Origin of the sequence: Bosea sp. 685 (assembly GCF_031884435.1) — a bacterium.
GTDB lineage: Bacteria > Pseudomonadota > Alphaproteobacteria > Rhizobiales > Beijerinckiaceae > Allobosea.
In genome coordinates, this window is record NZ_CP134779.1 from 3893780 (window position 1) to 4122930 (window position 229151).

The 229151-nt window shown below is 65.0% G+C and carries 204 protein-coding genes and 3 pseudogenes (2 of these 207 running past the window's edge); 101 read left to right on the forward strand and 106 right to left on the reverse strand.

All coding sequences use genetic code 11. The features are described 5' to 3' along the window. The 3 genes from RMR04_RS19450 to RMR04_RS19460 all read right to left on the reverse strand — a co-directional run. Positions 1-99, reverse strand: partial view of an asparaginase gene (locus RMR04_RS19450; protein ID WP_311909978.1) — the beginning only. 900 nt of this gene lie to the left of the window's left edge; 99 of the gene's 999 nt are visible here — the first part of the coding sequence; its start codon is at positions 97-99; its stop codon lies beyond the left edge, outside the window. A 148-nt stretch (positions 100-247) separates the two neighbouring features. Continuing rightward, entirely contained in the window at positions 248-571 is a 324-nt protein-coding gene (locus RMR04_RS19455) for a hypothetical protein (RefSeq protein WP_311909980.1), read from the reverse strand. 12 nt (positions 572-583) lie between these two features. Beyond that, the gene (locus RMR04_RS19460; RefSeq protein ID WP_410492138.1) at positions 584-1042 is read right to left on the reverse strand and encodes a MarR family winged helix-turn-helix transcriptional regulator; all 459 of its coding nucleotides are present in this window, start codon (positions 1040-1042) and stop codon (positions 584-586) included. A gap of 146 nt (positions 1043-1188) precedes the next feature. On the opposite strand from RMR04_RS19460, the gene RMR04_RS19465 reads away from it, so the two are divergent. The 3 genes from RMR04_RS19465 (at position 1189) to RMR04_RS19475 (ending at position 3518) form a co-directional block, all read left to right on the forward strand. Then, on the forward strand, positions 1189-1632 hold the full coding sequence (locus RMR04_RS19465) for a VOC family protein (protein ID WP_311909981.1): 444 nt from the start codon (positions 1189-1191) through the stop codon (positions 1630-1632). 81 nt (positions 1633-1713) lie between these two features. Next, positions 1714-2925 (forward strand): MFS transporter, encoded by a 1212-nt coding sequence (locus RMR04_RS19470; RefSeq protein WP_311909982.1) that lies wholly within the window; start codon positions 1714-1716, stop codon positions 2923-2925. 119 nt (positions 2926-3044) lie between these two features. Then, positions 3045-3518, forward strand: coding sequence for a VOC family protein (locus tag RMR04_RS19475; RefSeq protein WP_311909983.1), 474 nt, complete (start codon positions 3045-3047; stop codon positions 3516-3518). A gap of 69 nt (positions 3519-3587) precedes the next feature. Here the strand turns inward: RMR04_RS19475 and RMR04_RS19480 are convergent, their stop codons facing one another. The 4 genes from RMR04_RS19480 to RMR04_RS19495 all read right to left on the reverse strand — a co-directional run bounded on the left by RMR04_RS19480 (position 3588) and on the right by RMR04_RS19495 (position 9590). Continuing rightward, complete coding sequence (locus tag RMR04_RS19480; RefSeq protein WP_311915888.1) at positions 3588-4643, reverse strand: Cj0069 family protein; 1056 nt, start codon at positions 4641-4643, stop codon at positions 3588-3590. A gap of 257 nt (positions 4644-4900) precedes the next feature. Further along, positions 4901-5338 carry a MarR family winged helix-turn-helix transcriptional regulator gene (locus tag RMR04_RS19485; protein WP_311909984.1) on the reverse strand — a complete coding sequence of 146 codons (438 nt, stop codon included), beginning with the start codon at positions 5336-5338 and terminating at the stop codon, positions 4901-4903. Further along, positions 5335-8472: an efflux RND transporter permease subunit gene (locus RMR04_RS19490; RefSeq protein ID WP_311909986.1), complete on the reverse strand. Its 3138-nt coding sequence runs from the start codon at positions 8470-8472 to the stop codon at positions 5335-5337. Before RMR04_RS19490 ends, RMR04_RS19485 begins: the two co-directional genes overlap by 4 nt. Next, entirely contained in the window at positions 8469-9590 is a 1122-nt protein-coding gene (locus RMR04_RS19495; protein WP_311909987.1) for an efflux RND transporter periplasmic adaptor subunit, read from the reverse strand. Before RMR04_RS19495 ends, RMR04_RS19490 begins: the two co-directional genes overlap by 4 nt. Before the next feature lie 79 nt (positions 9591-9669). On the opposite strand from RMR04_RS19495, the gene RMR04_RS19500 reads away from it, so the two are divergent. Next, positions 9670-10272, forward strand: coding sequence for a TetR/AcrR family transcriptional regulator (locus RMR04_RS19500; protein ID WP_311909989.1), 603 nt, complete (start codon positions 9670-9672; stop codon positions 10270-10272). Between the two features lie 161 nt (positions 10273-10433). On the opposite strand, the gene RMR04_RS19505 is transcribed toward RMR04_RS19500, so the two are convergent. The 3 genes from RMR04_RS19505 to RMR04_RS19515 are packed head-to-tail and all read right to left on the reverse strand — an operon-like array spanning position 10434 to position 13413. Then, complete coding sequence (locus tag RMR04_RS19505) at positions 10434-11210, reverse strand: ABC transporter ATP-binding protein (protein WP_311909991.1); 777 nt, start codon at positions 11208-11210, stop codon at positions 10434-10436. After that, positions 11204-12268: a FecCD family ABC transporter permease gene (locus RMR04_RS19510; protein ID WP_311909993.1), complete on the reverse strand. Its 1065-nt coding sequence runs from the start codon at positions 12266-12268 to the stop codon at positions 11204-11206. The genes RMR04_RS19505 and RMR04_RS19510 overlap by 7 nt, the downstream gene beginning before the upstream one ends. Next, on the reverse strand, positions 12265-13413 hold the full coding sequence (locus tag RMR04_RS19515) for an ABC transporter substrate-binding protein (RefSeq protein ID WP_311909994.1): 1149 nt from the start codon (positions 13411-13413) through the stop codon (positions 12265-12267). The genes RMR04_RS19510 and RMR04_RS19515 overlap by 4 nt, the downstream gene beginning before the upstream one ends. 203 nt (positions 13414-13616) lie before the next feature. Here RMR04_RS19515 and RMR04_RS19520 point away from each other — a divergent pair, with 203 nt between their 5' ends. Continuing rightward, positions 13617-14414, forward strand: a complete 798-nt coding sequence (locus tag RMR04_RS19520) for a class I SAM-dependent methyltransferase (RefSeq protein WP_311909995.1) — start codon at positions 13617-13619, stop codon at positions 14412-14414. Positions 14415-14475: 61 nt separating this feature from the next. Here the strand turns inward: RMR04_RS19520 and RMR04_RS19525 are convergent, their stop codons facing one another. Both RMR04_RS19525 and RMR04_RS19530 read right to left on the reverse strand, forming a co-directional pair. After that, positions 14476-15588: an ABC transporter substrate-binding protein gene (locus tag RMR04_RS19525; RefSeq protein WP_311915889.1), complete on the reverse strand. Its 1113-nt coding sequence runs from the start codon at positions 15586-15588 to the stop codon at positions 14476-14478. 128 nt (positions 15589-15716) lie between these two features. Then, positions 15717-17930 carry a TonB-dependent receptor gene (locus RMR04_RS19530; protein WP_311909996.1) on the reverse strand — a complete coding sequence of 738 codons (2214 nt, stop codon included), beginning with the start codon at positions 17928-17930 and terminating at the stop codon, positions 15717-15719. A 671-nt stretch (positions 17931-18601) separates the two neighbouring features. Between RMR04_RS19530 and RMR04_RS19535 the strand changes: the two genes are divergently transcribed. Beyond that, positions 18602-18943 carry a hypothetical protein gene (locus RMR04_RS19535; RefSeq protein ID WP_311909998.1) on the forward strand — a complete coding sequence of 114 codons (342 nt, stop codon included), beginning with the start codon at positions 18602-18604 and terminating at the stop codon, positions 18941-18943. On the opposite strand, the pseudogene RMR04_RS19540 reads toward RMR04_RS19535, so the two are convergent. The 5 genes and pseudogenes from RMR04_RS19540 to RMR04_RS19560 form a co-directional block, all read right to left on the reverse strand. Beyond that, positions 18916-19961 (reverse strand): annotated as a pseudogene (locus RMR04_RS19540) (hypothetical protein). The gene RMR04_RS19535 and the pseudogene RMR04_RS19540 sit on opposite strands and share 28 nt — an antisense overlap. Next, on the reverse strand, positions 19951-21072 hold the full coding sequence (locus tag RMR04_RS19545; protein ID WP_410492139.1) for an HlyD family secretion protein: 1122 nt from the start codon (positions 21070-21072) through the stop codon (positions 19951-19953). Before RMR04_RS19545 ends, RMR04_RS19540 begins: the two are co-directional and overlap by 11 nt. Positions 21073-21208: 136 nt before the next feature. Continuing rightward, positions 21209-21733, reverse strand: coding sequence for a transporter suffix domain-containing protein (locus RMR04_RS19550; protein WP_311910000.1), 525 nt, complete (start codon positions 21731-21733; stop codon positions 21209-21211). Between the two features lie 125 nt (positions 21734-21858). Continuing rightward, positions 21859-22302: a hypothetical protein gene (locus RMR04_RS19555; protein ID WP_311910001.1), complete on the reverse strand. Its 444-nt coding sequence runs from the start codon at positions 22300-22302 to the stop codon at positions 21859-21861. An 82-nt stretch (positions 22303-22384) separates the two neighbouring features. Further along, the gene (locus tag RMR04_RS19560; protein ID WP_311910002.1) at positions 22385-24655 is read right to left on the reverse strand and encodes a mechanosensitive ion channel domain-containing protein; all 2271 of its coding nucleotides are present in this window, start codon (positions 24653-24655) and stop codon (positions 22385-22387) included. 725 nt (positions 24656-25380) lie between these two features. On the opposite strand from RMR04_RS19560, the gene RMR04_RS19565 reads away from it, so the two are divergent. Beyond that, positions 25381-25929: a hypothetical protein gene (locus RMR04_RS19565; RefSeq protein ID WP_311910004.1), complete on the forward strand. Its 549-nt coding sequence runs from the start codon at positions 25381-25383 to the stop codon at positions 25927-25929. 90 nt (positions 25930-26019) lie between these two features. Here RMR04_RS19565 and RMR04_RS19570 read toward each other — a convergent pair whose 3' ends face one another. Further along, positions 26020-26523: a hypothetical protein gene (locus RMR04_RS19570; protein ID WP_311910005.1), complete on the reverse strand. Its 504-nt coding sequence runs from the start codon at positions 26521-26523 to the stop codon at positions 26020-26022. Between the two features lie 429 nt (positions 26524-26952). Between RMR04_RS19570 and paoA the strand changes: the two genes are divergently transcribed. From paoA to paoC, 3 genes are read left to right on the forward strand one after another with little or no spacing between them, the layout of a single operon-like run. Continuing rightward, positions 26953-27603 carry an aldehyde dehydrogenase iron-sulfur subunit PaoA gene (gene paoA / locus RMR04_RS19575; protein ID WP_311910006.1) on the forward strand — a complete coding sequence of 217 codons (651 nt, stop codon included), beginning with the start codon at positions 26953-26955 and terminating at the stop codon, positions 27601-27603. Next, positions 27600-28550: an FAD binding domain-containing protein gene (locus RMR04_RS19580; protein WP_311910007.1), complete on the forward strand. Its 951-nt coding sequence runs from the start codon at positions 27600-27602 to the stop codon at positions 28548-28550. The genes paoA and RMR04_RS19580 overlap by 4 nt, the downstream gene beginning before the upstream one ends. Positions 28551-28554: 4 nt before the next feature. Then, positions 28555-30762 carry an aldehyde oxidoreductase molybdenum-binding subunit PaoC gene (gene paoC / locus RMR04_RS19585; RefSeq protein WP_311910008.1) on the forward strand — a complete coding sequence of 736 codons (2208 nt, stop codon included), beginning with the start codon at positions 28555-28557 and terminating at the stop codon, positions 30760-30762. A 157-nt stretch (positions 30763-30919) separates the two neighbouring features. Here paoC and RMR04_RS19590 read toward each other — a convergent pair whose 3' ends face one another. Both RMR04_RS19590 and RMR04_RS19595 read right to left on the reverse strand, forming a co-directional pair. Further along, a complete protein-coding gene (locus RMR04_RS19590; RefSeq protein WP_311910009.1) occupies positions 30920-31306 on the reverse strand; it encodes an MAPEG family protein in 387 nt (128 codons plus the stop codon). 79 nt (positions 31307-31385) lie between these two features. After that, positions 31386-31826 carry a DoxX family protein gene (locus RMR04_RS19595; RefSeq protein ID WP_311910010.1) on the reverse strand — a complete coding sequence of 147 codons (441 nt, stop codon included), beginning with the start codon at positions 31824-31826 and terminating at the stop codon, positions 31386-31388. A 143-nt stretch (positions 31827-31969) separates the two neighbouring features. On the opposite strand from RMR04_RS19595, the gene RMR04_RS19600 reads away from it, so the two are divergent. After that, entirely contained in the window at positions 31970-32344 is a 375-nt protein-coding gene (locus RMR04_RS19600) for a winged helix-turn-helix transcriptional regulator (RefSeq protein ID WP_311910011.1), read from the forward strand. Between the two features lie 135 nt (positions 32345-32479). On the opposite strand, the gene RMR04_RS19605 is transcribed toward RMR04_RS19600, so the two are convergent. Beyond that, a complete protein-coding gene (locus RMR04_RS19605; protein ID WP_311910013.1) occupies positions 32480-33811 on the reverse strand; it encodes an NAD(P)/FAD-dependent oxidoreductase in 1332 nt (443 codons plus the stop codon). Positions 33812-33999: 188 nt separating this feature from the next. Between RMR04_RS19605 and RMR04_RS19610 the strand changes: the two genes are divergently transcribed. The 5 genes from RMR04_RS19610 to RMR04_RS19630 all read left to right on the forward strand — a co-directional run bounded on the left by RMR04_RS19610 (position 34000) and on the right by RMR04_RS19630 (position 40151). Beyond that, positions 34000-34878, forward strand: a complete 879-nt coding sequence (locus RMR04_RS19610; RefSeq protein WP_311910014.1) for a MurR/RpiR family transcriptional regulator — start codon at positions 34000-34002, stop codon at positions 34876-34878. A gap of 72 nt (positions 34879-34950) precedes the next feature. Further along, the gene (locus tag RMR04_RS19615; protein WP_311910015.1) at positions 34951-36534 is read left to right on the forward strand and encodes an ABC transporter substrate-binding protein; all 1584 of its coding nucleotides are present in this window, start codon (positions 34951-34953) and stop codon (positions 36532-36534) included. Between the two features lie 50 nt (positions 36535-36584). Continuing rightward, entirely contained in the window at positions 36585-37517 is a 933-nt protein-coding gene (locus RMR04_RS19620; protein WP_311910016.1) for an ABC transporter permease, read from the forward strand. Between the two features lie 205 nt (positions 37518-37722). Beyond that, positions 37723-38568, forward strand: coding sequence for an ABC transporter permease (locus tag RMR04_RS19625; protein ID WP_311910017.1), 846 nt, complete (start codon positions 37723-37725; stop codon positions 38566-38568). A gap of 71 nt (positions 38569-38639) precedes the next feature. Further along, positions 38640-40151: a M81 family metallopeptidase gene (locus RMR04_RS19630; protein WP_311910018.1), complete on the forward strand. Its 1512-nt coding sequence runs from the start codon at positions 38640-38642 to the stop codon at positions 40149-40151. A 119-nt stretch (positions 40152-40270) separates the two neighbouring features. On the opposite strand, the gene RMR04_RS19635 is transcribed toward RMR04_RS19630, so the two are convergent. Beyond that, positions 40271-41503 (reverse strand): MFS transporter, encoded by a 1233-nt coding sequence (locus RMR04_RS19635; protein WP_311910019.1) that lies wholly within the window; start codon positions 41501-41503, stop codon positions 40271-40273. 330 nt (positions 41504-41833) lie between these two features. Here RMR04_RS19635 and RMR04_RS19640 point away from each other — a divergent pair, with 330 nt between their 5' ends. From RMR04_RS19640 to RMR04_RS19695, 12 genes are all read left to right on the forward strand, one after another. Then, positions 41834-42910, forward strand: coding sequence for an alpha/beta hydrolase (locus RMR04_RS19640; RefSeq protein ID WP_311910020.1), 1077 nt, complete (start codon positions 41834-41836; stop codon positions 42908-42910). An 86-nt stretch (positions 42911-42996) separates the two neighbouring features. Beyond that, positions 42997-43410, forward strand: coding sequence for a cyclophilin-like fold protein (locus RMR04_RS19645; RefSeq protein WP_311910021.1), 414 nt, complete (start codon positions 42997-42999; stop codon positions 43408-43410). 69 nt (positions 43411-43479) lie between these two features. Continuing rightward, positions 43480-44373 carry a LysR family transcriptional regulator gene (locus RMR04_RS19650; RefSeq protein WP_311910023.1) on the forward strand — a complete coding sequence of 298 codons (894 nt, stop codon included), beginning with the start codon at positions 43480-43482 and terminating at the stop codon, positions 44371-44373. A 19-nt stretch (positions 44374-44392) separates the two neighbouring features. After that, a complete protein-coding gene (locus RMR04_RS19655) occupies positions 44393-44581 on the forward strand; it encodes a hypothetical protein (protein ID WP_311910024.1) in 189 nt (62 codons plus the stop codon). A gap of 324 nt (positions 44582-44905) precedes the next feature. Then, the gene (locus RMR04_RS19660) at positions 44906-45961 is read left to right on the forward strand and encodes an ABC transporter substrate-binding protein (protein ID WP_311910026.1); all 1056 of its coding nucleotides are present in this window, start codon (positions 44906-44908) and stop codon (positions 45959-45961) included. A 65-nt stretch (positions 45962-46026) separates the two neighbouring features. After that, a complete protein-coding gene (locus RMR04_RS19665; protein WP_311910027.1) occupies positions 46027-46932 on the forward strand; it encodes an ABC transporter permease in 906 nt (301 codons plus the stop codon). Further along, entirely contained in the window at positions 46929-47717 is a 789-nt protein-coding gene (locus RMR04_RS19670) for an ABC transporter ATP-binding protein (RefSeq protein WP_311910028.1), read from the forward strand. The genes RMR04_RS19665 and RMR04_RS19670 overlap by 4 nt, the downstream gene beginning before the upstream one ends. 3 nt (positions 47718-47720) lie before the next feature. After that, a complete protein-coding gene (locus RMR04_RS19675) occupies positions 47721-48581 on the forward strand; it encodes a carbon-nitrogen hydrolase family protein (RefSeq protein ID WP_311910029.1) in 861 nt (286 codons plus the stop codon). 10 nt (positions 48582-48591) lie between these two features. Further along, positions 48592-50130 carry an amidohydrolase family protein gene (locus RMR04_RS19680; protein ID WP_311910030.1) on the forward strand — a complete coding sequence of 513 codons (1539 nt, stop codon included), beginning with the start codon at positions 48592-48594 and terminating at the stop codon, positions 50128-50130. 666 nt (positions 50131-50796) lie between these two features. Further along, the gene (locus RMR04_RS19685; protein WP_311910031.1) at positions 50797-51714 is read left to right on the forward strand and encodes a peptidoglycan-binding domain-containing protein; all 918 of its coding nucleotides are present in this window, start codon (positions 50797-50799) and stop codon (positions 51712-51714) included. A gap of 431 nt (positions 51715-52145) precedes the next feature. Then, positions 52146-52829, forward strand: a complete 684-nt coding sequence (locus RMR04_RS19690; RefSeq protein ID WP_311910032.1) for a LysE family translocator — start codon at positions 52146-52148, stop codon at positions 52827-52829. Between the two features lie 462 nt (positions 52830-53291). Then, positions 53292-54497: a helix-turn-helix transcriptional regulator gene (locus tag RMR04_RS19695; protein ID WP_311910033.1), complete on the forward strand. Its 1206-nt coding sequence runs from the start codon at positions 53292-53294 to the stop codon at positions 54495-54497. A 121-nt stretch (positions 54498-54618) separates the two neighbouring features. Here RMR04_RS19695 and RMR04_RS19700 read toward each other — a convergent pair whose 3' ends face one another. From RMR04_RS19700 to RMR04_RS19710, 3 genes are all read right to left on the reverse strand, one after another. Further along, complete coding sequence (locus tag RMR04_RS19700; protein WP_311910034.1) at positions 54619-54921, reverse strand: AzlD family protein; 303 nt, start codon at positions 54919-54921, stop codon at positions 54619-54621. After that, entirely contained in the window at positions 54918-55526 is a 609-nt protein-coding gene (locus tag RMR04_RS19705; protein WP_311910035.1) for an AzlC family ABC transporter permease, read from the reverse strand. The genes RMR04_RS19700 and RMR04_RS19705 overlap by 4 nt, the downstream gene beginning before the upstream one ends. Positions 55527-55880: 354 nt before the next feature. Further along, positions 55881-56657, reverse strand: a complete 777-nt coding sequence (locus tag RMR04_RS19710; protein ID WP_311910036.1) for a GntR family transcriptional regulator — start codon at positions 56655-56657, stop codon at positions 55881-55883. Positions 56658-56750: 93 nt separating this feature from the next. On the opposite strand from RMR04_RS19710, the gene RMR04_RS19715 reads away from it, so the two are divergent. From RMR04_RS19715 to RMR04_RS19745, 7 genes are all read left to right on the forward strand, one after another. After that, positions 56751-57707: a ribokinase gene (locus RMR04_RS19715; RefSeq protein WP_311910037.1), complete on the forward strand. Its 957-nt coding sequence runs from the start codon at positions 56751-56753 to the stop codon at positions 57705-57707. A gap of 417 nt (positions 57708-58124) precedes the next feature. Then, positions 58125-58403, forward strand: a complete 279-nt coding sequence (locus RMR04_RS19720) for a hypothetical protein (protein ID WP_311910038.1) — start codon at positions 58125-58127, stop codon at positions 58401-58403. Positions 58404-58658: 255 nt separating this feature from the next. Continuing rightward, on the forward strand, positions 58659-59777 hold the full coding sequence (locus tag RMR04_RS19725) for a cupin domain-containing protein (protein ID WP_311910040.1): 1119 nt from the start codon (positions 58659-58661) through the stop codon (positions 59775-59777). A 231-nt stretch (positions 59778-60008) separates the two neighbouring features. After that, positions 60009-65693, forward strand: a complete 5685-nt coding sequence (locus RMR04_RS19730; protein WP_311910042.1) for an Ig-like domain-containing protein — start codon at positions 60009-60011, stop codon at positions 65691-65693. Further along, complete coding sequence (locus tag RMR04_RS19735; RefSeq protein WP_311910043.1) at positions 65686-67989, forward strand: type I secretion system permease/ATPase; 2304 nt, start codon at positions 65686-65688, stop codon at positions 67987-67989. Before RMR04_RS19730 ends, RMR04_RS19735 begins: the two co-directional genes overlap by 8 nt. After that, a complete protein-coding gene (locus tag RMR04_RS19740; RefSeq protein ID WP_311910044.1) occupies positions 67986-69437 on the forward strand; it encodes an HlyD family type I secretion periplasmic adaptor subunit in 1452 nt (483 codons plus the stop codon). The genes RMR04_RS19735 and RMR04_RS19740 overlap by 4 nt, the downstream gene beginning before the upstream one ends. Before the next feature lie 385 nt (positions 69438-69822). Next, positions 69823-71235 carry a M20 family metallopeptidase gene (locus tag RMR04_RS19745; RefSeq protein WP_311910045.1) on the forward strand — a complete coding sequence of 471 codons (1413 nt, stop codon included), beginning with the start codon at positions 69823-69825 and terminating at the stop codon, positions 71233-71235. 220 nt (positions 71236-71455) lie between these two features. Here RMR04_RS19745 and RMR04_RS19750 read toward each other — a convergent pair whose 3' ends face one another. Further along, positions 71456-72115: a TetR/AcrR family transcriptional regulator gene (locus tag RMR04_RS19750; RefSeq protein ID WP_311910047.1), complete on the reverse strand. Its 660-nt coding sequence runs from the start codon at positions 72113-72115 to the stop codon at positions 71456-71458. 100 nt (positions 72116-72215) lie between these two features. Here RMR04_RS19750 and RMR04_RS19755 point away from each other — a divergent pair, with 100 nt between their 5' ends. Then, a complete protein-coding gene (locus tag RMR04_RS19755) occupies positions 72216-72620 on the forward strand; it encodes a VOC family protein (protein WP_311910048.1) in 405 nt (134 codons plus the stop codon). Positions 72621-72749: 129 nt separating this feature from the next. Continuing rightward, on the forward strand, positions 72750-73370 hold the full coding sequence (locus RMR04_RS19760; protein WP_311910049.1) for a YdeI/OmpD-associated family protein: 621 nt from the start codon (positions 72750-72752) through the stop codon (positions 73368-73370). A 172-nt stretch (positions 73371-73542) separates the two neighbouring features. Here RMR04_RS19760 and RMR04_RS19765 read toward each other — a convergent pair whose 3' ends face one another. Then, the gene (locus tag RMR04_RS19765; RefSeq protein ID WP_311910050.1) at positions 73543-73998 is read right to left on the reverse strand and encodes a MarR family winged helix-turn-helix transcriptional regulator; all 456 of its coding nucleotides are present in this window, start codon (positions 73996-73998) and stop codon (positions 73543-73545) included. Positions 73999-74145: 147 nt separating this feature from the next. On the opposite strand from RMR04_RS19765, the gene RMR04_RS19770 reads away from it, so the two are divergent. From RMR04_RS19770 to RMR04_RS19795, 6 genes are all read left to right on the forward strand, one after another. Next, complete coding sequence (locus tag RMR04_RS19770) at positions 74146-74556, forward strand: organic hydroperoxide resistance protein (protein WP_311910051.1); 411 nt, start codon at positions 74146-74148, stop codon at positions 74554-74556. A gap of 304 nt (positions 74557-74860) precedes the next feature. Continuing rightward, on the forward strand, positions 74861-76618 hold the full coding sequence (locus tag RMR04_RS19775) for a redoxin domain-containing protein (protein ID WP_311910052.1): 1758 nt from the start codon (positions 74861-74863) through the stop codon (positions 76616-76618). A gap of 68 nt (positions 76619-76686) precedes the next feature. Beyond that, a complete protein-coding gene (locus RMR04_RS19780; RefSeq protein ID WP_311910053.1) occupies positions 76687-77721 on the forward strand; it encodes an alpha/beta fold hydrolase in 1035 nt (344 codons plus the stop codon). Positions 77722-77774: 53 nt separating this feature from the next. Next, positions 77775-78728, forward strand: a complete 954-nt coding sequence (locus RMR04_RS19785; RefSeq protein WP_311910054.1) for a LysR family transcriptional regulator — start codon at positions 77775-77777, stop codon at positions 78726-78728. A gap of 124 nt (positions 78729-78852) precedes the next feature. Next, entirely contained in the window at positions 78853-79563 is a 711-nt protein-coding gene (locus tag RMR04_RS19790) for an SDR family NAD(P)-dependent oxidoreductase (protein WP_311910055.1), read from the forward strand. Positions 79564-79579: 16 nt separating this feature from the next. After that, a complete protein-coding gene (locus RMR04_RS19795) occupies positions 79580-79810 on the forward strand; it encodes a tautomerase family protein (RefSeq protein WP_310154723.1) in 231 nt (76 codons plus the stop codon). A 133-nt stretch (positions 79811-79943) separates the two neighbouring features. Here the strand turns inward: RMR04_RS19795 and RMR04_RS19800 are convergent, their stop codons facing one another. Then, positions 79944-80885: an IS110 family RNA-guided transposase gene (locus RMR04_RS19800; RefSeq protein WP_311909627.1), complete on the reverse strand. Its 942-nt coding sequence runs from the start codon at positions 80883-80885 to the stop codon at positions 79944-79946. A gap of 475 nt (positions 80886-81360) precedes the next feature. Here RMR04_RS19800 and RMR04_RS19805 point away from each other — a divergent pair, with 475 nt between their 5' ends. Then, the gene (locus RMR04_RS19805) at positions 81361-82416 is read left to right on the forward strand and encodes an NAD(P)H-dependent flavin oxidoreductase (RefSeq protein ID WP_311910057.1); all 1056 of its coding nucleotides are present in this window, start codon (positions 81361-81363) and stop codon (positions 82414-82416) included. A gap of 45 nt (positions 82417-82461) precedes the next feature. Here RMR04_RS19805 and RMR04_RS19810 read toward each other — a convergent pair whose 3' ends face one another. The 9 genes from RMR04_RS19810 to RMR04_RS19850 form a co-directional block, all read right to left on the reverse strand. Next, positions 82462-83721 carry a response regulator gene (locus RMR04_RS19810; RefSeq protein WP_311910058.1) on the reverse strand — a complete coding sequence of 420 codons (1260 nt, stop codon included), beginning with the start codon at positions 83719-83721 and terminating at the stop codon, positions 82462-82464. A 59-nt stretch (positions 83722-83780) separates the two neighbouring features. Continuing rightward, entirely contained in the window at positions 83781-87083 is a 3303-nt protein-coding gene (locus RMR04_RS19815) for an ATP-binding protein (protein ID WP_311910059.1), read from the reverse strand. Between the two features lie 237 nt (positions 87084-87320). Further along, positions 87321-88145, reverse strand: a complete 825-nt coding sequence (locus RMR04_RS19820) for an inositol monophosphatase family protein (RefSeq protein ID WP_311910060.1) — start codon at positions 88143-88145, stop codon at positions 87321-87323. 25 nt (positions 88146-88170) lie between these two features. Beyond that, the gene (locus RMR04_RS19825) at positions 88171-89007 is read right to left on the reverse strand and encodes an endonuclease/exonuclease/phosphatase family protein (protein ID WP_311910061.1); all 837 of its coding nucleotides are present in this window, start codon (positions 89005-89007) and stop codon (positions 88171-88173) included. Positions 89008-89022: 15 nt separating this feature from the next. Then, positions 89023-89889 (reverse strand): carbohydrate ABC transporter permease, encoded by an 867-nt coding sequence (locus RMR04_RS19830; RefSeq protein WP_311910062.1) that lies wholly within the window; start codon positions 89887-89889, stop codon positions 89023-89025. Then, positions 89886-90764, reverse strand: coding sequence for a carbohydrate ABC transporter permease (locus RMR04_RS19835; RefSeq protein ID WP_311910063.1), 879 nt, complete (start codon positions 90762-90764; stop codon positions 89886-89888). Before RMR04_RS19835 ends, RMR04_RS19830 begins: the two co-directional genes overlap by 4 nt. 4 nt (positions 90765-90768) lie before the next feature. Next, positions 90769-92073 (reverse strand): ABC transporter substrate-binding protein, encoded by a 1305-nt coding sequence (locus tag RMR04_RS19840; RefSeq protein ID WP_311910064.1) that lies wholly within the window; start codon positions 92071-92073, stop codon positions 90769-90771. Between the two features lie 51 nt (positions 92074-92124). Continuing rightward, on the reverse strand, positions 92125-93168 hold the full coding sequence (locus RMR04_RS19845; RefSeq protein ID WP_311910065.1) for an ABC transporter ATP-binding protein: 1044 nt from the start codon (positions 93166-93168) through the stop codon (positions 92125-92127). Positions 93169-93295: 127 nt separating this feature from the next. Continuing rightward, positions 93296-94333 carry a substrate-binding domain-containing protein gene (locus tag RMR04_RS19850; RefSeq protein ID WP_311910066.1) on the reverse strand — a complete coding sequence of 346 codons (1038 nt, stop codon included), beginning with the start codon at positions 94331-94333 and terminating at the stop codon, positions 93296-93298. Positions 94334-94500: 167 nt separating this feature from the next. Here RMR04_RS19850 and RMR04_RS19855 point away from each other — a divergent pair, with 167 nt between their 5' ends. The 12 genes from RMR04_RS19855 (at position 94501) to RMR04_RS19910 (ending at position 109238) form a co-directional block, all read left to right on the forward strand. Further along, a complete protein-coding gene (locus tag RMR04_RS19855) occupies positions 94501-95784 on the forward strand; it encodes an extracellular solute-binding protein (RefSeq protein WP_311910068.1) in 1284 nt (427 codons plus the stop codon). A gap of 37 nt (positions 95785-95821) precedes the next feature. After that, the gene (locus RMR04_RS19860; RefSeq protein ID WP_311910069.1) at positions 95822-96751 is read left to right on the forward strand and encodes a carbohydrate ABC transporter permease; all 930 of its coding nucleotides are present in this window, start codon (positions 95822-95824) and stop codon (positions 96749-96751) included. 236 nt (positions 96752-96987) lie between these two features. Beyond that, positions 96988-97836, forward strand: coding sequence for a carbohydrate ABC transporter permease (locus tag RMR04_RS19865; RefSeq protein ID WP_311910070.1), 849 nt, complete (start codon positions 96988-96990; stop codon positions 97834-97836). Between the two features lie 3 nt (positions 97837-97839). After that, positions 97840-99348 carry an argininosuccinate lyase gene (locus RMR04_RS19870; protein ID WP_311910071.1) on the forward strand — a complete coding sequence of 503 codons (1509 nt, stop codon included), beginning with the start codon at positions 97840-97842 and terminating at the stop codon, positions 99346-99348. Then, positions 99348-100442, forward strand: coding sequence for an ABC transporter ATP-binding protein (locus tag RMR04_RS19875; RefSeq protein WP_311910072.1), 1095 nt, complete (start codon positions 99348-99350; stop codon positions 100440-100442). The genes RMR04_RS19870 and RMR04_RS19875 overlap by 1 nt, the downstream gene beginning before the upstream one ends. Positions 100443-100797: 355 nt before the next feature. Further along, positions 100798-102267 (forward strand): sensor histidine kinase, encoded by a 1470-nt coding sequence (locus tag RMR04_RS19880; RefSeq protein ID WP_311910073.1) that lies wholly within the window; start codon positions 100798-100800, stop codon positions 102265-102267. Then, the gene (locus RMR04_RS19885; RefSeq protein ID WP_311910074.1) at positions 102246-103664 is read left to right on the forward strand and encodes a sigma-54-dependent transcriptional regulator; all 1419 of its coding nucleotides are present in this window, start codon (positions 102246-102248) and stop codon (positions 103662-103664) included. Before RMR04_RS19880 ends, RMR04_RS19885 begins: the two co-directional genes overlap by 22 nt. A gap of 99 nt (positions 103665-103763) precedes the next feature. Continuing rightward, positions 103764-104459: a hypothetical protein gene (locus RMR04_RS19890; protein ID WP_311910075.1), complete on the forward strand. Its 696-nt coding sequence runs from the start codon at positions 103764-103766 to the stop codon at positions 104457-104459. A 62-nt stretch (positions 104460-104521) separates the two neighbouring features. Further along, complete coding sequence (locus RMR04_RS19895) at positions 104522-104980, forward strand: hypothetical protein (RefSeq protein ID WP_311910076.1); 459 nt, start codon at positions 104522-104524, stop codon at positions 104978-104980. A 242-nt stretch (positions 104981-105222) separates the two neighbouring features. Then, the gene (locus RMR04_RS19900; RefSeq protein WP_311910077.1) at positions 105223-106539 is read left to right on the forward strand and encodes an MFS transporter; all 1317 of its coding nucleotides are present in this window, start codon (positions 105223-105225) and stop codon (positions 106537-106539) included. Positions 106540-106544: 5 nt separating this feature from the next. Continuing rightward, positions 106545-107777, forward strand: coding sequence for an anion transporter (locus tag RMR04_RS19905; protein WP_311910078.1), 1233 nt, complete (start codon positions 106545-106547; stop codon positions 107775-107777). A 243-nt stretch (positions 107778-108020) separates the two neighbouring features. Continuing rightward, complete coding sequence (locus RMR04_RS19910; protein WP_311910079.1) at positions 108021-109238, forward strand: GGDEF domain-containing protein; 1218 nt, start codon at positions 108021-108023, stop codon at positions 109236-109238. A 99-nt stretch (positions 109239-109337) separates the two neighbouring features. On the opposite strand, the gene RMR04_RS19915 is transcribed toward RMR04_RS19910, so the two are convergent. The 4 genes from RMR04_RS19915 to RMR04_RS19930 all read right to left on the reverse strand — a co-directional run bounded on the left by RMR04_RS19915 (position 109338) and on the right by RMR04_RS19930 (position 112181). Continuing rightward, entirely contained in the window at positions 109338-109970 is a 633-nt protein-coding gene (locus tag RMR04_RS19915) for a class I SAM-dependent methyltransferase (RefSeq protein ID WP_311910081.1), read from the reverse strand. 103 nt (positions 109971-110073) lie between these two features. Further along, entirely contained in the window at positions 110074-110487 is a 414-nt protein-coding gene (locus RMR04_RS19920; protein ID WP_311910082.1) for a nuclear transport factor 2 family protein, read from the reverse strand. A 157-nt stretch (positions 110488-110644) separates the two neighbouring features. Further along, positions 110645-111397, reverse strand: a complete 753-nt coding sequence (locus RMR04_RS19925; protein ID WP_311910083.1) for an SDR family NAD(P)-dependent oxidoreductase — start codon at positions 111395-111397, stop codon at positions 110645-110647. A 49-nt stretch (positions 111398-111446) separates the two neighbouring features. Further along, a complete protein-coding gene (locus RMR04_RS19930; RefSeq protein ID WP_311910085.1) occupies positions 111447-112181 on the reverse strand; it encodes an SDR family NAD(P)-dependent oxidoreductase in 735 nt (244 codons plus the stop codon). A 270-nt stretch (positions 112182-112451) separates the two neighbouring features. Here RMR04_RS19930 and RMR04_RS19935 point away from each other — a divergent pair, with 270 nt between their 5' ends. Then, positions 112452-113348 carry a LysR family transcriptional regulator gene (locus RMR04_RS19935; RefSeq protein WP_311910086.1) on the forward strand — a complete coding sequence of 299 codons (897 nt, stop codon included), beginning with the start codon at positions 112452-112454 and terminating at the stop codon, positions 113346-113348. Positions 113349-113729: 381 nt separating this feature from the next. On the opposite strand, the gene RMR04_RS19940 is transcribed toward RMR04_RS19935, so the two are convergent. Next, complete coding sequence (locus RMR04_RS19940; RefSeq protein ID WP_311910087.1) at positions 113730-115154, reverse strand: MocR-like pyridoxine biosynthesis transcription factor PdxR; 1425 nt, start codon at positions 115152-115154, stop codon at positions 113730-113732. A gap of 131 nt (positions 115155-115285) precedes the next feature. Here RMR04_RS19940 and RMR04_RS19945 point away from each other — a divergent pair, with 131 nt between their 5' ends. After that, the gene (locus tag RMR04_RS19945) at positions 115286-115948 is read left to right on the forward strand and encodes a GNAT family N-acetyltransferase (protein ID WP_311910088.1); all 663 of its coding nucleotides are present in this window, start codon (positions 115286-115288) and stop codon (positions 115946-115948) included. Positions 115949-116320: 372 nt separating this feature from the next. On the opposite strand, the gene RMR04_RS19950 is transcribed toward RMR04_RS19945, so the two are convergent. Continuing rightward, positions 116321-117286 carry an IS481 family transposase gene (locus tag RMR04_RS19950; protein WP_311910089.1) on the reverse strand — a complete coding sequence of 322 codons (966 nt, stop codon included), beginning with the start codon at positions 117284-117286 and terminating at the stop codon, positions 116321-116323. 111 nt (positions 117287-117397) lie between these two features. On the opposite strand from RMR04_RS19950, the gene RMR04_RS19955 reads away from it, so the two are divergent. After that, positions 117398-118045: an alpha/beta hydrolase family protein gene (locus RMR04_RS19955; RefSeq protein ID WP_311910090.1), complete on the forward strand. Its 648-nt coding sequence runs from the start codon at positions 117398-117400 to the stop codon at positions 118043-118045. 317 nt (positions 118046-118362) lie between these two features. On the opposite strand, the gene RMR04_RS19960 is transcribed toward RMR04_RS19955, so the two are convergent. The 7 genes from RMR04_RS19960 to RMR04_RS19990 all read right to left on the reverse strand — a co-directional run bounded on the left by RMR04_RS19960 (position 118363) and on the right by RMR04_RS19990 (position 126787). Next, positions 118363-119241, reverse strand: coding sequence for an SMP-30/gluconolactonase/LRE family protein (locus RMR04_RS19960; RefSeq protein ID WP_311910091.1), 879 nt, complete (start codon positions 119239-119241; stop codon positions 118363-118365). Between the two features lie 37 nt (positions 119242-119278). Further along, on the reverse strand, positions 119279-120208 hold the full coding sequence (locus RMR04_RS19965; protein ID WP_311910093.1) for a 3,5-dioxohexanoate:acetyl-CoA acetone transferase: 930 nt from the start codon (positions 120206-120208) through the stop codon (positions 119279-119281). Positions 120209-120218: 10 nt separating this feature from the next. Beyond that, entirely contained in the window at positions 120219-121166 is a 948-nt protein-coding gene (locus RMR04_RS19970) for a 3-hydroxyacyl-CoA dehydrogenase (RefSeq protein WP_311910094.1), read from the reverse strand. Then, complete coding sequence (locus RMR04_RS19975; protein ID WP_311910095.1) at positions 121163-121942, reverse strand: SDR family oxidoreductase; 780 nt, start codon at positions 121940-121942, stop codon at positions 121163-121165. The genes RMR04_RS19970 and RMR04_RS19975 overlap by 4 nt, the downstream gene beginning before the upstream one ends. A 14-nt stretch (positions 121943-121956) precedes the next feature. Beyond that, positions 121957-124017: an ABC transporter permease gene (locus RMR04_RS19980; RefSeq protein ID WP_311910096.1), complete on the reverse strand. Its 2061-nt coding sequence runs from the start codon at positions 124015-124017 to the stop codon at positions 121957-121959. Next, complete coding sequence (locus RMR04_RS19985; RefSeq protein ID WP_311910097.1) at positions 124014-125594, reverse strand: sugar ABC transporter ATP-binding protein; 1581 nt, start codon at positions 125592-125594, stop codon at positions 124014-124016. Before RMR04_RS19985 ends, RMR04_RS19980 begins: the two co-directional genes overlap by 4 nt. A gap of 68 nt (positions 125595-125662) precedes the next feature. Beyond that, the gene (locus RMR04_RS19990; protein WP_311910098.1) at positions 125663-126787 is read right to left on the reverse strand and encodes a sugar ABC transporter substrate-binding protein; all 1125 of its coding nucleotides are present in this window, start codon (positions 126785-126787) and stop codon (positions 125663-125665) included. A gap of 153 nt (positions 126788-126940) precedes the next feature. Here RMR04_RS19990 and RMR04_RS19995 point away from each other — a divergent pair, with 153 nt between their 5' ends. Beyond that, the gene (locus RMR04_RS19995) at positions 126941-127633 is read left to right on the forward strand and encodes a GntR family transcriptional regulator (protein ID WP_311910099.1); all 693 of its coding nucleotides are present in this window, start codon (positions 126941-126943) and stop codon (positions 127631-127633) included. Positions 127634-127865: 232 nt separating this feature from the next. On the opposite strand, the gene RMR04_RS20000 is transcribed toward RMR04_RS19995, so the two are convergent. The 11 genes and pseudogenes from RMR04_RS20000 to RMR04_RS20050 form a co-directional block, all read right to left on the reverse strand. Continuing rightward, on the reverse strand, positions 127866-128111 hold the full coding sequence (locus RMR04_RS20000; RefSeq protein ID WP_311910100.1) for a hypothetical protein: 246 nt from the start codon (positions 128109-128111) through the stop codon (positions 127866-127868). Positions 128112-128395: 284 nt separating this feature from the next. Continuing rightward, positions 128396-128923: a hypothetical protein gene (locus RMR04_RS20005; protein WP_311910101.1), complete on the reverse strand. Its 528-nt coding sequence runs from the start codon at positions 128921-128923 to the stop codon at positions 128396-128398. Positions 128924-129454: 531 nt separating this feature from the next. Continuing rightward, positions 129455-131314: an ABC transporter ATP-binding protein gene (locus tag RMR04_RS20010; RefSeq protein ID WP_410492278.1), complete on the reverse strand. Its 1860-nt coding sequence runs from the start codon at positions 131312-131314 to the stop codon at positions 129455-129457. Positions 131315-131434: 120 nt separating this feature from the next. Continuing rightward, positions 131435-132205 (reverse strand): annotated as a pseudogene (locus tag RMR04_RS20015) (ABC transporter permease); the annotation flags it as partial. After that, positions 132202-133155, reverse strand: coding sequence for an ABC transporter permease (locus RMR04_RS20020; protein WP_311910102.1), 954 nt, complete (start codon positions 133153-133155; stop codon positions 132202-132204). The gene RMR04_RS20020 and the pseudogene RMR04_RS20015, both read right to left, overlap by 4 nt. Before the next feature lie 28 nt (positions 133156-133183). After that, the gene (locus tag RMR04_RS20025) at positions 133184-134755 is read right to left on the reverse strand and encodes an ABC transporter substrate-binding protein (RefSeq protein ID WP_311910103.1); all 1572 of its coding nucleotides are present in this window, start codon (positions 134753-134755) and stop codon (positions 133184-133186) included. Between the two features lie 393 nt (positions 134756-135148). Then, a complete protein-coding gene (locus tag RMR04_RS20030; protein ID WP_311910104.1) occupies positions 135149-136912 on the reverse strand; it encodes a hydantoinase B/oxoprolinase family protein in 1764 nt (587 codons plus the stop codon). A 10-nt stretch (positions 136913-136922) separates the two neighbouring features. Further along, positions 136923-138968: a hydantoinase/oxoprolinase family protein gene (locus RMR04_RS20035; protein WP_311910105.1), complete on the reverse strand. Its 2046-nt coding sequence runs from the start codon at positions 138966-138968 to the stop codon at positions 136923-136925. 30 nt (positions 138969-138998) lie between these two features. Beyond that, positions 138999-140129 carry an NAD(P)/FAD-dependent oxidoreductase gene (locus RMR04_RS20040; protein WP_311910106.1) on the reverse strand — a complete coding sequence of 377 codons (1131 nt, stop codon included), beginning with the start codon at positions 140127-140129 and terminating at the stop codon, positions 138999-139001. Next, positions 140126-140422, reverse strand: a complete 297-nt coding sequence (locus tag RMR04_RS20045; RefSeq protein WP_311910107.1) for an NAD(P)-binding protein — start codon at positions 140420-140422, stop codon at positions 140126-140128. Before RMR04_RS20045 ends, RMR04_RS20040 begins: the two co-directional genes overlap by 4 nt. Further along, the gene (locus RMR04_RS20050) at positions 140419-140676 is read right to left on the reverse strand and encodes a 2Fe-2S iron-sulfur cluster-binding protein (protein ID WP_311910108.1); all 258 of its coding nucleotides are present in this window, start codon (positions 140674-140676) and stop codon (positions 140419-140421) included. The genes RMR04_RS20045 and RMR04_RS20050 overlap by 4 nt, the downstream gene beginning before the upstream one ends. 234 nt (positions 140677-140910) lie before the next feature. Here RMR04_RS20050 and RMR04_RS20055 point away from each other — a divergent pair, with 234 nt between their 5' ends. Further along, positions 140911-141831: a LysR substrate-binding domain-containing protein gene (locus RMR04_RS20055; RefSeq protein ID WP_311910109.1), complete on the forward strand. Its 921-nt coding sequence runs from the start codon at positions 140911-140913 to the stop codon at positions 141829-141831. Between the two features lie 585 nt (positions 141832-142416). Here the strand turns inward: RMR04_RS20055 and RMR04_RS20060 are convergent. Further along, the gene (locus RMR04_RS20060; protein WP_311910111.1) at positions 142417-143304 is read right to left on the reverse strand and encodes a LysR substrate-binding domain-containing protein; all 888 of its coding nucleotides are present in this window, start codon (positions 143302-143304) and stop codon (positions 142417-142419) included. Positions 143305-143472: 168 nt separating this feature from the next. On the opposite strand from RMR04_RS20060, the gene RMR04_RS20065 reads away from it, so the two are divergent. The 6 genes from RMR04_RS20065 to RMR04_RS20090 all read left to right on the forward strand — a co-directional run bounded on the left by RMR04_RS20065 (position 143473) and on the right by RMR04_RS20090 (position 150761). Beyond that, positions 143473-145023 (forward strand): ABC transporter substrate-binding protein, encoded by a 1551-nt coding sequence (locus RMR04_RS20065; RefSeq protein ID WP_311910113.1) that lies wholly within the window; start codon positions 143473-143475, stop codon positions 145021-145023. Between the two features lie 90 nt (positions 145024-145113). Then, positions 145114-146073, forward strand: coding sequence for a nucleoside hydrolase (locus RMR04_RS20070; protein ID WP_311910115.1), 960 nt, complete (start codon positions 145114-145116; stop codon positions 146071-146073). Continuing rightward, a complete protein-coding gene (locus RMR04_RS20075; RefSeq protein WP_311910116.1) occupies positions 146070-147038 on the forward strand; it encodes a nucleoside hydrolase in 969 nt (322 codons plus the stop codon). Before RMR04_RS20070 ends, RMR04_RS20075 begins: the two co-directional genes overlap by 4 nt. Position 147039: 1 nt before the next feature. Then, the gene (locus RMR04_RS20080) at positions 147040-148017 is read left to right on the forward strand and encodes an ABC transporter permease (protein WP_311910117.1); all 978 of its coding nucleotides are present in this window, start codon (positions 147040-147042) and stop codon (positions 148015-148017) included. Continuing rightward, on the forward strand, positions 148014-148949 hold the full coding sequence (locus tag RMR04_RS20085; RefSeq protein ID WP_311910118.1) for an ABC transporter permease: 936 nt from the start codon (positions 148014-148016) through the stop codon (positions 148947-148949). Before RMR04_RS20080 ends, RMR04_RS20085 begins: the two co-directional genes overlap by 4 nt. A 3-nt stretch (positions 148950-148952) precedes the next feature. Continuing rightward, on the forward strand, positions 148953-150761 hold the full coding sequence (locus RMR04_RS20090; RefSeq protein WP_311910119.1) for an ABC transporter ATP-binding protein: 1809 nt from the start codon (positions 148953-148955) through the stop codon (positions 150759-150761). A 515-nt stretch (positions 150762-151276) separates the two neighbouring features. Here the strand turns inward: RMR04_RS20090 and RMR04_RS20095 are convergent. From RMR04_RS20095 to RMR04_RS20105, 3 genes are all read right to left on the reverse strand, one after another. Further along, positions 151277-151468 carry a hypothetical protein gene (locus RMR04_RS20095; RefSeq protein WP_311910120.1) on the reverse strand — a complete coding sequence of 64 codons (192 nt, stop codon included), beginning with the start codon at positions 151466-151468 and terminating at the stop codon, positions 151277-151279. Next, positions 151465-151677: a hypothetical protein gene (locus RMR04_RS20100; RefSeq protein ID WP_311910121.1), complete on the reverse strand. Its 213-nt coding sequence runs from the start codon at positions 151675-151677 to the stop codon at positions 151465-151467. The genes RMR04_RS20095 and RMR04_RS20100 overlap by 4 nt, the downstream gene beginning before the upstream one ends. 103 nt (positions 151678-151780) lie before the next feature. Continuing rightward, a complete protein-coding gene (locus tag RMR04_RS20105; protein ID WP_311910122.1) occupies positions 151781-152683 on the reverse strand; it encodes a hypothetical protein in 903 nt (300 codons plus the stop codon). Positions 152684-153071: 388 nt separating this feature from the next. On the opposite strand from RMR04_RS20105, the gene RMR04_RS20110 reads away from it, so the two are divergent. Then, positions 153072-153209 (forward strand): hypothetical protein, encoded by a 138-nt coding sequence (locus RMR04_RS20110; RefSeq protein ID WP_311910123.1) that lies wholly within the window; start codon positions 153072-153074, stop codon positions 153207-153209. Positions 153210-154276: 1067 nt separating this feature from the next. Here the strand turns inward: RMR04_RS20110 and RMR04_RS20115 are convergent. Continuing rightward, positions 154277-155218 (reverse strand): IS110 family RNA-guided transposase, encoded by a 942-nt coding sequence (locus RMR04_RS20115; RefSeq protein ID WP_311910124.1) that lies wholly within the window; start codon positions 155216-155218, stop codon positions 154277-154279. A 434-nt stretch (positions 155219-155652) separates the two neighbouring features. After that, positions 155653-156552 carry a LysR substrate-binding domain-containing protein gene (locus RMR04_RS20120; protein WP_311910125.1) on the reverse strand — a complete coding sequence of 300 codons (900 nt, stop codon included), beginning with the start codon at positions 156550-156552 and terminating at the stop codon, positions 155653-155655. Between the two features lie 127 nt (positions 156553-156679). On the opposite strand from RMR04_RS20120, the gene RMR04_RS20125 reads away from it, so the two are divergent. Further along, positions 156680-157549: a PhzF family phenazine biosynthesis protein gene (locus RMR04_RS20125; RefSeq protein ID WP_311910126.1), complete on the forward strand. Its 870-nt coding sequence runs from the start codon at positions 156680-156682 to the stop codon at positions 157547-157549. Positions 157550-157854: 305 nt separating this feature from the next. Here the strand turns inward: RMR04_RS20125 and RMR04_RS20130 are convergent, their stop codons facing one another. From RMR04_RS20130 to RMR04_RS20145, 4 genes are all read right to left on the reverse strand, one after another. Next, positions 157855-159180 (reverse strand): HlyD family type I secretion periplasmic adaptor subunit, encoded by a 1326-nt coding sequence (locus RMR04_RS20130; protein ID WP_311910127.1) that lies wholly within the window; start codon positions 159178-159180, stop codon positions 157855-157857. Then, positions 159177-160919 carry a type I secretion system permease/ATPase gene (locus tag RMR04_RS20135; RefSeq protein WP_311910128.1) on the reverse strand — a complete coding sequence of 581 codons (1743 nt, stop codon included), beginning with the start codon at positions 160917-160919 and terminating at the stop codon, positions 159177-159179. Before RMR04_RS20135 ends, RMR04_RS20130 begins: the two co-directional genes overlap by 4 nt. A gap of 85 nt (positions 160920-161004) precedes the next feature. Then, a complete protein-coding gene (locus tag RMR04_RS20140; protein WP_311910129.1) occupies positions 161005-162936 on the reverse strand; it encodes a calcium-binding protein in 1932 nt (643 codons plus the stop codon). 213 nt (positions 162937-163149) lie between these two features. Beyond that, positions 163150-163557 (reverse strand): hypothetical protein, encoded by a 408-nt coding sequence (locus RMR04_RS20145; protein WP_311910130.1) that lies wholly within the window; start codon positions 163555-163557, stop codon positions 163150-163152. 871 nt (positions 163558-164428) lie between these two features. On the opposite strand from RMR04_RS20145, the gene RMR04_RS20150 reads away from it, so the two are divergent. Beyond that, a complete protein-coding gene (locus tag RMR04_RS20150) occupies positions 164429-165094 on the forward strand; it encodes a transposase (protein WP_311910131.1) in 666 nt (221 codons plus the stop codon). 9 nt (positions 165095-165103) lie between these two features. On the opposite strand, the gene RMR04_RS20155 is transcribed toward RMR04_RS20150, so the two are convergent. From RMR04_RS20155 to RMR04_RS20175, 5 genes are all read right to left on the reverse strand, one after another. Further along, a complete protein-coding gene (locus RMR04_RS20155; protein WP_311910132.1) occupies positions 165104-166099 on the reverse strand; it encodes a hypothetical protein in 996 nt (331 codons plus the stop codon). Continuing rightward, the gene (locus RMR04_RS20160) at positions 166096-166275 is read right to left on the reverse strand and encodes a hypothetical protein (protein WP_311910133.1); all 180 of its coding nucleotides are present in this window, start codon (positions 166273-166275) and stop codon (positions 166096-166098) included. The genes RMR04_RS20155 and RMR04_RS20160 overlap by 4 nt, the downstream gene beginning before the upstream one ends. A 921-nt stretch (positions 166276-167196) precedes the next feature. Further along, the gene (locus tag RMR04_RS20165; RefSeq protein ID WP_311910134.1) at positions 167197-167871 is read right to left on the reverse strand and encodes a transposase; all 675 of its coding nucleotides are present in this window, start codon (positions 167869-167871) and stop codon (positions 167197-167199) included. 214 nt (positions 167872-168085) lie between these two features. Then, complete coding sequence (locus RMR04_RS20170) at positions 168086-168349, reverse strand: hypothetical protein (protein WP_311910135.1); 264 nt, start codon at positions 168347-168349, stop codon at positions 168086-168088. Positions 168350-168408: 59 nt separating this feature from the next. Further along, complete coding sequence (locus tag RMR04_RS20175; protein WP_311910136.1) at positions 168409-170808, reverse strand: DNA translocase FtsK; 2400 nt, start codon at positions 170806-170808, stop codon at positions 168409-168411. A gap of 1185 nt (positions 170809-171993) precedes the next feature. Here RMR04_RS20175 and RMR04_RS20180 point away from each other — a divergent pair. Together RMR04_RS20180 and RMR04_RS20185 are read left to right on the forward strand one after the other, a co-directional pair. Then, positions 171994-172758 carry an SDR family NAD(P)-dependent oxidoreductase gene (locus RMR04_RS20180; protein ID WP_311910137.1) on the forward strand — a complete coding sequence of 255 codons (765 nt, stop codon included), beginning with the start codon at positions 171994-171996 and terminating at the stop codon, positions 172756-172758. 166 nt (positions 172759-172924) lie between these two features. Then, positions 172925-173647 carry a L,D-transpeptidase gene (locus RMR04_RS20185; RefSeq protein ID WP_311910138.1) on the forward strand — a complete coding sequence of 241 codons (723 nt, stop codon included), beginning with the start codon at positions 172925-172927 and terminating at the stop codon, positions 173645-173647. A gap of 166 nt (positions 173648-173813) precedes the next feature. Here RMR04_RS20185 and RMR04_RS20190 read toward each other — a convergent pair whose 3' ends face one another. After that, the gene (locus tag RMR04_RS20190; protein WP_311910139.1) at positions 173814-174272 is read right to left on the reverse strand and encodes a MarR family winged helix-turn-helix transcriptional regulator; all 459 of its coding nucleotides are present in this window, start codon (positions 174270-174272) and stop codon (positions 173814-173816) included. Between the two features lie 64 nt (positions 174273-174336). On the opposite strand from RMR04_RS20190, the gene RMR04_RS20195 reads away from it, so the two are divergent. Next, positions 174337-174813, forward strand: coding sequence for a cupin domain-containing protein (locus tag RMR04_RS20195; protein WP_311910141.1), 477 nt, complete (start codon positions 174337-174339; stop codon positions 174811-174813). A gap of 58 nt (positions 174814-174871) precedes the next feature. Here RMR04_RS20195 and RMR04_RS20200 read toward each other — a convergent pair whose 3' ends face one another. From RMR04_RS20200 to RMR04_RS20210, 3 genes are read right to left on the reverse strand one after another with little or no spacing between them, the layout of a single operon-like run. Next, complete coding sequence (locus RMR04_RS20200) at positions 174872-175789, reverse strand: ABC transporter permease (protein WP_311910142.1); 918 nt, start codon at positions 175787-175789, stop codon at positions 174872-174874. After that, positions 175786-176754, reverse strand: coding sequence for an ABC transporter permease (locus RMR04_RS20205; RefSeq protein WP_311910143.1), 969 nt, complete (start codon positions 176752-176754; stop codon positions 175786-175788). Before RMR04_RS20205 ends, RMR04_RS20200 begins: the two co-directional genes overlap by 4 nt. 10 nt (positions 176755-176764) lie before the next feature. Next, positions 176765-178342: an AMP-binding protein gene (locus tag RMR04_RS20210; protein ID WP_311910145.1), complete on the reverse strand. Its 1578-nt coding sequence runs from the start codon at positions 178340-178342 to the stop codon at positions 176765-176767. Between the two features lie 163 nt (positions 178343-178505). Here RMR04_RS20210 and RMR04_RS20215 point away from each other — a divergent pair, with 163 nt between their 5' ends. The 3 genes from RMR04_RS20215 (at position 178506) to RMR04_RS20225 (ending at position 182218) form a co-directional block, all read left to right on the forward strand. Next, positions 178506-179282, forward strand: a complete 777-nt coding sequence (locus RMR04_RS20215; protein ID WP_311910146.1) for an enoyl-CoA hydratase/isomerase family protein — start codon at positions 178506-178508, stop codon at positions 179280-179282. Between the two features lie 487 nt (positions 179283-179769). Beyond that, the gene (locus RMR04_RS20220) at positions 179770-181314 is read left to right on the forward strand and encodes an AMP-binding protein (protein ID WP_311910147.1); all 1545 of its coding nucleotides are present in this window, start codon (positions 179770-179772) and stop codon (positions 181312-181314) included. 70 nt (positions 181315-181384) lie between these two features. Beyond that, positions 181385-182218, forward strand: coding sequence for an IclR family transcriptional regulator (locus tag RMR04_RS20225; RefSeq protein ID WP_311910148.1), 834 nt, complete (start codon positions 181385-181387; stop codon positions 182216-182218). 723 nt (positions 182219-182941) lie between these two features. On the opposite strand, the gene RMR04_RS20230 is transcribed toward RMR04_RS20225, so the two are convergent. Continuing rightward, a complete protein-coding gene (locus RMR04_RS20230; RefSeq protein ID WP_311910149.1) occupies positions 182942-183277 on the reverse strand; it encodes an endonuclease domain-containing protein in 336 nt (111 codons plus the stop codon). A gap of 455 nt (positions 183278-183732) precedes the next feature. Here RMR04_RS20230 and RMR04_RS20235 point away from each other — a divergent pair, with 455 nt between their 5' ends. Next, positions 183733-185337 (forward strand): ABC transporter substrate-binding protein, encoded by a 1605-nt coding sequence (locus tag RMR04_RS20235; RefSeq protein ID WP_311910150.1) that lies wholly within the window; start codon positions 183733-183735, stop codon positions 185335-185337. Positions 185338-185453: 116 nt separating this feature from the next. Here RMR04_RS20235 and RMR04_RS20240 read toward each other — a convergent pair whose 3' ends face one another. From RMR04_RS20240 to RMR04_RS20250, 3 genes are read right to left on the reverse strand one after another with little or no spacing between them, the layout of a single operon-like run. Then, a complete protein-coding gene (locus tag RMR04_RS20240; protein WP_311910151.1) occupies positions 185454-186107 on the reverse strand; it encodes a glutathione S-transferase family protein in 654 nt (217 codons plus the stop codon). Beyond that, positions 186104-186577 (reverse strand): SRPBCC family protein, encoded by a 474-nt coding sequence (locus RMR04_RS20245; RefSeq protein ID WP_311910152.1) that lies wholly within the window; start codon positions 186575-186577, stop codon positions 186104-186106. Before RMR04_RS20245 ends, RMR04_RS20240 begins: the two co-directional genes overlap by 4 nt. Beyond that, positions 186574-186918, reverse strand: a complete 345-nt coding sequence (locus RMR04_RS20250) for an ArsR/SmtB family transcription factor (protein ID WP_311910153.1) — start codon at positions 186916-186918, stop codon at positions 186574-186576. Before RMR04_RS20250 ends, RMR04_RS20245 begins: the two co-directional genes overlap by 4 nt. A 156-nt stretch (positions 186919-187074) precedes the next feature. Between RMR04_RS20250 and RMR04_RS20255 the strand changes: the two genes are divergently transcribed. Both RMR04_RS20255 and RMR04_RS20260 read left to right on the forward strand, forming a co-directional pair. Continuing rightward, entirely contained in the window at positions 187075-187317 is a 243-nt protein-coding gene (locus RMR04_RS20255) for a type II toxin-antitoxin system Phd/YefM family antitoxin (RefSeq protein WP_311910154.1), read from the forward strand. Further along, entirely contained in the window at positions 187317-187742 is a 426-nt protein-coding gene (locus RMR04_RS20260) for a type II toxin-antitoxin system VapC family toxin (protein WP_311910155.1), read from the forward strand. Before RMR04_RS20255 ends, RMR04_RS20260 begins: the two co-directional genes overlap by 1 nt. Before the next feature lie 26 nt (positions 187743-187768). On the opposite strand, the gene RMR04_RS20265 is transcribed toward RMR04_RS20260, so the two are convergent. The 3 genes from RMR04_RS20265 to RMR04_RS20275 form a co-directional block, all read right to left on the reverse strand. Continuing rightward, positions 187769-188308, reverse strand: coding sequence for a hypothetical protein (locus tag RMR04_RS20265; RefSeq protein ID WP_311910156.1), 540 nt, complete (start codon positions 188306-188308; stop codon positions 187769-187771). After that, positions 188305-189174, reverse strand: a complete 870-nt coding sequence (locus RMR04_RS20270) for a hypothetical protein (RefSeq protein WP_311910157.1) — start codon at positions 189172-189174, stop codon at positions 188305-188307. Before RMR04_RS20270 ends, RMR04_RS20265 begins: the two co-directional genes overlap by 4 nt. Positions 189175-189292: 118 nt before the next feature. Continuing rightward, positions 189293-189490, reverse strand: coding sequence for a hypothetical protein (locus RMR04_RS20275; RefSeq protein WP_311910159.1), 198 nt, complete (start codon positions 189488-189490; stop codon positions 189293-189295). A gap of 362 nt (positions 189491-189852) precedes the next feature. On the opposite strand from RMR04_RS20275, the gene RMR04_RS20280 reads away from it, so the two are divergent. From RMR04_RS20280 to RMR04_RS20290, 3 genes are all read left to right on the forward strand, one after another. After that, entirely contained in the window at positions 189853-190590 is a 738-nt protein-coding gene (locus RMR04_RS20280) for a S24 family peptidase (RefSeq protein WP_311910161.1), read from the forward strand. Between the two features lie 186 nt (positions 190591-190776). After that, positions 190777-191094, forward strand: coding sequence for a hypothetical protein (locus tag RMR04_RS20285; protein ID WP_311910163.1), 318 nt, complete (start codon positions 190777-190779; stop codon positions 191092-191094). Next, positions 191082-191312: a type II toxin-antitoxin system HicA family toxin gene (locus tag RMR04_RS20290; protein WP_311910164.1), complete on the forward strand. Its 231-nt coding sequence runs from the start codon at positions 191082-191084 to the stop codon at positions 191310-191312. Before RMR04_RS20285 ends, RMR04_RS20290 begins: the two co-directional genes overlap by 13 nt. A 158-nt stretch (positions 191313-191470) precedes the next feature. Here RMR04_RS20290 and RMR04_RS20295 read toward each other — a convergent pair whose 3' ends face one another. Further along, positions 191471-191695, reverse strand: a complete 225-nt coding sequence (locus RMR04_RS20295; protein WP_311910165.1) for a hypothetical protein — start codon at positions 191693-191695, stop codon at positions 191471-191473. Between the two features lie 193 nt (positions 191696-191888). On the opposite strand from RMR04_RS20295, the gene RMR04_RS20300 reads away from it, so the two are divergent. Together RMR04_RS20300 and RMR04_RS20305 are read left to right on the forward strand one after the other, a co-directional pair. Continuing rightward, positions 191889-192218: a hypothetical protein gene (locus RMR04_RS20300; RefSeq protein ID WP_311910166.1), complete on the forward strand. Its 330-nt coding sequence runs from the start codon at positions 191889-191891 to the stop codon at positions 192216-192218. 101 nt (positions 192219-192319) lie between these two features. Continuing rightward, positions 192320-192637 carry a hypothetical protein gene (locus RMR04_RS20305; protein WP_311910167.1) on the forward strand — a complete coding sequence of 106 codons (318 nt, stop codon included), beginning with the start codon at positions 192320-192322 and terminating at the stop codon, positions 192635-192637. Positions 192638-192658: 21 nt separating this feature from the next. Here RMR04_RS20305 and RMR04_RS20310 read toward each other — a convergent pair. Next, positions 192659-194118, reverse strand: a pseudogene (locus tag RMR04_RS20310) (cryptochrome/photolyase family protein). 141 nt (positions 194119-194259) lie between these two features. Between RMR04_RS20310 and RMR04_RS20315 the strand changes: the two are divergent. The 3 genes from RMR04_RS20315 (at position 194260) to RMR04_RS20325 (ending at position 196308) form a co-directional block, all read left to right on the forward strand. Then, positions 194260-194619, forward strand: a complete 360-nt coding sequence (locus RMR04_RS20315) for a RidA family protein (RefSeq protein WP_311910168.1) — start codon at positions 194260-194262, stop codon at positions 194617-194619. A 42-nt stretch (positions 194620-194661) separates the two neighbouring features. Beyond that, positions 194662-195549: a transglycosylase SLT domain-containing protein gene (locus RMR04_RS20320; protein WP_311910169.1), complete on the forward strand. Its 888-nt coding sequence runs from the start codon at positions 194662-194664 to the stop codon at positions 195547-195549. 177 nt (positions 195550-195726) lie between these two features. Next, the gene (locus RMR04_RS20325) at positions 195727-196308 is read left to right on the forward strand and encodes a L,D-transpeptidase (protein WP_410492140.1); all 582 of its coding nucleotides are present in this window, start codon (positions 195727-195729) and stop codon (positions 196306-196308) included. 267 nt (positions 196309-196575) lie between these two features. Here RMR04_RS20325 and RMR04_RS20330 read toward each other — a convergent pair whose 3' ends face one another. Continuing rightward, a complete protein-coding gene (locus tag RMR04_RS20330) occupies positions 196576-198084 on the reverse strand; it encodes a tripartite tricarboxylate transporter permease (protein WP_311910170.1) in 1509 nt (502 codons plus the stop codon). Further along, entirely contained in the window at positions 198084-198449 is a 366-nt protein-coding gene (locus RMR04_RS20335) for a tripartite tricarboxylate transporter TctB family protein (RefSeq protein WP_311910171.1), read from the reverse strand. Before RMR04_RS20335 ends, RMR04_RS20330 begins: the two co-directional genes overlap by 1 nt. Positions 198450-198745: 296 nt before the next feature. Here RMR04_RS20335 and RMR04_RS20340 point away from each other — a divergent pair, with 296 nt between their 5' ends. After that, positions 198746-199426 (forward strand): hypothetical protein, encoded by a 681-nt coding sequence (locus RMR04_RS20340; RefSeq protein ID WP_311910173.1) that lies wholly within the window; start codon positions 198746-198748, stop codon positions 199424-199426. A 227-nt stretch (positions 199427-199653) separates the two neighbouring features. Here the strand turns inward: RMR04_RS20340 and RMR04_RS20345 are convergent, their stop codons facing one another. Next, positions 199654-200418, reverse strand: a complete 765-nt coding sequence (locus RMR04_RS20345) for an alpha/beta hydrolase family protein (RefSeq protein ID WP_311910174.1) — start codon at positions 200416-200418, stop codon at positions 199654-199656. Between the two features lie 222 nt (positions 200419-200640). Further along, positions 200641-201009 (reverse strand): gamma-butyrobetaine hydroxylase family protein, encoded by a 369-nt coding sequence (locus RMR04_RS20350; protein ID WP_311910175.1) that lies wholly within the window; start codon positions 201007-201009, stop codon positions 200641-200643. A gap of 187 nt (positions 201010-201196) precedes the next feature. On the opposite strand from RMR04_RS20350, the gene moaA reads away from it, so the two are divergent. After that, positions 201197-202231, forward strand: a complete 1035-nt coding sequence (gene moaA / locus RMR04_RS20355) for a GTP 3',8-cyclase MoaA (RefSeq protein ID WP_311915893.1) — start codon at positions 201197-201199, stop codon at positions 202229-202231. Positions 202232-202515: 284 nt separating this feature from the next. On the opposite strand, the gene RMR04_RS20360 is transcribed toward moaA, so the two are convergent. Next, complete coding sequence (locus RMR04_RS20360) at positions 202516-203217, reverse strand: SDR family oxidoreductase (RefSeq protein ID WP_311910176.1); 702 nt, start codon at positions 203215-203217, stop codon at positions 202516-202518. A gap of 115 nt (positions 203218-203332) precedes the next feature. Here RMR04_RS20360 and RMR04_RS20365 point away from each other — a divergent pair, with 115 nt between their 5' ends. After that, positions 203333-204226, forward strand: coding sequence for a LysR substrate-binding domain-containing protein (locus RMR04_RS20365; protein WP_311910177.1), 894 nt, complete (start codon positions 203333-203335; stop codon positions 204224-204226). 193 nt (positions 204227-204419) lie between these two features. Here RMR04_RS20365 and RMR04_RS20370 read toward each other — a convergent pair whose 3' ends face one another. Beyond that, positions 204420-205346 (reverse strand): transposase, encoded by a 927-nt coding sequence (locus RMR04_RS20370; RefSeq protein ID WP_311909944.1) that lies wholly within the window; start codon positions 205344-205346, stop codon positions 204420-204422. 419 nt (positions 205347-205765) lie between these two features. On the opposite strand from RMR04_RS20370, the gene RMR04_RS20375 reads away from it, so the two are divergent. The 3 genes from RMR04_RS20375 to RMR04_RS20385 all read left to right on the forward strand — a co-directional run bounded on the left by RMR04_RS20375 (position 205766) and on the right by RMR04_RS20385 (position 208760). After that, entirely contained in the window at positions 205766-206362 is a 597-nt protein-coding gene (locus tag RMR04_RS20375; RefSeq protein ID WP_311910178.1) for a hypothetical protein, read from the forward strand. Continuing rightward, complete coding sequence (locus tag RMR04_RS20380; RefSeq protein ID WP_311910179.1) at positions 206352-207809, forward strand: hypothetical protein; 1458 nt, start codon at positions 206352-206354, stop codon at positions 207807-207809. The genes RMR04_RS20375 and RMR04_RS20380 overlap by 11 nt, the downstream gene beginning before the upstream one ends. A 186-nt stretch (positions 207810-207995) precedes the next feature. Further along, on the forward strand, positions 207996-208760 hold the full coding sequence (locus RMR04_RS20385) for a hypothetical protein (protein ID WP_311910180.1): 765 nt from the start codon (positions 207996-207998) through the stop codon (positions 208758-208760). 10 nt (positions 208761-208770) lie between these two features. Here the strand turns inward: RMR04_RS20385 and RMR04_RS20390 are convergent, their stop codons facing one another. Further along, a complete protein-coding gene (locus tag RMR04_RS20390; RefSeq protein WP_311910181.1) occupies positions 208771-210477 on the reverse strand; it encodes a methyl-accepting chemotaxis protein in 1707 nt (568 codons plus the stop codon). A gap of 520 nt (positions 210478-210997) precedes the next feature. Here RMR04_RS20390 and solA point away from each other — a divergent pair. From solA to RMR04_RS20415, 5 genes are all read left to right on the forward strand, one after another. Continuing rightward, positions 210998-212137 carry an N-methyl-L-tryptophan oxidase gene (gene solA, locus RMR04_RS20395; RefSeq protein WP_311910182.1) on the forward strand — a complete coding sequence of 380 codons (1140 nt, stop codon included), beginning with the start codon at positions 210998-211000 and terminating at the stop codon, positions 212135-212137. A 27-nt stretch (positions 212138-212164) separates the two neighbouring features. Continuing rightward, positions 212165-213061, forward strand: coding sequence for a DMT family transporter (locus RMR04_RS20400; RefSeq protein ID WP_311910183.1), 897 nt, complete (start codon positions 212165-212167; stop codon positions 213059-213061). After that, positions 213058-214245, forward strand: a complete 1188-nt coding sequence (locus RMR04_RS20405; protein WP_311910184.1) for a multidrug effflux MFS transporter — start codon at positions 213058-213060, stop codon at positions 214243-214245. Before RMR04_RS20400 ends, RMR04_RS20405 begins: the two co-directional genes overlap by 4 nt. Positions 214246-214383: 138 nt before the next feature. Beyond that, positions 214384-214983, forward strand: a complete 600-nt coding sequence (locus tag RMR04_RS20410) for a TRAP transporter small permease subunit (RefSeq protein WP_311910185.1) — start codon at positions 214384-214386, stop codon at positions 214981-214983. A gap of 206 nt (positions 214984-215189) precedes the next feature. After that, positions 215190-216854: a TRAP transporter large permease gene (locus RMR04_RS20415; protein ID WP_311915894.1), complete on the forward strand. Its 1665-nt coding sequence runs from the start codon at positions 215190-215192 to the stop codon at positions 216852-216854. Positions 216855-217018: 164 nt separating this feature from the next. Here the strand turns inward: RMR04_RS20415 and RMR04_RS20420 are convergent, their stop codons facing one another. After that, positions 217019-217885, reverse strand: a complete 867-nt coding sequence (locus RMR04_RS20420; protein WP_311910186.1) for an NAD(P)-dependent oxidoreductase — start codon at positions 217883-217885, stop codon at positions 217019-217021. A gap of 149 nt (positions 217886-218034) precedes the next feature. Between RMR04_RS20420 and map the strand changes: the two genes are divergently transcribed. Then, on the forward strand, positions 218035-218784 hold the full coding sequence (gene map / locus RMR04_RS20425) for a type I methionyl aminopeptidase (protein WP_311910187.1): 750 nt from the start codon (positions 218035-218037) through the stop codon (positions 218782-218784). 31 nt (positions 218785-218815) lie between these two features. Here map and RMR04_RS20430 read toward each other — a convergent pair whose 3' ends face one another. The 5 genes from RMR04_RS20430 to rocD form a co-directional block, all read right to left on the reverse strand. Beyond that, positions 218816-219532: an ABC transporter permease gene (locus RMR04_RS20430; RefSeq protein WP_311910188.1), complete on the reverse strand. Its 717-nt coding sequence runs from the start codon at positions 219530-219532 to the stop codon at positions 218816-218818. Beyond that, positions 219529-220257: an ABC transporter permease gene (locus RMR04_RS20435; protein ID WP_311910189.1), complete on the reverse strand. Its 729-nt coding sequence runs from the start codon at positions 220255-220257 to the stop codon at positions 219529-219531. The genes RMR04_RS20430 and RMR04_RS20435 overlap by 4 nt, the downstream gene beginning before the upstream one ends. Before the next feature lie 74 nt (positions 220258-220331). Next, the gene (locus tag RMR04_RS20440; RefSeq protein WP_311910190.1) at positions 220332-221111 is read right to left on the reverse strand and encodes a transporter substrate-binding domain-containing protein; all 780 of its coding nucleotides are present in this window, start codon (positions 221109-221111) and stop codon (positions 220332-220334) included. Positions 221112-221308: 197 nt separating this feature from the next. Beyond that, positions 221309-222553 carry an MFS transporter gene (locus RMR04_RS20445; RefSeq protein ID WP_311910191.1) on the reverse strand — a complete coding sequence of 415 codons (1245 nt, stop codon included), beginning with the start codon at positions 222551-222553 and terminating at the stop codon, positions 221309-221311. 426 nt (positions 222554-222979) lie between these two features. Continuing rightward, entirely contained in the window at positions 222980-224197 is a 1218-nt protein-coding gene (gene rocD, locus RMR04_RS20450; protein WP_311910192.1) for an ornithine--oxo-acid transaminase, read from the reverse strand. Between the two features lie 214 nt (positions 224198-224411). Here rocD and RMR04_RS20455 point away from each other — a divergent pair, with 214 nt between their 5' ends. Next, entirely contained in the window at positions 224412-225083 is a 672-nt protein-coding gene (locus RMR04_RS20455) for a spermidine synthase (protein ID WP_311910193.1), read from the forward strand. Positions 225084-225225: 142 nt separating this feature from the next. Here the strand turns inward: RMR04_RS20455 and RMR04_RS20460 are convergent, their stop codons facing one another. Then, entirely contained in the window at positions 225226-225813 is a 588-nt protein-coding gene (locus RMR04_RS20460) for an isochorismatase family protein (RefSeq protein WP_311910194.1), read from the reverse strand. A 96-nt stretch (positions 225814-225909) separates the two neighbouring features. Between RMR04_RS20460 and RMR04_RS20465 the strand changes: the two genes are divergently transcribed. Further along, a complete protein-coding gene (locus RMR04_RS20465; protein ID WP_311910195.1) occupies positions 225910-226566 on the forward strand; it encodes a TetR family transcriptional regulator in 657 nt (218 codons plus the stop codon). Positions 226567-226621: 55 nt separating this feature from the next. Here the strand turns inward: RMR04_RS20465 and RMR04_RS20470 are convergent, their stop codons facing one another. The 3 genes from RMR04_RS20470 to speB form a co-directional block, all read right to left on the reverse strand. Beyond that, positions 226622-227404 (reverse strand): hypothetical protein, encoded by a 783-nt coding sequence (locus RMR04_RS20470; RefSeq protein WP_311910197.1) that lies wholly within the window; start codon positions 227402-227404, stop codon positions 226622-226624. A 421-nt stretch (positions 227405-227825) separates the two neighbouring features. Continuing rightward, a complete protein-coding gene (locus RMR04_RS20475) occupies positions 227826-228311 on the reverse strand; it encodes an Lrp/AsnC family transcriptional regulator (RefSeq protein ID WP_311910198.1) in 486 nt (161 codons plus the stop codon). Beyond that, positions 228308-229151, reverse strand: the 3' portion of a protein-coding gene (gene speB, locus RMR04_RS20480) for an agmatinase (RefSeq protein ID WP_311910199.1). It continues 209 nt past the right edge of the window; only the last 844 of its 1053 coding nucleotides appear in the window; the start codon falls outside the window, past its right edge — the gene reads right to left on this strand; the stop codon is at positions 228308-228310. Before speB ends, RMR04_RS20475 begins: the two co-directional genes overlap by 4 nt.

Genomic DNA, 229151 nt, shown 5'->3' on the forward strand with positions numbered 1-229151 from the left:
GACGCCGTTGGCATCGTAATCATGGAGGTCGAAGACATCCCGTCCGACCGCACCGATCGTGCCCCCCGTGCCGATAACCGCGACCCGCCCGCTGCCCATGCGCTTATCCCACTCCGCTCAATTGCCGAATCTTCGATCGCTGAATCTAGAGCAATTTCCGATCCAGTTGGATCGTTCAATTGCTCTAGCTCTTTGTTCTAACGCGCTTTCCTGGCGCGAACCGATATCCACTTCGCTCGAAAACGCTCTAGCGAAGCTTGGCGATCCCGATGCCGTCGAGTTTGGCGCGGTCCTTGATGGATTCCTCGCTGCGGGTCATCGCCTTCGAAATCGCCTTCAGCGCCATGCCCTTCCCTGCGAGCAATTTCAGCTTCTGGAGTTCCTCTTGGGTCCAGGGTTGGCGATGCCGTTCAAATCGCTCGGCCATGATCTGCTCCTGCTCCGCCGGGACATCGCCGGCATTCGCGCTGTCTATAGCAGTGCTGGCGCCGCATGAGGCCGCAGATTTCGGTGGCTGCCGGCCCATCCGGGCGCTCAGTGACATGAACTGCCACCGGCTCAACTCCGGCAAGCTGAGATTCGTTCACCGCGATAGCAGAACCAGATCCGAACGCAGATGGGCCGGATCTGACAATTCGGCTTCGATCGCCGCGTGGTGCTCCTTCCAGATCGGCACGGCCTCGGTCAGCACGGCTCTGCCGGCCGGCGTCAGAGACAGCAGGCGGATCCGCCGGTCCGCTCCATCATGGCTGGTCGCGACGAGCTCGCGGCGCTCCAGCGGCTTGAGGTTTGCGGTCAGCGTCGTCCGGTCCATCGCCAGCAAGCTGGCGACAGTGCCGAGGCTCGGCGGCTTGGGACGGTTCAGCGACATCAGGAGCGAGAATTGGCCGCTGCTGATGCTGACAGGCTTCAGCGCCAGATCGAAGCGCCGCGCCAGCGCACGGGCCGCCCGTTGTGCGTGAAGGCACAGGCAGGCATCGCGCACCAGGAGCGTCGTTGCGAAGGAGGGTTCGGTTTCGGGCTGCATCAGGCGGGTTGACATCGGGATACCATATAGGTTGATATCAACTAAATAAAGTGAGCATCGATCGATGCCCGTGCCGATCCGCAGCAACGCTCGGATTGAACCGGGCTCGATCGGACCAGGCCTCGGATCGAACAGGGGCTGGATCAAACAGGGAGAAGACCATGAAGATCGTGACCAGCTTGAGCTTTCAGGGACAATGCCGCGAGGCCTTCGAATTCTACGCGACGGTTCTCGGCGGCAAGATCACCGCCGCATTTCCTTATGGCGACGCACCTCCCGGCATGCCGATCACCGACGAGAGGTATAAGAGCTGGCTGATGCATTGCTGGCTGGAGGTCGGCGATCAGGCGCTGATGGGGGCCGATATGGATGCCGCCTGGGCGCCCAACATCGAAAAGCCGAAGAACGGCTTCGACGTCACCCTGCACAGCACGGACAGGGCCCAAGGCCAGCGCTGGTTCGAGCAGCTCTCGGCGGGCGGCAAGGCGGTCATGCCTTTCGGCGAGACCTTCTGGTCACCGGGCTTCGGCTCGCTGATCGACAAGTTCGGCATCCCATGGATGGTCAACACCATTCCGTCCGCCGATTGGAAGCCGCAGGGCTGACGCATGCGGCAGGCGCGGCTCGGCCAGGGCCGACGCTTGCCGCCAGGGGCGATCCGTTATCGCTCTAGCCAGGAGATCAGCATGGACCGTCCTTATCGATGGGTGATCGTTGCCGCCGGCGGCTTGCTCGGCTGCGTCGCGGTCGGGGCCATGTTCTCGCTGCCCGTCTTCCTGCGGCCGATGGCGCAGGACACGGGCTGGTCGGTGACCGGCATTTCCACCGCCATGACGATCGGCTTTCTCGCCATGGCAGCCGCCAGCATGGTCTGGGGCGGCCTCTCCGACAGGTTCGGGCCGCGCCCCGTGGTGCTGACCGGATCGATCGTGCTCGCAGCGAGCCTTGCCCTCGCCAGCCGGGCGGAGTCGCTCATCGAATTCCAGCTGCTGTTTGGCCTGCTGGTCGGGGCGGCGACGGCGGCGGTCTTCGCACCGATGATGGCCTGCGTCACCGGCTGGTTCGATACGCAGCGCGGCCTGGCGGTCTCGCTGGTTTCCGCGGGCATGGGCATGGCCCCGATGACCATGGCCCCGCTCGCAGCCTGGCTGGTCACGATCCACAACTGGCGCGGCGCCATGCTGATCATCGCCGGCATCGCGGCTGCGCTGATGATCCCGGCTGCGCTGCTGGTGCGCCGGCCGCCAGTGCAGGACGATGAGCCAGCCCAGGCCTCCAACGACGCGGCGGAGCCTGGCATGACAGTCGGCCAGGCGGTGCGCACGCCGCAATTCATCACCCTGATGCTGGCGAATTTCTTCTGTTGCGCCACGCATTCCGGGCCGATCTTCCATACGGTGGCCTATGCCGTGACCTGCGGCATCCCGATGGTCGCGGCCGTCTCGATCTATAGCGTCGAAGGCCTGGCCGGCATGTTCGGTCGCATCGGCTTCGGCCTTGCAGGCGATCGGCTCGGCGCGCAGCGCGTCCTTGTCGCCGGGCTGCTGGCCCAGGCCTTCGGCGTGCTCGCCTATGCCTTCGCAGGCCAGCTCGGCAGCTTCTATGCGGTGGCCGTCCTGGTCGGCTTCATCTACGCCGGCACGATGCCGCTCTACGCCGTGATCATCCGCGAGAATTTCCCGCAGAGGATGATGGGCACGATCATCGGGGGAACCGCGATGGCCGGCAGCCTCGGCATGTCGACGGGGCCTGTGCTCGGCGGCTTGATCTACGACAATTTCGGGAGCTATGCGCCGCTCTACGTCGCGTCCTGGGGCCTGGGTCTGGCGGCAACGCTGGTGCTGGCGACCTTCAGGCCGTTCCCGGCAAAATCGCCGCTGCAACTCGCCACGGCGTAACGGAGTTGCCCGGACAAGACGGGCGCCTGGGTGGAGAGATGCGCCTGGCGACCTGACTCAAGAAGACGGCTGATGGGGATACAGGGCCGGAATTTACCTTCAAAACGAAAGGACGCGTCATGGCAAAGAACACGATTTGTCTCTGGTTCGACAAGGACGCCGAGGCTGCTGCCCGCTTCTACGCGCAGACCTTTCCCGATAGTGCTGTAAGCGCCGTCCACCGTGCCCCCAGCGACTACCCTTCCGGCAAGGCGGGCGACGTGCTGACGGTCGAATTCACGGTTGCCGGCGTCGCGTGTCTGGGCCTCAATGGCGGTCCCGCGTTCAAGCATGACGAAGCCTTCTCGTTCCAGATCGCCACCGACGATCAGGAGGAGACCGACCGCTACTGGAATGCCATCGTCGGCAATGGCGGTCAGGAGAGCGCCTGCGGCTGGTGCAAGGACAAATGGGGGCTTTCCTGGCAAATCACGCCGCGCGTCCTGACTGACGCCATGGCGGCTGGCGGCGATGAGGCCAAGCGCGCTTTTGAGGCCATGATGACCATGGGGAAAATCGATGTCGCCGCGATCGAGGCGGCGCGGCGCGGTTGAGGCTCCGTCGCGTCTGGCGGCCCAATTGCTGCCATGTGGCCGGCGGTCACAACCGCCGGCCTTTCCCTGTCAGAGCTTCGATCGTAGCCGATCGGCGACGCGGCTTGCGATCTCAGCCGGCGCCTCGTCGGGGATCGGGAACACCGAGCTGACATTGATCTCGCCAAGCACGTAAGCATCGGTGCCGTCCTCCCCGGGCGGCCCGAGCATGAAGTCTGCGTCCCAGATCATCGGCAGGTCGCACTGCTGGATGCCCAGCACAGTGGCGAGCTGTGGCGTCCACTCGTCTTCCATCAACCGGCGCAGACGCTGAAAGCGCGGCTCGGCCTTGGATGTGTAGAGCCGCGGCCCGGCCTGCGCACGCGCCGCCGGCGCCTCCACCAAAGCCTTGACCTTCTGATGCCCGAAGCCCGCGCAGCGATCGCCCGCCATATAACAACGCACCACGCCTTCGCTCAGCCGCGCCTGGAAAACCTGATCGATCACACAGCCGTCTTCGAAATACGCGACGCAGCGTTCCAGAAACGCATCCAGCGCCAGCTCCTCCGGCACATCCTTGGTGGCGTCCAGCACGCGCACCATCGGCCGATTGGCGGGACTTGCCGGCATCTCAACACTCGCCAGCATCTCGACCTTCCAGACGCCCTGGCCGCCATTGCCGCGATTGCGCTTGATCACGCGCGGTCCAGCGGCAAGCCGCGCCGGAAATTCGGCGCGCATCGCCTCGGCTGTTCGATAAAGCGCCGTGTCGCCGCCCCAGCTCATCATCCGGGTTCGATGGAGAACCTCCTTGACGCCCATCTTGAGGATGACATCGGGATGAGCGCTCACCCAGACGCCACGCGCCGCGACCTCGCGCAGCAGTGCGTCGAGGTTCGAGCGGTTTCGCCCTTCATGGATCGGATTGACCCAGACGAGCACGCCATCGAACCTGGCGAGCTCTGCGCGAACGGCGTCCACAACCTCGTCCTCGTAGACGACGGGTTTTGCCTTGACGCCGACATCCGCGAGCGCCGCGAATACGGCCTTGAACCGGCTGGTCGCCAGCGTGGCGCTGCGGCGTTCCGCTTCATCACCGCGCCACAGAAGGGCGACGCGGCCAAGGTGGGTTCTGGATTCGGACATGAAAAAACGGCTCCCATTCAATCGTGCTCCGGCGGCGCGCGAACACGCCAACCGCGAGCAGGACTTGGACGGGGAACCGTCTTGAGGCGCCGGGAGCCTGCGACGCCCCGACACTCGATCAATAGATCCGGCACGCCGCGCGATCAAGCTTCAGCGCCAGATGGGAACGGGCGACTTGTCGATCTGACCTAGTCCCGGATTATCGGCGTCGCCGTATCGCGGCGACCAATGAAATGCCGACGCGTCGGATCGCACGATCATTCAGACAACAAGCTCAAATCTGCCTTCAAACGCATGGGCTCTGCCAAGCGGGCTTCGATCGCGGAATGCAGTCGAAGCCATATCGGCAAGGCTTCGGCAAGCAGCGCGCGGCCTTCTGGCGTCAACGCTAAAATGCGGACTCGCCCGTCCCTCTCGTCGATGGTCGTCCTGACCAGCTTGCGGCGCTCCAGCGGCTTGATGTTTGCCGTCAGTGTCGTTCTGTCCATCGCCAACAGAGCGGCGATGGTGCCGAGGCTCGGTGATTTTGCCTGATCGATCGACATCAACAGCGAGACCTGCCCGCTGCTGATCCCGACGGGCTGCAAGGCGCTGTCGAAGCGCCGCGTCAGGACGCGAGCCGCACGCTGCGCCTGCACCAACACGCCCGAGCTCCACTCAGCTCCAATCGACGTCGTGGCAGACCAGGCCTTCATCGGGCAGGTTCCGCAGCGCCTTCAGCCCCTGCCTCCAATGCCGCGTGCGATTCCGGCCTGACCGACGAACCCCGGCTTTCGTGATCGGTCGTCGGCTTGATGCGGAACCAGGCGGTATAGAGCGCGGGAAGGAACAGCAGGATCAGAACGGTGCCGACGGCGGTGCCGCCGATCAGCGTGTAGGCCATCGATCCCCAGAAGACGGAGTGCGTGAGCGGTATGAAGGCGAGCACGGCCGCAAGCGCCGTCAGGATCACCGGCCGTGTCCGCTGCACCGTCGCTTCGATGACGGCGTGATAGTCGTCGAGGCCGGCGGCGCGGTTTTCCTCGATCTGCTCGGTCAGGATCAAGGTGTTGCGCATCAGGATGCCGGCGAGCCCGATGAGACCGAGGATGGCGTTGAATCCGAAGGGCTGGTTGAAGAGGAGCAATGTCGGGACGACGCCGATCACGCCCAACGGCGCCGTGAGCAGCACCATCGCCATCATCGAGAACGAGCGCACCTGGAGCATGATGACGATCAGCGTGGCGGCGATCATCACCGGGAAGACCTTCCCCAAGGCGGTATTGGCTTTGGTCGCCTCCTCCATCGATCCTCCGGTCTCGATGCGATAGCCCGCCGGGAGTGAAGCGATCAGCGGCTGGAGGGCCGTGATGATCTGCTTGGAGACCTCCGGAGGCTGGGTGGCCTCATTGATATCTGCGCGAATCGTGATGACGGGCGTGCGGTCGCGCCGTTTCAGGATCGGCTCCTCCAGACGCATTTCGGAGTGGCCGATCTGGTCGAGCGGGATCTGGCGACCGTCGCGGCTCATCAGCGAGAAGTCCGCGAGACGCGCCGGGTCGAGCCGCTCACTGCCGGCGCTGCGCGCCACCACCGGCACGTTGCGGATATCCTCGCGAACCTGCGTGACGGTGACGCCGGTCAGCAGGAATTGCAGCTGCTGGCCAACCGCCGCGGGCGACAGGCCGATGAGGTTAAGCCGGTCCTGGTCGGGCACGAAGCGCAGCACGGGCGTGCGATTGCCCCAGTCGCGGTTGGCCTGACGGACGTCGGCCACGCCCCGCATCACCTCCAGCGCCTGTGCGGAAATCGCATAGAGCTGCGCCGGATCGGGGCCCATCACGCGGAACTCGACCGGGAACGGCGTATAGGGGCCGAAGACGAGCTGGGTGACGCGCACGAAGGCTTCAGGGACAAGGCCATGGGATACGGCCTCGCGCAGCCTGCGCTTCAGGACTTCACGCGCCCCGGCATCAGCTGTCAGGACAACGATCTTGGCGAAGGCGGGATCAGGCAGTTCGGGCGCCATCGCGAAGAAGAAGCGCGGCGCGCCCTGGCCGACATAGCTGGTGACGATGGTCGCCTCGGGCTGGCCGCCCAGCCAGCTTTCCAGCTTCTGGACCGCTGCCGTCGTCGTCTCAACGCTGGTCCCTTCCGGCAAGCGCACCTCGACCAGCACTTCCGGGCGGTCCGATGTCGGGAAGAACTGCTGTTTGACGCCGGCCATGCCGATGCCCGACAGCGCGAACGCCACGACGACGATCGCGCATGTCATGAATTTGTGGCGCACGGCAAAGGTGATGAGCCCCCTCAGCCGCCGATAATTCGGTGTGTCGTAGATCGCGTGCACGCCGCCGGGAATCGGCTTGATGTCGGGCAGCATTTTCACGCCGAGATAGGGCGTGAAGACCACCGCCACGATCCAGGAGACGATCAGGGCGAAGCCCACGACCCAGAAGATGTTGCCGGCATATTCGCCGGCAGTCGAACGCGCGAAACCGACGGGCAGGAAGCCGGCGATCGTCACCAGCGTGCCCGACAGCATGGGGGCCGCCGTATGGCTCCAGGCATAGGCAGCCGCCTTGATGCGGTCCATGCCCTCTTCCATCTTCACCACCATGACCTCAATGGCGATGATGGCGTCATCGACCAGGAGGCCGAGCGCCAGGATGAGGGCGCCGAGCGTGATGCGGTCGAAGAACCGGCCGGTCTCCAGCATGATCAGGAACACCACGGCAAGCGTCAGCGGCACGGCCGCGGCCACGACGATGCCGACGCGCCAGCCGAGGCTGAGCAGGCTCACCAGCAGCACGACGCCCAGCGCCATCGCGAACTTCATCATGAACTCGTCGACCGCCGAGGTGATGTTGACGGCCTGGTCGGTCACCTTGTCGAGCGTCATGCCGAGCGGCAGCGTCTGCGCGATTGCCGCCGTCTTTTCTTCCAGCGCCTTGCCAAGGGCCAGCCCGTCCCAGCCCGCCTGCATGACGGCGGCAACCAGGATCGTGGCCTCGCCCTGACGGCGGATCAGATAGGTCGGGGGATCCTGGTAGCCGCGGCGTATATCGGCGATATCGGAGAGCTTCAGCGTCCGTCCCGCGGCGACGATGGGCGTGTCGGCGATCGCCTTCAGGCCTTGATAGGCACCGTCGACACGAATGAACATCTGCGGACCGCTCGTATCGATCGAGCCTGCGGGCGTGACGGTGTTCTGCCGCTGCAGGGCCGTGATGATGTCCTGCGCCGATACGCCCAGCGTCGCGAGCTTCGAATAGGAGAACTCGACGAAGATCTGCTCGGGCCGCTCGCCGAGGATGTTGATCTTCTTGACGCCCGGAACATGCAGCAGATCCTGACGGATGGTCTCCGCCTGCCGCGCCAATTCGCGCATCGGCATCCCCCTCGCCTTCAAGGCATAGAGGGCGAAACTCACATCCGAGTATTCGTCATTGACGAAGGGGCCGAGAACGCCAGGCGGCAGGTTGCGGGCCTCGTCGCCAAGCTTCTTGCGGGCCTGATAGAACTCGCCCTCGACCGCGGCAGGCGGCGTGCTGTCCTTCAGCGTGACGGTCATATAGGCGTAACCCGGCCGGGTCGTCGTCTCGACGCGGTCGTACCAGGTCAGCTCCTGGATCCGTTTCTCCAGCGGCTCGGCGACCAGGTCCTGCATCTCGCGCGCGGTCGCACCCGGCCATACGGTCGTGACGGTCAGCGTCTTGATGGTGAAGCTCGGATCCTCCGCCCGGCCGAGCATGAAGAAGGCGTAGATGCCGGCGGCAACCAGCAGGATGATCGAAAACAGGGTGACAGCCCGTTCGCGAACCGCGATCGCTGAAAGATTGAGGCTCATTTGGTGCCCCCGTTTTGGGACACGGTCCTGACGCGCGCACCGTCCTGCAGCAGGTGAGCCCCGAGAGACACCACCGGCTCGGTCGCGCTCAGCCCGGATATGATCGCAGTCTCGCTGGTCACCCGGACCAAGGTGATCGGGCGGAATTTCACGGTCGAGGAGGCAGCGTCCAGCAGCCAGACACCCGTCTTCTGGCCATCGTCCAGCACCGCACCGAGCGGCACTTCCATCTCGGGCTGGCTTGCCTGATGGGCCAACCGGATCGTCACGGTTGCGCCGAGCGGCGCTGAGGCGGCCTCGCCGTCGAGCACATAGCGCGCTTCATAGGTGCGGGTCTGAGGATCCGCCGAATCCGAGAGCTGCCGGAGGGTGGCCGAGTAGCGGCGCGCCTCCGCGCCATAGAGATTGGCCACGGCCGGAGAACCAATGGCCGGCCTGATCGTCTCGGGGAGCGCAACGACCGCCTCGCGCGGGCCGGCCTGGGCCAGCCGGATGACGGTCTGCCCGGCGGTTACGACCTGGCCCGGCTCGCCAAGGGTCTCGACGACGATTCCGTCGGCGTCGGCAACCAGGACCGAATAGCTCGATCCGTTCTCAGCCACTTTCTCGTCGGCCTCGGCGGCCGCAAGCTGGGCGGCGGCGGTGTCGAGGGCAGCCTTTGCCTGTTCATAGCGCTGTGGGCTGGCCGCGAAACCGTCCTTGACCAGAACGGCATAACGCTTCTCGTCGGCACGGGCCTGAACCAGGACAGCGCGAGCCGCAGCAACCGCGTTGCGTTTGGCCGCGAGGGCGAGCTGCAAATCCGTCTCGTCGATCCGCAGCAACGGCTGACCGGCCGCGACGGCATGGCCGACATTCACCAGGCGTTCGACGATCTTGCCGGGAACGCGGAAGCCCAGATTGCTCTGCACCCGGGCCGCGACAGCACCCGTGAAACGGCGTTCGGCGTCCACGACCGGCGTTGGCGTCACCAGCCTGACGATCGGAGCATTCTGCCTGGGATCGCTGATCGCCGACGCGTTCTGCGGCCTCGCCGATAAGGTGACGAATGCCGCCACTGCCGCCACGGCGAGCACGACGCCCCCGGCGGCGATCACCGACTTCTTTTTCTTGCTCATCGTCCCGAACCAATTAGATTGCATTCGACCGCTATACTGAATATAGATGTCGAACGCAATCTAATTATGGAGGGTCCCGATGCGTGTCACGCGCCAGCAGGCCGAGGAAAACCGGGCAACGGTCATCGACGTGGCCAGCCGTCTCTTCCGGGAACACGGGTTCGACGGCATTGGGCTGAAAGATCTGATGGCTGGCGCGGGGCTGACGCAGGGCGCCTTCTACAAGCAGTTCGAATCCAAGGACGACCTGGCGGCGCAAGCATCCAGGCGCGCGCTGGAGAGCGCCACGGGCCGTTGGTCGGCAGCCGCCCAGTCCCATCCTGAGGCGCCGCTGGCGGCAGTGGTCGATTTCTATCTCAGCATGGGTCACTGCGCCGAGAAAACCGATGGTTGTCCCATCGTCGCGCTGGGTTCGGATGCCGCCAGGCAAGGCCCGAACGTGAAGGCGGCGTTCGAAGCGGGGATCGCAGACCATCTTGAGATGCTGAGCGGCTGGGTCGGCAAGGCCGATGGTGATGTGCCCGATGGCAAGGCCATGGCCATTCTCTCGACGATGGTCGGCGCCGTTCTGCTCGCGCGCTCTGTCAACGACGAGCGCCTGTCGAAGCAGTTTCTGCAGGCGGCGGCCGCTAGCGTCGCGGCGCAGTCTGCTGACGATGCACAGCCGAGCCGGCGCCAATGACGATCTCCGCGACCGAGGCCCCCAGCGCAGGTTTTACGGACACTGAGCTCGTGCGGGATGCACCAACGAGCGCGCTCTCCGGCTGACGGGTGACCCGGGGGGATCCTGGCCCTGCTCGCCGGCCTGTCTGCGTTTGTCGAACCACGGCAGCGCGGCCAGGCTCAGGCCGCGCGCCCTACGGCCCCTTCGACGACGACATAAGGCTGTTCGCCTTCCAGCATCTCGACGCGGGCGCGCACGCCATAGACATCGGCAAGCAGCGCCGGTGTCACGATCTCCCGCGGCGCGCCCAGCGCCACCAGCCGCGAACGGGCCAGCACCATGATGCGGTCGGCGAAGCGCAGCGCCTGATTGAGGTCGTGGATCGAGATCAGCACCAGCATGCCGCGCTCGCGGGCCAGCCGCTGGACCAGGGAGAGAACCTCGAACTGGCGGTGGAGATCGAGCGCGCTGGTCGGCTCGTCGAGCAGCAGGATATCGGGCTCGCGCGCCAGCGTCTGGGCAATCGAGACGAGCTGGCGCTGGCCGCCGGAGAGCTCGCCCAGCCCGCGAAAGGCCAGATCCTCGATCTCGAGTTCGCGCAGCACCGTGTCGATGCGCTTGAGCTCATCGTCGCTGACCGACCAGGAGCCACCCTGCTTGAAGGCGAGCAGGATCGACTCGTAGACGGTGAGCACGGCATTCACCGCCGTGTCCTGGGGCAGGTAGCAAGCGTTCGGCCGGCTGCGTCCCGCCACCGGGCTCTTGCCCTCGATCGCGACCTCGCCGGCGCCGGAGATCAACCCGGCGATGCGCCGGAACAGGCTCGACTTGCCGGCCGCGTTGGGCCCGACCACAGCGACGACTTCGCCGCCTGCGAGCACGGGCGTCGTGATGCCTTCCAGGACGCTGCGGCGGCCATAGGACACGCCGACGCCGTCGAGCTTGAGCGTCACCATGACCGCTTCCTGCTCGTCATGATCAGGCTGAAGAAGAACGGCACGCCGATCAATGCGGTCACGATGCTGATCGGAAAGATCAGGCCCGGGATCAGCGATTTCGAGACGACCGAGGAGGCCGAGAGGATCGCAGCCCCCGCCAGCGCCGAGGCCGGCACGAAGAAGCGCTGGTCCTCGCCGATCACCATGCGCGCGATATGGGGGCCGACGAGGCCGATGAAGCCGATCGTGCCGACGAAGGAGACCGGGACGGCAGCGAGCAGGCTGACAAGCAGCATGATCTCGAGCCGCAGCCGCTTGACGTTGATGCCGAAGCTCGCCGCCTTGTCGTCACCGAGCCTGAGCGTCGTCAGGGCCCAGGCGCGGTGGAAGAAGAAGGGCAGGCTCAGGGCGAACACGCCGGTGGTGATGGCGAGCTTGTTCCAGCTCGCCTTTGTCAGCGAGCCCATCATCCAGAACACCACTGCGCCGAGCGCCTGCTCGGAGGCGAAGAATTGCAGCAGCGCGAGCAGCGCGTTGAAGGTGAAGACCAGCGCGATGCCGAGCAGGATCACGGTCTCGGTGGTGACGCCACGTGACTGGCTGAGAACGTGGATCAGCAGCGCCGCCGCCATCGCCACGATGAAGGCGTTGATCGAGACGATATAGTCAGCCGCGATCGGCAGCAGGCCGACGCCGAAGACGAGCGCGAGCGCCGCGCCAAAGCTCGCCGCCGCCGAGATGCCGAGCGTGAACGGGCTGGCGAGCGGGTTGTTCAGGATGGTCTGCATCTGCGCGCCCGCGACCGCGAGCGAAGCGCCGGTGACGACCGCCATCAGCGCAACCGGCAGCCGGATGTCCCAGATCACCACCCGCAGCGCAGCTGGCACGCCCGTGGGGTCGAACAGCGCCTGGAGCACCTGGCTCGCGCTGTAGCGGGCCGGGCCCAACATCAGGTCGACGACGAAGCTCGCCAGCAACAGCCCGAACAGCCCAAGCAGGATCAGGCGCCGGCGGAATGTCAGGGCGCGATAGGCGAAGCGCGCCTGCACCGCGTCCCGGGCAGCGGTTACGGTCATTGCCCCAGCCTGCTCTCGACCGTGACCCAGTAGCCGGGCTCATAAGGCAGCGGCAGGAAGCGCTCATGCAGCGTCTTCAGCGTCGCAGCCGCATCGATATCCTTGAACAGCTCCGGATGCAGCCATGTCGCGATCTCCTGGATCGCCACGAACTGATAGGGGCTGTTGTAGAACTGGTGCCAGATCGCGTGGACGCGACCCTGTTTCACGGCTTGCGTCTGCGCGAAGGCCGGGCGTTTGGCGAGCGCGGCGAGCCGGCGGCGCGCCTCCACAAGATCGCTGCCCGGCCCGAGCCCGACCCAGGCGCCGTTGGGCACATAGGCGCTCCAATTGCCGCCGGTGACGATCACCACCTCGGGATTGGCCGCGACGACCGCTTCCGGATTGACGGTGCCGAAGGTGCCGGGGATCAGGTCGGCGGCGAGATTCCGGCCGCCGGCGATCTCGACCATCTTGCCGAAATTCTCGTTGCCGAAGGACATGCAGCAATCATCGGAATAACCGCCGGCGCGCTCGATCATCACGACGGGCTTCTTCAGGTTCTGCACCTTGGCCAGCCGCTCGGTGACGCGGGCGATCTCGGCTGAGCGGAAGGAGACGAAGTCCTCGGCGATCGCCTCCTTGCCGAAGAGCTTGCCGATCAGCCGCATCGAGGGCTCGGTGTTCTGGAACGGCTTCTCGCGGAAATCGACATAAACCACCGGGATGCCGACCGCGGCGAGCTTCTCGACCAGGCTCGCCTCATCGCTGGCGATCTTCGCCTCGACATTGAGGAAGAGCACGTCGGGCTTGAGGGCGATCGCCTGTTCGATGTCGAAGGCGCCCTCCTTCATGCCGCCGAAGGTCGGGAGTTTCGCGATCCCGGGATAGCGCGCGAGATAGGCCCTGTAGCTGTCGGGATCGGCCTTCGGCAGGTCGTCGCGCCAGCCGACGACGCGCTTGAACGGCTCGTCCCGATCCAGCGCGGCGACGAAATACATCTGCCGCCCCTCGCCCAGGATCACACGCTGGACCGGCGTCTCGACCTCGACCTTGCGGCCGAGCACGTCGGTGACCGCGACCTTTTCGGCCCGCGCCGGCGAAACCGCGACCAGCAGCGACGCGGCAAGGCCGAATACACCAAGGATCCTGCTCGGAGACAACATCAGAAAAGCCCTTCGGGAAAGTCTCGGGCTCCTATGTCTGGGCCTGTATAGGGTCAAGGTTTATCTTTTTTAATTGGTCTAAACAAAGATATGACCGTGATCCGGACAGTAGAATTTCTGCATGTTCCGGCCGCATCCACGCTTGCCCGGCCCGCTGCTTTCGTGCTCTGCAAACCGTCATCGACGGGACGGGCGCTCCAGCCATGACGGCCTTGCATCATAATCTCAGCCTGAAAGACGAGATCCGCGACTATTGGTCGATGCGCTCGGAGAGCTTCGACAGCCAGCCCGGCCACGAGATCTTCTCGGCCGATGAGCGGCGGGCCTGGCTTGCACTGTTCGCGCGCCATCTCGGCAGCGCCCAGGACGGCGAGACGAAAGGCGGCAGGGCGCTCGATCTCGCCAGCGGCACAGGCGTGATTTCGCTGCTGCTGGCGGAGCTCGGCTATAGCGTGACGGGGCTCGACCTCTCCGAGGCGATGCTCGCCCGGGCCCGCGTCAAGACCGCGGGCAAGCCGATCCGCCTCTATGCCGGCGACGCCGAGGACACGCTCGAGGCAGACGGAAGCTATGACGTGGTGGCGACCCGCCATCTGGTCTGGACGCTGCCCGATCCGCCCGCCTCCTTCCGCGAGTGGTTCCGCGTCCTCAAGCCCGGCGGCAAGGTCGCGATCGTCGATGTCGACATGACCAATCCACGCCCGGGCAATGGCCGGGCGCTGCGCCTGCTCGCAAGGCTCGCAAAGCGCTTCGCGAAGCTGCCGCCACCGGCGGCGCACGCCGCTGTCCACGCCGACATCGTCTCGCGGGTCTATTTCGCCAGGGGTTGCCGGCCCGAAGAGGTCGCGCGGCTGCTCGGCGAGGCGAGCTTCGTCGACATCGCGATCGACCGCGACCTGCGGGCGATCCATCGCGCGCAAGGCCGCTTCATGCCGCTGCACCAGCGGCTGGAACGCGCCAGCCAGGACCGTTTTCTGGTTTCCGCCCGCAAGCCCGGCTGACAGGGCCGGCTGCGCGGATCCGGCGCGTTTCCAAGTCTCTGCGTTTCCAGGCCTTGGCGCCTCACGGTGCAGGCTTATCGCCGTTTCGCCTCCCGTCGAGCCCGACCCAGTAGCCGGGACGATAGGGCAGCGGCAGGAAGCGCTCGTGGAGTTGGCGCAGTGTCTCCTCCGGATCGAGATCGGCGAAGAGCGCGGGATGGAGCCAGCCTGCGATCCGCTGAAGCGCCACGAACTGGTAGGGGCTGTTGTAGAACTGATGCCAGATGGCATGGACGCGACCATTCGCGACGGCCGCCGTCTGGGCGAAGGCGGGGCGCCTAGCGAGCGCGGCGAGCTTGCGCCTGGCCTCGTCGAGATCAGCTCCCGGCCCCAGGCCGACCCAGCCACCGCCAGGGGCAAGCGCGCCCCAGTTGCCGCCGGTCGCGATGACCACTTCGGGATTGCGGGCGATGATCGTTTCCGGATTGATCGTCCCGAATGTGCCAGACAGCAATTCGCTTCCGAGATTGGTGCCGCCGGCGATCTCGACCATCTTGCCGAAGTTCTCAGGGCCGAAGGTCATGCAGCAATCGTCGGAATAGCCGGGTATCCGGTCGAGCATCACCAGCGGCCGCCTGAGGTCCTGCGCCTTCGCCAGCCGCTCGGTCACCCGCGCGATCTCGCTCGCGCGAAAGGCGATCAAGGCCTCGGCGATCTCGGAGCGGCCAAAGAGCTGCCCCATCAGCCGGATCGACGGTTCGGTGTTCCGGAACGGCGCATGACGAAAATCGATGTAGACGACCGGCACGCCGACGGCAGCGAGCTTTTCGATGAGCTGCGTCTCCTCGCTGGCGCGCTGCGCCTCCAGATTCAGGAAGACCACGTCGGGCTTCAGCGAGACGGCCTTTTCGATATCGAAGCCGCCCTGGCTCGCGGCGCCGAATTTGGGCAATGCGGCGATCCCAGGATAGCGGGCGAGATAGGCCCGGTAGGTGTCGGGGTCGGCCTTCTCGAGATCGTCCCCCCAGCCGACCACGCGGCGGAATGGAGCCTCGCGATCAAGCGCGGCGACGATGTGGATCTGCCGCCCCTCGCCAAGCAGGACCCGCTCGACTGGAACCGTCACCCTGACATTGCGGCCCAGCACATCCGTCACCGTGACCTGCTCCGCGCGGGCAGCCCCAGTGCAAAGCATGAAAGCCAGCGACAGCAGGATGGCCCGCGCCAGGAGGAAGCGCGCCAAGAGCAAGCACTCTCTGAGCGCGACCCAGCTGATGCGGCCTGGCAGGCGCATCTGCCGGCTAAAAGCGAGACCCGGCATCCTCATAGGTCGACCGACATGGACAGGCGATAGGTTCGCGGCGCGCCGAGATAGAAGGTCCCGAAGGAGGCGACGCTCGACCAGTATTTTTCCGCCGTGACGTTCTGGACAGTGGCCCGGAAGGTCGTCTTGCGGCCTGCGATCTCGGTAGCGTAGCGTGCTCCGATATCAAGCCGCGCCCAGTCCGGCAGGGATTGGGTGTTGGCGGCGTCGATATACTGCTTGCCGGTGTAGACCAGCGTGCCCGTCAGCGTCAGACCCTTGAGCCAGGGCAGGTCCCATTCGGCACCGAGATTGAATTGGGTGGAGGGCACGCCGATCGGATCGTTGCCACGATTGGCCACGACCGCGGTCTTGGTCAGCTTGCCGTCGAGCAAAGCGAGCCCGCCCAGAAGCCGCAGCCCGGACGCGACTTCACCATAAATGTTGAGCTCGAGGCCACGAACCCGCTGCTCGCCACCGACGACGAACTGGTTGCCGGCGAGCTCCCCGCTCGGCTTGGTGATCTGGAAGCCGGCGAGCGTCGCGCCGAAGCTGCCATATTGCAGCTTCGCGCCGGCCTCGTATTGCTTCGTCCGGTAGGGCGCAAAGGTCTCCCCGGCGTTGCTGGCGGTGTTGGGGGCAATGTCGCCACGGCTCAGCCCTTCGACATAATTGGCATAGAGCGACAGGTTCTGGTGAGGCCGCAGGACGAGGCCGACCAGCGGGGTCGTGGCGCTCTCGTCATAGGAGGAGGTGACGGCTCCGGTTGTCGTCGCATAATTGGTCGATTCGACGGATTGGCGCCGCACGCCCAACGTCAGCGCGACGCGCTCGTCCAGCACGGACAGCGTGTCGGCCAGCGCAAGGCTCGTCAGGTCGCTGTCCGAGAGCCGGATGCGGGGCGCGCGCGTCGCGAATTGCGGCGCCGTCAGCGCCGGTGCGTAGATGTTCGAGGAGAAGGCGCGCCCAGCGGTCAGGGCCCGATCGGTGTCCTCATGGTAGTAGGATGCCTGGAAGGTCAGCGCATGCTTGATGAAGCCGGTGTCGAACCGGGCACGGAAGCCGGCGTCATAGGTCCGCCGCTCGACCGTCATGTCGAAATATTGCGGCGCCTGGGTGGTGTCGCCATTCAGATTGAGAATCGTGGGCAAAGGCGAATTGGCGAAGAAGCGGTTGACTCGCGTCCGTGAGCCGCCGGCATTGGCGAAGACAGTCACAGTGTCGGTGAGATCATATTCGTTCTTGATCAGCGCCGAAGTGTCGTCGACCTGGGAGAACTCCCAGGGCTGGATCATATTGCGGGCGCCATTAGGCGCCTTGGGAACCGGAATGCCGGCGCTCATCCTGTAGGGGCGCGACGGCGCGTCCCAGCTGTCGCGCTGGGCCAGCACATAGACCCAGCTCCTGAAGCGCTCGCCCTGATAGTCCAGTGCCAGCGAGCCGATGCCCGTGGTGTTGCGCTGCCCGTCGATCGCCGTGTCGCCGCCGCGCAGGCTGCCATTGACGCGCACGCCGAATTCGCGGCCGGAGCCGTATCGGCGGGCCAGATCGAAGGTGGCGCCGCCATGCGCTTTCGAGGAAAACTCCGTTCCCACACGCGTCAGATCGGCCTCGGCGCGCTTGGGCACGATGTTGATGACACCGCCGACGCCGCCATTGGGCGCGATACCCGTCAGCGCCGCGGCCGGGCCCTTGAGCAGCTCGATGCGCTCGGCATAATCGGTGAAGACCTTGTAGTTCGGCGCCACGCCGAAAACACCGTCGAAGGCGACCTCGCCGCTATTGCCCTCCCCGACCGGGAAGCCGCGGATGTTGAAGGACTCGACAATGCCGCCGGACGGATGCGAACTGCGCAGCGATGGGTCGAGGATCAGCGCATCGGCGACGGTCGAGGCCTGCAGATTTGCGATCAGCCCGGCCGTATAGCTCGTCATGTTGAAGGGCGATTTGAGGGTCTCGGCATTGCCGAGCAGGCCAAGCCGCCCACCCTGCGCCACCTGCCCCCCAGTGAAAGCCGGTGGAACCGCACCCGGTTTCGCCGGGCCGTCCACGACGATCTCGTCAAGCTGCAGCGCGCCCCCGCTTCGCTCCTGGGCCCAGGCTGCGGCTGTAGCGACACCGAGGCCCACGCTCCCCAGAAGCAGCGACGCCAGCCCGCGCGTCAGGCGGCGGTAGCGGCCTCCGCCACAGCGCGGGGCGGCGACATCTGCGGGCGGAACATCGGCAAGCGTCATGGCAGTCTCTCGGGAACAAGGCGCGCCGGGCACGCCGGCAAAGCGGCAACAATCTCGTCGCTTATCGTTCCTGGGAGTAATTTACGTCAATATATTCTGTATATTCAGAGTTTAATTCAGTTTTAATGTGCTGAATTGGCAACTATTACTTTATAATTATTATAATACATTCGATCTTCACAAGATAAATACTCCTGTCGACGGTACGCGCCAGGCGATTCGACGCGCATCGCGCAGGGGAACTCAACTGCCCCGAGGCTCGATGCGCTGTCGATGTCAATTTCTGGAAGCTGGGTTCTAAAAATCAGAGGCTGGGCGAAGGGTCAGACTGCGTAGCGGCGTAGCAGCTCCCGCGCGGCCTCGAACTCCCGGCAGATTCACGCGCCGAGGCTTGAACCTGACTGCCCCGGTGCAGAGGTTCGCGGCGTCGAGACAGGCTCATGAGCGGCAGCTGGTCAGCCCTGGGAAAGCCGAGATTTGCGTCCCGGCTGTCGCGGCGGCATGCTTGCATGCCCATGGCTGAAACAGTCGAAGCGTCTTGGTTTTTTGAAGCGTCCTGGATCTCTTCGAAGCGTCCTGGAATTCTTCGAAACTGATTCAATAATTCTATGTAACCATTTGTGATTATAACGAATTCTATCGCATTCGATTCACGATTATAGGAGGCGCCGTTGCAAGGACAATTCGCCACGGCACTGCTGATGCTGGCCTTGGTCGCTGCCTTGCCGGTATCCGCGCAAGCGCCGCCGCAGGCGGGTTCGCCCCGGGCTCTCTACCAGATCGGCGCGGCCAGCGAGGCGGCGGCGCGCTGCCGCGGCCTCGCGCTCGTCGAGACGGGATCGCAGGCGCAAGCCTATCGCGACAGCAAGGCTGGGGGCATCTCGTCACGGGCAATAACGATGGGCAGTGCGGACTTCGCCAAGGAGTTCTCCGCGGCCTACGCCAAGGGCCTGGAACAACAGGTCTGCGACAGATATCTGCGCCGCTACCCCTGGCTGCTGACGCGTCGCTGAACCGGCTCGCGGGACCATAGCAGCGCGGTCGCGCACAGCGCGTAGGCGATGGCGAGCAGCACATAGAAGACCCGTGTCGAGAACGATTCCGGCGTCGATGTCGGCAAGGGCGACAGGCCGGTTCCCAGCAGGATCAGGAATGTCGTGAGCGCCCCGCCATAGACCTTGCCCAGTGGCGACGCCATCGCGGCCCGGCCACCCAGGACGAGGCCGACCAGCAGCGTGGTGAGAAACAGCAGGAGCAGCGACGGGCGGATTTCGAGGAAGGTGAAGGCCAGCGAAGCGAGCACCCCGCCGAGCAGATTGACCGCGACGAGACCCAGCGCCCGCGCGCGCCGCCGGCGAGATCAAGCTGCAGCAGCAGGGAGGCGACGGTGATCGGGATGACGATCGCCGAGGAGAAGGCGCTGTTGGTCAGGCACAGGGTCACCGAACCCAGCAGGATGGCGGTGTTGGCCAAGGCGCGGGCGGTCGGATTGCCCAGCGCGACGACTTGCGGAGGCAGTTCGCCCGCGGCCCCGGCGGGCTCCGGCACAGCGGCGTGGGCCAGCCAGGACAGCACGACGCCGCCGACGGCGCCCTGGAACAGGACCATGATCATGCTCTGGTCGAGGTCGCCATGGAGCAGGTCGAGCAGCGGCACCATGACCGCGATGACCAGGGACAGGAAGATGGCCGGGCCGCCCTTGCCCTGCGCCTGAACAAAAAAGCACAGGAAGAAGAACAGCCCGAGCAGGCTGAGCAATTGCACCGGCCGGCCGCCGAACAGGCCGGCCATGACGATGAAGAATTGCCCGGCCAGCAGGATCAACCCGACGGTTCCGATCGCCTTGGCCAGCGGCAGCGGCCTGGCGCCGCCGAGCAGGAACTGTGCGGCGAAAAGCGGACCCAGAAAGGGAATGAGCGCCCCGCCTCCGATGCCGAAGCTCAGCCCGACCGAGACCGCCAGCGCGACCCGCAGCCCCATCCGCCGCTGACGGGCGATCTCCAGGCTTCGCGGGGATGCCTCAGCTGGCATAGGTCAGGACCGAGATGATCCGGATCCAGGCGGCGCCGAGCGCATTGGCGACGGGATTCTGGCCGGTATACACGACCACATTGACCTGGGAGCCGAAGCGCACCCGGCCAGGCGGGTCGCCGTCGAAGATCAATCGCACCGGGAAGCGTTGTGGATCGCGAATCCAGCCGCTGCTGTTGCGGATGGTGGGCAGGCCCGTGCTGGGATCCACGCTGTTTTGCGAGACGCCCCAGCCGATGCTCTCGACCTTGGCCTTGAAGATGCTGCCGGGCAGCGCGTCGATCACGATCTCGGCGCTGTCGGCCTGCGACATGTGCTCCAGGCTGTTTTCCTTGAAATTCGCCGAAATCCAGATCGAGCTGGCATCGATGAAGGTCAGAGCGGCCTGCCCCGCTGCGATGAACTGGCCGGTGGCGAGCTGGAGATTGGTGACCACGCCCGATGCCGGCGCCACGACCGAGGTGTGCAGCAGATTCAGCCGTGCCCGCTCAAGCTGCGCCAAGGCGCCCCGCAATTGCGGGTTGTCGGCGCCTGCCGGCCCAAGCTCCTGGCGCGCCTTCGCCAGATCGGCCTGCGCGCCGTCGACCGCCGCCCGTGCGCCCTCCAGAGCCGCGCGCGCCTCGTCGCCCTTGGCCTTGGCGGTGATGCCGCGCTGCACCAGTTCAAGCGTGCGCTGCGTCTGGGACTGCACATTCTCGAAATCGGCCCCCGCCTTGACCAGCCGCGCCTGGGCCGCCTCCACCGCGGCCGTCGATGCGCCCAGCGTCTGGCCGATGCGCTCGACCTGCGCCTGCGCTTCGGTCACCGCGATCTCGAAAGGCCGCGCATCGATCCGAAACAGGAACTGGCCCGCCGCGACGCGGGCATTGTCGACGACGCCGACCTCGACGACGCGGCCGGAGACATCGGGCGCCATCCGCACCACATAGGCCTGAACCACCGCCTGTGCGGAGGACGGCGTCAGGCGTTCCATCGCGATCGACAGCGCAAACAGCACCGCAACGACCGCCACCACCATCAGCGCCGCCTTGCGCAAGGGGTTGCCTTTAGCCTCGCCTGTCGCGGGCGACGGCTCCTCCGCCATCGCGACGCCTTGCGCCTCGGTGCTCATCGGGCTTCCTTTCGGCCGTTAGGGCCATGCCCGATCCAGTTTGATCGAACATGGCTATAGGTCATTGTTTTAACGCGATTTCTTCACGTTGCGCGGCAGTCACTTCCCCCGCAGGCGCTCAAGCTGCTTAAGCGCTCTAGCTGCCTGCACCGCTGTCGACGACCGTGGTCGTGCGCACGAACAAGGCGCGAATCTTGTTCCAGAAATCGCCACCCAGAACGAAGAAGCTGGCGATCAGCATGAGGTCACCGAGCGCCTGGAGTTGCCAGATATTCGGCCTCAGTCCCGGAAAGAACTGGTCGACATAGGGTTCGAGCATCGCCGTGACGAGCGGCAGGCAGAACATCACCAATCCGATGACATGGCGTGCCGGGCCAATCGGGCCGCTCGGCGCCAAACCCTTGGCATAGCCAAAGATCAGCCCCTTAAGCTGCTGGAAGCCGGCCTTGCCCATCACCGCGATGCAAGTCAGGAGCAGAACCTTGTTGGCGATGAAGATCGCACCCGTCATCGCTGCGATGCGTGGCCCCGCAACGCCCATCGAGGCGGCGATCGGCACCAGCAGCCAAAGCGCGAAGGCTCCGACGAAAATACAGATGCCCAGCTTGAAGCGCCAACCGGCCGAAGCCGGTGCCGACGCATCCGTCGTCATGTTCGTCATGTCGAAACTCCCCCAATTTTAGCGCATTTTCTTCACGCGAACCGGTATCCACTTCGCTCGAAAACGCTTTGGCGACACCGAGAACGGGCGCCGCGCGCGGCGCGCGTCCTCGGCACATGATGGATCTATTGCTTGAAGCCGATCACGACGCCGTCGGCGCCAAGCGAAATTTGGAGACCGCGCCGCTGGGTATTGAGGCGCAGGGTCACGCCCTTGGCATTGCGCAGCCAGAGCCGGCCGCGCCCGGCATCGCCGATCGCCCAGCCTTCGCGCAGCTGGACATAGGGGCCGACGAAATCATCGACGCGCTTCAAGCCATAAACCGGCCCGCGGGCAAGCAGACGCGATGCGCCGATGCCGCCGACGCCCAGGCCCGCCACGGTGATGTCGTAAGAGCGCCCGCCGAATTTGAGAACACCGCCGCCGATCGCACCCGAACCGATGAAGGCGACCTGGAGCTGACGGATGCTGACGGAGCCGGTCGCCGGACCGAGATTTCGCTGCTGGGCGCCAGCCGGGGCGCTCCAGAGGAAGCCGGCGATTGCTAGGGATAGTGCGGTTTTGATCATGTTCTTCTCCTCCCGTGACAGTTCGTCCAAAGCGGCCTTCAGCGGCCTGTTATGATTTTGATCGGCAGCGCCATATGCATCGTCACTGTCCCGCTTCCGTGGACAGGGCCAGTTCGGCCCGCGATCGGTTCTGGGCCGAGTTCGCGGCCGCAGCCGCGGCCTGATCGCCGCCTGCGCCCATCGTCTGGACCGCGACCATCGAGTCCGCGAACTCGATCCCGACAGTCGGGAAGGTCGTGACCATGGTCTTCACCGCGACCCGCTGGACATAGCTCGGCTGGATCGGCTTGACGGTGAATTTGAAGCGAACCAGAATCGCATTGTCCAAGATGTCGGCAACGCCCTGCATGCGCAGCGGAGCGATGAAATCATTGGCGAATTCGGGGTCGGCCTGCATCTGGTCGCCGATCTTCTTGACCGTCTTGCGCAGCTTCTCGAGATCGGTGTCGCGCTTGAAGCGAAGGTTGAATTTGACGGTCGCCCAGTCCCGGCTGAAATTCGTGATCTGGCCGAGCTGGCCGAAGGGAATGGTGTGGACCTGGCCATTCTGATGGCGCAGCCGGATCGAGCGCAGCGTGAAACCCTCGACGGATCCCTTCGCCTTGCCGCAATCGATGTACTCGCCGATGCGGAAGGCATCGTCGCTCAGGTAGAATATCCCTGAGACGATATCGCGGACGAGCGCCTGGCTGCCGAAGGACAAGGCCAGCCCGAACACCGACGCCCCGGCCAGAAGCGGGGCGATATTGACCCCCATCTCCGAGAGCACGATGAGCAAGGCCAGCACGCCGATCGTGATCGCGAGCACGACCCGTAACAGCGGCAGCATGGTCGCAAGGCGGGAGCCGGAACCGCCGCCGCCGTCTCCCGCCGCCGCGACGTCGTGGGCCGCGGCCGGTGTCGCGCGGGTGAAGAAATCGACCAGCTCCCAGGCCACGAAGGCGAGGAACAGCGTCACCGCCGTCGCGAGGGACGAGCGGGTGAGCGTCCGCCAGCCCTGCTCGTCGACGAGCGCGAAGACATCCACGATCCAGCTTTGCGCGACGAAGACCATGATGGCGAGCAGGATGGCCGTCCGGATGCAGCGAACGACGACATCGGTAAGGCGGCGCGGAGCGGGTATCGCCGCCGCATCCGCGGCGGGCTCACCCTCGACGCGTTCGGCCACGGCCGACGCACGCGCGCGGGTCAGGTAGCGCGCCAGCGTTTGAAACACGATCAGCGCGATCAGCGCATTGAGCGTCAGGAGCACGGCATTGGGCACGGTGTAGCGCGCAACCACGGCGCCATAGATCTGGGTGAGACCGAGCGCCAGGAAAAGCGGCGCCGCGACGGTGAGCCAGTGAGCGCCCAGCCAGCCGGCCAGGCTGTTTCGGGCCGAGGCCAACCCGGTCAGCCAGCGGCCGACGGCGATGCGCGAGCGCGCGGCCATCCAGAAGACGAAGCTCAGCACGAGGCTCGTCACCAGGATCTGGCCGGCAGCGATCGCTTCCGCCGGGGTCGCGGTCGCGATCAGCAGGCGGATCACGATTCGCAAGGTCATGATCAGGAGGACGATCAGCGTGATGCGGCGATACAGGGCAGCGGCCTCGCCATCGTCCATTGCGGCGAGGCGGGCGCCGGCGAGGCTCGGCCGCAGCACGAAGCGGAAAGCCAGCATGTAGAGCCGCCAGGCGAAGATTCCCGCGAGGACCGCGGCCGCGAGCTTGTCCTGGCCCACGCCGCGAGAAAACCAGATGCCGATCGCGCCGTAGCTGACGAGCCAGACGGCGGCGACGCCGACAAGATCGAGCGTCAGGATCGCGCCGATCGGCAGCAGCGCGGCGGGGCCGGGTGTCGCGGCAACTCTCGCGCCCAGGCGCGTTCGCAGGCCGCCGAACAGGGCCGCCACGAGCCGTTCGATGGCGAGCGCCAGCGCGGCGGAGATGAACAGCAGCAGGAGAAACGCCGACAATCCGCGGCCATCGCCGGCCTGGACGATCAGCCTGGGAAATTCCGCCAGCCGGCGGCCGAGCTCAGGGAAAGCCGCCAAAGCGGCGGCGCCTCTGTCGACGAATTGCGCCACCCGGGCTTCGAGCGGGTCCGGCGTCGCGGCCGCGGCGGGGTCCGAGCCCCCTCCTCCCGCCACTGCAGGCGCGGGTGCCTTCAGCTTCGCGACGACCGATCGGCCGATAGCTTCGACAAGTGCGTCGAACTGTTCCTGGCTGATCCCGGCAGGCGGAGCCGCGGTTTGGGCGAGCGCTGGAAGCGAGAGCGCGTGCAAACATAAAAACAGGCAAAATAAAGGCGCGAGCGCCAGAAATCTCAAAGCTGACGTGAAGGGTTGCCCGATGAATCGTTTCTGAGCAGACATTGACGCACGGCCTCTGGCCACAAGGTCAGAAAAACAACTGAAGTCACTTTCGGCAAATAAGCTCATAGCGCCGACATCATCCGCCGTCTTATAGAATGAAATTCGACAACGCGCAGCGATATCTACCTTAAAATACTGAACTCGCATCAAATAATTTATGACCACAGGACTTTACACACGAAAATTATATATCGCTGACCTGAATTGACCGATCCCTCCTATGCGATCAAGGTTAGTCGATACGAACCGCGCCGACAAGCTTAGCCATGTCTGCAAGGTCAAGTTTTATGTGCGGAATCCTTTTCGCATGTGCGGCATCGGAGTTGCGGCATGGCGCTGCCATCTCTAGGGAATGTTGAGCTCATGCGCCCCGGTGGCGCGCGGCGGCCGGCACTGTTCAGCCGCGCGCCCCACCGGATCCTGATGGCGCTCGCCTGCGCCCTTCCCGCCCCGGCCAGCCTTGCCGAAGAGCGGCCTCGCCCGGAGGCGTCCGCCTCTGATACCGAGCCGCCAGCGACAGGGCCGGAGATCTACATCGACGCCTCCGCGACGCTGGCGAGATCGCCGGGAAACAGCTTCGTCATCGGCCGGCGCGGGTTCTTCTCGATCACGAGCAGCTCCGGCAAGTCGCTCTCCATCGACGCCCCGCTAACCATCGACATCACCGACGACCTGAGCGTCTATGCGGGCTTCGATTTCGCCAGCTCCAAGACGGCTTCCACGCCATGGTCGCAACTGGCGCTAGGCAGCTTCAGCACCGGCTTCGACTATACTTTCCTCGACCAGACCCGGTTTGTCCCCGAGCTTTCGGTCTCCGGCTCTGTCTCGCGGCCCGTCAGGATTCCACTCGGATCGGCTCTGACGACGACCTGGTCAGGGGGCTCGACGCGGATTTTTCCCTCGACGAGGCGGGACATCGCGGCCTCATCGCCGGCCTCGCGCTCACCTATGTCACCGTCAATTCCGGGCCGGGCCAGCTTCAGCCGCTCTATGGCGGCTATGTCGGGGTCTATCATCAGTGGGAGGCCGGCTGGAAGCTGACGGGAAAGGCCGGCTACGCGACCTTTGGCGGCGGCAATCTCGGCACGGTCATTCGCGCCACGCCGGTTCGGCAGGTCTTCGCGACGCTGGAATTCGAGAAATACGATGCCGCCGACAACAAGATGTTCGGCCTGGGGCTGGCTGGAGCGCTGTCGCGGAGCACGACCGGCAAGACCAGCACCTCCGTCCAGCTCGTCCTCTCCGTGCCGCTCTACCTGGCCCGGAAACGCTGAACTTCGGCCAAAGGCCACGGAATCTTGCAGACAGCGCGCCGGCCTGTCACGTCGGCTCAGGGTCCGCGCCTTTTCAAGCCTGCTTCTTTTTCAACTCTGCTTGGGCGGCTCCGGCTTCGGCGGCTCCTCGATGGCCTTGCCAAGCCGGTCGAGCTCAAGCGAATAGCAGAACAGGGCAAACAGCACCCAGAGCACGATAAGGCCTCTGGCCAGAGCCTGGTCGAGCGAGGGCAGCCCGGCGAGCTCGGGCAGGTGCCGGAAAAACAGCACCGAGAACAGCGCGCCGCCAAAGAAGAAACTGGAGCGCCCGGCAAACTGGACGAGATGACCGAGGAAGGGGCTGTGAACCGGCGCCGCCACCGCGACCCAGCGATAGCGCGCCCAATAGGCGCAATGCAGGATCAACGTCGCCAGCACGATCTCCAACTCGACGAGGCGGCTCACTTGCAGCGGCTCGCCGATCCGCATGATCATCTGGCGAAACAACGGAAACATCACCCAAAACAGCGCCGTCGCCGCCGCCGTCTGGACAGCCAGGAGGCCAAAATAGGCAGCGTCCTTCCGGAACGCCGCAAGGGTTGTGCGAGCGGCCATGCCGGATGGTGCAGAGCCGCGCCGCTCATGGCAAGACTGGTTGCGGCAAATCTGGTTATGGCAAGTCCGGCGAGCGCCGACGTCGTTGAGGAAGCCCGGCCGGCGTGAAAATCGCGCGGCCTGCCCCCGATGCTACGCCGTCCGCCGCCACGCCTAGAAGCAGGCTGGATATTCCCGCATCCAGCACGGGACTGCGGGAACTTCCACGAGCCGCAAGGCGCTGATCTCGGCACGACGCCGGATTGATGAGCCTGTCTCATAAAGCCAATCGGCCCTCCTTCTGGAACGCTTCCAAGCTCTGAGCAGTTGGGAGGATAGGCATCCGCGAAGCGCGGCATCGCGACGGTGTGTCCGCCATGGGGCGAGTTCTCCATGGCGGTCGCGGGTCAGCGCGAGGTCGCTGTGAGCGTCGGCAACTCCGGAGTGAGCATGAATCTACCCACCGATCTGGCGGCGACGCGCCGCGATGTGTTGGTCGCCACCGCAGCCGCGGTTGCAACGACATCATCCGCCTCGCGGCTCGCCGCACAAACCTCGGCGGAGACTGGCGCTGCCGGCCCGGGCCCCGTCATTCTGCCCGTTTCATTCGAGGTCAACGGCGCGCGACGCGAACTCAACCTCGATGCGCGGACGACGCTGCTCGACGCGCTGCGCGAAAATCTCCACCTGACCGGCACGAAGAAGGGCTGCGATCACGGCCAGTGCGGCGCCTGCACCGTCCTCGTCGAGGGCCGGCGCATCAATTCCTGCCTGACGCTCGCCGTCATGCACCAGGGCGAGCGCATCACCACGATCGAGGGCCTCGGCACGCCCGACGACATGCATCCGATGCAAGCCGCCTTCGTCAGGCATGACGGCTTTCAGTGCGGCTACTGCACGCCAGGCCAGATCTGCTCGGCGGTCGGCGTTCTCGACGAGATCAAGGCCGGCATCCCCAGCCATGTCAGCGCCGATCTGACTGCCCTGCCCGAAGGATCGCAAGCCGAGATCCGGGAGCGCATGAGCGGCAACATCTGCCGCTGCGGCGCCTATTCCAACATCGTCGACGCCATCACCGAAATGTCCGGGAGGAAGGCATGAAATCCTTCACCTATGAGCGCGCCGCCACGCCGGCGCAGGCTGCGTCAGCCGCCGCCCGAAACCCGGATGCGCGCTTCATCGCCGGCGGAACCAACCTGCTCGACCTGATGAAGCTGGAGATCGAGAGCCCGCGCCACCTGATCGACGTCAACGGCCTCGCACTCGACACCATCGAGCCGACGCAGGATGGCGGACTGAGGATCGGCGCGCTTGTGCGCAACACCGATCTCGCGGCCGATGCGCGCATCCGGCGCGATTACGGCTTGCTGTCGCGCGCGCTTCTGGCCGGCGCTTCGGGCCAGCTCCGCAACAAGGCGACGACGGCCGGCAACCTGCTGCAGCGCACCCGCTGCCCCTATTTCTACGACACCAACCAGCCATGCAACAAACGGCAACCCGGCACAGGCTGCTCGGCGCTGGGCGGGTTCAGCCGGTCGCTTGCGGTGGTGGGCGCAAGCGATGCCTGCATCGCCACGCATCCCAGCGACATGGCGGTGGCGATGCGAGCGCTGGACGCGCAGGTCGAGACGGTGAGACCCGATGGCGGGACGCGCAGCCTGCCGATCGCCGAATTCTACCGGGCGCCGGGCGAGACGCCCCACCTTGAAAGCACCCTCGCCGCGGGCGAACTGATCACGGCGGTGACCCTGCCCAGGCCCGTCGGCGGCAAGCATGTCTATCGCAAGGTGCGCGACCGCGCGTCCTATGCATTCGCGCTGATTGCGGTCGGCGCGATCGTGCAGCGCGACGGCACCGGGCGCGTTGCCCTGGGCGGCGTCGCCCACAAGCCGTGGCGGATCGAGGCGGCAGAGGCCCAACTGCCACAAGGCGCCAGGGCCGTGACGGAGCGCCTGCTGGCGAATGCCAGAACCACCCATGACAATGCCTTCAAGCTCCCGCTGGTCGAGCGCACGCTCGCCGCCGTGCTTGTCGAAGCGAGGGCCTGACGCCATGAAATTCGACACACAAGCCACCACCAACCCGATCGACAGGCTCAAGGTCGTCGGGCAGCCGCTGGACCGGATCGACGGGCCGCGCAAGGCGACCGGCACGGCCCGCTACGCCTATGAGCAGCACGATGTCGCGCCGAACCAGGCCTATGGCCATGTCGTCGGCGCGGCCATCGCCAAGGGCCGGATCACCGGAATGGACCTTGCCGCCGCGCAGCAGGCGCCCGGCGTGTTGACCATCGTCACGGCCCAGAGCGCCGGCAAGCTCGCCAAGGGCAAGTACAACACCGCCAGGCTGCTGGGCGGCCCGGAGATCCAGCACTACCATCAGGCGGTGGCTCTCGTCGTCGCCGAGACCTTCGAGCAGGCCCGCGCTGCCGCGCAGCTGGTGAAAGTGCGTTACGCGGACGCGAAGGGCAGCTTCGATCTCGCCGCCGTCAGGGACAGCGCGCCCGACGCCCCGGCCGATGGAGAGGCACCGACCCAGACCGCCATCGGCGACTTCGCGGGCGCCTTCGCCGCCGCGCCGGTGAAGCTCGACCAAAGCTATTCGACGCCCGATCAGGCCCACGCGATGATGGAGCCGCATGCCTCCATCGCCCGCTGGGAGGGCGACAAGCTGACGCTGTGGACCTCAAACCAGATGATCGCCTGGAGTGTGGGCGACATGGCCAGGACGCTGGGCATTCCCAGGGAGAATGTCCGGCTGATCTCGCCTTTCATCGGCGGCGGCTTCGGCGGCAAGCTCTTCATCCGTGCCGACGCGCTGCTGGCGGCGCTGGGCGCGCGCGCGGCCGGGCGGCCGGTCAAGGTCGCCCTGACACGGCCGATGATGTTCAACAACACCACTCACCGCCCCGCGACGATCCAGCGCATTCGCATCGGCGCAACGCCCGACGGCAAGATCACCGCGATCGGGCATGAGAGCTGGTCCGGGGACCTGAAGGATGGTGGACCGGAGCTCGCGACGCAGCAGACGCGCCTGCTCTATGCCGGCGCCAACCGGATGACCTCGCTGAAGCTTGCGGTGCTCGATCTGCCCGAGGGCAACGCGATGCGCGCGCCGGGCGAGGCGCCGGGCCTGATGGCGCTGGAGATCGCCATGGACGAGATGGCGGAGACACTCGGCCTGGACCCGATCGAGTTCCGCATTCGCAACGACACCCAGGTCGATCCGGAGAAGCCGCAACGGCCGTTCTCGCAGCGCCGCCTGGTCGAATGCCTGCGCCTGGGCGCCGAGCGCTTCGGCTGGGACAAGCGCTCGGCGACGCCGGCTACCATCCGGGACGGCAAGTGGCTCGTCGGCATCGGAGTCGCCTCAGCCTTGCGCAACAACCTCGCCATGAAGTCGGGTGCGCGGGTCAGGCTCGATCGCGACGGCATCGTCACGGTCCAATCCGACATGACCGACATCGGCACCGGCAGCTACACCATCATCGCCCAGACGGCCGCGGAAATGATGGGCCTGACCATCGACAAGGTGAAGGTCGAGCTCGGCGACTCGAGCTTCCCTGTCTCGGCCGGTTCCGGCGGCCAGTGGGGCGCAAATTCGGCAACCGCGGGCGTCTACGCGGCCTGCGTCAAGCTGCGCGAGGCCGTGCTGAAAAAACTCGGGCTCAACCTGGCCGATGCGGTGTTCGAGGATGGCGCCGTGAGGTCGGGCGATCGCACGGTCCCGCTGGCGCTGGCCGCGCGCGAAGCCGACATCACCGTCGAGGATACGATCGAGTTCGGCGACCTCGACAAGACGCATCAGCAATCGACCTTCGGCGGCCATTTCGTCGAGGTCGGCGTGGACAGCGCCACCGGCGAGGTCCGGCTCCGGCGCATGCTCGCCGTCTGCGCGGCAGGCCGCATCCTCAATCCGAAATCCGCCCGCAGCCAGGTCATCGGCGCGATGACGATGGGCGCGGGCGCGGCCTTGATGGAGGATCTCGTCATCGACAAGCGCCGCGGCTTCTTCGTCAATCACGACCTGGCGGGTTATGAGGTTCCCGTCCATGCCGACATCCCCCATCAGGATGTCATCTTCCTCGATGAGACCGACCCGATGTCCTCGCCGATGAAAGCCAAGGGCGTGGGCGAACTCGGCATCTGCGGGGTTGGCGCGGCGATCGCGAATGCGGTCTACAATGCCACCGGCGTGCGCGTGCGCAATTATCCGATCACCTTGGACAAGCTGCTCGACAGGCTGCCATCGGTGAGCTGAGACGCCGGATCGGTTCGGCCGCTCAACGGCTCGTGGCCGGAGCCCGCTCGGCGACCATTGCCGGTCGCGGTTCCCGTCCTTCCGTCAAAACCGCACGGGGCGTGGGAAGGATCAGGCAGGATCAACACGGCGGCGGCACCTACCCTGCCCGAGGCGATCAGGCTCGGGAAAGCATGAGCAAAACCCCAGCCGCCACAACCAGGGCGGCATAGGTCAGCAGCATGCCGAAGCCTCTGAGCGGTGCAGATTCGCGCCACATGCCCACGGCATGGAGCAATCGACCGCCGGCCAGGACGCCGCCGATCGACAGGACCAGCCATGTCGCCGCCGCATGAGCCTCGACCAGGCCAAGCCCGATCACGCCCAGCGGCACATATTCGATGAAATTGCCCTGCGCCCGGATGCGCAGCCGAAGCACCGCATCCGGGCTGTCGCCAATGAGGTCGCCGACCTTCACGCGCCGCAGCGTGACCGGAACGGACAGGGCGACCAAAGCGAGGGCGAAGATCGCGGTGAAGCTCGAGGTGATCGGAAGAAAGCTCATTGGCTCTCCCTCAGTGGCCGGTATGGCGCTCGGCGCGGGCTGTCGATGATCGCGCCGGTGATGATGGCGACCGCTCCATTCAGCCGAGCCATGGCGACGCCTCCTCGGTTGCGTGGCCATGCGCCGCCGAACGCTCGAACCGCATCGGCGCATAGGGCGACGGGGTCTCGCGGGCGGCGTTCTGGGTGTAGAAGGATGCAGCCAGGAGCATGAGGCCCACGACCGCCGGCACGGCCGCCCGTGGCTTGCGCACGCCAAGATGGGCCAGGCCCGAGAGCAGCAGGTGATAGAGCATGCCGGCATAGGCGAGATCGCTCAGAAACGGCTCCGGACGCCAGAGGATCGCGATCGGCCCCAGGATCTTCACGACGACCATGAGCTGGACGAGATAAGCGGGGTATCCAAGCCCGGCCAGGGCCTCGCGGACCCAGGCGCCCCTGATCAGGTAAAGGAATGCAGATGAGATATATAAGAGCAACAGCAATGCGGTGCTTGCCCAATAGATGTATTGTGCGGACATGAGTTTTCATCTGCCGCGAAGGCAGCATTCTCCAATCGAATTGTTGCTGTATGGCAGCTCAAATCGACGAGCAGCTTGTCGATGCAGGCAAAATGGCGGACGATATTGATCCCTGCAAGTAGGATGAATTACTGTCACTCAGTATGGAAAACCTGACCATGGCCAATGGCGACTTCACCATGCAGGACGAGATGCGCCGGGCCTTCGCGCTGCTCTCGGGCAAGTGGAAGCTGGAGATCATGTGGCTTCTCCACCAGCGCACCTACCGCTTCGGGGAGCTGCGCAAGGCGATCCCTGGCATCACGCAGCACATGCTGACGGCGCAGCTGCGCGAGCTCGAAGCCGACGGCCTGGTCTCGCGAACGGTGTTTGCGCAAGTCCCGCCCAAGGTCGAATATGAGATCACCCCCAAGGCGCGGGGGCTCGGCCCGACGATCGCGGCGTTGACGGCCTGGTGGCAGGAGCACGGCCAAAGCGTGCCGGAGCGACCGACCATGAGGGGCCGCAAGCCGCGCTGATGAGAGCCGGGCGACCTGCCCTTCCCCGGGGCGCTCGAGGCAGCCGGCATGCATCATGCCTCCGACACGCCCGTCTCCGTTACGCAGCCATGTCCACGTCAGGACGGCGTCCCGGTCCGCGCCCGAACCGTCCCCCTAGAAGCGATCAGCCGCGAAGGGCTTGAGGTCGCAGAAGGCCGGCATGCCGGTCATCGTTTCGGCCAGGAGCCGCCCGGTGGCCGGGCCCAGGGTGAAGCCGTGATGGGCGTGGCCGAAGGCGAACCAGAGGCCGCGATGGCGGGAAGCCGGGCCGATGACCGGCAGCATGTCGGGCAGGCAGGGCCGTGCGCCGCGCCAGGGCTGCGCATCCAGGCGCGGGCCGAGCGGCATGATCCGGCGCGCGACCGTCTCCGCCTGGTCGAGCTGCCAGCTATCCGAAGGCTCGTCGCGGCCGGCAAGCTCGATGCCGGTGGTCAGGCGAATGCCGCGCTGCATCGCGCTCAGCACGAAACCCGCCTGTGCATCGCAGAGCGGGTGCTGCGGCACAGCCTCGTTCACGGCCGCGTAATGCATGTGGTAGCCACGCTTGAAAGCGAGCGGGAAGCGATAGCCGAGGCGCTCATAGAGATCGCCCGACCAGGGCCCGAGCGCGACCACGACCTCCGCCGCCCGCCAGTCCCCGGCCTCGGTCGGTAGGCGCCATTGCGTACCCTCCTGACTCAACTCCAGCGCATCCGCCTTCACAAGCGTGCCGCCGCGCGCGACAAACAGCCCGGCATAGGCGCGTGTCACCGCGCCGGGATCACTGACTGTGACCGGGTCGCGCCAGTGCAAGGCGCCGGCAACGGTGCCGGGCAGCAGAGCGGGCTCCAGGGCGCGCAGGGTCTCGGGGTCCAGCACGTCATAGGTGAGCCCGTAGCCATGCAAGCCCACTGCCGCGGAAATCGCCTGCTCGAGCGCGCGCGGGTTGCGGTAAAGCTCGATCCAGCCCTCGCCGCGCATCAGCGCCTGCGTGCCGGCGGCCGCCGTCCAGCGCCGGTGCTCGTCGATGCAGCGTTCGATCAGCGGCAGGATGGCGCGGCCCTGCCGCTCGAGCCGGTCGGGCGCCGAATTCCACCAGTAGCGCGCCAGCCACGGCGCCATCCGCAAGAGCGCCGCCGGCCGGTAGCGCACGGCGATGGAGCGGTTCGAGGCGAAGGCGGCAAGCGTCGCGAGGTCGCGCGGGAAGGCGTAGGGCACGACGGAGGAGCGCTCGATCAGCCCGGCATTGCCATGGCTGGTTTGCCCTCCCGGTTCGCCGCGATCGACCAGCAGGACGCTGCGGCCGCGCTCCTGCAGATGCAGGGCCGCGCTGACGCCGATGATGCCGGCCCCGAGCACGATCACGTCGGCTTGCCGTGCCTGCACCTGTCGCGAGCCGGCTTGGCGTGGCTCGGCCTGTCCGGTTTCGGCCTGATCTGTCCGGGCCTGTCCTGTTGCAGTCGTCATCGCGCCGGTCAGACCCGTCTCCATTCGCCCTGACAATCAGCAGCGGCTTGGGCATAGCCGCTGCGGGTATTGCTGCCTATGGCATCGCCACAGACGAGCCTCAAAGCGCCATGATTTGCAAGAAAATAAAAATCCTTTGACAGTGTGATAGAAAAATTTCTTGATTGCGACATCGCCCGGGAATTCCGATGTCGCAGACACTCCGCCAGAGATTGCAGGCCTGCCTCACCGGCGGCTCCCGCGCCGACAAGGCGCTGGCGAGCTACATGCTGGCGCGGATGTCGAGCCTGCCTTTCGAGACGGCGGCAAGCCTGGCCGAAAAGGTTTCGCTGAGCGAGCCGACGGTCGGGCGCTTCTGCCGGACGCTCGGCTACAGGAGCCTGAAGGATCTCAAGGCGAGCCTGGCCGATGAGATCGGCGACAGCCCCTGGCTGATCAGCGACCGACTGCGCGATTTCCAAGAGCGCAGCCGCTCCGGGGACGACCAGCTGGCGCGCAGCCTCGAGCTCGAGATCGCCGGCCTCGTCCGGCTCTACGAGCTTGCCCAGAGCGAGGAGTGGAAGCGCGTGGCGCGCCGCCTCGCCAGCGCGCCCACAGTCTACATCACCGGCTTCCAGACTGAGCGGGGCTTGGCGCAATATCTCGCCAACCAGCTCCAGTACCTGCGCGACGGCGTGCATCTCGTCGATCTCGCTGCCGGCAATTTCTCCGAGCTGCTGCTCCCGGACGGGCCCGGGCGCTGCCTGGTGATCTTCGAGGCGCGGCGCTATTCGCGCATGGCAAAAGTGCTGGCACAGGAAGCCAAGGCTGCCGGCATCGCCACCACGCTCGTCACCGATTCCTTCTGCGACTGGGGGCGCGGGCTGGTCGACGAGATGCTGGTCGTCTCGACCGAGTTCAACCTGTTCTGGGACTCGACCGCCCAGATGGCGAGCCTGAGCAACCTCATGATCAACGCCGTCTTCGTCGAGCTCGGCCCGCAGGTCGAGCAGCGGCTGAACCGGATGGCGGAGCTCTATGGCCGCTTCACCGGCCATGTCGGCGACACCACAGGCCCGCTCGACTAATGGGCGGCACTTTCCAAACCTTCCATGCCTTCAATGCCTGCGCAGCATCTGACAACAAAAAGGGGAACCGGAATGAAGACGATGATGACACGCAGCCTGCTGGCCTTGAGCCTCGCGGGCTTGGGCTTCACAGGATTGGCCGCAACCAGCGCGCAGGCGCAGGAGGCGACCTTCGTGATGACCGCGCGCCTCGTCGGCGCGCCGACCTATAACCCGACCAAGGCGACCAAGCTCAATACGGCGACGACGCTGATTTTTGACCGTCTGGTCGTGCAGGATGCCGACCAGAGCTTCCATGGCCAGCTCGCCTCCTCCTGGGACGCCAGCCCCGATGGCATGCAATGGACCTTCAAGCTCAAGCCTGGCGTCAAGTTCCACAATGGCGAGCCGTTCAACGCCAAAACGATCGAATGGTGGGTGCCGCAGTTCAAGGGCACCGAGAACGCCTTCACCGTGGAGGCGATCGAGCGTGTCGAGGTCGTCGACGACCTGACCGTGCGCTTCCACATGAAGCACCCAGACCCGAACCTGCTGTTCAACCTCGCCACATCCTTCATGTGCATTCCAGAGCCCAAGGCCTACACGGCGCTCGGCGACAAATTCGGCGTGACCGAGGCCATCGGCACCGGCCCCTACAAGATGCAGCAGTTCAGCGTCGGCCAGCAGACCGTGCTGGTGCGCAATGACGACTATGCCTGGGCCTCCGACCTCTCGACCAATCAGGGGCCGGCCAAGTTCAAGAAGCTGACCTTCCGCGAGATCGCCGAGGAATCGACCGCCTATCTCGAACTGAAGACCGGCGGCGCCGACATGCTGGTCAATGTGCCGACCGACTTCCTGCCGCGCATCCAGGCCGACAAGGCGGTGAAGCTCGTCACCATTCCCGGCAATGAGCTGGTCTATATGCCGATCAACACCAGCGTCGAGCCGTTCACCGATGTCAGGCTGCGCGAGGCGACCGCGTTCGCCGTCAACCAGAAGGAGATCCTGACCAGCCTCTATGGCGGCAATGGCGCGGCAGCCGACACCTTCCTGATCTCCTCGCTGAAGGAGTCGCAGGTCGAGCCGAAATACAAGATTTCCTATGATCCGGAGCGCTCGAAGAAGCTGTTCGACGCAGCCGGCTGGAAGGCGGGGCCCGACGGCATCCGCGTCAAGGACGGCAAGCGCCTCGAGGTCAAGCTCTGGACCCAGAACGGCACCGAGTTCAAGCGCCTCGTCGAGATCGTCCAGGCCCAGCTCAAGGCTGTCGGTATGCAGGCCGATATCAGCATCATCGATGCCGGCTCGATCAACGCGCAGTACCGCAAGAAGACCGAGCACCAGCTCGCGATCCGCGCCTATCAATGGACCAATGCCGACATCGTCGACTGGTTCTTCGCGGCCAAGCGCGCGGGCTACCCCAATGTCTCGATGTTCAACGACCCTGAAGCCGAGCGGCTGAACGACATCGCCATGAACAAGTCCAAGACCTGGGACGAGCGCGTCGCGAACTTCACCCGCTATCATGAGTATGTGCTGTCGCAGTACGCCTTCGCGCCGATCTACCAGCCGGCGCAGAGCCTGGCCTATGGCAAGCGCATCACCTTGCCCCAGGTGATCCGCGGTACCGGGCTCTACGGGCCGACCATGCTCGATATCGCCCCGGCGAATTGAGCCCGGCCCAAACGAACTGAGCTCGACACGACCGCACAGGGGAGAGAGCCTTGCTGCAATTCGCGATCCGGCGGCTCGCCATGCTGGTGCCGGTGTTCCTCGCCGTCTCGCTGGTGATCTTCATGATCATCCATCTCGTGCCGGGCGATCCGCTGGAGCATCTGATCCAGGTCGGCTCCTCGCCCGAGCAGCGAGCGCAGATGATCGCCCGCTACGGCCTCGACCAGCCGTTGCTCGTGCAATACGGGCGCTGGCTCGCCAAGGTCGTCACGGGCGATCTCGGCGACGCCATCGTGATGCGCCAGCCGGTCGCGCGGCTGATCGCGGAGAACATGCCGCACAGCCTGGCGCTCGGCGGCGCGGCGCTGATCTTCTCCACCACGGTGGGGATCGTCACCGGCGTGCTCGCCGCCTCCTTCCGCGACAGCCTGTTCGACCGGGCGGTGATGGGCTTCATCCTGCTCGGCTCGACGCTGCCGAGCTTCTGGCTGGCGCTGCTGATGATCCTGATGTTTGCCGTGCAGTTCGAATGGTTCCCGGTCTCCGGTGCGCGCAGCTGGGACGCGCTGGTCCTGCCGGCGCTGACCATCGGCATCGGCGGCACGGCCCTGATCGCCCGCGTCACCCGCGCCGCAATGATCGAGATCGCCAACCGCGATTTCGTGCGCGTGCTCCACGCCAAGGGCCTGCCCTTCTGGCGCATCCAGCTGCGCCATGTGCTCCAGCAGGCGATGCTGCCGGTGATGACGATCCTGGGCCTGCGCATCGGCTGGATCCTCGGCGGCGCCGTCACCGTGGAATATGTCTTCGCCCGGCCGGGCCTCGGCTCGCTGCTGATCACCGCGCTCGGCCAGCGCGACTATCCGCTGGTGCAGGGCTGCCTGTTGATGCTCGCCATCGCGGTGATGCTCGGCACGCTGCTTGGCGATCTCGCCCAGGCGGCGCTCGATCCGCGCCTGCGCGAAGCCATGGGTGCAAGATGAGCCGGACTGCGAGCCCATTTGGACGTTTCCCGAGCCCTCATCCTAAGGAGCCATTCTCTTGGGAATGGCGTCTCGAAGGATGCTCCAGGAGTCTCCGAAGCCATCGGGAGCATCCTTCGAGACGCCGCTGCGCGGCTCCTCAGGATGAGGGCTGGAGGTTCCAAACGGGCTCCAAGATGAACCGGTGCAAGATGAGCCGTCCACGATGAGCCGTCCCTCGCTGCCAGCCCGCCTCGCCCGCTCGCCGCGCGGCGCCATCTGCGCGCTGTTCCTGATCGGCCTCGTCATCTGCGCGGTCTTCGCGCCCTGGATCGCGCCTTACGACTATGCCGCCCAGCAGCTCTCGATCGCCAACTCGCCGCCTTCGCCTGCGCATTGGCTCGGCACCGACGAATTCGGGCGCGACCTGCTCTCGCGCATCATCCAGGGCGCGCGCACCTCGCTCAGCGTCAGCGTGCTGTCGATCGCGCTGTCGGTGGTCGCAGGAGCGACGCTTGGCGCCGCCGCCGGCTATTTCGGCGGCCTGTTCGACCGGGCCGTGACCGTCATCGTCGATCTGACCTGGTCCTTTCCTGAAATCCTGCTGGCGCTGATCCTGATCGCGATCCTGGGGCCGGGGCTGCACTCCACCGCGATCGCCATCGCGATCGCCTATCTCGCCCAGTTCACCCGATTGACGCGCGCACAGGTGATGTCGCTCAAGGGCGAGCTCTTCGTCGATGCGGCGGTGGCGGCCGGCGCCCATCCCGGCCGCGTGCTCTTCCGCCATCTCCTGCCCAATGCGATGACCCCTGTCATCGTCGCCGGCATGCTGGCGACGGGCGACGCCATCGTGCTCGAGGCGACGCTGGGCTTCTTCGGGCTCGGCGCGCAGCCGCCGGTGCCAAGCTGGGGCGCGATGATGAGCTCCGGCACGGCGCAGATCTTCATCGCGCCCTGGATCATCATCTTTCCCGGCCTCGTCATCGCCACGACCGTGATCGCCATCAACCTGTTCGGGGACGCGCTGATCGAGGCGCTCGATATCCGCGCCTCGCTGCGCGACGGCTGACGCGCCACACCATCCAAACAGAACCGCATCCAACACATCCAAGACAAACATCAGGGACCGTAGGGAACGCCATGAGCTTCACCGTGCTGACCGCCGAGTTCTCGCATGAGAGCAATACTTTCAGCCGCTGCCCGGCCGATTACGCCGCCTTCACGGATCGCGGCATCAGGCTCGGCCACGCCGCCATCACCGAGCGCGGTGAGGCCAATACGCCGATCGCCGGCTTCCTCGATATCGGCCGCCCGGCCGGCTGGCGGGTGGTCCATGCGATCAGCGCCGCCGCCCAGCCCTCGGGCCCGGTGACGCGCGACGCCTTCGACCGCATCGCCGATGTCATCGTCGAGGCGGCCAAGGCCCATGCCGGGGCGATCGACGGTGTGCTGCTCGGCCTGCACGGCGCGATGGTGACGGAGTTCTGCGAGGATGGCGAAGGTGAATTGCTCAGGCGGCTGCGCGCCGTGCTCGGCCCGAAAGTGCCGATCGGCGTCACGCTCGACCCCCACGCCAATGTCACCCGGGCGATGACGGAGCTCGCCGAGATCGTCGTCTCCTACAAGACCTATCCGCATGTCGATGTCCGCGAGACCGGGCGGCTGGCGGCGGGCATCCTGCAGCGCGCCATGGCGGGCGAGATCAGGCCGGTGACGCTGCGCGCCGAGCGGCCGATGCTGGAAGAGGTCAATGGCGGGCGCACCGATATCGGCCCGATGGTCGCGCGCATCGCCAAGGCGAAGGCCTATGAACAGGAGCCGGGCGTCTTTGCCGTCAGCGTCAATGGCGGCTTCGGCAACGCCGATATCGCCGAGGTCGGTCCGACCGTGCTCGTCACCTGCGAGGGCGACCACGAGCGCCATCGCGGCTTCGCCGAGGCGCTGGTCGACGACATGTGGCAGCGCCGCTTCGAGATGGTGACGCCCTTCCTCACGGTGGCGGACGCCGTCGCGGAGGCGGCCGCCTATGTCGCGACATCGGGCCCGCTGATCATCGCCGATTACGCCGACAATCCCGGCGGCGGCGGCTATGGCGATGCGACCGGGCTGCTGAAAGCCATGATCGAGGCCGATCTGAAGGACGCTTGCTTCGGCCCAATCGTCGATCCCGAAGTCGCGGCTGAGCTGCACCGGACGCAGCCGGGCGCGACGGTCTCGGTCCGGCTCGGCGGCAAGATCGATCCCGCGATCGGCGGCGGGCCGCTTGCCCTCACCGGCACGCTCGTCAGCCTGAGCGACGGCGACTATGTCGGCGACGGCCCGATGCTCGGCGGCCTCCATGCGAGCTGGGGGCCCTGCGCCGTGCTGCGCGTCGGCGATATCGAGATCCTGGTCACCACGATCCGGGCGCAGATGAACGACCTGCAGCAGTTCCGTGCCTTCGGCATCGATCCCGCCGCCAAGCGCGTGGTGGCGCTGAAGTCGATGCAGCATTTCCGGGCCGCCTTCGAGCCGATCGCCGGCAAGGTGATCGTCTGCGACAGCGGCGCGCTGTGCACGCCGGACCTGACAAAACTGCCCTATCGCCGCGCCCGCCGGCCGATCTTCCCGCTCGATCGCGATGTTGCCGCTCGACAAATGACGGCACTATAGCAGCCGCACGCTCCGGCCATTGCGAAGGCCGGAACTGCGCTTGCCGGCCCCTCCCCGCTTTGCGTCGCCGAGATTTCGTCGCACAACCGGAATTGCTGTCAGCTCCGCGCCACTTGGGCCTACTGCAATGGAGGCGGCCCGGCGCGCGTTTCCGGGCTCGAACTGACCGGAGCCGTCCGTCCTGTAAGGACGGCCAACGCCGCAGCCAAAGCAAGAATGCCGGCACTGAGGCCGAATGTCGCCTCGTAGCCCGCCGCGTCGTAGAGCAGGCCGCCGACGGTGGCCCCAAGCGTGATGGCGAGTTGAATCACGGCGACCATGAGGCCACCCCCTGCCTCCGCATCCTCCGGCAAGCTCAGCGACAACCAGGTGAACCACCCGACGGGTGCCGGCGTCGCGAGGAGACCCCAGGCCCCCAGAAGCACCGCCGTGCCGACCACCCAGTCCCCGAAGGCGACGAGGCCCAATGCGATAACGGCCATCAGCAGCGGGATGGCAATGACCGTCGCGAACAGGTGGCGCTCGATGACCTCCCCAATAGCCATGGTCCCGACAAGACCTGCGACCCCGATCCCGAGCAGGATGAGCGAGAGGGTCGAGACGTCGACGCGTGTCACGGTTTCGAGGAACGGTCGCAGATAGGTGAAGAGGGTGAACTGCCCCATGAACAGGAGCGCCACCGCGGTCATGCCGACCGCGACCCTTGGTCGAGCCAAGAGCATGAGGACGTTGCCGGTGCCGGGCTTGCGCTCGCTCGGCAATGCCGGGAGGGTCATTGCCTGCCAAATCAGCGCCGCCGCCGCCAGCGGAACCACGCTGAAGAAAGCACCGCGCCAACCGATGAGCGAGCCGATGAAGGCGCCAAGGGGAGCCGCGACGGTTGAGGCGAACGCACTGCCGCCCTGAAGGATGGCGATGGCCTTGGGCACGCAGGCCTTGGGCACGATGCGGATCAGAACCGCCGTCGACATCGACCAGCAGCCGCCGATGGCGATGCCCAGCAAGGCCCGGCCGAGCATCAGCAGGGCATAGCTCGGCGCAAATGCAACCAGAGCGCCGGACACGATCATCAATGCTGTCAGGGACAACAGAACGTGCTTTCGGTCGAGCCGCCGGGTCACCCATGAAATGCTGAGGCTCGTCGCCACCGCGAAAATACCGGACATGGAGATGGCCTGTCCGGCCTGGCCCTCGCTCAGCCCCAACTCGCTTGCCAGAGGCGTCAGCAGGCTCACCGGCATGAACTCGGACGCCACCAGGACAAAGGCACATAGCGACATCGCGCAGACGGCGCTCCATGGCGCGGAGGCCTCACGCAGATCGACAGTGTCGGCGGGAACGTGAACTTGCATCGGGGTGCCTCGCGGTCGTCGTTCGTCGAGCGGCCGTAGGCGCGCCAACATCACTCAGGGTTTGGGTATGGCTCCGCCTGCGGAGCCCAGCTCAGACGCGCGAGCTTCCTCGGCGCGAATGGCGTGTATCGGGTGAGGTTCAACCTAAGGCCTGGCAATTTCAGCGAATAGCCGTGCAGAACGGCTTGCAGTCATGAACAAAGCTTCTCAATCGACCGACCCGACGGCCGTTCGATTGATGAGCTTATTTTCTGATGACAAGCGAATTAACCCGGCTAATTCATTCCCGTCGCATCGCTTAGGTTGCCGCCAGCAACAGGAGCGAACGACATGAACAGCGATGCGACGAAGGAAACCGGAACGGCACTGACCCAGCGGCGTGATGTGTTGAAACTGACGGGACTCGCCGCGCTGGGCCTGGCGTCCAACATGGCCACGCCGGCCATGGCCCAGCAAACGCTGGCCTGGGACAAGACCTTCCCGAAGAGCGACCGGGTCGAGCATCGCAAGGTGTCCTATACCAATCGGCTCGGGATCACCCTCGTCGCCGACCTCTACGTCCCAAAGGGGCTCGAACGCTCCCGGCGGTATCCGGCGCTCGTTGTCGGCACGCCTTTCGGCGCGGTGAAGGAGCAGGCGTCGGGCCTCTATGCCCAGACGATGGCGGAGCGAGGGTTCGTCGCCATCGCCCACGATCCCTCCTATGTCGGTGAAAGCGGCGGCCAACCGCATGAGATCGCGTCCTCGGAGGCGCTGGTCGAGGACTTCAGCGCCGGCGTCGACTACCTCGGCAAGCTGTCATTCGTGGATCGCGAGCGCATCGGCCTGATCGGCGTCTGCGGTAGCGGCGGCTTTGGGCTCGCGGCAGCGGAGATCGACCCGCGCATCAAGGCGGTGGCAACCGTCAGCATGTACGACATCGGCCAGGCGAAGCGTCAGGGACTTTCGGCCGCAGCCGACGAGGCCTCGATCAAGAAGTCCTTGGAGACGATCGCCGCGCAGCGCTGGGCCGAGGTCGATGGCGCGGAGCGGACGATGGTGATCGGTACGCCACAAGTGATCACGGCGGCCTCGACCGAGATCGATCGCGAGTTCTTCGACTACTACCGCACCCCTCGCGGTCAGCATGCGCGCTCGACAACCGCGTTCTCGACCACCAGTGACGCGCAGATGATGCAGTTCTGGTCGTATGAGCGGCTGGGCTGGATTTCGCCCCGTCCCGTCCTGTTCATTACCGGCGACAAGGCGCATTCGCGCATCTTCAGCGAGCACGCCTATGCCAGGGCGAGCGAGCCCAAGGAACTCTTCATCGTGGCGAATGCGGGCCATGTCGACCTCTATGACCGGGTCAACCTCATCCCTTGGGACAAGCTGAAGACCTTCTTCGATCGGAATCTGTCGGTCTGACGCTCGTTCATCGACGCCAATCAGAAACGCTTGGATCGACAGCCCGGACACTCCGTGCTGTCGTTACCCATGGGGAGCCATCGAAAATGTCGCTCAAAGCCATGCAGATCGCAGGCGTCGTCACATTCGGAATGATCGGAACCGCCATGGCCCAGGAACGCATCACAATCTCATCGGAATGGGGTTCGATCACCGCAGAACTCACTGAGAACGCCGCGACGAAGGCGCTCATTCCGATGCTGCCGCTAACCATCGACATGAGCGATCATCTTCGCCAGGAGAAGACCGGAAACTTGCCATCGCCTCTCCCGGCCGCCCCACGACAGCGCGCGTTCAAGAACGGGACGCTCGGCCTGTGGGGGCCTGACCATTTCGTGGTCTACTACCGCGATGGACAGGTTCCCCAGCCTGGGATCGTCATCCTGGGCCAAGTGAAGGGTGGCGCCTCCATATTCGATCGCCCGGGCACGGTGTCGATCCGGGTCGAGCGCGCCAAGTAGCCCGCGGCCACGAGTTGCCAATCGCTGTCACGCTCGTCAATCTGGCTCCCGGTATGAAGGGCTTCGTGAGTGCCGCGTGACAATGTGAATGAACTGGTCGCGTTCCTCGCGGTCGCGCGGGAGCGCAGCTTTACCAAGGCCGCAGCCAAGTTCGGACTGTCGCAGTCGGCCATGAGCCATACAGTCCGGCAGTTGGAGGCGCGCCTCGGTGTTCGCCTCCTGACGCGCACGACCCGGGCCGTGTCCCTGACTGACGCCGGCGAACGCCTGCTTGACGGGATCGGACCGCATTTCGACGAGATCGAGGCCCAGGTCGAGTCCCTCGGCGACCTCAGGGACAAGCCCGCCGGTACGATCCGGATCGTTGCAGCCGACTATGCGATCAAATTCGTGCTCTGGCCCAAGATCAGGACGTTCCTGCCGCGCTACCCGGACATCAAGGTCGAGCTGATCCTCGACAATGGCCTCACCGACATCGTGACCGAGCGCTATGATGCCGGCGTCCGGATGGGTGAGCACCTCGCCAAGGACATGATCTCGGCTCGGATCGGTCCGGATTTCTGCCTGGCGGTGGTTGGATCGCCGGCATACTTCGCTGGCCGGACGAAGCCTGCCCATCCCAAGGATCTGGTCGGTCACGCCTGCATCAATTTTCGCCTGCCGAGTTCGGGCGGCCTTTACGCCTGGGAATTCGAGGAAGATGGGCGCGAGATCAGGATACGCGTCGATGGCCAGCTCGCCTTCAACAACATCTTCGAGTCCCTGGAGGCGACGCTGGACGGCTTCGGCCTGGCCTATATCCCCGAGGAGATCATCCTTCCCTATGTCGCCGACGGTCGTCTGATCCGCGTCCTCCAGGAATTCTCCCCGCCATGGGATGGGTACCACCTCTATTATCCGAGCCGCCGGCAATCCTCTCCGGCGTTCGTCGCGCTGTTGGATGCACTCAGGCACCGCGTGTAAAGCGCATTTCAGGCGCGTGGTGGCGCTGAAGTCGATGCAGCATGTCCGGGCCGCCTTCGAGCCGATCGCCGGCCAGGGGATCGTCTGCGACAACGTGATCGTCTGCGACAGCGGCGTGCTCTGCACGCCGGACCTGACGAAACTGCCCTATCGCCGCGCCCGCCGACCGATCTTCCCGCTCGATCGCGTTTTGCCGCTTGATCGATGACGGCCCGGTAGCCGCCGCCCGGCCCCACCGGGCGGCGTTTCGCTTGAATAGGCCGAGAATCTTGGCTCTGGCCTGATTCCGAAGCGCCCTTGGATGCAATCGGGCATGGTTCGCGACACGCCATCTTCGGCACGGGAATTGCTTGTGCTTAAAGCAGCGCAGAGCCGTTTTGCTCTTTCCGGGTTGGCGTGCCCATCGTCGGGATACCGTGCAACGGTGCTCCGGCCATGGGTTATGGCTGGCTAGCAACGCTGGGCGCTCTGCGGTGAGCTCTTCGGGTGCGGTTTCCCTGCGGTCTTCTTTGTTGGAGGCTGGAGGAAAGACATGTGCGATCGTGACGGGTTGTTCTATCGGAATTTCTCGCGCAGGACCCTCCTGCGCTCGGGCGCCTCGGCTGTCGCCACGCTCGCCTTGCCTGCCCATCTGGCGGGCCTGCTCACGCCGACGGCAGCGGCTGCCGCAAATGTCACCCTCAAGGCGACCCATGGCTCCGGCTTCTGCAATATGGGCATGTTCCTCGCCAAGGAACGCAACCTGACCAAGGCCGACGGCGTCGATCTGGAATTCGTCGTCACGCCCTCCAATACCGAAATCACGACGATGTTCGGCGCCGGCCTCGTCGACATTTCGATGATCCCCTATTCGAACTTCATGACGCTCTACGATGCCGGCGCGCCGGTGAAGATCGTCGCCGGTGGCGGCGTCGAGGGCTGCATCATCGTCGGCAAGGAGGGGCTGAAGACCGCCGCCGATCTGAAGGGCAAGACCTTCGGCACCTTCCAGGCCGACACGCTGGAGGTGCTGCCCTATGACTATCTCAAGAAGGCGGGCCTCAGCTTCAAGGATGTCGAGATCAAGTACCTCGACACCTCGCCCGAGCTCGCCCAGGCCTTCCTCGTCGGCGCGATCGACGCGATCTGCCATATCGAGCCCTATGCGTCGCAATGCGTCATCGGCCGCAAGGGCGCGAGCGTGCTCTCCGACGGCACCGACGTCTACGGCAAGGGCTATTCCGACTGCGTGCTCGCCGTGCGCACGCCGCTGATCGAGAAAAACCCGGCCGCGGTGAAGGCCGTGATCAAGGCGCTCTTCGTCGCGCAGTCGCAGGCCGAGACCGACAAGACGGCGGCGCTCAAGGACACCGTCGGCAAATACTACAAGACCAGCATGGAGGCTGCGATCGACGCCTCCAGCAAGCAGCCGATCGTCGTCGACCAGCGCAACCAGACGAAGTTCATCATCGAGCGCGGGCAGTCGATGAAGGAACTCGGCTACGTCAAGAAGTCGCCCGATCAAGGCGCCTTCGACTGGAGCCTGCTCGAAGCCGTGATCGCCGAGAACAAGACGCTCTACGACGGGCTGAAGCTCAAATCCGCCTGAGCCGCTGCCGCGCCGGCCGGGTTTGACCTGCCGGCCGGCCTGTTCTCACGATCAGGAACGACGCCATGACGATGCGCCTGGAGGCAGACCGCCTCGCCGCTTCCGCCAGCCGGAACCGCATATTCGCCTCGACATTCCCGCCCTGGCTGCGGCGCGGCCTGGCGAAACTGGGCTGGGCCACCCTGTCGCTCGGCCTGTTCGCGGGCATCTGGGAGGGCTTCTGGGCGGCGGGAATGATCAACCCGCTGCTGCTGCCGCCGCCGCATCTGTTTTTGCAGGACATCCCCGGAACGCTGCAATATTTCGACCGCTCCAACCGGATCGGCAGCGTCTCGACAGGCGGGGGCGTCCTGCCGCTGCTCATCACCATGGCCTGGACGACGATGCGCGTCGTCGTCGGCCTGCTGCTCGGCTTCGTCGCCGGCGTCGCGCTGGGGGCGGTGATCCACTACATCGCCACCCTGCGCAAGCTCCTGCTGCCGACGATCCTGCTGCTGGCGCCGATCTCGCCCGTCGCCTGGCTGCCGGTTGCGATCTTCGTCTTCGGCATCGGCGACAAGCCGGCGATCTTCCTTGTCTTCATCACGCTGTTCTTCGCCATCGTGCTGTCGACGGGCGCGCAGATCGAGAGCGTGCCGAAGAACTACATCCATGTCGCGCGCATCATGGGCGCGACGCGACGCCAGACCTTCTGGAAGGTCGTCCTGCCCGCGATCCTGCCGAGCCTGTTCATGACGCTGCGGCTCAACCTGTTCGGCGCCTGGATGGTGGTGCTCATCGCCGAGACCGTCGGCGTCGGCACCGGGCTCGGCCAGATCACCTCGATGGCGCGCTCGACCTTCAACGCCAAGCTCGTCTTCTTCACCATGGGGATCATCGGCCTTCTCGGCTTCCTGTCCGACCTGGCCTTGCGCGAAGTCCAGAGACGCATGCTGTGGTGGGTCGCGCCCGGCCAGGGAGGCTCCCGATGACCCGCGCTGCCGTATCGATCAAGGGCGTCTCGAAGCGCTGGACGCCCGAGGGCCGTGCGCCCGTGCTGGCGCTCGACGATCTCAGTTTCGAGGTCGCGCCGGGCGAGTTCGTCGTGCTTCTGGGCCCCTCGGGCTGCGGGAAGTCCACCCTGCTCTACATGATCGCGGGGCTCGAAGAGGCGAGCGAGGGGCAGATCTTCTGCGATGGGGAAGAGGTCGTCGAACCCTCGGCCGAACGGGGCCTGATCTTCCAGGAAGCCTCGCTGTTTCCATGGCTGACGATCGCCGACAACGTCGCCTTCGGCCTGTCGATCCAGCATGTCCTGCCTGCAAGGCGGCGCGAGATCGCGATCGAGACGCTCAGGCGCGTCGGGCTCGGCGACATGCTGGACAAGAAGCCCGACGAATTGTCGGGCGGCATGCGCCAGCGGGCGGCCTGTGCGAGGGCGCTGGCGATGCGCCCGAAGGTGCTGATGATGGACGAGCCCTTCGCCGCTCTCGACGTGCAGACGCGCGCCCGCATGCAGGATTTCCTGCTGCAGATCTGGCGCGACAGCGGCGCCTCGATCCTGCTCGTCACGCATTCGATCGACGAGGCGATCTCCCTGGCCGATCGGGTCGTCGTCTTCACCGCGCGGCCGGGCCGGGTCAAGACCATCGTGCCGATCGACCTGCCGCGACCGCGGCAGAGCCGAGATCCGGGCTATCACGCCTATCGCGACCTGTTCACCGACCTGCTCGCCGACGAGGTCGACCGCGCCTTCGCCGAACAGGAAGCGGTCTGAGCCATGCCGGAGACCATCCTGGTCGCCGCCGTTCCACTCGGGCCGGGCGGAACCGATGATCGCGCGCTGCGTCGCGAGGCCGAAGCCGGCATCACCGCCGCAGCGGCCGCGGGCGCGCGGCTCGTGGTGCTGCCGGAACTGTCGTTCCTGCCCTATGTCGCGACAGATGCCCCGCAGCGCTGGTCGGGGCTCGCCGAAAGCCGGGACGGCCCCACCGGCCGGTTCATGGCGGAGCTGGCGCGAGCCAACCGGCTTGCGGTCCTGTTCGGCCTCGCTGAAACCGATGGGCGCGGCTTGCCGGTCAATGCGGCCCTGCTCGCCCGGCCGGACGGCACAATCGAGCGCGCCGCCACCAAGCGGTGCCTGCCGCCGAGGCAGCCCGGCGACGGCTTCGGTGAGTCCGACCATTTCCGGGCCGGCACCGACGCCATCGCCGTGACGCGCCTCGGCCCGCTCCGGCTCGCCGTACTGATCTGCTACGACCGCCGCTTTCCCGGACACTGGGCGCAGGCTGCCGCGGCCGGGGCCGATCTCGTCGCCGTCATGGTCGCTGGCCCCGCTCCGCAGGACCCGCCGGGCTTTTTCCGGAGCGAACTCCGCGCCCATGCGGCGGGCGCGGGCCTCTTCGCGCTCTCGGCCGCACGCTACGGCGTCGAGAGCCTCATGGGCCGCGACATCCGGCATGACGGCGAGACCCTTGCCGTCGCGCGCGACGGCAAGGTCATGGCTGCGGGCGACAGCGCCTCACCCGCCCCGATCATCATGTCCATCCCGGTTGGCCGCGCCTTTGACGCGGCGATGCCCACGGCGATCGGAACCAGTCCACCAACACAAGACCTGCCCACCAACACAAGACCTGCCTGAGGAGACGACCATGGAACTCATCGTTCAAGCCAGCCATGTGGTGACCGGCATCAAGGACCGCGACACGCCGATCATCGTCACGGAGGGTGCCGTGCTGTCGCGCGATGGCGTCATCGTGGCTGTCGGTGCGCTGGCCGAGATGCAGCAACTCGCCCCCACGGCGGAGCTGCGACGCTATCCCGATCACGTCATGATGCCCGGCTTCGTCAACAGCCACCACCATGTCGGCATGACCCCGCTGCAGCTCGGCTCGCCCGACCATGCGCTGGAGCTGTGGTTCGCCAGCCGCATCCCCGCCCGGCGCCTCGACCTGACGCTGGACACCCTCTATTCGGCCTTCGAGATGATCGCCTCGGGCGTCACCACGGTCCAGCACATCCAGGGCTGGATGCCGGGCGGATACGACGCGATCCACGGCGCGGCGACCAAGGTGCTGAATGCCTACCGCTCGCTGGGCATGCGCGCCTCCTATTGCTACGCCGTGCGCGAGCAGAACCGCCTCGTCTACGAGGCGGACGAAGCGTTCTGCGCCAAGCTCCCCTCCCCCTGGAACGACAGGCTTTTGGCCCATCTGAAGGCGCAGGCGGTACCCTTCCCCGACTTCCTGCGTCTCTTCGACCAGCTCACGAGCGAGAACGAAGGCCAGCGGCTGACGCGCATCCAGCTTGCCCCCGCCAATCTGCACTGGTGCAGCGATGACGGCCTGCTCGCGTTGCACGAGAAGGCCAAGGCCAGCGGCGTGCCGATGCACATGCATCTGCTCGAAACCGTCTACCAGAAGGAATATGCCCGCCGCCGGAGCGGCAAGACCGCCTTGCGCCATCTCTACGATCTCGGCGTACTCGGCCCGCATATGACACTGGGCCATGGCGTCTGGCTCAACGCCGAGGATATCGACATCGTCGCCGACACCGGCACCTGCATCTGCCACAACTGCTCCTCCAATTTCCGGTTGCGCTCGGGGCTGGCGCCGCTGAACAGCTGGGAAAAGAAGGGCATCACCATCGGCATGGGGCTCGACGAGGCCGGCATCAATGAGGATCGCGACATGCTGCAGGAGTTGCGGCTGGCCCTGCGCGTCCACCGCGTGCCGGGCATGGACGACGAGGATGTGCCCAGCTGTGCCCAGATCGTGCGGATGGCGACGGAAGGCGGCGCGCTGACAACGGCCTTCGGCGCCACGATCGGGCGGCTTGACCCCGGCCGCGCCTTCGATGCCGCCTTGATCAACTGGAAGACGACGACCTACCCCTATCAGGATCCCGACATTCCGATGCTGGACGCGCTGGTGCAGCGGGCGAAGTCCAATGCCGTCGATGCGGTCTATATCCAGGGCAACCTCGTCTATGCCGATGGCCGCTTCCAGCACATCGACCGGGCCGCCGTCCTGGCCGAGATCGCCGACAGCTTGGGCAAGCCACGCACCCCGGAGGAGGAGGCACGGCGCGAACTCGGCCGCGCCGTCTTCCCCTATGTGAAGCGGTTCTACCAAGGCTATCTGCCGGAGGAGCCGCCAAAACCCTTCTATGCTTGCTCGGCGGTCGTATAGGCGCCGCGCTTAGAGCGCTTTCGGGCGAAGTGGACACCGGTTCCCCCGCGACAAACGCGAAGCGTTTGCGCGGAGAAAACGCGTTAAAATAAAGAGCTGGAGCTGTTGAACGATCCAATTGGATCGGAAACCGCTCTGGCTCGCCCCTCATCTGCAAAGCGCAGCACAAGCTTCAAGCATCGCGATCATACCGCATTGCATCTGTGCCGGGCCTGACAGCCGGTTCGGACGGCGATCGCTTCATGGCGAGGTCGCCGACCCAGGATGCGATGTCACCGGGGCATCGCCATCACAGCCTGCTGCTCTCGGTGTTGAGCCAGACCGGCTGATCGTCCAGCCTGAAATCGGCGACTTAGGTGAACGACGTAGGTGAACCCTTGCGCCGCCAGCAGGTCCAGCGTCGCCGGGCTGTGCGCCAGCCAGGGGCTGGACCACGCAATGAGGGGACAATCAGCTAATCAACTCGACTTGGATAGTCCAAACTGATACCAATACAAAGCCAAAAGCCCTTTGACGGCGGAGGGCGGCATCTACGGTCTTTACAAGGAGCTGGGCCTCCGGCTCTGGAACAGGACGCCCAGGCGCGGGGTCAAGGCCAGGCCACGTGACGATCGCCGGCCGGCGACACGGACGACCGCGCCCAAAGCGCGCATTCGAAGGCACGGCATGCCTCCGGTCACGGTCGGCGCATGCAGGACATTCGATGGAGACGAACAGATGGCTCGCGACCTCGGCAGGGGAGTGACGGGACAGGATGTCCGCGTCGTTCAGGACCGGTTGAACTATCATTTGCGGCGGGAAACCGCCCTCGTCGTCGATGGCGTTTTCGGCACGGAAACCCACAAGCGCGTCGTCAAGTTCCAGACATTGCACGGCTTGCGCATCGATGGGATCGTCGGCGTCAGGACCCGCGCCGCGCTCTTCGAAGCCGATGTCGTGACGGCCCAGGTGCTCGTCGTGCCGGATCTGACGCTCCCCAGGATCGGTGCGGGTGCCGGAACGCCGCTCGGCATCAAGCCGCCGCAGCTGATACCGCCCTTGACGCTGCCAAGCGTAACGCCCCAGACGCCGCAATTCGTGCTTCAGCCGCCCGTGCTTTTCGGTCCACAATTCGTGCTTGGGGGTGTGGGGGCGATGGGCTTCACACCGGTCAATCAGCCGAGCCTGCTCAATCTCACCTTTACCGCGGTGCCCGTGAAAGATCCGACGGATCCCGTCGTGCAATCGACGAAGAACATCATCCAGCTGATCCAGCAATTGCCGGTCGACAGCAAATTCAAGGCGACGGTGATTTCGCTGGTTCCCAATCCAGTGAAGACGATCAAGGAACCCGGGGCCGGGTTTGACATCGATATCGGCATTCCAAAATACTCGCCGCTCGATCCCAACAAGGCCAGCCAGTCGGGAAGCGCGCAGTACAACCTGCGGATATTCGGAAGCCCGGGCGGCACAACGCCGCTGGTCATGCTTCAGGGCCGGGCGGAAGGCGAAATCGAAATCAATTATACCGGCCAGGCGCGATCCAATTATTTCAAGGCAACCGCGCAGTGTAATTTCTTTCTCGGCTTCGTCGGGGTGTTCTGAGAGCCATCTGTTTGGGAATTTCCCGAGCCCTCATCCCGAGGAGCCTGGCCTGAAATGAACCGAGCGATATCAAGGGCTTCCAATCGCTCATTATCACCCGCGCCGTCATCCTGGACAAGCCGCGCAGCGGCGCGGCTCCGGGATCCATCGGAGGACTCCGGAACTCTACGATGGATCCCGGGACGAAGCTTCGCTTCGCCCAGGACGACGGCGCGTAGGCGATCAAGACAGAGCAATTGAAATCATTGGCTTCATTTGAGGCCAGGCTCCTCACGATGAGGGCTCGAATGTCCAAACGGGCTTTGAGCAGAAGTCGGATCGCGACGCGTGCCCTACCGGCATATGCCCGTTTCTGCAGAACCAACGCGGACGCATCGTGCCGCCGCGCTGGAGCTAGCGGAAAACCGCTGCGGCGAGCATGGGCTTGAATCGTGCAGAATCTCGGCTTCTTTCGGGAGCTTGGCAGCTTCGCGTCCGCCTATCTGATCATCATGGCCGTCCCGGGGCCCAACTTCGCGATGGTCGTCCAGTCGAGCGTGCACGGCTCCTTGCGTGGAGCCCTGTCGACGGCAGCCGGCCTTGCAACGGGAGCGAGCTTGCTCGCGGGGCTGGCATTTGCCGGCCTTCTATCGGTCGGGCGTAACGATGCCTGGCAGGGCCTGGCTCACGCGGCTTTCGCCCTGACGCTGGTCATGATCGGCATCAGGGCGCTACGACGTTCAATGCGCGGATCCGCCACCCCGCTATCCCCAAAGGAAAATCTGTCCTCGGAGGCAAATCTACCCTCGAAGGCAAGTCCGCCCTCGAAATCAAGCCACACGTCGAGGAATTTCTTGACAGCGTTCGTGACGGCCGTAGCCAATCCTTTGACAGCGGTTTTCTTCGCAACATCAATGCTTGAGCTCGGTTTGACCGACCTTCAGACAAGGCCGGCGCTCATGGCGATGTCGGTCTTCGTCATTGCGCTCAGCTGGTTTGGTTTTGTCAGCCTGATGTTTTGTTTTGCTCCGGTCCAGAAGGCATTTCGCCTGTTGCAACGTCCGCTGGATGCGGGCTTGGGCGCCTACCTGATCTTTGTCGGCATCTCGCATGTCGCGGCGCCGCTGATCGGCTGACGTCGGGGTCCTGGTTTGGCACTTTCGGCTCCGGTCTTTCTCGGCCGGCGCGCAGCCAAGCGACCCGCGGGCGCCAAGGGCGATTGAAGATCAGGTCGATTTTTCGCCGGCCTTCATTCCGCATCAAAATGCTCGCCTCCCGGCGTTGATGCCCCGGGAAAGATCGAGCCGAAGCCATCGTCTTGATGTCTCGATGTCCGGCCTTGAGCGCGAGACTTGGGCGCGAGACTTGGGCGCGAGAGCTGGGCGCGAGACTTGGGCGGCGCTAGCGATCGAACCATTCCCTCCCCGCGCTTCGACGACTCCTGCCCCATGGCGAACATCGGCGCGTCGCTGCGCCTGGTGACCTCGCAGCCGTCAGCCAATGCCCAAATCTCGGGCTTGCATTGGATTTCTTTTGGATATTAGTTGGGCTTGGTTTTTAGAGTCCAAAAGGCTTTCTGACGGATCGGAGGAGCGATTTTGGCGTTCAGGTCTGAGCTGTTTTCATCGCTTGTCGGAAGCCTATACGAAGCGGCTCGCGACCCCGGGCAGTGGCCGGCTGCGATAGACGGCATACGCGTCGCCTTCGGCGGCTCTGAAGCATCTTTCGATATTCTCGGCGAGGAGATGGCGCTCCGGCCTTATATCGCCACCGCGAGACATCTGCCCGAGGACGAGCTGCGCGAGATTTTGATCGAAACGGGAGATTGTGAAGCGGAGGTTGCCGCGATCGACCGAGCCTTGTCGAGCCAGATGGGCGGCCCGTCATTCTCAAGAGGCGGCAGGCTTCTTCTCTGCCGTTTCCGGATCACGCGGCCGGCGGGGTTTCTGCAGAATGACGACATCGCCGAAACGTCAGCTTCGCCCGAAAGCCAAAGTTTTTGCGTCGGGGTCAGGCGAGGCCGGGAGCAGCCGCGCTTCAGTGTCGAAGACATGGCGTGGTTCATGCGTATCGCCTCGCATCTGCAGCGCGCGACCGAGCTGTCCCAAAGCGTCAGCCAAGCACGCATGGCCGCATCGATCATAGGGCGGTTACCTTTCGGCGTGCTCGTTGTCGACGCGCAGAAGCGGGTCATCGCCTCCAACCCTGCCGCCACGGAACTCACCAGGCATTCCTGGTCCGGGATCAAGGTTCGCAGGGGTATCCTGACTGCGCGCAACGGTCTCGATGTCGACAAGCTCCAACACGCCGTTTCAGCCGCCTGCCAACTGCAGGAGAGAGGAAGAGCTCAGGCGGGCCGCGATGCGTTCATCCATTCCCGGTCCCATGCCAGCGATGGCGATGCGCTTGCGATCTCGATTTGCCCCTTGCCGCAGGCCGAGCGGCATGCGGCCGGAGAGGGCAGCTATGCCGTGGTCTTTGCCCAGAAGCTTTCGCTGAGTTTGCCCTTTGGCTTCGTCGAACAGGTGCAAAGCGTATTCGGACTGACGCCGAAGGAAGCGCAGTTGGCTTGCTCCCTGGCGGAAGGCTTCTCGCTTAAGGAAGCTGCACAGCGACAGGACATCCGCTTCAAGACAGCGCGCTCCTATCTCGAGGAGATTTTTCAAAAGACCGGCGTACGCCAGCAAAGCCAACTCGTCGCCGTGCTCAAAACGATCCAACTGATCCTCGGCAACGCCGCGATGGCAGATCATCGGCCATCCGCGCGCTCCGGCTACCAAATTCCCGCAACCGATGCCGCCTAGAGCAGGATGCGAAAAAGTGGGAACCGGTTTTTCGCATTGATCCTGCTCTAACTCCTTGATGAGAGACGGATTCGGATTTCAGATGGGATCACTTTGTGACGCCATCAGACATCATCCGGCCCTAGCTCATCAGGAGCCGTAGCACGACCACCGCGACCACCCCGACGATGACGACGGCGATCAAAGGCAATCGCCGTGCGCAGAGTATCGTGATCAATGCGGCGATCGTTTCGGCCGGCCCGGTCGTGAGAACCGCCGGGGCGATGACGGAGACGAGCACCGCGGCGGGAATCTCATCGAACGCCGCCTTGGCCTTGCCCTTGAATTGAAGCTTGTCTGCAAAGAACAGCCCGCCGATCCGCGTGGCATATGTCACGATGGCCATGCCGATGATGGCAAGAATGGTCGGCACGGAGAGGGTCATGGTGCCTCCTCCGGAGCTGCGACATAAACCGCCGCGATGCCAGCCACCGTCCCGATCAGGACGTGCCATGGCGCGCCGATGGTCACGAAAGCGATCGCCGAGGCGATGGCGCTGGAGGCCACCGCGCTTGCGGTGCTCCGCCCCTTCCAGAAGCCGGCGATGAGGCCGATGAAAAGCGCCGTGAAGGCGAAATCGGCACCGAGGCGCCGAGGATCTCCCAGGAACGCACCTGCAAACGCGCCAAGCGTGGTCCAGAAGACCCAATTTGTGTAGAGGACCCCACCCATCGTCAGAAAATAAGCCGAGCTCAGCGGCTTCGCCCGGACGCGCCGTTCGCTCAAGGCCCAGTTCTCGTCGGACAGGACGTAGAACCCGAGCAATCGCTGCAAGCTTGTGAAAGCGGCGGTTTTCGGCGCGAGCGACGCACTCATCAGCAGGTTGCGCAGATTGACCAGGAGGGTGGACAGCACGATCGCCACGACGGGAACCGGCTGCCCCCAGATCTCGATCGCGGCAAATTGCGCGGCACCGGCACAGACCGTGGCCGACATCAGCGCGACCTCGATGGGTGAAAGCCCCTTTCCCACGCACAGCGCGCCGAACAACAGGCCAATCGGGATGGCAGCGACCGCGGCCGGAAAAATATCGCGCAGGCCATCGCGGATTTCGTCACGTGGGCGAGGTGAAAGCGCCGGGGCAGTCGTCGTCATTCCAGGCCTTTCATCACACCAAGCCTTTCATCACACCAAGCCTTTCATCACATCCAACACCAGCCGGAATTCATGCGGGACATCGGCAGGCACGGGCCTGAGAGAGCAAGGCTGGAACGATCCCCAGGGCAATGTCCGATCCAGTTGGATCGTTCAATCGCTCCAGATCTTTGTTTTAACGCGTTTTCTCCGCGCAAACGCTTCGCGTTTGTCGCGGGGGAACCGGTGTCTGCTTCGCTCGAAAATGCTCTAGATCTTCATCTTCAGCCGATACGCATAGCTGTCGCCGCGGAACAGGCCTTCGACATATTCCAGCATCCGGCCAGTCTGGTCATAGGTCCGGCGCTTGATCAAGAGTGACGGCAGCGGCTCGGTGAAGCCGAATATCGAGCATTCCTCCATATCGGGCGAGGTTGCTTCAATCGTCTGCTCGCAATGATCCGGCGGGACGCCATCTTCGGCAAGATAGGCATAAACTGAACCGGACAGATCGGCATGCTCGAGACCAGGGCAAGCATCCAGGCTGTACCATGCGACCTCGCGCGACAGCGGGATGCCATCTCCCAGGCGCACGCGGATGAGCTTCAGAAACCGCGCCGTCGACGGCAGGCCGAAGATGGACGCGATCAATCGGTCGCTGAGGGCCTGCCGCTCCAATATCTTCGACGAGGGCGTGCGACCGAGCTCCTCCATCTCCTGAGTGAAGCCCTTCAGGCGATTCATGCCCGGTTCAAGCACGGTTTCCGGCTTCTGGACGATGTAGCCGAGACGGCCATGTGCCGCGAGCAGCCGCCGCTTCCGCAGCGCATCGTAACAATGCTGTATTGTCGTCCGGCTAAGGCCTAGCTCAGCCGCCAGATGCCGCTCTGCCGGCATTGTTGCCCCAGGGGCAAGCTGGCCCTGCTCGATCATGGACGCGAGCTGTTCTTCGAGCTGACGATAGAGCGGCATGGCCGTGTCTTCGCGGAGCTTGAGAACATCGATAAAGCTCTTGGGCTCTGGCTTGGACATTTCGGCGTCGCTCAATTCTCTACTTATCCGCTGTGAAGTTGATTAAAAATTGACCTCGCATCGAGACTTATCCCGATTATCATCGTCAAATCAATCTACGGGCGGCTCATGCGAAACGATGCTCACCTCTTTGTCGTCGGCAGCTTCGTCGCAGCAAGCGCCGCCAAGGTCGAGACACTTCCCCAACCCGGCGAATCCCTGACGGCGCAGGCCTTTGCTCTGGAACCTGGCGGCAAGGGGTTCAACCTCGCTGTCGCCTGTCGACGATTGGGTGCCACAGTGGAGGGCATCCTGCCGGTGGGCGACGATATGCTGTCTGGGCTCGCAGCCCCTGCGCTGGAACGCGCCCGGCTCTCCGGGGCGATGCTCCGCCGGCTTCCAGGCGCGACAGGCGCGGGTATCGGTTTCATCGATGCGCGCGGAGAGAATTGCCTGGCCGTCTTTCCCGGCGCGAATGCGCGCCTCGGCGCGGCCGATATACGCGACAAGCGAAGCGCTATCGCAAAGGCGGATATCACTCTGGCTCAGTTCGAGATCAGCGACGAGCCGATCATCGCGGCTTTCGAAATCGCGCGCGAAGCCGGCAAGGCGACCCTTCTCAATCCTTCGCCGTTTCGCAGGCTGGATCACCGGCTTCTCGCGTTGACGACGATCCTGGTCCTCAATGCGCATGAGGCCACGGCCATGGCTTCGGACTTGACGGGAGAGAACGGGCAAACGTTCGATGCTCATGGGCTTGCCGGGATCCAGGCCTTCGCCGAAGCCGTCATGGCCATGGGGCCCGCGATCGTCGTCGTGACGCTCGGCCAGGGAGGCGCCGCTTTTTGCCGTAGCAAGCACCCTCCTCTCCACCAGCCGAGCTTCCCGGTTGCCGCGGTCGATACGTTGGGAGCCGGCGATGCCTTCGCGGCAGGGCTCGCGGTAAGCCTGGCTGAGGGCCAGTCACCGGAAAAAGCCATGGCCTTTGCGAGCGCTTGCGGCGCCATTCTCGCCGGCACCTGGGGTGTCTTCGATGCTTTTCCGGACCGGGCGGCCGTCGAGGCTGTCCTGCTCGCCCATGGCTGACCAGAGTATTTCCGCGTTTCTCCGAAGCGCGGAAATACTCTACCGCTTTGTTTGATCGCATTGTCTTCACGCGAACCGGTATCCGCTTCGCTCGAAAATGCTCCAGGCCGGCGCCAGCCCCGCCGCGCTCCGCCAGGCTATGGCCGGCACGTCGGATGAATCCGATCACAGCCCGTTTGGTCCGTTCGCATCCCTGTGAGCGCAGACCGTAAGGGCCTCAGTGGCGAACATCCGCCAAGGCGTCTTTGGCCCGATCAGACCGAGCCCACTCCTTCCATTCTCTCCAGCCCTGGAAATGTGACGAGCACGGCTTGTCTTGGCATTAGTTTGGATGCTTAATGGACACAGCCAAGGCCGCAATGTGAGATGATCAGGCCTGACTATCTGAACCGCATGACTGAACGCCGGAGGAGAAAGGTGAGCGATATTTCTGGGGCCAAGCCAGGCCGAAAATCCCAGCATGACTGGACGCTGATCGAGCCGGAGGTCTACCGGCTTCTCGACGAGCGTGGCGATTTCGATTCCAGGAAACGGGGCTGGAACACGCGGACCAGGCTGGAAGAAGCTCTGCTCGATTTCTGCCAGACGCAACTCGGATTTGAACCAGGCTCGGCAGCACTGCGTCGAAAGCTGCAGGTCTGGCTGCCAAACTGGCGCATGAAACAGAATTCGCAACAGATCAGCCCAGCTGAATGAGCGAGGGCAATCGCTATCTCAGCCATAGCTGGAGACAAAACCCAAAATACATCATCTGCCTGGCAAAAGAAGAGTCTAATTAAGGCGCATATCGACTTCAACACCGACGCAAACTGTACAATGCGGGCATCTTCTGCGGTTATTTCATAGATTAAATCTGAACATCGACGAGAGGCATCCATGCTCAATGCAAGCCGGCGTCTTTTCATCAGAGCCTTCGCATTCGGGGCCACGGCTGTCGCAGCCAGCCGCGCCATGGCCGCGCCCAGCGATGGGCATGCGGCTGGCTACGATGTCGCGCCGGCCTCGGACTTCCTGCCCACGATTCCGCGCAAACCCGGCGATCCCGTGGTCTTCACCGCCTCCCTCGACAAGGCGCCGATCAAAGCGACGTCCGGCGGATGGGCGCGCGAGATCACGACGCGCGGGCTGCCCATCGCAACCGATATCGCAGGCGCGCATCTCTTCCTCAATGCGGGCGGCGCCCGCGAGATGCATTGGCATGATTCCGCCGAGTGGGCCTATATCGTCGACGGACATTGCCAGGTCACCGTCCTGGATCCGGAGGGCGTGAGCGAGGTCGTCAATCTCGCGCCGGGCGATCTGTGGTATTTCCCGCAAGGTCACAGCCACGCCATCCAGACGCTCGGCGCAAAGCCCTGCCACGCCATCCTCGCTTTCGATGACGGCCTGTATTCCGAGCACGGCACCTTCGGGATCAGCGACTGGATGAGCCGTTACGATGCGGCCTCGCTCTCACAGGCCCTGGGCGTGTCGGCGAACCTGTTCGCGACGACGCCCAGGGCCGAGACCTACATCATGCAGGGCGGGGTGCTGGCTCTCGATGGGCCGCATGCGCGCATGGCCCGGCCGCTCGCGCGCGAGCGCAGCCACCGCTATGCCTTGATGGCGCACAAGCCCAAAGTGGCGACCGCCGGCGGCGAGCTCTACATCGCCTCTGAAAAGGAATTCCCGCTCTCGACGACGCTGACGGGGATGGTGCTGAGGCTCAAGGCCGGAGCGATGCACGAGCCGCATTGGCATCCTGACGCCAATGAGTGGCACTACGTGCTGAAGGGGCGCACCCGGGTCACGCTCTTTGGAACCGACAAGCGTATCGCCACCGCCGAATTGTCTCCAGGCGAATGCGCCTATATCCCGCGCAATTGCGGCCACTCGATCAAGAATATCGGCTCCGAGGATGCCGAGATGGTCGGCGTTCTCGACAGCGGATCCTATCGCGAGAACACCCTGACCGATTGGGTGACCAAGGCGCCGCGGCACCTGCTGGCGAACAATCTCGGCATTCCTGAAACGGCCGTGCCGTCATTCCCGCGCCCGAGAATTATCGTGCCCGCACCGGCGCAAGGGTGAGGCCCGGATCATGACGCCCATCGCGAAGCCAGACGATCCCCTGCGCGGGGATCGACGGGCAGAGACACCGACACGCTCCGCATCGCAGCGCGCGGCACAACAAACGATCGGCAGGCGGGAATAAATCGGCCCCTGCATCGATCCTGCAAACGCTGAACCTTTGTTGAGCAAGGCGGTGCCTGACGGGATCGCTTCGTTGCCAAGACATGTTTGATGGAAACGAGGGATGTGATGGCTGGACCCAACGACGCGACCGGTGAAGTGCGTATCGTTTCCACAAGCGCCGCCGGGGTCGCAGGCGACCGGCAGAGCACGCATCCCGTGTTCTCGCCCGATGGCAAGAGCGTGGCCTTCGTCTCGGCCGCCGATAATCTCGTGCCGGGCGACACGAACGGCGCCACGGATATCTTCATCAAGAACCTGGCGACGGGTGAAATCACCCGCGTCTCGACCAATTCGGCCGGGGCCCAGACCGACCTCGGAGCCGACAGCTACAATCCCGTCTTCTCGCCAGACGGCACCAAGATCGCTTTCATGTCGAAGGCCGGAAACCTCGTCCCGAACGATGCCGACGTCTACGTCGAAATCTTCATGAAGGACCTCGTCACTGGCGCCGTGACGATGGTCTCGAGCGATTCCGCCGGGATCCCGGCGGTTCCGGTGGATTCAATGCCGGTCTTCTCGCCGGACGGGACCAAGGTCACGTTCGTCACGTCGATCGCGCTGACGCCGGACGACAGCGAACACGATCTAGATCTCTATTCCAAGGACCTGGGCACCGGCGCGGTCACGCGGCTCTCGAGCCATAGCGGAGTCTTCTATTCAGGCTCCTATTTCATGTCGCCGGACGGAACCAAGTTTGCGATCCTGTCGTCCTATGCGCTGACACCGGACGATAACGGCGGACGTTTCCAACTCTACCTGCAGGATATCGCGACCGGCGCCATCACGCTCGTCTCCCGGGCGGCGAACAACCCGGACGGGACGCCGGGCGCCGTCGCCGACCAAGGCGCCGGCAATATGGTCTTCTCGGCGGATGGAACCAAGGTTGCCTTCTGGTCGAACTCCGACAACCTCGTGGCGAACGACACGAACAATAGCGCTGATCTTTTCGTCAAGGATCTCGTCACCGGGGCGGTCACGATCGTGAGCGTGGCGGCGGACGGGACCCAGAGCACGCATGGCGGAGGAAACGAACTGCCCGTCTTCTCGCCCGACGGCACCAAGATCCTGTTCTCGTCCATTTCCAACTCCCTGGTGCCGGGCGACACCAACGGCGTCTATGACGTCTTCGAGAAGGACCTCATCACAGGGGAAGTCACGCGGCTCTCGACCGCTGCGGACGGCTCACAGGCCCGTGGCGGTCTACAGGCGGCGTGGTCGCCGGACGGCAGCCGGATCGTGTTCCTCTCGGGCGCCAACGACCTCGTACCGGGTGTCACGCCTGCAGAAGGCGACATCTTCGTCAAGGACCTCGCCGCGGCACCGCCCGTCAACCTGGCGCCGGTCGCGGGCGACGATTCCTACAACGCCGTGGCGGGCACGCTGCTTGCCGTCGCGGGCCCGGGCGTGCTCGCCAACGACCGCGACGCCAATGGCGATGGCCTTTCGTCGGTCCTGGTCTCGGGCCCGCAGCATGGCACGCTCACCCTCGATCCCACGGGCGCCTTCACCTACACCGCCCAGGCCGGCTTCCACGGTCAGGACAGCTTCACCTACAAGGCCTCCGACGGTCAGGCGCAGAGCGGGCTCGCAACGGTCACGCTGACGGTCGACGCCGCCCCGGCGGCTGCGGGCGACCACTACACCACCCGGCAGAACCTGCCGCTCACGGTCGCGGCCACCTCGGGGCTGCTCGCCAATGACAGCGATGCCGACGGGGACCCCCTCACGACCAGCCTCGTTTCCGGCCCGCAGCACGGCACCCTCACCCTCAACCCCGACGGCTCCTTCACCTACACCCCGGCGGCGGGGTACCTGGGCAGCGACAGCTTCACCTATCGCGACAGCGACGGCATCGCGCTGGGCAATGTCGCCACCGTGACGCTCGGGGTCACCGCGAATGCGGGCGACGCCGTCCGCGTCTCGACCGATTCAAGCGGCAACCAGATCGCCTGGGGCGGCAGAAACCCGGCGCTCTCGCATGACGGAACGAAGGTCGCGTTCTGGTCCCGTACCGACTACCCCGAAACCGGCCAGGGCGGCAGTCACCTTTACATCAAGGATTTGACGACGCAGGTCACGACACCGGTCTGGCAGGAAAGCGCATCCGATTTCGGGAGCGCCATCGCGTTCGCACCGGACAACCGGACGATCGGCTTCCAATCCTCGAGCGGATACCAGATCGAGGATATACAAACGGGGGTGGTGACGACGCTGCAGTTCGGCGGGGCCATCGGCGGCGTCACCTTCTCGCCGGATGGCAGCAAGTTCGCCTTCTATTCGAACTCCGCCACGATCATGCCCGGCGACACGAACGGCCAGACCGACGTCTTCATCTATGATCGGCCGACGAATTCCATCAACCGCATCTCGACGACGAAGGATGGCGCGCAGGCCACGGGAGGCGGACAGGCGGACCTCTCGGGCCTGTCGCTCAGCTTCTCCGCCGACGGCAGCAAGGTCGTCTTTTCGTCCGGCCTGAACCTGACCGGCAGCCGTTATAACAGCGCTGCCAACGCCTACATCAAGGATCTGAATACGGGGGACATCACGCAAGTCACCCATGGCGATCACGACCCGGTCTATGATCTGGAAACCCTGACTTATGTCGACGGGTCGCGATATGGCGCTGATCAGCCGGTCTTTGCCACCGTCATGTCCCCTGACGGCAGCAAGATCGCCTTCGTCAGCCAGGCGGGAAATCTCGTGAATGGGCTCACGACGAGTCCCGACCCGATTTTCGGCAATCCGGTCATATTTCCACAGGTCTTCGTCATGGACCTGACCACGGGGATCATCACCGTCGCCTCCTCGACTGCCGACGGGACATCGGCGGTTGATGCAAACAACGGTAGCGGGGCAGTCCGAGGCACGTTCTTTCCGGTCTTCTCGCCGGACAGCCAGAAGATCGCCTTCCGCTCAACGGCCACCAATCTCGTGCCCGGCGACACCAACAATGTTCAGGACGTCTTCATCAAGAACCTGAACACCGGCGCGATCACGCGTGTCTCGACGACCGCGGACGGCGCCCAGACCTACGACAATAACGAGCGCTCCCCATCGGCGATAAGCTTTTCACCCGACGGCTCGAAGATCCTGTTCAGCTCCGAGGCGACCAACTTCGTCGCGGGCGACACCAATGACGCGATCGACGTCTTCCTGAAGACGATCCGCTACCCGCCATCGGCGGTCAACGATGCCTGGGCGCCCTATGCCTACCAGCCCCTTGTCATCGATGCCGCCCGCGGCGTGCTCGCGAACGATATCAGCCCGAGCGGCTCCGCATTGACGGCGACGCTCGTCTCCGGGCCGGCGCACGGAACGCTGGATTTCCACGCCGACGGCTCGTTCAGCTACACCGATGGGCGCGATCCCGCCGACCCGAATTCCTACTATTTCGGCAAGGACAGCTTCACCTACACCATCAGCGACGGAACGAACCAGGGCGGCATCGCCACCGTACAGCTCTATATCGCACCAACAGGCGGCGGCTCCCTGTGGGGGTTCCCGCGGATCGGTGGCTCCACCGGCTTTTACATCCAAGCGCGTTCCTACTCCGATCCGCACCTCGTCACCTTCGACGGGCTCGCCTATGATTTCCAGGCTGTCGGCGAGTTCACCCTTGTGAAGGCCGCCGACTTCGAGGTTCAGGTCCGCCAGCAGGCGGTTGGCCCGAACGCCTCGTCCATCACGGCCGTCGCGGCGAGGATCGACGGCAGCGTGGTTGAGCTGGACGCCGGAGCCGCACAGCCGCTGCGCATCGACGGCGTGGCGCTCGACCTCGCCGACGGCCAGGCGCTGACGGTCGGCCACGGCGTCGTCTCGCGGGCGGCCAATATCTACACCGTCGTGAACGGGGCCGGGAATGGGTTCTCGGCGGGGCTCGGATCGACCTTCCTGAGTCTCCTGCCCTTCCTGTCCCCGGACATGGCGGGCAAGGTCGCGGGCCTCCTCGGCAATGACGATGGCAGCACCGGCAACGACATTGCGCTTGCCGATGGGACAGTCCTGTCGGGGTCCGTCACGCCCGAAGCCCTCTACGGGGCTTATGCGGAGTCCTGGCGCGTCACCGATGCGAATTCGCTGTTCGCCTATGCGGCGGGTCAATCGACCGAGAGCTTCACTGATCGCAGTTTTCCCCACGCCATCATCAAGCTCAGCGATCTCGCGCCCGATGTGGTCGCCGCGGCCAGGCAGACGGCCCGCGATGCCGGCCTCATCGAGGGCACGCTTGAATTCGACAACACTGTCTTCGACGTAGCCCTGACGGGTAACGCCGAATATGCGCTGGCCGCGGCCGGGATGCCGGCGTCGAACACGACGCCGGTCCAGCTTGTCGTCGATACCGCTCCCGCCGCCGGGGCCGACAGCTACACGGCGATCCAAGGCCTGGCGCTGAGCATCGGCGCCGCGGCCGGCCTGCTCGCCAACGACACGGATGCCGACGCCGGCAGCACGCTGAGCGCGATCATCGCCTCCCAACCGCAATTTGGCTCCGTGGTGCTCAATGCCGACGGCTCCTTCACCTACACGCCCCTTGCCGGCTATGCCGGCCCCGACGCCTTCACCTACCAGGTCAGCGACGGCGTCCTGACGAGCGCTCCCGCCACCGTCTCATTGACCGTCGCCCCCTCGACCGGCCACACGATCGGGGACCCGCATCTCCTGACCTTCGACGGTTTCGCCTATGATTTTCAGGCCGTGGGCGAGTTCACCCTGGTGCGCGGGCAGGATTTCGAGATCCAGGTGCGCCAGCAGGCCACCGCCACGGACATCGCCGTCAACACGGCCGTCGCCTTCAGGTTCGGCGCATCCACGGTCGGACTCTATGCCGGAGCCAATACCAGCCTGCTGATCGACGGCATGCCCGTCTTTCTCGCCAATGGCGGCAGCTATGCGGTCGGTGGCGGCTCCGTCTCGCGCCTGGGCGACGCCTATACCGTCACCAATGCGAAAGGCGACGGCATCACCGCCCATATCCGTGGAACCTCAATCGACGTCGAGGTCTTTTTGAGCCCGGACCGCGCCGGCAAGGTCTCCGGCCTCCTCGGCAATGACGATGGCAATGTCGCCAATGACCTTGTCCTTGCCGACGGCACGGCGCTTACCGGCCCGGTCCCGGCGCAAACGCTCAACGGCGCCTATGCCGAGACCTGGCGCGTGGCTGGCGGGAACTCCCTCTTCGCCGACGACAAAGGCCCTGCCGTCTCGGCCATAGGCGGCGATACCGTCTTCGACGCCAGCGGGCGGCCGAAATTCGCGATCACCCCGGATGGCGAGCGGCAAGCCTGGACATGGGCCGAGGACGGATCCTTCGCGCTGCGGACCAGCGGGATCGGCGGGCAGGATTTTGACGCGACCCTTGCCTTCCATGCAGCCGGCGGGCAGCTGGAATCCAAGCTTTGGACGAAGAACAATGCCCTGGTCGCTGAGGAGAACTGGGCGCCTGACGGCGTGACGGCCGGCAGAATTGATCTGTCGGGTCAAAACACGCCATCGGGGCCTTTCGGCGGCGGCTCCACGCTCGATGTCTTTGCCTTCGACCCGGCGAAAACCACCCTCGCCTTCCAGGAGGATGCTTCGAAGACGTTCGGCACCTTGTCGATCACGAGCGGGGCCGACCATGCTGCGCTTATCCTGTTCGGCCAATATGTCTCCGCCTTCTCGGCTGCCCCGGACGGACATGGCGGCAGCTTGATCAGCTACACGCCGCCACCGCAGCAAGCGCTGCTTGCGGGGGCCAACCATGTTTAAGCGGGGCTTCTTCAAGCCCGTCGCGCCGTCCAAGCGGAAAAAAGCCACAAGCAAAACGACTTCGGCCCGGCCTGAAGCCGCCAGCGCCAATGAAAATGCCGATGTTGGCGGGACCGCCTCGCCGCCGCCCGATACCGGCATCCTTGCGCTCGTCTTCATCCTGCGAAGCCTGGGCCTGCCGGCGGATGCGGCGGCGATCAGGCACCAGCAGGGCACGACGACCGCACTCGACGAGACCGATCTGTTGCGGGTCGCCCGGCGTTTCGAGGTCAAGGCCAAGGCAGTCGACACTCAGTTCGCGCGGCTCTCGGTGACGCCGATGCCCGCGCTCGTGCTGCGGCGTGACGGGAGTTGGGTCATCATCGGCCGCGCCACGGAGGATATGGTCCTGGTGCAGGATCCGCTCCGGCCAAAGCCCGATGTTCTCGACCGCGCGAGTTTCGAGGCCGCCTGGAGCGGGCGCGTCATCCTGATCACCCGGCGGGCCGGGGGCACGAATCTGGCGGCGCGATTTGGCGTCGGCTGGTTTGTCGGCGCGATCTCGAAATACCGGCGACCCCTGACGGAAGTGCTGATCGCGTCGTTCTTCCTGCAGATCTTCGGGCTTCTGACGCCGCTCTTCTTTCAGGTCGTCGTCGACAAGGTCCTGGTCCATCGCGGTCTCTCCACGCTGGAAGTGCTGGCGCTCGGCCTCGGCCTGCTTTCGCTGTTCGATGTCGTGCTTGGCGGCATCAGGAGCTGGCTGTTCGCGCATACGGCGAACCGGATCGATGTCGAGCTCGGTGCGCGGCTGTTTCGCCATCTCATGGCGCTTCCCATGGCCTATTTCGGCGCGCGCCGGGTCGGCGACACCGTGGCGCGGGTGCGGGAGCTCGAAACCATCCGGCAATTCCTGACATCCTCCGCCTTGACGCTGGTGCTCGACCTGTTCTTTTCCTGCGTGTTCCTCGGCGTACTGCTGATCTATTCGCCGTCCTTGACCGTGATCGTCGTCGCGTCGCTTCCGCTCTATGTGCTGATCTCGATCATCGCCACGCCGATGCTCCGCCGCGGGATCGAAGACAAATTCACGCGTGGAGCGGAGAACCAGGCCTTCCTGGTCGAAAGCGTCTCCGGCGTCGAGACCGTCAAGGCGATGGCCCTCGAACCTGTCCTCCAGCGGCGCTGGGAGGAGCAGATCACGGCCTATGTCACTGCGTCCTTCAAGGTCACCGGCATCGGCACCTGGGCGCAGCAGAGCGTCCAGGGCGTCAACAAGATTACGACCGTGCTCATCCTGTTTTTCGGGGCGCGCGCAGTGATCGCGGGCGATCTGACCGTCGGCGAACTTGTCGCCTTCAATATGCTGGCCGGGCAGGTTGCCCAGCCGGTGTTGCGGCTGGCGCAGCTCTGGCAGGATTTCCAGCAGGCGCGCGTCTCGATCCAGCGGCTCGGGGATATCCTCAACACCGCGCCCGAGCCCGCGGCTTCAGGGAAAGCGAGCCTGCCTCCCATCCGGGGCGATATCCGCTTCGACCATGTGACATTCCGCTACCGTCCCAATGCGGCGGCTGTGATCAGCGACGTCAGCCTCGCGATTTCCGCCGGAGAGGTCATCGGGCTCGTCGGCACCTCGGGCTCGGGCAAGAGCAGCTTCGTCAAACTGATTCAGCGCCTGTTCGTCCCAGAGACAGGACGCGTGATCGTCGATGGAACGGACCTGACGCTGGCCGACCCGACCTGGCTGCGTCGCCAGCTTGGTGTGGTGCTTCAGGACAATGTCCTGTTCAACCGGTCGGTGCGCGAGAATATCGCCATCGCCGACCCCGCCATGACGATGGACCGCGTGATCGCGGCGGCGCGAACGGCTGGCGCGCATGAGTTCATCCTGCAATTGCCTGATGGCTACGACACGGTCGTGGGTGAGCGGGGTGCGTCGCTGTCGGGCGGTCAGAGGCAGAGGATCGCCATCGCCCGCGCGCTCGCCACGAACCCGCGCATCCTGATCCTCGATGAAGCGACCTCGGCGCTCGATTATGAAAGCGAGGCAGCGATCCAGCGCAACATGGCGACGATCTGCGCAGGCCGAACCGTGTTGATCGTGGCGCATCGCCTCTCGACCATCCGCAACGCCCACCGGATCATCGTCATGGAACAAGGCAGGGTCGTCGAGGATGGGAGGCATGACCAATTGCTGCGGCAAGGCGGACGCTATGCCCGGCTCTGGCGGCTCCAGCTTGACGGCCAGGTTGATGATCTGCGGAGCGATGATCTGCGGGTCAATGATGTGAACGTCGTTGAGGCCGTCGGATCATGAGCGCGGCGGTCATGAGCGACACAGCCACGCGGCTTCGCCCCAGGCCGTCCGAGCTCAACGCCTCCGAGCGCGCCTTCCTGCCTGCCGCGCTGGAAATCGTCGAAACGCCGGCCTCGCCGACGGCGCGACTGACCGCGATGACGATATGCCTGTTCCTCACGATCGTCGCGATCTGGGCCTGGTTCAGCCATGTCGACATCATCGCGATGGTGCCGGGCAAGGTCGTTCCCGCCGGCCGGACCAAACAGGTGCAGGCTTTCGAGGAAGGCATCGTGCGGAAAATCCTGGTCGATGACGGCGATACCGTCTCGATCGGGCAGAAGCTCATCCTGCTGGACCCGACAATGGATATCGCCGATCGGGATCGATCCCGGAATCTGCTGACCACGGCGATGCTTGACCAGGTTCGCTTGACCGCCTTGCTCGAATCTCTCCTCCCCTCAAACCAAGAGACTGCTGATCCGTTTAACGGAATGGACGCTTCGGACGATGTGATAGCCGAGGCGCGCGGCCGCCTTGCCGCCGACCGCGCGGGGCGTGTGGCAAGACTTGTCGAAGCCGATCACCAGATTGCCGAGAAGCGCTCCGAACGCACGGGGCTGGTCGCCGGAATTGCCAAGATTGACGCCACCTTGCCCCTGGTTAGCGCGCGAGCCTCGATCCGCAGAGAGAGCCTCGAGCGCCAGGTCGGCAATCGCATCGAATATCTGAATGCCGCACAGCAGCAAATCGAGCTCGAAAATGACCGCCTGGTCGCGGTCGACAAACTGCATTCGACCGATGCGGGGATCCAGGCCCTTTTGGCCAATCGTGAAAAGATCGCGGCCGAAACAGAGCGTGACTGGCGGTCGGATCTTCAAAAAGCCCGCCATGACCGGGCCGAAGCGTTGGCGCAATTGGCCAAGGCCGAGCGGCGCACGGGGCTGACCACCGTGACCGCCCCTGTCGATGGCATCGTGCAGGATCTCTCAGTCCACACGGAGGGTGGCGTGGTGCAAGCCAGCCAGCAATTGCTGCATGTCGTGCCGACCAGCGGCGGCGTCGTCATCGAAGCCGTCATCGAGAACAAGGATGCCGGTTTCGTGCGGGCCGGGCAGGAGGCAGAGATCAAGGTCGAGGCCTTCCCCTTCACCCGCTACGGCCTTGTTCATGGCCGGGTCGCCGCCGTCGCGCGTGACGCCGCCCCCGATCCCGAAATCGACCAGAAGGCGCGCTTTGGAACATCGCCGCTTGGCGGCGCCCCGAACGAACTCCGCCGGTCGGGAGGTCTTGTCTACGTTGCGCGGATCGAGATGGACGATCCTTCCCTCACCATCGACGGCGTGAAAACGCGTCTCGAACCAGGCATGGCGATCACGGCGGAAATCAAGACCGGCCGCCGTCGCGTTCTCGACTACATCCTGTCCCCGGTTGCCCGGCGCGCCCATGAAGCGCTCACGGAGAGATAGCTCACGCCGGAAACGGGTCCGCTTTCCGGCTGTTGGCCAAGTTCCGCTTCTGGCGCTGAAGCGAAGCGCCGAAAGCGCGAGCGGATAAAGACAGGAGTAGATCCGCGTTTCTCCGCATCGCGGCTCGAAAATGCACTGACATCGCGAATTCCGCAGGGCGCAGGCAAACCTCCAGCCTGCAATAATCGCCGATTCTTCGGAGCAAAATTCGGCCGTTCTGCCGCCCGCCTTGTAGTAGCCTCTCGCGGCTGGGGCTGCCGGCGCTGAGCCATTGCGGTGGTGGCGGCCCTTAGCGCATCGACCCGAAAACTGTCATGCGGTTTTCGGAAGAAGCCGATGCAAGATCAACGAGCTATGGGCGCGAACGCAATCCCGGGAGAAGGCTGTGCAGAATACCGATAGGATTTGGACGATCGTCGATTCAAAGCAGGCGGACTATATCGAGCTGAGCGACCGCGTCTTTGAAATGCCCGAGCTCAACTACCGCGAGGTCAAATCGGCTGCAGCCCATGCCGAGCAGCTCCGGCGCGAGGGATTTCGCGTCGAGACGGGCATTGCCGGCTTGCCGACCGCCGTCATGGGCGAAGCGGGAGAAGACGGGCCGGTGATCGCCATCCTTGGCGAATACGACGCGCTGCCGGAGCTTTCGCAGGCGCCTGGCGTGTCCGAGCATCAGCCGCTTCAAAACCAGCCGGCCGGCCATGGCTGCGGCCACAACCTGCTCGGCGCCGGCGCCATGCTGGCGGCCGCGGCGGTCAAGGATTTCCTGGCGGAGCGTGGGCTCAAGGGCCGCGTCCGCTATTATGGCTGCCCGGCCGAGGAAGGCGGGGCAGGCAAAGCCTTCATGGTCAAGGACGGCGCCTTCAAGGACGTCGACATCGCCATTTCCTGGCATCCGGCCGATTTCGCGGCGGTGACGGCAGCCATATCCCTGGCCAACACGACGCTCGATTTCGAGTTCTCCGGCCGCGCCTCGCATGCCGCCGCCGCGCCGCATCTCGGCCGTTCGGCGCTCGACGCCGCCGAGCTGATGAATGTCGGCGTCAACTATATGCGCGAGCATATGCCCTCTGACGCCCGCATTCACTATGCCTATCTCGATGCCGGCGGCATCGCGCCCAATGTCGTGCAGGCCAAGGCGAGGCTGCGCTATGTCGTGCGCGCGACGATGGTCTCCCAGGTCCATGAGCTTATCGCCCGCGTCCGCAAAATCGCCGAAGGCGCGGCGCTGATGACGGAAACGACCGTCACCAGCGAAGTCGTCAGCGCGATGAGCAGCCTCTTGGCGAACACGCCCCTGGAAGATGCGATGCAGCGCAATTTCGACCGGCTCGGCCCACCGCCTTTCGATGCGGACGACGTCGCTTTCGCCAGGCGCATGCAGACAACCGTGACGCCCGCACATATCGAAAGCGCCTTTCGCCGCTCGGGGCTGCCGGTGACGGATTTCCCGCTGTGCAACGCGATCGCGCCCAGGGAGGTGCCGGGGCCGCGGATGATGGGCTCGACCGATGTCGGCGATGTCTCCTGGGCCGTTCCCACGGTCCAGGCGCGCGGCGCGACCTATACGATCGGCACGCCCGGGCATTCCTGGCAATTGACCGCCCATGGCCAATCGCCGCTGGCGCATAAGGGTATGGTTCACGTCGCCAAGATCATGGCTGGCGTCGCCGCGGATGTGCTCGTCGAACCGGGCTTGCTGGAAAAGGCCAAGGCCGACTTCGCGGAGCGTCTTGTCCGCGCCCCCTATAAGCCGCTCCTGCCGGACGACGCCAAGCCGCCTTTCCACATGTTCTGACGCGGGGGGGCGCGTGGAAATCCATGGCCCGGCCGACGATTGGCCGGGCCATGGCCGCTCCGATGCCGGCGCGGCGCCATCAGCAGAAATTGGGTCTCCGCCCGAAAGCAGACCTCTGCTACGCAGCGGCGTTACGACCGGAATCGACCCAGGTCGGACCTCTGCTAGAGCGTGCCCCTTCGACCCGTGCTGACTCTTCTCCGACACGGGGAGAGTCAGCTTAGGGGCAGGCTGATTGTGCCGAAGGCTTCGCCGGCTCGCCATAGGCAATGAGGAATGTTTCGACTGTCGCGTCTGCGTGGCGTTCAAGCTCGGCTTGGGAGCGCGGATTCCTGTTACCCGTGAACATCGCCTCGTTCATGGGAATCCAGAGCAACATTCCAAAGAAATGGCTCGCGGCCAAATAGGGGTCGGGTGTCCGAAGAAGCTGCCGGCTTGTCAGCTGCTGGAAGCAGGTCGCCATCGAGGCAAGCATGCGCTCGAACCCTGTTTCAAACCAGTCGCGGCCGAGCTGAGGCATTCGATCGGCGTTGGCAATGATGAGGCGTCGCAGCTTCAACCGCTCTTCGTCCATCAGCATCGACATGAAGCGTCGGGCGACCTTCTGCAGTCCCCCCGTCATGAATTCCGCCTCGGTCAGCAACGCGGCGACCGCATCGAAGCCTTCGGTAGCCTGAGCGGCCGACGCGCGAATGACCTCGCCAAAGAGCGTCTCCTTGTCGGCGAAATGCTTGTAGACCGTCTGTTTGGAGACGCCGGCCTTGGTGGCGATCTCCTCCATGCTCGTTCCATCATAGCCCTGGCCCACGAACGCCACGGTGGCCGCATGGATGATCTCACGCTCCTTGCGCGCCGAGCGGGTTTCGCCATCAACCTTCATGCCATCCCCAGTTCGGTACTAGACGGTTCCGTTCCGCGCATGATAGGCAAGACACAGTACTAGACCGACTAGTACTGCACCTAAGGAGCGGACCCGACAAATGGTTAGGATGATTTTCGTCAATCTGCCAGTGCGCGACCTGCCGGCGGCGACACGCTTCTATCTTGCGATCGGGGGCACGTTGAATCCGCAGTTCTCGAACGACAAAGCCAGCTCCGTGATGTTCTCGGACTCGATCGGGGTCATGCTGCTGACCCACGACCACTACCGACAGTTCACCGCGCGGCCGATCGGCGACCCCAAGCGCGAGAGCCAGATGCTCATCGCGCTCACCGCTGACAGCAGGGACGAGGTGGACGCCACGATCGAAAAAGGCGTGGCGGCGGGCGGCCGCGCCGATCCAAATCCTGCCCAGGACCTCGGTTTCATGTTCAACCGCCACATCGAGGACCCAGACGGGAATGTTTGGGAGGTTCTGTGGATGGCCCCCTCCGCCATGCAATAGCGGCCACGCGCCGAGGCGGCCCAGCTCCATCGATTTGGACGAAAGCGCCAATGCAAACCTGGTCTCTGGCCCGGCGCGCTCGATCCTCGAAACCACCCATAGATCATACGATCAAGAGGCGAAGTCAGGATGCCTAGTCCAGAACTCAAGGTCGACGCGTACGCCGAAGGCATCGAAGCATTCGCCAAGCCGATCCTGGCCTATCTACGCGGCGTTGTCCGCTCGACCTGCCCGGAGGTTGTCGAGACCTTGAAATGGGGAATCCCCCATTTCGACTACCGAGGCGAGATGATGTGCATTTTTGCCGCCTACAAGTCGCATTGCGCCTTTTCCTTCTGGAAAGGCTCGCTGATGAGCGACCCGCGGCTCAAGGCGAGCGTCGATTTGCCGGCGTCCAAACGCTTCATGGGCAAGTTGACGGCTCTCGCCGATCTCCCTGTCGACGCCGAGCTTATCGCTTGGATTCAGGAGGCCATGGTGCTCAACGAGCAAGGCGCGAAGGTCGCGCCGCGCACGTCATCCGCGCCCGCCAAGACCGTCGTCGCGCCGCCTGCTTTCGTCGACCGCCTTGCGGCTTCCCCATCGGTCAAGACGATATTCGAGAGCAAGTCGGCGTCGTTCCGGAAAGAGTACATCGTCTGGATCGCCGACGCGAAAACCGAAGCCACGCGCGACAAGCGGATCGACGAGGCTCTTGCCTGGATCGCCGAAGGCAAGGGCCGGTTCTGGAAATATGCGAAGGGCGGCTGAAAGCTTTCGCCCCCGCTGGAGACCGCCGCTCAGCGAGCGCGACCCGAAGGGAAATCGTCCACGGTGGGCGTGAACGCGCACGGCCAAACCCGTTGGCCCGCATGGCCTTGGACTGCCCCTCCAGCGCCCACTTGCTGGCGCGGTGAAGTGTGCGGTTGCCCGAGGCAAGCCGTCACGTCTGCGCGTGCTTGATTAGATTGTCGCGAAGCTTGACGACCGCCTTCTGTGTCCCGGCGAACTCATCGGCAGCCATGCCGGTCGCCTTGACCAATGTCCGCTGCGCCCCCTTCTCGCGCAGGCGGCGGCCCTCCTCGGTCAGGCTGACGATGACCTGGCGCTCATCGCTGGGGTCGCGCCGGCGGCGCAGATAGCCCAGCTCCTCGAGCTTCTTGAGCATCGGCGTCAGCGTGTTCGACTCGAGGAACAGCTTCTCGCCCAGGCTCTTGACCGTCTGGTTGTCCTCCTCCCACAGGGCCACGATCGCGATCCACTGGGTATAGGTGAGGCCGAGCGCCTCGAGGATCGGCTTATAGGCCCGGCCATAGGCGAGATTGGCCGAATAGACCGCAAAGCACATGAAATCGGCGAGCTTCGGCGTTGCAGGGCCAGTGGCCTTCGATTTGGTCATGGACGTCTCCGCTCCGGCATGGGCCGGACAAGGCCAATATAGATCGCATGCGATTAAATCGGAAGAGGGTTGACAATCCGAGGTACGCCGACCAATTACATCGCATCCGATTAAAGCGGATACGATATCAACGGAAAGGAGACCGTCATGGCCACCAAGATCCTCTATACCGGCAAGACCCACACCACCGGCGGGCGTGAAGGCGCCGCTCGCAGCTCCGACGGCCGCCTCGACATCGCCCTCTCCTCGCCCGGCTCCTCGGGCGCCGGCACCAATCCCGAGCAGCTCTTCGCCGCCGGCTGGTCCGCCTGCTTCATCGGCGCGCTCGGCCTTGCCGCCGGCGCACGCAAGATCCGGCTTCCCGCCGACACAGCCGTCGATGCCGAGATCGATCTCGCCAATACCGACGGGGCCTATTTCCTGCGCGCCCGGCTTAACGTCAGCCTTCCCGGCATCGCGCCCGAGATCGCCCAGTCGCTGGTCGAAGCCGCGCACCAGACCTGCCCTTATTCCAAGGCCACGCGCGGCAATATCGAGGTGGTGACCACCATCCTCTGACCAGCTGCACGGCTCCGGCGACCGCACGCCCATCGCGACAAGGGTTCGCGGCAAGACTTCGCAGCAAGCGTGCGGCCGCCCGGCCCTGGCTTCCAACGCCACGCCGACGCAAGCCTTGCACCGAGAACCCGTTTGGACATTCGAGCCCTCATCCTGAGGAGCCGCGTCAGCGGCGTCTCGAAGGATGCTCCAGATATCTCCAGAGCCTCCTGGAGCATCCTTCGAGACGCCATTCCAAGGGGAATGGCTCCTCAGGATGAGGGCTCAGGGAGTTTCCAATCAAACTCTGAGAAGGAGGGCACCGATGTCCCTTTTCATCCCAGCCTATCTCGCAGGCGTGCTGACGATCCTCTCGCCCTGTATCCTGCCGGTCGTGCCGTTCATCCTGGTGCAGGCGAACCGGTCCTTCCATCGCCAGTCCTTCCGTCGACATGGCTTGCCGATGCTGCTGGGGCTGGCTTTTGCCTTCGCCGCGGTGGCGAGCCTGGCAGCGGTCGCCGGGGGCTGGGCTGTCCAGGCGAACCGCTTCGGGCGCGCCGTCGCCTTGGTCCTGCTCGCCGGCTTCGGTCTTGGCCTGATCTTTCCAGCGCTCGCCGCCCGCCTCTCCTCGCCGCTGGTGGGAGCTGGATCGTGGCTGGCGGCATGGACACAGAGAGGACGGGCCGAGGGCGGACAGGCCGGCACGCTCTCCTCGGTCGTCCTCGGCGTGGCCACCGGACTGCTCTGGACGCCCTGCGCCGGCCCGGTGCTGGGGCTGATCCTCTCCGGCGCGGCGTTGAGCGGGCCCGGTCCGCAGACCAGCGCGCTCCTGCTCGCCTATGGCCTCGGCGCTGCCACCTCGCTCGCCGCCACCATGCTCGCCGGGCGGCAACTCCTCGCCCGCTTGCGGCCTTCACTGCCCTGGGTCGAGCGGGCGCGCCGGCTCGCTGGGGCCGCTGTCATCGGCAGCGTGGCGCTGCTGGCGCTCGGCCTCGACACCAGCCTGCTGCAGCGCCTCTCCGCCGAGCAGACCGCCAAGCTGGAAAACACGCTGATGACAAGCATCGCAAAGGTCGTTGGCGGCTTCGGGCAATCCGCCGGCGCCGCCGTCCCCGATACGCTACCCGGTCCACTCGCTGCGCTGCTCGACAGGCAGGGCTGGATCAATTCGCCGCCGCTGCGCACTGAGGCGCTGCGCGGCAAAGTCGTCGTCGTCAGTTTCTGGACCTATTCCTGCATCAACTGCCTGCGCGCGCTTCCGCATCTGAAGGCCTGGGCGGACAGGTACAAGGATCAAGGTCTCGTCGTCATCGGCGTCCACGCGCCGGAATTCGCCTTCGAGCGGGATCGCAACAATGTGGCCCAGGCCAGCCTATCGCTCGGCCTGGGTTATCCGGTCGTGCTCGACAATGATTTTCGCATCTGGCGGGCTTTCGGCAATAGCGGCTGGCCGGGCGTCCATATCGTCGGCAGCGACGGCCGGGTCCGCCATCAGGTGACCGGCGAAGGCCGCTACGACCAGTCCGAGCAGGTTATCCGGCGCCTGCTGACTGAGGCGAATGCGATCGACAGCGCCGGCTCCAGCCAGCCGGTCGAAGGCCAGGGCGCCCAGAAGCAAGCGGATTGGAGCAATCTGCGTTCGCCCGAAACCTATCTCGGTCATGACAAGGCCGAGCGCTTCGCCTCGGCGGGCTCGCTTACCCCGGACGAACCGCGCGAATACCGGCACCCCGCCACGCTGCCGGCCAATGCCTGGAGCCTGTCGGGCAACTGGACGGTCGGCCCCGAATTCGCCGCACTGAACCAGGCTGGAGGCGGACTGCGCTACCGCGTCCATGCCCGCGACCTGCATCTCGTGCTGGTTCCGGGCGCGCCCGACCGCCCGGTCCGGTTTCGCGTCAGGATCGACGGCGCCGCGCCAGGAGCAAGCCATGGCTCGGATAGCGACGAGCAGGGTTTTGGCACCGTCCGCGACGGGCGGCTCTACCAGCTCCTGCGCCAGGCCGGCCCGGTCGCGGAGCGGACCGTCGAGATCGAGTTCCTCGACCCGGGCGTGCGCGCCTACGCCTTCACCTTCGGCTGAGGGCGCCAACCCGCGCTCTCTTCAAGACAACCAGACAACCCCAGCAAGACAATCCCAGGAGAATGACAATGCAGCGCTCCCCCGAACCCGTCGACCGGAACCGCCGCCGCCTGCTGGCAAGCGTGGCCGCTGCGCTGGCCGCCACGCAGCTTGGCCCGATCAGCCCGGCCATGGCCCAGCCGGCGGCAGCACTACGCGGCGCCTCCGGCTTCCCCGCCCTCAAGCAGATCGAGGCCGGCGTCCTCAATATCGGCTATGTCGATGCCGGCCCGAGCGACGGCCGCGTCGTCATCCTGCTGCATGGCTGGCCCTACGACATCCACAGCTACATCGATGTCGTGCCCGTGCTGACGGCCAGGGGCTACCGCGTGATCGTGCCGCATCTGCGTGGCTACGGCACGACCCGGTTCCTCTCGGATGCGACGCCGCGCAACGGACAGCAAGCGGCGCTCGCCGTCGACGTGATCGCGCTGATGGACGCGCTCAAGATCGAGAAGGCCGTGCTCGGCGGCTATGATTGGGGCGCGCGGACCGTCAACATCGTCGCCGCGCTCTGGCCGCAGCGCGTCAAGGCCATGGTCTCGGTCAGCGGTTATCTGATCGGCAGCCAGAGCGCCAACCGGATGCCGCTGCCGCCCAAGGCCGAGCAGGACTGGTGGTACCAGTATTATTTCGCCACCGAGCGCGGCCGGCTCGGCTATCAGCAGAACACGCATGCTTTCGCGCAACTGATCTGGCAGACCGCATCGCCGCGCTGGGCCTTCGACGACGCCACCTTCGCACGCAGCGCGGCCTCTCTCGACAATCCCGATCACGTCGCGATCACCATCCACAACTACCGCTGGCGGCTTAGCCTGGCGGAGGGCGAGGCCCGCTATGACGATCTGGAGCAGCGCCTCGCCCAGGCTCCCACGATCGCCGTGCCGACCATCACGCTGGAAGGCGACGCCAATGGCGCACCGCATCCCGACCCGGCAGCCTATGCCAGGAAGTTCTCGGGCTGGTATCAGCACAGGAGCCTCTCCGGCGGGATTGGGCACAACCCGCCGCAGGAGGCGCCCGCAGCCTTCGCTGACGCGATCATCGCGGTCGATCGCGCTTGAACCCGGTCGGGGAATGACCGAGTTTGAGCGCCTTGCCGGGGCGCCAGGACCGTATGGATCGCATCGATGCGATGAGGGTGTTCATCGCCGCCCTCGATGAAGGAAGCCTCGCCGGGGCGGGCCGCCAGCTCGGCCGCTCCCCGGCGGCGGTCAGCCGGGCGGTCGCCTTCCTCGAGCAGCAGGTCGGCGCCACGCTGCTGCACCGAACCACGCGGGCGATCAGGCTCAGCGAGATCGGCGAGCGCTATGCCGCGGCATGCCGGCGCGTCCTCGCCGAATTGCAGGAGGCCGAGGCCGTGGGGGCCGATGAGCGCGTCGCGCCCCACGGCACCTTGACCATCACGGCGCCACCGATCAGCGGCGAGGAGATCCTGCGCCCGATCATCGACGCCTATATCGAGGCCTTCCCCGCCGTCTCGGTCAATCTCGTCTTGCTCGTGCGCAGCGCGAACCTGATCGAGGAAGGCATCGACATCGCGCTGCGCATCCTGGAGCTGCCGGACTCCGCGATGACCGCGATCCGCATCGGCGGTGACGTCAAGCCGGTGATCGTCGCCTCGCCGCGCTATCTGAGCCAGCATCCGCGCATCGACGAGCCCGCCGACCTGACCAGGCACAGCATCATTGCCTGCACCGATTTCGGGCGCGAGGCCTGGGTCTTTCCCCCCGTGAAGGGCGGCTCCATCCCCCGCTCCGTCCCGTTCAAGCCAAGGCTGAGCGTCAACAGCGTCAGGGCGGCGCTGGGCGCGGCTGTCGGCGGGCTCGGCGTCACGCGCCTGCTCTCCTATCATGTCGCCGAGCGCGTGCAGGACGGCTCGCTGATGCTCCTCCTGCGAGACGCCGAGCCGCCGGCCCGCCCGGTCAATCTGGTGCTGCCGCAGGGCCGCTCCTCGGTTCCCAAGGTCCGTGCCTTCCTCGATTTCGCGGTGCCACGGCTGCGCGCCGACTTCGCCCGGCTCTCGGCCGAGTCGATCGCGATGCATGGCGAGAAGCATTCTTCCGTTTGACGGAAGAATGCCTGCCTAACGACGGGCATTCAGTCGCTCCGCGAAATCGCCAAAATGATCCTCACCAGGCCAGACGGGCCGGGCAGCGGCGATTTCGCTCGCTGTCGACGAGATGAGGATCATCATGAGCAACGAACGGAAAGTGGCTATCGTCACCGGTGCTTCACAGGGCATCGGGGCTGCGCTGGTGAAGGGATTTCGCGACCGCAATTATCGCGTCGTGGCGACGTCGCGCTCGATCAAGCAGGGCAGCGACCCCGACATTCTCGCCGTTCCCGGCGACATCGCCGATCCGGCGACGGCCGAGGCGGTGATCCGCGAGGCGCTCGCCCGCTTTGGACGGATCGACACGCTGGTGAACAATGCCGGCGTCTTCATCGCCAAGCCCTTCACCGACTACACCGCCGCCGATTTCGAGGCCAAGATCGCGACCAACCTCGCCGGCTTCTTCCACATCACGCAGCGGGCCGCAGGCCAGATGCTGAAGCAGGGCTCCGGCCATATCGTCAGCATCACCACGAGCCTGACCGACCATGCGATCGCCGGGGTCCCGACCGTTCTTGCCAATCTGACCAAGGGCGGCATCAATTCGGCGACGAAGGCGCTCGCCATCGAATATGCGGGGCGGGGCATCCGCGTGAACGCCGTCTCGCCGGGCGTGATCAAGACGCCGATGCATCCGCCGCAGACGCATGAATTCCTCGCCGCTCTCCACCCGGTGAAGCGGATGGGCGAGATCCGCGACATCGTCGAGGCCGTGCTGTTCCTGGAGAGCGCAGGCTTCGTCACCGGCGAGATCCTGCATGTCGATGGCGGCCAGAGCGCCGGGCACTGAGAGAAGGAGGGACACCATGCCGATCGTCACCATCCAGGTCACGCGGGAGGGCTCGGGCCCCGGCCGCAGCTCGGTTACGCCCGAGGAGAAGGCCCAGCTCATCGCCGGCGTCAGCCAGCTCCTGCTCGATGTGCTGCACAAGCCGCTCGATGCGACCTTCGTCGTGATCGAGGAGGTGGAGCTCGAAAACTGGGGCTGGGGCGGCTTGCCCGTGCCCGAATATCGCAAGCGGCGCGCGGCGGGCTAAAGGCATCCTCGGGCGAGGCGGACGCGGGCTCGCGTGAGGACGATGCGTTAAACCACAGCGCTGGAGCTTGCAGTCTTGGCAGCGAACCACGCCGTCATCCCGGGCGAAGCGAAGCGCAGAGCAACTGTCATGTTCAGCTTGCTTTGTTGTTGAATTGCCAGGGTTTTTGATTGCGCGCCATGGCGTTGAGAACGACGAGGATACGTCTGGCGAGTGCGATGAGGGCGACTTTGGCGGCTTTGCCGGCTTTGCGCAGGCCGTCATAGATGGCCTTGGCCCAGGGATTGTGGAGCTTGGCTGCGAAGGCGGCGAGGTAGAGGCTGCGCCGCAGGGCGTCGCGTCCGGCTTCGATGTGGCTGATGCCGCGGGATTTGCCGCTGTCGTACGGATAGGGAGCGACGCCGGCCAGCGCCGCAGCCTTCCTGGCGTCGATATGGCCGAGTTCAGGCATCTCGGCGAGGAGGACCCGGATGGTGTTGGGTCCGATACCGGTCATGCTGTCGAGGAGCTCGGCCTTGGCGCTGAACTCCTCATCGGCTGCGATCAACACTTCGATGGCGGCCTGGGCTTGCTTCACGGTACTGCGGATGGCGTCCATCTCGGTCTCGATCACGCGGCGCAGGGCCTCGACCTCGATGTGATCGAGGCGGTTCTGCAGGCGCAGGAGGTAGGCTTGCGCCCGGGCGATCTCACGCGACCAGAGCGTCAGCTCCTGCTGCGAGAGGCTGGGCTTTGGGAAGGGCCTGGCCTCGTGGGCGACGAGGAAATCGGCGATCAGGCGGGCATCGAGCGGATCGGTCTTGGCGCGGTTGCCGCGTGCCTTGGCGAATTGACGGCAGCGCCAACTATCGACCATCAGCACGGTGAAGCCCGCCTCGCGAAACAGGCTGACGGCAAGCCGTTCATATCCGCCGGTCGGTTCCATGCCGACGGTGGTGAAGCCGGCCTGCAGCAGACGCTTGATCTGCGCCAGGATGGCCGGCGCGGTATTGTCGATCCGCACGACCTTGCTGGCGATGGCAAGGTCGAGCCAGCCTTTGGAAACGTCGATGCCGACGGGGCTGTTCTGTGTCATGGTCATAAGCATCCCAGGCTTGGAAGCGAGGTCAAAAGCCCCGTGCAACTGTTCGGACTGGCTTGGGTGCGGCCGACTGCTCTTGCTCTGTTCAACCTCTTGAGGGCTGACCGGGATCTCGGCATCTCGACCGCGCCGGCTGGGGATGGCCGTCCCCGGCCGGCCAAACCATCTTACACAGTCTGCCTTTCCAACCCGGGATCCATGCCGGAGCGCTGCCTGGTTAGGTTCAGGCATGGATCCCGGATCGGCGCCGCTACGCGGCTTGTCCGGGATGACGGCGTGGTTCCGAGCATAAACGGCAGGTTCCAGGACCCTATTTTCAAGCGAAGCGGACACCGGTTCGCGTCAAGACAATGCGATGAAGCCAAGGAGCTGGAGCATTTCCGCGCTTCGGAGAAACGCAAGGAATGCTCTGGTCTCGCCGACGCCCTGACCCCACCATGTCTGCGACACAGCGTTGAAGGGAACCGCCATGACCACGTCAAGCCAGACGCGACTGCTCGAGCTTCTCGGCATCGCGCTTCCGATCATCCAGGCGCCGATGGCGGGTTCCTCGACGCCGGCGATGGCGATTGCGGTCAGCGAGGCCGGTGGGCTCGGCTCCCTGCCGAGCGCCCAATATGACGAAAGCGGGCTGCGGGCGGCGCTCGACCGGGTGCGGGCCGGCACGCGCCGTCCGATCAATCTCAATTTCTTCAGCCACAGCAACCCGGCCGATGATCCGCAGCGCCAGGCCGCCTGGCTCAAGCGCCTCAGCGGCTATTATGGCGAGGCCGGGCTCGACCCCGACATGCCAAAGCCCGCCACGGGGCGCACGCCCTTCGACGCGGTGGCAGCAGGCGTGGTCGAGGATTACAGGCCGGAGGTCGTCAGCTTCCATTTCGGGCTGCCCCCAGTCGATCTGCTCGAGCGCGTCAAGCGCACAGGAGCGAAGATCTTGTCCTCCGCGACCACGGTCACTGAGGCGCGCTGGCTCGCCGAGCGCGGCGTCGATGCGATCATCGCCATGGGCGCCGAGGCTGGCGGCCATCGCGGCAGCTTCCTGACCGATGAGATGTCGGAGCAGATCGGCACCTTCGCGCTGGTGCCGCAGGTCGTCGATGCCGTCTCCGTCCCGGTGATCGCGGCCGGCGGCATATCCGACCGGCGCGGCGTCCTCGCCGCCTTCGCACTGGGCGCTGCCGCCGTGCAGGTCGGCACGGCCTATCTGTTCACGCCGGAGGCGAAGATCTCGCCGGTCTACCGCAAGGCACTCGGCATGTGCGAACGGCCGACCGCGCTCACCAATCTGTTTACCGGCCGGCCGGCGCGCGGCATCGTCAACCGCGCCATGGCGGAGCTTGGACCGCTCAGCGACCTCGCGCCGCCCTTCCCGACCGCCGGCACAATGCTGGGACCGCTGCGCAGCGCCGCGGAAACTGCGGGCCGCGACGACTTCAGCCCGCTCTGGGCCGGGCAATCCTTCCCGCTCGCCCGGCCGATGCCGGCGGCGGCATTAACCAGAATGCTCGCGGGCGTGGAGATCTGAAGGGTTCGTGAATGGGGCCTGGCAGCCGAGCCGAGCTGTCCGCACTCAGAGATATTCGACCCCAAAATCAGTTCCATTCTGCCATCTCAGTGCAACTTTACGTGCACCATGGGCTCCGGCAATAATCAGTCGAAATGTCTCTGGAAGCGAGAACGGCATCGCTACCCTAAGTCGCGCGCCGCCAGTCGACATGTCCCGAACGACGCAATCAATCGTCGCATTGAGATGCTCGATGACGATCGAGCCCTTCTTGTAAACGCGCTGTCTTGGCTCACGCCGCCGATCCGTCGTGCGCGACACATTTGCCGTCGTAGCTGTGCCCCGATCAGGTGAAGCGCCAGCGCCGGACGATGTCGTTTGACCCGACGGCCGTTCGGCAACACGGAATTTATCGGTCGTTCCCCTGATGGCAGCAAGTGCAGCATTCGCGGGCGCAATCAGATCTGCGGGGAGCAAGACGCCAATCGCCGCCTTGTCGTCACACAAACAAGCGCCAATTTTACCGGAAAAACTTAATGTAAGATCATCAAAATTTACTGTAAAACTAAGATATTCAGAAATCTTTGCGCAAATATTATCAAGCATCGATATGCTATTTGCTACATTTGTTATTATTATAAATTTTCCAGAACCGTAATATCCAACAATATCTTCAGATCTAACCCTTAACTTCAATGCATCAGAAAACACTGAAACGATCTTATCCGATTTGCTCAACCCTATTTTTCCAATAATTTCATCGTAAAATTCAATTTCAGCAGATACGATTGCATAATTTGCTCTGGCCTGAGCAGTCAGAGCCGAAAGCTGACGCAAGCGAGCGTTTATGGCGACATCGTTAGCAAGCTTGGTGGTTGGATCTACGCCAGCAAATTTTGCAAGGCGATTATGCTCAAGCTCAGAAGCCCGTTCTTGACGAGATTTTCTCACGCATTTTTTGACTGTCGAGGCTAGTTCAGGCCCATCGAGATCCCGCTTTGTAAGGTAGTCGCTTACGCCCAGGCGCAGCGCTTTGATCACCGTGCGTTCTTTACCATCGCCGGTCACCATTATGACTGGAGGAAGATTCGGGAAATAGTCGATAAGTCTCTGCAAAACATTCAGGCCGTTGTCATCGCCAAGATCATAATCCAACATGATGCAGTCGGGCTGTGTACGCTCGATCGCATCGATCAAGCCGTCCGATGTTTGGGATTTTTCCACGCTGAAATCGCCGCCTGCCTGCAGCATAGCCGCAGCCAACTCGCGAAAGATCGGATCGTCATCGAGCAGGGCGACCTTCAGATGACCTAAATCTTGAGCCACGTTCAAACCTCATTCACAGGGTGATCTGTCCAGCAGCGACTGTAAGATACCTCCAGAATTTACTCAGAGCGGACATGAATGCGGGTCGTAGAACCGACCTCGATTTCATCGGGCGGGTCGATAGCTCCGAGTTGGGCGATGGTCGACAAGGCCGCTAGCCGCAGAACGTTCAATTCGGCCAGGCACTGTTCGGGATCTTGTTCGTTCTTCACGATCGGTTCAGCAAATCGGCACGTCTCAGAGAGCGCCCTGAAGCCAAGCATTCCAGTCGTGGACGCCAAACGGTGCACTCGCGATGCGAGCGACAAGCTTTGGGTCGGATCCATCTTAAAGGGCTGTTCGAGCTCGAGCTTGAGCATCGTCATGAAGCGCAAAGCCGTGGTCCGGGATATCATGCCAGCGAGCTTCTCAAAGACCGCACTATCGAAAAGAGGTCTTTCGATTTTGTCGTCTCCTCGACCGGGTGTCGCATGCGGCATGACCGTTCTGGTCGCCGATGTCAGAGACGATCTGAGCTCGTCGAGATCGATTGGTTTGCAAATCCAGGCGTTGATCCCGCATTCTTCAAATACCGGCTCCATCTCAGGGAGCACATTGGCCGTCAATGCAATGATCGGGACATGCGATTGCTCTGCCGGCAATCCTCTGATGCGCTTCGTCGCTTCGATACCGTCCATCACCGGCATCCTGATATCCATGAGTACGACGTCGTAAACCGTGTGCGAGACGGCATCGACCGCCGATGCACCGTTGTCCACCACGTCAACCGTGTGCCCCATGGAATGCAGGAGATGCACCGCCAGTTCCTGGTTCATCGCGATGTCCTCTGCCAGCAGAATATGCAGGCTTCGCTGGAACGCATCGAGAGCGGTCGCCGGCGACGTCGCTTCAACCGGTTGAGTCGATCGGTCGATGGGAAGGTCAATTGCAAACGAAAAAGTCGAACCAATGCCTGGCTGGCTCTCCACCGAAATCGAGCCCCCCATCAGCTCGACCAGACTTTGACTGATGGCGAGGCCCAGCCCGGTGCCGCCATAGTCTCGTGAAGTGGAGCTGTCGACCTGGCTGAATCTCTTGAACAGGCGATCCATCTTATCGGCCGGAATACCGATTCCGGTGTCGGTAACGCCAAAGTGAAGCGTTGAAACGGCATCGCCCTCTGACGTCGAAAACACACTGATGACGACACGCCCTCGCGCCGTGAATTTCACGGCGTTGGCAATCAGGTTGGTCAAGATCTGTTTCAGCCGATTGTCATCGCCCACAACCCGGCCTGGCAGATCGGGATCACAATCCACGACAAGCTCGATGCCCTTGTCATCGGCCTGCCGCATCAGAAGCTCGGCGGTCGCCCTGACCATTTCCGCAGGCGCGAAGCCTCGCGGATCGAGCTCAATGCCGTTGGCCTCAATGCTGGAAACATCGAGAACGTCATTCACGATCGAAAGCAGCATCTCACTGGCATTTACGATGATCTGCGCTTGGCGAGCTTCGGGAGTTTCGCGCAGCGCAGCGCTTTGGGAGAGTAAGCGCGCAAATCCAAGGATGCTGTTGAGCGGTGTGCGCAGCTCATGGCTCATGGACGCCAAGAATGTTGACTTGGCGCGTGCTGCGGCCTCCGCTCCGTCTCTCGCCTCTCTCAGCTCCTGCTGCTGCTGATGGCGTTCCGTAACGTCGCGTATGACGGCGATGATGTTCGGACATTCGCTCTCATCTGCCTTGAGGAGTGTATAAGCGGTTTCGACCCAAATCCATCGTCCATCCCGGTGTCGCAGCCGGTGAACGCTCGTCACAGTTGGATTGGAGGGACCCAGGCTGCGCCTCAGCTTCAACAAACCGTCCGCATCATCCGCATGAACGAAGTCCTCCCGCCGCATGGTGACGAATTCGTCCGGGGAATATCCGAGCAGTTGCCGGACCGATGGCGATGCATAGATCCTTTTGTCATCCTGATTACGAACCAAGACGATCACATCGCTTGTGTTTTCAGCCAGAAGGCGGAAGAGGGCCTCGTTTTCCCTCAGTTCATGCTCCAGCTTCTTTTGTAAGGTGATATCCCGATAGGTGCGGATCGCGCCAGTGACCCCAAAGGCCTTGGTTCTGATCTCGAGAACAGTTCCGTTGGGGCGCGATCGCTCGTATTTTGATTTGATGCCGTCCTTCAAGACCGGCATGAGTGCGGCGTCAACATCAGAACTGTTTGCGGCAAACTCACCGCGGGCCGCTTGAAAATCGAGGACCGCCTGAGCAGTCGGCCGAGACCTGATGAATTCGGCTGGCAATCCGAGCAGCTCAACTGCCCGGTCGTTGCAGATTTCGATGTGCTTGTCGGAGCCGACGACGATCAGACCATCATCCATGTTTGCGAGAGTTGCGAAAAGGAGGCGGCGCTGTCGATCAGCGTCTCGCGCTTTATGGGCCAGCAATGTGCCCAACAAGCCCGTAACGCAACAAAGGGCAGCGGTGCGTATGAGACCAGCGCGGGTGTTTTCCCACCAAGGGCGCATGATCTCGGACGTCGACGCAGCAACGGCGATCACAAGAGGATAAGTTGACAGCTTCTCGTAGCTATTGATTCGGGATACACCATCAGTTGACGACGTAATCTCGCCGGTACCAATCGGGCCTTTCGGAAGAAGATCCTTGAATATGCCGCCCTGGCTGAGGTCACGCCCCATATTCGCGACCGAGAACGGGCGCCGAGCAAGGAGCGTTGCATCGCTCGAAGCCAGAAGTATCGCCCCGTCGCTTCCAATATTAAATCCGTCAAAGAATTTTTGTAGAAAATCGACCCGAATTGCCGCAACGGCAACGCCAATGAAATTTCCGTCATAGCTTTCTAGGCGCCGAGAGACGGGTATTATCCATTCTGAATCCAATAAACTTTGAATCGGAGCGCCAATATTCAATGATACATCAGATTTATCTCTGTGAGATTTGAAATAATCGCGATCTGATATGTCTATATTTAAATCCTTACTTGTTAATATTACACTTTTGCCTTTGTCGTCAAAAATCGCAAACCCCTGAGTTTGGGGCATTTTTTTGGAAAAAATACGAAGGAAATTGCTTACCTCTAAAGAGTGCGAATTATCGCCTCTGAATTCGATATATTCGTCGGCCGCCGTTGAAAGTATACTATCGACTAATTGAATGGTCGTCTCGGCTTGGCGCGCTACCGATCGAGTAATATTTTCTACATCCTTGCGGCCATCATTGAAGGCTTCTTGCCGCAGAATCGACAGCCTCCACGCTTCGTGCCCAATCAGCGCAAGACAAACGAGTCCGACAAAGGCAGAAATCGCAATGCTGGTCGATACGTCCCGGCGAACGCCGAAAACAGAGTAGCTGAATGCAGGCACGCCTCGGCTCCTTGTCCTCTGGACAGGAACGGTGCCAGCTAGTGCTTAACGAATAGGCTTGTGGATTGAGAGCGGTGTTCCAACGGCAGGCAGAGAAGTCCCGCGCCGCTCGGGCTTAAGCTTAGAGCATTTTCGAGCGAAGTGGACACCGGTTCGCGTGAAGAAAACGCGTTAAAACAAGGGGCTAGAGCCATTGAACGATCCAACTGGATCGGACACTGCTCTAGATAGCCCCGATCAGCTCAGCAGGATCGTGCGGATCTCCTGCCAGCTCTCGGCATCGGGCGCGCAGAGCAGGCCGAGCGTCGGTTGGGCCGGCCGATAGGGCTGCCCGTCCAGCATGCGGACATGGCCGCCGGCCTCGGCATAGATCAGCGACCCCGGCGCGTGATCCCAGGGGCTGAGCCGGCCATAGAGCAGGAAATGGCCATTGCCCGCGGCAGCGAGCCGGTATTCATGGCCGCAGCAGCGCAGCGACGAGACATTGCCGAAGGCCGGCATGTGGCCGGGCAGCTTGCTGCGCAGCGGCTCCGGAAAATACTGCCAGCTCATCATGCCGGTCATCTCGCGGGGAGCCGCGGCCGGCGCCACCCGCAGGTCGCGGCTCTTGCCGGCGGCGGAGCCGAGCCAGGCGCCCTCGCCGCGCAGCGCCATCGCACTGTCCTCGACGATGGGATCGTGGATCACCGCGGCGACGACCTCGCCTTTGACCAGCACCGCGGCCATGACGGCGAAGAGCGGCAGGTCGGAGGCGTAGTTGAGGGTGCCGTCGATCGGGTCGATGACGACGGCGAGCTCGGCATCGCCGAGACGCTCGACCAGCGCCGGATCGGCCGCGACCGCCTCCTCGCCGATCAGCACGGCGCCTGGAAAGGCCCGGGCGAGCTCGGCGCTGATGAAGCGCTCCGCCGCCTCGTCGGCCTCGGTGACGAGATCGGTCGCGGAGCGCTTCTCGCGGATCTCGCCCTCGGCCAGGTTGCGGAAGCGCGGCATGACCTCGCGGCGGCCGGCCTCGGCGAGGATCCCCGCGAGCGTCTCATGGTCCTGGCGTGTGAAGATCATCGTGGTCCAGTCGGTTAAGCGGCGATCAGTCGAACTCGACGAGGATCGGCTGATGGTCGGAGACCTTGGTCTCGACATCGCAGATGACGGTGCGCGCACGCGCCGCGAGATCGGGCGTCGCCAGCACATAGTCGAGGCAGCTGGGCTCGCCATAGATCTGGTCGAACAGGTTCGCGGTCGGCGGATGCGGCGCCTCGCCCATCACCGACGGCCAGAGGTCGACGAATGGCGGCTCGCCACCCTCGAATGGCGCCAGCAATCGCGCCAGCACGGAATCGTCCGGGCGCATGTTGAAATCGCCAGTCAGCACGGCGCTCGCCGCGCTCGGCGTCATCCGGTAGGTGTGCGGCCCGGCCTCGCGCGGCCTGGCGTGGCGGGCGAGCGCCATGCGATGGGCCTCGCGGATGCCGTCGACCTGCGCGGCGCGTAAGCGCGACGACGAGTATTCGAGATGCGTCGTCATCAGCCGGACCGGGCCGAGCGGGGTCAGCGCCACCGCCTCGATCAGCATGCGCGGCATGTTGCGGGTCTCGGCCGCCTCCCAGGGCAGGAGATGGCGCAGCGCCTGGGCCACTGGATAGCGCGTCAGCAGGAGGTTGCCGAAGCGACTGCGCCCGCCCCTGCCGTCATCGACATCGACGCCGATGCCCTCGATCGCAGTGAAGCCCGGCAACAATTCGGCGAAGCGGGCGAACTGGTCGGTCTCGTCATTGCCGTCGAGCTCGGGGAAATTATCCGCGACCTCCTGCAGGCAGAGCACGTCGAAATCCGCCATCTGCCGGGCATGCGCGACGACGCGCGCCGGATCGACGCGGTTGTCCATGCCGCGGGCCCACTGAATGTTCCAGGTGATCAGCCGCATCTCACTTGATTCCCGTCACTTGATTCCCGCGCGCATGAAGCTCTGCACGAACTGGCGCTGGAACAGCAGGAAGCCGACCAGCAACGGCGCCGAGGTCATCAGCGTCGCCGCGCAGATCACCGCCCAGTCGATGCCCTGATCGCTCGACGAGAAGACCTGGAGGCCGACCGTCAGCGGCCGCGACTCCACCGAATTGGTGACCAGCAGCGGCCAGAGGAAGTTGTTCCAGTGATAGCTCACCGAGACCAGCCCGTAGGCGATATAGGTCGGCTTGGCGAGCGGCACATAGACCTTCATCAGCACCTGAAGCGGGCTCGCGCCCTCGACGCGGGCAGCGTCGTCGAGCTCCTTGGGCACGGTCTTGAAGGTCTGCCGCAGCAGGAAAATGCCGAAGGCCGAGGCGATATAGGGCAAGGCGATGGCCGGGATCGTGTCGATCAGATTGACCCTGGCAAGCGTGCGGTAATTCTCGACGATCAGCGCGTCCGGCATGATCATCAGCTGTGCCAGGATCAGCGCAAACGCGATGTCCCTGCCCCAGAAATCCTGCCGCGCCAGCGCATAGGCCGCCAGCGTCCCCAGCACGAGCTGGAAGGCCAGGATCATGGTGACGAGGATGAAGGTGTTGAGGAAATAGCGGGCGAAGGGCGCGGCTGCCCAGGCGCGGGCGAAGTTGTCCAGCGTCAGCGGCGCGGTCAGCACGAAACGGGTCGTGTATTCGGCTGGATGAATCGCGGCCCAGACGGCATAGGCCAGGGGCAGCACCCAGATCAGAGCGAGCAGGATCGCGCCGGTCGATTCGAGCGTCAGCGCCAGGCCCTTGGGCGCGTAGGGGTCGGGACGGCTGGTGGCCACCGGCTGCGGTCGAGGCGCGCCGCTCATTGATAATGCGTCCTGCGTTCGAGCCAGCCATACTGGACGAAGGCGACCAGCGCGAGCAGCAGCAGGAGCACGCAGGTCAGCGCCGCGGCATAGCTCGTATCCCAGAAGCCGAAGCCGACCTGGTAGATGTAGAACAGCAGCAGCGTCGTCGCATTGTCAGGGCCGCCGCGCGTCATCACGAAGATATGGTCGATCATGCGGAAGGCGTTGATCACCGCGTTGATCAGCACGAACAGCGTCGTCGGCATCAAGAGCGGGAACTGGACACGCCGGAAGAAGGTCCAGCGCGAGGCGCCCTCGATCGCCGCGGCCTCTCCGAGGCTAGGCGGGATCGCCTGCAGCGCCGCGAGGTAGAAGATCATGAAGAAGCCGGCCTCCTTCCAGATCGCAACGATGGTGACGGCGTAGAGCGCGGTGTCCTGCGACCCCAGCCAGTTGGTGCTGCGCCCGCCAAAGGCCGCGACGATCTGCTCGAGCAGCCCGTATTGCGGGGTGAAGAAGAACAGCCAGATATTGGCGACCGCGATCATCGGCAGGATGGTCGGGGTGAAATAGGCCATCCGGACCAAAGTGCGGCCGGCGATCTTGTCGTTGACCCAGACCGCCATCAGCAAAGCGAGCGCGATCGAGGCCGGGATCGTGCCCGTAGCGAACCAGAGATTATTCGCCATCGCCTTCCAGAAGATCGGGTCGGCCAGCATCTGCTGGTAATTGTCGAGCCCGACGAAACGCGCCGGGCGGCGCGCCCGCGGGGTCGACATGAAGCTGTCGACGAAGCTCGCGATCGCGGGCCAATGCGTGAACAGGGCCAGGCAAGCCATGGCCGGCAGCAGCAGCAGCCAGCCATGGATCGTTGCGGTCGCGCGGTTGCTCATCGGCTCAGCGATAGGCCTTCAGGATGCGCTCGGCTTCCGCCTGGGCGTCTGCCATCGCCTGCGCCGGCTGCTTCGTGCCAGTGATGGCCGCCTGCAGGCCGTCATTCAGCGCCTTGGCGACGCGCTGGTTCTCATGGGTCGAGAGCTCGGCGACAGCGGTCGGCAATTGGTCGCGGGCGACGAGGGCTTGCGGGAAATCGGCGACGTATTTCTTCATTGCCTCGGTCTCGTAGGCCGCCGGCGTCACCGCGACATAGCCGGTATCGGCGCTCCATTGCGCGGCCCGCTCTGGCGTGGTGATCCAGCGCACGAATTTGAACGCGGCCTCCTGCTCGGCCGGGCTCGCCTTCTTGGAGAGGTAGAAATTGCCGCCGCCGGTCGGGCTGCCCGGCTTCTTGCCGGCGGGCAGCACGCCGACGCCGAAGGGGAATTTGGCGTTGGCCCTGACATTGGTCAGATTGCCGGTGGTGGTCCACATCATCGCGACCTTCTTCTCGAAGAAGTCGCGCGGCGTGGTGCCCCATTCGACGATGCCGGGCGGGTGAACCTTGTACTTCTGCGCCAGGTCGACCCAGTACTGCAGCGCCTCGACGACGCCGGGATTGGCATAGTCGGTCTTGTCGCCGGCCGCATTGGCGAGAATGGCGCCGGCCTGCGTGGTCAGCCCCTGGAAGAGCCAATAGGGGAAGCCGGAAGACGGGATCTGGATGCCCCATTGGCTGGTGTTGCCGGCAGCATCGCGCTTGGTCAGCTTCTGCGCGAACTCAAGCTGCTGCGCCCAATTGGTCGGCGGCTTCTCGGGATCGAGCCCGGCCTCCTTGAACAGCTCCTTGTTCCAGTAGAGCACCACCGTGGAACGCTGGAACGGAATGCCCCAGGTCTTCCCGCCCGTCTGGCTGTTCTCCATGAAGCCGGGGAAGAAGCCCGACAGCCACTTCTTGTCGTCCTCAGTCTTGATGAAGGGGTCGAAGGGAACGATCGCTTCCTCGTCGATCAGGGTGAACATGTCGGTCGAGAGCAGCACCGAGAGCACCGGCGGCGTGCCGCTCTTATGCGCGGTCAGCGCTTTGACGATGGTCTCCTGATAGGTGCCGGCATAGATCGGCTTGACCTTGATGGTCGGGTTGTCCTTCTCGAATCCGGCAGCATAGCTGTCGATCAGCTTGGTGATCGGCCCGCCCACAGCGACCGGATAGAAGAAGGACAGCTCGGCCGATTGGGCGAGCGCCGGTTGCGCCACCGCAAGCGAGCCGGCCAGGGCCGCGCTGCCGCCGATGAATTCACGCCTGTCCATATCTCGCTTGCCCATCTCTTGTACTCCCCTTTGTACGGCGTCTTGAACGCCTCGGTTGTTCAGTCGTCAGTCGAGGACGAGCCTTTGCTCGGTCTTCAGATCGAACCAGTGCACCGCCGCCTGTGACAGCTTGATGTGCACCCGCTCGCCTGCCGCGGCGCGGACCTTGCCGGGGCGGCGCACGATGAAAGGCTGGCCGTCGATCCGGGTCTCGACCAGCGTGTCGGCGCCGAGATATTCGACCGCCACGACATCGGCGGCGATGCCGGCATCGCTGAGTTCGGTCATCTCGGGCCGGATGCCGACCGCAAGCTGGCCCGGCTCGGCATGGGCCGGGGCTGAGAGATCGGCGCCGCCGCCGCCCGCCAGGACCGAGGCGAGCGGGATGACGTTCATCGGCGGCGTGCCGACGAAGCGCGCGACGAAGATCGTCGCCGGGTTCTCGTAGAGCTGGTCGGGTGGAGCATCCTGTTCGATCCGCCCGTTGCGCATCAGCACGACCTGGTCGGCCATCGTCATCGCCTCGACCTGATCATGCGTGACATAGACCATGGTGATGCCGAGGCGCTGCTGCAGCTCGCGGATCTCGCGCCGCATCTCGACGCGCAATTGTGCGTCGAGATTGGAGAGCGGCTCGTCCATCAGGCAGACCGGGGCTTGCGCGACGATCGCCCGGCCGAGCGCGACGCGCTGCTGCTGGCCGCCGGAGAGCTGCGAGGGCTTGCGCTCGAGCAGGGTGCTGAGCCCCAGGATCGAGGCGGCGCGGGCGAGCCGCTCGTCGCGATCCGCGCGCGAGACCTTGCGCACCCTCAGCCCGAACAGAATGTTCTCCGCCACGGACAGATGCGGAAACAGCGCATAATTCTGGAACACCATGGCGATGCCACGCTGCGAGGGCGCCGCGCGGGTGACGTCGCGCCCGCCAATGGCGATCGACCCGGTGCTGCTGTCCTCCAGCCCCGCGATCAGCCTGAGCGTGGTCGACTTGCCGCAGCCGGACGGGCCGAGCAGTGCCACGAGCTTGCCGCCCGCGACGGTGAAGCTGACGTCATCGACGGCAGCAGTCCCGCCCCAGCTCTTCGAGACGGCTTTGAGTTCTACCGAAACCATCCGCGACCCGGCCCCCAGCAAGGCGTCGTGAGCAGGACGCTTGCCTGCCGGTTACGAGCCGAGGCGCGAGCATGATGCTAAAATTTGTGCGGAGACAAGAGCGTGCCGGCGCAGGCTTGGCCAGCTGTTACGCGCCCGGCTTCGCAAGCCCGACCGAATTGCGCAGGACGAGCTCGAAGGGCAGGATTTTCTGCACGGGAGCGGCCGCCTTGCCCTCGATCAGGTCGATCAGGATCAGCGCGACCTCTTCGCCGGCCCCCCGGATCGACGTCATCGTGGCGGTGAGCGGCGGCGAGAGATCCATGGCGCTGCAGCCCCTGACGCCATCGTCGTGGCAGGCGACGGAGATATCGCGCCCGACCACCAGCCCGTGCTCGGCGAGCGCGCGATAGACGCCGCGTGCCTGAAAGACCGAGCCGCACAGAAAGGCCGTGGGCGGCGCGGGATCGTCCAGCCGCCGCATCGCGGTCTCGTAGCCGGTCGCCTCGGTCATCGAGACGAACTCGATGGCGCCGGGCGGCGGCGCAAGCCCGCGCGCCGCGAAAGCCCGCTCGAAGGCGGCGGCTCTCGCGGCGACATAGCGAAACTGGGCGAGGCCGTTGATCACGACGATGCGGCGATGGCCATAATCGAGGAGCAGGTCCGTCAACCGCTCGAAGGCGTTGTCGTTGTCGGTGTCGACGAAGGAGAAGGGCTCCTGCGCCTGCGTGCGGCCATGCACCACGAAAGGCAGGCGCAAGGCATTGAGCAGGGCGATGCGCGGATCCCTGACCAGGGGGCGGGTGATGATCACGCCATCGACAGATTTGGACGAGGCGAGCTTGCGCAGGACGCTGGCCTCGTCATCCTCGAATGGCGACAGCAGCAGATTGTAGTTGCGCGCGGTGACGGCCGTCGAGATTCCCGCCAGGACATCGACGAAGTTCGTTTCCGGGAGCTGGAGGCGCTGCAGCGGGAAGACCAGGCCGATGGTCTCCGTCCGGCCCGTCGCGAGGCTGCGCGCACGCGCATTGGGACGATAGCCCGCGGCCTCCGCCGCCGCGATCACGCGGCGGCGCGTCGCCTCGGGGATGCCGGGATGCGCGCGCAAAGCGCGGCTGATGGTCGATTGCGAGAGGCCGAGCGCAAACGCCAGGCTCTTCAGATCCGCGGTATCCTGATGCAAGCGCTTGCTTTCCGTCATTGCGAGACCGGGGATCAAGAGGCCGGTCCCCTGCATTTCGCGACGAATCTAGACCGTTACGGCCTCGATTGACAAATGCTATCGGCATTCTAGCATGCAAGCGCTTGCACAATACACTGGTCAACAGTGAAGCTCTGGGAGGAATTCTGATGAGGTTTGCGACGATCGCCCGCTTGGCGCTGCGCCGGCCGCTGCTGGCCGCGACGATTGCGCTCGGCATCCTGTCCTCGGGCGCCGGCGGCGCTCGAGCGGTCGAGATCCAGTACTGGCAATATGTCTTCGACACCCGCGTGCAGGCGATGAGCGAGGTGATCAAGCAATTCGAGACTGAGAATCCGGGGATCACCGTCAAGCAGGTCACCTTTCCCTATGCCGACTATCAGACGCGCCTGATCGCGGCGAAGGCGGCGGGCCGCGGACCCGACGTGATGCAGCTCTTCTATGGCTGGCTGGACACCTTCATCGCCGGCAAGCTGGTGCAGCCCTTGCCGAAGGCCAGCTTCAAGGATGCCGAGATCGAGCGCGACTTCTTCCCGATCGTCTCGGCGATGAAGCGCGGCGGGCAGTATTACGGCCTGCCGACAGCGGTGCGCAGCATGGCGTTGTTCTACAATAAGGACCTGTTCCAGAAGGCGGGGCTCGATCCCGACAAGCCGCCGCAGACGCTGGACGAATTGGTGGCGGCCGCCAAGGCGATCACCAGGCGCGATGCCGCTGGCAATTTCCAGCAAGTCGGCATGGCGCTCGACATCGCGCGGCAGGACCACAATTGGTGGCGCGAGATTCTCGTGCGCCAATATGGCGGCGAATCCTACAGCACTGACGGCAGCAAGGTCGCCTACAACAGCGAGGCCGGCGCCAGATCGCTCGAATTCTACACCGGGCTGCAGAAGCTCCATCGCGTCGGGCAGGAAGGCTTCATGGATGAAGGCCAGGCCGCCTTCCGCGGCGGGCTCGCCGGCATGGTGGTCGACGGCACTTTCCGCATCGCCTCCTACAAGACCATCCAGGGCTTCAAATGGGGCGTCGCCGAGCTGCCGACGCAGGACGGCAAAAGAGCGAATTTCGGCAGCTATTTCGCCAACGCCATCGGCGCTTCGGCGACCGGCGAAAAACTCACTGCCGCCGAGAAGTTCCTGGCTTTCATCTCATCGGAAAAGGCGATGACGATCTGGCTCGAAAAGGTCGGCGAATTGCCCGCCCGCCGCGCGGTGGCGCTGACGGAGGCCAACATCAAGGACCCGATCTACGGCCCGTTCATCCGCGGCCTGGACTATGCCGCGACGCCGCCGATGCTCGACGAGGCGGCCCAGCGCCAGGTCTCGATCGACATGATCAACGCCGTGCTCCTGAAGAATACGCCGATCAGGGAGGCGCTCTCAGCGGCCGCCACGCGCGAGCAGGCCATCCTCGACAAGTTCAAGGGCAAGTAAGGGCCGATCGATCCGCGAGCCAACAGGAGGACCGCGCATGACCGCGCTGCCATCGCCCCGGAGCACCGGCTTCGGCCACCCCTGGGCAAGGTTGTCGATCGCGACGAAGCAGATCGTCTGGGCCTGGACGTTCCTGGCCCTGCCCGTCCTGTTCTTCTCGGCCGTTCGCTTCTACCCGACGCTCCAGGGGTTCTATCTCTCGCTGACCGATTGGGACCTGCTCAACGAAGCCCGCTTCATCGGGCTCGACAATTACCGCAAGCTCTTCGCCGACCCGGTTTTCTGGCAGGTGTTCCGCAACACCTTCGCCTATCTCGTCTTCGGCACGCCGATCGCGATCATCCTGTCCTTCGCCATCGCCTATTATCTCGACCGCGTCACCGTCCTGCACGGGCTGATCCGGGCGCTGTATTTCCTGCCCTATCTGACGACCGCCGCGGCGATGGCCTGGGTCTGGCGCTGGTTCTACCAGCCCCCGCCGATCGGCGTGATCAACAGCATCCTGGGCTCGCTCGGCCTCCCGGCCCAGCCCTTCCTGCGCTCGATCGAGCAGGCCTTGCCGGCGATCATGCTGACCGCGATCTGGGCGCATCTCGGCTTCCAGATCATCATCTTCATGGCGGGCCTGCGCGCCATCCCGACGAGCTATTACGAGGCCGCGCGCATCGACGGGCTGGGCGAAGGCGCAATCCTGCGGCGCATCACCATTCCGCTGCTGAAGCCGACGACGGTGTTCCTGGTCGTGTTCTCGTCGATCGGCTTCCTGCGGATCTTCGACCAGGTCTACAACATGACCAGCAACGATCCCGGCGGGCCGCTGAATTCGACCAAGCCGCTGGTGCTGATGATCTATCAGACCGCCTTTTCCTCCTACCAGATGGGCTATGCCGCGGCGCAGACCGTGGTGCTGTTCGTGATCCTGTTCTCGATCTCGATGGCGCAGCTCTGGATCCTGAGGAGCCGCTGAGATGAAACGAGCGATATCAACGGCTTCCGTTCGCTTGCCATCACCCGCACCGTCATTCCGGACAAGCCGCGCAAGCGGCGCAGCTCCGGAATCCATCGGAGGGCTCCGGAGCTCTACGATGGATTCCGGATCTCCGCTTCGCTGTGTCCGGAATGACGGCGCGGTTGATGGCGAGCTGTCAGAGATCCCTGAGATCGCTTGCTTCATGTCAGGCCAGCCTCTGAGGAGCCGCTGAGATGAGCGCGCAGACCGAGCCCGTGCCGGCCTATGGCTCCTTGCGTCCCGGCCGCATCGTCGCCTGGACGATCCTGTTCCTCGGCGGCGTGGTCATGATCACGCCGCTGCTCTTCATGTTCTCGACCTCGCTGAAAACGGCCGGCCATGTCTATGATCTGCGCCTGATCCCGGACCAGCCGACGCTTGCCAACTACGTCAAGGTGCTGTCCGACGGGCGCTTCATCCGCTGGTTCGCGAACTCGACGCTCATCGCCACGGTCGTCACCCTGTCCTGCCTGTTCTTCGACAGCCTCGTCGCCTACACGCTCGCCAAATTCACATTTCCGGGCCGGCGCCTCGTCTTCCTGGCGATCCTGTCGACGCTGATGATCCCCACCGAGATGCTCGTCATCCCGTGGTATCTGATGGCCAGCAAGCTCGGCTGGATCGACAGCTATCTGGGCATCATGTTCCCGGGCCTGGTCACAGCCTTCGGCGTCTTCCTGATGCGGCAGTTCTTCGAGACCGTGCCGAATGATTTCCTGGAGGCGGCGCGGGTCGACGGGCTCAACGAGTTCGCAATCTGGTGGAAGGTGGCGCTGCCGCTGGTCACGCCGGCGCTGTCGGCGCTGGCGATCTTCACCTTCCTCGGCAACTGGACGGCCTTCTTCTGGCCGCTGATCGTGACGACCGATCCCTCGCTCTACACGCTGCCGGTCGGCCTCTCCAGCTTCGCGGTCGAGCAGTCGATCCAGTGGGAGCTGATCATGACGGGCGCGGCGCTCGCCACCCTGCCGACCCTGGCGATCTTCCTGTTCTTCCAACGCTACATCGTGCGCGGCGTCATGCTCGCCGGAGTCAAGGGCTGATCCATGGGTTCACTGCAGATCAACGACCATTCGCGCTTTCCCGATCCGGTCTATCGCGAGACGGTGCTGAAGCCGCTCTTCGACGGCGCCCGCCATTTCCACGCGCAGGCGCTGCGCCGCATCGATCGCGCGCATCTGGTCATGCTGGTCGAAACCGGCATCCTCGATGCCGGCCAGGGCGCGGCGATCGCGCGCGCGCTGCAAGCGATGGAGCGGGAGATCGATCCAGCCGCCCTCGCCTATGGCGGCGATGTCGAGGACTATTTCTTCTACATGGAGCGCGAGCTCAAGCAGCGCGCCGGGGCCGATATCGGCGGCCGGCTGCACACCGCCCGCTCGCGCAACGACATCGACCACTGTTTTCTCAAGCTTGGCCTGAAGCCGCGCATCGACGGCCTGCTCGCCGCATGCCGCCGCCTGCTGGCGGGGCTGATCGCGGTGGCGACGCGCGACCGCGATGTCCTGATCGTGGCCTATACCCATGGACAGCCGGCCCAGCCGACGACCTATGGACATTATCTCGGCGCGATCATCGAGGTCATGATCCGCGATATCGAGCGGATCGAGGCGGCGCGCGCGATCGTCGATCTGAGCCCGATGGGCGCGGCCGCGATCACGACGTCGGGCTTCCCGATCGACCGGCATCGCGTGGCCTGGCTGCTCGGCTTCGCCGCGCCGCTGCAGAATGCCTATTCCTGCATCGCAGCCACCGACTATCTGACCTCGACCTATAGCGCCATCGGGCTGCTGTTCCTGCATCTGGGCCGGCCGATCCAGGATTTCCAGTTCTGGTCGAGCTTCGAGGTCGGCCAGCTCTATCTGCCCAACGCCTTCGTGCAGATCTCCTCGATCATGCCGCAGAAGCGCAATCCGGTGCCGTTCGAGCATCTGCGCCATCTCGCGAGCCAGACCTGCGGCCGGGCGCGCGCCGTCGTCGACGTGATGCACAACACGCCCTTCACGGACATGACCGACAGCGAGGCCGAAACCCATGAGATGGGCTACCAGGCTATAGACGCCGGGCTGCGCGTGCTTGACCTGATGACCGCGACGATCGAGGCGGGGCGGATCGACCCCGACCGGGTCGCCGTCAATCTCAGCCGGTCCTGTGCCACGATCACGGAGCTGGCGGATTGGCTGGTGCGCAGCGACGGGCTGTCCTTCCGGCTCGGCCATGAGATCGCCGCCGATGTCGCGCGCGCCGTCGTGGCGATGGCGGGCGACCTTCCGACAGACGGCTTTAGCGCCTTCAAGACGGCCTTCGAGCATCATGTCGGCCGCTCGCCGGCCGCTGACGCGAGCGAATTCGCACGGATGGTCTCGCCCGAGCATTTCGTCGCAGTGCGGGACCGTTTCGGCGGTCCCGCGCCTGCCGCGCTCGAGCGCGCGCTCGACGGTTATCGCGCGGCGTTAGTGGGTTTCGAGACAAAAGCCCAACAAATCGCCGCGCGTGAGGCGCAAGCCGCAACCGAGCTCGACCGCCGCATCCTCGAAATCGCGGACGGTGCATGATGGCACGCATCGAGCTGCAACAGATCGTCAAGCGCTACGGCACCGTCACCACCGTCCGCGGCATCGACCTCACCATCGAGGACGGCGAATTCGTCGTTCTCGTCGGCCCCTCCGGCTGCGGCAAATCGACGACGCTGCGGATGATCGCGGGGCTGGAGCCGATTTCGGGCGGCACGCTGCGGATTGGCGGCGAGGTGGTCAATGACCGCGAGCCGAAGCACCGCAACATCGCGATGGTGTTCCAGAACTATGCGATCTACCCGCATCTGACGGTGGCGCAGAATATCGGCTTCGGGCTCTACACGTCGAAGCTCTCCAAGGCGCAGAAGCAGGCCCGCATCCATGAGACCGCCCGCACGCTCAGCCTCGAACCTTATCTCGACCGGCGGCCGGCCGCGCTATCGGGCGGGCAGAGGCAGCGCGTCGCCATCGGCCGCGCCATGGTGCGCGATCCCGTGGCCTTCCTGTTCGACGAGCCTTTGTCCAATCTCGACGCCCAATTGCGCGGGCAGATGCGCCTGGAAATCAAGCAGTTGCACCAGCGCCTGGGCAGCACGATCGTCTTCGTCACGCATGACCAGGTCGAGGCCATGTCGCTGGCCGACCGTATCGTCGTCATGCGCGATGGCGCCATCCTGCAGGTCGGTTCGCCGATGGAGCTCTACAACCGGCCAGCCGACATCTTCACCGCGCGCTTCATCGGCACGCCCGAGATGAACATGATCGACGCCGTCGCGACGGATGGCGGGCTCGCGCCTGGGGCCAACGGCCCTGCGGTCGATCTCTCTCGCGTCACCGGGCTGCCGCCGCTCTCGCCCGGCCAGGCCGTGATCCTCGGCATCAGGCCCCACGAGCTGCAGCTGCTGTCGGGGGGCGAGGCCCCCTTCCCCATCCGCATCGAAGGCAAGGTGCGTGTCTGCGAGCCGCATGGCCCGGAAACCTTCGTGCTGCTGGACCTGCCGCAGGGCAGCGTGGTGGCGCGCGCGCCAGCGACGGCCTCCTTCAGGCCCGGCGAGACGGTCGCATTCGGAGCCCGGATGGCAGCTTTGCGCCTCTTCGACAAGCAGAGCGGGACGCTGATCGGCACCGCCTAGGCGCATTTTCGGGCGAAGCGGGCACCGGTTCGCCTGAAAATGCGATAGAACAAGGAGCTGGAGCATGTCCGCGTTTCGGAGAAGCGCGGACATGCCTTGGCTGCTCGCAGCATTGACTTCAGCTTGGCGAACGCGTCCTTGACCGGGTTGAATTCGAGATTGTCAGGCGGCAGATGCGAAAGCATGGCCGCATATCCACCTTCTGCGTTCAGCGTCGCGCACCGGTCTTGCGGCTTTCGCCGCTGTGCCGCAGCTTGTCTTGACGAACGCCGCTTGCTTCGGCCGGCGGCCGTCCGAATATGTCGAGGCTCGACCATGCGCACCCCGGCATTTGCCGCAGACCGATGACATGCTGATGTCTCTGCGCGCCCTGCTGATCGGGCTCTGGATTCTGATCGTCCTGTCGGCGGCCGCGACCGGCTTCCTCTTCGTTTCGTTCTATCGGGAGACGGCAAGCGTTCAAGCCGGGCGGGCGCAGGACAGGCTGGTCTCGGCCTGCCGCGACATCGCCGACCGCTATGCCTTCTTTGCCTCCGGCTGGGGCGGACCGGGCGCGGGCCGGACCGACGAGGAGCTGCGCCGGCAGTTGACGAATCTCGTCCAGCTCGCGCTCGCCCGCTCTCCGCAGATCGAGGGCGGCATCTGGCGCGAATCCGAGGGGGCGCTCGCCTATGCCTTCCCGACCTATGAGGGAACGGGCCCGAAGACGGACCTGCCGGCGGCGGAGCTTGCGACGATCGGCGAGGTCAATGCCGCGGCCGCCGCCGCCGGCAAGCCGACGACGGTGGAGCGGCGGGGGCAGTCGCAGATTCTCCTCCTGCACGCCTGCCCACTCGGCGGGCCCACTGACGCCACGCTGACCGGCTGGACCATGACGCGGATCGCGGCCAGCGTCGGGCCGGCCTATGACCGGCTCATGACCGGGTTTGCGGTTCTCGCATTGACGGTGCTCGGCTCCGCGCTCTGGCTGGGCTGGCTCCTGGTCGCGTGGTCGCGGCGGATCGCGCGGCTGGAGGCTGATCTCGCGGCCGGCCACGATGCCGATCTGCCGCGCCTCGCGCCGACGGGCCTGCCCGAGCTCGACCGCCTCGTGCAGGCGCTCAATGCCAGCGGAGAGAGGCTGTCCGACGCCCGGCGAAGGGCCACCAGCGCCGAGCGACTGGCGGCGGTCGGCCGCCTCGTCGCGGGCGTCGCCCACGAGGTCAGGAACCCCGTGGCGGCCATGAGGCTCAAGGCGGAGAACGCTCTCGCCGCGGGCGACGAGCAGCGCCGCAGCGCCGCGCTCGGCTTCATCCTCGACCAGATCGCCAGGCTCGACCGCCTGCTGCGCGACCTGCTGACGATGAGCCAGCCGCGCGAACCCAGGGCCGAGACGGTCGATCTCGCCCGCTTCCTCGCCGGGATCGTCGCCGCCTTCGGCGACCGGGCGGCCGCGGTCGAGGTTAAGCTGATCGACTGGCTCGACCCGGATGCCGCAACCGCACCGCCGCCGCGCTTCGATGCCGGGGAGATTGGACGCATCGTCGAGAATCTCATCGGCAACGCCTTGCGGCATACGCCGGCCGGCGGCAGCGTCGAGCTGACCGCGGCAAGGCGGGGCGAGAATCTCGTGATCGCGGTGCGCGACGACGGGCCCGGCGTGCCGGCCGAGATTCGCGACCGCCTGTTCGAGCCCTTCGTAACCGGCCACCCGGAGGGTACCGGCCTTGGCTTGGCCATTGCGCGGGAGATCGCCGGCGTGAATCGCGCGACCGTGCGCCTGCTGCCCTCGGATCGGGGAGCCCATTTCGAGATCGAGCTGCCATGGCACCATCGACCATCCTGATCGTCGACGACGAGGCCGGCCTGCGGGAGAGCCTGGAAGAGACGGTGCGCGATCTCGGTTACGAGGCCGCAACCGCCGCATCCGGGCGAAGCGGCCTCGACCGCCTGCGCGCCGAGCCGATCGACGCGGTCCTGCTCGATCTGCGCCTGGGTGGCGAGATGGACGGCCTTGCGGTTCTCAAGGCGATCCGCGCCCTCCCCGTGCCGCCCCCGGTCACGATCCTGACCGCCTATGCGACGGCGGACAACACCATCGAGGCGATCCGGCTCGGCGCCTTCGACCATCTCACCAAGCCGATCGGCCGCGCCGAGCTCGCCGACACCCTGATGCGGATGCTCGCCTTGCGGGCGATGGAGCAGGCGGCTCCGGCTGCTGCGGAGGACGGGCAGGCTGCCTCCCGCTTCACCCTGGTCGGGTTGAGCGAGCCGATGCGGATGGTGCAGAAGGCCATCGGACTGGCCGCCGACAGCGACACGACCGTCCTCGTCGTCGGCGAGACCGGCACCGGCAAGGAACTCGTCGCGCGCGCGCTGCACGAACACGGCAGACGCAAACCCAGGCCGTTCATCGCCGTCAACTGCGCCGCCATCCCCTCCGACCTGCTCGAATCCGAGCTCTTCGGGCATGTGAAGGGTGCCTTTACCGGTGCGGCAGCCGACCGGAACGGCGCGTTCCGCGATGCGGATGGCGGCACGCTCTTCCTCGACGAGATCGGCGACATGCCGCCTGCCATGCAGGCCAAGATCCTGCGGGTGCTGCAGGACAAGATCGTCACGCCGGTCGGAGGGCGCCCGGGCCAGGTCGATGTCCGCATCGTCGCGGCCACGCATCGCAAGCTGCCCGAGCGCGTCGCGCAGGGCCTCTTCCGCGAGGATCTCTATTACCGGCTGAACGTGCTGGCGATCCCGCTCGCTCCCTTGCGCGAACGGCTCGCCGATATCGTGCCACTGGCCGAGCATTTCCTGCGCCTGGCAGCGCGTCCAGGCGAGCGCCCGAAACGGATGACGGGCGCGCTGGCGGCGTATCTGCTCTCCCGCCCCTGGCCGGGAAACATCCGGGAGCTCAAGAACGCCATCGACCGCGCCGTCGTGCTGGCGCGGGGCGATACGCTCGATGTCGCGGATATGGGCGATGCCGGCATCGAGGCGGGGCCGGCCCCCTCGCCTGCCGGATGGCTCGATGGCGACCTGCCCACCGCCGTGGCCAGGCTCGAGACCGAGATGATCCGCCGCGCGCTCCTGGCCTGCGCCGGCAACCGCACCGAAGCCGCCCGGCGCCTCGGCATCAACCGGCAGCTTCTCTACACCAAGATCGAGCGCTACGGCCTCGACGCCGGCGAGGCGTCCGGATCCCTGACGGCGGCTGTCAGGAATACGGACGGCCGAGAGCGCGACTGATCGACTAAGCCTTTGAAATATAAATACTTGCCCGTTGGCACACCGGTTGCGGATGAATTGTCATCCCGCCGGGCAGCCGGCACGACAGCAGGTGAAATCATGACGAACAGAGTTCGCTCGACAGCCGCCGCACTCTTGTTGCTGGGCGGCACGGCACTCGGGGCCGCCACCGTCTTCGCACAGGCCCGTGGCGGCCTGGCCTATGACGCCTCCCAGCTTCCACAGACCAAGGGCATCGTGAAGCAGTACACGCTGAGCCCACGCGGCGAGATCGACGGCCTGCTGCTCACTGATGGAACCGAGGTCAAGCTGCCGCCGCATCTCTCCACCCAGACGGCGTTCGCGCTGCGACCGGGCGATGCGGTCACCGTCCGCGGCCTCAAGGCGCGGGCCCTGCCGCTGGTCGACGCCGTCTCGGTCACCAACGATGCGACCGGTGCCATGGTGCTCGACCAGGGCGGCCCGGAGGACCGTTCGGCCGCCTCCGAGGTCATCACGAGCAAGATCGTCGCCGTGCTGCACGGCAAGCGCGGCGAGGTCAACGGCGCGGTTCTCGACAACGGCGCCCAATTGCGGTTGCCGCCGCATGAGGCCGAGCGCTTCGCCGACCTTCTCAAGCCCGACCAGACGATCTCGGTTCGCGGCGAAAGCACGAAGAACGCGCTCGGCACCGTGATCGAGACAACCGCGCTCGGCGCCACGCCCGATCGCCTGGCGCAGCTGGACGCGCGCCGCCCGAAGCCGCCGCGTCCCGATGATCGCGCTCCGCCGCCGCCTCCCGGACCGCGCGGCTGAGCTTCCAGAACGCGCCGGCCGCCGTCTCCCGACGCGGCCGGCATCCCAGACAGGATTTTCCAATGCCCCATCAGGATATTCATCTGCGTGGCACGGTGCGTGATCTTTTCGCTCACCGCTTCACCCTCGAAACCGACCAAGGCCTGCTATTGGCCGACCTCACTCCCGAAGGTCAGGGTCTGATCAGCCTCGCCTGCGGCGACAGCATCGCGATCGCAGGCGAACGCAAGCCTTCCGAGATCAAGGTTCGCCAGCTGACGCGCGGCGAAACCACGATCGAGATCGCGCCCAAGCCGAAGCCCGAACCCAAGCCCGGCAAGCATGATGGCCCCGAGGCGCAGGCCGATCCTGCCAGGGCGGTCGATGCGGTGCGCCAGGCCGGGTTCGAGCCGGATGGCGCGCCGCGCCGCAAGCCGAAGCATTTCGAGATCGATGCGGCCAAGGATGGCAGGCGCTTCGAAATGCACGTCACTTTCGCCGGCGAGGTGCGGCATGCGAAGCCGCTCCTCGGCGTCGATTGACGCAAGGGCAGAATTTCGCGGAGCCGGCGGGAACCGCCGCACGCTCCGCGGGTTTGAAGCCGTGGTCACGTCGGGGCTCCCCTTGCGGAATTCCCGACGCGATCCCCTTCCCGGCTCGATCGTCAGCGCGCTGCGGCGCGCCCGCCGAACCAGGCCTTCGCACCAGATCCACGCCATGACCCTGTCCGGCGCATGCCGGACGTCTTCTCCACCTGTCCACCTCCTTGCCGCGAGACGCTGCCATGCCCACGCAAAGCCAATCAGGCGCCTCAGCTAAACCGGGCGAGCGCGCGCCGTCCCGGCGGGCGCTTCTCGGCCTGGACGCCCTGAACTTCTTCCTCGCCGATGTGCGCGACGGGTTGGGGCCTTATCTCGCCATCTATCTGATCGCGGTGCGCGGCCCGGAGCAGGGCTGGAACGAGGCGACGGTCGGCCTCGTCATGAGTATCGCCGGCATTGTCGGCCTGATCGCACAGACCCCGGCCGGAGCGTTGATCGACAGGGGCCGTCATAAGCCGGCGATCGTCATCGCCTCCGCGATCGCGGTGACGCTGTCGTGCCTGACGCTTCCCTTCATCAGCAATTTCTACCTGGTCGCCGGGACGCAATCGATCGCCGCGATCGCGGGCGCGATCTTCCCGCCGGCACTGGCCGCGATCACGCTCGGCCTCGTGGGGCCGAAGATGTTCTCCAGGCGCATCGGCCGCAACGAGGCCTTCAACCATCTCGGCAACGCGGGCTCGGCCGCGATCGCCGGCGCGACCGCCTATTTCTTCGGGCCGATCGTGGTGTTCTGGCTCATGGCCGTGCTCGCGGTCTTCAGCATCGGCGCCATGTTGATGGTCCCGGAAAAGGAGATCGACGACGATCTCGCGCGCGGCCTCGACGAGGCTGTCGACGAGGAGAAGCCGTCCGGGCTCAAGGCGCTGCTGCACAACCGCCATCTGATGCTGTTTGCGCTGCTTTGCGCCATCTTCCACCTCTCCAACGCCGCGATGCTCACCTCCGTCGGCCAGTTGCTCACCCGCGTCGCCGGCAAGGAACAGGCGACCTCGCTGATCGCGGCCTGCATCGTGGCGGCGCAATGCGTCATGGTGCCGATGGCGATCATGGTCGGCGCCAAGGTCGATGCCTGGGGCCGAAAGCCGATCTTCCTCGTCGCCTTCGGCGTGCTGGCGCTGCGCGGCGCACTCTATGTCGTCTCGGACAACCCGTTCTGGCTGGTGGCCGTGCAGGCGCTCGACGGCGTCGGCGCCGGAATCTTCGGCGCGCTGTTTCCCATCGTGGTGGCGGACCTGACGCGAGGCACCGGCCGCTTCAACGTCTCGCAGGGCGCCGTCGCGACGGTCCAGGGCGTGGGGGCCTCGATCTCCGCTTCGCTGGCAGGCGTGATCATCGTCACCGCCGGCTATTCCACAGCCTTCGTCACGCTCGCCGCAATCGCGGCCTGCGGCCTCGTCCTCTATCTCCTGGCCATGCCGGAGACCCGCGGATATGAGCCGCCGACCGACCACGGCGCCGCCGCGGCGCGCGCGCCCGCGAACGAGAAAATGGCCTGATCGGCATGACCGGCTGGGGCCTCAACGCGACGCAGATCCTCGCGATCGCGATCTTCCTTGCGACCTATGTCGCCATTGCGATCGGCCGGATGCCTGGCCTGCGCGTCGACCGGGCCGGCGCGGCCCTGATCGGCGCCACGCTCATGGTCGGCTGCGGTGTGCTCTCATTGGAGGACGCCTATCGGGCGATCGATCTCGACACCATCACGCTGCTGCTCGGCATGATGATCGTGGTCGCCAATCTGCGGCTCTCGGGCTTCTTCCGCATGGTAACCGGCTGGGCCGCAGGCCGGGCGCGGCATCCGGTGCTGCTGCTGTCGGTCGTGGTGATAACGACCGGCGTGCTCTCCGCCTTCCTCGTCAACGACGCGATCTGCCTGGTGATGGCACCGATCGTCATCACGCTGACCCGCGCGCTCGAGCGCAACCCGGTGCCCTATCTCATCGCGGTGGCGCTCGCCTCGAATGTCGGCTCGACGGCGACGATCACCGGCAACCCCCAGAACATGATCATCGGCAATCTCTCGGGCATCTCCTACGGCGCCTTCACCGGCGCGCTGCTGCCGATCGCGGCGCTGGGCCTGCTGGTGACGATCCTGCTCGTGCTCCTGCTCAATCCGCGCGAATACATGACGCGGCAGGCGCTGCGGAGCGTCACCGTTCCGGCTCACTATCACGGCTGGCTTGCGACGAAGGCAGCGCTGGTTTCGGTGGCGATGATCGCCCTGTTCTTCCTCGGTCAGCCCGTCGCCAAGGTGGCGATCTGCGCAGCGGCGCTGCTGCTGCTCACCCGCAGGATCGAGCCCCGCAAGGTCTATGCCGAGATCGACGGGCCGCTGCTGCTGATGTTCGCCGGGCTGTTCATCGTGGTGCGGGGGCTCGAACACGCGGTGCTGACGCCTGACCTGCTGGCGCAGGCCGCCCGTCTCGACCTCGGCAACGTGGCCGCGCTGACGGCGGTCACAGCGGTCCTCTCGAACCTCGTCAGCAATGTCCCGGCCGTGCTGGTGCTGAAGCCCTTCGTCGAGCATCTGCAAGATCCCCGGCGCGCCTGGCTCGTCGTGGCAATGGCCTCGACGCTCGCGGGCAACTTCACGCTGCTGGGTTCGGTCGCCAACCTGATCGTCGCCGAGCGCGCCGCCAAGGACGGGATCGCGATCGATTTCTGGACCTATTTCAAGGTCGGAGCGCCGCTGACACTGGCGACGCTGGCGATCGGCATCTTCCTGATGCGCTGAATTCGAACGCTGCCAAATTCGAGCGCTGCCAAGAGGCTTTCGGGCGAAGTGGGCGCGACGGCCAAGATTCGAAGGTTCGAAGGGCATCCAGGCCCCGCTCGCGCCGCCCGGGTTCAAGCTCGGGCCGGTCGCGCCGAGCGCCTCGGGTCAGCCGCCCGCCACAGATTGCGAACAGAGATTCATTCAAAAAACAGGTCTTTAGGCGTAGGCGGGTCACGCTCTCGCTTCGCTTTCGGTCAGACGATGGATCTTGCTACAGTTCTTCTGCTTCACAAATCCTCGTTCATCGTCGGCGCGATCTGCTTTTTTTACGTCAGGTGGCGCTCGAAGGAGCCGGGCCTCGATTTTCTGGCGATCGGCTATGGCCTTCTCGGCGTTGCCTCGACCCTTGCCGGCGCCGGGGAGCAGGGCACGCTGCCCTATGAGGTCTGGACTTTCGGCAGCTTTTCCATCGGCGTCACCGGCTATTCCTTGATGGCGATGGGGCTGCTCCGGCTGAGCAGCCGGCAGAGGAAGCCTTCGGGCTGGCTCCTGCTGGCCATCGCCCTCAGCTTGTCGGCGATCGTCGGAGGCATGCATTGGCATGCCGATAATCAAGCGCGTGCCGCGATATTCAACGCCAATACCGCCGCGTTCCTCGGATTCTCCTGCTTTGTCGTCCTGAGGGATTTCTTCCCTGAACGCCTGCCCGCGAGATTGGGACTTCTAGCCTCGCTCGCGGCCGCAATGGTTTTCTCGACATTGGTCGTGATCAAGATAATCGCTCCGCAATATGGACCGATCGAGGCCCGTTATGCCTTTTTCATGCTGATCATCTGCCATTTCTCCATTGCATTATTCGTTATTGTTCTCGTCCAGGAGCGCGCGGAAGCTCAGCTCAAACACCTGGCAAATACAGATGCGCTCACGGGGATACCGAACAGGCAGCATTTTCTGGCATCTATTCCAAACCAGCTCAGGACCGGGGACGCTTTTATCATGATCGACATCGATCATTTCAAAGGCGTCAATGACCGTTACGGTCATGAGGCGGGCGATGTGGTTCTTGTGGGCGTCGCGCAGGCCATCGCTGCCGTGGCTGGGCGCGGATGCATGATCGGCCGTCTGGGTGGCGAAGAGTTTGCGCTGTTTCTGCGCGACCAGACCGAGGCAACCGCCTTCGCCATGGCCGAGCAGATCCGGCGGGCGGTCAATGCCCTGGGCTTCGCATCGGGCAAGGAGACGATCACACCGAGCGTGAGCGCAGGCGTTGCCCTGTGGAGAGGCGATTGCAGTGCACAGAAGCTGCGCGATTGGGCTGACCAGGCGCTCTACCTGGCAAAGCGAGGCGGCCGCGACCGGGTCGAACTCCATGCCAATCTTCCAAGCACGGAAAAGCGCTCTTTCAGCGTGATCCCGGCAGCGGACATCCAGCATCCCGCCAGCGGCCAGCATCCGCGCGTGGAGCAGCGCGCCGCTTGATGACTTGGACCAGCGCCGCGGAAGGCGCAGGGATTGGCGCCGCCGCTGCCTGGTAAGCCAGCCTCCTGACAATCGCTTGGGGGTGGGCGCCGGGACCTGTCAGGGCTTCACGAACCGATAGGCGAAGCGATCGGTCTGGCTCTTGATCGAGGGGTCGAACACCTTGATCGCGTGCGGATCGTCCTTGTTCGCGAGCAGGGTGCTTTCCGCGTCCAGCACGAAGCCGGCCGCCTCCACTTCCTTGCGGACGGAGGCAGGGTCGATCCGATGCAGCGACTGGGCGTCGCTCGTGCCCACGCCTGCAGCAGCCGCGTGATCGACGATGACGTAGCGCCCACCGGGCTTCAGCCGCTCGTAGACGGCACGATTGAAATCGGCCGCCGTCGCACCCTTGGCCTGCATCAGCGCGGTGTGGAGATCGTGGTAGAACAGGTGCAGCCACAGGACATCCGCTGGCTGCGTGACCTCTGGCATCGCTATGAGGTCCGCCGAGACGGCTTCGACATTCTCTCGGCCCGGCTCTTTCGCAAGCGCCTGCATGTGGCCGAGCGGATCGTTCTTGAAGTGGGCGACTTCCGCCGGCACGAAGCTGTAGACTCGCCCCTCCGGTCCGACGATGTCGGAGAAGAGGCGGGTCCAGTCGCCGTCACCTGGATACACGTCGATCACGGTGGAGCCCGCATCGATGCCGGCGAAGCGGGTCAACTCGGATAGCTTGGATTGGTCGTACATCGGAATCTCCTTGTTGGGCATTTAACGAGCAGGCGGCGTGCGAGGGGGGCAATCCGTGGCGGATCCACCGCCTATCCCATGCCGATGGCTGCAGGGGGCCAGGCTAAGCAGGCTCGGATGCGTCCATCTGCGCGGCTCGGGCCAGTGCCTGCGTGTCGACGTATTCCCGGATCTTGGTCAGCCTGCCGTCCCGGACCGTGATGGCGAAGATCCAGTCGTCCTCGAACGTCTTGTTCGTGGCTTTGATCTTTCCCCGCGCGAAGCCGACGACGAGGACCCGATCTCCTTGCGCCACGAACTCCCGGGGTTCGGTCGACGTCTCCATCGACTTGGCTGCCGTCTCGAGCAGATCCGCCAGCCCGGCGTGTCCGTGGCGCGTTCCGGCCAGCGGCCAGTCCTTGCCTGGAATGATCCACTCGATGTCCTCAGTGACCAGCGCCAGCAGGGCCGCCCTGTCGCCGCGGCCGATCGCGGCGAAGAAGTCCTTCACCGTCTGGATGTTCTTCTCAATGCTCACGGGAATCTCTCCATTTCGCATGGATCGGATCGGGCTCGATCCGATCCGAGCATGGTGGCCCTGTGGGCGCGTCGTGTTCATCAGTCGAACTTCACAAGCTCCTTAAAGTTCAGATGACCCCAGCGATTGCCACGCGCCTGGACGAGCAGCCCGGGGGTCAGACTTGCGCCAGCCCTCCATCGACCGCGAGATCCACGCCAGTGATGTAGGAACTTTCATCGGAGGCGAGGAAGGTGACGGTCGCCGCGATTTCCTCCGGCTGGCCCCTTCGACCCATGGGGACCTGCGAGGCAAATTGGGCGGCCGCCTGCTCGGCTTGCTCAGCTGTAAGGCCCGTCGTTGTCGCCAAAGCGGGGGTCTCGATCGGTCCTGGGCTCATCGAATTCACCCGGATTTTGCGGTCTTTCAGCTCCAGCGTCCAAGCGCGCGCGAAGTTGCGCACAGCCGCCTTGCTCGCAGCGTAAGCGCTGAACCCGGGTAGCCCCATCACGTTCGAGACCGAAGAGGTCAGGATAATCGAACCGCCGTCCCGGAAGAGGGGAAGGGCTTTCTGCACGGTAAAGAACAGCCCCTTCACGTTCACGTCGAAGGTCTGGTCGAAATGAGCCTCGGTCGCCGCCGCGAGCGGAGCAATTGTCCCTGCGCCCGCATTCGCGAAGAGAATGTCGATGTGACCATGTTTCTTTTTCACGACGGCGTAGAGCCGGTCCAGATCGTCCAGGCGCGCCACGTCGCCGACGACCGTCGTAACGTTGTCCTTGATGAGGGCAGCGGCCTCTTTCAGCTCTTTCTCGCGTCGCCCGGTAATCACGACGTGAGCGCCTTCTTCGACGAAACGTTTGGCCGTGGCCAACCCGATCCCGCTGCTGCCGCCGGTGATGACTGCGACCTTGCCTTCAAGTTTTTTCATGGTGTTTATCCTTCGTTGTGCGTGGGCCAGGCATGGCCCCAGGCGGGGGTCAGAGTTGTGCCAGGCCGCCGTCGACGGCGACCTCGCTGGCGGTCATGAAGCTGCTGTCCGACGAGGCCAGAAAGGCTGCCGCCGCCCCGATTTCGGCCGGATCGGCCATGCGCTGGAGCGGAGTCATCGCGCCGTAGGCCTTCTGGCCCTCCTCGCCCAACGCCGCCTTCGCGAGTTCGGTCGCCGTCGCGCCGGGTGACAGCACGTTGACCCGGATGCCGGTGCCCTTCAGCTCCTCCGCCCAGCTCCGCGCGAGGTTGCGCACGGCGGCCTTGCTGGCGCTGTAGGCCGTGAATCCCGGGGCGCCCGTGGTGCCGGCGCTCGATCCGGTCAGGATGATCGAACCGCCCGGGCCCATCAGCGGCAACGCCTTCTGGACCGTGAAGATCGTACCCTTCACATTGGTGTCGAAGGCTTCGTCAATGTGCTCGGCGGTGATCTGGCCGAGCGCAAGCGGGCTTCCCGCACCGGCATTGGCGAAGACGATGTCGAGGCTTCCGCGCTCGGCCTTCACCGCCGCGTAGAGCCGGTCGAGGTCGGCCTCATCGGCGACCGAGCCCTTCACCGCGCGGGCATTGGGTCCAAGCTCGGCCACCGCCGCATCGAGCGCGTCCTGCCGGCGGCCATAGATGAAGACGAAGGCGCCCTCCTCGATGAAACGCTTTGCTGCAGCCAGGCCGATGCCGGTGGCGCCGCCTGTAATGACGGCGGTCTTTCCATTCAATCTGGTCATGTCATGGATCCTTCCAGGGTTTCGCCTTGGTCTTGGGGGAGGCGCTCCCTCGACCCTCAACATGGGTCCGCCCAGGTCAGGCGTTGAGTCAGGAGGCGCGCATATCGGTGGTGCGAAAACGATCCGGCAAGGGTTCAGCGGCGGGCGAGACGACAAGGTTGCGCCGTTGCGAACTGGGCTGCGCTCATCGACCTATGTTACGGTAACTGCTCGAACTGCTGCACGATGCGTTATGGATCTGGAGGGCACCGCGCGGTGCCAAATTGCACCATGATCGACTGGGATGACGTTCGCTATTTTCTCGCCGTCGCGCGCGGAGGCTCGGTGCGGGCTGCCGCCAAGCGCCTCGGCGTGAACCACTCGACCGTGCTGCGGCGCATCGCCCAGCTCGAGGAGCGCCTCGGGGCGCATCTGTTCGAAAGGCTGCCTTCGGGCTACCGCCTGACGGCAGCGGGCGAGGAGGTCCTCGAACTCGCGAACCAGATGGAAGCGTCGTCGCACCAGCTGGAGACGCGCATCTTCGGTCGCGACCAGAGCGCACGCGGGCTTTTGCGGGTGACGCTGCCACCGTTCCTCGCGACACATCTGCTCATGCCGGATCTCGCCGATTTCGCGCGTCTCCATCCCGACATCGAGATGGAGATCGTGTCGACCGGCGAGGTGGCGAATCTGACCAGCCGAGAGGCCGACGTCGCGATCCGCATTGTCACCGACCGCAAGACCCTGCCGCTCAATCTTCACGGCCTGAAGGGACCGGAGCTGTTCAGCGGCGTCTACATCTCCCGCGATCGACTGGCCGCGTGGCGTGCGGGCGCGCCTGATCCCATCCGGTGGATCGTCATAGACAATCATGGCCTCCCGCTCTGGGCGCGCGAGGGAGAGGTTCACACCACAGGAGTTCCGTTCAGGACCCCCGACGCCGAGACGCAGATCGTCGCAGTGCGGCAAGGGATCGGGATGACGAAACTGCCCTGCTTCGTCGGAGATGCCGATCCGCTGCTGGTGAGGGTGCCGGGCACCGACCTGCCCATGCATGGGACGCTCTGGCTTCTCACGCAGGGCGAGACACGCAAGACGGAGCGCGTCCGGCTCTTCACCGAGTTCATATCCCGCAGGCTCGCCGCGCACGCTCCGCTTCTCGCGGGGCTGTCCATATCGCGCGAGTGACACACGGCAGGTCGCCGACGACGCCTGCAGTGGACACGTATCTGCAAGCGGAACCGGAGCCTTTGGACCGGTCATGCCCGCGGGACGGCGGGCTGCCGCCATTCACTTCGCCACGGTCGCTTTAGTCTCTTGGGTTTTAGTCCCGGGGGCCTTCGATTTTTATCGGAAGGCAGAGCGGGAGTGGCAGATCGGTGGGATTGTCTGCGCAAGCCAACCGCCCATCCTTGCGGATGAAGGCGCCCATAAACGCCAGCCGAACGCACCGGTGAACTGCGCCAGTTGCTGACATTGGGGCACTGCCCGTAACCGGACATGTGCACCCTGCACACAGCTGCCGTTTACGAGAGCGATTGCTCCTCGCCGCCACGACAGCGCTGCACTTTACGTGCAGCGAGATTTCATGATCTCGGCCAGCCGGGCTACGTCGGCCTGCACGGTTGCCGGCGCGACGCGCGATATGCCGAAAACCAGCCCCGGCCGCGCCGGCCCCAGATGGAAACGCGACATCGGCTGCATCGCGAACCCATTTGCCTTCAAAATCTGTGCAATAGCCTGATCATCGACCTCCGGGTCGCGGAACCACGCCGCCAACTGGAGCCCGCCGGATCCCTCGCTGATATGCAAAGCATCACTGCAATGGTGCTGAAGGGCCGCGACGCTCGCTGCCATGCGAACGGCGTAAAGGGCTTTCATCTTGCGAATATAGCTACGCAGGCGGCCGTCGCGAATGAAATCCGCCAGCGCCGCCTGGACATGGATCGGCACGACGGCGCCGCGAAGCTGCAAGGCGGCTGAAACCTCCCCCAGCAACCGCGGCGGGATGATCGCGTAGGCAACCCGCACTCCAGGAGCCAAAATCTTCGAGAAGGTGCCGAGATAGACCACGATGCCGTTGCGATCGATACCCTGCAGCGCTGCGATCGGTCGCGAGCCATACTGGAACTCGCTATCGTAATCGTCCTCGATCACGATAGCGCTGCTTGCCTGCGCGACCTCCAGCAGGGCGAGGCGTCTCTGCAGGCTCATCGTCACGCCCGTCGGATATTGATGCGAAGGCGTCACGTAGATCAGCCGTGGCGGCGGCCCGAGTGCCCTGGCGACGTCGATCCCGGCATTGTCGCAAGGGACCGGCACCATCTCTGCCCCGGCACTGCGCAGCAGCGCCTGTGCCGTGGGATAACCCGGCTCCTCCATCCAGGCCACGCTGCCATTCGCCTCTCCGGGCCGCAGCAGAACGCAGGCCAGCAGGTCAATGGCGGCGCGGGTCGAGGGCACGATCATGACCTGCTCAGGCCGCGCAACGACGCCCCGCGTGTGGGCGACGTGCTCGAGGATAGCCTTCTGCAGGTCCCGGACGCCGTTCGCATCGCCATATCCGAGGTCGTGGATTCTCAGCGAGCGCGCGCGGGCCCCGAGATAGCGCGCCCAGCTCGCATGCGGGAAATCGGCGAGGTCGGGAACGCCGGGCTCGAAAAGCCTGGACAGCGCAGGCTCGTTGGCTTGCTCGGACAGGCTCGGCGCCGGCTGTCGCGCGAGCGGGAGTGGTGCCGTCCCGACCTCCGCGACACGCGTTGCCGAGCCCGTCTGCGCCACGAGATAGCCGTCCGCCTTCAGGCGCTCATAGGCTTGAACCACGGTCGAGCGGGCGACGCCAAGCGAGCGGGCCAGAGTGCGCGAGGACGGCAGGCCTTGCCCCGCCCGCATGGTGCTGTCGAGGATGCGTTCCCGGATCCCGCGATAGAGCTGCCCCTCGAGGTCGCCCGCCGCTTTGTCCAGGGCCCGCCAGGCCAGGGCGTTTGCCGACACCGTCCAATCCCAAAGTGGTCTGACAAGAATGAGAGAAGTGGCAGTTTACACCATACCATGCCCCCGGCCAATGGTAGCGCGATGCGCTTTCGCCGCATTTGCAAACCCACTCGCGAAATTAGGACGTCACCATGGATCTGTCGGATTGGAAGGGCGTTCCCCGCCCCGAGCGGATTGTGCTGGAAGGGCGCTATGCGCGCCTCGAACCACTCAACCCCGCCACACATGGCGACGACCTGCTCGCTTCCGCCCGCGAGCCGGGTGCCGACGACCGTTTCCGCTACCTGTTCGAGGAGACCCCCGCGGACATGGCCTCCTTCGGCGCTTGGCTCGAAAAGGCCTCGACCTCGACCGATCCGCTGTTCTTCGCGGTCATCGACAAAAAGACGGGACGGGCAGAGGGGCGGCAGGCGTTGATGCGGATCGATGCCGCGAACGGCGTCATCGAGATCGGCAATATCTTGTGGGGGCCGGCGATCGCCCGCAGCCGCGTCGCGACGGAGGCGCTCTATCTTTTCGCGCGCTATGCCTTTGAGACGCTGGGATATCGGCGCTTCGAATGGAAGTGCAACAATCACAACGAGCCTTCGAAGCGCGCGGCCCAGCGCTTCGGCTTCACGTCCGAGGGTGTCTTCCGGCAGCATATGGTGCAGAAGGGCAAGAACCGTGACACCGCGTGGTTCGCGATGATCGACATCGACTGGCCACGTCTCAAGGCCGGCTACGAAGCGTGGTTGGCGCCCGAGAATTTCGATGAGAATGGCCAGCAGCGCATCAGGCTCAGTCTCGATTGAGAGCAAGGCAGCAAGACTGCCTGCGCCAGAGCCTGATGATTTCAGACGGGGTCACTTCGTGATCCCGTCTGAAATATGAATCCGTCTCTCATCAATGAGTTAGAGCAGGATCGATTGCGAAAAACCGGTTCCCACTTTTTCGCATCCTGCTCTAGCGGCTGACCACAGTCGCCGGCGGGCGGCGGCGGCCATTGGTCGGTTGGGCAGCCTTCGACGCGGAAGGCCTGCTGCGCTAGGCTGGCGCTCTGACGGCGCCCGGAACTGGGCCGTCTAGAGCATTTCCGCATTTCTTCGAATCGCGGAAATGCTCTAGCTCCTTGTTTTAACGCGTTTTCTTCACGCGAACCGGTATCCACTTCGCTCGAAAACGCTCTAGCTGTGGAGCCTCAACAGGTTGTCCTGATCGAGAGCGAGTCTGCTGATTGGGGTATTGGCCTGGATACCGCCATGGGGTCGATGCCAGTTGTAATGGTGGAGCCAGCGCGGCAGCTCCTCTGTTCGGCGGTCTGAGTGATCATAGGGCCTGGCGTAGGCCCATTCGCGCAGAGCTGTCTGGATGAAGCGCTCGGCCTTGCCGTTGGTCTTGGGTGTGTAGGGTTTTGTCCGGATGTGCTTGAGCCCGAGATCGCGACATGCGTCGCGGAAAGCGAAGGCTTTATAGCATGAGCCGTTATCGGTCATGACGCGGGTGACGGTGACGCCGAGGCGCTCGTAATAGGCCACCGCCGCCCTGAGGAAAGCGACCGCGCTTATGGCCTTCTCGTCGGGCTTCATCTCGACGAAGGCGAGTCGCGAGGCATCGTCGATGCAGACATGGGCGAACTCCCAGCCGAGGCCTTCGCCGCGTCCGCGCCGGTTGCTCTGGCGGGTCCGGTCCCCGGTGATGCGGTGGCCGACACCGTCGATGCGGCCGAGCTTCTTGATGTCGATGTGGATCAACTCGCCGGGATGGGCGCGCTCGTAGCGGCGCACCGGTTCGGCCGGCTCGAGGTCGCGCATCCGGCTCAATCGCGCCCGCCGCAGGATCCGGCTCACCGTCGCCGGCGAGACGCCAGCTTGCTTGGCGATGGCCTTGCCGCTCAGCTTCTGGCGCCGCAGCGCGAGGATCTGCTCGATCCGTTCGCTCGGCGTCGGGCGATGCAGCCGGTGCGGCCGCGACGAGCGGTCGGCCAGACCTGCCACACCCTCGGCGGCGAAGCGGGCGATCCATTTATCGACGGTCTTCAGGCTGACGCCGACGCAGACCGCGATCTCGGAAGGCCTGTGCCCATCGGCCGCCATCCGCACAATCCGCTCTCGACCCAGCGGTGTCAGACGGGCATTCTTGTGGATGTTCATCCGGTTCCTCCCCGAGGGCTCTGAAGCTTCGCAACCTCAGCTTCCTCGCTCGGGACCGGATGGACAACCTATTGACAGCTCACAGCTAGCTCGTCGAGGCAGGACAGCGCGATGTTTCTTTTCGACGGTCCCGACCAGGCCGCTGTGACGATCCTCCTGGCGCATGGGGCCGGCGCTCCGATGGACTCGCCATCAATGACGGCGACCGCAAAGGCGCTGGCCGGAGCGGGCTTTCGCGTTGCCCGCTTCGAGTTCGATTATATGGCGGCACGGCGGGCCGGAGATGGTCGCAGGCCACCCCCACGCGCTGAAAAGCTGAATCCGCAATATATCGCCGCTGTCGACGCGCTCGGCGCCAAGGGGGCGCTCGTCATCGGCGGCAAGTCGATGGGTGGCCGCGTCGCGAGCATGGTGGCTGATGCGCTGTTCCAGACAGGCCGGATCCGCGGCCTTCTTTGCCTCGGCTATCCCTTCCATCCGCCTGGCAAGCCGGAGCAGTTGCGAACCGGGCACCTGGCCGATCTGAAGACGCCGACTCTCATCGTGCAGGGAACGCGCGATGAGTTCGGCACCCGGGAGGAGGTATCGACCTATCGGCTTTCGCCGCTCATCGACGTCCTATGGCTGGAGGATGGCGATCACGATCTGAAGCCGCGCAAGCGGATCTCCGGCTTTTCGAGCGCTGACCATCTCAGGACCATGGCCGAGGCAGCTATCGCCTGGACTGAGCGCCCAACGCATCACGCAGCGACCCGGTAGCCGCTCGCAAGCCGCGCCAAGACGACGCGCGGACCGGCCCCGTCATCGCCAAGCCTCAGACACCGAAGGTCAAAGGCAGCCCGCTGGAAGGCGTGTCATCGAGATACGCCAGACCCTCGGTCGTCGCTGGCAGCTGGCGAGAGAACGCGAGCTTGCTCGCGAGCAGCGGCAGCCGAGCGCCATTTGCAGACATCGAGTGAAGGCCCGAAAGCGGATAATGGCCGTGCCGGAGGCGAGCGATCGCCGGCAATGGTTTCATGCGACCAGGCGGACGGTCCTCGTTCTTCGAAAAGCAACAGGCCGATTGGCAGCCTTCTTCATGCCCCGAACCGCATCTCCGGCAGGCCTCGAATGCCGAGATCGTAGATTGCGAACAGGCTGCCACGCAGCACGCCGTCGCCGGGGAAGCGCGGCAGCGGCGGCTTGGCCATCGAGGTCACGAACAGGATGTCGAGGTTCGGGCCGCCGAACATCACGCTCGTCACCTTCTTCACCGGCATGTCGATGATGCGGTCGACGCTGCCGTCCGGTGCATAGCGCACCAGCCGCCCGTCATAGACCAGCGCGTTCCAGAGGAAGCCTTCGGCATCCACCGTCGAGCCGTCGGCGGCGCCGCCCTTCGAGGTGTCGACCTTGGCGAAGACCCGCCGGTTGGTCGCCGCGCCCGTGTCGAGATCGTAGTCATAGGCCCAGATCTCGCCCGACCATGTGTCTTGGAAATAGAAGGTCTTGCCGTCCGGGCTCCAGCAGGGGCCGTTCGAGCAGACGATGCCCGTGTCGAGCTTCGTCACCTTGAAATCGGTCGAGAGGCTGTAGAGCGCGCCATTGGCGCCCTCCTCTTGCGTGTCCATCGAGCCGGCGACGAAGCGCCCGCGTTTGTCGACCTTGCCATCGTTCAGGCGGTTGGCGGATTGGTCGGGCTCGGGATCATGGATCAGCGTGACTTCGCCTGATTTGAAGTCCAGCGCATGGAAGCCGCGCTGCAGCGAGACGATGGCGCCGTGCCCGTCCTTGCGCAGCGCCATCGAGCCAATCTTCTGCGGCACGTCCCAGGCGCGGACCTCGCGCCCGTCGACGGTCGAGCGAAAAACCCGGCCGTCGAAGGAATCGATCCAGTAAAGTCGCTCCTGCTCGGCGTCCCAGAGCGGGCCTTCGCCGAGCGTCGTCTTGACGTCGACCAGCACTTCGATGCGCATGTCCGTCTCCCTGTCCCTGTCTTTCGGCTCGATGCTTTCAGAACGCGACCTTGTCGCCGCCCTTGAGGTCCAGCATCTCGCGCGCTTCGTCCGGCGTCGCGATCTCCAGCCCCAGTCCTTCCAGGATCAGCCGGACGCGGCGCACCTGGTCTGCATTCGTCTCGGCGAGGCGCCCCGGCCCGAGCCAGAGGCTGTCCTCCAGCCCGACGCGGACATGCCCGCCCTGGGCAGCTGCGATCGCGGCGACATTCATCTGATTGCGGCCAGCGCCGAGCACCGACCAGCGGTACTGGTCGCCAAACAGCCGGTCGGCCGTGCGCTTCATATGGGCGATGTCGTCGGGGTGGTTGCCGATGCCGCCCTGCAGGCCGAACACCGTCTGAATGAAGAGCGGTGCCTGCACCAGCCCACGATCGAGGAAGTATTTGAGATTGTAGAGATGGGCGGTGTCGTAGCACTCGAATTCGAAGCGCGTGCCGCTGCCGGCGCAGGTGGTCAGGATGTGCTCGATCTGGCCGAAGGTGTTGCGGAAGATGATTTCCTTGTTGGCGAGATAGGTCCGCTCCCAGTCATGCTTCAGGTCCTTGAAGCGGTCGAGCATGCCAAACAGCCCGAAATTCATCGAGCCGAGATTGAGCGAGGCCAGCTCTGGCTTGAAGGTCGCGGCCGGTTTGACACGCTCCTCGATCGTCATGGTCGGGGCGCCGCCGGTGGTGATGTTGACGACGCAATCGCTGCGCTGGCGGATGATCGGCAAGAAGCGGGCGAAGGCTTCGGGCGTCTGATCCGGCGCGCCAGTCTGCGGATCGCGGGCATGGAGATGGACGATCGCTGCGCCGGCCTCGGCCGCGCCGATCGCCGCGTCCGCGATCTCCTCCGGCGTCACCGGCAGATAGGGCGACATCGAGGGCGTGTGGATCGCGCCGGTGACGGCGCAGGAAATGATGACCTTGCGGGGCTTCGCCATGGTTGGAATCCTATTCTCCGATGTCGCGCGCGGCAGCACGCTTATGGGCGGCTAGCGCCATCAGACGCCGATCCCGCCAGATCTGGCGCTGGGCGATGTCATCGCGGGAGAGGCGAGCGGCGCGCTGGCCCTCGACCTCGTCCATGAGCGGACCGTTCCAGTCGGCGCGGCGGCCGGCGAGTTCGGTGGCGATGCCGCTATAGATATGCTGGTAGCGCTGCGCGTAGTCGCGCACGCCGCCGGGCGCATTGAGGTCGATCGTCTCGAAGGGGCCGATGAACGACCAGCGCAGCGCGAGGCCCTCCCGGATGCCGATATCGACATCCGGGACATCGGCGATGCCGTCCGCGACGAGCCGGAACGCTTCGTCGAGCAGCGCGCCCTGCATACGATTCATGATGAAGCCGTCGATCTCGCGCTTCATCACCAGAGGCTGCTGGCCGCAGCCGCGCATGAAGGCCGCCGCTTTTTCCACGGTTTCGGGAGACGTCCAGGGCGAGGGGCAGACCTCGACGGCCGGCACGAGGTAGGGCGGATTGATCGGGTGGCAGACGAGGCAGCGCGCGCGGCCCGCGACATGCTCCATGAAACGCGAGGGCAGGATGGCCGAAGTCGAGCTCGCGATCACGGCCTCCGCCGGCGTCAGCTGATCGAGTTCGGCGAAGACGGCACGCTTGCCCTCGACGATCTCCGGCGTGCTCTCCTGCACATAGTCGGCTCCGGCGAGGGCCTTCTCCAGTTCGGCGACGGGCTGGAAGCGCGCGAGCACCTCGCCGGGCTGCTGGCCATCGAGCAAACCGTTTGCGGCCAGCTCGGGCAGGACGGAGGCCGCGAATTCGCGCGCGGCACGCGCTGCCTCCGGGTCACGATCCCACAGCCGCACCTCGTGCCCGGCGCGGGCGAAACTGATCGCCCAGGAACGCCCGATCAGGCCGGAGCCGACGATGGTCGTTCTCATAGCGACTCCAGATTGCCGTCGACGGGGAAGGATTGGCCGGAGAGATTGTTGCCGGCGGGTGTCAGCAGGAACAGCGCCATCGCCGCGACATCCTCGGCATCGGTCATGCGGCGCAGAGAGATGCGCTGGAGATACTGCTCGCGCATCTCCTCGAAGGGTACGCCGACCTGGTTGGCGCGCGCTTGAATGACGCCGTCCATGCGCGGACCCTTGATGATGCCGGGCAGGATCGCGTTGACGCGGATGTTGGCCGGGCCCAGCTCCTTGGCGAGCGACTGCGTCAGGCCGATGATGCCCCATTTCGCCGCGGAATAGGGGGTGCGGAAGGCGTAACCGAAGCGCCCGGCCGAAGACGACATGTTGACGATGGCGCCACCGCCGGCGGCCTTCAGCATCGGTACGGCGAGCCGCGTGCACAGGAACTGGCCGGTGAGGCAGATGTCGATGGTGCGGCGCCATGCGGCCGGGTCGATCTCGTCGACGCCGCCTGTCGGCCCGGCGATGCCGGCATTGTTGATCAGCGCGTCGAGCCCGCCGAGCGTGGCCTGAGCCTCGTCGAACAGCCGCGCGACGTCGTCATCAGCAGCGACATTGCAGGTTGTCGCGCCGTGGCCGGGATGGGCGGCGCGGAAATCGGCGAGATGCCTCTCGTCGATATCGCAGATATGGACATGTGCGCCGTTGGCGATCAAGAGATCGGCGATGGCACGGCCGATGCCGGAGGCGCCGGCTGTGACGACGACGCGCAGGCCGGGTTTGAGCGCGAGTGCAGGCATCGTCTTGCGTCTCCTCAATGCGCGCGTTCGCGCAGCGCCACGACGGCGCCGAGCACCACGACGCCGTAGAGGATGGCGCGCGTGGCATAAGGCAGGGTGGTTCCGGCGAGCAGGGTCTGAAGCGCGGTCAGCAGCAGCACGCCGCCGAGCATGCCGAGATAGGAGCCGCGCCCGCCGGTGATGAGCGCGCCGCCGACCACGACGACCGCGATCGAAGGCAGCAGATAGTCGTCGCCCATGCCCAGGCTCGCCTGACCCGAGAAGCCCGCGAGCATGATGCCGACCAGGGCCGCGCAGGCGCCCGAGAGCATGTAGACCTTGACCAGCGTCGTCTTGACCGGAACGCCGGAAAGCTCTGCCGGGCGCTCGCCGTTGCCGATGGCATAGACGCGCCGTCCGAAGACGGTGCGGCCGAGCAGGATCGCTGCGCCCGCAGCGAAGAGCACGACGAAGGGCACGACGGGCGTCACGCCGAAGACCTTCGCGGTCATGAACCAGCGCAGCGCGGGCGAGGCGAAGCCGCTCGGCGTCCCGCCCGAATAGATCAGCGCCGCTCCTTGCAGGATGCCGTTCATCGCCAGCGTCACCACGATCGGCGACAGGCCGAGCGCGACGATGCCGAGGCCGTTGAGGAGGCCGATCAGGGCCCCGAGCGCGAGCACCGCCGGCACGGCGTAGACGAGTGCCGCGTCGGAGCCGGAGAGCAACCCGGCGCAGAGGATGCCGGACAGACCGATGGTCCAGGGCAGTGAGAGGTCGAGCCCGCCGGTCAGGATCACGGCGCCCTGTCCGAGCGCGAGAATGGCGAGGAAGCAGCCGAGCACGATCAGGGAATCGTAGTACGGCCAGGACAGCATCGCGTTGCCGAGCACGAACTGCGTCACCGCAAGCACGGCGAAGAAGCAGAGATAGGCGGGTAGACCGTTGCGCAGCGCCTCGGCATGGCGGCGCCAGAAAGCGGGACGCTCGATGGCCGGATCGCTCATCGGCAAGGCGACGCGCGTGGCCGGCAGATCAATCTGGCGGGGCAGCAGCCGGGCGCGGCGCGCTGCGGCGCGCGTCAGCGCCTGCCGGATCGTGCGGGCCAGCACCGAGTCGCGCGCCAGCGAGGAGGCGAGCACGGCCAGCACCAGGATCGTGCCCTCGACGACCGACGAATAGAAGGCCGGCACATTGAGCACGAGCAGGATGTTGACGACGAGCATCAGCACATAGGCGCCGAAGATCGTGCCGACGATGCCGCCACGCCCGCCGCCAAGTATGGTCCCGCCGAGCACGACCGCCGCGAACATCTGCAGCAGCATCGGATTGCCGACGAGCGGGTCGCCGGAGCCGGTCTGGGCCGTGATGAAGACGCCTGCCACACCGTAGAGCCCGCCCGCCAGAACGTAGGCGAAGAACTCGTGCAGCCGGACGCTGAGGCCGGCGGCGCGCGCGGCCTCGCGGTCGGAGCCCAAGGCCGGCAAGGCCTTGCCGAACAGCGTGTTCCGCAGCGCCAGCCACAGCCCGACGAGAACCGCGAGCAGCAGCACCGGCATGGGCAGCAGGCCGGGGATGGCGTCGCCGGTCAGGGCCTGCGCGAAGCTACCGGGAATCTGCCCGCCGGGCTTGTCCATCACCAGGAGGGTGACGCCTTGAAGGATGAACATGGTGGCGAGCGTCACCACGATGGGCTGGAGCCTTAAGCCTGCGATGAACAGGCCGTTGAAGGCGCCAGTCGCCGCGCCGACGCCGATGCCGGCGAGCGTCCACAGCAGCATCGAGCCGGGGCTGTCCTGCATCTGCCCGGCGAGCGTGACGTTGACGAGCGAGATGACGGCGGCCGCCGAAAGATCGAAGCCGCCGGTGAGCACCACGATCGTCTGGCCGCTCGCGGCGATGGCGAGCGTCGCGCCGCCAGCGGCAAGCGTGCCGAGTTCGTAATAGCCCAGCGTGCCGCCGCTGAGCCAGCGCACGAGCCCCAGGCAGAGCAGGAAGACGCCGACCGCGATCAGCGGCCCGCGCAGGCGGTCGGGCCAGCCGCGGACCAGGGAGGACGCGCCGCTCCGCGGCACCGTGGAAGCGATCGCGCTCACGAGACGCTCTCCCGCGTAGAAGCCTGCGCCTCGGCAGGCTCGGCTGCGTCTCCGCCCAGCATCGCGCGCAGGATCGCGTCTTCCGTGATCGCCTCGCCTTCGAGGCGGGCGGCTGGCCGCCCGCGATAGAGCACGATCACACGGTCGCAGAGATGCTCGAGCTCAGCGGTCTCGGTCGAATGGAACAGGATCGAGCCGCCTGCGGCCGCGAATTCCCGCATCAGCGCGTAGATCTCGTTCTTGGTGCCGACATCGATGCCGCGCGTCGGGTCGAACAGCAACAGGATGCGGCTTTCGGCGAAGAGCCACTTCGCCACGGCGATCTTCTGCTGGTTGCCGCCCGAGAAAGCCTTCACCGGCGTCCACAGCGCCCGCATCTGCACATTGAGCCGCGCCATGACGCGGGCGACCGCCGCCTCCTCGCGCTTGCGATCGACGAGGCCGAAGCGGCTGTAGCGCTCGATCACCGGCAGCGAGACGTTGCGGCGCCCGTCGAGCTTGAGGAACAGTGCCTCCGTCTTGCGGTCCTCCGGCACGAGGCCGATGCCGATCCGGGCGTCGAGCGCGTCGCGCGGCGAGGTCAAGCTGACCCGCCGGCCGTCGATGCGGATTTCGCCGCGGCTCTCGGCCGTGCCGAAAAGCGCCGCGAACAATTCGAGCTGGCCCATGCCCTGGAGGCCCGCGACGCCGAGGATCTCGCCGCGGCGCAGTCCGAACGAAAGCCGATCGAGCCGGCTGCCGACGGAAAGCTCGCTCGCGGCCAGTACGGCCTCATCGGAGAGGCGGCTGCGCGGCGGGCGGGACGGGAAGGAATGGCCACTGCTGCCGCCGGCGATCAGACCGATGAGCTCCTCGTCCCCGACCTGCGAGAGCGGTCGCGTCGCGACATGCTTGCCGCCGCGCAGGACGGTTACCCGGTCGCAGAAGGCGCGGACCTCGCGCATGCGATGGGAGATAAAGACGGTGGTGATGCCTTTGGTCTTGCCCTTGGCGATGATGGCGCCGAGCCAGTCGATGTCGCTGCCCGACAGCGTCGAGGTCGGCTCGTCGAGCAGCAGGATGTGGGGTTCGCGGAACAGCGCCCGGGCGATCTCGATCTTTTGGCGCTCGTTCAGATCGAGGTCGCGGATTTCAGAGCGTGGGTCGATCATGCCCAGACCCAGAGCGTCGAGATGCGCCTCGACCGCCCGGCGGGCTTCCCGCTTCCGTATCAGGCCGAGCGGGCCGCGCGGCGGGGTCGGCAGCAGCATGTTGTCGAGGACGCTGAGGTCCCGGACGAGGCTGAGTTCCTGGAAGGCGGTGCGGATTCCGTGACGGTGCGCCGCTGCGGGCGAATGCAGATCGGCGCTTTCGCCGAAGATGTCGAAGCCGCCCGTCGTCGGCCGGATCAGGCCGGAGAGCAGCTTGACCAGCGTCGACTTGCCGGCCCCGTTCTCGCCGAGCAGCGCATGCGTGTCGCCGGCCATGATGTCAAAGCCGACATCGTTGACGGCGATGGTCGCGCCATAGACCTTGCGAATGTCGCGGGCAGCGATGGCCACCCGCACCTGGTCATGGGAAATCTCGCGCTGAAGCACGGGCTGCCGTCCTTCCTGCGTTGGCGGGAACGGAAAGCCGGGCGGTGAGGCGCCGCCCGGCACTGCGATCAGTTTTCGGGCTGGCCGACGAGCGCGGCGTTCAGGCCGATCTCGGGCGTCTCGCCCGAGAAGATCGAGGCGAACCAGCCGGGATTGGTCACGATCGAGGGCTTGAAGGCGTTGCAGCCGGCCCGCATCTCGTCCCAGGTCCCTTCCTGGCAGAGCTTGATCGTCTCGTTGGTGACGACCGGCAGCGGCAGAACGGTCTTCTTCGCCACGTCCTTGCCTTCCAGCTTGGCGACCGCAAGCTTGAGCGCGAGCGCGCCCGAATAAGGCGGCGAGGCATAGGAGATGCGCGGCGCGGCCATCGGCTTGTAGGTGCCGTTCGCGCCCTCGACCTCGGTGCCAGTCGGTAGCATCTGCACGCGCCCGCCATTCGAGCCCTCGCCGGCGCAGGGCTTCAGCTTGTCCTCAGTGATGCCGGCCTCGAGCTGCATCGTATTGGCGGTGTAGCAGCCGACCTGCATCCACAGCCCGTCGATCTGGTCCCATTTGCGCGTGGCGAGAATCTTCGACAGCTCCGTGCGCGCGACCGCCTGGCTCCACATGCCGACCGCTTCGTTGACGATCTTGATATCGGGATGCTTCGCGAAGACCTCTTTCGCCGCCTTGGTGCGCAACGTGTCGACCGAGGTGCCGGGCACGCCGGTGATCGAGACGATGTTGCCCTTGCCGTTCAGCTTCTTCACCAGCCATTCGGCGGTGACGCGCCCGGCCTCTTCCTGATCGATCGCGACGTTGTAGGCGCAGGGCTCGGTGATCTCGCCGTCATAGGCGATGACAGTCACCCCCTTCTCGCAGGCGTTCTTCACCGCGGCGTTGAGCGCCGTCGGCGAGATCGGGAAGACGATGATCGCCTTGGCGCCGGCCTGGACCATGGCGTTGATCTGCTGGATCTGGCGCTGGGCGTTGGGGCCGGCGACCTGCACCTGCAGGTCGACCTTGTCGGCCATCGTCTTGGACGCGGCCATGGCCTTGATCATGTTGGCGGCCTCGCCCTGCCAGTCGTTGCCGATGTAGCTCATCGACAGGAAGATCTTGTGCTTGGCCTGGGCCTGCGCGGCTGAAACGCCCGCAGCCGAGATCGCCAATACGGCGGCCGCAGCCGCGATGAGGTGCTTCTTCTTGGACATGATGCGCGTCCTCCCCGACGCCGTAGTGCCTGATCGCCGGCACCTTGATGGATGCCTTGTTCATTTTTGATCAAAGATCATAAATCAGATATCAACGCAACGATGATTTCGCGCTGCGCCGATGACCGTGATAGATCGCGGGAGTCGAACACCTTGGATTTCAAGACGATGAGCCTCATGCGCCCTCAGGAGCTGCCCTACTCTCCGATCTCCCGCGCGACGATCCAGGAGCACGTCTACGGCCGAGTCCGGGAGATGATCCTGAACGGTGACATCGAGCCGGGCCGCACGGTGACGGTGAGCAGCCTGTCCGAAGCCTTTGGCGTCAGCGCCATGCCGGTGCGGGAGGCGTTGCACCGGCTCGTCGCCGAGAAGGCTCTGACTGTGGTGGCCGGCCGCTCTGTCGGCATCCCGCCGCTCAGCGCCGAACGGCTCGACGACCTCAGGCGCGTCCGCTGCGAGATCGAGGGCATGGCCACCGAGTGGGCCGCTGCGGCGATCACGCCTGCGCAACTGCGCCATCTGGAAGACCTGATTGCGATCATGGAGGCCGCGAAGGCTGAGAAGGACCGCGCCCGCTACGTGCCGGCCAATCGCGATTTCCACTTCACCATCTACAAGGCCGCCTCCTCGCCGGCCTTGATGGCCATCATCGAGTCGCTCTGGCTGCAGATCGGACCTTACATCAACCTGCTCAAGGAGACCGACAACTGGACGAGCGCCAACCGCGACCACAAGGCGATCCATGCGGCATTGCTCGGCAAAGATGCCGTGGCGGCCAAACGATCCCTCCAAGCCGATATCGAGCAAGCCGCGAAAAGCCTGGCCGGGCTTCTCGATATGTAAGCCGCGGGATGTTCGTCCAGTCGAAGCCGACCCATGCGAGGCGCGCAAGCTCGGCTGTTTCTAGACGCGCCGACGCAGCAGGGATGCGTTCGACCACGTGCGGCATCAGGATTGCGCTAGGTCTTTCGGGAGGACAGCGCCGGGAGCGGACATTCGAAAGCGCCCGGACAGCGGACGCAGCTGAAACGCGCGGAGCCATTGTCCAAGCACGCTGCCTACAGCCCCTTTCGTCTCAGCGACGGCTGCTCGAAACCCGAGCCTGATGCCCACTGGACAGGAACTGCATGAAAGCCGGCGGGAGCTCGATGAAGCCGAGCGCTTCCTGACGGATATCGAACTCCGCGATAGCCTCGGTCAGCATCTCGAATTCCCGCTCACCGTCAGAATCCCGCGATGATGAGATGAGCTGTGCAGCTCGCAGCACAGCAGCCTTCCGCTGTTCATAAGACGAGATCATCACGGCGTCGGCGTTGGGCATGACACCACCTCATCGCTACGCAACCTCACATCAGCCAAGCTAGTGACCCAAGCGCTGGAATACGAGTCGCTTATGCAAGATGGCTCGGTATCCGGCCCAAGACGCCCGAAATGGAGTTGGCTGACGGAGCGAGCTCGGAGGCGCCCGTCAGTTCGGCTATGCGTTCGGTCACTCGGCGCCCCAACGCTCGGGGCCGCCGAGTGACGTAGAATAGCCGGGTTGGATTGCAGTCGGCGAGCCTGATGATGGCTCCGGCAGCTGCAACTCAAGCTTTCGCTGCCAGGTCAGTTAATCGCTTTTACGCTGGAGAGGATCGAATCGATCGCCTTGCCGTGCTTCGTGCGTTCCTCATCGTTGCCCCAGAGCGTAAGCAGGACAACGCGGTCCTTACCACCGGGCAACATGATGAAATCTACAGTGGTCGGCTCATCCTTGTAGGTCGTCTCGAATTTGTAAATCGTCGCCGTGATGCCGTTCAGGTTCGTTTCAGCTTCGATTGGCTGATTTACTTTAATACCGGTATCTTTCATCCACTTCTGGTTGGCTTCCATCATCGCCTTAACATTCTTGATCGCCGCGAATTCAACAGAAATATAGACATCCTTGTTGGGCGACCAGCCCTCGTATCCGTACTTAACTTCTTTGGTAGCCCAATCGTTCGGGATCGAAACAATGATGGCCGGATCCTTGTCGGGGACGGCAAAATTCTTTGCGAGCACGGGGGAGCCAAGGAGTGACAAAGCGAGCGCAATTACGGCAGTGCGACGAAATTTCAACTTGATGCGCTCCACGACGCGAGATGCGGGCTGCATCTACGGCTTTCCACTAAGCGCGTTCACTGCGCCCAGGTGCAATGTATTTTACGTAACTCACTTAACCGACGCTGGGGCAGGAGCCGTAGAGCCGGCCGACGCACAAGCAGGACGGCCCTTCGAACCGACAAACTGGACTGCCCGACTCCGGACATTGGTGGCGTCGGCAACGGGCCAAGAGCCGACGCTCCCGGCCCATTGCCGCAATCTATGCCAACGAGACCTGAAATGAGCCGGCGATGATGGCGCTTGCGTCGTCCTTTCAGACCCACCGGCCATGCCGGCGCAGCGCCTGCCCGCATCGCCCCCCGGCGCTGCGGTCAATCGCTACGGTAGAGCCGCGAAGTCTTGGAGCCGTCGCGCCCCATCCGTGCTCGGACAGGGCCAACCGCCATCGTTGCGCATGAATGCGCCATAGACGCCAGTCGGACGTCGGGGTGAATCGCGCCATGAGAAGACGTTGGCTACCTGCCCGGAAGCGGAGGTTTAGGCCAGAGAGTGCCCTTTAGTGAGGAGCGGCAACCGAATAGTTCATGTGTCGCAACCCCACTCATCGCCCCAGACCATGACCGAGTGCCCGGACGAGACTACCCGGTACTGGCGGATCGGAGGCTCGAAATTGGCCGGTCTGATCGGACTTCTGATCTCGGCGTTGGACACGAGCCGCGGTTGACGGCGGCGGGCCGGGTCCGCGATCGGCACCGCAGCGAGCAGCCGTTTCGTATACGGATGCTGAGGATTGCCGAAGATCGCCTCGCGCGGGCCGATCTCGACGATCTCGCCGAGATACATCACCGCGACCCGGTGGCTTACGCGCTCCACCACCGCCATGTCATGGGAGATGAACACGTAGCTCAGCCCCATCTGGGCCTGCAGATCGAGCATCAGATTGACGACCTGCGCCTTCACCGACACGTCCAGTGCTGAGACGGCCTCGTCGGCGACGATCAGGCGCGGTTCGAGCGCCAGCGCACGGGCGATGCATATGCGCTGGCGCTGGCCTCCCGAGAATTCGTGAGGGTAGCGGCGGGCCATGTCGGCCTGCAGCCCGACCCGCTCCAGGAGATCCGCGACCTTGTCTCGGGCTTTGGCCGGCGTGGCGAGACCGTGGATGACGAGCGGCTCGGCGATTGCCGTGCCGACCGTCTCGCGCGGATTGAGGCTGCCGAACGGATCCTGGAAGATCATCTGGATGCGTCGGCGCTGCTCGCGCAGTTTGTCCGCGCCCAGCTTTAGCATGTCCACGCCGTCGAGCAGGATCGAGCCGGCTTCCGGCTCGATCAGCCGCAGCAGGGAGCGCCCGGTGGTCGACTTGCCGCAGCCGGATTCCCCGACCAACGCCAACGTCTCGCCCGCGCGCAGGCTGAAGGAGACGTTCTCGACCGCGTGTACCCGCCCCGTGATCCGGCCGCGAAGGGCGGAGCGGATCACGAAGCGCGTCGTCAGACCGCTGACCTCGAGGACCGGTCGCTCGCGATCCCTGACGGTGTCCGGCACCTCGGTCGGAATGTCCGACGCGCCGGTGCTGCGATCCACGATGGGGAAGCGCATGGGCCGCTCGCGACCATTCATGGAGCCGAGCTTCGGCACCGCTGCGAGAAGCGCCTTGGTGTAGGGATGCTGCGGCTGCTGGAAGATCTCGGCGGTGGTACCGGTTTCGACCGCCTCGCCATTATACATGACCACGGTCCGGTCGGCGATCTCGGCGACCACGCCCATGTCGTGGGTGACGAAGAGAATCGACATGCCCTCTTCCTTCTGAAGCTCCTTGATGAGCTCGAGAATCTGCGCCTGGATCGTGACGTCGAGCGCCGTGGTCGGTTCGTCGGCGATAAGAAGCTTCGGCTTGCAGGACAGGGCGAGCGCGATCATCACGCGCTGGCGCATGCCGCCTGAGAGCTCGAAGGGATATTGATCAAGGCGGCGCTCCGGATCGGAAATGCGGACTTTCCGGAGCATCTCCAGCGCGAGCTTGCGCGCCTCGGCCCGCGAGCAATCCCGATGCGCCTGGATCGCCTCGGCGATCTGGTCGCCTATCCGGTAGACCGGATTGAGGCTGGTCATCGGCTCCTGGAAGATCATGGCGATGTCGTTGCCGCGCAGGGAGCGTGCCGTCTCCTCGGAAAGACATGCCAGATCGTATATCTTGCCCGATTTCGAGGCGAATTCGATCCGCCCGTCGGTCACACGCGCGACACCTTTCGGCAGCAGCCCCATAATCGACAGGCTCGTGACCGATTTGCCGGAACCGGACTCGCCTACCACCGCCAGGGTCTCGCCGCGCTGCAGGTTGAACGAGATGTCCTTCACCGCGGCCACGGCGCCGTTCGACGTCGCGAACTCGGTGCGAAGCCCGGTCACCGAAAGCTGGAAGCCATCGACCAAATTCACGCCGGTCCGATCCTGGGTGTTGCCATCGAGCGCCTCGTCCTCGGGCAAGCCTCGCAGCTTGGTTGTGCGGGGATCGAGCACGTCGCGCACCGCGTCGCAGAGCGAGTTGACGATGAAGATCGTCGTCACCAGCGCAGCGCAGGGCCAGACGAGGCCGAACGGATTGATCTCCAGATAGGCGCGCGCGCCGCGGATCATCAGGCCCCAGGACGGCGTCGGCGGCACGATGCCGAGCCCGAGGAAGCTCAAGCCGGATTCGACGACGATCGCGGAGGCGACGACCAGCGAAAACTGCACGAACAGTGGCGCCGCGATGTTGGGCAGGATCGTCCGCCGCAGGATACGGGAAGGGCCCGCCCCCAGGGCGCGCATCGCTTCGACATATTCCTTCTGCTTGACCGCGCGGACCTCGCCATAGGCGATCCGGGCAAATTCCGGCGCGTAGAAGACAGAGAGCGTGACGATCAGCGTCGCCGTGCCCGGGCCGGTCAGGGCGATGACGAGCAGGGCCAGCAGGATCGGCGGGAAGGACAGCATGAACTCCGCCGTGCGAACGGTCAGCACCTCGGCGATGCCGCCGAAATAGCCGCCGACCATGCCGGCACTGATGCCGACCAAGGCCGCTACCATGCCGGTCGCGAGGGCAACGCTGAGCGACACCTGCGCGCCGTAGAGCAGCCGGCTCAGCACGTCGCGGCCGAACTCGTCCTGCCCCAGCCAATGCTCGGCCGAGGGCTGTGCCAGCCGCCCGCCGATATCCAGTGTCAGTGGATCGTAGGGAGCGATCACCGGCGCCAGGATGGTGATCAGGATCAACATGGACAGCGCGATCAGCGACGGCGCGAGATGGCGCGCCTTGGGATTCCGCCACAGGGTGAGCAGGCCGTTCATGACGCGCGCACCTGCGGATCGAGAACCGAATGGAGCACGTCGACAACGAGGTTGAGCAGGATGAACAGCGTCGCGGTGACGAGCACCACCCCCTGGACCTCCGGATAGTCCCGATGCTCGACGGCCCTGACGAGGAAGCCGCTCATGCCCGGCCAGTTGAAGATGAACTCGACGAGCACGGTGCCGCCGAGCATCGAGCCCATCTGCAGGCCGGTGACGGTCAGGACTGGCCCCAACGCATTGCGCACGACGTGCCGGCGCAGGACGCGCGGCTCGCGCAGGCCTTTCGCGCGCGCCGTGCGCACCCAGTCCTGCTGGAGCACGTCGAGCACGGTAGAGCGCGTCATGCGGATGATGATCGCGGACAATCCCACGGCCACGGCCGTCGCCGGCATTAGCAGCAGCGTGAGATGCGTTGTCGGGGACTGGCTGAACGGCACATATCCGCCGGCCGGCGCGATGCGCAGCAACAGTGCGAAGACCAGGATGAACAGGGTGCCGAGCACGAAGGTCGGAACGGACAGGGCGAGGCTTGTCGCTGTGCCCAGCACCCGATCGATCCCGCGCCCCCGGTTCCGCGCGGCGAGGACGCCGAGCGGAATTCCCACGAGCAGGGACAAGGCTGTCGCCGCCGCGATCAGTTCGAGCGTGCGCGGCAGGCGCTGCGCGATGTTGCGCAGGACCGGCTCGTTGTCGAGGAAGCTCCTGCCGAGATCGCCGCGCGCCAGGCGCGCGAGATAGCTCGCATATTGCTCCGCGAGCGGGCGGTCGAGGCCGAGGCGCAAGCGCAGCTCGGCTGCGACGGCGGGATCGGGCTTGCCGCTGTCGGCCGAGAGCATGACCTCGACCGGATCACCCGGCACGACATGCAGGATCATGAACACGGCGGTGGCGACCATGAAGATCATCACGGCGGCCACCGCGCACCTTTTCACAATGTAAGCGAGCATGATACGGCTCTGTGACCTCTCTGCCCGCTCAGCTGGCGGAAGCGGTGTCGAAGGCCATACCGACCTGATTGTTCATCTGGTCCGACAGGACCTTGAAGCCCTTGATCCGGTCGCGCACGCCCCAGCCTTGCGCGCGGAAATTGAGGAAGGTGACGGGAACGCTGTCGGCGACCGCCCGCTGCAGATCGGCATAGATCTTCACGCGCGCGCCAGTATCGCTTTCGTGGCGGCCCTTGTTCAGCAGGTCGTCGAGCTTCGGGTCCGACAGGCCGAAGGAGCGGCGATAGGAATCGGAGCCCGAGCCGAAGAAGGCGGTCAGGTCGTCGGGATCGCCGAGATCCGGTCCGCCGCCGTTGATGGCGAAATGATAGCGCCCTTCATTGCCCTGGCTGACCCGGACACCCCATTCCGGCAGGCTGAGCTTCACCTGCACGCCGATGGCGGCCAGATGCTGTTGCATGATCTCGGCGATGTCCTTGTGGAAACCGTAGGTGCTGGTCGCCAGCAGCGTCGCCTGCACGTTCTGGGCGCCGGCCTCCTTCAGCAGGCTCCTGGCGCGATCGGGATCGTAGGGCCAGAGATGCTCGAGCTCGGCGACGGCATAGGGAGACCCAGCCGGCAGCGGCACACCGTCCAGGACCTTGCCGGCTCCGAAGAAGGCCGCCTTGACGATGTCCTCGCGCTTGACGGCGTGAGCCACTGCCCTCCGCACCTTAGGATCGACGAACGGCCCTTCCTTCAGGTTGAAGGCCACATACATGAAGGAGCCGAGCGAGTTCTGGAGCGTCAGACCCTTGGTCTGCGAGAGACCCTTCATACTTTGCCACGGAACATATTCGATGATGTCGACATCGCCGGCGTTGAGGGCCGCGATGCGCAGGCTGTCGTCGGAATAGGCGACGAAGCGGACGGTCTCCGTCGCGGGCTGGCCGGGCCGGTAGAAATCGGTCCTGGCCTTGAAGGTCAGCGAAACACCCTTTTCCGAACTCTCCAGCCTGTAGGGGCCCGCACCGATCATCGCATCGGGATTGTCCATCTTCCTGGCGAAGACGATCGGAGCCATTTGGCCGGCCAGCGCCAGAATGAAGGAGGGCGTCGGCTGCTTCAGCACGATCCGGACGGTCTTCGGGTCCTCGACCGCGATCGTCTCCACCGCTTGGAAGGCCTGGCGGACATAGGCCGTGGACTTCTCGCCACGGATGGCGTCGAACGAGGCCTTGACGTCTTCCGCCATCACCGGCTCGCCATTCTGGAAGGTCGCGTTCGGGCGGAGCTTGAAGCGATAGGTTCGGGGATCGGGCTGCTCCCAGGACTCGGCGAGCTCAGGCTGTACGACGCCCTTCTCGTCGAAGCAGAGAAGCCCCCGGAACAGCAGGGCCTTGACCGTCACCGCGGCCTGGCCCGACCAGTCGAAGGGGCGCAGGTTCGGCGGATAGGCCGACAAGGCATAGGTGATCGTACCGGGAGCCGCTGCCGTCGCGGCCTTCGACAATGCCGCGGGAACGAGCAGGCCGGCGCCGATTGCGGCGCTGCCTTGCAGGAACTGACGGCGGCCCTTCGAGAAGTACCGACCTTCCGACGTGTTGCGATTGTTCGCCATATCCCTCTCCTTTTTGTTTTTCGTTGGAATTGCATGCCCACCGCGCCGCGGGACCACCATTCCATTGCAGATGAGCCATGTTCGGCTTCGGCAGACATCGATGAGCTCTTTGGCCGGCCTACGAAGCTCCCTTTCCGAGGCCGCGGGCCGACTGGATCAGCGGAACCGCGGCGGGGCTCCTCCATCGCGCCCTGAACCAAAGTCTCCATCTTCAACCTATAAGTCCAAGTCGAAATTCCTAAGCTGGTATTCCTGAAGTTATGGGTCTTGCCGACAAGCCGGAGCTGTTGGCTGCGAGCGCCGAAGCGCTCGTGCCTCGCGTTGAGCTTGACGATGGATGCCTGCGCTGCCCGCCGAACCTTCAGACAGCGGCGGAGCTCATGGCAGCATCGGCTAGGCGGCCGACTTTCTGCGCCCCTCGCGGAGAAGCGTCAGCGCCTGATCGACTAGCACGTCGCCATATCCGGCACGGGCGTGCTCTTCGGTCATGATCTCGTTGAGCAGGTCGGTTGCGATGAGCGCGACCGGCCGCTCGGCCGGATGCCCGAATCCGCCACCGCCGGGCGTTGCGATGCGGACGGTCTCGCCGGCATCGATCAGCAGTTGGGCGATCTTCGAGGGCAGTGCTTGCTCGCGCCCGGTTCCGGGGTTGCGGGTGACGCGGCCCACACCACCGGGCCCGCCGCCCTCCGCGCCGGGCGCACCGGCTTTGTGCCGGTCCGAGCGCGCTTCGAGGTTGGTCCTGTCATGCAGCGCCCGCACGGTGCGCGCGATGCCCATGCCGCCGCGCCAGCGGCCGCAGCCCGCGGAATCCCGGACCAGCGTGTATTCCTCCACATGGAGCGGGAATTCGTTCTCCATCGCTTCTGTCGGCAGGTTGAGCGAGTTGGTGACGTGAACATGGATCCCGTCCATGCCGTCGCCGTCGCAGCGCGCCCCGCCGCCGCCGCCGACCGTCTCGCCGCAGATATAGAAGCTGCCATTCTCGGGGCGGTGGCCGGAAAAGCCGAACGAAGGCAGCACGTCGTAGGCCGAAGCGATCCGCGTGCCCGGATCCACCAGCGGCTGGAAGGCGCCGAAGATCGCGCCGGCGAGGCGCTGGCAGGCGATGGTGCGCGAGCCCACCGGGGCGGGGGAGCGCGGATTGACGATGGTGCCTTCCGGCGCCCGTAGCACGATCGACTCCATCATGCCGGAATTCGCCATGAGCTCCGGATCGAGCAGAGCCTTGACGCAGTAATAGGCCGTGGCTCTGAGTGCGTTCTCGGCGACGTTGATCGCCCCGCGCGCCTCCGGCCCACTGCCGGTGAAATCGATCACGAGCTTGCCTCCCTCGACGCTGACCGCGGCGCAAAGCGGCACCATCTCGCCGTCGGGCAGGCCGTCATCGTCGAGCCAGGCCGTAAACTGGCTGGAAGCGCCTTCTGCCAGCCCAGCGATGCGCAGGTCGAGCCGCCGCTTGGTGTAGTCGAGAAGGTCCTGGATGCGCGCCTTGAAGCCCTCGACGCCCATGCGGCGCACCAGTTCCAGGGCAGCATCCGAACCCCGCGCATTGGTGGCAATCTGGACTCGAAGGTCGAGCAGGCGCTCCTCCGGCAGGCGCGAATTCAAGGCGATCAGATTGAGCAGGTCCTCGTCGACCGCGCCTTCGCGGCAGACCCGCATCACCGGGATGCGCAGGCCCTCCTCGAAGATCGAACGCGCTGTCGGCGAGGTCGAGCCCGGCACTGCGCCGCCGACATCGGTGTGGTGGCCGATGTTGACGGCGAAAGCGATCAGGTCCTCGCCCTGGAACACCGGCGTCGCGACCGAGATGTCGGGCAGATGGGTGCCGCCGGCGGCATAGGGGTCGTTGGAGATGAAGGCGTCACCGGGGCGGATCTCGGCGCGTGGATAGCGCGCCAGAAGTCCCTCAACAACGCCCATCAGCGAGCCGAGATGGATGGGGATATGCGTTCCCTGCGCCACCAGCCGGCCCTTGCCGTCGAACAGCCCGACGGAGAAGTCGCGGCGTTCCTTGATCTGCGCCGAAAAGGACGAGCGCATCATGTTGATCGCCATGGTCTCGGTGATCGAGAGTAGGCGGTTGGCGAAGACCTCCATCGCGATCGCATCGAAACCGGCGATCGACCCGGCAGCTCTGTTGGACATCGTCATGGTCAGGCCCTCAACGCTGCAGCGTGATATGGATATTGCCGAAGCCGTCGAGCTCGGCCGTCTGGCGCGGGAGAATGACGGTCGTGCCGCTCATCTCCTCGACGATCGCCGGCCCTTCGAACAGCACGCCGGCCGGCAGGAGTGCGCGCCGGTAGATCGGGGTGTGGATCCAGCCGCGCTCTGGGCCGAGATAGACTTGGCGCGTGTCGAGCCGGGCCGCGCCGAGCGAGATGCCCTGCGCGGGCACGACGGTCTCACCCTTCCTGACGTGGCAGACTGCCTTGAGCCGGACGTTGACGACCTCGATGTCGCGCCCCTCCAGGCTGTATCCGAACTGGTCGGCATGAGCGCGATGGAACTTGCTTGCGAATGCGGCGAGCATGCCGTCGCCCAACGCGTCGAGAGGCACCGGGATGTAGTGGCTCTGGCCGCGATAGCGCGCGTCCAGAGTGAAAAGCAGTTCCTTGGCGGCATCGGGAATCGCTTCCGTTTCGAGCCAGGCATGGCCGGCCGTGGATAGTTCGGCGCCGAGCGCGACGAGCTCCGCCCAGCTCTCGCCATTCACATGGATGAGCGCCGTGCGGACGTAGTCGCGGCTGAGATCTGACAGCAGGACACCGCGCGCGCAGAGCGTGCCAGGTTCCTGCGGGACGACAATCTTGTTGAGACCGCATTCCTCCGCGACGTCGGCGGCATGCAGGGGGCCGGCACCGCCGAAGGCGAAGAGCGTGAAGGCGGCGAGATCGTGCCCGTGCTCGATCGAGACCGAGCGGATCGCCCGGCTCATATTGGCCGTGGCGATGCTGATCACGCCATGCGCGGCGTCCTCGACCGAGATGCCGAGTGGATCGGCGATCTGGCTGCGGATCGCCGCATAAGCCAGGCCGCGATCGACCTTCATCCGCCCTTCGAGCAGGGCCACGGGGTTCAGCCGGCCGAGCACGATATTGGCGTCGGTCAGCGTGACCTCGGTGCCGCCACGCAGATAGGAGATCGGCCCGGGCATCGCGCCGGCACTGGTCGGGCCGACCTTGAGCGCGCCGGCATCGTCGAGCCGCGCGATGCTGCCGCCGCCGGCGCCGATGACGTGGATGTCGACCATCGGCATCCGCACGGGATGCCCCGCCACCAGCCGGCTCGAGGTGAACTGGGCCCGGCCGCCGGTGATCAGCGACACGTCGGTACTGGTGCCGCCGACATCGAAGGTGATGATCTCGGTCTCACCAATCTCCGCCCCGATCCGGGCCGACCCTATTACCCCGGCCGCCGGCCCCGAGAGACAGGTCAGCACCGGCAGTTCCTCGACGGTCTGCACCGGCAGCAGGCCGCCATTAGAATGGAAGGTCAGCGGCTCGACGCGAATCCCGCAGGCTGCGATCTTCTCGCGCAGGCGGCGCAGATACTTCTGGGTATGAGGCCCGACATAGGCGTTGAGCACGGTCGTCGAAAAGCGTTCGTATTCGCGGAACTCGGCGACGACCTCGGAGGAGACGCTGACATAGAGCTCGGGTGCGACCCGCCGGATCAGATCGCGCACCGCCCGCTCATGCTCGGGGTTCCGATAGGAGTGCAGGAAGCCGATCGCCACAGCCTTGACACCGCTGTCGCGCAGCTGGACGACCAACTTCTCGACCGCGTCGAGATCCGGGATCGCCAGCACAGTCCCCGATTTGTCGAGGCGCTCGTCGACCTCGACCCTGCGATGCCGCTCGACCAGTTCCCCGGGCTTGCGCACCGACCAGTCGAACAGCGAGGGCCGGGTCTGGCGCCCGATCGCCAGGACGTCGCGAAAGCCCTTGGTGGTCAGGAGGCCGGTCGGGACACCGCGCCGCTCGATCACCATGTTGGTGGCGACGGTCGTGCCATGGCCGACATAGCCGACATCCTCGGGCGAGACCGCGTTGAGTTCGAGCATCTCGACGATGCCCGACGAGATCGCCCGCGACGGATCGTCCGGCGTCGACGGCACCTTGTGGAAGGCGGTCGGGCCGCCCTCAGTGTTGACCATCACGAAGTCGGTGAATGTCCCGCCTACGTCCACGCCTATCCGATACATGTCGCCTTCACTCCCTATGGTTCGCCGGCATCACGCCGCCGCGCGCTGCGACATCAGCCGCGTGGCGCCGAAGCCTTCGATTGATCGTTGCGTGCTGCCTTGGATGACGAGATCGGCCATGATCGCGCCCACGACTGGAACAAGCTGGAATCCGTGCCCCGAGAAGCCGAAGGCGTGAAACGCACCCTTCGCGTTCGGCGAGGGGCAGATGACGGGCAGGTGATCCTTCGTCGCGGCCTCCATGCCGGTCCATGTCCTGACGATGCGTAGCGCGCTGATCGAGGGGAACAGATCGGTCGCGGCACGCGCGCCCTTGGCCAGTTCCTGGAAGTCTACGAAGCTCTTCTGGGCTTCGATATCGGCGTGGCCCTGCAGGCCTCCGCCGATAACAAGCGTTCCCTGGTCGGATTGCTTGAACGAGAGCGGCCGGTCGACCACGCTGACGACGGGCTTGAGCAGTGGCGCGATGCGCTCCGTGACGATCATCATCGAGGCCTTGAGTCCCAGCGGGATGTCGTCGCCCAGCATCGCGGCGATCTTGCCCGCCCAGGCGCCGGCGGCATTGATCACGGTCGGCGCGACGAAATCCCCGGCCGCGGTCTGCACGCGCCAATCGCTCCCGGCCTGTTCGATCGCATCGACGCCGATGCCCTCAAGGATCGTCACGCCTGCAGCCTCCGCGCTGCGCCGGAACGCCTGCAGGGTCCGGTGCGGATCCGCCGCGCCGTCGCGCCGGGCGATCAAGGCCCCCACGCAGTGCGGCGAGATCGCCGGCACGAGCTTCAGCAGCTCGGTGCGGTCGATCAGTTCCTCATGCGCGTATCCGGCCTCCTGCATCCAGGCGAGACGGCTTTCGAGCTTGGGCAAGTGGTGCACGTGCTCGGCAATGTTGAGCTGGCCATGAGCATGGAAGCCGCAGCCATCTCCGACGATCGCGACGATACCATGCCACATCTCCATGGCTTCAAGAGCGATCGGGATCTCGGCGGGATCGCGGTTGAGCGTGCGGACGCCGGCTGCCGTCGCACCCGAGGCGTGGCGCCCGACCCACGACCTTTCGAGGATGGTGACGCGACGCCCGGCGCGGGCGAGATGCAACGCGGCTGACAAGCCGTGAAGGCCCCCACCAATCACGAGCGTGTCGAAAGCCTTGCCGCTCATGACAGGGAATCCATCATGTCGAGCGCGGCGAGCTCACCCAATGTGACGGGCTTGTAGTCGATATCGCTGGCGCGAAACCGGCCGACCACAGCCGCGCCTTCGGCATAGGCATTGCCGAGAAGGCCGGCCCGCGGAGTCCCGGCGACTGTCTCGATATTCCGCCAGATCTGCCCGCGGGGCGATGGCTGTTCTTCGACGACGAGCACATCCGGACCATGCCGCTTGGCCACGATGGCCGCCGACATTCCAACCGGGCCGGCTCCAACATTGAGCAGATCGAAATGCCGGTTCATGGCGTCACATCCGGCCGGCCTTGCTGGCGCTCGATCCGCATGCCCTCGCGAACCGGCGCGAGGCAGTCGAAGCACACGCCCATCATGCAGTAGGAGGCACGCCGCGCTCCCGAAACCGGCGTCGTCCGCGACCAGAGCGGCGCCTGCCGGAGGAGCACGGCTGCAACGCGTTCATCCGCGACCGCGGCGACGGGGTGCCCATCGACATATACCGTCAGCGAACCGCCTGTGTCCTGATCCAACTTCCTGAACATGAAAGTGCCTTCGGGGTGTTTCGGGGCGAGGCCCTTAACGGCAGTTGGCCAAGAGCCATGAGTCGGCGCGAGAATCCGCCGCAGGCCTGCCTGCCAGAGCCCGCCTTGCTACCTCGAAATGCCTCGTCGGCCTTGAGCCACGCATGATGTTCCCTCCGTGTTGACGACGGTAGGAAGCGGGATACTATTATGTCCAATAGAAATTATACCGCACTCTATTCCCAGAGTTATAGCATGCCTCGTGCACTCAACCTCAGACAGATCGAAATCTTCAAGGCGCTGATCGAGCATGGCACGGTCAGCCGCGCGGCCGAGGCGCTTTACATCTCGCAGCCGGCCGCGAGTAAGCTCCTGATGCAATTGGAGAAGGACAACGGCCTCAAGCTCTTCGATCGCTACAAGGGCCGGCTGGTGCCCACCGCGCAGGGCTTGCGGCTGCATGAGGAGGTCGCCCGGATTTTCGTCGGGGTCCGCCAGGTCGAAAGTGCGATTGGATTGATCAAGCGCGAAGATCAGGGGCGCCTGGTCGTGGGCGTGATCCCCGCACTCAGCGGCGCCTATATCCAGCGCACCACGATGAATTTCCTCAAGCGCAACCCGAATGTCTATTGCTGGATCAAATCGCCCAGCTCGCAATGGATCCCCGAATATGTCCTGACGCGTGTTCTCGACATCGGGATCGTCACCGCCCGCGTCGAGAACCCCTTCATCGTCACCGAACCGCTGTTCGAGCACCCATTGCTATGCATCATGCCGGTCGGGCATCCGCTCGCCGAACGCAAGGTCGTCCGCCCCGACGACCTGAACGGTGTGCCGTTCGTCGCCTTCAACGTCGAAACCTATACGGGGCAAAAAGTCTCGACGATGCTCGAGAAGTACAATGTCAGATCCAATATCGTCCTGACGGCGGATTCAAATGCCACGCTTTGCCAATTCGTCGCGGCCGGGCTCGGCGTCTCGCTCGTCCATCCCCTCTTCATCGCAGGGGTGGAAAAGCAAGTGGTCGTGCGCCCGTTCGAACCGATCATGCCCCTGGATTTTCTGGTCTGCTTCGGGCGCGATGCCAGAAACCCCCAGCTCATCTCGGACTTTGCGAGCGAAGCGAAAACAATGGCCACCCGCTTTATCGACGACCTCGCAACAAGCTGGAGCTGAGCCGGCTTGTCGTTCAGCTGCATCTCGGCGCGACCGTCAGTGCCGAAGACGTTCTTTGTCTCGGTGAGGCCGCTCAATGGGAGCCATTCAAAATTGAACTCGGTCTTGTTGCACTGAGGGACTTCTTGCAGCAGCTGCCACCGGGAATGGACTGATCCTAGGGGGCAGGTTGGGCTCACCAGGCACATAGCAGATTTGATCCGAAAAGCTGGGCGTCCTGCTCGGACCAAGTCTTCCTAGGCAGAAAGGCCCGCAGCGGCACAAGCCACTTCCAGGGGAGAGAAGGGCGCGGGTGAGAAATGCTCATCGGCCGGCCTGTCAGCCCACCGGAAACCCGACGTTGCCCGAGGCAGCAAAGTGCCAGACGCCGCCGTTCCCGGCCCATTGCCGCAATCTATGCCAACGAGACCTGAAATGGGCCGGCGATGATGGCGCTTGCGTCGTCCTTCTAGCCCCACCGGCCATGCCGGCGCAGCGCCTCCTGCATCGGCCCCGGCGCTGCCGTCCCGCGCCGCCCGGGCTCTAGTCTGGTCGCAAGGGTCGTCGCCCCCGCCCTGCCTCAACCTGACAATGGCCCCGACAACCTCATCCCAAGCCAGGCTTTCGCCTTGTCAATGATCTCGTCGGCCAGCAGCAGGCGCGGGCCTGCGGCGGGCGGATGGCGACGTAGGAGATTTCGATTTCCGGCGTGAGGGGGCGGCTCACCAGCTCGCCCCGCTCCGCGACGGTCACCGGATCGGAGATCGCGATGCCGTCGCCGCGCGCGGCAAAGCCGCAGCAATTGGCCATCGAGGTCTCCATCAGGGTGGCGGGAGACAGGCCGGCCTGGGCCAGGATGGTGTCGAAGCTCTGACGCACCGGGGTCTTGCGGCCCGGCAGCAGCAGGCGATAGGCGACGAGGTCGCGCGGCGTGATGCCGGACAGCGCGGCGAGCGGGTGATCACGGCGCATCGCGACGACGGCATGGGTGGTGGCGAGCGGCTGCGCCGGCAGGCCGGCATGGCGCGGGGAGCCGAAGACGAAGCCGAGATCATAATGATGGTTGGTGATCATATCGCAGATATGGTCGGTGCTCTCCACGTCGAAGACCACCGAGACGTCCGGCTGCGCGCCCATCAGCCGCGACAGGATCTCCGGCAGGCAGGAGGCGGCCAAAGCCGGCATCGCGGCGATGCGCAGGCGCAGCCCCCGGGAGCCGCGGATGTCGTCGGCGATGGCGCCGATATGGTCGAGGCCGAGATAGAAGCGCTCGACCTCGCGATAGAGCCGGATGGCTTCGGCGCGCGCGACGAGCCTGCGGCCATCCCGGTCGAACAGCCTGAGATCGACGGCGATTTCGAAATCCCGGATCAACCGGCTGACCGCCGGCTGGGTCACATTCATCATCTGCGCCGCCAGCGTGATGCTGCCGGTCAGCATGATGCCGCGAAAGGCTTCGACCTGCCGGGGATGGAGGCGCAGCTGTCGATTCATAGCGCGCCTCGGTCCGTGGGATGCGTCGGCCCATATAACATTAGCTTATGCTGATAGGCCGTAATGCGATTTTCAAGCAAGAGCGCGATCCTGTAGGGAGCGGGGACAACGCGGCAGCAGACGAACGACTGCCGCGAGACCACGGGAAACGACAAGGACGCGCCCGCCATGAGGATGACTGTGCTCGCTGCCGTTCTGGCAGCCTCCGCCCTGGGCGCTCCAGCCTCAGCGTGGAGCGAAAGCCTGACGATTGGGCTGGCCGCCTCGACGACCTCGATGGACCCGCAATTCTACGTCGTCGGTCCCAACAGCGCGATGGCGCGCAATATCTTCGACGGGCTGGTCAACCAGGATCAAAAGCAGCGGATCCAGCCGGCATTGGCGGAATCCTGGAAAGTCGTGGACGACACGACCTGGGAGTTCAGGCTGCGCCCGAACGTCAAATTCCATGATGGCAGCGCCTTCAGCGCCGCCGATGTCGTCGCCAGCATCAACCGCGTGCCGCTCGCCTCGCAGAACAGCCCGAGCTCCTTTGCTGCTTATGTCCGCGACATCGCCGAGGTCACGGCGGTCGACCCGCTGACGGTCCGCATCAAGACCAGGGGGCCGACGCCGCTCCTGCTCAACAATCTCAGCCGCATCGCGATCCTGCCGGCCGCGATGGAGAAGGTGCCGACGCAGGAGCTCAACACCGGCCGGGGCGTCATCGGCACGGGCCCGTTCAAATTCGCCTCCTGGACGCCCGATGACAGGGTCGTGCTGGAGCGCTGGGACGGCTATTGGGGCGGGAGACCGGCCTGGGACAAGGTCACCTTCCGCGTCTTCAAGAACAGCTCAGCCCGCGTCGCCGCGATCCTGTCGGGCGATGTCGACATGATCGAAAGCATTCCCACCGCCGATATGCGCAATATCGAGAAGGCGAATGCGCTTGGTGTCGTCAACATCGCCGGCAATCGCATCATGTATCTCCACATGGACCAGGCACGCGATGTCTCGCCCTTCGCGAGGGGGCCCGACGGCAAGAACCCGTTGAAGAACCCGGATGTGCGCCGCGCCCTGTCTTTGTCGATCAACCGGCAGGCGCTGGTCGAGCGCATCATGGACGGCCAGGGCGCGCCCGCCGGCCAGCTCGTGCCGGACGGCTATTTCGGCTACGACCCGGCGATCAAGCTCGACGCCTATGACCCGGCGAAGGCCAAGGAGCTTCTCGCGAGGGCTGGCTATCCCGGCGGCTTTGCGCTGACCTTCCACGCTTCGAATGATCGCTATCCCAACGATTCCAAGATCGCGCAGGCGATCGGCCAGATGTTCAGCCGCATCGGCATCAAGACCGAGGTCACGACCATGCCCGGCAGCGTCTATTTCACGCGCGCCTCGGCCCTCGAATTCAGCTTTATCATGGGCGGCGCGGCGGTCGAGACCGGCGAGGCCTCGGGCGTGCTCGGGCCGATCCTGGAGAGCTATGGCGAGAAGGCGGGCCAGGGCAATCGCGGCCGCTACTCCAACCCGCAATTCGACAAGGCGCTGAGCGAGGCCCGCGCAACGCTCGACGACGCCAGGCGCGAACAGCTGCTGCGCGCGGCGACGCAGACCGCGATGACGGATCTCGGCGTCATCCCGGTGTTCTTCCTCGCCAACACCTGGGCGCTGAAGAAATCCCTCAGCTATGAGGGCCGCTCGGACGGCTACACCCTCGCCTCCGACGTGAAGCCGAAATAGCCGGCCCCAGCCACCTCCCCCGTCCCCTGCCCTCCCGCTCTCATCCGCCCCTGCCCCTGCGAGCGGCTGCGGCCAGCCCCGATGGACCTCATGACGACGCTTCCGATCATCATCGATACGGATCCCGGGATCGACGACAGCATCGCGCTGCTGACCGCCTTCGTCTCGCCCGAGCTCGACATCCTCGGGATCACGCCGGTCTGCGGAAACCAGCCGCTGGCGAGTACGCTGCGCAATGCGCTGCAGATCTGCGAGCTCGGCGGCCGCACAGACGTGCCGGTCCATGCCGGCTGCTTCCGGCCGCTGCTGCGCGAGCCGATCCATGGCCAGTTCCACGGCAAGACCGGTCTCGGCAACACCGTCCTGCCCGATCCGGTGAAGACGGCGGAGGCGACGTCGGCGGTCGAATTCATCATCGCAAGTTGCGAGGCCGCCGCAGCGAGTGGCCACAAGATCACCATCTGCAGCCTGGGGCCCTTGACCAATCTCGCGGTCGCGCTGCGGATGAAGCCTGCCATTACCGCGGGCATCGAGACGCTGGTGATGATGGGCGGCGCCTATCGCGAAGCCGGCAACCGCAGCATGACCTCGGAATTCAACGTGCTGGCCGATCCGCATGCGGCCCATATCGTGTTTTCCAGCGGCATTCCGATCGTCGCCTTGGCGCTCGATGCGACGCATCAGGTCATCCTGACCCCAGACCATGTCACTCAGTTCGCCGCCGTCAGCGGCCGGATCGCCGAGCCGCTCTCGCAATTGATGGCGTTCTGGGACCGCAACGACGTCAAGCGCTACGGCTCGCGCGGCGGCCCGCTGCACGACCCGCTGGTGATCGCCTATCTGCTGGCGCCCGAACTCTTCCAGACGCAGCGGGCGCGGGTCTTCGTCGAGCATGAGAGCGAGCTCTGCATGGGCCAGACCATCGCCGACTGGCATGGCAAATCAGGCCTCGCGCCCAATGCCGAGATCGTCGTCAAGGTCGATGCGCCAGCGGTCATCGCGCTCTTCCTGGAACGGCTGTCGCGCTACGCTGCGAAGGCCACGGCGTGAATCGCCAGCGCATCATCATCGACACCGACCCCGGCGTCGACGACGCGGCCGCGATCCTGATGGCGCTGGCCTCGCCCGAGCTCGAGGTGCTCGGCATCTCGGTGGTCGGCGGGAACGTGCCGCTGCAGGCGACGCTCGCCAATGCCTGCAAGATCCTGGCCCTGGCGGGGCACCCCGAGGTGCCGGTTTACGCGGGAGCGCCGGGGCCGCTTGTGCGCCAACAGGTCTACGGCAAATATGCCGCGATCGGCGCCTTCAGCGACGCGCTCCTGCCCCCGACCGGTCTGCGCCCGGCCAGCGAGCATGCGGTCGATTTCATCATCCGCAGCGCGCGCGCCGCGATCACTGAGCCGATCACCATCTGCGCGATCGGCCCCTTGACCAATATCGCGCTCGCTCTGGTCCAGCACCCCGATGTGGCCAACGGCATCGCGCGGATCGTCGCCATGGGCGGCGCCTTCACGGCGCTCGGCCACCGCACGCCCTGGGCGGAGTTCAATGTCTATGCCGATCCGCATGCGGCCGAGATCGTCCATGGCGCTGGTATCGAGGTCGTGGCAATGCCGCTCGACGTGACCTTCCAGGCCTTGTTCACGGCCGAGCACATCGCGGGCTTTCGCAACACCGGCGGCGCGGTCGGGCGGGCATTGGCTGATCTGCTCACCACCTATGACCGCAGCGACATCGCGCGCTTTGGCCGCCCCGGCGGCCCAATCCATGACGCCATGACCATCGCCTGGCTGCTGCAGCCGGAGCTGTTTGAGGGCAGCCCGGCCGCCATCGGCGTCCAGGTCACGGGCCAGACCGCCGGCTACAGCTATGCCGATTATCACGGCAAAACCGAGCGCGCCGCGCGTGCGACGATCATCGAGAGCGTCGATGAGGCGGGCTTCATCGCGCTGCTGTCGCAGCGCCTGAGCCGCTACGGGCGGGCCGACGAAGTTGCGCGCGAGGCGGGGGGCTGAGATGGCGCGATATCTCATGAGCCGGTCGCTTCAGACCGTGCTGACACTGTTCGTGATGTCGGTCCTGGTCTTCGTCGGCCTCTACATGGTCGGCAATCCCGTCGACGTGCTGCTCAGCGCCACCGCAACGCCGGCCGAGCGGCTCGAGGTCATCCGCGCCTTCGGCTTGGACCGGCCGGTCTGGGAGCAATACGGGCTGTTCCTGCTGCGGGCGCTCTCGGGCGACCTCGGCAACTCCTTCGTCTTCAACCAGCCGGCCCTGACGCTGATCCTGAAGCGCATGCCGGCGACGCTGGAGCTCGCCTTCGTCGCGCTCGTCATGGCGCTGGTGATCGGGCTGCCGCTGGGGATCTATGCCGGCCTCAAGCCGAAGGGGTGGATCGCGAAATCGGTGATGACCTTCTCGATCCTCGGCTTCAGCCTGCCGACCTTCTGGATCGGCCTCGTCATGATCCTGCTGTTCAGCGTCAAGCTCGGCTGGCTCCCGGCGTCCGGGCGCGGCGAGACCACCTCGCTGCTCGGCATGCCGGTCAGCTTCCTGAACTGGGACGGGCTGTCGCATCTGCTGCTGCCGGCCTTCAACCTGGCGCTGTTCAAGATCTCGCTGGTCATCCGCCTGACCCGCGCCGGCGTGATGGAATGCATGCAGCTCGATTTCGTCCGCTTCGCCCGCGCTAAGGGGCTAACGGAATCGCGCATCGTCTTCACTCATGTGCTGAAGAACACGCTGATCCCGCTGATCACCGTCATCGGCCTCGAACTCGGCTCGCTGATCGCCTTTGCCGTCGTCACCGAGACGATCTTCGCCTGGCCCGGCATGGGCAAGCTGATCATCGACGCCATCGGCGTGCTCGATCGCCCGGTGATCCTGGCCTATCTGATGATCACCGTCGTGATGTTCAGCCTGATCAATCTCCTGGTCGATATCCTCTATTCCGTCGTCGATCCGCGCGTGCGCCTCGGGGGAAACTCGCAATGAGCCTCGATCCCCAGGTACGGACCTCGGTTCACGGGCCGGGCGCTGGCGGCGCGCATGCCGGCCGCTCGCCTTTGCGCGAAATGCTCGCTGCCCTGCTGCGCGACAGGCTGGCGCTCACCGGCGTCATCCTCGTGGCGCTCCTGGTGCTTGCTGCGATCCTGGCGCCATTGATCGCGCCGCAGAACCCCTATGACCTGTCCCAGCTCGACATCATGGACAACCGCCTGCGGCCGGGCTCCCGCAGCATGAGCGGCATGCTCTACCTCATCGGCACGGATGATCAGGGCCGGGACCTGTTCAGCGCGATCTTGTTCGGCCTGCGCACCAGCATCCTGGTCGGCCTGTCGAGCGCTGCGATCGCGCTCGTCATCGGCGCCGCGATCGGCCTCGTCAGCGCCTATCTCGGCGGGCGCACGGACGCCGTGCTGATGCGCATCGTCGACATCCAGTTGAGCTTCCCCGCGATCCTGATCGCGCTGATCTTCCTCGCCATTCTCGGCCAGGGCATCGACAAGATCATCCTCGCTCTGGTCGTGACGCAATGGGCCTATTATGCGCGCACCGTGCGCGGCTCGGCCCTGGTCGAGCGCCGGCGCGCCTATGTCGACGCCGCGCGCGCCATGGCGCTGCCCGACCGCAGCATCCTGTTCCGCCATATCCTGCCCAACTGCCTGCCGCCGCTCATCGTCGTCGCGACCATGCGCATCGCCTATGCGATCATGCTGGAGGCGACGCTCTCCTTCCTCGGCATCGGCCTGCCCGTGACGGAGCCCTCGCTTGGCCTCTTGATCGCCAATGGCTTTGAATATCTCCTCTCCGGCGATTACTGGATCAGCGTCTTCCCCGGGCTTGCCCTGCTGCTGCTCATCGTCGGCGTCAACCTGATCGGCGACGGCTTGCGCGACATCCTCAATCCGCGCCGGGAGGGCTGAGGCATGACGGACCCCGTGCTTCGCGTCGACAATCTCACCACCTCCTTCCGCGTCGGCCAGGACTGGCTGAACGTCGTCAACAAGGTCAGCTTCGAGATCGGCCCGCGCGAAACCGTGGCCGTCGTCGGCGAGTCCGGCTCCGGCAAGAGCGTGACGGCGCTCTCGATCATGCGCCTGCTCTCCCCGGCCAATTCCCGCACCTCCGGCACAATCATGTTCGAGGGCCAAAACCTGCTCGAGCTGCCGCCCAAGGCGATGCAAGCGTTGCGCGGCAACCGCATCGGCATGATCTTCCAGGAGCCGATGACCTCGCTCAACCCGGTGCTCAGGATCGGGCGCCAGATCACCGAGGTGCTGCAGCAGCATCGCGGCCTGTCGCATGGCGCGGCCGAAGCCGAGGCCGTGCGCCTGCTCGACAAGGTGCGGATCCCCTCGGCGAAGTCGCGCTTGTCGGAATATCCGCTGAGCTTCTCCGGCGGCATGCGCCAGCGCGTCGTCATCGCCATCGCGCTCGCCTGCGAGCCCAAACTGCTCATCGCCGACGAGCCGACGACGGCGCTCGACGTCACGATCCAGGCGCAGATCCTGGAGCTGATCAAGGCGCTGCAGGAGGAAGAGGGCATGTCGGTCCTCTTCATCACCCATGACATGGGCGTGGTCGCCGAAATCTCCGACCGGACGGTGGTGATGTATCGCGGCGAGGCAGTCGAGACTGGCACGACGCAAGCCATCTTCTCCAGCGCCAGCCACCCCTATACACGCGCGCTGCTCTCGGCGGTGCCGCAGCTCGGCTCGATGACCGGCCTGCCGCGGCCGCTGCGCTTTCCCGTGGTCGACCTGCAGACGGGCGCAATCGCGCCTGTCCCGGCAACAGCGGATACGGTGAAGTCCGAGACCCGGCCGGTGCTGGAGGTCGGCAACCTCGTCACGCGCTTTGATCTGAAGGCGGGCTTCTTCGGGCGTGTCAGCGGACGGGTGCATGCGGTCGAGAACGTCTCCTTCGACCTGCGCCAGGGCGAGACCTTGTCGCTGGTCGGTGAATCCGGCTGCGGCAAGTCGACGACGGGTCGCTCGATCATCAGGCTGGCGCAGGCGAGCGGTGGTGCGATCCGGATCGACGGTCGCGACGTGCGCGGCGCCGGCAGGACAGAGCTCGCCGAAATCCGCCGCCATGCGCAGATGATCTTCCAGGATCCGTTCGAGAGCCTCAATCCGCGCATCCGCATCGGGGCCGCCATCGCCGAGCCGATCATCGCGCATGGGCTCGGCACCGCGCGGGACGTGGACGCCCGCGTCGCCGATCTGCTCGAACGCGTCGGGCTCTCCTCTGGGATGGCCGACCGCTTCCCGCATGAATTCTCCGGCGGCCAGCGCCAGCGCGTCTGTATTGCGCGCGCGCTGGCGCTCGAACCGAAGCTGATCGTCGCGGATGAAGCCGTCTCGGCGCTCGACGTCTCCGTCAAGGCGCAGGTGATCAACCTGATGCTGGATCTTCAGGAGCGCTATGGGCTGGCCTATCTCTTCATCTCGCACGACATGGCGGTGGTCGAACGCGTCAGCCATCGCGTCGCGGTGATGTATCTCGGCGAGATCGTCGAGATCGGCCCGCGCGCCTGCGTGTTCGAGAACCCGCAGCACGCCTATACGAAACGGCTGATCGCCGCGGTGCCGATCGCCGACCCGACCCGGCGCCAGCTGCGCCGCATCGGCAACGACGAGATCAGGAGCCCGGTCCGCCCCGCCAACTACGTGCCGCCCCAGCGCAGCTATCGCGAGGTCGCGCCCGGACATTTCTACCAGCTGCCGCAGTGAGGGCGGCTGGAAGCCCGAGGCCCTCTTCGCCGCTACCGCAACGATTTTGAAGAGCATCCGAACCTCGACAGGGAGCCCTCTCCTGCATCGAAGTCGGGTCTACCCGACTTCGTCACCCTGGGTGCTGAACCCAGGTATACCCGGGTTCAGTGAGAGGGCAGCGTGAGATGCAGGCCTTTATCCGGGGGGACGAGCCCTCGCCGCCGCGCGCGGTTGGCTTTACGCCTTACTGGTCCAGGGGCCGACACCTCATCCCTGCCCTTCTCCTTACAGGAGAAGGGTTCCCCGCGTTCTCTCGGGAGGGGGTGCACCTCAACGAGCAGCGGCACACCCTCACCCTGCCCTTCTCACTGAACTCTGTTCACCCTCGGAACCACGCTATCATCCCGGGTCTGCACTTCGCTTGGAATGACGGCGGGGCCCCAGCGATAAGCCGGCCTCAAAGGCCGTTGGCATCATCCGTCATGGTCGGGCTTGTCCCGACCATCCACGTCTTCGCTGGTCGATGCTCGTGTTCAAGACGTGGATGCTCGCCACAAGGGCGAGCATGACGACCAGGATGTCATCCCGGGCGCAGTGATGATGCGTATGAGCGCATCGACATCCCGGTTTCGGATACGACGCAGACAGGCACGGAATCCGGGGGAGGCCAGCAGCGCGGAATCGGCGAGATACATGTATTCGGCGATGGAAAGGTTGTTTGTCATGGATACATGTCCTCGGAAGAGCCTTCGATGGCTTCGATATTTCCAGTCTGCGAGAAATCCAGCATCAACTTGTCATCGATAAAAATCGCCCACTTAACGGGAACGAATCCAGCTCTTCCCTGCATTGTAAAATTGATGGCGGTGGGCAGACCAAGAAAAACTCTTGAACACTCGGCTCGTCCACGCAGCGGACTGTCGAGATCAATCAAAGCTTCCGCCTCATATTTCGTGGAAAAGGGCGGGGCCTGGAGAACGTTTCTGGTTACATAGGGCAACCAATCGATGGAAAAGCTCGTTCCGCCGGAAAATTGTTTATGCCGATTTATTTCGGAGTTGTTGCTTCCGTTTGCCCGCAGAACCTTCGGGTAAAGGCGGTAGAACAACGCATCGTCGGTCCATGCGAGCGGGCCATCGGCGGGGCGCGCGCGCCACCTCGTCCCGCAGTTCCTCGGGAATCGTGTTCAGGCGAACGGCGTAGCATCTCAACCCCCGCCCATCGCGGCCTTCAACCGGCCGCCATTTGAAGAACGGATCATTGGCCCTGGTGATGAAGGGCTTGCCAGAGCTCTCCATCCAACTCTTCCACTCCGGGCGCGTCACCTCGGCATAGCGCGTGCCGCGATAGCGCAGCTGCGAGCCCTCGCTCTCATAGCCGGCCAGCGAGGTATAAGCCGTCATCCGCTCGATATCGTTCTTATCGGGCATCCACAGCATCAGCGGCAGGATATCCACCTTCTGCTTCAGCTTCTCCCGGTAGGCATAGGCCGACGGATAGCCGCTGACGATCAGGCCGCAGAAATTAGGCACCCGCATCAGCACGGCATGGCCAGCCGGTGTCGGCTTGCCGTAGAGATAGGGCAATTGTTGATAGTAGACCGCGCCGCCGCCGCCGATATAGCTCACCGAGCCGACCCCGCCACAGCGCACGATGACATCGAGTTGGAACGGTTGCCCCTCGGTCTCGAGATCGGTCGTGATCCTGTAGTAGACGGCGTTGCTCTCGAACCAGCGCCAGAGCCCAAGCGGCTCGTAGAGCGGCCCCATCACGATCTTGACGGCAACCCATAGAACGCCGGCGACCACCGCCAGCCAGGCCCCAATGATCCAGCGGCGTTTGTCCGCATCCGAGAAAAAGAACTTCACGGCCGGTCGCCCAGCCACGCCACAGGCAGGGATCGATGGACAAGCGCCAGCCCGATCGAGCGGCAGCCCCATTTCATGGCGCCGCCGCCCGGCATGCGATCACGGGCGTATCATTCCAAGCGTCTGAGGCAGCGAAGAAAGAGGCAGCGGCTCCATCAGGCCAAGCGGCCCAAACCCATGACAACATCATTCCGGCGGCCGCCCTCGATTCACTACCTATGCGAGAATAGGAGGCTGGGGGCCGCAAGGGCAATGTACTTTTTCAAGGACATCGGCCTCGCGCAAATGCTTCGTATTTCAGCGTCTTCGCTATATTAACGTGGAGCGGGAAAGTGAAGACTGCCGTTTTGGCGCGGTTTCAATAGATTCGCTGAAATCCCGTCATTTCCGTCAACCCGCCCCCTCGCCAGCAAACACAACCATCGGCGTTGCAGCGATACAGCCGGCCTTACTGGCCGGAATGAGGAGTCGGCGCCGCCAGCTGCGCCGCATCGCCAATGACAAAATCAGGAGCCCGGTCCGCCCCGCCGACTATGTGCCGCCCAAGCGCAGCTATCGCGAGGTCGCGCCCGGGCATGTCTACCAGCTTCCGCAGTGAAGGCGGCTGGCGTTCCCTGGCGGGCTCTTGACCAGGGATATGGCCAAGGGGCTCCGCGCCGGGCCAGCGTCATGCCGTGTCCGGGCTGCTCCGGAAGCCCGCGCGCAGGCCTCCCGGGGCGATCATCCCGGTCACCGATCACGCTGCGGCGTCAGTCGAAGATATTCGCCAGCTTGTCGAGGTCGATGCCTTCCTTGGCTGCGCGCAGGTCATGATAGATCACCGCGGCGAGAACCGCGCCGAAGGCGGTGGCGACGACCTGCCAGGCGAAGTTCAGAAGCTCGCCCACAAAGGCGTAGCCGGCCATCCGCGTGAGCACGGAACTTCCGATGAAGGCGATCGCGAAGATGAGCATCAGCAGCCCGAAAACCTGCCAGCGATAGCCCTTGGTCAGAGCTACGCTTCGGTGCAGGCTTGCCATGACGCCTGTTTTCTCGATCACGCAAGCCGGAATGGAAACGGCGAGCATGCACATGACGATGAGGCCCGGTATGATGAAAAGCATCGTGCCAAGACCGACCGCGAGACCGCTCAGCAACGCGACGCCGATCACGGGAAGGACCTGCGCCAGCCCGATCTGAAGGGACTGGCCGATCGTGAAGGGTTGACCGCGCATCTCCTGAAAGGCGCCGTAGAGGCTCGTCGCCTGCGCCATGACCTGCAGCACGACGGTCACGATCCCGATGACGCCGGCGACGACCGCAATGCCTACTCCCGCACCGCTTCCGGCCCCCATGAGCAAGCCCAGCAGCAGCAAGGGCGCCATCGGAATGAGCGCCAGCAGAAGGAACTTGCCGAACTGGCGATTGAAAACCGTGAAAGTCTTGTCGAGGACGGCGCCGACACGAAATGGCGCGCCACTCGCCGGCTGTTCGCTGACGAAAACGTTGCTCATCCAATCCCCCCTTCGATGAGCGCAAAGACTGGCATGACGTATCGAGACGCGCAATTGACGTTGGGGCACAATTTCCGTGGCGAACCGAGCCCCGGCAGGGGAATCATGTCGTCCCTTGATCACCCACGCGCCGCCATCCCGGGCGAAGCGAAGCGCAGAGCAACTGTCATGTTCAGCTTGCTTTGTTGTTGAATTGCCAGGGTTTTTGATTGCGCGCCATGGCGTTGAGAACGACGAGGATACGTCTGGCGAGTGCGATGAGGGCGACTTTGGCGGCTTTGCCGGCTTTGCGCAGGCCGTCATAGATGGCCTTGGCCCAGGGATTGTGGAGCTTGGCTGCGAAGGCGGCGAGGTAGAGGCTGCGCCGCAGGGCGTCGCGTCCGGCTTCGATGTGGCTGATGCCGCGGGATTTGCCGCTGTCGTGCGGATAGGGCGCGACGCCGGCCAGCGCCGCAGCCTTCCTGGCGTCGATATGGCCGAGTTCAGGCATCTCGGCGAGGAGGACCCGGATGGTGTTGGGTCCGATACCGGTCATGCTGTCGAGGAGCTCGGCCTTGGCGCTGAACTCCTCATCGGCTGCGATCAACACTTCGATGGCGGCCTGGGCTTGCTTCACGGTACTGCGGATGGCGTCCATCTCGGTCTCGATCACGCGGCGCAGGGCCTCGACCTCGATGTGATCGAGGCGGTTCTGCAGGCGCAGGAGGCAGGCTTGCGCCCGGGCGATCTCACGCGACCAGAGCGTCAGCTCCTGCTGCGAGAGGCTGGGCTTTGGGAAGGGCCTGGCCTCGTGGGCGACGAGGAAATCGGCGATCAGGCGGGCATCGAGCGGATCGGTCTTGGCGCGGTTGCCGCGTGCCTTGGCGAATTGACGGCAGCGCCAACTATCGACCATCAGCACGGTGAAGCCCGCCTCGCGAAACAGGCTGACGGCAAGCCGTTCATATCCGCCGGTCGGTTCCATGCCGACGGTGGTGAAGCCGGCCTGCAGCAGACGCTTGATCTGCGCCAGGATGGCCGGCGCGGTATTGTCGATCCGCACGACCTTGCTGGCGATGGCAAGGTCGAGCCAGCCTTTGGAAACGTCGATGCCGACGGGGCTGTTCTGTGTCATGGTCATAAGCATCCCAGGCTTGGAAGCGAGGTCAAAAGCCCCGTGCAACTGTTCGGACTGGCTTGGGTGCGGCCGACTGCTCTTGCTCTGTTCAACCTCTTGAGGGCTGACCGGGATCTCGGCATCTCGACCGCGCCGGCTGGGGATGGCCGTCCCCGGCCGGCCAAACCATCTTACACAGTCTGCCTTTCCAACCCGGGATCCATGCCGGAGCGCTGCCTGGTTAGGCTCAGGAATGGGATCTCGGATCGGCGCGGCGGAGCCTGTCCTTGGGCCAGCCGAAGGCCGGACCCGGGGGCCGCTTGTCCGGGACGACGCGGTGTTTCCCTGCCAAGACAGCAAGCTCCAGCGCTTGGTGCTAACGCGTTCTCTTCACGCGAACCGGTCTCCACTTCGCTCGAAAGCACCCTAAGCAGCAAGCGAGGCCCGATGCCTCAGCGCTCCACCGACAGGGCATCGGCCCGCAGAAGCGGCACCATCCAATCGCGGAAGACATCGATGGCAGGGTCGAGCCTGCTCGTTCCGAGCGGGCGAACCAGATGATAGGCATGCTCATCCCGGATCCTGACATCCCCCAAGGCGACGAGCCGGCCGGCCGCGATCTCCGGCTTCACCAGAATCCCTCGCGCCAGGGCCACGCCTTCGCCTGCGATCGCCGCGTCGATCAGCAAGCCGGCATCGGCATAGCTGGGTCCATCGTCGTGCTGTTTCAGAGACAGCCCGGCGGCGCGCAGCCACGGCGCCCATGGCTGCCAGCTGTGGCGCAACAGCACGCAGCGGAGGATGTCCGGCGCGCCCACGAGTTGCAGCCGCTCCCGGTAACGCGGCGCGCAAACCGCCAACAGCGTCTCGCGCGCCAGCGGCTCGGCGCGCAGCCCTGGCCAGCCCCCAGGTCCGTAGCGGATCGCCGCATCGACGCCGGATGGGCCGAGCTCGGCATGATCGAGCCGGGAATCGAGTTCGATGGCGATCTCGGGATGCGCATCGCGAAACAGGTTGAGGCGCGGCACGAGCCAGCGCGAAGCAAAGGAGGGCAGCACGCTCAGCTTGATCGTCCGGCGCGCACGGTCACTGACGGGCGAGGCGAAGGCCTCGTTCAAGATCGCGAGCGCCTCCCGCACGCGCAGCACGAGGCGGCGGGCCTCATCGGTCGGCAGCATCTCGTTGCCCACGCGCTGGAACAGCACATGTCCGGTGCGGGCTTCGAGGTCGCGGATGCGGTGGCTGATGGCTCCATGCGTCAGGCCGAGCTCGTCGCCGGCGCGCGAATAGCTTTGCCACCGGAAGGCGGCCTCAAAAGCGCGCAATGACTGGATCGAGGGAAGTTGGACCATGATGGTTGTTAATTTCGATCACAACCGCGGTCAAATCTTGTCGTTGGGCTCAGCGCGGCGGCCTGGCTACCGTGCCCGCGACAATGCAGCCGGCTGATCGATCAGCCTGTCGAGCGGGAACACGTCAATGCGCAATTACAAGGTCGTCGACGCTTTCACCACGCGGCCCTTGCTGGGCAATCCCGTCGCCGTCATTCTCGACAGCGACGGATTGGACACGGAGGCGATGCAGGCGATAGCGCGTTGGACCAATCTGTCCGAGACGACCTTCGTGCTGCCGCCGACGACGCCTGATGCGGATTATCGGCTGCGCATCTTCACGCCGGGGTCCGAGCTGCCCTTCGCCGGGCATCCGACGCTGGGCAGCGCGCATGCGATTCTCGAGGCTGGCATGGCGAGCCCGAGAAATGGCAAGCTCGTGCAGGAGTGCGGCGTCGGCCTGGTGGAGATCGCCGTCGTCGGCCGGGGCGCCGACCAGGTCCTGACGCTGTCGCTCCCGGCCGCTACGGTTACGACCCTATCGCGCGAGGATGTCGACGAAATCGAGGCCATCATCGGCGCGGCCGTCAAGCGCGAGGCGCCTCCCGCGCTCGTCAATGTCGGCCCCCTCTGGGTTATCGCAGAGCTTTCGAGTGTCGAGGCCTTATTGGCGCTGAAGCCTGATTTTGCGCGATCCGCGGCTTTCGAGCGACGCATCGGCGCCACCGGCATCACCCTTTTCGCGCAACGCGACGCGGGCGGGCCGGAGATCGAGGTGCGGACATTCGCCCCCTCCTGCGGCGTCTACGAGGACCCGGTGTGCGGCAGCGGCAATGGCAGCATCGCGGTGTTCCGCCATGCTCGCGGGCTGCTGCCTGCCGCCGGTGCGCGCTATGAGGCCGCACAGGGTCGCTGCGTCGGACGTGACGGCAAGATTTCCCTGTCCGTGGACGCGGACGGCAAGGTCCAGGTCGGCGGATCCTGCATCACCACGGTGAATGGCACCCTGGCCGCCTGAACGCGGTCGCCGCGAAGCGGCGTCTCGAAGGATGCTCCAGATATCTCCGGAGCCTCCTGGAGCATGCCGGTCATCCTCGGAAACGCGCCGTCATCCTGGACAAGCGGCAAAGCCGCGCAGCTCCGGGATCCATCGTAGAGCGCGGTTCCCTACGATGGATCCCGGGCCTCCGCTTCGCTGCGCCCGGGATGACGGCGTGTTTCCCCTGCCAAAACGGCAAGCTCTAAGCTTGCTCCTTGTTCTAACGCGTTGTCTTCGCGAACCGGTGTCCACTTCGCTCGAAAACGCTCGCATAAGGCCGCCGCTCACCTCTCCCTGAAAGCCTTCGCGATCTGGTCCTTGAGCGGCTTGACGATGAACTCCAGCGGGGTGCGGTCCTCGGTCCTGACGAAGATGTCGGCCTGCATGCCGGCGCTGATGTGGTTGGGTGCGATGCGGGCGAGCTCTTGGGGCGAGACCGCGACGCGGATGGTGTAGAAGGTCGCCCCGGTCTGCTGGTCGCGGCTGGTGTCGGCCGAGATGCGGCTAACCGTGCCGGCAAGCTCGGGCGTGGTGCGCTGGTTGAAGGCGTGGAGCTTGACCTGGGCGTGCTGGCCGAGCGCGATCTGGTCGATGTCGGGCGGGTTGATGCGCGCCTCGACCTGAAGCGCGTCCTCGGCCGGCACGATCAGCATGGCAGGCTCCGCCGGGGTGATGACGCCGCCGACGGTATGGACCGCGAGCTGGTGCACGAAGCCCGCGCTGGTGGCGCGGATGTCGACGCGCTTGAGCTGGTCTTCGGCGGCGATCCGGCGCTCGACCAGTTCGGCGCTCTTTCCTTGAATCTCGCGCAATTCCTTCATCACCTCCTCGCGCAGCGTGTCGTCGATCCCGATGATCTGGAGCTGCGTCTCGGCGATCTTGCCCTCAGCCTGCGCGACGGAGGCGATGAGCTGGCCCTTCTGGCCTTCGAGGCTGGCGGCTTCGCGTTCGAGCTGGGTTTTGCGGCTGAGCGAGACCAGGTTCTTGGCATAGAGCCCGCGGACACCGTGCAATTCCTCCTCGATCAGCACGGCCTGGCGATCACGCCCGGATTGCTGCGAGCGCAGCCCGCTGATCTCGTCTGAGAGCTGGCCCATCCGCTTGGCGAGCTGCGCCTTCTGGCCGTCGCGCGCTATGCGGCGCGCCTCGAACAGGCTTTGCTCGGCCAGGACGAGTTCTTCGATCTCCGGCTCGCTCATGCGCTGGGCGAGTTCGGGAGCGACCGTTACCGCCTCCTTGCGATCGCGCTCGGCCTGGAGACGGGCGCGGCGCGCGGCGAACTCGTCGAGCTGCTTGGTCACGACCTGGAGATTGGCGCGGGTGACGGTGTCGTCGAGCCGGATCACCACCTGGTCCTGCTCGACCCGGTCACCCTCGCGGACCCGAAGCTCGCCGACGACGCCGCCGGTCGCGTGCTGGACCTTCTTGACGTTGCCATCGACCACGAACTGGCCGGACGCCACGACAGCGCCAGACAAGGTCGTCGCGACCGCCCAGACCCCGACCGTGCCGGCAAACAGGGCGACGCCCGCGCCGCCCAGCAAGGCGAGGCTTCTCAGCGAGCTCTTGAACTCGGGCGGCGCCTCGGCGGGCTGCGTCGCCCGGCTCATGACGCCACCGTCTGGCGCTGCACGCTCGGCAAGCCTCCCTGTTTCAGCACCTTCTGCAGGATCTCCTCCTTCGGTCCAAAACTCTGGATGCGGCCATCGGCCATCATCGCGATGTGGTCGACGCCGGCGATCGCGGTCTGGCGATGGGTCACGACGATGACGATGCCGCCGCGCTCGCGCACGCCCTTGACGGCCATGGTCAGGGCCTCGTCGCCATCATGGTCGAGATTGGAGTTGGGCTCGTCGAGCACGACCAGGAAGGGCTCGCCATAGAGCGCCCGCGCCAGGCCGACACGCTGGCGCTGGCCGCCCGAGAGCGAGGCGCCGCCCTCGCCGATGCGGGTATCGTAGCCCTGCTCCAGCTTGACGATGAGATCATGCGCGCCGGCAGCCTTTGCCGCTGCGATGATCGCCTCGTCGGAGGCCTCCTGGGAAAAGCGGCCGATATTCTCAGCCACCGTGCCCTCGAACAATTCGATATCCTGCGGGAGATAGCCGATATGGCAGCCAAGCGCGGCCGGCTCCCATTGCTCGAGGGCTGCGCCATCGAGCCTGACCTCGCCCTTGAGCGGGCGCCAGACCCCGACCAATGCACGCACGAGCGTCGATTTGCCGGACGCGCTCGGGCCGATGATGCCGAGCCCCTGCCCGGCCTCGAGCCGGAGCGAGACGCCCTGCAGGATCGCAAGCTGGCGCCCGGGCGCAGCCACGATCAGGTTGTCGGCCGAGAGGTCGCGGGCGGGCGCCGGCAAGGCGGTGCGCTCGCGCGGCAGGAAGGCTGGCGAATCCAGCACCTGCTTCAGCCGCTTCAGCCCCTGCCTGGCGGAGACAAACCCCTTCCAATGCGCGACCGCGATCTCGATGGGGGCGAGCGCTCGCGAGGTCATGATCGAGGCCGCGATCATGACGCCGCCGGAGAGCTCGCCGCGCATGACGAGATAGGCGCCTAAGCCCAGTACGGCCGATTGCAGCACCATGCGGAAGACTTTTGCGAAGGCGCCGATCCCGCTGGTCGCATCCGCCCCAGTAAGCCAGTCGCGGACATGGCGGAGATTGGCTGCGCGCCACTTCGCCTGGAAGGCCGGGGCCATGCCCATCGCGGTCAGCGCCTCGGCATTGCGGCGGCTCGCCTCGGCCACGGCCTGGCGCGCCGCGCCACTCGCCATCTGCGCCTTGGCAGCGTCGCGGCTGCCCATCTCGGTCAGGAAGGTCAGGACCAGGATGACAACCCCGCCGGCGACCGCAAGCCAGCCGAGCCAGGGATGCAGCAGGAAGCAGCCGGCGAAGAACAGCGGCATCCACGGCATGTCGAACAGGGCGGTCGGGCCAAGCGACGACAGGAAGGCACGGATCTGGTCGAGATCGCGGATCGGCTGCATCGCCTGGTCGGCGCGCAGGCCCAAAAGCGGCAGCTTTTGCGCCGCGGCAAAAGCAGCAGGCGAGACCTCTTCATCGAAGCGCGCCCCGATCCGCGCTAGCATGCGCACGCGCACCGCATCGAGAAAACCCTGCAGGCAATAGGCCGCCAACAGCAGGAGCGAGATCCCGATCAAGGTCGGCACGCTGCGCGAGCTCAACACCCGGTCATAGACCTGCAGCATGTAGAACGAGCCCGACAGCATCAACAGGTTGATGATGCCGGAGAAGACGGCAACTGCAGCGAAAGCGCCGCGGCAGGAGGCGAGCGCCGACGAGACGACGGAAGCACTCTGGGCAGGCGTAGCAGCGGCACGCTTCACAACGGTTCCTCGGCGTAACAGGCGGCCTCGAAAGTCCGCTGGCGCAGATAGGGCTGCGCCAACACGAACTGAATCGATCCGACCCTTACACGAAACGGAAATCGTCGGTTAGATTGCCCAATAGAGCATCATTAATACGGCTCGGGATTAGAGTTTCATAACCATCAGACGAAACTATGTTGTACTGACTTGGTTCTCGTAATACTGATGCAAGATTCACGATGGCATCGTCGCCCTCGATTTGTTGTTCATGTTGCCAATCGCTCGAACGGCCCATTGCGTCCGCTCGATTGATATACGATAGAAAAATAAATGACTCGTTCGAATGTTGTCTTTCGAATGTACTATCGAGATCATTATCATGAGTTAGATCAGAAATAGCTTCAGAAAATCCATTTTTTTGTGTATTAATTACATTATATTCAAAATTATTAGGTGTAATCTGAATAATTAACGGCGAAATATCTGGTAATGGAGCCACCGGAATTGGAATGGACCCGGGCGCAGAGAGTGCAGCGCTCCGGCCCGTGAGGTTATGAAAATCGTATATTTCTCCATTATTGACAACGTTGCTTCGGGGCACCGAACCCCACTCTTCGGAGGGGGGAGCAGTAGCGAAATTCAATCCAAACATTCCATTTGTAAAGTTTTGCAGCAAAATCACTTCGTTCGTCGGCAGGATAATTTGTAGATTTGAGAATAGCGGATTGTAATTGTATATAATTCCGTGTTCACCGAGATACGAGCCAATCGAAGTTGTCGATGTCCCTCCCCCTGGAAGCGGCTGTGTATACTCCTCAATAATTGTGAATTCTCCCCCCATCAGAGCATACCCATTCCAGAATATTCTATCGCCGGCTTCACCATTGCTGATCGTGTAGTCTGTAACTAGATCGAAGGGCCGCTCAACGCCCCGATCGAACCAAAACCAGTCATCTCCCGTCCCGCCATCGAGGACGGCATCGTCGCTTCCTGGCATTAGTATATCTTTACCGTCGCCTCCGAGCAGTGTGTCGATTCCGTTGCCGCCCACAAGAAGATCATTCCCGCCCTCTCCTGTTAGGATGTCAGCATCGCCTCCTCCGCGGAGAATGTCGTTCCCAACACCACCGTAAAGCAGGTCATTTCCGTCCCCCCCATCGAGAGTATCGTCGCCATCACCGCCGCTCAATTCGTCGTTATCGGCGCCCCCATAGAGAAAATCAGCACCGCCGCCGCCCCAGATGATGTCATCTCCATCATCGCCATACAATGTATCGGAATACTGTGGCCCAGAAGAATCTGATTGTCCCAATTCGGTGCCAAGAATTCTGTCGTTTCCATCTCCACCATGAATAATGTCGTTACCATCCCCGCCATAAATCAAGTCATCATTACCGTCTCCGTTGATTGTATCGTTCCCGCTGCCGCCATAAAGGTAATCGTTTCCGTCTCCTCCATGTATCGTATCATCGCCCGTCAATCCAAATATCAAATCTTTAACATATGTGGCGTGCCCTCTTCGGTCGAAAATATTAGTAATAGTCGTTACAGACGCAATTGTTCCGTCTCCGACAATTGCGTTATCTATCAGATTTCCTTCAGAATAGCTAAATCCTTCACTAAAAGAAGTATATCGCGTATCGGTATTATACATTGCCCCCAGATAAGAGGCTTGCCTCAAATTAGGTAAGTTTAGATACGTTGCGGTCGCGCTCTGAAAGCGCGTAGCATCGCCTCGTAAATCTGCTGCGGCGCTCACTTCGGCATCCGACATGGGGACATCGCGGCCGGCGGCGCTGTGAGGGTCGGGAGCTTCCGTGGAAAAATGAAGCAGCTCGTGTGCGAGCGTGAGCCTGGGATCCTGTTGAACCCAAACACCTGTTTCCGAGATGAATTTCAGCTTATTAATGGCAGTAAAATTAATCCCAATATAGTATTGAGGGGGAGAGCCTGCGACCTTGGACGCATAGCCGGCCTCGTTATCGTTCGTCTGGTAAATTTGCAACGATTTTGTACTTGCCGCAGTATCAAGCATCGCCGCAGCGGCCGGCGAAGAATTGTAAATCTCAGATAGGTAATTTCGTATGGTAGTTTCCTGTTGTGAGGAGAACGCAACGCCAGACGCCGAGGGCAATCCTTGGCCAGGTATAAACGACACCTTGTCTATGAACGTTTGGAATGACATAAGATATCTCCTATGTTGGTGGCTACCTGTAAATATGTCGCGAAATAGTTCGAAAATAGTGTTCTAGCGAACCGTCGCGATATTTAGCAAGATTTTCCCGTGACTATTTGTCAGTTTTCCGGCGACAAAACCCACTTCGCCGATTTCGGGAAGCGGCGCGCACATTGTCCGGAAAATAATTGATTCGATACGATCGATCAGTATTTGGCCCTTGACAGCGCGCATTATCCGAAAATTGACTTGCGCAAAATCTCTGTCAGGAAGTCCGCTATCAAGAGAAATCAGATCATCGATTCTGTCGACAACAACTTCGAGCACAACATCGAAATTATCGAGTTGCGGTTCTATCTTAACAATAAACGGGCTATGAGGCGCTGGCACTTGACACGCAAGTGCCTTGCCAAAGCAAACCGAGCTCAAAACCGCGAAAAGCGATGCCCTACAAATTTTGACAACGTATGAATTGAGCATATCAGCCTCATTGCTGTCCAATAATTCGGCTTTATGCCGCAAAGAGGAAGCCACCAACTTGGAAACAGCCCATTGTGTTGTCGTGTGCTCAGGCTCCTGGTTATGCCCTTGGGCGACTGAACAGCGCGGTCCGGTATTTTGACATCTCGCTCTCTCTTGGGATGCTGGCGGATGGGCGTTTCATAGGCGTTTCCTCTCCCCTCCGATGTTTGGTTCCGTGCGCTTGTTCGAAGGTGGCACTACCGCCTTATGGTTGCAACAGCTATTTCAGCGATTCTCGGTACAGCGTTCTCAACGTAGCCGCTTGGCAGCAGACTGCCGTTGATATGTCTAAAATTTGAAGGCTTGAATTAGTATGCCCAGATAAAACGCCATATTTTGTTGATATTTTGGGAATCGAGCGAATCTACGGTCCTGTGTGCCCGTTGGCCGGTCTGGTACTGTGGGTTGTATGCCCTCGGCACGCCGGCGTTCCGAAAGCTATTCTCCCGCTTTGACCAAACCGCCCCGGCGGGGTTGCATGCGTCCTTGGGGATGCTCCACCTCGACGTGATCGAAGCGAGCGCCTCAGCAGCTGCCGACCTTGCAGCGAAGCACACGTCGCTCGCTGGAAGGGAGCGCTTCCGGACCTTGCCTCTAGCTGACGTCTGGAGCGTCCGCTTACCGGCATTCCAGTTCGCGCGGTGGTGGCGAGAGCCACACAGACCATGCGCGCACTGTCGGGAACCGTGCTCAGGCGCATACGCAGGCTCCTTTAAGCAGCGCCGAAGTCATGCCCATCGCAGAGTTACGGCAGAGTTACGGTGACAGTGGAGTTACGGTGACAGTGCACTTATTTGACGCCGCCGACGCTCTTGGCCAGACTGCGCCGATGGCTCGTATCGCTCGTGTTGTCGTCCCTGGACTTCCGCATCATGTCACTCAGCGCGGCAATGGTCGCGCCCAGGTGTTTTTCGGCGACGGCGATTATGAGCTTTACCGGAACTTGCTCGTCCAGCACTGCCGTGCCGCCGATGTCGCCGTCTGGGGCTGGTGTCTGATGCCTAACCACGTTCATCTTATCCTGACGCCAGCCGATGCAGACGGCCTGCGCCGAGCACTGTCAAAGGTGCATCGCATCTATGCCGGGGTGATCCATGCGCGACAGAAGAAGACCGGGCATTTCTGGCAGGGGCGATTTGGCGCTGTGGCGATGGACGAGCACCATTTGCTGTCGGCGGTGCGCTATGTCGGTCTTAACCCGGTGCGCGCCGGGCTGGTTGCGCACGCGCAAGACTGGCGCTGGTCCAGCGCACGGGCGCATCTGACCAGCGAACCGGACGGGGTGACCGATCTTACGCCAATCCGCGACAGGCTGCCATCGCAGGAAGGCTTGTTCGATTTGGCTGATGAGGACGGGGCAGCGTTTGAACGACTGCGCAGGGCTGAAAGCATCGGACGGCCCATCGGCAGCGAGGCGTTTCTGGAGCACATAGCGACGTCGACCGGAAGGGACCTTAAAGCTGCGAAAAGAGGGCCGAAAAGCAAAGCCGAATAAAGTGCACTGTCACCGTAATGGATCGGTCTGGAAATAGATCGTCTCGGCGGAGCCGGTTGTCCCGTCAGCACGGGTGAAGGAGCCCGCGAAACCGCGGTCGTGGCCGGCGTTCGTGCCCTGGACATCGGTCCGCGTCAGCGAAATCGAGGTGATACCCGCCTCGGCGAGGGTCTGCAGCTCGCCAGCATCGGTGATACCGTCACTGTCGAGGTCGCGCCAGATCTTGAGGTCTGCAAAGATCGCGTCCTTCGCGTCGATGACGCCGTCGCGATAGGTGTCATAGGTCTCCAGCACCTCGTAACCGTCGCGGCTCGGCGTGCCGAAGAGTTCTGCGCCGTTGTCGATCGTGCCGTTGTTGTTGAGGTCGAGAGCGAGCATTCCGTCGTTCGGGCTGACCCAGCCGGTTAGCTCCGCAAAGCCATCGTTGTCGTAGTCGAAATGAATTAATGGGATAGAATTATTGGCATTATCTATCGAAATAAGTGAAATACCATCCCCATCTAGATCGAAAACAAGTGGATCAATTACTCTTTTAAGCGATGATTCTAGGTATTTATATAAATCGAATACAGGACCCGAACCCTTATCAAAATCCCATATTATTCCAGCGAGCGAAAAAGCCAATCCAGCCGCACCGAATCCTGTCGGAATAAGTAAAGCAGCTATATAAACCTGGAAGAATAATTTAAATGCCGCGTTAGAAAATTCTGTGGAATCCGTCCCCTTGCTAATATAAATATTGTATAGACCAACCAAGCTAGTCGCAAAATCTTCCGTCAGCGCAACTCTAGAGATCTGCCCCAGTGCCGCCTGGACAGTAGAGGTTGTTAGTTGAGTAGAACCTAGAAGATTCATTAACGTCGAAACACTAGAAACACCGACGTTCATAGCGCTAGCAATCGCGTTCAATGCAGACGATAAATTTTCTGGCGAAGAATTTCTTATATTCTCAGCGGTTTCGCCAATCGTATTATAGAGAGCTACAATATCTAACGGAACGCTCATTTTTTTCTCCACTCGACAGAAAATACGCGCATAGCATAAAAATGAATGATAACCCCAAGTAAAAATACTATAATATATGAGATAATCATATTAAAATCTGGATTAAATCGAGTTAAAATTACCGCAGCACCAACAAAATACAAAATATCCACTATAGTTACAAGAATTTGTCTCATCGTCTCCATTTCCCGAAATTTCACGAAACAGACTCAAGAACAGCCCCTACAATATCTTACTTTTCGATCGAGGCTGACGCCAAACACAGAATCGGCAATTACGGCATTTCATCGACATCCGCAGCCGCTGTGAATGTGCTGTCAGCACGCGTGCCCTGCCGGACCATGCCTGAACTGTCACACCGGTTGGGCAATAGTGATTTTGCCGTTTCTCCTTCATTTTCTGCCCAGGAGCTTAGTGAGCGGGATTCGCCCATGGAAATCGATTGGCGAACTAGCAAGCCCAGCTTCGCACCACACGACCAAAGGTTGCAAGCGAGCGGCATCAGGCCGCTCAGCAAACTTCAGACACGTTGCCAAGCAGCAACAGATACCCGAGAGAATTCGATTAAATCGAGCATTAATGGCCTATCTCTGGAATCAGGCGCCAGAAATTGCGCAATTATCATATAATTCTGTCGAGTTCGCACGCTCGGAGACATAATCGGGTTCAGGTGCCATTTGCGACCATTAGCTGCATCCCGCTAACCAGAGAGGCTTGAGATTTTCCTTCGGAATGCCCTCGACTTAAACTCGATCCAGCCCCTAACCGAAGACCCAGGACATACCTTGGCTCCGCCGCGCCGCGAGCACGCCTGCAGCAGCCCGCCCGACAGCTCCTCCGTGGCGCCATGCCGGCAAGCCTCTTCGTCGGAAATCACTGCCCTTCGCTGCAATCGCAAGTCCCCGTTACAGCAAGCATTGCAGTACTGAGCAGGTCGCCTCTGGGCGCCGCTGCGCCCAGCCCCATCCGCCAGTGGCGGGCTCGGGGCTCCGCTCAGTGACGGGGGAAGTGCTCCGTTTCCATTGAACGGGGCCAACCATCCCCAGACCTCACCCAGCGATACCCAACTGGCGGTCCTCTCAGCCCTCATCCTGAAATTACGGCGACAGTTTACTTAATTTTGGCTTGGGCCCGCGCTTTTGCGGCGCAAGCGCGCGGCCGGCTGCCGTTTCAAGCGTAGCGATCCACGACGGCGCGCCCAGTGGACGGCCGGTCGTCTCCGCCAGGCGAAGGGCATTGGCCGCAGCCGCGTCCTCTTCTGTCTCCAGCAGGCTGGCGAAATCGGGAAAGCGCTCCAGCACCGGCCCGAGATCGGTCAGGCCATCGGCATGCCCGCTCAGATGGGCGCGGACGCTCGACCACGGCCATTCTTCAGCCCGGGCGACGAGGCGGGCCCGCACCGGATTGAGGCTGACATAGCGCACAGCATGGGCAAGGTGGCCCTCGTCCATGACGACCGAACCGAAGCGCCCCTGCCAGAGGTGCCCGGTCCAGCGGTTGCGGGCATTGATCCGCGCCGTGTAGCGGCGATGCGTCTCGCCGAGCAGAGCGCGCAGGCCATCGGGCGTCTCGGGAACAGCCAGGAGATGGACGTGGTTCGGCATCAGGCACCAGGCGATCAGCCGCGTACCGGATTTGGGCGCATAGGCCTTCAGGAGCCCGACATAGGCTTCGTAGTCGTCGTCCCCGAAGAACACGCGCTCGCGCCGGTTCCCGCGCTGCGTGACATGATGGGCAAGGCTGGGAACCACGAGGCGGGCGAGACGGGTCATGCGCGCACGGTAGCAGTGCGGGGCAATTAGTAAACTGTCACCGTAATGCGGAACGCGGTCGCCGCGAAGCGGCGTCTCGAAGGATGAGGGATCAGGGGGGCTAGACAATCTCCTGGCACATGCTGTTCGTCCTCGGAAACGCGCCGTCATACTAGGCAAGCGGCCCTCGGGTCCGGGATGACGCCGATCGGAAACTGCGCTCGCTGCGGGCAACTCAGTCAGTGCGAACGTAAAGGGCTACGGCCCGCTCCGCTATCTCGCGGTTGCGGGCGAGATTACCGGTTAGATCCATTTGGGCCGTCACCACCCAATTCAGATATTCGGCGACTGCCTGGGAGGTCGTGCCAGCAGTCAGCATGCTGTGAAGGTGGCAGGCGTATGAATCATACTCATCTGCAGCCTCGGCAACATCCACCACGCCAATCGGGTCCCAGTCATTCAGGAGCAAGCTCTTAAGCTCTTCGAGTTCGGCTATCATTTGGAGATGACATACCTCTGCCTAACCAAGGACCACGCCCGTCAGGCCACGCTTACGGTTCAATCCTCGTCTTCTCTGGCGCGCCCGGTTTCGACCAGGATTTCGCGCTTGCCGGCATGGTTGGCGGGGCCGACGATGCCTTCGTTCTCCATCCGCTCCATGATCGAGGCGGCGCGGTTGTAGCCGATCTGGAGACGGCGCTGGATATAGGAGGTCGAGGCCTTCTTGTCGCGCAGCACCACCGCCACCGCCTGGTCGTAAGGGTCGTCACTCTCGGCCTGACCCATCGCGCTCTTGTCGAAGACCGCGCCGTCCTCGCCCTCGCCTGCGCCCTCCTCCTCCTCGGAGGTGACGGCCTCGAGATATTGCGGCCGGCCTTGCGTCTTCAGGTGGGCGACGACCTTCTCGACCTCGGCATCGCTGACGAAGGGGCCGTGGACGCGGGTGATGCGCCCTCCGCCGGCCATGTAGAGCATGTCGCCCTGGCCGAGCAGCTGCTCGGCGCCCTGCTCGCCAAGGATCGTGCGCGAGTCGATCTTGGAGGTGACCTGGAAGGAGATCCGGGTCGGGAAGTTCGCCTTGATCGTGCCGGTGATGACGTCGACCGAAGGACGCTGCGTCGCCAGCACGACATGGATGCCGGCCGCGCGCGCCATCTGGGCCAGCCGCTGGATCGTGCCCTCGATCTCCTTGCCCGCGACCATCATCAGATCGGCCATCTCGTCGACGATGACGACGATATAGGGCAGAGGCTCGAGGTCCATGACCTCCTCCTCATAGATCGCCTCGCCGGAATGCTTGTCGAAGCCGGTCTGCACGGTGCGGGTGATGACCTCGCCGGCCGCCTTCGCCTCGCCGACGCGGGCGTTGAAGCCGTCGATGTTGCGCACCGAGACCTTCGACATCTTCTTGTAGCGCTCCTCCATCTCGCGCACCGCCCATTTCAGCGCCACGACCGCCTTCTTCGGGTCGGTGACGACAGGGGTGAGCAGATGGGGAATGCCGTCATAGACGGAGAGTTCGAGCATTTTTGGATCGACCATGATCAGGCGGCACTCCTCCGGCTTCAGCCGGTAGAGCAGCGACAGGATCATGGTGTTGATCGCCACCGACTTGCCCGAGCCGGTGGTGCCGGCGACGAGCAGATGCGGCATGCGGGCGAGATCGACGATCACCGGCTCGCCGCCGATGGTTTTCCCTAAGCCCAGCGCGAGCTTGTGCTTGGAGCTCTCGAAATCCTGGCTCGCCAAAAGTTCGCGCAGGAAGACGGTCTCGCGCTTGGCGTTGGGCAGCTCGATGCCGATGGCGTTCTTGCCCTGGACCACGGCGACGCGGGCCGCGATCGCGCTCATCGAGCGGGCGATGTCGTCGGCCAGCGCAATCACCCGCGACGACTTCGTGCCAGGCGCAGGTTCAAGCTCGTAAAGCGTCACCACCGGGCCGGGACAGGCCTGGACGATTTCGCCACGGACGTTGAAATCCTCGAGCACGCCCTCGAGAAAGCCAGCGTTCTGCTGCAGGATTTCGGTGGGAACGGTGGCCTCGAAGGTCCGCGGCGGCTCGGCGAGAATCGTGATCGGCGGCAGCTCGAAGGCGGCCGACTGCACGGCCGGCGAAACCCTCTGCGCAACAAGGCGGGTGGGCACGCTGCGGGTTGGCTCAGCGCGCGAAGGCTCGACGCGAGACGGTTCGACGCGGGAGGGCTTGATGATGGAAGGCTCGATGCGAGAAGGCTTGTTTGCCTGCTCCGCCCCGGTTTCGCGGGTCTTGCGTGTGACGACTATCCCGCGGCTCGCCGCGGGGACGGCGGCGGCGGGTGAGACGTCCACGGCAGGCGGGACGGCAAGTGGGACGACAAGTGACGTGACAGGTGAAGGGGTCGCAGGCGCCCTACCCTGACCGGCATCGGACCATGACCGCGGCGACAGCTTGAGGCTGACAGTGTAGCTCTGGCTCGCGCTCGTCCAGCGCTCGCCAGGATCGGTTGCCGGCAGGCTTACGCGAACAGCCACGCCCTTGCGGGGCGCGATAGGGTCCGCCTCGGCGAGCCCGAAGGGCGCCATGCCTGCAATAGCGGGCTCGGTCTTGTCGGCAAGCCGCTCGGCCTCGACGTCCTGCGGACGGCTTTCCGGCAAAAGCTCCCAGAAGGCGTGGTCGGAGATCAAGGCGAAGGGCGTCGAGGCCGCGACATTATCGGCAGGGGCTGCATCATCCTGCACTGGAGCGGCATCATCCCGCACTGGGGCCGCAGCCGCTTCGGCCTCGCCATCATGGAGCGCGTAATCGGTGCCCGGCACCGCTGAGGGCAGCATCTCCGGCTCGGCCGGTTGCTTCAGCAGGCGGTCCGGCGTGCGCCAATAGCGCACTTCGCTGCGCTTCGACTGGCTCGGCTGCGATCGCGAAATCCCGGCCGGATTGTCGCCGCCGACGGATGCCGCGATCGCCGCAGGGCCGGGCAAGGCCCTGTTCGCTTGGGCCCCTTGCGCTTGGGCCCCGTGCAGTTGCCCCCCTGCGCTGGCGCCGGATTCAGGACCGGGTTTGCGCGCCTGAGCCTGTTGGGCACCGGAACAGCCGGCAAGGTCTTGATCCCGGTCTTGTCGCGCGCCTCGGAACCGAGGGGCCGATCGCTGCGGGGCGCCGGAAATCGGTCGGAAACGGCATCCTGCGCCAGGCTGTCAACGTCGAATTCAGGCATCGGATACCGCAGGTTTTGGAGATTTACTGACCGCCCACAGGCCTAGTCCGGCAGGGTTAAGAGGCTATAAATGTCTCCCGTTCCGAGAGCATTTTTGCGCGGGATAGAGACCGGTTCGCGTCATGAAATCGCGTAAAAACAAGGAGTTGGAGCATGCTGCCTTGGCAGAGAAACACGCCGACCGCCGAGCGGATGACGCACGGCGCGCGAGATGAAGCGAAGTACCGAATGAAGGGCGCGGGGAACCCCTCTCCCGCATCGAAGTCGGGTCTACCCGACTTCGACACTCCAAGTGCTGAACCCGGGTATACCCGGGTTCAGTGAGAGGGGCAGGGGTGAGGGTGTGCCCTTTTCAGTAGAAGGCGCTGCGGCTCCGTTGCGCCTCAATAATCAGCGGCGGGCCCTCATCCCTGCCCTTCTCCCACACGGGAGAAGGGTTCCCCGCGCCTGTCTCATTCGCCCCCGCCTGCTAAAAAGCCTGCGATGGACGGAGCTTTTCGATCCGGCGCTCGCGGCGAACTGGACAGTCGTGGGCTTGACCTGACCATCTCTGATTTCAGCTAGCTGGTCATGAGATTCTCGGGGCGCAAGCCCGAGAATGACGCTCTACGATTGATCCCGGATCGGCGCCGCTACGCTGCTTGTCCGGGATGACGGCGTGGTTCCGAGGATGAACCGCATGCCCCAGGAGAATGTCTGGAAACCTCCGAGCCCTCATCCTTCGCGACGCTGCTTCGCAGCTCCTCAGGGCGGGGGCTGAGCGAGTTCTCAAACGGTCTCTGAGATCCGGCGCCGCGACCTGCAATGATGCCGCGCCGGCGAGACCGGCCGGGCCGGGGCACGCCAACGCCGCCTGCACATGTCGGCACTGCATGCTGTCGGGGTTGAAACCAAGCCCCTCAGCGCCGCTATAAAGGCGCCGACACGCAATCAAGAAGGGCAGGCCCGCATGACCAAGGAATTCACCGGTAAGGAATTCACGGGCAAGCGCGTGATCGTGATGGGCGGCAGCCGTGGCATCGGACGCTCCATTGCGCTTGGGTTCGCGGCATCAGGCGCAGCCGTTTCGATCTGCGCGCGGGGCGCAGGACCGCTCGAAGCGACGCGCCGGGAGCTTGAGGCGCTCGGTGTCACCGCACATGCGGCGAGCGTCGACCTCGCCGATGCGAATGCGATCGAGGCCTATCTGCCTGAGGCGGTGCAGGCGCTGGGCGGGCTCGACGTCCTCGTCAACAACGCCTCGGGCTTTGGCCATTCCGATGACGAGGCGGGCTGGGCCGCCTCGCTCAATGTCGACATGATGGCGGTGGTCCGCGGCAGCCATGCGGCGATCCCCCATATGAAGCCGGGCTCGTCGATCGTGAACGTCTCGTCGATCTCGGCGCTGCGGGCCTCGTCGCGCTCGGCGCCTTACGGCGCCGTCAAGGCGGCCGTGATGCACTACACGGCGAGCCAGGCGAAGATGCTGTCGCGGCAGGGCATCCGGGTGAACTGCGTCGCGCCCGGTTCGATCGAATTTCCAGGCGGCACCTGGGAAGACCGCAAGACCTCCAACCCCGACCTTTACCAATCGACCCTGGCCAACATCCCCTTCGGCCGGATGGGCAAGCCCGAGGAGGTCGCCGAGGTCGTGCTCTTCCTCGCTTCCGCGAGAGCCAGCTGGGTCACCGCCCAGACCATCGTGGTCGATGGCGGGCAACTCGTCGGGCCCTGATCGCGGTTCATCGAGGATTAACTTCGGAGCGGTTCACTAGGCTTGCCAGCCGCGCGCCGTGACGGCAATCTCCGCCCGGCAAGACACTCTCCGCTCGGCAAGACGCTTAGTGGGCTATGCGCGACGATGCTCTCGTCGGGCAACAGGATATGGGACGACCAAGATCATGATCATGAATGGTGGGAATGCCGCCGCCGGCGAGGATGCCGGCAAGCTGGACGCGAGCGCTCGGCTTAAGCCTCAGGCGGGGCTTCTCGATCGCCGCGCCTTTCTGGCGGGCTCCGCTGCCGGTCTCAGCGCGCTCGGCCTCGCCGGCTGCGCCACGACCGACGGCATGAGCCTCGCCGAGGCGCAGAAGGTCTACGGGCCGGTGCCGGAGGAGAAATTCCCGATTCCGGCGGTCGATGTCAGCAAGGTCGATCCGAAATATTTCCGCCGCACCGTGCGCTACGAGACCAAGGAAGCGCCCGGCACGATCATCGTCGATCCCGGCAATTACTATGTCTACCGCATCGAGGAGGACGGCGCGGCCACCCGCTACGGCGCCAATGTCGGCCGCGACGGCTTCCGCTGGAACGGTGCGGCTTATGTCGGGCGCAAGTCCGAATGGGCGACCTGGACCCCGCCCAAGGAGATGATCAAGCGCCAGCCCGAGGCCGCGCAATATGCCCGCGGCATGCCCGGCGGGCTCGACAACCCGCTCGGCGCCCGCACGCTCCATCTCTACCAGAACGGCGCCTACACGCTCTACACGATCTATGCCTCGAGCGACCCGGAAACGATCGGCTCGGGCATCACCAGCGGCTGTGTCGGCCTGCTCAGCCAGGACATGATCCATCTCTATGACCGCACGCCGGTGAAGACGAAGGTCGTCGTCCTGCCGGCGTAAGGCAACTGGTCGGGCCGCATACCGGAGCAGGACGTCCCGGCCGAGACGATCCGCAGCGATCGAAAACCGGCATAGCTGGTCTCACCAGCTTGTCGTTGTCACAGGGCGTGTCAGGACAAGCCGCGCCAGCGGCGCCGATCCTGGGCTCCCTTCGCTCGGAGACACGCTAGCGAGCCAGCGGACTATCCCAGACGAGAAACAGCAGCGCCTTGAGCTGGGCGAAACGCTCCGGCCCCAGTTCGGCGCTCCACTCGCGCTCGATGTCGCGCAAGATGTCGACCATCTTGGCGAACACGGCGTGCCCGCGTTCGGTAAAATAGACCAGACGCGCGCCGCCCTCTCCTTGAACGTCGGACCGGGTGATATAGCCGAACCCCTCGAGGCTCCCCAGCAGCTGGTTGATGGCCTGCTTGCTCATGCCGGCGCGCTCGGCGAGCGTAACCGGGCGAACCTTGTCCGGCCCGGGAAACTGCAGGACCGCCATATGCGGCAGGCGCAGCTCGTCGAAACCGGCAGCGTTGAGCTCCTTGATGAGCCGGCGCTGGATCGCCTGCGCCGGAACGCGCAGCAGCGCGCCGATCAGCATGTCCTCGGTCTTCATCGGCACACTTTCGGAATAAGGCATTGACTTCTGGTAAACGGAGTTTACCGTTGTCTGGTAAATGTAATTTACCTGGAGAGGTCGGACAATGCCTCAGTCAGTCATAGACCCTCACGTCAATCCTGCCGACGAGACCATCACCAGCACGGGGCTCGCGGTTCGCTTCCTGTTGGCCGGAGATCACTCGAACGGCAGCATTGCGGCCTTTGAGCTGATGGTCCCGGCCGCGCAGCGCCTGCCCGCTCCCGCGCACAGCCATGACCATTACGAAGAGACGATCTACGGCCTGGACGGCGTGGTGACCTGGACCGTCGACGGCAAACAGATCGATGTCGGGCCGGGACAAGCCTTGTGCATTCCGCGCGGCGCCGTTCATCGCTTCGACAACAACGGCAGCCAGGACGCGAAGATGCTCTGCGTGATCACGCCGGCCGCGATCGGTCCAGAGTATTTTCGCGAGGTGTTTGCGGCCGTCGACGCCGCAGCCGGTGGCCCGCCGGACCGGGCCAGGATGGCGGAGATCATGCGCCGTCACGGTCTGACGCCGGCAGCGCCCCCAACATAGAGGCCGGTGAGCCGCCCTGCCCTTTCAGTCGACCTGCCGCTTCAGTCGACTTGCCCCGTCAATCGACTTGCCGGCGCGGGTTGAGCACGTCGCGCAGATGGTCGCCGATCAGGTTGATCGCGACCACGGTCGCGAGCAAGGCGAGGCCGGGATAGAAGCTGATCCAGAACTTGCCCGACAGCATGTACTGGTAGCCATTGGCGATCAGCATGCCCAGGCTCGGCTCGGTCACGGGCACGCCGAGGCCGAGGAAGGAGAGCGTCGCCTCCAGCGCGATGGCGCGCGCGATCTGCACGGTGGCGATCACCATCAGCGGCGGCAGGCAGTTCGGCAGCAGGTGGCGCCACAGGATGCGCATCGGCCGCGCGCCCATGGCGCGAGCCGCCTCGATATACTCCTTGCGGCTTTCGATCAGCGCGCTGGCGCGGGCGGTGCGGGCATAGACCGCCCATTCCACGATGACGAGCGCGAGCACGACATTGGCGATGCCCTTACCGAGGAAGGCGAGGATCATCAGCGCGATCAGGATCGTCGGAAAGGAGAGCTGCAGATCGACGAGCCGCATCAGCGCGGTCTCGATGCGACCGCCGGCATAGGCGGCAAACAGGCCAAGCGTCGTGCCGACCGCCGCCGCCAGCAGGGCCGATGCGATGCCGACGAAGAGCGAGATCCGCAGGCCGTAGAGAATGGCCGAGAGCATGTCGCGGCCCTGGTCGTCGCTGCCCAGCCAAAAGGTCATGCCGGTGCCCGAGATCGCGCCCGGCGGCAGGCGCCCGTCCAGGATGTCGAGCTGCATCAGGTCGTAAGGGTTCTGCGGCGAGATCCAGGGCGCCAGAAGTGCGGCGAGCACGATCGCCGCGAAGGCGACGAGGCCGGCCATGGCGAGACGCGACGAAGCGAAGGCGCGCAGGAAGCGGCGCAGCGGCGTCGCGCGCGGCGGGCTCGCAATCTCTGCGCTTGAGGCCGGCGCGGTCATCGGCCGATCCTCACGCGCGGATCGAGCGCTGTGTAGAGGCAGTCGACGAGGAGGTTGATGATCACGAACATCAACACGATGATCATGAGATAGGCGACGATCATCGGCCGATCCAACACATGGATGCTGTCGATGATCAGCTTGCCCATGCCGGGCCAGGCGAAGATCGTCTCCGTGACCACGGAAAAGGCGATCACCGAACCGAATTCGAGCCCAATGATCGTGACGACCGGGATCATGATGTTCTTCAGCAGGTGCCGGAAGATGACCCGGCCCTCGGGCAGGCCCTTGGCGCGGGCCGTGCGGATGAAGTCCTGGGGCACGACCTCGCGGGTCTCGGCCCGCACCAGCCGCATCACCAGCGAGATCTTGAACAGCGCCAAGTTGAGCGCCGGCAGCACGAGATGCTGCAGACCGTCGAGCGTCAGGAAGGACCAGCCGATGCCGAGGAACACCCGGGTCTCGCCGCGCCCGCCCGAGGGCAGCCAGCCGAGCTGCACCGCAAAGACCATGATCAGCAGCAGGCCGACCCAGAAGCCCGGCAGGGAAAAGCCGAGGATCGAGCCGGTCATGATCACCCGCGCCAGCGGCGCATTCGGCTTGAGCCCGGCATAGAGACCCAGCGGAATACCGATGAAGGTCGCCAGCAGCATGGCGCAGACGGCGAGTTCAAGCGTCGCCGGCATACGCTGCAGGATGATCTTCAGGGCGGGCTCGTTATAGACGAAGCTGCGGCCGAGATCGCCATGCAGCGCCCCGTTCAGGAAGGACAGATACTGCGCCCAGAGCGGGCGATCGAGCCCGAAGGCGGTGATCGCGCGCAGCCGCTCGGCCTGATCGGCATCGGGCGAGATCAGCACCGCGACGGGGTCGCCGATGACGCTGATGCCGATGAAGACGATCACCGTCATCGCCAGCATGACGAACCCGGCCTGGAGCAGGCGCTGAAGGAACCATCCGGCCATCGTTCCCCCGCTACCTGCCGAGCTTCGAGCCGGCGCCTTCGCGGTCGAAGCACGCGGCGACGCTGCGGCTCAGCTCGCTTTTCCGGATGCGCTGCGTCGGCGTCTTCGGGAATTCGTCGATGCCTTCGATATAGCGCGGAATCTGGAAATAGGGCAGCCGCTGCTCGCACCAGGCGACGAGGCCGGCCGGATCGAGCGCGCGACCGGGCGCGGGCCGGATGAAGAGCTTGAGGTCGTCGTCGCCCATCTCGCTGGGCACGCCGATCAGCGCGCATTCCTCGATCTCGTCATGGGTCAGGACGACGCGTTCGACCTCCCAGGCCGAGATGTTGACGCCGCGCCGCCTGACGCTGTCCTTCTTGCGCCCGCAATAATACAGGAAGCCGTCCTCGTCGCGGCGAGCAAGGTCGCCGGTCGAGAACCAGCCATCCCTGACCAGCGCCTCGCCGGCCTCCTCCATGCGGAAATAGCCCTTGAAGGCGAGGCCGGGCTCGCGCGGCAACACCACGATCTCGCCGGGCTCGCCGACCGCGACCTCGGCGCCCGCCTCGTCGAGCAGGCGCACCTCGTAGAAGGGCAAGGGCCTGCCGCAGGAGCCGAGCCGGCCTTCGGGATTGATCGTGACGAAGGTCGTCATCTCCGAGAGGCCGTAGCCCTCATAGAGCGAGACGCCGAAGCGCTCCTCGAAAGCGCGCCAGACATCGAGCGGGCAGCCGCCGCCCCAGGCCATCCGGACCTTGTGCTCGCGGTCGCGTGGGCTTGCCGGCTGCTTCAGGAGCAGCGGCAGCACGCCGCCGAGATAATGGATATGGGTGACGTCGAAGCGGCGCACCTGCTCCCAGAATTGCGAGGCGCTGAACTTCTCGACCATGGCGAGCGTGATCGGCTGCATCAGCGCCGCGATCAGCACCGCGACGCCGGCGCCGTGATGCAGCGGCTCCCAGAGCAGGAAGACGTCGCCGGCTCCCGCGCCGGTCAAGGCGAGCGTGCCCATCGGCCCGGCGCGCAGGCTGCGGTCGGTCTTGAGCACGCCTTTCGGCTCGCCGGTGGTGCCGGAACTCGGGGTAATCGCGATGATGTCGTCGGCCGCGACCGTCACCGGCGGCGGCAAGGGGCTGCCACGCTCTTGCAGGCTGGCGAGGCTTTGCGCGCCCTCGCCGCCGCGCCAGAACACCGCAAGCTCCGGCAACCGCCCCAGGACCGGCACGAGCGGCTCGGCATAGGCCGCATCGGCGATCAGCGCATGCGGCTCGAAACGGTCGAAGACGAAATCGAGCGCCGCACCCTTGAGATGGGTGTTGACGGGAATGCGCAGCAGCCCGGCCTTGGCCAGCGCGAAGATGACGATGATGTGCTCGGGATGGCTCGGCAGCATCACCGCGACGCGGTCGCCCTGTTTCAGCCCGGTCGCGAGCAGCGCATTGGCGAGGCGGTTGATGGCCGCGTCGAGCCGGCCGATCGTCCAGCTCTCATCCCCGAAGCGGCAATAGACATGGTCCGGGTCGCCGGCGGCGCGCCGGTCCCAGAGCTGGCTGATGGTGATCTCGTCTGTCTGCATGTCGTTGATCTGCATGTCTTGGATCTGCATGAGGCGGCCCGCGCGGTCATTATCGATATACAATAACTGTAATTGAATATTGATATTCACTCGCGCCCCTGTCAAGCGGCCGGCCGTCCCGGCCGCGGTTGACAGGCTGCCGAGCCACTCATAATAATGATTATTATATAGCAATATCTACGGAGCAAGCGCCATGGCCGATATCGAGCGCGAGCGTCGCGGGGGCATTGCCATCGTCACGATCAATCGCCCCGCCAAACGCAACGCCCTGAACGCCGCGGCCTGGCAGGCGCTCGGCGACAGCTTCATTGCGCTGCGGTCGGACCCCGCGATCCGCGCCATTATCCTGACCGGGCGTGGCGGCGCATTCTGCGCCGGCGACGAGATCGGCGCCTTTGCCGCGGTTCGCGATGATCCCCCGGCGCGGCAGGCCTATTGGGATGCGATCATGGCCTGCTATGCCGCCGTCTCCGCCTCATCGGTGCCGGTGATCGCGGCGGTCAGCGGGCCTTGCGTCGGCGGCGGCTGCACGCTGGCGCTGCGGGCCGATTTCCGGCTCGCCGACGCGACCGCCCGCTTCGGCGTGCCGCCGGCCAAGCTCGGGCTGGTCTACCCGGCCGACTCCACCCAGCTTCTCGCCGCCACGGCCGGCGTCGGCATGGCCAGGCGCATGCTCTATACCGGCGAGCTCATCGATGCGCCCGCGGCCCTCGCCTGCGGCCTGGTCTCGGAGGTGGTCGCGGGCGATGTCGTCGAGGCGGCGCTACGCCTGGCCGAACCGATCATCGCCAATGCGCCGATCTCGATCCGGGCCGCCAAGCTCGCCTGCGATGCGATGCTGCAGGGAAGGCTTCCCGAGGTCGCAGCCGAGATCGCGGCGCTGTCCGACCTGGCCGACCGCAGCGCCGACTACCGCGAAGGCTCGCTCGCCTTCGCGCAGAAGCGCAAGCCGGTTTTTACGGGCAGCTGAGGGGGCGCTTGGACATGCCGCGCAGATCTGAAATCCGAGGCGCGTCATGGTCGGGCTTGACCCGACCATCTCGTAAACCAGCGCACTCTGGTCGGAAGATTCTCGGGGCACGAGCCCACGACTGTCCGGTTCGCCGTGAGCACCCGATCGAAAAGTCCTGTTCATTGACGGCTTTCCAGTGGGCAAGGTCGAATGAGACAGGCGCGGGAACCCCTCTCCCGGATGGGAGAGGGGTAGGGGTGAGGGTGTGCCCTTTCAATAGAAGGCGCTGCGGCTCCGTTGCGCCCCAACAATCAGCGGCGGGCCCTCATCCCTGCCCTTCTCCCACACGGGAGAAGGGTTCCCCGCGCCCTTCATCCGGTACTTCGCTTCATCTCGCTCGCGAGAAGCTCTTGATATCGCTCGTTTCATCTCAGGTCAGCTTCACGGGATGCGGGACGGAATTTCTAGACGGGCTCCGAGCCCTGCGGAACAGGAAGACGACGCCATGTCTGCCACCACCATGCCCGCCATCACCGTGCCCGCCATCACCGTGCCCGACGACGCCAATGTGTATTCCGCCCTGGTCGCCCCAGTGCGCGACACCGGGCGCATCTTCATGGAAAACGCCGACGGGCGCGTCATCCGCTTTGGCGAGGTGGCCAGCATCACCGCCCGCTATGCCGGCCTACTGGCGCGCGAGGGGGTGGGCAAGGGTGATTTCGTCGCCGGCATCCTCGAGAAATCGCCCGAGGCGGTGCTGCTCTATCTCGCGGCCTGCCGGCTCGGCGCAGTCTATGTGCCCGTGCATATCGGGCTGACCGATGCCGAGATCAGCCATATCCTCGGCGATGCCAGGCCCAAGCTCGTGGTCTGCGACCCGATGCGGGAGAACGTCGTCCGCGCCGCCGGCTGCAAGGCCCTCACCCTCGACGCCGGCGGGACCGGCACGCTGATTGACCGCAGCGAAACCTTGCCGGCCGAGCACGCGCTCGCGAGCGTCGCGCCCTCCGATCCCAATGCCATGGTCTATACCTCCGGCACGACCGGGCGGCCGAAAGGCGCGCTGCTCTCGGCGGGCTCGGTGATCTGGAATGCGCGTTCGCTCGCCGCCTGCTGGGGCATCACGCAGGCCGACACGCTGCTTCACGCCAATCCGATGGCCTATGGCCTGTTCGGCACGACGACGCCGGCGCTGGCGGGCGGGGCCGCGATGATCCTGCTGCCGAAATTCGAGGCCGAGAGCGTGCTGGCCGCGCTGCCGCGCGCGACGATCTTTGCGGGCGTGCCGACCTATTACGCCAGGCTGATGGCCGATGCGCGCTTCGACCGGGCGCTCTGCGCCGGGATGCGCCTGTTCGTGACCGGCTCGGCGCCGATGCGGCCCGACGCCTTCGCGGCCTTCACCGAGCGCAGCGGCCATCGCCTGCTCGACCGCTACGGCCTAACGGAAGTTCTGATCGCGACCTCGAACCGGCCCGACTCCAGCCGCCGGCCCGACACCTCCGGCCTGCCCCTGCCCGGCTCGGCGATCCGCATCGTCGACGAGCAAAGCGAGCTCGTGCCGGCGGGAAGCGTCGGCATGATCGAACTGCGCCAGCCCTACCCGTTCCTCGGCTATTGGCAGGATCCGGACAAGACGGCGCAGGCTTTCCGCAACGGCTGGTTTCGAACCGGCGATTTCGGCCGGCTCGATGAGCAGGGCTATGTCAGCGTGCTCGGGCGCGGTGCCGATCTGATCATCTCGGGCGGGCTCAATGTCTATCCCCGCGAGGTCGAGGCCGCCGTCAATGCGCTCGACGGCGTCATCGAGAGCGCCGTCATCGGCGTGCCCCATGCCGATTTCGGCGAGGCGGTGCTGGCGGTAGTGCAGCTCGCGAGCGGGACGGAGGGTTTCGATACGAGCGCCGCGATCGTCACGCTCAAGCGCTCGCTGGCCGGATACAAGGTGCCCAAGCGCATCGAGCTGGTTGCCGAGATGCCGCGCAACACGCTCGGGAAGATCCAGAAAAACCTGCTCAAGCAGCGCTTTGGGGGCGCATTCCGGGGCTAAATCGCCGGGTTTTAGCAGGCGCACAAAGATGCTAACCCTGCCCCTCATCGACAGGAAAGCCTGAAGGCGCATGCCGGACGCAACGACGAACCCAAGCACGGCCTTGCCGCGCGGCGATGCCGGCCCGGCCGCAGGCGAGATCGATGAGCGCCTCTTCGTCGCCTCGGTCGGCAAGGCGATGAAGGTGCTGGAGACCTTCGACAAGACCACGGCGACCTTGAGCCTCTCCGACATCGCCATCCGCACCGGGCTTGGCCGCAGTGCCTCGCAGCGCTTCATCTACACGCTCGAACGGCTCGGCTATCTCGACCGGGACGAGCAGACCAAGCGCTATACGCTCGCCAAAAAGGTCTTCCGCTTCGCCCAGAGCGCGGTCTCCTCGAACCTGGCGCTCGACGCCGCCTATCCTGCCATGCGCGAGCTGGCGGAGCGCACGCGCGAGACGATCTCCTGGGTCGAGGTCGACCGCGCCGACATCGTCATCATCGCCACCATCGCCAGCACGCATATCTCCTCGATCAACCTGCCGGTCGGCACCCGCTTCCCGGCGCTGTCCTCCTCCTCGGGCCAGGTGCTGCTTGGGCATTCCGCCCCCGCCCATATCGAGAAGGTCTGGAACGCCTCGCATGACTCGGTGCCGTCGCGCACCCAGGCCAAGACCGCAGCCGAGATGATGCGGCTGCTCGAGGCGGTGAAGGCCGCCGGCTTCGCCGTGACCGAGAAGAACATGGAGCAGGGCTCGATCTCGGTCTCGGCCGCCGTGCATGACCGGGCCGGCCGCGCCGTCGGCGCGATCAATCTCTCGACCCTGACCACGCGCTTCGAGCGCCAGGCGGCCATCGCGCAGCTCGCCCCGCTGGTGGCGGCAGCCGCAGCCCGCGCGACCGAGACGCTGATCTCCTGAGGGCTTTCGGGCGCTTGCCTGCCGTTCAGCCCAGGAACCACCGCATCATCCCTGACACGCGGCCCACGACTGTCCGGTTCGCCGCGAGCGCCGATCGAAAAGCTCCGATTATTGAAGGCTTTCCAGTAGGCGGGAGCGAATGAGACAAGCGCGGGGAACCCCTCTCCCGGATGGGAGAGGGGCAGGGGTGAGGGTGTGCCCTTGCAGTAGAAGGCGCTGCGGCTCCGTTGCGCCTCAATAATCAGCGGCGGGCCCTCATCCCTGCCCTTCTCACTGAACTCGGGCCTGCCCGAGTTCAGCACCCAAAGTATCAAAGTCGGCAACAGCCGACTTTGATGCGGGAGAAGGGTTCCCCGCGCCCTTCATCCGGCACTTCGCTTCATCTCGCCGCGAGGGAGAGCTGGGCATGATCCCCTCAGGGGCCAAAACCCCAACCGGACAGCGGTGGGCTTGCCTCGAGAATCTCATGACCAGAGCGCTCTGGTCAGGAGATTCTCAGGCCACAAGCCCACCGTGGCCCGGTTCGCCGAGAGCGCCCGCTCGAAAAGCTACGTTCATTGAAGGCTTTCCAGTGGGCGGTGACGAATGAGACAGGCGCGGGGAACCCCTCTCCCGGATGGGAGAGGGGCAGGGGTGAGGGTGTGCCGCTGATTGTTGGCGCGCGACTGCACCGCGGCGCCTTTTTGGTTTGGGCGCGGGCCCTCATCGGGGAGGAGAACCCGGTCAGCCCGCAGCCTTACGGATCGCTGCCACGACTGCGTCGCGCTCATCGCGAACCTGCGCATTGCTGAAACGCAGGAGGGTGAACCCGTGGTGCTCAATCTCCTGCGTGCGGGCCACATCGTAGTCGCGTTCCCAATCATGCTGCCGGCCATCGATCTCGACGATCAGCCTGCGCTCCACGCAGAGGAAATCCACGGTGTAGCCGAGCAGCGGCACCTGCCGGCGGAACTTGAGGCCGTCGAGACGTCGGTTGCGCAGCAGGCCCCAGACGATGTCCTCGGGCTCGGTTGCCTGCGCGCGCAGGCGTCTGGCGAAGCGGCGTTGCTCGGTCGTCATGGCTGTGATGATGGACCGGCAAAAAGGTGCGGGGAACCCTGCTCCCGCATCGAAGCCGAGCCCACCCGACTTCGACACTTTGGGTGCTGAACTCCGGCAAGCCCGAGTTCGGTGAGACAGGCGCGGGAACCCCTCTCCCGCATCGAAGTCGGGTCTACCCGACTTCGACACTCCTCTCACTGAACCCGGGTATACCCGGGTTCAGTGAGAGGAGTAGGGGTGAGGGTGTGCCCTTTCAATAGAAGGCGCTGCGGCTCCGCTGCGCCTCAATAGTCAGCGGCGGGCCCTCATCCCTGCCCTTCTCCCACACGGGAGAAGGGTTCCCCGAGCCCTTCATTCGGCACCTCGCTTCATTTCGCCCGCGCGGGAGAGCCCCTCCCCCGCCCCGCCTTGACAGCCCCCAAAAATTGTCTTCAAATATCAGTTATTGACATACAATAATAAAGGGGATGGCCATGGCTTCTTCTCTGACGCGGTGGATGCCGCTGCGGGCCGGCGCTCTGGCCGTTGCGATGGGCGTCGCTTCGCTCGCCGCCGTTCCGGCCCAGGCGGAGAAGCTGACCATCGGGCTTGGCGGCTCCGTCAATTCGCTCGATCCGCATTTCTACTCGACCACCCCCAACAACCTCGTCGCCTTCCACATCTTCGACCGGCTGGTCGACCGCCTGGCCGATGGCAAGCTCGCGCCGGGGCTGGCGACGGCCTGGCGCGCGGTCTCGCCGACGGTCTGGGAGTTCACCCTGCGCGAGGGCGTCACCTGGCATGACGGCAAGCCGTTCACCGCCGACGATGTCGCCTTCACGCTGAAGCGGGCGCTCGACGTGCCCAATAATCTCGGCGGCTTTGCCGGCATCATCCGGCCGATCACCAGTGTCGAGGTGGCGGGCCCGCTGCTGATCCGCCTGACCACGGCGACGCCGATCCCCAATCTGCCGAGCGACCTGACGCGGCTTGCCATCGTCTCGCGCCATGCCGGGCAGGACGCGACCACGGCCGATTACAACAGCGGCAAGGCCGCGATCGGCACCGGCCCGTTCAAGTTCTCGGCCTATCAGCCGGGCGAGCGCATCGAGCTCGTTGCCAATGACGCGTGGTGGGGCAAGAAGCCCGCCTGGACGAGCGTGACGCTGCGGCTGATCCCCAATGTCGCGGTGCGCACCGCGGCGCTTTTGGCGGGCGATATCGACGTCATCGACCAGCCCTCGGCCAGCGACCTGCCGCGCCTGCAATCCTCCGACAAGGTCAAGGTCGCCGAGATCGCCGGCATGCGCGTCAACTATGTCGTGCCTATGATCCAGCCGGCGCCCGACGCGCCCGCGGTGCTGGACAAGAAGGGGGTGAAGATCGAGCCCTCGCCATTGACCAAGCAGAAGGTGCGCGAGGCGCTCTCATTGGCGATCAACCGCGCCGGCATCACCGAGCGCGTGGTGCTGGGCACGGCGACCCCGACCGGCCAGTGGCTGCCCGCCGGCATCCCCGGCTACGACGCCAAGACGCCGGTCCCGGCCTATGACGTGCAGAAGGCCAAGGCGCTCCTCACCGAAGCCGGCTTCCCCGACGGCTTCAGGCTGACGCTCTCGACCGCCAATGACCGCACGCCCTACAGCGTCGAGGTCGCCCAGGCGCTGGCGCAGATGTGGAGCCGCATCGGCGTCGAGGTCGCGATCGACGCGATGCCCTTCAGCGTCTACTCCACGCGCGGCGCCAAGAGCCAGTTCTCCGCCTATCTCGGCAGCTGGAGCAATAACTCGATGGAGGGCACCGGCCTGCTGCGCGACCTGCTCGCGACCCGCAGCCAGCAGACCGGCTGGGGCCTCTATAACTGGGCGCAGTATTCAAACCCCGCGCTCGACGCGCTCACCACCGCGGCGATCAGCGAAGTCGACGAGGCCAAGCGCGACAAGCTGGTGCTGGACGCGGTCAAGCTCGTCTCCAGCGACGTCGCGATCATCCCGCTCTATCATTTCAAGAACATCTGGGCGACGCGCGCCACGCTGCGCTACGACCCCAGGATCGACGAGCTGACGCTGGCGACGGATGTGCACAAGGCGGGGAAGTGAGTGGGGGCGGACGCGCTCTGCGACGGCGCCTAGGTCCTTGTTTTGACGCGTTTTCTCCGCGCAAACGCTTCGCGTTTGTCGCGGGAGAACCGGTGTCCACTTCGCTCGAAAACGCTCTAATCCCGATCCGGGGCGCCGAGCGGGAAGTAGTGGCGGAAGCGCCGCGCCTCCTCGACCGCGCGGGCGAAGGACGGCCGTTGCAGCAGGCGCGCGCGATAGGCCAGGAGATGGCCGTAATGCGCAGGGATCCGATAGGTCCAGTCGGCATAGAACAGCGAAGGCGCGGCGGCGCAGTCGGCTAGGGTGAAGCTCTCGCCCACCGCCCAGCTGCGCCCCTGCATGCGCTGGTCGAGCCAAGCATAGCTGGTGTCCAGCATCTTGCGCGCCTCCTCGACACCGTAGGGATCGCGGCTTTCGGGCGGGCGTAGCGCGTCATGGACGAACTTGCCCTGGGGCGTCATGACGTAATTGTCGAAGAAGCGGTCGAGCATGCGCGCCTCGAGGGCGAGGTCGGGATCCTCGGGGATCAGCTTCACCGGCCCTGGATAATGCAGCTCAAGGTATTCTATGACGATGGAGGCCTCCAGCACGACGCGGCCGTCGTCGCGCAGGATCGGGAAGCGCTTCATCGGCCACAGCGATGCGAGCTCCTCGCCCACGCCAGCGTCCTCCAGCATCCGGTAGGTGAACGGGATCTCGTTTTCGTAGAAGGCGATGAGCGCCTTCTGGCAATAGGACGAGAACGGATGGGCGAAGAGTTCGATGGTCATGAGAAGGCCCTCGGTTCGCGCCCCTCGATGACCGCGACCAGATTGTCGATATGCCAGGTCGTGCCGTGCTCGCGCCCCTGCACCGCCTCGACGCCGCCGGTCAGATAGGAGCCCTGTTCGGTGTGGATCAGCCGGGTCCTACCACCCTCGCCCCTGAGTTCGAGCGTCAGCAGCGACACCGACAGCTTATCGCCGTTGTGGAACATGTCGTAGACGAGGATGATCCGCTCATTCTCGACGATGTCGTGATAGGTCGCCTGGAAATCGGTGGTCATGCCGCTGGGCCAACGGGCGTGAAAGCGTTCCTTGCCGCCGACGCGGAAGTCGAAGTCGCGATTCAGGGTTTCGATGTCCGAGGGCGCCTTGAACCAGGCGCTCTTGGCCTCGAGGCTGCCATAGGCCGCAAAGACCCGTGCGGGCGAGGCATTCAGGACGCGCTCGATGGTAAATGTGGCGTTGGTGACGGTCATTTGTCCTCCTCTGGAGCGGTTTGGGCCAGATAGGCCTCCAGTTGATCGTATTGCTGTTCCCAGAAGCGCTTGCGCTCGGCGATCCAGCCTTCGACCTGGGTCATGGCCCTGAGCTCCAGGCTGCAGGTGCGGACGCGGCCGATCTTCTCGCTCTTCACCAGCCCCGCTTCCTCCAGAACCTTCAGGTGCTGGACCACGGCCGACAGGGTCATCGGCAGGGGCCTGGCGAGCTCGCTGACGGAGGCCGGACCAAGACACAGCCGCTCGACCATGGCGCGGCGTCCGGGATCGGACAGGGCCTGGAAGGCGAGGTCGAGCGGCTTGGTTTGATACTGTAGCATTTGCTTAAGTGTTGACCTGAAAGACATCGGAGTCAACCGGCTTCCTCGTTTAGCCTTTCGCACGACTTGGCATGGTAGCCGCGCTGGAACTCTTACGCGCGACGCGCTATATGACCATCTAGATAGTCATGAACGCGTGAGATGCAGGAGCCTGACATGAACGCGGTCAATCTGGCCGATGCCAAGGCCCATCTGAGCGAGCTGGTCGACCGCGTCGAGGCGGGCGCTTCGATCGAGATCACCCGGCGCGGCAAGCCGGTTGCCCGGCTCACCGCCGTGGCCAGGCCGCGCAAGCCGATCGATGCCGCCCTGCTCGCGGCGCTCACAGTGACCATGCCGGCGCAGTCCGAGAGCGCCGCCGATCTGGTGCGGTCGATGCGGGATGGCGACCGCTACTGATGCTTTACCTGGACACATCGCTGATCGTGGCGGCGCTCTCCAACGAAGCGATGACGCCGCGGGTACAAACCTGGCTGGCGGAGCAGGATCCAGCCCAGCTTCTGGTCAGCGACTGGACCATCACCGAGATGTCCTCGGCCATGGCGATCAAATTGCGGACGCGACAGATCAGCCTGGAGCAGCGCGCGGCCGCGCTCGCCATGTTCAACAAGCTCACCATCGAGAGCTTCACCGTCCTCGCCGTGACAAGCGGGCAGTTCCGGGCGGCGGCGAAGTTTGCCGATCAGCATGAGCTGGGGCTTCGCGCCGGTGACGCGCTGCATCTCGCCATCGCATCGGAGAATGGCGCCACCGTGCACACGCTCGACCGGCGGCTCACCGAGGCCGGCCCGGCGCTCGGCGTGCCGACGCGATTGCTGGCGTGATCCCAACGTTGGCATGATCCCTCGCCTCACCGATACGGATGGGCATTGCGGGGGACCAGCCCGAGATATTCGGCAAGGATGAGCAACGCCGCCGTGACGCGGAAGCCGACCGCGCCGGGAATGGTCTCATGGTCGAGGGCGACGCGGTCGAGCGCCTGGAGCGTCGCCTCCCCTGCCCCGTCGATGACGGCCTTGCGCATGGCGTTGAGACGCGACTGGAGGCGCAGGACGACCTCATCCGACAACTCCCGCCCCGAGCCCACCCCGACCACGATGAGGCCGACCGGCACGCCCTTGGCCGCCCGCCAGCGCCGCGTCGTCTCGGTATATTCCTCGCCCGCGTCGTAGAGCTCGCGGCGCAGGCGGCAATCGAGCACATGCCGGCCGAGCGGCGAGGCGCAGAGCTGGTCCTGATTGCCCCGGCGATGCGGCTGGGCCAGCACGGTCGCCCGCTCGCCCTGCTCGCGCTTGAGGCGCGCCGCCTGCCGCTCGGCGGCACTCGGGCGCTGCGGGCGTCCATTGGGCTCGCGCAAGACCATCGCGCGCTTCTTTCCGGGCCTGCTCATGCTGCCTTGTCCTTTGCTGCCATGTCTTTTGCTGCCTGGCCCTGGTTTTGAGGGGCCGGGAAATACCAGCCCTCGGCCTTGGTCCTGGGGTCCTGCGTCGTCATCCCCGGCTTGTGGCCGGCCGCCACGCGCTCGCGCCATTCCGCCGTGCCCTTGACGACGAAGGTTTTTGGCGGCCCCTGACTCGCTGGCGTTGGGCTGCGTTTCAGCAGCGCCTCGGTGATGATCGGGCCATAGAACTTCCACGAGCTGACCCTGCCGCCCGACGCAGGCCTGGCCCGGATGACCGGCAGGATGTCGCGTTCGAGATCGGCCTGGCGATGCAGAAATTCGGCGATCGGCGCGAAGGATCCGAGCCTCTCCGAGCCCGCGGCCTCAGCACAGCGCCGTTCCGCCTCATTCAGATCCAGATCAGGCGCGCGCGGCGCAGACGATGCCGCGCCAGCGGAATCGTCATCTGAATCTGACTCTGCCTCTGACTCTGACTCTGGGGGCGTTGCGCAACGTCCCGGCAACGCAGCCTCGCCGTTGCGTTTGACTTCGCGGTGCCTGCGCGAGCGCTCCGTGCTCTTGTCGCTCTCATATTGGCGGGTTTTCCAGGCGCTCACCGCATCGCCCGTGATCATGCCGATCTCGGCCATCGCGGCGAAGGTCGCCGCGATCGTGCCGGCCGGCTCACACAGGGCGGCAGCGACGCGGCGCGGCGTCGTCTCGAAGCGCCCGCCATCATCGGTCTCGGCGGCGCTTTCAAGCAGCGCGTGCCAGACCGCGATGGCGACAGAGCGCGAGCAGGCCGCGATGAGCGCGACCTCGGCCAGCTTGTCGTCCTTCACCGTGCCGGCATAGGCGCGATACCAGCGGCTCATCGGCAGGCCTCGCTTGTGCGGCGGCCGTCATTGCGGAGCATGGCCCTCGGGTCCGACCTTTGGTCGGCCCAAGGATAAACTCCGCCCTGCCCCGCAATAGCGGGAGGGACTGACGGCTTCATGGCGCGTCCCGATCCCGACCTGCGTCCCGCTCGCGGAGATGGGCGAGCGAGCGGATGATCAACTGCTCGGACAGGACAGGTGCCTTGTCGAGCTCGGCTTCGGCCGCCTCGATCAGCTCTTGCTCGCGCTTCAACTGGGCCTGGCGGTAGAGCCGGGTCGAGGCGTCCTTGAAGGAGATGATGCTGGCTGTCATTGCCCGGCCCTCATTGCCCAAGCCGCACCAGGCACTCCCGGCAATGCGATCCCACCCAGCGCGATCTCGTGCTCGAGGGAGCCCGCCTGGACATGTCGGGAAAGCGCGGGGCGGCCGTCACGGGCCGCCCCGCCAGTTGCGCGCCGGCAGACAAAGCGCCGGGAGGAGCGGCGCGGGGGAAAAGCCTCGGATGCGATGGCCTTCATAGGGCCATCGCTTTGCATCGGGGCACTGAGGCGCCGCGCGACACGCGCCGTCCGGGCGGCGGATTGGTGAATGGGGTTGTCATGACTCTAAGCGATACATATTGTATCGTATCGAGTCAAGATGAAACGTATCGTGAAGCGTGCGATACAGGAACAATGGACACACCCGCCGATCGCCTGCGCAACGCCCGGGAGCTGAGAGGCTTCCCCACCCCAACCGAGGCCGCCCAGGCCTTCGGCTGGAACGAGGTCACCTACCGGGCCCATGAGAATGGCGGGCGCGGCATCAAGCAGCCCGTGGCGGAGAAATATGCCAGCGCCTTCCGCGTCAAGGCGGGCTGGATCCTGTTCGGCGATGGCGAGGCGCCCAGCGGCGCTGACGGCCACAGCGTCGCCCCAAGGCCCGCGTCGCCGCGCGGCTATCTGGCCGAGCCCAATGCGGTCTTCGAGGGCCAGGCAGCCTTGCCGAAAACCCATGGACCCAGCGACATCCAGGAGCTCGGCATCACGGTCGGCGGCTTTGCCAGCGATGACGACGCCTTCGAGATGAACGGCCAGGTCATCGACATGGTCAAGCGGCCGATCGGCATCCTGGACCGCAAGGACGTCTTCGCGCTGCGCGTCTCCAATGACAGCATGGCGCCAAAATACGAGGATGGTGAGCGCGTCTATGTCGAGAAGCGCAAGCCCGCGATCCGCGACTATGTCGTGATCGAATTGAAACCGGCCGAGGACGGCCGCCCCGGCAAATCCTTCATCAAGCGCCTGGTCTCGATGAATTCCGGCAGGGTCACGGTCGAGCAGTTCAACCCCGCCGGCCGGCTCGAATTCGACGCCAACGCGATCAAGCAGATCCTGCGCGTCATCCCGGAGCGGGAACTCAGGGGCGAGTAAGGGAGCACAACCTCATGCGCTGCGTCGAGGAACTATGGGGCTGAGCCTGTGATGGGGCCGCCCGCCGAAGTTGCATAATGAATTTGTAACCTTTTGACGCGTTGACTAAGTAGCCATATAGGAGCCATACCGAACTCGGCTCTTAAGGTCGAGTTGGTGAGTGTGAGTTAGCAAGGAGGGCTCTCAATGAAACAGGATAGCTTTCGTTGCATCATTCGTGGACGTGGTACCGAGTGGGAAGGGCTTTGCCTGGATCTCGATATCGCTGTCCATGGGGCCTCCCAAGATGAGGTCGAAAAGTCCCTGCGCGACGCTGTCATTTCCTACGTGGATGATGCCATGCAGGAAAGCCCGGAAAACCGCGCGAGACTGCTGAACCGGCGCTCGCCTTGGCTCGTCCGCGCCAAGCTGTCCTTGAGTTTGGCCCTTCATACGCTCAAGGCTGGACGACCTGATCGAGACGAGAAGACGCAGAGCAGCTTCGATCTCGCTTGCCACGCCTGATCTGCACCTACCGGCTTTTTGTCGAAATTCTTGCCGCACACGGATTCGTTTTGCATCGGCATGATGGCGGCAGCCACCAGCGCTGGCGTAGCGAGGTCAATGGACGCGTCTATCTGGTCGATGTCACGCCGCATCGGATTAACGACGATATCCCGACCGGAACCCTCAAGGCGATGATCCGTCAAAGCGGGCTTAGCGAAAAGCTTTTCCGCCGCTAGCCCCGTCATTGCTACCCCTCAAAGCCCGCCCTCACAGGCGGGCTCTTTTGTTTGGGCCAGAGCCCTTTCCGATCCAATTGGATCGCTCAACAGGTGCGGATCCCTGTTCTGACGCATTGTCTTCACGCGAACCGCTGCCCACATCGCTCGAAAGCGCCCTACCCCCACCGGAAGGCCGGGATAAGCGCGACGTTCTTGCCGCGCCCGCCGCCCGCCCGGCAAACCGAGCAGGTCAATTTCGGCCTAAGCTCATCCGCGCAATGGATGCCGCTATCGACGAGGCGGGCCAGCATCTGGGGCGTCATGCGCTTCTCATTGCCGCAATCGTCGCAGCGGATATAGAGCGCGGCAAAATCGGCCAGGCCGGGCTTATCTCGCGACATCCCCCGGCAAACACTGCTCATGGCCGACCCTTTTCTGTTCCCTCAATGTTCTCATTTAAGCCAGCCCGGCAACCTGAAGTCGAGTCGTAAATCGGCTGCCCCCCTCAAAATAAATCGCATCGGTGGCGATACGATACGTATTGACTTAATTCGATACATTTCGCATCATTCCTCCATCGCAGGAGGGACCCGGATGAGCGCCAGCGCCGCGACATTCCCGTTCGAGGATTGCGATTTCGATCATGGCGATGTCTGCATCGGCGGCATCGACCTGATCGAGATCGAGACGCAGGACGGTGTCGACTTCACCGTCATCGACATCATCGCCAGCAAGCGCAGCCAGACCATGCCCTGGCTGGTCATGGGCGTGACCGATTGGGTTGCCGGCGACCTCGCACGCCCCAAAAGCCAGTCCCGCATCCGCAAGGCCTATCAGAACCACATCGCGGAGCGCGAGGATTGCAGCACCGCAGACGCCGCCGATTTTGCCCATGACATGCGGCTGAACGCGGCGGCCGCGTGAAGGACTGCCCCGCCCGTCAGGCTGTGTTCATATCTTCGCGCGCAGATTGCGCCTTTGTTCGGCCTCATGGCCGGTCACGGCAATCGGGAAGGGAGTTCGCCATGTCGAGGATTTTTGCGTTGGTCGCCTTGGCGGGGCTGGCCGCCCTGTCGGGAACCGCCGCCCAGGCGCAGTATTACGACCCCTATGGCCGCCCGCCCCCGCCGCGCTACGATTACGACCGCCCGCCGCCGCCGCGCGACTGGGAATATGAGCGCCGGCGGCCGCGCTATGAGGATGATCGCGGCTATCGCCCGCGTCGCTTCGGCGAGATGTGCGTGACCTCGCGCGGCAGCTGCGAGACGCGTCCCGCCCCTGTCGGCGCCGGCTGCGGCTGCTATATCGACGGCTTCGGTTCGAAGCGCGGCATCATCCAGTAGCTTTCGCGCGGCGCCTACGGATCAATCCGCAGCGCCGCGGATCGTCGCCAGCGCGTCGAGCGCGCGCTGGCGCCCAAAGGCCAGGTCGATGACCGGTCGCGGATAGGTTTCGCCAAGCCTGACACCGGCATCTAGCAGGGTCGAGGCACTGGCCTGCCAAGGCGTGTGAATGGCGTCGTCGTCGAGTTGTGCGAGCTCGGGCACCCAGCGGCGCACATAGTCGCCCCTGGGGTCGAATTTTTCGCCCTGCGTCACCGGGTTGAAGATGCGGTAATAAGGCGCGGCATCCGCGCCCGAGCCCGCAACCCATTGCCAGCTTGCGGCGTTGCTCGCCGGATCGGCATCGACAAGCGTATCCCAGAACCAGTCTTCGCCCTGCCGCCAGTCGATCAGCAAATGCTTGATCAGGAAGGATGCGGTGACCATGCGCACCCGGTTGTGCATCCAGCCGGTCGCCCAGAGCTCCCGCATGCCGGCATCGACCAGCGGATAGCCGGTCTGGCCGCGCTGCCAGCGCTTCAGCGCCTCGGTCTCCTCGCCCCAGGGAAAGGCATCGAAGCGGGCATTGTAGTTCTTCGTCGCAAGCTCGGGATTGTAGAACAACAGGTGATAGGAGAACTCGCGCCAGCCGATCTCCGAGAGGAACTTGTCCAGATCGGACGCACTCCCCGCCGCCATGCCGCTCGCCAATGCCGTCTGGCAGGCATGCCAGATCTGGCGGGGGCCGATCTCGCCGAAGCGCAGATGCGGCGAAAGCCGCGATGTCGAGACGAAATCGGGCCTGTTGCGCCCTTCGCCATAGCCCCGGAGCGAGCCGGAGAGAAAATCCCCGAACCGCTCGGCCGCGCCCGCCTCGCCCGGCGTCCATGCGGCGCGCAGGCCTCCGGCCCAGTCCGGCTTGGTCGGCTCGAGCGCGAGATCGGCGAGGTCGACCGCCGCCCTGGCGAGAGTGCTCGGCAGCGGCAGCGGCAAAATGCGCTGCGGCGCAGGCTCTGGCGCAGCCGGCTCACCCTTGGCGCGCGCCGCGCGCCAATAAGGCGTGAACACCTTCATCGGCTCACCGAGCTTGCTCGACACCTGCCAGGGCTCGTTGAGGAGATGGCTGTTGAAGCTGCGAACGGTGACGCCCGCACCGACCAGCGTCTGCTTCAGATCGCGATCGAGCGCGATCGAGGCCGCCTCATAGCGTCGGCTCCAGGTCACGAAATCGATTCCAGCCTCTGCCACCAGCTTCGGCAGGAGATCGGCGGGATCGGCGCGCATCAGCACGAGTTCGCCCCCCTCTCGCGCAGCGAGGCCTGGAGCGCGCGCAGCGACTGCGCCAGCCACCATCGCGAGGCGCCACCGAGGCGGCGGCGCTCGCCGCCCTCGTCGAGGATATAGAGGCACAGCGTCGGGCCATGGGCGGTCGCGGCGGCAAGCCCCGGATTGTCGGCGAGCCTCAGATCGTCGCGGAACCAGTGCAAGGCGGCTCTTGTCATCCCGCTTGAGTAGGGTGCGACGGTGCCGCCCGGCAAGATGCTGCTCCAGCCTTTGTGGACGCCGCGACATCGGGGCCTGTCCGCTGCGCGACATTGAGGGTAAGCAGGCGCCTGCAACGGCTAGGATAAGGACACGACGACATGACCATCGAACGGACCGGATTGACGCCGCGCTGGTGCGATTCCGCCGCCTTCAACGGCATCGTCTTCCTGGCCGGGCATTGCGCGGAGAAAACGCAAGGCGCCTCGCTCACGGAGCAGACGCAGGAGGTTCTCGCTTTGCTGGAGGAGACGCTGGAGGCTGCCGGCACCGGCAAGGAGCGCATCCTCAGCGTCCAGATCTTCCTGACCAATATCAAGGCGATCGGCGAGATGAATGCGGTCTGGGACGCTTGGGTCGCGCCCGGCAATGCCCCGGCACGGGCGACGGTGCAGGCGGAACTGGCCTCGCCGGGCTATGCGATCGAGATCACCGCGGTCGCGGCCAAGCGTTCCGCCTGAAGCACCGCAGGAATGGGGATGGGGCGCGGCAAGAGGCGCGATATGACAAGGCGGCCATGGCTCCTCCCCGGCCTGATGCTTGCCCTGCTGCTGGATGGCTCGCTCGCTTTGGGCCAAGAGCCCTTGGCGCAGGAGCCGCCCTCCTCGGGCATCGATGCTGCGCTCTGCCGCCTGATCGACGACGCCGCAACAGCGCAGGCCGTACCCGCCGGATTCCTGACGCGGTTGATCTTCCAGGAATCGAGCTTCCGCCCGGGCGTCACCAGCTCGGCCGGCGCGCAGGGCGTGGCGCAGTTCATGCCCGGCACGGCGCGCGAGCGCGGGCTCGCCGACCCGTTCGACCCCGAGCAGGCCGTGCCCAAGGCGGCGCATTTCCTCAGCGAACTGCGCCAGCGCTTCGGCAATTGGGGGTTGGCGGCGGCGGCCTATAATGGCGGCCCGACGCGCATCTCGAGCTGGATCGCCGGCCGCGGCTTCCTGCCCGTCGAGACCGAAAACTATGTCCTCTCGATCACTGGCGCGGCCGCCGAGGCCTGGGCCGAGGATGCGCGGGCGGCGGCCGAGGGCGAAGCCCGCCCCGCCCGGCCGGCAAGCCCGGACGGCCAGGCGCCATGCCTGACCACGGTCGCGCTGATCCGCGCCGGGCGCGGCGCGCTTGCCATTGCGGAGGCGCCCTTCGCGCCCTGGGGCGTGCAGCTCGCGGCCAATTTCTCGAAGGCGCGCGCGCTTTCGGCCTTTCAGCGGGCGAGCGCCCGGCATCGCGCCATCATTGCCGATCTCTCCCCGATGGTGATCGGCACAAGGCTGCGCAGCCGCGGCACGCGCGCCTTCTACCGGGTCAGATTGCCCGCAGCGACGCGGGCGCAGGCCAGCGCCCTGTGCCGGCGTATTCAGGAGAACCGGGGCGCCTGCGTGGTGCTGAAGAGCTGAGGCGGCCTGCGGTTATGTTGCTCACGCGCAACGAGGGCTAGCAAAGCCCTTGACCTCGCACCGTTGTGATGATGGCGCAATTGCGCCGATGCCATGACTCTGACAGAAAATTGAGAAGATGTTGACGCTTTTAGGTCAACTTCGCGCCAGCGCCCCCCGCCATCCGCCGAGGTCCCGATGAACCGTTTCTTCCACATGGCCACGCTTGCCGGGCTTGGCCTGCTTGCCGTGGCGACGTCCGCCCATGCCTATGAGATCGATCCGCTGACGCGCCAGCCGCTGATGCAGAGCGTCGATCCGGCCAAGGCGCAGGCGACCGCGATCCCGCGCGAGCTTGTCTCCTATGACGGCAAGCAGCGCCCCGGCACCATCGTGATCAACACCACCGAGCGCCGGCTTTATTACGTGATGCCCGACGGCAAGGCGATGCGCTACGGCGTCGGCGTCGGCCGCCCCGGCTTCGACTGGGCCGGCGCGCAGAGCATCACCCGCAAGGCGGAATGGCCGAGCTGGACGCCGCCCTCGCAGATGCTGAAGCGCCGCCCCGACCTGCCGCGCTTCATGGCCGGCGGCCCGGAAAACCCGCTCGGCGCGCGCGCCATGTATCTCGGCTCGACGCTTTACCGCATCCACGGCTCGAACGAGCCGGAGACGATCGGCCAGGCGGTCTCCTCGGGCTGCATCCGCATGCTGAACGAGGACGTCATCGACCTCTATGAGCGCGCCAAGGTCGGCACCCGGGTCGTCGTCGCCCGCTGAGCGGCGAGAGACATAGCGGGTTTCAAAAGAAGCCCGTTTCCAAAGCAAAGGCCGGCGGTGACGCCGGCCTTTTCGTTTGTCCTGACGGAAGGCGGGAGCGCTGTTGCGCTCTTCTGGAACGTTTTCCACGCAGCTCGAACCGTCATTGCGAGCACAGCGAAGCAATCCAGGAGGTCTCGCTCGACGGCCCCTGGATTGCTTCGTCGCTGACGCTCCTCGCAATGACGGGTAACGCCACTCATACAGCGGACTTTGAACCGCCAGCGCTCACCCCGATGCAGCGGGCGCCTCGACCACCACCGCTCGCCTGGCCCGGAACGCAACGAACAGCTGGTAAGCGAAGAACAGCCCGATCAGGCTAAGCAGCGTCGCGCTGATCGGATGTGTGAAGAAGGTCGTGAAGCTGCCCCGGCTGATGATCATCGCGCGGCGGAAATACTCTTCCAGCATCGGCCCCAGGATGAACCCCAGCATCATCGGCGCCGGATCGAGCGACAGGCGCATCATGGTGTAGCCGATCAGGCCGAACGCCGCCGTGGTGAAGATGTCGTTGAGGCTGTTGTTGACGCTGAACGTGCCGATGCAACAGAAGAACAGGATCGACGGGAACAGCACGTTGTAGGGTATCTTGAAGACCGAGAGCCAGAACCGCACCAACGGCACGTTCAAGATCAGCAGGAAGCAGTTTCCGACCCACATGCTGGCGACAAGGCCCCAGAACAGGTCGGGATGCTTGGCGATCATGTTCGGGCCCGGCTGAATCCCCTTGATGATGAAAGCCGCCATCATCAGCGCCATGACGGCGTTCTCGGGGATGCCGATGCTCATCAGGGGAATGAAGCTGGTGCGCGCCGCCGCCTCGTCGGCCGCCGCTTGTCCCGCGACGCCCTCGATCGCGCCGTCCCCGATCTCGTGCTTGTACTTGCTGACCTTCTTGTCGAGGGCATAGGCGGCGAATTGCGCGATCACCGGGCCGCCACCCGGTAGGATGCCGAGGATGGAGCCGACGACGCTGCCGCGCAGCGCACTGGGAATGATGCGCTTGAACTCCGGCCAGGTCGGCATCAGGTGGATCTTGCCGTTGAAGGGCGTCCGTTCCTCGCGCGCATCGAGGTTCTTGGTGATCTCGGCGATGCCGAAGCAGCCCAGCGCCAGGCTGACGAGGCTGACACCGTCGGTGAGCGAGGGCAGCCCGAAGGTGAAGCGCTCCATGCCGGTCTCCAGATCGGTACCGACCTGTCCGAGCAGGACACCGAGCAGGCACATCGCCAGCCCGTTCAGCAGGCTGCCGGTGGTGATGAAGCTGACGCAGACGAAGCCGACCAGCATCAGCGCGCAATAATCGGTGGGGCCGAACAGCAGGGCGACCTGGCCAAGCGTCGGCGCAAGGCTCGCCAGCACGACGATCGCGACCGTGCCGCCGATGAAGCTCGAGACGCCGGCGGTGAAGAGGGCAAGGCCGGTCTTGCCCTTCAGCGTCATCTGGTAGCCGTCGATGCAGGCCACGATGCTGCTGGCATGGGGGATCTTCATGGTGATGGCGCTGACGCTGTCGCCATATTGGGCGCCGTAATAGATGCCCGCGAGCATGATCAGCGCGCCACCGGTCGGCAGCGAATAGGTCAATGGCAAGAGCAGGCTGATCGTCGCCAATGGCCCGAGCCCAGGCAGCAGGCCAACCAGCGTGCCGACCACGCAGCCGATGGCGCAGTAGAGCAGGTTCGCCGGCGTCAGCGCATGCTCGAAGCCGAATGCGAGATTATTCAGGATTTCCATCAGAAGAGCCTCAGATTGAGGCCGAGGAAGCGCTCGAAGACATAGGCCACGACGATGAGGCCGAGCGCGATCTTGAGATTGCGCGTCCAGGAATAGGTCACCGCCGCAAAGCCGGCGATGAAGACCATCAGGACGATCCCCAGGGCGGCGTTGACGAGCTGGGCTCCCACGACGAAGGCCACCAGCCCGAGCATGATCAAGGCGATGTTCTTGAGGTTGAAGCTGAGCGGCACCGGAGCGGTCAGGCGCGCCTGCACAATGATCAGCAAGGCAATGGCGAGCAGCGGGACGCTCAGCAGGAGCGGGAAGAGCCCGGGGCCGGCATGGGCCAGATCACCAAGCGGATAGCGCAGCGCAGTCGCCATGAAAAAAAGCGCTACCGCCGCGAGGAAAAACCCTCGCGCGGAATTCTGGTTGACCATGCCTGCACTCCCTAGGTGAATTATTTCATTTGATTGTTGTTTTGCACGGAACCGCCGTCAAGCGGAACGCCGGCGCAGTTCACGGTTTTAGGGCATGGTTTTGTGGCGGCGGCCACACGCCCGCAGGCCGGCACCGGGCTGACGGGGGCTAGTCGTCGATTGCGGTTCCAAAGAGTTGTCGCAAAGCTGCCGTTCTGCGAGGTTTCGGACATCATCCGACGAGAATCGACGCATCGATTATGAGAAAAGCCAGCCTTCCTTCAGTCTTTCTGCTCATCGCGGCACTCACCGGATATCAGAGCGCCCTCCCCGCCAAGGCCTCCGAGCCGACACTCGAACAGACCGCGGAACTCTATTATCGCGCCCGCCTCAATTACGATCGCGCCAGCGCCGCGCGCCTGAACAAGGAACTGCGGCCGGAATCCGAGGGCCGCGATTACATCGACATGACGATGTTCAACGATCCGATCGCATGGCAGATCAAGCGGATGGCGAGTTTGACGCTGAAGAGCGATCCCTCGGGACGCGAGCTAAAGCGCTTGATGGCCAGGCTCATCGTCGAAAGCTCAAGGCGTGTCCGCTGCACGGCGGTTGGCAGCAGGGTCAGCAGCGAGCCGGCCGATGGCCGCTTCCACGCCACCGTCACGCTCGATTGCCTGGTGCCGGACGCCGTCGCGGAACTGATGCAGGTGAAGCGCTCGGATGAGGGAGCGGATATGAACAATCCAACCCCGCGCACCTTGAAAAGCGTGATCGATGCCTATGCAAAAGCCCCTCTGACACGCCGCATTGCCACAGAGATGGATCTCACCGCCGGCCTGGCGAAGGAGCGCTGGATGCCGAGCCAGTATCGAAGCGGCATCGATCTGGTGACGGGAGGCCTCATCGGCCAGATCAAGGAGTCCGGCCTCGGCAGGTAGGCGGTCCGTCGCTGCGACTGAAGGGCCGGCCTATCGCATTTGGATTCTTGAGCCCTCATCCTGAGGAGCCGCGGCACGCGGCGTCTCGAAGGATGTTCCAGTTTGCTCCGGAAACGCCTTCTGGAGCATCCTTCGAGACGCGCTTCCTGCGGAAGCGCTCCTCAGGATGAGGGCTGAGGGGCCATATGCGATTGCCCTGTCCGCAGCGGGGACAATCGGCTTGTCCGTCACTTGACGGCTGTCGCGAGGTCCCTGAGCGCAAGCAATGCAGCATCGCGCACCGAGCGGTAATCATGGGTCCCCTGGGTGGGGATGAAGATGGCGTTCTTGCCTGCAGCCTTCAGCGCCTCGACATAGCGTTCGGCCAGTTGCGGGCTGGCCGTCTCGTCGTCGCGCCCGGTGATCGCGACCAGCCTCGTCGCAGGCCGCACGCTCCCGATGAGATCGATGGGCGACAGGCTGCGCTGCCATTGCGGCCGCCAGCGGCGGATGTCGCAGGGGCATGACACCAGAACGGCGCCGCCGATGAGGCCGGGCCGAAGCGCAATCACATTGGCCAAAATCGCGGCGCCGCCGGAATGGCCGAGCCCGATCACCGTCCTTGCCCCGAACCGCTCTTTCACTTGCGCGATCGCCTCGGTGACCGTCCCGACGACGTCCTGGGTATAGCAATCGCGCCGCCCGCAATCGGAACCTTCGCTCACCCGCGAATGCCGGTCGAAATATCCAGGCCTGATCAGGACGACGGCGCTCGCACCTGGAACATCCGCGACGAAACGCTGCGCCGAGCTCAGCATGTAGTCCGCGCTCCCCCCGCCCGAAACGTCGCCATGGAGGAACACGGCCATCACCGAGGATGGCCCCGGCGATGTCGATCCGTAGGGAATGAAGACCAACCCGTTCGCGCAGTCTTCCGAGCCGGTGCAGGCCCATGCCGGAGCCGCGGAACAGGCGAGCAGAACCGCGAACAGGGCCGCCACGAACGACTTCATCGCTATGCTTCCTCCACGCGCGTTACCTTGAGATATAGCTCAGAGCTGGTTTGGAAACTCCAGCCCTCATCCTGAGGAGCCGCGAAGCGGCGTCTCGAAGGATGCTCCAGATGGTTCGGGAGCCTCATGGAGCATCCTTCGAGACGCCATTCCAAAGGGAATGGCTCCTCAGGATGAGGGCTCAGAAGATTTCCAACAGCCTCTGAGCGGCTCCCGGCCGCGCTACCCTCGCTTCACCCGCTCCCGCGACAGCCCCTGCTCCGCCAGGGCGTCGAGATAGGCCTGCATCTTGGCCTCACCATGCTCGCCGAGCTCGCGCAGATAGTCCCAGGCGTAGATGCCGGTGTCGTGCATGTCGTCGAAGGCGAGCTTCACGGCGTAATGGCCGACGGGCTCGACGCGGATGATCTCGACCTCGGCCTTGCCCGGTACGGTCTTCTTCTGCGTGGGCCCGTGTCCCTGGACCTCGGCCGAGGGGCTTTCCACCCGCAGCAATTCGGCCGGCAGCGCGAAGGCTGCGCCATCCTCGAAGGCGACATGGAGGGTGCGGCGATCCTTGGCGAGGCGGATCTCGGTCGGCCATGCTGACATGGTTGTGTTTGCTCCAGGGCGACTGCGACGATGGCCGCGCTTGACCTTGGCGGCCGCAATGCCAATGTCTCATCGGATATAGCGATGCGGCCACCGCCATGCACCTGCCCGCGTGCAGCAAGGTCGTTTTCAGAATTTAGCCGTCTTCAGGGATGAAGCAGTGCTCCTCGACGACCTCAAGCCCGATATGATCGCCAAGCCCGATGCGATCGAGCCGCTCGCGCGCGCGCCGCTGGTCGATCCGTTCGGCCGCGACATCTCCTATTTGCGCATCTCGGTGACGGATCGCTGCGATTTCCGCTGCGTCTACTGCATGTCCGAGGACATGACCTTCCTGCCCAAGCGCGACCTGCTGACGCTGGAGGAGATCGACCGCGTCGCCACCGCCTTCGTCGCGCGCGGCACGCGCAAGCTCAGGCTCACCGGCGGCGAGCCCCTGGTGCGGCGCGATGTGATGAGCCTGTTCCGCTCGCTCTCGCGCCACCTCACCACCGGCGCGCTGGAAGAGCTGACGCTGACCACCAACGGCTCCCTGCTCGACCGCTATGCGCAGGAGCTGGCCGATTACGGCGTGCGCCGGATCAATGTCTCGCTCGACACGCTCGACCCCGACAAGTTCCGCAAGATCACGCGCTGGGGCGATCTCGACAAGGTGCTAGGCGGCATCGAGGCGGCGCGCAAGGCGGGCCTCAGGGTCAAGATCAACGCGGTCGCGCTCAAGGGCGTCAATGAGGACGAGATCGAGGGTTTGATGACCTGGGCCCATGGGCTCGGCATGGACCTGACCCTGATCGAGGTGATGCCGCTCGGCGAAATCGAGCCCGGCCGCATCGACCAGTTCCTGCCGCTCTCGGTCGTCAGGGCGCGGTTGATGGATACGTACAATCTGGTCGAGGATCCCTACAAGACGGGCGGGCCGGCGCGCTATGTCCGCGTCAAGGAGACCGGCGGGCTTGTCGGCTTCATCACGCCGATGACGCATAATTTCTGCGAGAGCTGCAACCGCGTCCGCCTGACCTGCACCGGCACGCTCTATATGTGCCTCGGCCAGGAAGACGCCGCCGATCTGCGCGCACCGTTGCGCGCCTCGCCCGACGATGCAGGCCTCCACCGCGCCATGGAAGAGGCGATCTCGCGCAAGCCCAAGGGCCATGACTTCATCATCGATCGGCGCCGCGCCAAACCCGCCGTCGGCCGCCATATGAGCGTCACCGGCGGCTGAGAGCCGCCGGCTTGGACATGTGAGCCCTTACCCTGAGAGCCTGGTTCGAAATGAACCGAGCGGTATCAGAAACTTCCGGTCGCTTTACATCCCCCGCGCCGTCATTCCGGACAAGCCGCGTAAGCGGCGCCGATCCGGAATCCATCGAAGGGCCAATCCATTGACCGGCTTGGCTCTACGATGGATTCCGGGCCTCCGCTTCGCTACGCCCGGAATGACGGCGCGTAGGTGACCAGGACAGAGCCATTGAAACCAGCTCTGACCTAGCCCGCCTCGCCGGGCCGTCAGACCGACCGGGTTATGCCGCCATCGACGCGGATGTTCTGCCCGGTGATGTAGCCGGCATCGTCCGAGGCTAGGAAGGCGATCGTGCCTGCAATCTCGTCGGCCCGGCCATAACGTTGCAGGGGAACGCTCTGGCGGCGCTCATCCGTCGCCGGCAGGCTGTCGATCCAGCCGGGCAGCACATTGTTCATGCGGATATTGTCGGGCGCGTATGTGTCCGCTAAGATCTTGGTGAAGGAGGCAAGCCCGGCCCTGAACACCGCCGAGGTCGGGAACATCGCAGCGGGCTCGAAAGCCCAGGCCGTCGAGATGTTGATGATCGAGCCGGAGCGCTGCGCCTGCATGATCGGCGTCACCAATCGCGCCGGCCTGACCGCGCTGAGGAAATAGACCTCCATGCCGCGCTGCCAGTCTTCGTCGGGGATCTCCAGGATGGGAGCGCGCGGCCCGTGCCCGGCGCTGTTGACCAGGACGTCGACCCTGCCCCAGCGCTCGAACACCGTATCGACCAGGCGCTTGACGTCGTCATTGGACTGGTTCGAGCCGGTGATGCCGATACCGCCGAGTTCCTTGGCCAGCGCCTCGCCCTTGCCCGATGAGGACAGGATCGCCACCGCAAAGCCGTCCTTGGCGAGACGACGCGCGGCGCTTGCGCCCATGCCGCTGCCGCCGGCCGTGATGATCGCCACCTTCTTCGTCATAGCGCGCTCTTTTCCTGGTTGATGCCCCCCTGTTCATAGGGTTCGGCGCCGCACCGAACCATCGATTTCCCGTGCAGGGAGCCTGTAGCGCTGCTACACCCTCGCGATGTCGCGAATGCCACCCCTCGCAACCCTGCGCGCTTTCGACGCCGCCGCGCGCCATCTCAACTTCAGGCTCGCCGCCGAAGAGCTGAACGTGACGCATGGCGCCGTCGCGCAGCAGGTTCGGGCCCTGGAGGCCAGCCTCGGCGTGGCGCTGTTCGAGCGCGAGCCCAGAGGCCTGGCGCTGACGCCGACGGGGCGCTCCTTCCATCCGCAGATCCGCCGCGCCTTCGCCCTGATCGCGGGCGCGATGGCCGCGATCGAACCGACGCAAGCGCATGAGCGGCGCGGCGTCACGGTGACGGTAACGCCCTCCTTCGCGGCGAGATGGCTGATCCCGCGGCTCGGCAGCTTTTCGGCGCTCGCTCCCGATGTCGAGGTGCGCGTGCTGGCCTCGGAAGCGACGGAGCGGCTGGGCGGGCCCGGCCTGCCCGATCTCGCCGTGCGGCTCTCGGCGCCGCCCTTCGACCGCGCCTTCGAGGCGCAGCGGCTGCTCGCCGACGATCTGTTTCCCGTCTGCAGCCCGGCGCTCGCCGCGACGCTGGCGACCCCAGTCGATCTCCTGGGGACAACGCTCCTGCACGACGCTCATGACGCCTGGCCGCTCTGGCTGGAGCTGGCGAACGCCCAGGCGCCCCTGACAGTCGGCAAGCGCTTCAGCCAGACCGCGCTGGCCCTGGGGGCGGCGCTCGATGGCCAGGGCATCGCGCTTGCTCCCTTTGCCCTGGTTGCGGACGATCTCGCGCAGCACCGGCTGATCGCGCCCTTCGGGACCGATATCCGCCTGGTCTCGGAGCGAGCTTTCTACCTGCTGACGCCGAAGCTGGCGCGGACGCGGCCTGAGGTTGCGCTGTTTCGCAGCTGGCTGCTCGATGAGAGCAAGCCGAGGCCGCAGTCCGGCGCGTGACGGTTTGGAGCCCCGACGAGCTGTAAACCGAGACAGAGTTCAATTCGTCAGAGCCCGTTTGGAAACTTCCGCCCTCATCCTGAGAGTTTGGCCGATAACGACGCCGCTGTTTTCAAAAGCTTGAAAAAACGCGCCGTCATCCCGGACAAGCCGCGTCAGCGGCGCCGATCCGGCAACTGTGTTGTTTGGAGTGTCATGGTTGGAAGGCGGTGTCAGTTTTGAGCATGGCGTTGAGGGTTACGAGGAGCTTTCTTGCGACGGCGATGATGGCGACTTTTGCGGCTGCGCTTCTTGCGCGGACGGCGTCGTAGAAGGTCTTGAAGCGCGCAGATGTCCGGATGGCAGCCAGCGCGGCCATGTAGAGGGCTTTGCGGACGCGTCGCCTTCCGCCCCTGATCATGCGCTGTCCGCGCCTGCGCCCGCTGTCATTGTTGAAGGGCGCGAGACCGGCGAGCGCGGCGATGGCCTTTGGCGAGACGTGGCCGAGTTCGGGCATCAGGGCGATGAGAGTGACGGCTGTGACGGGCCCGATGCCGGGCGCCGAGCGCAGCAGAGCTTGCGTCCTGGCCAAGGTCTCATCTGCCCGCAAGGCCTCGCTGACGAGGTGCTCGAGCGTAGCGATCTCCGCATCGAGCCAGGCGAGATGGCGGGCGAGGCTGCCGGTGGGATCTTGCCCCTCGCTGTCGCGGACGCGCTCGGCGGCGCGCATCTCGACGAGCTGATCGCGGCGTTTGTGCAGCTGTGCCAAGGCGTTGCGAGCGGGATCGGAGGCTGCGTCGGGCATGAGCGCCAGCATGCGCGCCATCGCAGCCAGCATCTCGGCGTCGATCGCATCGGTCTTGGCCAGGCGGCCGGTGGCGCGGGCGAAGTCGCGGGCGCGCGCCGGATTGATCCGGGCGAAGCGGCAGCCGGCCTGCTCCAGGGTCTGGCGCAGCGTGTGGTCATAGGGGCCGGTTGCCTCGAAGGCGACGAAGCTGGCCTGGCAGTCGAGCGACGACAGCCAGGTCGCGATCGCCTCGCTCGTATTGGCGATCCGAAGGCTCGTCCCGCTCGTCTCCTCGAACAGGTCGAGATGGCTCTTGGCGATATCGCAACCGATGAAGCAGGGGTGTATGGTCATGGTGCCTGTCCCTGTGCTGCGAGGTCCGGTGCAAGCGGCCTCGGTCAACTGTTCAGGATGGGGTCTTCGAACGCGGGCGGGAACCGAGCCGGAACGCGGTGTTTGCCACCCGGGATCCAACGGCTTCCCGCCCGCACCAATCATGACACCAATCAAACACACAGGGATCCATGCCGGAGCGCTGATCGGCGAGGTTCCGGCCTGGATCCCGGGTCTCCTTGCAGTCGCCCGGGATGACGGCGCGTTTCGAGACGAAATTCCAACCGACCGAAATCCTTGCTCACATTGTCGGCCAGGCTCGCAGGATGAGGGCTGGAATGTCCAAACAGAGAGGGCTCTTACAACTCGCCAATTCGTTACAACTTGACCCGATAGCCGGTTGGGCTAACGTTTTGGCCCGTTCCGGTTGCAGGCGTTTCATGCTGAGTCGTGTCCATTCCCGGATCAAGGCGCTCCCGCGCGCCGCGTTCCGCCTGGTGCAGGACACCTTCTTCGTGAGGCTGGTTCTGGCGGCGATAAGGCTGTGGCGCGATGTCCGTTTTCCCGCCTTGCTGCTGACCGGCGTCCTCCTTCTCTGCCTGGCCTTCGCCGGTGTCTCGGCACGGACAGTGTTTACGACCTTGCGGCCAGCAGCGACCACGGCGATCGGCCCCGGCATCGCCGCAGTCTTCGCCTTCCTCATCGTGCTGGAATTATGCGCCGCCAGCGCGCTGACTGCGCTGCAAGGCTTGCTGCGCCTGTCCTACGACACCGGCCGCCACCGCATCGGCACGCTGTTGACGATGCTTGCGCTCATTGCCGCCGGCGTCGCGGCCCTGGCGCTGGCGGCGGTAGCTGCGGGCTCTGCCTCGCTGCCTGGTCACAGCGCGCTCTTCATCGCCACGCCGCTCCTGATTCTGGTCGCGCTCTGGTTCGACAGGGCCTATCGCCGCCCAGCCTTTCCGCGCTTCCGCGATTTCCACGCCGACATCGTCGATGTCCGCAGCTATCTGGCGCGAGCCTCTCATGAGCGATGATCGCGGCAGCGGCCCAAACGTGCCGCCGATTACCGGCTATCACCTGGCCGAGACGGTGCAGGCCGGCCTGCGCGGCGCCGGCGACGCGCTCGCCAACAACCCGCCGGCTCATTCCGCCCTGCCCTCACAGACCGAGCTTGGCCTGCTCGCCCGCGTCACCGAGCTTTTCAACGGCATCCGGCAGGAGGCGACGGCAAAGCTTGGCGCGCTCTATGCCGAAATCATCGGCAAGCGCGAGGCGCTGACGGCGGAGCGCTACGAGACCCGCATCAGGCGCATCGAATCCGGCATGCGGGCGCTGCTGAACAAGCATGGCGGCGAGCTCGAGCAGACGGTTTTTGAGGCGCTGAAGGCCAAGCGCGAATACGAGTACTTCAACTACGTCAATCAGCGCAGCAGCGACCCTAAGCTGGAGAAGTGGCAGTTCACGCTCGCCTTCCTGGTGGTGCCGCTGGCGATCGAGAGCCTGCTCAACGGCAATTTCTTCGCCGATGCCAGCGATTTCGGCCTGATCGGCGGGGCGGCGACCGCCGTGATCATCTCGGCGCTGAACATCTCGCTCGGCTTCGTCATGGGCCTGTGGCCGGCGCGCTATTGCCAGCACGTCAAGGCCTCGCATCTGTTCTGGGCGCTGCCGGCCTATGCCGGGATGATCGCGCTGATCGTGCTGTTCAACCTCGCCGTCGGGCATTACCGCGAATTGCTGATCGCCAATCCCGACGCCGCCTCGCAGCAGGTGGTGCCGCATATGCTGGCGAACCCGCTCGGCGTCTACGAGCTCAAATCGATCGCGCTCGTGCTGATCGGCTGCCTGATCGCCTTCTTCTCCGCAGCAAAAGGCTATTCGGCCTTCGGCAGCTATCCCGGCCAGGCCTTCGCCTATAAGCGCTGGCGGCAGCGCTGGGAGGCGGTGGAGCGGGAGCGCCGCCGGGTCGACACCGAGCTTGCGCCCGAGCTCGAACAGATCCGCGGCCAGGTCGAGGGGTTCCGCGAGGATTGCCAGAGCGAGATCAGCCGGCTGCAGCTCGCCAAGGCCAGCGCCGACCAGATCCGCGACCATTATCTCACCCGCGTCGCGCAGCTGCGCGCCGCCAAGGACGCCGCCGTGATGCAGTATCGCGAGGCCAATCTCAGGGTGCGCACCGATCTGCCGCCGGCCTATTTCTCGCAAGGCATCAACCTGCCCGAGATCGACCAGCCAGCCGAACTCGTCGACCATTCCAGGCTGCGGGCGCTGATCGAGGATGTCGAGCGCCAGTTCGCCAATATGCCGGCGCTGATCGAGGCCAAGCTCAAGGACCAGCTGGCGCTGGTGCGCGGGGTCGATCTCGCCGGCGAGATCGAACGCCTGAAGACACGCGCGGTCGAGGCCGGGCGCGAGGCCTATGAACGGGACGAGGCCAACCGCAAGACGATCCATGCGGAATTTTCCGCGACGCCGCGCTGAAGCCGGAGCCTTGGAGATGTCCCACAGCCCTCATCCTGAGGAGCCATTCCGCAGGGAATGGCGTCTCGAAGGACGCTCCAGATGGTTCCGGAGCCTCCTGGAGCATCCTTCGAGACGCCGCTTCGCGGCTCCTCAGGATGAGGGCTCACATATCCAGACGGGTGCTGGGGCAGATTGCGACGAGGCATGAAAAGCGAACATTGGGCGATCACCGCCACCATCCTGGCCGGCCTCTCGCTCGCCGGCTTCTTCGCCGCCCCAAAGCTGCTCAGCGGACCGCCGCGCGATGCCGAGACGCTCTGCAGGAAGAGCGGGCCGGTCGGGCATACGCTGATCCTCGTCGACAAGACCGACCCCTGGAGCGACGTTCAGGCGGCGCGCTTGAAGAAGCTGGTCAAGCAGGTGGGCGAGGCGCTGCCGGCCGACCGGCTGATGTCGATCTATGTCTTCAAGGACGTGTTCGAGCCGAATTTCCCGCCGCTGCTGGCGCTATGCAATCCCGGCCGCACGGTCAGCGAACTGATCGGCAATCCGCGCCGCGACTATGTCAGATGGGTCGAGAAATTCGGCCGCCCGCTTGACGAGGCGCTGACGGTGCTCGCCCAGCCGGCCAAGGGCAACCTCTCGCCGATCGTCGAGGCGATCGGCGACGTGCTGGCGCGCCGCGAGAACCGCGTGCCGAGCGGAGACCGGGCGCTGCTGCTGGTCTCCGACATGCTGCAGAACTCGCCGCAATTCACCGTCTTCGGGAACAGCCCCGGCGCGCGCGATCCCGAGCGCCTGCGCCGGCTCGTCGGCAAGACCTGGACCGACGCTGATGGCGCCTCATGGCGCCTGCAGGTGCATCAGGTCCAGGGCGTCTACGATGCCGCCCGGCTCGAACAGGCGAGCTCGCTCTGGCAGCAGGCTTTGCGGGCGCTCAACATCCCCTTCGCCTGGGACCGGCTTTAGAGCCGGGTGTTCACATCCGATACGCCATGCGCACGCCGCCCCAGTGGCGGCCATTGATCCGCAGCGGCGCATCGACCTCGCGCATCAGGTCGGTGACGCCGCCGCCCATGTCGCGCCGATAGGACTGGACCAGGAAGGGGCGCACCGAGCGCGCCGCCATGATGCCGGCCCGGTCGTCGAAGATGCGCCGGTTGCGGCTATGCGCGATGTTCCAGTCCGGGTCGCCCGGACGCTGCGGCTGCGCGAAGGCTGCGTTATGGACCGGGATATAGCCGTTGCGGTCGATCGGCAGGGCGAAGACCAGGCGGGGGTCACTCGCCAGGGTCTGCGCCAGCAGCGGCGGCAGGGTCGCCTCGAGCGTCGGCAAGGCGAGGTTGGCGTATTGCGGCGGATCGGTCTGCGGCAGCAGCCGGTAGTCGATGTCGAAGAGGTCGTCCTCGCTCAGCCGGCGTGCCCGCAGCGCCTGCAGCATGACCTGCGCGATGCTGTCGGCAAAGCTCTGTGCCGCCACGATCAAGGGCCGGTATGAGCGCTCGATCTCGCCCAGCAGCGCCCGCAACGGCGCATTCGCCTCGACCGCGCCCGGCTCGAAGGCGATATGCAGGCCGAGCTCGCTCGTCGCCATCAGGCGGCAGGCGAGCGGCGGCAGCTCATCGATCCTGATCGTTCCCCTGACGCCGAGCCGCGGCGCCTGGGCGACGCTTGCAAGCAGCGCCCCGCCGAAGCCGAGATCGATGGTCTGGCTGACGATGCGTTGCGCGCCGAGGCTGACCTCGGCGCGGTGCTCGGCGGGAAAGCGGTCATATTGGCGGCGGTCGGCGAAGGCGGCGTGCCGCAAGGTCGGGATGAAGCGCCGCAGCATGTTGTCGGCCTGGCGCACGCCATCTGACAGGGAGCTGCGCGCCCGGGCGCTGTCGTCGGCGGCCGAGAGCGCGACGCGGTCGATCTCGTCGACACGGTGCAGCACGGTCTCGACGAAGCGCGCCGTCTCACCGGCGCTCCGGGAGAGTTCGGCGGCAGCCGCAGCCTGCTCCTGTGCGGCGCCGCCGATGGAGGCGATCACCGGGTTGACGTCGCGCACCATGGTGAGCGCGTCGTTGACGATCGCGGCCGAGCCCTGCGCCGCCTGGGTGAGATTGTCGACGCGACGGCGGATATGGTCGACCGCCTCGCGCACCTCGACCGAGAGTGTCTTGACCTCCTGCGCCACGACGCCGAAGCCTCGCCCGGCCTCGCCCGCGCGCGCAGCCTCGATCGTCGCGTTGAGCGCGAGCAGATTGGTCTGCCTGGCGATCTCGGCGATCGAATCGACGATGCTGCGGATCTCGACCGTGGCAACCGCGAGCCCGGTCATCATCTCCGTCGCCTCACCGGCGCGAGTGGCGGCGGCGTCGAGCCGGTCGCGGGCGCTGATCATGGTCGCGCCGACATGCTCGGCCGCGTCCGAGACATGCTGCGTCGCGGTCGCCAGCGCGGCCGAATTGATGCTGGCGGTGAAGGTCGCGGCGCGCACGGCCGCGATGCTGTCATGGATCTCGCGCGAGCGCCCTTCGGCATGGGCGGAGAACTGCTCGGCCTCGCCAAGACCGCCGGTCAGGCGGCGCATCGCCGCCACGACATCCTGCTCCAGCGTGCTGACGGCCTCGTGCAGCGCGCCGTCGTCATAGGTACCCTCAAGCGAGGCGTCGCTCGCAGGCACCGACAGCGCTTCGCCCATGGCGGGCCCCTGCCCGGCCGCCACGTGGTTTCGACTGCCTATCCAGCGCCGAACCTTGCCGAGCATCAACCAATCCTGAAGTGAGGAGAAAGCGATCTTTTATCAGCCGACATCATTAACAAAGCTTCACCGGCGCAGGCCGCAGACCGGCCGAGAGCCGGATGATTTCAAGGGCTTTGTCTCGATCACCTATGCGCCGTCATCCTGGGCGACCGAAGGTCGTCCCGGGATCCATCGTAGGGAGCCGCGCTCTACGATGGATCCCGGAGCTGCGCCGCTGACGCGGCTTGTCCAGGATGATGGCGCGGGTGATGGAAAGCGATCGGAAGCCCCTGATATCGCTCGGTTCAATTCAGATCAGATCCTAGAGCAGGATCGGTGCGAAAAGCCGGTCCCCACGTTTTTGCATCCAGCTCTAGACCTTCTGGGCATGGACCCTGGGGAAAGCGGACGGTAAAGCTCTGCGCCCGCCTTCCTGCCGCGCCCCGAGTCCTTGCCTGCCGCCCGCGAGCCTTCCGCCATGACGAGCCATAGCTACGATGTCATCGTCGCCGGTGTCGGGGCCATGGGCTCGGCCGCCTGCTGGCACCTCGCCAAGCGCGGCCTCAAGGTGCTCGGCCTCGAGCGCTTCGACCTCGGCCATGCCATGGGCTCCTCGCACGGGCTCAGCCGCATCATCCGCCTCGCCTATTTCGAAGGCTCGCATTACGTGCCGATCGTGCGGCGCGCCCATGAGTTGTGGCGCACCACCGGAGACGAGGCCGGGATGAAGCTCCTGCACGTCACCGGCTCGATCGATCTCGCGCCAGAGGGTGCAGGTCCTGTCGAATCCTCGCTGCAATCCTGCCTCGACCACGGGCTCGTCCATGAGCGGCTCGACGGCCGGGAGATCGCCCGGCGTTTCCCCGCCTTCCAGCTGCCGGAGGGCCATGTCGGCCTGTGGCAGCCCGATGGTGGCTTCGTCGCCTCGGAAAAGGCGATCTACGCCCATGTCGGCCTGGCGCAATCGCGCGGCGCCGAGATCCGTACCGGCGAGCCGATGCTCGACTGGACCCCGACCGCGCAAGGCGGTGTCATGGTGCGCACCGAGCGCGGCACTTACTCGGCCGGGCGATTGGTGATCACCTCGGGCGGCTGGATCGCAGACGCCGTGCCGGCGCTCGCCAGCAAGGTCTCGACCGTGCGCCAGGCGATCGGCTGGTTCACGACGCGCCGGCCGGAGCTGTTTCGCGAGGGCGCCTTTCCGGTGTTCATCCTCAGCGTCGAGGAAGGCGCGTTCTACGGCTTCCCGCTCTATGAGCATCCGGGCTTCAAGCTCGGCGGCCCGCATTTCGGCCGGGAGCCGATGGATCCGCGCGACGACGACCGCACGCCGAGCCCGCGCCAGGTCGCGCTGATCCGCGAATGCCTGAGACGCTACATCCCCGACGCCGCCGGCGACCCGCTGACCCTCAAGGGCTGCATCTACACCGTCTCGCCCGACGAGGATTTCATCATCGACGCGGTGCCCGGCGTGCCTCAGGCCGTCTTCGCCTCCTGCTGCTCCGGCCACGGCTTCAAATTCGCCAGCGCGATCGGCGAGATCCTCGCCGATCTATCCACCTCCGGCCAATCGGCCTTCGACCTCACGCCGTTCTCGCTCGACCGCCTCGCGGCCTGAGCGATACCCGCGCAACGGAAGCCAGCCTTGGCCAGTGCAGCCACAAACCGCCGCGGCATCATCGCCATGCTGACGGCGATGTCGCTCTTCGTCTGCAATGACGCGCTGATGAAACTGGCGCGCGAGGCCTATCCGGCCGGCCAGGCGATCGCATTGCGCACCGTCTTCGCAATGCTGGCGGGGCTCGCCTTGGTGCTTGCCTTCCGCGAGGGCGACAAGCTGATGCTGGCGCTGCGCCCCGTGGTCGTGCTGCGCGGCGTGATCGAGGCCAGCGTCGCCCTGTCCTTCGTCTGGGCGCTCGGCCGGCTGCCGCTCGCCAACATCACCGCCATCGGCATGGCCTCGCCCCTGATCATCGTCGTGCTCGCCGTGCTGATGGGCATCGAGAAGGTCGGCTGGCGGCGCACGGCGGCCGTCACGGTCGGCTTCGTGGGCGTGCTGATCGTCGTCAGGCCGACGGCGGAAGGCTTCAGCCCGGCTGCGATCGTCGCCTTGCTCAGCGCCCTGCTCGTCGGCTTCCGCGACCTCCTGACCCGTAGGATCGACAAGGATATCCCCTCGACCGTGGTCTCCTTCACCACGACGATGATCATCGGGGTCATCGCCCTGGGCTACGGCATCGTCGAGGATTGGGAGCCGGTCTGGCGGCGCGAGACGGCCTATGTCGCGGTCGCCGCCGTGCTGGTCTCGACCGGCAGCTTCTTCATCATCAGCGCCTTCCGCGACGCTGATGTCGGCGTGATCTCGGGCTTCCGCTATTCGGTGGTGATCTTCGCTGTCATCATCGGCTATCTCGGCTGGGGAGATGTTCCCGACCCCCTCGCCTTCGCCGGCATCGCGCTCATCGTCGGCAGCGGGCTCTACACGATGCACCGGCAGCGGGTGCGCCCCGATTCCAATCTCAAGATCGCCAGAGCCGAATGAACGCCGCCGCCATGCGCGCCAAACCGACACTGACCGTGCTGGTGGCGATCTCGACGCTGCAGCCGATCGCGCTCAACCTGCTCGCGCCCTCGACGCCGACCCTCGCCCGGCATTTCACCGCGAGCTACGCCACAATCCAGCTCACGCTGACGCTGTTCCTCGTCGCGGTCGCGCTGATGCAGCTCGTCATCGGCCCGCTCTCCGACAGGTTCGGCCGGCGGCCCTGCGTCAATGCCGGCATCGCGCTGTTCCTGCTCGGCTCCGTGCTCGGCGCGCTCTCGCACTCGACGGGCATGCTGCTGCTGGCGCGCGTGCTCGAAGGCGCCGGTTCGGGCTCGGCCTTCGCCCTGTCGCGCGCCATCATCCGCGACAGCGCCGGCCGCGACGAGGCGGCGAGCCAGATCGCCACCGTCACCATGGTGATGGTGGTGGCGCCGATGCTCGCACCCTATCTCGGCGGCCATATCGAGACCTGGTTCGGCTGGCGCATGATCTTCTGGTTCATGACGGCGTTCGGAGCCGGCGTGCTGCTGCTGACCATCGCAAAGCTGCCGGAGACCGCGCCCAATCTCGGCCAGCGCAGCGCGCTGTTTGGGGTCTTCCGCGCCTTCCCGCTGCTGATCGGCGACCGCGGCTTCGTCACCAATGTGATCGCGCTGTCGATGACCTCGGGGGCCTTCTTCGGCTTCGTGGCGGCCGCCCCCTTCATCGTGGTCGAGACGATGGGGCATGGGCCAGACGCCTATGGCGCCTATTTCATCCTCAACGCCTTCGGCTACATGGTCGGCAATTTCGCGATGTCGCGCCTGGCCGTGAAGCTCGGCACGAGACGGTTGATCCGAAACGGGCTGATCATCTCTTGTGCGGCGATGAGCGTGGCGCTGGCGCTCTCGCTGAGCCCGGTCTGGACGCCGCTCGCCTTGTTCCTGCCGCTGGCCTTCAACGCAGCCGGCAACGGGCTGACGATCCCCGGTGCGACGGCCGAGGCACTCTCGGCCAGGCCTGAGCTCGCGGGCTCGGCGGCGGGGCTGATGGGCGCGATCCAGCTCGGTTCCAGCGCGCTGGCAACCATTCTCATCAGCTGGCTCGTTACACTTTGGCCGCAGGCGCTCGTCGTGATGATGTGGCTGATGATGGCGGCGGGGTTATTTGCGTTGCGTTTCAATAGGATCGCGCGAGATTGATACAAATCTCCTTGGGTGGGCATCCCCTGCCGATTGCGCCGCACAATCTTGTACTGCCCTACTCCTTGATATAACAGCGCTGCATACCCGCCATAAGCGGGACACAATCGGGACGCAGCCCGCATCGGGAGGATGGACGTGGAAGGACTACTCAAGGTCAGCCGCGTGATCGACACGATCAACGGCCAGATCGGCAAGAAGATGGCTTGGCTGATCCTGCTCGCCGTCATCGTCGCGACGGTCAACGCGATCATCCGCAAGCTCTTCAACGTCTCGTCCAATGCCTGGCTCGAACTGCAATGGATGCTGTTTGGCGCCGTGTTCCTGCTCTGCGCCTCCTGGACGCTGCAGGTGAAGGAGCATATCCGCATCGACATCGTGAACAGCCAGCTGCCCAAGAGCGTGCAGCGCTGGATCGACCTGATCGGCCACGCGCTCTTCCTGATGCCGTTCTGCGTGCTGATGATCTACCATTCCTGGCCCTTCTTCACGCGCTCCTATGTGATCGGCGAGCAATCGCTCTCGGCCGGCGGGCTGCCGCAATGGCCGGCCAAGGGTCTGCTGTTCATCGGCTTCCTGATGCTCGCCTTCCAGGGCGTCTCCGAGATCATCAAGCAGATCGCGATCATGCGCGGACATCTCGAAGACGACGAGACCTTGCGCGGCCATGCCGCCGCGGCCGAGGCCGAAGCCCAGCGCCTGCTCGACCAGGCCAAGGCCCAAGGTTTGGCTTCGTGAAGAGCCCTGGCTTCGTGAAGAGCCTTGGCTTCGTAAACAACGCTGGCCGCGCAGACACCTCCAGAGACGTCCGGACCCCTTCCATGACCGCATCCCGCCTTGCGCGCAGCGCCGGCCTCCTGGTCGCGCTCACCGTCACCGCCTTCTTCAGCCTTCATACCGGTGACGCCCAGGCGGCCGGCTTCGGCGATTTCATGCGCGTCAACATGGCGCCGGTGATGTTCGCGGCGCTCGTGCTGTTCCTGCTGCTCGGCTATCCCGTCGCCTTCGCGCTTGCGGCCAATGGCCTGTTCTTCGCCATCGTCGGCATCGAGCTCGGGCTGTTCCAGGAGAACTTCCTGCAGGCGCTGCCGGAACGCATCTACGGCACGATGAACAATGACGTGCTGCTGGCGATCCCGTTCTTCACCTTCATGGGGCTGGTGCTGGAGCGCTCCGGCATGGCCGAGGACCTGCTCGACACGATCGGCCAGCTGTTCGGACCGATCCGCGGCGGCCTCGCCTATGCGGTCATCTTCGTCGGCGCGCTCTTGGCTGCCACCACAGGCGTGGTCGCGGCCTCCGTCATCTCGATGGGCCTGATCTCGCTGCCGATCATGCTGCGCTACGGCTATGACCGCCGCCTCGCCTCGGGCGTCATCGCGGCCTCGGGCACGCTCGCGCAGATCATCCCGCCCTCGCTCGTGCTGATCGTGCTCGCCGACCAGCTCGGCCGCTCGGTCGGCGACATGTATGAGGGCGCCTTCATTCCCGGCCTCGTGCTGGCAGGGCTCTATGCCGGCTATGTCTTCCTGGTGACGATCGTCTATCCCGACCGTGCGCCCGGCCTGCCGCCGGAGGCGCAGACCCTGCGCGATTCCGACGGCCAGACGCGGCGGCGCTCGCTGCTGGTGGTGACGATCCTCTCCTTCGGCGTCGGCATCGCCTATATGAAGTACTTCACCAATGTCGGCGCCGGCGCCGACTTCGTGGTGCTGACCATGTCGATCGCGGTGGGCGTGTCCTTCGTGATCGCGCTCGCCAATAAATGGCTCGGCCTGGGCCTGCTCTCGCGCATGACCGAGCAGGTCGTGTTCGTGATGGTGCCGCCGCTGGCGCTGATCTTCCTGGTGCTCGGCACGATCTTCATCGGCCTCGCGACCCCGACCGAAGGCGGCGCGATGGGCGCGGCCGGCGCGATCCTGCTCGCCTTCGGCAAGAAGCGCCTGACCTTCGACCTGCTCAAGCAGGCGACCGAGTCGACCGCCAAGCTCTCGGCCTTCGTGCTGTTCATCCTGGTCGGCGCGCGCGTGTTCTCGCTAACCTTCTACGGCGTCAACGGCCATGTCTGGGTCGAGCATCTGCTCGTCTCGCTGCCTGGCGGCCAGACCGGCTTCCTGATCTTCACCAACGTGTTGGTGTTCTTCCTCGCCTTCTTCCTCGACTTCTTCGAGCTCGCCTTCATCATCGTGCCGCTGCTGGGACCGGCGGCGGACAAGCTCGGCATCGACCTGATCTGGTTCGGCGTCATCCTTGGCGTGAACATGCAGACCTCGTTCATGCACCCGCCCTTCGGCTTCGCGCTGTTCTTCCTGCGCTCGGTGGCACCGAAGAACCCCTACCGCGACAAGGTGACCTCCAAGATGATGGAGCCCGTCACGACCGCGCAGATCTATTGGGGGGCCGTGCCCTTCGTGGTGATCCAGTGCATCATGGTCGCGCTTGTCGTGATCTTCCCGAGCATGGTGATGCACTACAAGGCCTCGGCCGTGCAGCTCGACCAGAAGTCGATCGACAAGCAGTTCGACTCGATCCAGATCCCGGGCCTCGGCGGCTCCGGCGGCCTCCCGGGGCTCGACCTCAACGCCCCGCCGAAGCTCAACCTGAACTGAGGCGAACAGCCCCAAGACGCAAAAGGCCCCGGAGCGATCCGGGGCCTTTTTCTTGGTCGTCATTGCGAGCGCAGCGAAGCAATCCAGGGGGACGTCGAGCTCTGCCGCCGCTGGATTGCTTCGTCGCTTTGCTCCTCGCAATGGCGGGGGCAGCGAGCCTGCGCTCAGTCTTCGAGCCGCGCGATCAGGCTCGACGTGTCCCAGCGCCTTCCGCCCATCTTCTGGACTTCGGCGTAGAACTGGTCGACCAGCGCGGTGACGGGGAGCTGCGCACCGTTGCGGCGGGCCTCCTCCAGCACGATGCCGAGATCCTTGCGCATCCAGTCGACGGCGAAGCCGAAATCGAACTTGCCGGCATTCATGGTCTTGCCGCGGTTCTCCATCTGCCAGGAGCCGGCCGCGCCCTTGGAGATCACCTCCAGCATCGCCTCGACATCGAGCCCGGCGCGCTTGGCGAAATGGACGCCCTCCGACAGGCCCTGGACGAGGCCGGCGATGCAGATCTGGTTGACCATCTTGGTGAGCTGGCCGGAGCCGGCTGGGCCCATCAGCTTGCACATGCGCGCAAAGCTCGCGATCACCGGCTCGGCGCGGGCATAAGCCTCCGGCTCGCCGCCGCACATCACCGTCAGCACGCCGTTCTCGGCCCCGGCCTGGCCGCCCGAGACCGGCGCATCGATGAAGCCGAAGCCGGCCGCGGTCGCAGCCTCGTCGAGCTCGCGGGCGACGCCGGCCGAGGCCGTGGTGTGATCGACGAAGATCGCGCCCTTCGCCATGCCGGAGAAAGCGCCGCCCTCGCCCAATGTCACCGAGCGCAGATCATCATCATTGCCGACGCAGGAGAAGACGATCTCCTGGCCCTTGGCCGCCTCAGTCGGGGTCGGCGCGCTTGCGCCGCCATGCTGGGCGACCCAGGCCTTCGCCTTCGCCGGGTTACGGTTGTAGACCGTGACCTCGTGGCCCTTGGCCTTGAGATGGCCGGCCATGGGATAGCCCATCACGCCGAGACCGAGGAAGGCGACTTTGGTCATGTTTCGCTCCGCTGCGTTTCTTGAAATGCCGGAACGGGCTTAGCGCGCGACGGGCCAACTGAAAAGCAGCGCGGCTGTGCCGCCCCGCATGCGCAAAATGAGGCTGCGGTTGTTGTCGCCTGCCGCCGGACCGGATAGGGCATGCGGCCATGACGATATCCAATGATGACGAGCTGAAGGAATTGCGCGAGATCAGCCGCATCGTCGCCAACACGCTGGCGGCGATGGGCAAGGCGCTCGAACCCGGCATGACGACGGCAGAGCTCGACCAGATCGGCCGCGCGGCGCTGGAAAACGCCGGCGCTCGCCCAGCTCCGGAGCTCGCCTACAGCTTTCCCGGCGCGACCTGCATCAGCGTGAACGAGGAAATCGCCCACGGCATTCCCGGCCCGCGCCGGATCGCTGCGGGTGATCTCGTCAATATCGACGTCTCCGCCGAGAAGAACGGCTTTTTCTCCGATACTGGAGCTTCCTTCGCTGTGCCGCCGGTCTCGCGCCGCACTGAGCGGCTGTGCCGCGACGGCCGCCGCGCGCTCTGGGCCGGGCTCGGGCAGGTCGGCGCCGGCAAGCCGCTTGCGGGCATCGGGCAGGCTGTCGGCCGCTTTGCGCAGAAGAACGGCTACACGCTGGTCCGCAACCTGGCGAGCCATGGCGTCGGCCGCTCTCTGCACGAGGAGCCGACCGAGATCGCGACCTGGCCGGAGCGCTCGGAACGCCGCATGATGCATAGTGGCCTGGTGTTCACGGTCGAGCCGTTCCTGTCGCTGGGCGCGAACTGGGCGCAGAGCGGCGACGACCCCTGGACCCTCTATGGCGAGCCGCGCGCACCGACGGTCCAGTACGAGCATACGGTCGTGGCGACCACGAACGGGCCGCTGGTCCTGACGCTTCCGGGCTGACGACCGCGCCGCGCGGTATCGCTGCGTAGCATCAGCGCAGCGCCATATGCCGGGTCAGCCTGATTTCGAACCTGTCCCAGACGCGCCGGATCACCTCGACCAGCACGAGATAGATCAGCGCCGCATAGAGATAGATCGTCAGGTCGAAGGAGCGCGCGAAGGCGAGCTTGGTCGCGCCCATCAGGTCGTAGAGCGTCACCAGCGAGGCGACCGCGCTCGACTTGATCATCACGATCAGCTCATTGCCGAGCGGGCGCAGCCCCAGGATCATCGCCTGGGGCATGATGACATGGCGCAAGGTCGCCCAGCGATGCAGGCCGAGCGACAGCGCGCCCTCGAACTGGCCGCGCGGAATCGACTGGATGGCGCCGCGCAGGATCTCGGCCTGATAGGCGGCGGTGTTGATGGTGAAGGTGAAGAGCGCGCAATAGAACGGTTCGCGGAAGAACCACCACAGCCCGACATCCTGCCAGAACAGGCGGAACTGGCCGAGGCCGTAATAGATCAGGAAGAGCTGGCAGAGCAGCGGCGTGCCGCGGAAAAAGGTGGTGTAGCCGTTGATCGCGATTTGCGCCCAGCGCGGCCCGTACAGCCTGGTAATGGCGAGTCCGGCGGCCAGCATGAAGCCGATCGCGACGGAGATGACGACGAGCTCGGTGGTGATCCAGAGGCCGCCGGCCATGCGGCAGCCATAGTTCTGGAAGACCTCGCTGCCGAGGAACCAGCCGGGATATTCGCACCAATTCATCGCGTCGCGCCCCCGAAGGCGGCGATGCCGCGATTGCTGCGGGCCTCCAGCTTCGCCACGCCCCAGGCCGAGGCCAGCGAAAAGGCGAGATAGATCAGCATCGCCGCGCCGAAGAACAGGAACGGCTCCTTGGTCGTGACATTGGCGCGCGTGGTAATGAACATGATGTCGGGCAAGGTGATGACCGAGACCAGCGAGGTCTCCTTCAGCAGCACCATCCAGTTGTTGCCGAGCCCGGGCAGCGCCACCCGGATGAGCTGCGGAAACACGACCAGGCGAAAGGCCTGGCTCCGGGACAGCCCGAGCGCGGCGGCGGCCTCGCGCTGGCCCTTCTGGATCGAGTTCAACGCGCCGACCCAGACCTCGCTGGAGAAGGCCGAGAGCACGACGCCGAGCGCGACCATGCCCGCGACGAAGGGCGGCATCGAGAAATTGCCGGGCAGGCCGAGCCGCTGCCAGAGCTCCTGCAGCACCACCTGGATGCCAAAATAGATGATGTAGAGCGTCAGCAATTCGGGCACGCCGCGGAAAACCGTGGCGTAGACCGTCGCCAGCCAGCGCGGGACGATTTTCTGCGAGCGCTTGCCGAGCGCGACGATCAGGCCGAGCGCCAGGCCGAAAGGCAGGGTCGCGAGCGCGATCGAGATGGTGATGCCGGCGCCCTGGAGCAGGGCAAGACCCCAGCCGCCAGGGCCGAAGCCGAGCAAAGCAAACTTATCGAACATGAAGCAGCCGGTGCTCGGGGCTGAAGGTGTGAGCCGGCGCGGAGAAGCCGCGCCGGTCGATCAGGCTGGCCCGATCAAATGATCGGGATCTTGAAGTACTTGTCGGCGATCTTCTTGTGCGAGCCGTCGGCGAGCGATTCGGCGATGGCCTTGTTGAACATCTCCTTCAGCGCGATGTCCTCCTTGCGCACGGCCCCGGCGACGCCGGCGCCATGGATCGCGGGATCACGCTCGATCACGCCGATCTGCTTGCAGCAATCCTTGCCCTTGCCGTTGAGGAAATCCTCGAGCGAGAGCGAGTCGGCGATGATGTAGTCGAGCCGTCCGCTGAGCAGGTCGAGGTTGGCCTCCTCCTGCGTCGGATAGGGGCGCGCGGTCGAATCCTTGTAGATCTTCTCGACGAAGTTGGCGTGGACGGTCGAGCCCTGGACACCGATCGCCTTGCCCTTGAGCGCAGCCGGCGAGACATCGGTCGAGGTCGTGGTCTTCGGTCCGATGATCCAGATCGGGGTCTTGGTGTAGACCGAGGTGAAATCGACGCGCTTCTTGCGCTCGTCGGTAGCGTTCATGCCGGCAATGATGATGTCGTATTTGCTGGCGAGCAGCGCCGGGATGATGCCGTCCCAATCCTGCACGACCCAGCTGCATTTCACCTTCATCTTCTCGCAGAGAAGATTGCCATAGTCGATCTCGAAGCCTTCCAGCTCCTTCTTGGCGTTGAGGTTGTTGAAGGGGGGATAGGCGCCTTCGGTGCCGATCCGGATCTCCTTCCACTCCTTGGCTTGCGCCAGAGCGCCGGTTGCGCCGACGACCGTCAATGCGGCCGCGGCGATGAAACGAACGAATGCTTTCATAAGACCTCCCACAGGTTCGGCCGGCCGGGCGTTTCGAGTTCCCTGGTCCAGCGCGTGCTCATAGATTGGGCGATCTTGCATCCTTGCCGCAAGTGGGCAGGCGCGCCTTTTATGGGCCGACGCGCCCAATTATTCCGCACGTCAACCCATTGTTTTTATTATGAAAATAAGCCATCAGACGAAAACGGCCTGTCGCTTCAGCCGATGCGATGGGCGCGCGAGCGACGCGCGGCCGCACTGAGACGGTCGTCGAGGAGCGCAATCAGCCAGACGGCGAGCCCGCCCAGCGCCAGCGCGACGCCGACCCAGCCCGTCGAGGTCCAGCCATAGCCGGCCGCGATCGCCATGCCGCCGAGCCAGGGACCGAGCGCGTTGGCGGTGTTGAAGGCGCTGTGGTTGAGCGCGGCGGCAAGCGTCTGCGCATCCTCGGCCACGTCCATCAACCGGGTCTGCAGCACGATGCCGAGCCCGCCGCCGCAGCCGATCAGGAAGACCACCAGCGAGATCGCCCAGATGTTGCCGGCGGCGATCGGAAAGAGCGCGAGCGAGGCGGCGCTCCACAGCAGCATCGCGCCGGCGGCCGGCATGGTCGCCTTGTCCGCGGCCCAGCCGCCAATGAGCGTGCCTGCCGTCAGGCCGAGCCCGAAGATGGCGAGCACCATCGGCAGCAGCGCCGGCGAAACCTGCGTCACCTCCAGCAGGGTCGAGGCGACATAGGTGTAGACCGCGAACATGCCGCCGAAACCGATGGCGCCGATGCCGAGCGTCAGCCAGACCTGCCGGCGCTTCAGCGCGCCGAGCTCGCGCAAGGGGCTGGCGCCCGGTTGCAAGCGGTCGCGCGGCACGAAGGCATAGACCAGGAGCGCGGTTGCGACCGCCAGCAGCGCCACGATGCCAAAACCCCAGCGCCAGCCGAGAGCCTGGCCCATCCAGTTGGCGATGGGCACGCCGAGGATGGTGGCGATGGTTAAGCCCAGCATCACGCGCGCCACGGCCTGGGCGCGCCGGTTGGGCGGGGAGAGCGAGGCGGCGACCAGCGACGCCACGCCGAAATAGGCGCCATGCGGCAGGCCGCTGAGAAAGCGGAAGGCGAGCATCCAGCCATAGCTCGGTGCCAGCGCGCTCAGCAGATTGGCGACGGCGAAGACGCTCATCAGGCCGATCAGCAGGGTGCGGCGCGTGATCCGCGCCGCCAGCACCGCGATGATCGGCGCGCCGACGACGACGCCCAGCGCATAGGCGCTGATCACATGCCCGGCCGAGGGCTCGTCGATGCCCAGCCCCTTGGAGAAGAAGGGCAGCAGGCTCATCGCGGCGAATTCGGTCGTGCCGATGGCGAACCCGCCCATGGCGAGCGCAAACAGGACGAGCGCCAGATGCGTCGACGGCTGGCCGACCGCCACGGCGATCTCGGCATGGCGCGTCTCGGTCGCAGCCGTCATGAATGTCGTCCCTTCCTAATACCGGCAGCGCAGCAATTACGCTGCAGCGCAGCATGAGTGTTACCCATGCTGCCTGCGCCGGATCAACAGGCAATGGCGGGACAAGCCATGCCGGCATTGCATGATGGGGCATCGCATTTGGAGTTTAGAGCTCTCATCCCGAGAGGCAGGCTTGGCACGAAGCCAATGATGTCAATGGCTCAGCCTTGATCATCACCCGCGCCGTCATTCCGGACGCAGCGAAGCGGAGATCCGGAATCCATCGTAGAGTTCGGTGGCCTCCGATGGATTCCGGATCTGCGCCGCCAAAGCGGCTTGTCCGGAATGACGGCGCGGGTGATGGCAAACGATCGGACGCCCTTGATATCGCCCGATTCATGTCAGGCCAGCCCCTCAAGACGAGGGCTAGAGTTTCCAGACCAGCGCTCAGGCCGCAGCCCTGGCTCCCGAGGCCGCGTCCTTGAACACCGCCTCGCAGCGGGCGAGCCCCCAGTCGAGCTCGGCGCGGTTGATGGTCAGCGGCGGGGCGAAGCGGATGACGGTTTCATGCGTCTCCTTGGTCAGCACTCCGGCCGCGGCCAGGGTTTTGACCAGCGCCTTGGCGGACGCGATCTTTGGGTTGATCTCGACGCCGACCCAGAGGCCGAGGCCGCGCACGGAGCGGGCGAGACCCAGGCTCATCGCCTCCAGCCGCGCCTTCATATAGGCGCCCTGCGCCGCCGAGCGCTCGACCAGGCGCTCCTCCTCGATCACGCTAAGTGCCTCCAGCCCGATCGCGGCGGCGAGCGCATTGCCCCCAAAAGTCGAGCCATGCGAGCCGGGCTCGAACAGGCTCATCACCGCCCGCGAGGAGAGGAAGGCCGAGACGGGATAGACCCCGCCGCCCAGAGCCTTGCCGACGATCAACCCGTCCGCGCGGATGCCCTCATGCTGATGCGCGAACCAGCGCCCGGTGCGGCCAAGCCCCGACTGGACCTCGTCGAGAATGAGCAGGACATTGTGACGGTCGCAGAGCGCGCGCAGCGCCCGCAGATAGCCGGGCGGCGGCACGACGATGCCGGCCTCGCCCTGGATCGGCTCGATCAGGATCGCAGCGGTGTTGGGCGTGATCGCAGCCGCCATCGCCGCAACATCGCCGAAGGGCACAGTGACGAAGCCCGGGGTGAACGGGCCAAAACCGTCGCAATAGCTCTCCTCCGAGGAGAAGCCGACGATGGTCGTGGTGCGGCCGTGGAAATTTCCGGCCGCGACGATGATCTCGGCTGCGCCGTCCGGGATGCGCTTAACGCGATGGCCCCAGCGCCGCGCCGCCTTGATCGCGGTCTCGACCGCCTCGGCGCCGGTGTTCATCGGCAGCGCCATCTCCTGCCCGGAGACCTCGCAGAGCTTGGCCAGGAACGGGCCGAGCGGCTCGGTATGGAAGGCGCGGCTGGTGACCGCGAGCTTGCGCGCCTGCTCGGAGAGCACCTTGAGGATGCGCGGATGGCCATGGCCGAGGCTGACTGCGGAATAGCCGCTCATCATGTCGAGGCGGCGCACGCCAGCAGTATCGGTCAGCCAGACGCCCCCGCCATGGGAGAGCATGATCGGCAGCGGCGCATAATTCTGCGCGCAGACGGCCTGTTCCCGGTCAATGGCGTTCATGGCGGCTCTCCCTGGCAAGATCTGCTTGCAAGCCCTGCTCGCAAGGCCCGAGGATAGGCCCGGCGCAGCAGCCGAACTTGTCCGGGGCGCGGGAGGAACGCAGCCGAATCTGTCGTTCAGGCGACAGGACCGGGTGGCCGGGCTCGCGGCCACTCCGCGACAAGGCTATAGCCGTGCCTGCCCCGCCCTCTGCCCTGCCGCGAGACCTGTGCCCGTGATCCCCTGGACCCTGATCGACAGCGCGAAACTGCCCGGCCAGGGCGAGCTTAGGCTGAAGCGGCGCGGCAGCGAATTCTCGATCATGCTCGGCACGAACGAGTTGATGAACAGCCGGCTCAGCGGCTCCGAGGAAGCGCTCGCCACGCTCGCCTGCGCGGGACTGCGGGATGCGCTGCAGCCCCAGATCCTGATCGGCGGGCTCGGCATGGGCTTCACGCTGCGCGCGGCGCTTCAGGTTCTCGGCCCCGGGGCCAGGGTCGAACAGGCCGAGCTGGTGCCCGAGGTCGTCGCCTGGGCGAAGGGGCCGATGGCGGAGGTCTTCGCGGGCTGCCTCGACGATCCCCGCGTCAGCGTGACGGTTGCCGATGTCGGCGCCGTCATCGCCGCCGCACCTGCGCGCTACGACGCCATCCTGCTCGATGTCGACAATGGCCCGGAAGGGCTGACCGTGCCGGCCAATGACGGGCTCTACAGCGAAGCGGGCCTGGATGTCGCGCGCCGCGCCTTGCGCCCCGGCGGCGTGCTCGCCGTCTGGTCGCAAGGGCCGGACCGCCGCTTCACACAGAGGCTGCGGCAGGCGGGTTTTTCGGTCGAGGAGAAGATGGTGCGAGCCAACAAGGGCCGCAGCGGCGCGCGGCATGTGATCTGGCTGGCAGTGCGGCGCTGATCCGGAATCCGTCCTAAAGCGTCATTCTCGGGCTTGCCCCGAGAATCTCATGACCAGAGCGCTCTGGTTTACGAGATGGTCGGGTCAAGCCCGACCATGACGCGCTTCGGATTCCGGGTCTCCGCGGAGTTTCCAAACACTCTCAGGCCTCTCGCCCGAGCGCGGCGATGATGTCGGCGCTGCTGCGGATGCGCGAAACGCGCGGCAGCGTCTTCGTCAGGGCAAATTCATGCATCTCCGCGCCCAGCGACGTCGATGCATCCTGCGCGACGATGACGGCGTAGCCATGCTGCCAGCCATCCCGGGCCGTCGATTCGACCCCGAAATTGGTGGCGATGCCGCCGATCACGATGCTGGTGATGCCGCGCCGCCGCAGTTGCAGGTCGAGCTCGGTGCCGAAGAAGGCGCTCCATTGGCGCTTGACGATGCGGACCGTGGCCGGCAGCGCGGCGATCTCGGGCGCCAGTTCCGACCAGCCGGGAGGAGGCCCGCCTGCCGGCAATTGCATGGGCATGTCGACGGCCTGCGCGAGCCGGTCGCCGCCATCCCCGGAGAACGCGATCGTCACGGTCACGATCGGTGCCGAGGCTGCCAGGAAGGCTTGTCCGAGCCGCTGCGTCGCCGTGACGAGCGTGGCGCGGTCATAGGGCGCCAGCGGCATGGCGAGCGTGCCGTTCTGGACATCGATGAGAACAAGGGCGGTTTTGCCAGGGTCGAGATGAAAGGTCATGGTGATCTCCGGAAGCCGGGGCGTCGCGCTCGGGCAGATTCGGGCCGGGCGGCCCTCGTCAATATGAGACAATCCTCACATTTGTGATTTATGAGAATGGACTCACAAAAGTCAAGCGCAGGCGCGAGCAAGACCGCCAAGGCCAGCAAGGAACCCAGCCGCGGCCGCGGCGTGCAGCGCGTCCAGGCCCTGCTCGACGCCGCATCCGCTGTGTTCGCGGAGACCGGATACGAGGCCGCGACCACGACCGAGATCGCGCGGCGCGCCAAGGCCTCGATCGGCTCGCTCTATCAGTTTTTCCCGACCAAGGAGCATCTGGCGGCAGCGCTACACGCCCGCCATCTCGACAGCCTTGCCGCCGTCTTCGACAGTCTCGCAACTGAGGCGCAAGGCGCGGCCAGCGAGCAAGGCGCGGCCGGCGACGGGATCATCGACGACTTGTTCCAGCGCCTGCTGATCTATCTCGAGGCCAATCCGGCCTTCCTCGTGCTGGGCGAGCGTCGCAGCCTCGATCCGGCGGTCAAGAAGCAGGCGCGGGCGCGGCTGCGCGGCGGCATAGCCGGCCTGCTGCAAAGGATCGAGCCGCCGGTGCCGCGCGAACGGCTTGCGCCTCTGGCGGCGCTGATCCTGCATCTGATCCGCATGGCGGCGATGCTGCGCGCCGACGATGATCTTACCATTCGCGACCCTGCGGTTGCAGAACTGCGCGAGATGCTGCGGCGGCATCTCGCCGCCACGCAGATGAGGGCCTGATCGGCGGGCTCGCCGCAGGGCCGCATGCGACGAAGGCGCCGCCCTGCTGCGACCCTCATTCCAGCCCGCAAAGCCCCTCGCATGACTTGACCGACAGCGCCGCGACGACATCCTTCAGCGGCGCCTGCGCGGCGGGGCTGAGTGCCGTCAGCGCGGACTGGACTGTCGCGACGAGTGCGAGGCGGTCGCCGCGCGTCGTGCCCTTGGCCAGCGCCACGGCGTTTTCGGCAAGGCCATTTGCGAGCACGAGCTGATTCTCCGGGGTCAAGCCAGGGCTGCGGAGCGCAAGCGTTGCCGAGCTGACGATTTCCAGGAGACCCAGGCGCATCGTGCGCAACCCCTGGCGGCGCGCATCATTCATCTCGTCGGGCTTCAATCGCGTGATGAAATCGGCCACGGCCGGCATTGCGGCGGCAATGACCTTGATCAGGAAGACATGCGAGCGGGTGATCTCATCCTGGAACAGCATCGCGTTGCGTGCGGTATCCGGCTGCAGGGCCGGGTCTGCGGAGAACAGCGCATAGGTCTTCATAATCTGGGTTTCCTTCCCCAGGATGTCGAGCAGCAGGGGAATGTCGTTGGATGCATAGGGCGGCCGGCCGAGGATGGCCGGGGCGTTCCACAGCGCTGCCAGCACCTTGGCGTCTGCGGGATCGCTCCATCGCGGCAGGGTTCCGCTCGCCCGTCTCTGGCGCGTCAGCGCGTCCATGGCGGAAAAAGCCGCGTTCAATTGGGCCGGCCCCGATGCCGGCACCTCCGCCCACGCCTTCCAGCCGGGGGCGGCCAGCAGCGAGGCGAGCAGCAGGAGCTTGATCGGGAGGGATAATTTCGCTGTCATCTCGTCATCTCATCTCGCTGCGTCGCGAAGGCAGATCGGCGCGGCGTTAGAGCAACGGGTTTTGAGACCGATTTATGGCTGAGGCTGCGTTGCATGGTCAGGCGCGGAACCTCGACGGAGAACCCTCTCCAATCCAAGTCGGATGTTTCCGACTTGGATCACGATGGATGCCAATCTCGGGCAAGCCCGAGATTGGTGGGAGAGGGCAGGGTGAGGGGTCGGCCACTTGACGCTTTGGCCGTGACCTCACCGCTGCCTCGCTGTGAGGTTTCCACACAACTGGTCCAGGGGCCGACACCTCACCCCTGCCCCTCTCACTGAACTCGGGCCTGCCCGAGTTCAGTACTCAGAGTGTCGAAGTCGGGTAGACCCGACTTCGATGCAGGAGAGGGGTTCCCCGCGCCCTGCGCTCGCAGGCGCGCTACTCCTCGCCCAGCGGATAGCCCTCGAACTCCTTCAGCGCCTTGAGCGCAAAGGTGGTGGCGATTCTCGCCACGCCGAGCTGCGCGTCGGCGAGCCAGGCGCCGGTCAATTCCTCATAATCGGCCAGCGAGGCCGCGACGATCCGGGCGAGATAGTCGGCCTCGCCGCTGACGACCTGGACCTCGACCACGTCGGGACTGCTCTTCAGCACCTTCTCGACACGCTCGCGCCGACCGACCGAATGGTCGCGCAAGGAGATCTGGGCGAAGGCGACGATGGCGTGGCCGGCAAGCTCCGGCGCGAGCCGGGCGCCATAACCCCGGATCAGGCCCGACGTCTCCAGCTTTCGCACGCGCTCGAGGCAGGGCCGGGCGGAGAGCCCGACCCGCTCGGAGAGGGCCTGGTTGGTGATGCGCCCCTCCCCGCGCAGGATCGCGATGATCCGGCGGTCGATCGCGTCGAGTGTCAGTGTCTTGCGCTTCACGGCCTGCCCTTGCCCGCGGCGCGGGCTTCCGCGATCAGGCACAATTCGGTGAAGAGCACCTGCGCCGCGCATTGGGCGGTGTTGGAGGTCGCATCATATTGCGGCGCGACCTCGACCACGTCGGCGGCGACGATGTCGGCGCCCTTCAGCCCGCGCAGGATGGCGAGCGCCTCGCGTGGGGTGAGCCCGCCGACCTCGGGCGTGCCGGTGCCGGGCGCAAAGGCCGGATCGAGCGAATCGACATCGAAGGAGACGTAAGTCGGCCCGTCGCCGATGACGGCAAGCGCCTTGGCGATGACGGCGTCGAGCCCGAGTTCGTCGACCTCATTAGCGTGGATCACGGTCATGCCGCTCTCATAGGAGAACTCCCAGAGATATTCGGCCCCGCCGCGGATGCCGATCTGGATCACGCGGCTGGGATCGAGCACGCCGTCGAGCACCGCCTGCCGGAACGGGCCGCCATGGTGGAACTTCGAGCCCTCATAGGGTCCCGAAGTATCGCAATGGGCGTCGATATGGACCATGCCGACCGGGCGCTTCTCGCCGACCGCCCGCATGATCGGATAGGTGATGGAATGATCGCCGCCGACGGCGAGCGGCGAGACGCCAGCCTTCACGATGGTCTTGAAGGTCGCCTCGATGTCCTCATGGCAGCTTTCCAACGAATAGCGCGAGCGGAACGGCACGTCGCCGATATCGGCCACTTTCAGCAGGCCGAACGGGGCCGTGCCCAGGACATGGTCCATCGGCCCCATGCGCTCGACGGCGCGCACGGCGCGGGGGCCGAGCCGCGTGCCGGCGCGGTTGGTGACGCCGAGATCCATCGGCAGGCCGATGATC

Coding starts and splice junctions, on each gene's coding strand:
- RMR04_RS19460 (WP_410492138.1), bottom strand. CDS start 1,042: ATGTCAACCCGCCTGATGCAGCCCGAAACCGAACCCTCCTTCGCAACG.
- RMR04_RS19465 (WP_311909981.1), top strand. CDS start 1,189: ATGAAGATCGTGACCAGCTTGAGCTTTCAGGGACAATGCCGCGAGGCC.
- RMR04_RS19470 (WP_311909982.1), top strand. CDS start 1,714: ATGGACCGTCCTTATCGATGGGTGATCGTTGCCGCCGGCGGCTTGCTC.
- RMR04_RS19475 (WP_311909983.1), top strand. CDS start 3,045: ATGGCAAAGAACACGATTTGTCTCTGGTTCGACAAGGACGCCGAGGCT.
- RMR04_RS19480 (WP_311915888.1), bottom strand. CDS start 4,643: ATGTCCGAATCCAGAACCCACCTTGGCCGCGTCGCCCTTCTGTGGCGC.
- RMR04_RS19485 (WP_311909984.1), bottom strand. CDS start 5,338: ATGAAGGCCTGGTCTGCCACGACGTCGATTGGAGCTGAGTGGAGCTCG.
- RMR04_RS19490 (WP_311909986.1), bottom strand. CDS start 8,472: ATGAGCCTCAATCTTTCAGCGATCGCGGTTCGCGAACGGGCTGTCACC.
- RMR04_RS19495 (WP_311909987.1), bottom strand. CDS start 9,590: ATGAGCAAGAAAAAGAAGTCGGTGATCGCCGCCGGGGGCGTCGTGCTC.
- RMR04_RS19500 (WP_311909989.1), top strand. CDS start 9,670: ATGCGTGTCACGCGCCAGCAGGCCGAGGAAAACCGGGCAACGGTCATC.
- RMR04_RS19505 (WP_311909991.1), bottom strand. CDS start 11,210: ATGGTGACGCTCAAGCTCGACGGCGTCGGCGTGTCCTATGGCCGCCGC.
- RMR04_RS19510 (WP_311909993.1), bottom strand. CDS start 12,268: ATGACCGTAACCGCTGCCCGGGACGCGGTGCAGGCGCGCTTCGCCTAT.
- RMR04_RS19515 (WP_311909994.1), bottom strand. CDS start 13,413: ATGTTGTCTCCGAGCAGGATCCTTGGTGTATTCGGCCTTGCCGCGTCG.
- RMR04_RS19520 (WP_311909995.1), top strand. CDS start 13,617: ATGACGGCCTTGCATCATAATCTCAGCCTGAAAGACGAGATCCGCGAC.
- RMR04_RS19525 (WP_311915889.1), bottom strand. CDS start 15,588: ATGCTTTGCACTGGGGCTGCCCGCGCGGAGCAGGTCACGGTGACGGAT.
- RMR04_RS19530 (WP_311909996.1), bottom strand. CDS start 17,930: ATGACGCTTGCCGATGTTCCGCCCGCAGATGTCGCCGCCCCGCGCTGT.
- RMR04_RS19545 (WP_410492139.1), bottom strand. CDS start 21,072: ATGAGCACCGAGGCGCAAGGCGTCGCGATGGCGGAGGAGCCGTCGCCC.
- RMR04_RS19550 (WP_311910000.1), bottom strand. CDS start 21,733: ATGACGAACATGACGACGGATGCGTCGGCACCGGCTTCGGCCGGTTGG.
- RMR04_RS19555 (WP_311910001.1), bottom strand. CDS start 22,302: ATGATCAAAACCGCACTATCCCTAGCAATCGCCGGCTTCCTCTGGAGC.
- RMR04_RS19560 (WP_311910002.1), bottom strand. CDS start 24,655: ATGTCTGCTCAGAAACGATTCATCGGGCAACCCTTCACGTCAGCTTTG.
- RMR04_RS19565 (WP_311910004.1), top strand. CDS start 25,381: ATGGTCGCAACTGGCGCTAGGCAGCTTCAGCACCGGCTTCGACTATAC.
- RMR04_RS19570 (WP_311910005.1), bottom strand. CDS start 26,523: ATGGCCGCTCGCACAACCCTTGCGGCGTTCCGGAAGGACGCTGCCTAT.
- paoA (WP_311910006.1), top strand. CDS start 26,953: ATGAATCTACCCACCGATCTGGCGGCGACGCGCCGCGATGTGTTGGTC.
- RMR04_RS19580 (WP_311910007.1), top strand. CDS start 27,600: ATGAAATCCTTCACCTATGAGCGCGCCGCCACGCCGGCGCAGGCTGCG.
- paoC (WP_311910008.1), top strand. CDS start 28,555: ATGAAATTCGACACACAAGCCACCACCAACCCGATCGACAGGCTCAAG.
- RMR04_RS19590 (WP_311910009.1), bottom strand. CDS start 31,306: ATGAGCTTTCTTCCGATCACCTCGAGCTTCACCGCGATCTTCGCCCTC.
- RMR04_RS19595 (WP_311910010.1), bottom strand. CDS start 31,826: ATGTCCGCACAATACATCTATTGGGCAAGCACCGCATTGCTGTTGCTC.
- RMR04_RS19600 (WP_311910011.1), top strand. CDS start 31,970: ATGGAAAACCTGACCATGGCCAATGGCGACTTCACCATGCAGGACGAG.
- RMR04_RS19605 (WP_311910013.1), bottom strand. CDS start 33,811: ATGACGACTGCAACAGGACAGGCCCGGACAGATCAGGCCGAAACCGGA.
- RMR04_RS19610 (WP_311910014.1), top strand. CDS start 34,000: ATGTCGCAGACACTCCGCCAGAGATTGCAGGCCTGCCTCACCGGCGGC.
- RMR04_RS19615 (WP_311910015.1), top strand. CDS start 34,951: ATGAAGACGATGATGACACGCAGCCTGCTGGCCTTGAGCCTCGCGGGC.
- RMR04_RS19625 (WP_311910017.1), top strand. CDS start 37,723: ATGAGCCGTCCCTCGCTGCCAGCCCGCCTCGCCCGCTCGCCGCGCGGC.
- RMR04_RS19630 (WP_311910018.1), top strand. CDS start 38,640: ATGAGCTTCACCGTGCTGACCGCCGAGTTCTCGCATGAGAGCAATACT.
- RMR04_RS19635 (WP_311910019.1), bottom strand. CDS start 41,503: ATGCAAGTTCACGTTCCCGCCGACACTGTCGATCTGCGTGAGGCCTCC.
- RMR04_RS19640 (WP_311910020.1), top strand. CDS start 41,834: ATGAACAGCGATGCGACGAAGGAAACCGGAACGGCACTGACCCAGCGG.
- RMR04_RS19645 (WP_311910021.1), top strand. CDS start 42,997: ATGTCGCTCAAAGCCATGCAGATCGCAGGCGTCGTCACATTCGGAATG.
- RMR04_RS19660 (WP_311910026.1), top strand. CDS start 44,906: ATGTGCGATCGTGACGGGTTGTTCTATCGGAATTTCTCGCGCAGGACC.
- RMR04_RS19665 (WP_311910027.1), top strand. CDS start 46,027: ATGACGATGCGCCTGGAGGCAGACCGCCTCGCCGCTTCCGCCAGCCGG.
- RMR04_RS19670 (WP_311910028.1), top strand. CDS start 46,929: ATGACCCGCGCTGCCGTATCGATCAAGGGCGTCTCGAAGCGCTGGACG.
- RMR04_RS19675 (WP_311910029.1), top strand. CDS start 47,721: ATGCCGGAGACCATCCTGGTCGCCGCCGTTCCACTCGGGCCGGGCGGA.
- RMR04_RS19680 (WP_311910030.1), top strand. CDS start 48,592: ATGGAACTCATCGTTCAAGCCAGCCATGTGGTGACCGGCATCAAGGAC.
- RMR04_RS19685 (WP_311910031.1), top strand. CDS start 50,797: ATGCCTCCGGTCACGGTCGGCGCATGCAGGACATTCGATGGAGACGAA.
- RMR04_RS19700 (WP_311910034.1), bottom strand. CDS start 54,921: ATGACCCTCTCCGTGCCGACCATTCTTGCCATCATCGGCATGGCCATC.
- RMR04_RS19715 (WP_311910037.1), top strand. CDS start 56,751: ATGCGAAACGATGCTCACCTCTTTGTCGTCGGCAGCTTCGTCGCAGCA.
- RMR04_RS19725 (WP_311910040.1), top strand. CDS start 58,659: ATGGCCGCGCCCAGCGATGGGCATGCGGCTGGCTACGATGTCGCGCCG.
- RMR04_RS19730 (WP_311910042.1), top strand. CDS start 60,009: ATGGCTGGACCCAACGACGCGACCGGTGAAGTGCGTATCGTTTCCACA.
- RMR04_RS19735 (WP_311910043.1), top strand. CDS start 65,686: ATGTTTAAGCGGGGCTTCTTCAAGCCCGTCGCGCCGTCCAAGCGGAAA.
- RMR04_RS19740 (WP_311910044.1), top strand. CDS start 67,986: ATGAGCGCGGCGGTCATGAGCGACACAGCCACGCGGCTTCGCCCCAGG.
- RMR04_RS19750 (WP_311910047.1), bottom strand. CDS start 72,115: ATGAAGGTTGATGGCGAAACCCGCTCGGCGCGCAAGGAGCGTGAGATC.
- RMR04_RS19755 (WP_311910048.1), top strand. CDS start 72,216: ATGGTTAGGATGATTTTCGTCAATCTGCCAGTGCGCGACCTGCCGGCG.
- RMR04_RS19760 (WP_311910049.1), top strand. CDS start 72,750: ATGCCTAGTCCAGAACTCAAGGTCGACGCGTACGCCGAAGGCATCGAA.
- RMR04_RS19765 (WP_311910050.1), bottom strand. CDS start 73,998: ATGACCAAATCGAAGGCCACTGGCCCTGCAACGCCGAAGCTCGCCGAT.
- RMR04_RS19770 (WP_311910051.1), top strand. CDS start 74,146: ATGGCCACCAAGATCCTCTATACCGGCAAGACCCACACCACCGGCGGG.
- RMR04_RS19775 (WP_311910052.1), top strand. CDS start 74,861: ATGTCCCTTTTCATCCCAGCCTATCTCGCAGGCGTGCTGACGATCCTC.
- RMR04_RS19780 (WP_311910053.1), top strand. CDS start 76,687: ATGCAGCGCTCCCCCGAACCCGTCGACCGGAACCGCCGCCGCCTGCTG.
- RMR04_RS19785 (WP_311910054.1), top strand. CDS start 77,775: ATGGATCGCATCGATGCGATGAGGGTGTTCATCGCCGCCCTCGATGAA.
- RMR04_RS19790 (WP_311910055.1), top strand. CDS start 78,853: ATGAGCAACGAACGGAAAGTGGCTATCGTCACCGGTGCTTCACAGGGC.
- RMR04_RS19795 (WP_310154723.1), top strand. CDS start 79,580: ATGCCGATCGTCACCATCCAGGTCACGCGGGAGGGCTCGGGCCCCGGC.
- RMR04_RS19800 (WP_311909627.1), bottom strand. CDS start 80,885: ATGACACAGAACAGCCCCGTCGGCATCGACGTTTCCAAAGGCTGGCTC.
- RMR04_RS19805 (WP_311910057.1), top strand. CDS start 81,361: ATGACCACGTCAAGCCAGACGCGACTGCTCGAGCTTCTCGGCATCGCG.
- RMR04_RS19820 (WP_311910060.1), bottom strand. CDS start 88,145: ATGATCTTCACACGCCAGGACCATGAGACGCTCGCGGGGATCCTCGCC.
- RMR04_RS19825 (WP_311910061.1), bottom strand. CDS start 89,007: ATGCGGCTGATCACCTGGAACATTCAGTGGGCCCGCGGCATGGACAAC.
- RMR04_RS19830 (WP_311910062.1), bottom strand. CDS start 89,889: ATGAGCGGCGCGCCTCGACCGCAGCCGGTGGCCACCAGCCGTCCCGAC.
- RMR04_RS19835 (WP_311910063.1), bottom strand. CDS start 90,764: ATGAGCAACCGCGCGACCGCAACGATCCATGGCTGGCTGCTGCTGCTG.
- RMR04_RS19840 (WP_311910064.1), bottom strand. CDS start 92,073: ATGGGCAAGCGAGATATGGACAGGCGTGAATTCATCGGCGGCAGCGCG.
- RMR04_RS19845 (WP_311910065.1), bottom strand. CDS start 93,168: ATGGTTTCGGTAGAACTCAAAGCCGTCTCGAAGAGCTGGGGCGGGACT.
- RMR04_RS19855 (WP_311910068.1), top strand. CDS start 94,501: ATGAGGTTTGCGACGATCGCCCGCTTGGCGCTGCGCCGGCCGCTGCTG.
- RMR04_RS19860 (WP_311910069.1), top strand. CDS start 95,822: ATGACCGCGCTGCCATCGCCCCGGAGCACCGGCTTCGGCCACCCCTGG.
- RMR04_RS19865 (WP_311910070.1), top strand. CDS start 96,988: ATGAGCGCGCAGACCGAGCCCGTGCCGGCCTATGGCTCCTTGCGTCCC.
- RMR04_RS19870 (WP_311910071.1), top strand. CDS start 97,840: ATGGGTTCACTGCAGATCAACGACCATTCGCGCTTTCCCGATCCGGTC.
- RMR04_RS19875 (WP_311910072.1), top strand. CDS start 99,348: ATGGCACGCATCGAGCTGCAACAGATCGTCAAGCGCTACGGCACCGTC.
- RMR04_RS19880 (WP_311910073.1), top strand. CDS start 100,798: ATGTCTCTGCGCGCCCTGCTGATCGGGCTCTGGATTCTGATCGTCCTG.
- RMR04_RS19885 (WP_311910074.1), top strand. CDS start 102,246: ATGGCACCATCGACCATCCTGATCGTCGACGACGAGGCCGGCCTGCGG.
- RMR04_RS19890 (WP_311910075.1), top strand. CDS start 103,764: ATGACGAACAGAGTTCGCTCGACAGCCGCCGCACTCTTGTTGCTGGGC.
- RMR04_RS19895 (WP_311910076.1), top strand. CDS start 104,522: ATGCCCCATCAGGATATTCATCTGCGTGGCACGGTGCGTGATCTTTTC.
- RMR04_RS19900 (WP_311910077.1), top strand. CDS start 105,223: ATGCCCACGCAAAGCCAATCAGGCGCCTCAGCTAAACCGGGCGAGCGC.
- RMR04_RS19905 (WP_311910078.1), top strand. CDS start 106,545: ATGACCGGCTGGGGCCTCAACGCGACGCAGATCCTCGCGATCGCGATC.
- RMR04_RS19910 (WP_311910079.1), top strand. CDS start 108,021: ATGGATCTTGCTACAGTTCTTCTGCTTCACAAATCCTCGTTCATCGTC.
- RMR04_RS19915 (WP_311910081.1), bottom strand. CDS start 109,970: ATGTACGACCAATCCAAGCTATCCGAGTTGACCCGCTTCGCCGGCATC.
- RMR04_RS19925 (WP_311910083.1), bottom strand. CDS start 111,397: ATGAAAAAACTTGAAGGCAAGGTCGCAGTCATCACCGGCGGCAGCAGC.
- RMR04_RS19930 (WP_311910085.1), bottom strand. CDS start 112,181: ATGACCAGATTGAATGGAAAGACCGCCGTCATTACAGGCGGCGCCACC.
- RMR04_RS19935 (WP_311910086.1), top strand. CDS start 112,452: ATGATCGACTGGGATGACGTTCGCTATTTTCTCGCCGTCGCGCGCGGA.
- RMR04_RS19945 (WP_311910088.1), top strand. CDS start 115,286: ATGGATCTGTCGGATTGGAAGGGCGTTCCCCGCCCCGAGCGGATTGTG.
- RMR04_RS19950 (WP_311910089.1), bottom strand. CDS start 117,286: ATGAACATCCACAAGAATGCCCGTCTGACACCGCTGGGTCGAGAGCGG.
- RMR04_RS19955 (WP_311910090.1), top strand. CDS start 117,398: ATGTTTCTTTTCGACGGTCCCGACCAGGCCGCTGTGACGATCCTCCTG.
- RMR04_RS19960 (WP_311910091.1), bottom strand. CDS start 119,241: ATGCGCATCGAAGTGCTGGTCGACGTCAAGACGACGCTCGGCGAAGGC.
- RMR04_RS19965 (WP_311910093.1), bottom strand. CDS start 120,208: ATGGCGAAGCCCCGCAAGGTCATCATTTCCTGCGCCGTCACCGGCGCG.
- RMR04_RS19970 (WP_311910094.1), bottom strand. CDS start 121,166: ATGAGAACGACCATCGTCGGCTCCGGCCTGATCGGGCGTTCCTGGGCG.
- RMR04_RS19975 (WP_311910095.1), bottom strand. CDS start 121,942: ATGCCTGCACTCGCGCTCAAACCCGGCCTGCGCGTCGTCGTCACAGCC.
- RMR04_RS19990 (WP_311910098.1), bottom strand. CDS start 126,787: ATGTCCAAGAAGAAGCACCTCATCGCGGCTGCGGCCGCCGTATTGGCG.
- RMR04_RS20000 (WP_311910100.1), bottom strand. CDS start 128,111: ATGCCCAACGCCGACGCCGTGATGATCTCGTCTTATGAACAGCGGAAG.
- RMR04_RS20005 (WP_311910101.1), bottom strand. CDS start 128,923: ATGCAGCCCGCATCTCGCGTCGTGGAGCGCATCAAGTTGAAATTTCGT.
- RMR04_RS20020 (WP_311910102.1), bottom strand. CDS start 133,155: ATGCTCGCTTACATTGTGAAAAGGTGCGCGGTGGCCGCCGTGATGATC.
- RMR04_RS20025 (WP_311910103.1), bottom strand. CDS start 134,755: ATGGCGAACAATCGCAACACGTCGGAAGGTCGGTACTTCTCGAAGGGC.
- RMR04_RS20030 (WP_311910104.1), bottom strand. CDS start 136,912: ATGACGATGTCCAACAGAGCTGCCGGGTCGATCGCCGGTTTCGATGCG.
- RMR04_RS20035 (WP_311910105.1), bottom strand. CDS start 138,968: ATGTATCGGATAGGCGTGGACGTAGGCGGGACATTCACCGACTTCGTG.
- RMR04_RS20040 (WP_311910106.1), bottom strand. CDS start 140,129: ATGAGCGGCAAGGCTTTCGACACGCTCGTGATTGGTGGGGGCCTTCAC.
- RMR04_RS20045 (WP_311910107.1), bottom strand. CDS start 140,422: ATGAACCGGCATTTCGATCTGCTCAATGTTGGAGCCGGCCCGGTTGGA.
- RMR04_RS20050 (WP_311910108.1), bottom strand. CDS start 140,676: ATGTTCAGGAAGTTGGATCAGGACACAGGCGGTTCGCTGACGGTATAT.
- RMR04_RS20055 (WP_311910109.1), top strand. CDS start 140,911: ATGCCTCGTGCACTCAACCTCAGACAGATCGAAATCTTCAAGGCGCTG.
- RMR04_RS20060 (WP_311910111.1), bottom strand. CDS start 143,304: ATGAATCGACAGCTGCGCCTCCATCCCCGGCAGGTCGAAGCCTTTCGC.
- RMR04_RS20065 (WP_311910113.1), top strand. CDS start 143,473: ATGAGGATGACTGTGCTCGCTGCCGTTCTGGCAGCCTCCGCCCTGGGC.
- RMR04_RS20070 (WP_311910115.1), top strand. CDS start 145,114: ATGACGACGCTTCCGATCATCATCGATACGGATCCCGGGATCGACGAC.
- RMR04_RS20080 (WP_311910117.1), top strand. CDS start 147,040: ATGGCGCGATATCTCATGAGCCGGTCGCTTCAGACCGTGCTGACACTG.
- RMR04_RS20085 (WP_311910118.1), top strand. CDS start 148,014: ATGAGCCTCGATCCCCAGGTACGGACCTCGGTTCACGGGCCGGGCGCT.
- RMR04_RS20090 (WP_311910119.1), top strand. CDS start 148,953: ATGACGGACCCCGTGCTTCGCGTCGACAATCTCACCACCTCCTTCCGC.
- RMR04_RS20095 (WP_311910120.1), bottom strand. CDS start 151,468: ATGACAAACAACCTTTCCATCGCCGAATACATGTATCTCGCCGATTCC.
- RMR04_RS20105 (WP_311910122.1), bottom strand. CDS start 152,683: ATGGGGCTGCCGCTCGATCGGGCTGGCGCTTGTCCATCGATCCCTGCC.
- RMR04_RS20110 (WP_311910123.1), top strand. CDS start 153,072: ATGAGGAGTCGGCGCCGCCAGCTGCGCCGCATCGCCAATGACAAAATC.
- RMR04_RS20115 (WP_311910124.1), bottom strand. CDS start 155,218: ATGACACAGAACAGCCCCGTCGGCATCGACGTTTCCAAAGGCTGGCTC.
- RMR04_RS20120 (WP_311910125.1), bottom strand. CDS start 156,552: ATGGTCCAACTTCCCTCGATCCAGTCATTGCGCGCTTTTGAGGCCGCC.
- RMR04_RS20125 (WP_311910126.1), top strand. CDS start 156,680: ATGCGCAATTACAAGGTCGTCGACGCTTTCACCACGCGGCCCTTGCTG.
- RMR04_RS20130 (WP_311910127.1), bottom strand. CDS start 159,180: ATGAGCCGGGCGACGCAGCCCGCCGAGGCGCCGCCCGAGTTCAAGAGC.
- RMR04_RS20140 (WP_311910129.1), bottom strand. CDS start 162,936: ATGCTTGATACTGCGGCAAGTACAAAATCGTTGCAAATTTACCAGACG.
- RMR04_RS20145 (WP_311910130.1), bottom strand. CDS start 163,557: ATGCTCAATTCATACGTTGTCAAAATTTGTAGGGCATCGCTTTTCGCG.
- RMR04_RS20150 (WP_311910131.1), top strand. CDS start 164,429: ATGGCTCGTATCGCTCGTGTTGTCGTCCCTGGACTTCCGCATCATGTC.
- RMR04_RS20155 (WP_311910132.1), bottom strand. CDS start 166,099: ATGAGCGTTCCGTTAGATATTGTAGCTCTCTATAATACGATTGGCGAA.
- RMR04_RS20160 (WP_311910133.1), bottom strand. CDS start 166,275: ATGAGACAAATTCTTGTAACTATAGTGGATATTTTGTATTTTGTTGGT.
- RMR04_RS20165 (WP_311910134.1), bottom strand. CDS start 167,871: ATGACCCGTCTCGCCCGCCTCGTGGTTCCCAGCCTTGCCCATCATGTC.
- RMR04_RS20170 (WP_311910135.1), bottom strand. CDS start 168,349: ATGATAGCCGAACTCGAAGAGCTTAAGAGCTTGCTCCTGAATGACTGG.
- RMR04_RS20180 (WP_311910137.1), top strand. CDS start 171,994: ATGACCAAGGAATTCACCGGTAAGGAATTCACGGGCAAGCGCGTGATC.
- RMR04_RS20185 (WP_311910138.1), top strand. CDS start 172,925: ATGATCATGAATGGTGGGAATGCCGCCGCCGGCGAGGATGCCGGCAAG.
- RMR04_RS20190 (WP_311910139.1), bottom strand. CDS start 174,272: ATGCCTTATTCCGAAAGTGTGCCGATGAAGACCGAGGACATGCTGATC.
- RMR04_RS20195 (WP_311910141.1), top strand. CDS start 174,337: ATGCCTCAGTCAGTCATAGACCCTCACGTCAATCCTGCCGACGAGACC.
- RMR04_RS20200 (WP_311910142.1), bottom strand. CDS start 175,789: ATGACCGCGCCGGCCTCAAGCGCAGAGATTGCGAGCCCGCCGCGCGCG.
- RMR04_RS20205 (WP_311910143.1), bottom strand. CDS start 176,754: ATGGCCGGATGGTTCCTTCAGCGCCTGCTCCAGGCCGGGTTCGTCATG.
- RMR04_RS20210 (WP_311910145.1), bottom strand. CDS start 178,342: ATGCAGATCCAAGACATGCAGATCAACGACATGCAGACAGACGAGATC.
- RMR04_RS20215 (WP_311910146.1), top strand. CDS start 178,506: ATGGCCGATATCGAGCGCGAGCGTCGCGGGGGCATTGCCATCGTCACG.
- RMR04_RS20220 (WP_311910147.1), top strand. CDS start 179,770: ATGTCTGCCACCACCATGCCCGCCATCACCGTGCCCGCCATCACCGTG.
- RMR04_RS20225 (WP_311910148.1), top strand. CDS start 181,385: ATGCCGGACGCAACGACGAACCCAAGCACGGCCTTGCCGCGCGGCGAT.
- RMR04_RS20230 (WP_311910149.1), bottom strand. CDS start 183,277: ATGACGACCGAGCAACGCCGCTTCGCCAGACGCCTGCGCGCGCAGGCA.
- RMR04_RS20235 (WP_311910150.1), top strand. CDS start 183,733: ATGGCTTCTTCTCTGACGCGGTGGATGCCGCTGCGGGCCGGCGCTCTG.
- RMR04_RS20240 (WP_311910151.1), bottom strand. CDS start 186,107: ATGACCATCGAACTCTTCGCCCATCCGTTCTCGTCCTATTGCCAGAAG.
- RMR04_RS20245 (WP_311910152.1), bottom strand. CDS start 186,577: ATGACCGTCACCAACGCCACATTTACCATCGAGCGCGTCCTGAATGCC.
- RMR04_RS20250 (WP_311910153.1), bottom strand. CDS start 186,918: ATGCTACAGTATCAAACCAAGCCGCTCGACCTCGCCTTCCAGGCCCTG.
- RMR04_RS20255 (WP_311910154.1), top strand. CDS start 187,075: ATGAACGCGGTCAATCTGGCCGATGCCAAGGCCCATCTGAGCGAGCTG.
- RMR04_RS20260 (WP_311910155.1), top strand. CDS start 187,317: ATGCTTTACCTGGACACATCGCTGATCGTGGCGGCGCTCTCCAACGAA.
- RMR04_RS20265 (WP_311910156.1), bottom strand. CDS start 188,308: ATGAGCAGGCCCGGAAAGAAGCGCGCGATGGTCTTGCGCGAGCCCAAT.
- RMR04_RS20270 (WP_311910157.1), bottom strand. CDS start 189,174: ATGAGCCGCTGGTATCGCGCCTATGCCGGCACGGTGAAGGACGACAAG.
- RMR04_RS20275 (WP_311910159.1), bottom strand. CDS start 189,490: ATGACAGCCAGCATCATCTCCTTCAAGGACGCCTCGACCCGGCTCTAC.
- RMR04_RS20280 (WP_311910161.1), top strand. CDS start 189,853: ATGGACACACCCGCCGATCGCCTGCGCAACGCCCGGGAGCTGAGAGGC.
- RMR04_RS20285 (WP_311910163.1), top strand. CDS start 190,777: ATGAAACAGGATAGCTTTCGTTGCATCATTCGTGGACGTGGTACCGAG.
- RMR04_RS20295 (WP_311910165.1), bottom strand. CDS start 191,695: ATGTCGCGAGATAAGCCCGGCCTGGCCGATTTTGCCGCGCTCTATATC.
- RMR04_RS20300 (WP_311910166.1), top strand. CDS start 191,889: ATGAGCGCCAGCGCCGCGACATTCCCGTTCGAGGATTGCGATTTCGAT.
- RMR04_RS20305 (WP_311910167.1), top strand. CDS start 192,320: ATGTCGAGGATTTTTGCGTTGGTCGCCTTGGCGGGGCTGGCCGCCCTG.
- RMR04_RS20315 (WP_311910168.1), top strand. CDS start 194,260: ATGACCATCGAACGGACCGGATTGACGCCGCGCTGGTGCGATTCCGCC.
- RMR04_RS20320 (WP_311910169.1), top strand. CDS start 194,662: ATGACAAGGCGGCCATGGCTCCTCCCCGGCCTGATGCTTGCCCTGCTG.
- RMR04_RS20325 (WP_410492140.1), top strand. CDS start 195,727: ATGAACCGTTTCTTCCACATGGCCACGCTTGCCGGGCTTGGCCTGCTT.
- RMR04_RS20330 (WP_311910170.1), bottom strand. CDS start 198,084: ATGGAAATCCTGAATAATCTCGCATTCGGCTTCGAGCATGCGCTGACG.
- RMR04_RS20335 (WP_311910171.1), bottom strand. CDS start 198,449: ATGGCGACTGCGCTGCGCTATCCGCTTGGTGATCTGGCCCATGCCGGC.
- RMR04_RS20340 (WP_311910173.1), top strand. CDS start 198,746: ATGAGAAAAGCCAGCCTTCCTTCAGTCTTTCTGCTCATCGCGGCACTC.
- RMR04_RS20345 (WP_311910174.1), bottom strand. CDS start 200,418: ATGAAGTCGTTCGTGGCGGCCCTGTTCGCGGTTCTGCTCGCCTGTTCC.
- RMR04_RS20350 (WP_311910175.1), bottom strand. CDS start 201,009: ATGTCAGCATGGCCGACCGAGATCCGCCTCGCCAAGGATCGCCGCACC.
- moaA (WP_311915893.1), top strand. CDS start 201,197: ATGATCGCCAAGCCCGATGCGATCGAGCCGCTCGCGCGCGCGCCGCTG.
- RMR04_RS20360 (WP_311910176.1), bottom strand. CDS start 203,217: ATGACGAAGAAGGTGGCGATCATCACGGCCGGCGGCAGCGGCATGGGC.
- RMR04_RS20365 (WP_311910177.1), top strand. CDS start 203,333: ATGCCACCCCTCGCAACCCTGCGCGCTTTCGACGCCGCCGCGCGCCAT.
- RMR04_RS20370 (WP_311909944.1), bottom strand. CDS start 205,346: ATGACCATACACCCCTGCTTCATCGGTTGCGATATCGCCAAGAGCCAT.
- RMR04_RS20375 (WP_311910178.1), top strand. CDS start 205,766: ATGCTGAGTCGTGTCCATTCCCGGATCAAGGCGCTCCCGCGCGCCGCG.
- RMR04_RS20380 (WP_311910179.1), top strand. CDS start 206,352: ATGAGCGATGATCGCGGCAGCGGCCCAAACGTGCCGCCGATTACCGGC.
- RMR04_RS20385 (WP_311910180.1), top strand. CDS start 207,996: ATGAAAAGCGAACATTGGGCGATCACCGCCACCATCCTGGCCGGCCTC.
- RMR04_RS20390 (WP_311910181.1), bottom strand. CDS start 210,477: ATGGGCGAAGCGCTGTCGGTGCCTGCGAGCGACGCCTCGCTTGAGGGT.
- solA (WP_311910182.1), top strand. CDS start 210,998: ATGACGAGCCATAGCTACGATGTCATCGTCGCCGGTGTCGGGGCCATG.
- RMR04_RS20405 (WP_311910184.1), top strand. CDS start 213,058: ATGAACGCCGCCGCCATGCGCGCCAAACCGACACTGACCGTGCTGGTG.
- RMR04_RS20415 (WP_311915894.1), top strand. CDS start 215,190: ATGGCGCCGGTGATGTTCGCGGCGCTCGTGCTGTTCCTGCTGCTCGGC.
- RMR04_RS20420 (WP_311910186.1), bottom strand. CDS start 217,885: ATGACCAAAGTCGCCTTCCTCGGTCTCGGCGTGATGGGCTATCCCATG.
- map (WP_311910187.1), top strand. CDS start 218,035: ATGACGATATCCAATGATGACGAGCTGAAGGAATTGCGCGAGATCAGC.
- RMR04_RS20430 (WP_311910188.1), bottom strand. CDS start 219,532: ATGAATTGGTGCGAATATCCCGGCTGGTTCCTCGGCAGCGAGGTCTTC.
- RMR04_RS20435 (WP_311910189.1), bottom strand. CDS start 220,257: ATGTTCGATAAGTTTGCTTTGCTCGGCTTCGGCCCTGGCGGCTGGGGT.
- RMR04_RS20440 (WP_311910190.1), bottom strand. CDS start 221,111: ATGAAAGCATTCGTTCGTTTCATCGCCGCGGCCGCATTGACGGTCGTC.
- RMR04_RS20445 (WP_311910191.1), bottom strand. CDS start 222,553: ATGACGGCTGCGACCGAGACGCGCCATGCCGAGATCGCCGTGGCGGTC.
- rocD (WP_311910192.1), bottom strand. CDS start 224,197: ATGAACGCCATTGACCGGGAACAGGCCGTCTGCGCGCAGAATTATGCG.
- RMR04_RS20460 (WP_311910194.1), bottom strand. CDS start 225,813: ATGACCTTTCATCTCGACCCTGGCAAAACCGCCCTTGTTCTCATCGAT.
- RMR04_RS20465 (WP_311910195.1), top strand. CDS start 225,910: ATGGACTCACAAAAGTCAAGCGCAGGCGCGAGCAAGACCGCCAAGGCC.
- RMR04_RS20470 (WP_311910197.1), bottom strand. CDS start 227,404: ATGACAGCGAAATTATCCCTCCCGATCAAGCTCCTGCTGCTCGCCTCG.